This window comes from Leclercia sp. LSNIH3, assembly GCF_002935105.1.
Classification (GTDB): Bacteria; Pseudomonadota; Gammaproteobacteria; order Enterobacterales; family Enterobacteriaceae; genus Enterobacter; species Enterobacter adecarboxylatus.
In genome coordinates this window covers 3,611,395-3,842,080 of sequence record NZ_CP026387.1, presented here as the reverse complement: position 1 = coordinate 3,842,080, position 230,686 = coordinate 3,611,395, and the positions used below count along the sequence as shown (strand labels likewise).

Genomic DNA, 230,686 nt, shown 5'->3' with positions numbered 1-230,686 from the left:
AGACTGGTATCATTCATATCAAGCGTAAAGAAGATGGAAAAATTATAAAAGTTGCCGACCTTGTATGGGATGAAAAGGACAGAGAAAAAACCCAAGCGTTTTTACGTGACATAAAGCATGAAGATGATATTGATATCATTATTGCGCTAGGAATGGCGAAAGAGGGTTTTGACTGGAGTTTTTGCGAGTATGCATTAACTGTTGGATATCGCAACTCTTTGACGGAAATCGTACAGATTATCGGTCGTTGTACTCGTGATAGTTACAATAAGACTCACGCTCAGTTTACTAACTTAATTGCGGAGCCTGATGCTTCAAGTGATCAAGTTAACTATGCCGTGAATAACATGCTCAAGGCAATCACTTGTTCTCTTCTTATGGAACAAGTGCTGGCACCAAACTTTAAGTTTAAAGCAAAAGATCCAGCAGATAAGGAACCAACGCCGCCAGGAGTGATAAGTATTGGTGGTTTAAAAGAGCCAAGTACCAAACGTACAAAGCAAATATTAGAAACAGACCTTGATGATTTAAAAGCTTCTATTCTTCAAGATGACAATATCGTGAAAGCCTCAGCAGCAGGTCATGATCCTGAAGTTATTAATAAAATATTGATCCCTAAGCTTATTGAGAAAAAGTATCCAGACCTTTCTAAAGGTGAGATTGAGGAAATTCGTCAGCGAGTTGTTGTGGACTCAGCGATCTCAACCTCTGAAATTAAAGAAGAGGGGGGCAAGAAGTTTGTTCGTATGGCAGATAAGTTCATCAATATTGATGAGCTACATATTGACCTTATCGACCAAGTAAACCCGTTCCAGAGAGCGTTTGAGATACTGTCAAAAGCGATTAACACTGACACACTTAGGTTGATTCAAGATTCTATTGAATCGACTCGTATGCAAATGTCTAAAGAGGAGGCCATTGCGTTGTGGCCGAAAGTTCAAAAGTTTGTAAAAGATAACAATCGAACTCCAGACCTCAATTCTCGTAATGGGCGTGAGCGTGAGTTGGCTCAGTGTATTATTTATCTGCGTCGTCTTGCACAGGAGCAGGCAGCAAATACTCAAAAAGAGGCTATGTAAATGGAAGATTGGTTAAACGAGATTCTAGCTTCTGATACACAAGGCCTATTGAAAAAAAAGCCTAAATCATCGGCACAAACAGCCGATGACCACTTAATTGCTAAGTTTAAGCAAATTAATGAATTTTTTGATAAGCATGGGAGAGAGCCGCAAGCTAATCGTAGCAATCCGATTGAGCTGATGCGCAGCAAAAGCCTAGAATCTATCCGCAGTAACGAACTACATTGTCGTGCGTTGGAACAATACGATATTCATGGACTTTTGCCACGATTTGAAGAACCTAAGCTGTCTTCTATTGAAGCGATACTTGCCGATGACATGTTAGGGATATTGGATTTGCCAGATGACAGCATCTTCAATTTAAAACACGTTAAGAAGACCTTGGGAATGCCTCATCATGTTGCCAAGCGTAAGAAGTGTGCCAACTTCGATGAATATGAGCCTCTGTTTCGGCAATGTCATGCTGACCTTAAGACTGGTGAAATGGAGGCTGTTCAATTCACAGGTGAGCAGCAAATTAAAAAGGGTATGTTCTTCATTCTTCACGGGGTAACTTGCTATGTCTCTGATATGGAAGAGAGGCAGAGGAAGAATGGTAAGATAAACGCTCGATTGCATCTAGTTTTTGAGAACGGTACAGAATCAGACATGCTGCTGCGTTCACTAGCTACTGAGTTGTATAAAGATGAAACAGGTCGTCGTATCTTAGCTAAAAGTGATAAAGAGTTGGATGAATTGCTGAACATCACTCGTGACGATAAAAAGTCAGGCTACATTTATATTCTCAAATCTCTAAGTAATGAACCAGAGATTAGTAGTGTGAATAATTTATACAAGATTGGTTATTCCACCACTCCTGTAATGCAGCGTATTGCTAATGCGGAAAAGGAACCAACTTATTTAATGGCATCAGTTCAGTTAGTGTCTGAGTTTGAGTGCTACAACATGAGAACACATAAGTTTGAAGGGTTGCTACACACATTTTTTGGACATTCCTGTTTGGATGTACAATTGACTGATCATAAAGGAATTATTCATACCCCGAGAGAGTGGTTTATTGCTCCCCTAGAATGCATAAAGCAGGCAATACAAATGCTTATTACAGGTGATATTGTCAACTATCGATATGATGCAATAACGCAAGAAATAGTAGAGAGAACGACACCTTGAGTATGTCAGACGGTGTAATTGTAATAGCCCTGACCTGTGAATCGCCACGGGTTTAACAGACTGACCTGCTCCCCGTTGATTAATACACCGCAATCCCAGTTTCTCGTCACTGTGGGATGTTGCAGCGTGCGTATACGCTCGCGGGGCAGCCATGGACAGTGAACCGCTCTTGCAATGGCGATGTTGTCATGCAAGGTATGCTCAAACTGGCGGAACCCCTTCTGGCTAGTCGTCAACTTCAACGTGTTGCCACAGTCTTTACAGATGAAGTTGTCGCTGTCAAAGCTGGTCGATAGACTTTATGCATGATGCGCTGGTCTGCGACAGACGTTTCCGGATCTTCAATGTGGTTGATAACTTTATCCAAGCAATCGTTGTCGAGGTGGTTCTACTTTTGACTGAGTATTCTTTCGTGCATGTGAACCACGTTTTATTTAATAATCTACTGAATATTTGTTTAATAGATTTATAATTTAATATTGTCCATTAATTAAGATTAAAACACTAGCAACCTCCTTATAACAAAGCCGCTTGTGGCATGTCGCTTTGCTTACAGAAAGCCTTCTATTTGGTGTTTTTGCATGATCAATTTAGGCCATTTTGTCAGATCATCTTACAAAGACTACATAGCCAGCCACCTTTCGCCTCTAATTCATGTTCACGTTAAATTGTCAAGACAATTCAGGCGTCGATCTTTTGTCTGCACTTTCTGGTTTGGCGGGGCCAATATCTGACAAAAGGTCAACGTGTAGGGAGCATGGTGTGGAAAGAATTGAAACGAATGATATGCAACTTGTCGATATGAAGTGGATAACAGCAACGCTGAAAGTCACTGATAAATGGATTTATAAGCAAATCCAGGATGGAAAATTTATGAAGCCAATAAAACTTGGCAGAAGCTCTCGCTGGAGGTTGTGTGACATAAGCGAATGGCTGGAAAGTCGTGTGATGTGAATATGAAGGGGGTACGATGGCAATATGTTGCAGAAAAGGATGCAATTTAAATATAGATCCTGTCAGTTACGAGCACAAGGTCAGACTTTGTTATATTCATTTTAATAAACGAAAGGAGCTGAGTCATAGAAGAAACGTAAAGAAAGAAATTCGTTGTAAAGTTTGTGGTGCTGACTTTTCTGAAACCAGAAACAATAAATATTGTTCCAACAAATGCAAAGGGATCGGTATGCGAATCCTTAAGGAGGCTGAAAAAATAGAAGTTTACCATCATTCTTACTGGCTAAACGTAGAGTGTTTTATTAAAAACAACCCATTGCAATTGAACTCAATTAACAGCTTAGAGGATATGGCAGAAATAATTAATTTATATAAATTTAAATCTCGGTTGCAGTTCGCATGTAGCCATTTCCTGGGGAGGAAAATATTATCTAAACATAAAAAAAACGAACATAAACTGATTCCTTTTATTAAGATTGACTTAAGCCATAAATATCCGAATTCCAAAGGTGGGATGAATGTGGTGGGAAATATCATGATTGCCCCTTCATTTATAAATAAAATGAACAAAGATAAAATTCCTGAAAATAATGCATTTCAAGAGTTTAATGGTAAAAGTGCAAACAAAAAAAGAAAAGATATTCGGTGTAGTCTTGTTAACGCCATCACTAAAAATTATTCAGAGGATGAGATAAATGCGATGTTTTATAAAATAGGAAAATTGCCAAGACTAAAAAACGGTCAAAAAAGAAACCTAGACGTCGCAGATACATTTAATCAGGTTATTATTTTTGAGTTATTAAAAAAAGAATGCAAGCGTTTAGAACTAAAAGATTATCTTTACTGTCTTAAATTTGTTGATAAACTTCTAAGAAATAAAACAATAAAATTTAGAGGGAGAACAGTTACTTTTTTTCCATGTTATCTTGATATGATTTCACTTGCTTTTTTTCATGCATATCTGCGAGGAGATCCTGATTGTTTTTTGTCTAAATTTAAAGATTTTGTGAGGGCGATGGACAATGGGAAAACAACAATGAGAAGAGTACGCGCACTGTTTTCTGTGCTTGCCATATCACGACGGTACTGTAAGAAATATTTCTCAATATCTAGTGCTGACCTGGCATCAACTAAAGAGACAATATTAACTGTATATGCTAAGTTTTTTACAGTTAAACCTTCTTATATCTCTGATGAAGGCTACCCACGGTGGATACGTTAAAAACTATCTTGGTAAGGTGCGATATTATTATCATCAAGATTACCGTTAAGTATGTCCATGAAATAATCTATTGCGTTTTTTACATTGCGAGTGTCGTTATCTTGTGACTCAAGTGCATTATTTATTTCAGTATTTGTGAGTATTTCATTTTTGTTTGCGCTGAGTATAATAGCATCAATTATAATAAAAACATCCAGCGCATTTAACTTTCTCTTAATGTTTTCAATTGCTAATATTTTATCTATATTATTTTGTACAGCGTGTGGGTATTTTTTTCTTTCAATTTCAATTATCTCTTTCAGTTGATTGACAATGATCTCATCAGAATAACGAAGATCTATACTAAGCCACAAGTTAGATAGGGCGACAGTATCATCTGCATAAGGATAGTTTTCTGGGATAGCTCTAATAATTGAATTATTGGCTTTTTTTATTTCTTCCATCATTTCAGGGTTAACGCTTCTGCTATATGGGAAATCGTCAGGGGTGAAATCAATATATTTGTTGCAATGATTGAAAAAACTAAAGAGCTCGGATGTAGTGTTATGTGCACTTTTCGATGCATTAAAAACATCAAGAAACGTCAACTTCTTTACTACCTGTCTGGTGGTTGGCCTAAAAGAAATAAGATCATTGGTTGTATACTTTAAAATTTCCAAGTTTTCAATGCGTGCCGACAATGTCTCAAGCGTATCTCTGTGGTCAGAGTTATTCATGAATTTATTTCTCATTATTCGTTTTTTATTATCTGAGGTTTTTTTACCGTCAAAATCAAAAATGTTTTTCTCCGCACTCCTGACTGCACTTTCACAATCAAAAAACAACTTCCTGCAATAAAATGCATTTACTAAATCCTCTTTTGTGAAGGAGGATGTGAAGTTTGCATATATTTTCTTATGCTTTCTGATAAATTCAATTATCTCATCTTTAGGTTTTGATTGTTTATTCCCTTTCATACTTCCTCATGAAAAATTTAAATTTACTTCAAATATATATCATGCTCCTGAACCAAGCAAGTTTGCTTAACCATCAGAGGAATTAGGAAATGATGAGACACAATGATGAATTAAAGAAAATGTACTCTCCACTTTATTTACTGCCAAAAAATGTTGCCGTAGAAGTCATGAAACGCCTTAACGAAACTATCTGCTACCAGCCGGTGATTGGCATTTTGGGTAAAACCGGTGCCGGTAAATCCAGTCTGTGTAACGCACTGTTTCGCAGCACGGTCTCGGCCGTCAGTCATACCACTGCGTGTACCCGTGAGCCACAGCGTTTTACGCTGCAGGCAGGTGAACGCCAGGTGACGCTGGTTGATCTGCCCGGGGTGGGCGAAAGCCCGGAGCGGGATGAAGAGTATCAGGCACTGTATCAGCGTATCTGGCCGGAGCTGGACCTGGTGCTCTGGCTGATTAAAGCCGATGACCGGGCACTGACCCCCGACTGTGATTTTTACTTTCGGATGCTGTCACCAGGCAGTGCTGGGAGGGATAAGGTGCTGTTTGTCCTGACCCAAGCCGATAAAATCGAGCCTTCCCGTGAATGGAGCGGCTTTCTTAATCAACCTTCAGAGCAACAGTTAAAACACCTGGAGGAAAAGCAGCGCGCGGTGTGCTCGTTATTCAACCACCCGGCACTCCCGGTGATCACCGTATCAGCAGCCACTGGCTGGCATCTGCCTGAGCTGGTGGAGGTGCTGTTTCGCTCACTGCCTGCCCGCGCCAGCAGTGCCGTCAGTTCGGTCATCAGACCACAATACCGCACGCAAAAAATTGAGGCGCAGGCGCAACAGGATTTTGGCGATACGGTCAGCGACGTGATGACACACACCCTGTCGGAGCTATCCCTTCCCTCCGCAGTGAATGCGGTGGTCAGTACCGTGATTAGTGCGGTGGTCTCTGTTGCCCGCAGTGTCTGGCGGTTTTTCTTCTGACGGCTGAAATGCCGTTATCCCGTGAGCAAATGCACCACTCTGTGTGCACCTTGCATTCGCTCTCCGTTTGCCGGACACATCCTGTCCATTTTAGGTGTGGTGTATCCGGTTAAAAAACAGACTGAATACAGTCAGTGCCGCAGCCCGTACGATACTGACGGGTGATAAAAATATTTTTCGCCCTGTCCATACCCTGACCCTCCCCCTGTTTACAGTAATCACATCTTTTTCAATACGTTCATCACGATGGAGAACATGCCATGTCACAGACTGAGCACCGCTATGACCGACTGGCGGTCAGACTGTCTCTCATTATCAGTCGTCTGCTGGCAGGCGAAACACTGAGCGTGAAGACACTGGCAGTCGAGTTTGGTGTCTCGGTACGCACCCTGCGCCGCGATTTTCGTGAGCGGCTGATATATCTGAACCTTGAGTACCGTCATGGGCACTGCCGATTGTTGTCAGATCCCGGTATGGCACAGCGTGCCCCGGGAACCCTGTGCTTTATGCGCAATGTTGGGCTTCAGCAGGTGTTTCCAGAAACGGACCTTCGCTTGGTAAACACGCTAACGGACAGTGAGGATATCTCACCCTGTCTGGTCTGGCAGGAGGACGCCAAAAGCGCCCCCGTCCGCCCCGGTCTCTTTTCCCGACTGGTCGATGCCATCATTCAGCAGCAGTGCATCCGGGTACTGGCTGACGGTGTGCGGGCTGAACACCTGGCACCGTACCGGCTTATTTACCTTGAGGGGGCGTGGTATCTGGTCGGTGAGCAGCACGGAAGGATCGTTGTTCTGCCGCTGTCCGGGATCACCGCCATCACCGTCCTGAGTGAGGGCTTCGAGCGTCGTGATACGGTATGTCAACTCACCCGTCAGGTGGCCTTCATCCGGGCGCTGCCTCATTTCCCGGTCATGCACGACGTGATGGCTGCATCCCATTCTGCGCCGCCTTTAACAGAGGAGAAGAGCCCTGCTGCAACTAACACGACGGGGTGACCATCAGGCCATCCCTTTCATTGTTGTCTATTACCTACTTAATAAGGAAACACCGTATGCATCCGCGTTATCGTCGCATGATTGCCAGCGCCCTGGCCCTCAGCAGTGTCAGTCTTTTTATCCCCACCGTAGCCCAGGCTGGATACAGTGATTACGAGGCATTCCGTCTGGTCAGAACGGAGAACAGCGCCGCGGGCGGGGCACAGAAAATCTGCACGTATCAGAGTATGGTCACCCGAAAATATGTCCAGTTGGACATGCCCTATACCTGCCAAGGCATGATGTTTCGCAACCGGAACGACGGGCTGTTTTACGACAGAACAAACTAACTCACTGAGTTTATGGAAATTGCCATGTTTAAGGAGGGCTGCTATGCCTTTGAGCCTTTGTCTCAGCCTGTCAACCCTAGTGGGGCTGATTATCACGGTTGTTGATACCCGTATTGTCGGGTTCGGGTATTCAGCATGGGCCGCCGTGCTGCTGTGTGTCCTGCCGGGCCTGGGCGTCTGGCTGGGTAATCTCATCCGAAAATGGATCATGCCGGATGCGGTTTACGGAAGTACGGTGCCGTCATTCAGGCCCGTCTGCTCTGGGCGGTATTGCCCCAGTTTATTGGCTGGTTCATCGGATTTATGGTCGCCATGAGCATACTGGGTATCCGGGCTTGAGCCTCCCGCGACAAACTCAACGACGGGTATTCCCCCTTCCGCACACTTTGCTGTTTAACCCCCTACCACGGCCTGCTCAGTTGAGCAGGCCGTTTTCGTTTGTTTTTTTCTCACAGGAGTCTCGCCATGACCCGATTAGCCAGCCGCTTTGGTGCGGTAAATCTTATTCGCCGTGACCGTCCGTTAACCCGTGAGGAGTTAATGCATTATGTACCGAGTGTGTTCAGCGAAGACAAGCATGAGTCCCGAAGTGATCGTTATACCTGTATTCCGACCATTACCCTTCTCGATAATCTTCAGCGCGAAGGCTTCCAGCCATTTTTTGCCTGCCAGACCCGGGTTCGGGACCAGAGCAAGCGAGAGCACACCAAACACATGCTGCGCCTGCGTCGCGAAGGCCAGATCACTGGCAAACAGGTCCCTGAAATCATCCTGCTTAACAGTCATGACGGCTCCAGCTCATACCAGATGCTGCCGGGGCTGTTTCGTGCAGTCTGCCAGAACGGGCTGATTTGCGGTGAGAGTTTTGATGAGGTACGTGTGCCACATAAAGGCAATGTGGTGGAGAAAGTCATTGAAGGGGCTTACGAAGTACTGGGGATATTCGACCGTGTGGAGGAGAAGCGCGATGCCATGCAATCGCTTTTGTTACCGCCACCAGCACAGCAGGCACTGGCCAAAGCGGCGCTCACGTACCGCTTTGGCGAAGACCACCAGCCGGTGACGGAATCACAGATACTTTCCCCACGCCGCTGGCAGGATGAGAGTAACGACCTGTGGACCACCTACCAGCGCATTCAGGAGAATCTGATTAAGGGCGGTCTGCCGGGCAGAACGACCAAAGGCAAGCGAGCTCATACCCGTGCGGTAAAGGGGATTGACGGGGACGTGAAGCTCAACCGGGCGCTCTGGGTCATGGCGGAGAATATGCTGCACCTAGCGTCCTGACACGCTGACTATCCGGAGTCACCATGACTGAATCGTTAACCCTGCCTCCCGGTTCGTTCTCACGTCAGCAGGCCGAAACCCTTATCCGTCTGTACCGTAATATCACCATTGAAGACGACCAGGGCAGTCACTTCCGCCTGGTGGTTCGCGACACCGAAGGCCGGACGGTCTGGCGGGCATGGAACTTTGAACCGGATGCCGGTGAAGGTCTTAACGGCTACATCCGGCAGTATGGCATCCACAAAGACACCGTTACCCGCTGACCCCGAAGCATTTACCCGCGACATCTCACCTTCCCGAACACGCTTTGTTAACCCCATACGCCAGCCCTCGCCGCTGGCGTTTTTTATTGACGGAGACATATCCATGACAACGCAGACGCAGTACGACCTCGCACCCGCTAACCAACCCGAATTTGAACTGACCGTCACGCCAGTCCCCGATGAACAGCGTATCGATTTCTGGCCGCAACACTTCGGCAGCATACCGCAGTGGCTAACCTTGGAGCCGCATATCTTCGCCTGGATGGACCGCTTCTGTACGACCTACGGCGGTGGTATCTGGTCGTTCCACACCCTGAGCAACGGCGGGGCATTTATGGCCCCCGAGTATGACAGTGACGATAAATGGCATCTGTTTAACTGTCTGAATGGCAACGATGCAGATATGAGTGCAGAAGCCGCCGGTATCGCGGTCTGCCTGATTGAATACAGCCACCATGCCTGTCGCACCGAATGCGATGCAATGACCGCACACTTCTACCGCCTGCGGGACTACGCCCTGCAGCATCCTGAAGCCCACGCCATTCTGCGTATCATCGACTGACCGGAGGAACAACGAATGAAACAGCTTTCCTTTTTACCCGGCGAGATGACGCCACACGACCGGCGTCTCATCCAGCGGGCGCTCAGGGCTCTGGACCGACACCTGCATGAGCCCGGCGTGGCCTTCACCTCCACCCATGCTGTCCGTGAATGGCTGCGACTGCATATGGCCGCACTTGAGCGGGAAGCGTTCCGGGTGCTGTATCTGGACAACCAGAATCAGTTGATTGCCCATGAAACGCTCTTCACCGGCACGATTAACCGCACTGAAGTCCATCCCCGGGAAGTGGTCAAACGTGCTCTGCGTTTCAACGCGGCGGCGGTGATACTGGCGCATAACCATCCTTCCGGTGAGACAACACCCAGCCAGGCTGACAAAGCCCTCACGCAGCGACTGGTGCAGGTGCTTCAGCTGGTGGATATCCGCGTCCCTGACCACCTGATTGTTGGCGGCAGGCAAATCTATTCGTTCGCAGAACACGGTCTGTTGTGAGGTATGACATGAAAATTATCAGTAAACGCCGGGCAATGACGATATACCGCCAGCATCCTGAGTCCCGGATCTTTCGCTACAGCAGCGGAAAATATCAGTGGCACGGCAGCGTCTGTCATTACACCGGCAGGGACGTTCCGGATATCACCGGAGTCCTCGCGGTATACGCCGAACGCCGCCAGGACCGCAACGGGCCTTATGCCTGCCTGATGAGTGTTACCCTGAACTTACAATAAAAGGAGAGCCCCCATGACCCACATCATCTGGGGCCTGCAGCGGGCTATCACGCCGCGCCTGGGAGCCCGTCAGGTACAGGAGGGCAACCGGCTGCACTACCTGGCTGACCGGGCCAGCATCACCGGTATGTTCAGTGACGCCGAATGCCGGAAGCTGGATGACACATTCCCACACTTTATCCGCCAGATGGAATCGATGCTGACCACCGGTGAACTCAGCCCCCAACATGCCCACTGCGTCATCCTGTACCACAACGGTTTTACCTGTGAAGCCGACACCCTTGGCAGTTGCGGCTACGTATACATCGCCATTTATCCCACTCAGCGTTAATTACCTTCACGAGAGCAAACATGAAAACTTTACCTGCAACAACTCAGCGGGCAGCGAAGCCCTGCCTGTCACCCGTGGCTGTCTGGCAAATGTTACTGGCGCGTTTGCTGGAACAGCACTACGGTCTGACAATAAACGACACCCCATTCAGCGATGAAGTTGTTATACAGCAACATATCGATGCCGGTATCACCCTGTCAGATGCCGTGAATTTTCTGGTGGAAAAATACGAACTGGTCCGTATCGACAGGAAGGGATTTCGCTGGCAGGAACAATCCCCTTACCTTCGGGCTGTCGATATTCTGAGGGCAAGACAGGCAATAGGTCTTTTACGAGGATCTCATTGAGATATGGTAAGATGAAGTTTTCGAGTACGATATCTATTAAGCGGAATCGAACCAAAGACGGTTAGTTATTATTCAATGAATTCTGTCAAAATAACTTTTGGGGGCCTTATTGGGGGCCCCTTAACTTTATTAACAACAAATAAACCTTAACTATCAACATATAAACCATACATATTCGAAGTCTGCAGGGGACATTTGCCCACCTGCCACGCCCTCTGCCACTTCCCTGCCAATAGCACCCATACACACAACGTCCCGTATCGCTGTACTGTACTCTGCCGCCGTTAGCACGAATTCACTTCTTAAAAAATAACGGAGATATGGAATGAAACGAATCCTCATTGTGATGGCATTACTCGCCCCTTGCTCTGCGCTTGCTGGCGTTATTTTTCACCCGGTTGAGCGCGCTGCGGTAGTGGCAAACTCCGCACATCCGGTGGCAGCAGCGACGGTTACCGCTCAGGCCAGAAATCACCGTGCCGCCAGAGTGGATGCCGTTAACTGCAACGATGGTCGCTGCGTACAGCATGGTAATGTGATTCGGTAAGACGATGGGGTTCCGGCATTCTGGAACTCCAATTCATCTCTGATGATCTTATTTGATAGCACCATTCAGTAATGACAACACTATCTGTGGCATTTGATTAGCTTTCGACAACATTGAGCCAAGTGATTCCTGGAATATCTGCGCCCGGACCATATTCGACATTTCGAGGGCGTAGTCAGCATCTTCAATACGTGAGCGGGAAGCATTGACTGCGACTGACATAGTCGCCTGTTGATTTTGCATTGACTCCAGACGGTTGGCGATGGCACCCAGCGTACTGCGACTAGTATCGACCTGCTTGATAGCATTGTCGATTGCCGCCAGTGGATTCTCAGGTTTTTTCAGCCTTATTTCATTACCGACTTCAGAAATATTCAGGGTCGTATAGTTGGTTGCAGCATCCGTAGACGCGCCAAAAGAAGCGTTATAATAGAGCAGGAGATCGCCCACGCCATTCTGCGTTTTTAGCATGATCTGGCTGATATTATTATCGGGCACAACCAGGGTGACTCTTTTTGTATCTGTGCCCTTCACCACATCCATGTAGTAATTGCCGTCTGAATCCTTACGCAACACATCATTCGATACATTGCCCTCAGCATCGGTATAACGCACATTGACTTTCGAGGGATCCATCGTGACGGTTGATGTTCCATTCACATGGGTAACGGCAGAGAAATTATTCAGGCTGGTGGCGTTATTCGCCGTGACGACAAGGGAGTTGGTCGTGCCATCAGTCGTCGCAGTCACCGAGGCATTGTAATAGCTAAAATTACCGCTGCCATCATCTACTTCCAGAATGTACTGGCTACCCGATTTCAGCAACCTGGAGTTAGCGCCGGAGAACGGATTATTACTGGCATCTTTAAATGTCAGCGCGGCGGAGGTGGTATCAATATTGAGTGTAGACGTTGCCACTGCAGGAATAACGGCAAAACTCGTATCCAGTAGCCCACTGGTGCTGGTCATTTGCGCGGTAACGGCACCGGATGACCCATACGTCAGGGTGGCAGGATAATAGAAGTCATCTTGCTCAATATAATACTGGCCGTTTGATTCTCGTAGTGACGGCACGGGGCTGTTACTTAATGCTCCACCGTTGGTATCGAGATAGTTCACAGAAGTTATCGCCCGGCTATTTAGCTGGGTGACACTGCTGTAAAGCGGCGTTCCAGTGGTCGCGCTAACGCTCACACTGCCGGTTCCGCTAGCGGTATCCCAGGTTGCGCCATATGTGGCCCGATAATAAACAGGCTTGCCGTCGCTTCCCGTATCTTGAATATACGTCTGGCCGTTCGTGCCGTTGCGCATCAGTTGTGGCAAAGTAAAGGTACCGGTAGGAGACCAGGTTACGCTCACATTGCCGCTAGTAAGATCAATATTATTAGCAGCGCCCATAACCTTGTTGATATCAGATACCGACCCGCTTATCCCCCGAATAACCAAATCTTTCAGTCCAATATTTTCCACACTGAAGTTTTTTGATAAATCGAGGAAAATTTTTTCATTATCACGGGAGCCGACCTGAAAACCGACCGTGCCCGCACTGCCGTCCAACAGGTTAATACCGTTAAAGTCGACGGACGTATTCAGCCGATCGATTTCTTTCAGGTTTAAATTAATTTCGGCCTGAATAGCATCCGCATCAACCAGGTTATTGGTTTCACTTAGCCCTTTAACGGTGAGTTCCCGAATGCGCTGTAGTCTGTTATTAATTTCACTCATTGCTCCTTCGGCAGTCTGCACCAACGACAAACCATCCCCGGCGTTACGCTGAGTCTGTTGCAGCGCATTCTGTTCGCTGGTCATCCGGTTAGCCACTGCCTGACCAGCCGCATTGTCCTTAGCGCTGTTGATACGGACGCCTGAAGAGAGATTGCGGATGGCCTGCGCCAGAGCAGACGTATTTTGTGAGGATTTCCCCTGGATCGTTAATGCAGTTAAATTGGTATTCAGGCTTAACATTCCCATGCACCCGTTCAGGTTTTTCTGAAGATGTTATCGGCCAAAATCTGGATTGGTTGATGATTTATTTAGAACTTAACCAAATTTAGTAGGGTGCTCTCTACGTCGTTCCGGATAAGTTGAGTTAGGATGTTGTCTGAAAAAGACAAGTAATCCTGTCACTTATGCTGTTAAAGGAAAGTACTATGTCAAAAGCGCTCCTTATCATCGACATGCAGAATTTCGTAGCAGAAAGAATCCAACAAGGCGTTGAATACTTCCCTCAGGCGAGCATTGAAAATATGACCGCCGTAATTGAGAAATTCAGAGCAGCAGGTAACCCGGTCATCCATGTTCGCCACCAGACGCCTGCTCAGGGTTCTCCTCTTCATCACAGCTCGCCGTCAAGCCAGCCCCTTGAATCCTTTAATGAACGCGCTGACGAACCGGTATTTATCAAACACACCTCCTCCGCATTCAGCTCAACGGGATTACTGGCTTATCTTCAGGAGGCAGGTATTTCAGAGGTGGTCGTTATCGGTGCCGTGGCAGGATTCTGTGTCAACTCAACCGTCAGAATGGGTGCCGATCTGGGGTTAAAGATGACGGTGCTAAAAGATTCGGTGATAAGTTTTGCCCTGGAAGACCATCAACTCAGCGCAAAGGCCATTCATGATGTTACCCTGGGGCTGCTTGCTGCCGGTTTCGCGCAGGTGAAAGACGCCACGGATTTACCGCTTTCCTGAGTACTGTGCCCTGGGCGTCCATCACCTGGCACGTCGCCAACGCTTCAGGGTATAATCTGTAAATCTTATGACAGACTTCAGAAACGACCATGACCAAACTCACACTACAAGAGCAGATGCTTAAAGCTGGCTTAGTCAGCAGCAAAAAAATGGCGAAAGTGCAGCGCACCGCCAAAAAATCCCGCGTACAGGCGCGTGAAGCACGCGAAGCCGTTGAAGTGAATAAACAGGCGCAAATTGAACGCGATAAAGAGTTAAGCGAGCAGCAGAAGCAAGCGACTCTTGCAAAAGAGTACAAGGCACAGATCAAGCAGTTAATTGAGATGAACCGGGTCGTGGTGGCAAGAGGCGATATCGGTTTTAACTTCACCGACAATAACCTCATCAAAAAAATCTATGTCGATAAAACCACGCAAGCGCAGCTGATCAATGGCCGTCTCGCCATTGCGCGTCTGGTTGCCGAAGCGGGCCGCGAAAGCGAATACGCCATTATCCCGGCGGTAGTGGCAAATAAGATCATGCAGCGTGATGCGAGCTATATCGTGTTGAGCAGCGAGCTGACTCAGGAAGCGAAGGACGAAGACGATCCTTATGCCGATTTTGTCGTGCCTGACGATCTGATGTGGTAATGCTTACAGACCACCTCCCCGGGAGGTGGTCTGTATCCCCGCTTAACGCTCGCGGAACGCCTCCGCTTTCGCGCGCAGGATCGGTTTCAGCAGATAGGCCATCACCGTTTTCTTGCCGGTAATGATATCCACCGAAGCCACCATCCCCGGAATAATCAACAGCGGCTTCTCATCCGTACCAAGGTGATTTTTGTCGGTACGCAGACGAATAATATAAAAACTCTTCCCGTCTTTGTCGGTCACCGTATCGGGGCTGATCTGCTCCAGCGTGCCCTTCAGCCCGCCATAAATGGTGTAGTCGTAGGCAGTAAATTTCACCGTCGCTTCCTGGCCCGGACGCAAAAATGCGATGTCCTGCGGCCGAATTTTGGCCTCCACCAGCAGTTTGTCGTCCAGCGGAACAATCTCCACCAGGTCATTACCCGGTTGGATCACGCCGCCAATGGTGTTGACCAGCAGCTGCTGCACGACGCCGCGAACCGGCGAGGTGACCAGCGTACGGTTCACCCGGTCGGTGATCGCTTTGCCGGAGGCCTCTATTTTACTGAGATCGGTTCGCGCCTCGTTAAGCTGCCCCAGCGCCTCGCTGCGGTAACGCCCCCGCGTTTCACTGACCTTGCTCTCAATCTCCTTGATGGCCGCTTCCGCCCGGGGAATGGCAAGGGTCACAGAGTCCAGTTGCCCCTGAGTTTCCACCACACCCCGACGCAGACGGAGCACTTCTACTTTTGAGATAGCCCCTTTTGCCACCAGAGGTTCAGACATGCTGACCTCCTGCTGCTGCAGCCCCAGGCTACGCCGGTACTGGCTGGCCTTGCCCTGGAAGTCGAGCAACTCCTGCTTCTTCTGTACCAGCTGTTCATTAAGCCCGGCCAGCTCGCTCTGGATACGCTTGTTCACGCTGGCGAACAGTTCCATCTCGCCATTGGCGATATCGGGTGCCTGCTGAACAATCTCCGGGGCCAGGGTCAGGGTTGAGGCATCGTTGAGTTGAGCGGTCAGCCGCTGGATGCGCGCCTGTAATGCCAGCCTGTCAGCTTGTGTCTCACCGGCGTTAGAACGAAACTGGGTATCATCCAGACGCAAAAGCGGCGCCCCGGCTTTTACTACCTCGCCTTCGTGAACAAAGACCTCAGCCACGATCCCGCCTTCAAGGTTCTGCACCTTCTGCAGGCGGGACGAAGGAATGGCCCGCCCTTCCCCGCGCGTCACCTCATCAATGCTGGCCAGCGAGGCCCAGAGGATCATGGCGATAAAGAAGGCAAAAATCGCCCACAGCGTGACGCGCACCACCCGCGGGGCATCATCCAGCAAGGCTTTGTTGACTTCATTGGTGGTGAACGGCGCGGGCTGTTTATCGCCCGACAGCCAGCTCATCAGGCGGCTAAGCGTATCAACGATTCGCATGAATTTGTCCCTTCTTCAGCGCACTCATCACGCTCTCTTTCGGGCCGTCGGCAATGATTTTGCCGTTATCGACAATGATCAGACGGTCCACCAGCGTCAGCAGCGACGCACGATGCGTGACCATTAGCAGCGTTTTGTTGCTGATGACCGGTATCAGCGCCTTTTTAATCAGATCTTCGCTGGTGTTATCCATCGAGCTGGTAGGTTCATCCATCAGCAGCACCGGGGGATCGAGCAGCAACGCGCGCGCCAGTGCCACCGCCTGCCGCTGGCCACCCGAGAGACTCATTCCCCGCTCGCCCACCTGCATGTTGTACCCGGACGGATGACGACGGGCGAATTCATGGACCCCGGTCAGGGTGGCGACCCGCAGCATGGTTTCGTCGTCAACATAGCTGGCACCGTAGACCAGATTCTCGCGCAGGGTGCCGCTGAACAGGTGGATATCCTGCGGGGCATAGCCGATGTTATGGCGCAGATCGTGCACATCGATCTGGCGGGCATCGATGCCGTCTATCAGCACATTGCCGCTGTCAGGCTGGTAAAACCCCACCAGCAGTTTCGCCAGTGAGCTTTTACCCGACCCGCTGCGGCCGATGATCCCCACCTTCTCGCCGGGCTGGATCGTCAGCGAGACATTGCTGAGGGAGGCGTACTGGTTGCCCGGGTAGACAAAGGTAACGTCGCGCAGCTCAATGGCCCCGGAGAGCGTCTCCCGCTTCAGCGGCACCTCGTTGTCCTGCACCTCCTGCTCCAGCCCCATCATTCGGTCGATGGTGCCTTTGGTCATCCGCGCGCGCTGATAGCGGGTGATCAGGCTGCACAGCTGGCCAATGGGCATCATGGCGCGGCGGTGCAGCAGGTAGCAGGCAATCAACCCGCCCATGCTCAGGTTGCCGCCAATAATGATGTAGACCCCGGCCACGATAATGGCCACGCCGCTGAACTGCTGCAGCCAGGCGGTAAAGTTCACCGCTACATAGGAAAGCGACTTCACCCGCAGCTCCAGCTTGCTGAGTTGCCCGGTCAGATGTTCCCACTGATACTGGCGCTCGCTCTGGGCGTTATTAATCTTGATGGCATCGAGGCCGGTCAGCGTCTCCACCAGCATCGCCTGACGTTCATTGGAAAGCTGGTAGGTTTTCTTAACCCGCGACATCAGCGGGCGCTGGATCAGCCAGTTCACCAGCAGCGCCAGGGGATAGGAGAGCAGCGGGATAAACACCAGCGGGCCACCGATGATGCCAATCACCAGCAGGATCAGCAGCGTAAATGGCAGGTCGATAAAGGCGGTCAGGGTCAGCGACGAAAGAAAGTCGCGGATCGACTGGAACTCCTGGAAGTTCTGCGCGAAGCTCCCCACCCGCTGCGGGCGTAGCTTCATCTTCATCCCCAGCAGCCGCTCGAACAGCGCCGAGGAGACCACCAGGTCGGTCTTTTTACCCGCCAGGTCAAGGCAAATGCCACGCAGGATCTTCAGGACAAAGTCGAACACATACGCAATGCTAGGCTTTGTACGAAAAGTATTGCCGCATGCAACGTAGGCTGCAGGCCAAGGTGACCATGGCTGCAAAGCTCTTGGCCAGCTTGTCATAGCGAGTGCCGATCCTGCGATTTTCTTTCAGCCAGCCAAACATCCGCTCAATGATGTTCCGTTGCCGGTATTTGGGCCGGTCAAACAGTCGGGGCAAGCCAGGTCGAGGTTTGCGCGGCATAGCGCGCAATGGGATTACCGGCTGCATTCGGTAACGGTCGCAGTACTGGCGCAGGTGCTCGGCATCGTATCCCTTGTCAGCCAGCAACCACCGGCTACGTTTACGCGGTCGTCCTGGCTTGCCAGCAATTCTTACAGCATCCAGCAGCGGCTGAGCGTGGGAGACATCACTGGCTTGTCCTGGTGAAAGCCTGAAATGCAATGGCACGCCATTGGCATCGCACACCATGTGAATCTTGGTGGTCAGACCGCCTCGACTGCGCCCCAAGGCATGGTCTAACGGTTCTTCAGGCCCCCCTTTTTCCCGGCGCCTGAAGAGGCTCGGGTTGCTCGTACTGCGGTGGAGTCGATCATCCAGGTGTCCAAGTCGATCAGTCCTTCCCGGTTCAGCCGAATATGCAGACGCTCCAGTACTCGCTCGAATGTGCCGTCGTCGCGCCAGTCACGAAAACGCTGATACACCGTTGACCAAGGCCCAAAGCGTTCAGGCAGGTCGCGCCAGGGAGCGCCCGAGCACAGGATCCACAGAATTCCGTGGAGAACCTGACGATCATTGTTGCGAGGACGGCCCATTTTCTGTTCTGGAGAAACCAAATCCTTGATCAGCTCCCATGACGCATCAGAAAGTTCGTAACGCCTTGCCATACGGGCCTCCAACCGGTCATGGCGGCAATTTTAGCCACAACGACTTTTCGTACAAAACCTAATGCCGATCGCCAGTACCCACAGGGTGGCAGTCGCCTGGTTGGGCACGACCCGGTCATAGACGTTCATCACAAACAGCGGGGCGGCAAGCGCCACCAGGTTAACGAGGAAGCTGGCGACAACCGCATCCACGTAGAGGAATTTCGACAGTTTGAGCGTGTCCTGGAACCAGGCCGTGGTGCGTGGCAGCGTGGCCGTCGGCTGGGCATCAAACTCATGTTCCGGGGAGATGAAAATCACCCGGCCGCTGTAGTTTTCCGCCAGCGTCTCGGGTGAGACGGTAATCTCACCGCCTTCAGTTTCACTGGGCATCAGACGTGCGCGCTGTTGGTGATCCCAGCCAATCAGCACCGCGGTCTGGTTGTTTTTCAGCAGCAGAACGGCGGGCAGAGACATCGCGGTAATGTTTTCCAGCGGACGTTGCACGACCCGCGCCTTTAGCCCTGCCCGTCCGGCGGCTCGCGGAAAGGTCTCAATCGTCAGCGTATGGGCCTCCAGCGGCAGGCCGGTGGTCAGGACGTTGCGGCTGGTGGCAATGTTATGCAATTTACAGACGATCATCAGCGCATCCAGCAGCGGATCGTCATGGCTTTGCCGCGGATCCTGTCTGCCCTGCGTCTGCGACGTGCTCTCGATGCGATCGGGGGAATCAATGTCAGGCGTCATTCTCTGCCTCAGTGTTCTGCAGACCGATGCCGCAGATAAAAAAGAGAGGGTTGTCCCGGTGTCAGCCGGAATAACCCCCGTCAGCCTTCAAAGGCCCTATTTTAACTCAGGTAGCTCTGCCTGGGTACGTTGCGCTTGATCGAGCGGCTGCGCTGCCGACGGTGCCTGAATGTTCAGGTTTTTGAGCAGCTCACCGGTACGGGCGCTGATGCGGTAGGTGGTAAACATATCGACAAACTGCAGTTCAACGTAGCGGCGCTGAGCGCTGAACACTTCGTTTTCGCTGTCCAGCATATCGAGCAGGGTACGGTCGCCCAGGCTGAACTGCTCCTGATAGGCGCTACGCACCTGCACGCTGCGATCGGCATACTCCTTCGCGATAGGCACCTGCTGCCCGGCATTTCTCAGGGCGTTCCAGGCCAGACGCAGATCTTCGTTCAGCTGGCGCTGGGCATTATTTTTCACATCCTGCGCCTCTTTCATTTTGTAGGCGTAAGAGGTGAGCGTTGCCTGGTCGCTGCCGCCGTTATAGAGGTTGTAGCGCATACGCAGCATCGCCTGCCACTCCTGGCTGTGCCCGCGGGTGCCATCAATGTTGTTATCCATGGTACGACCGACTTCAACATTCACATCCGGGTAAAAGCGCGATTTTGCCGCCTCGTACTGCTGACGGGTCGCTTCTACATCGGCATCGGCCTGTTTCAGCAGCGGGTTGTTTTCCAGCATCACAGCACGCGCGGCGTCCAGCGAGGCGGGAACGGCGAGTTTAGTGGGCATCACCAGGGTATCAGGCTCTTTGCCGGTGATGCTCTGGTAGTTGGCGCGGGAGTCTTCGAGGTTGGTTTGCTCGGTCAGCAGGTTGTTGCGCGCCTGTGCCAGACGGGCTTGTGCCTGCTCAAAGTCTGCCTGACGGCCAACGCCTTGCTCGGTACGCAGGCGGATCTGATCGAACACCCGTTCGTGATTCTTCAGGTTATCTTCTGCCAGTGCCACCATCTTCTGGCGCATCAGCACGTCGAGATAGCTCTGGATAGCCTGCAGCGCGGTGGATTCGCTGGTATTCAGCACCGTCCAGGCACGTGAGTTGACCGTCGCTTTCTGGCGGCCCACTTCGCTGGTCGTGGCAAAACCGTTGAAGACGTTCTGGCGCAGGTTGATGGCAGATTCGCTGCGGTGCAAATCACGCAGATGATCGCCTGCCGCGCGGGTGCTGGCGTTATCGGTTTGCTCCCAACCGGTACCGGCGGTGAGATCCAGCGTTGGCAGATAGCCACCTTTGGCAGCGCGAAGATCCTGATCTGCAGAATAGCGGCTATTCACCGACGCGTTAACTTCCGGGTGCCAGAGCAGGCTGTCTTTTACGGCCTGCTCAAGCGTAGTGGCCTGGCCCTGCGTTGCGCTCAACACCAGCGCCGCACCCATCACAATCTGACTGTACTTTTTCATTTTGTTGCTTTTCCTTCACATCCCTTGATTATTGGTCAATACCCACCAGAGAAAATCCCATTAGACCGAGGGAAAAATGCATCCTGCGCGTTAATGTTCGGACGGAATCCTTCGTCTGAGGTCAATTCAAATCATCTTTGTTGCCGCGCAGAGTCAACTGCACTCTGCGCGGCGGCCGATCAGGCATGCTCTTCCGGTTTTGCGATCAGATTATCCAGCATCGCGTCATTACCGGCGTCGTAGCCGTCCGTTCCGGCGATCTCGCCGCCTTCAGCAGGCACATGCTCAATCTCCGCCTGGTCGTCGGCCGCACCACTCTGCGGACCCGCCTGAATCAGGGTGCTGAGATCGTTATGCCCTTCATCATGGATGAGATCGCTAAAGTTCAGCTGCTCGTCCTGCCCCGGGCTGGCGCTCTGCAGTGTGGTAAAGGCTTCACTCTGATCATCGCCCGGCAACGCATGATCGGCCGATGCCGTCGGCGTCTCGTTATGCTCTGCAGTGGTGCTGAGCAGCAGATTGTCATCGTCAATTAACGAAGCGGCGTGATTGTCAGCCTCCAGGCTGCTGGTATGGGTCTGCTTATCGCTCTCCTCGGCGTCATGATCGGCATGGCTATCCTCAACGCTGTGGCTGGCCATCAGCGAGTGCTCGTCGTCCACAGCATCATCAGCATGCTCTTCCCCACCGTGGCTTTCGCTCACGAAGGTCCCCCCCTCTTTGCCATCAACGGTAAAGTCGGTTTCGTGCTGATCGTCTGCGGTAGAACCGACTTCCAGCGTGATCTCACCGAAATCGCTCTTACCGTCCGGGAGTTCAACGCTGACCTGGCCGATAAAGTGCGAGGTGTCATTATCAAAGGTCAGGTGATAGACCTTATTCTCCGCGTCGTAACTGACGCTGGTGTAGTTACCCGTAAAGGTCGCATTCTCAGGAATGCCCCCCAGAGAGAGGCTGGTCAGGTGGTCACTGTTATCTGAGCTTTCGAGATTTATGTCGAGGTTCAGTGTGGCCGTGGTAGTGACCGTGGTATCGCCGCCGTGGCTGGAGGATGGGCCGTCACCAAAAATAACGCCCTCGATGCCGTTGGCATTCTGGAACGGCGATTTCCCGGTCTCGTTATCGACCACATGCAGGTTATCTATGTCGTTGTTTTTGTTGTTCTGCGGATGATCGACACCGGTGACGGTATAGTCAGCCTCATTACCCTGAACAAAGATATAGTCCTTACCTTGATCGCTATGCGGTAAGCCCTGGTTGCCGGTGATGCCGTTGATCGGCCGGAATTCATAGCGATCCTGCGGCCAGTCGCCCTGCTGGTAGTAGCCACCCGTATGGTCACCTACTACAAAGATATCGGTATGGGTCTTGCCGTCGTTATTGGCGTTGGCGTTACCCTGGCTGTTGTAGTAGTGGATCTGATCCGGGCTGTCGGCCTTCGGCACGAAGTCGCCCTGAATCTTACCGTCCGGGCTATCCGGGGTCAGCCAGACGTGCACGTTACTGCCGATCGCTACAATCACGCCATTCTGGATATCGTAACCGTTCGGATCGCCGCTGCCGCCGTTAATGTGGATGATCTTGTCATCTGACGTCTCTGTCGTCTTATCACCAGGGGTGACGGTGACGGTGAGTTTGACGTCGGCATCGGCATCGGCGTCGGCATCTGCATCTGAATCGGCGTCAGCGTCGGCGTCTGAATCGGAGTCGGCATCTGCATCAGAATCGGAGTCGGCGTCCGCATCGGCATCCGCGTCGGAATCGGCATCCGCGTCGGAATCGGCATCAGAATCGGAATCGGCATCAGAATCCGAGTCTGCATCGGCATCTGAATCAGCATCAGCGTCGGAGTCCGCATCAGCGTCCGCATCCGCGTCGGCGTCAGAATCGGCATCCGCATCAGCGTCTGCATCGGCGTCAGAGTCGGCATCTGCATCTGCATCTGCATCTGCATCTGCGTCAGCGTCAGCGTCAGCGTCGGCATCCGAATCCGCATCGGCATCGGCATCTGCATCTGCATCTGCATCAGAATCGGCATCTGCATCTGCATCTGCATCTGCATCAGAATCGGCATCTGCATCAGAATCGGCGTCTGCGTCGGCATCCGCGTCGGCGTCTGCATCAGAATCGGAATCGGCATCTGCGTCAGCGTCGGCATCAGCGTCAGAATCGGAATCGGCGTCCGCATCCGCATCCGCATCAGAATCGGAGTCCGCATCGGCATCGGCATCGGCATCAGAATCGGCGTCCGCATCCGCATCGGCATCTGAATCAGCATCTGCATCGGCGTCAGAATCGGCGTCTGCGTCGGCATCCGCGTCGGCGTCTGCATCAGCGTCGGCGTCCGCATCCGCGTCAGAGTCAGAATCGGAGTCGGCATCTGCATCAGAATCCGCATCTGCATCTGCATCGGCGTCAGAATCGGAGTCGGCATCGGCATCAGAATCGGCGTCCGCATCCGCATCCGCATCCGCATCGGCATCGGCATCGGCATCGGCATCGGCATCTGAATCAGCATCTGCGTCCGCATCAGCGTCGGCGTCAGAATCGGCATCAGCGTCTGCATCAGAGTCCGCATCGGCATCGGCGTCGGCATCGGCATCGGCATCGGCATCGGCATCGGAATCGGCATCGGAATCGGCATCAGCATCCGCATCCGCATCGGCGTCTGCATCAGCATCGGCATCAGCATCGGCATCCGCGTCAGCATCCGCGTCGGAATCCGCATCCGCATCGGCATCCGCATCGGCGTCAGCGTCCGCATCCGCGTCTGCATCGGCGTCGGCGTCAGCGTCTGTATCCGCATCGGCATCGGCATCAGCATCAGAATCGGCGTCAGCGTCTGCATCTGAATCAGCATCAGCGTCGGCGTCAGAATCGGCATCTGCATCAGCATCGGCATCTGCATCAGCATCAGCATCAGCATCGGCATCAGCATCAGCATCAGCATCAGCATCGGCATCGGCATCAGCATCCGCGTCGGAATCGGAATCGGCATCCGCATCGGCGTCAGAATCGGAGTCCGCATCGGCATCAGCGTCGGCGTCCGCATCAGCGTCGGCGTCCGCATCCGCATCAGAATCGGAGTCCGCATCGGCGTCTGCATCAGAATCTGCATCTGCGTCGGCATCCGCATCCGCATCTGCGTCGGCATCCGCATCAGAATCGGAGTCCGCATCGGCGTCTGCATCAGAATCCGCATCCGCGTCAGCGTCGGAATCTGCATCGGCGTCTGCATCAGAATCTGCATCTGCATCAGCATCCGCGTCGGCGTCAGAATCGGCATCTGCATCCGCATCCGCATCTGCATCTGCATCCGCATCTGCATCTGCATCAGAATCGGAGTCCGCATCGGCGTCCGCATCGGCATCGGCATCGGCATCGGCATCGGCATCAGCGTCTGCATCCGAGTCCGCATCCGCGTCAGCGTCGGAATCCGCATCAGCGTCAGAATCGGCATCGGCATCGGCATCGGCATCAGCGTCTGCATCCGCATCCGCATCCGCATCGGCATCCGCGTCAGCGTCAGAATCGGAGTCGGCATCGGCATCCGCGTCGGCATCCGCGTCAGCGTCGGAATCCGCATCAGCGTCAGAATCGGCATCCGCATCGGCGTCAGCGTCCGCATCAGCGTCTGCATCGGCGTCCGCATCTGCGTCGGCATCAGAATCGGCATCAGCGTCAGCGTCAGCGTCAGAATCGGAATCGGCGTCCGCATCCGCATCAGAATCGGAGTCCGCATCGGCATCTGAATCAGCATCGGCGTCTGCATCAGCATCCGCGTCGGCGTCGGAATCTGCATCCGCGTCAGAGTCAGAATCGGAGTCGGCATCAGAATCTGCATCAGAATCTGCATCTGCATCTGCATCCGCATCCGCATCGGCATCCGCATCTGCATCTGCATCAGCATCAGCGTCTGCATCCGCATCAGCGTCGGCGTCAGAATCGGAGTCCGCATCGGCGTCGGCATCCGCATCAGCGTCAGAATCGGAGTCGGCATCCGCATCAGCGTCAGCGTCAGAATCCGCATCCGCATCAGCGTCTGCATCGGCGTCTGCATCAGCGTCTGCATCCGCATCAGCGTCAGAATCGGCGTCTGCGTCGGCATCTGCATCCGCATCAGAATCGGCATCCGCATCGGCGTCAGCGTCCGCATCAGCGTCTGCATCTGCATCCGCATCGGCATCAGCGTCTGCATCGGCGTCCGCATCTGCGTCGGCATCAGAATCGGCATCAGCGTCTGCATCTGCATCTGCATCTGCATCTGCATCTGCATCTGCATCTGCATCTGCATCCGCGTCGGCATCTGCGTCGGCATCGGCGTCCGCATCAGAATCGGCATCGGCGTCTGAATCGGCGTCCGCATCCGCATCGGCGTCAGAATCGGCATCTGCATCGGCGTCAGAATCGGCGTCGGCATCCGCATCTGCATCTGCATCTGCATCCGCATCAGCGTCGGCGTCCGCATCCGCGTCGGCATCGGCATCTGCGTCGGCGTCAGAATCGGCGTCTGCGTCGGCATCTGCATCCGCGTCGGCGTCAGAATCGGCATCGGCATCGGCATCAGCGTCCGCATCAGCATCAGCATCCGCATCCGCATCGGCGTCTGCATCAGCATCGGCATCTGCATCTGCGTCAGCGTCAGCGTCGGCATCCGCATCGGCATCGGCATCCGCGTCCGCATCAGCGTCTGCATCGGCGTCCGCATCTGCGTCGGCATCAGAGTCTGCATCAGCATCAGCATCCGCGTCGGCATCAGCATCTGAATCAGCATCAGCGTCGGCGTCGGCGTCAGAATCGGCATCTGCATCGGCATCGGCATCAGCATCAGCATCGGCATCAGCATCCGCGTCGGAATCGGAATCGGCATCCGCATCGGCGTCAGAATCGGAGTCCGCATCGGCATCAGCGTCGGCGTCCGCATCTGCATCAGCATCCGCGTCGGCGTCAGAATCGGCATCGGCGTCGGCGTCGGCGTCAGAATCGGCATCTGCATCTGCATCTGCATCTGCATCGGCGTCTGCGTCGGCATCCGCGTCGGCGTCTGCATCAGAATCGGAATCGGCATCTGCGTCAGCGTCGGCATCAGCGTCAGAATCGGAATCGGCGTCCGCATCCGCATCAGAATCGGAGTCCGCATCGGCATCTGAATCAGCATCGGCGTCTGCATCAGCATCCGCGTCGGCGTCGGAATCTGCATCCGCGTCAGAGTCAGAATCGGAGTCGGCATCAGAATCTGCATCAGAATCTGCATCTGCATCTGCATCCGCATCCGCATCGGCATCCGCATCCGCATCTGCATCTGCATCCGCATCCGCATCGGCGTCGGCGTCGGCGTCTGCATCAGAATCGGAATCTGCGTCAGCGTCGGCATCAGCGTCAGAATCGGAATCGGCGTCCGCATCCGCATCAGAATCGGAGTCCGCATCGGCATCTGAATCAGCATCGGCGTCTGCATCAGCATCCGCGTCGGCGTCAGAATCGGCATCGGCGTCGGCATCAGAATCCGAGTCCGAGTCCGCATCCGCGTCAGCGTCGGAATCTGCATCCGCGTCAGAGTCAGAATCGGAGTCGGCATCAGAATCTGCATCAGAATCTGCATCTGCATCTGCATCTGCATCTGCATCCGCATCCGCATCTGCATCCGCATCCGCATCTGCATCCGCATCCGCATCTGCATCCGCATCGGCATCCGCATCCGCATCTGCATCTGCATCGGCGTCAGAATCGGCGTCGGCATCCGCATCTGCATCCGCATCTGCATCCGCATCCGCATCTGCATCCGCATCTGCATCGGCGTCAGAATCGGCGTCGGCATCCGCATCTGCATCCGCATCCGCATCCGCATCTGCATCCGCATCCGCATCGGCGTCTGCATCCGCATCGGCGTCAGCGTCCGCATCAGCGTCTGCATCGGCGTCGGCGTCGGCGTCGGCATCAGAATCGGCATCAGCGTCTGCATCGGCATCTGCATCTGCATCCGCGTCGGCATCGGCATCGGCGTCCGCATCAGAATCGGAGTCGGCATCAGCGTCGGCGTCTGCGTAGGCATCCGCGTCGGCATCCGCGTCGGCGTCAGCGTCAGCGTCCGCATCCGCGTCAGAATCGGAGTCGGCATCTGCATCAGAATCCGCATCTGCATCTGCATCGGCGTCAGAATCGGCGTCGGCATCAGAATCGGAATCGGAATCGGCATCTGCGTCAGCATCAGCATCAGCATCAGCATCAGCATCCGCATCAGCATCCGCATCCGCATCCGCATCCGCATCCGCGTCAGAATCGTCAGTATCAAGCAGCGTTATTTCTTCCGGGCGCTCATCGTCGGGGAAATCAAGGCCGATTGTCGGGTAACCGGCATTAGGGTCAACAACCTCAGCGGTTAAATCGAGCACGACGTGGGTATGCGATCCGCCGCCGCTGCCGCCTGGCTCACCGCCAGAGTTGCCAGGCTGAGGGCCTGCGGCTGGCGCCTCCAGGGTTTGCGTCGGGTCCTGCCCGTCGGCAATGGCCTGCTGAATAGCCGCGATGTCCTGCTGCTGGGCCGCCGTGGCGTCTGTAGCCACGTGCCCTGAGCTGTCCCAGTGGCTGTCCCGTCCCAGATCAACCTGTTTGCCGTCCGCCAGCGATAAGGAAATCGCGCCGGTCGGCCCGGTCTGAACTTGTTCTCCGTCGAGGATCCTGTCGCCTTCCGTCAGCAAACGCTTGCTGCCGTCAGGACTGACTGCGAATACCTGCCCTATTACTGCTTTGACGATCCCGGATACGCCGCTCATATATTGTTTCCCTCAATCCTGTTCACGCCCAATTCATCCATTGCTCAGGCTTAGAATGCTAAAAGAGAATTAAATCTGTATTAGTAATTTGCTGTGCAACACCGACAAGGATACACCCCTTAGCAACAATTTTATTGATGTAGGCCCGTGTCAGGTCTCTATATTAATTGATGGCATGTATCATTTGGAATCTAAATAACATGCACTACCAATAAAAAGAGTAAAACCATTAACTTCAGATTAATGTTGATTAATCCCGCCGTATAACGAAAGCGACTCAAATAAGCCCTTCATCATCATCTGCGATTAATCCTTCCAGCCCACTCAGCGAGCGGCGCGCCTGCGCACGACTGGTGAGTTTCGCCTGCGCGGCTGGCGGCAGGTCGGTAATGGTTATGACACCTTTGCTCATCAGCACCTCGATAAGGTCCTCCAGCACACGCACCATCTCAAGGTCGCTCTGCCGCAGTTGATACAGCGTGGCTTCGCGGATCTCTCGCTGGCGCATCCACTCGTCAATCTCGGGTGTGCACAGGTCATGCTGTTCCGTCATTGTGGAAAAAGGTGTCAGCTCCACCCGAATAATTCGTTTTTCCGTATCGCGTTCTACGTAATACATTTCCAGCCTCCATTCAGACTGTGAGGTTAATTTCCACCCAGCGTACTGGCGTCAGCGAAATAGCGCCCCATCGCGCCATGCAGACCAATTTTTTCCAGAATGGCCAGTTCACCCGCTGTTTCCACACGTTCGGCAATAAGCGGCAGATTAATCTGGCGGGTCGCCCAGTAAATAGCCTCAATAAACAGTTTTTTATCGTCCTCGCTGTCTATATCGCGAATATAACTGCCATCAACTTTAATCCAGGCCAGTCCCCACTGCGGTAAATTGCCGATAAGGTGGAAACGACCACCAAAATGCTGGATCCCCAGACGACAACCCAACGCCTTCAGACGACTGACCAGCACGTTTACGCGCTCGACGTCGGGAAGCTCATTTTCATCCAGTTCCAGGGTCAGCCAGGCAGCGAGCTGCGGTACGCCTTTCAGCGGTTGCAGCAGGGCGTTCAGGCTCTGGTCGTCCGCCACGCTGGCACCGCTGATACTCAGCGCCAGCGGGCGCGGCGATTTTGCCAGCTCTTGCAGGGTCTGCTGAAGCATCACGATATCCATGCGACGGCTGAGATCGAGACGGTGGATCCACGGCATAAAGCGTCCCGCTGGCACCAGTTCCCCGTCCTCGGTTCTGATGCGGGCCAGGATCTTATGATGCTGTACCCCCTGCGCGTTATTACAGGCATACACCGGCTGGGAAAAAAGCTCGAATGCGCCGTGGGTCAGCACTGCGTCGAGCCGGGTGTACCAGCTGTGATGATCCTCTTCGCGCTCCGTCGCCGAGGTGGTATCAGGGCTGGCAAAGAAGCGCATCTCCGTTTCCGCTCTCGCCAGCGCCTGGTCTGCCTGCGCCAGCACCGCCTGCGGCGTATCGCCAATATTAAAAGGAACCAGCGCGAAGTGGGCTACCGGCGAAACGTCGCTCATGCCCATCTCAGACAGCGCCTTGAGCTGCGTGCTGAGGGTATTGCTCAGGTTATCGAGATCCTGCCCGAGGATCTGCGGGGCGATAATGGCGAACTCCCCGCCGCGCACGCGGGCAACAAAGCCTTCGTTGTGAAAATAGTTGCGCTGCAGGCCGGTGAGAATATTCGCCACCGCCACCAGCAGCTGATCGGATTTCGCTCCGCCCAATCGCTGGTTGAGGCCCATCAAATCCTGAACCCGCAGCAGCAGGATGTGCCCGGCGGCGTTCTCTTCATCGCTCAGGCGTGACTGTAGCTGAATATCAAACGCGCGGCGGTTGCTCAGGCCGGTCAGGCTGTCGTGATAGGCCTCCTGGCGCAAGGACTCCGTGCGCCGGGCCTGCTCGCTGAACAGCGCCTTAAGCTGGGTCACCATCATGTTGGTCGCCTCTACCACCCGGCGTAACTCCGGGGTCTTCGGCAGGGCCGATACGTTGAGAAACTCGCGGCGGCAGATCGCCATCGCCTGGCCGACAATATAGTTAAGCGGGCGCAGCGTACGCCGTAACAGCAGGGTGGCGGCAAGCACAAACAGCAGGCTACAGCCGATCAGCCATAAAAAGCTGGCGACGATACTGTTCCACAGGCGGGCCAGGGCAAACATCGGATGGCTGACCACTTCAACCCGGGCGACCTGCGTCCAGCCGCGCATCACAATGGCGTCGCCTTCGCCGGGGCTGAGGTGCACCAGCCGCACGAACCACTGCGGTACGTGACTACTCTGGGGCACATCGCTGCGCTCGATGATCGGTTTATTGGTCTTAATATCGACCACACGGATGCGATAGAAATAGCCGCTGTCGAAGATGGAGTTCACCATCAGTTCGGTCATGGTCGGGTCATCGATATGCGTGGTCAGCGACACCCCCAACGCCGTCGCGGCATCCTGCGCGTGGGCGCTAAGCTGGTTGCGGTACTGCTCCCGCGAGCTTTCCAGGGTCACCACAAAGTTGCCGCAGAAAATGACAAACGTAAATAAACAGATGCCGATCAGTAGCTGTTTATAAAGAGACATGGCCCTATCCTATTCATTAATTACAAATCCTTCTGCACGCATTCGGGTGAGAAGATCCTGCCAGCGGGAGAGCCGTTTGCTGTCGCCCACGCGTTTGTTGCCGCCGGACTGCGGTAGCCATAACCCTTCGCCGTTGAAGGCGTATACGGGAAGCAGATCGGTACGCTGCGTTGCCGGCAAAATGGCGGTTTTAAGATTGTCCAGAACCAGGGGGATCGCCGTGGGGGTGGGATACCATGTCACCACCATGTGCGCCTGGTTCAGTTCGAGTGCTTTTACATAGGTAATACGTAACTGGTTCGCGGGAACGCCCATTTCGCGCAGAGTGAAATATTTCGCCAGTGCAAAATCCTCGCAGTCCCCTGCCCCTTTACGCAGAAATTCAATCGGCGTTGCCCAGTAGTCCTGCTGTTTCCAGACGACGATATCATCCCGGAAGGCCATCCTGGCGTTAAAAAACTGGTTAACCTGCTTCAACTTGTCCTGGATCGTGCCCTGCGACGGTTGGTTAAGCAAGGCCGCCCACTCATCTATTCGCTGTCGGGCAGCCGGGGTCGCCGGGCCATACAGCCGTTCGGTGCGGGTGCTGATGGCACTGAAATCCCACCCGGCACCCAGTCCGGGCGAAATAGCCAGCAATATCACCAGCCAGAGCGACAGCCAACGTCGACAACTCACTGAGAGGCGGGAACGAGGAGGTCGCATGGAGACGGCTCAATGCTCGCCTGTCAGGGCGCGCCAGTGTTGGCGGTACGCGACATAGCCAGAAAGGTAGTGTTCAACATCGTCGATCCGCACGCGGTAGCTATGGTGACGTATAAAAAAGCTGCCGACGATCCGCGCCGGGTTTTTAAAGAACATCGCCAGCTCAGGCCAGAAAAAGCCATTAGCCAGATAGCGGGCGCGGGTCTCCAGCGCCTGGTTGAATACTGCCATGTCGAAGCCCGCCAGCAGATGCTTATGCGGTGAGCTTTCAAGCCGCGCGATCATCCGCGATGCCGCCATCATCAGCTCCAGCAGCGTGGGATAGGTCGTCACCCGGTTCTGCACAAAGTCGAGGTGGTCGCGCACGTTATCCAGCCCAAACTGGTAATAGCGCTCCAGTGGCCGGTACAGCGTCAACTCGTTCACGCAGTAGCTGAGCCAGTGATCGTGGGCCTGCCAGTGCTTCTGTTCGATAAAGTGATCCATCGCCCGTTCGACCATTTCCAGCCAGCGCGGTGCCTTCGTCAGCCCGTAGAGGCGCATCAGCGCGAAAGCCGCTTCGCCGTCATAATAGATAATGCGATGTGCCGCCTTTAGCGACAGATCCCCGGCGTTAAGCACATGCACAAACCCGCCCGTTTGGGGATCCTGCATAAAGCCGATCCCGTTCGCCAGCCGCGCCATCTGCGCCAGGTAGCCATTATCCCCGGTCAGCTCGCTGTATTTCGCCATCGCCAGGATGCACACCGCGTTGCCGCCGAGCTTAATCTCATCCCCGGTATCCACCAGGAAATCGGCTTCGCTGCCATCCGGCAGCGTACAGGTGCGAATAAAATGGGCACAGAGATCGGCCAGCGCCCGCTCGATTGCCGCAAGATGTTCCGGCTGCTGCGTGACTTCCCAGCCTTCGAGCAGGGCATAGGTTGAGCTGGCGTGGCGCAGCGCGTTATAGGTCGGAATGGCGCGATCAAAGCAAGGGAACCAGCCGTACTGGTAGCGCCCGGAAGGGGTGATCTGGCGCGCCAGATAGTCGGTGGCCGAGGCGATCATCGGCTCCAACGCCGTTGCCTGCCAGTCGGGAAGCTGACGATAGCCGCTGTTACGTCCTGTCGATTCGAGGGGCATCAACTGCTCGCCGTCGCAAAACAGCGCCCGGGTGGTAAAGCGCCACAGTGTCTGGTCAGGCTGTTCGGGCCAGCTCAGCACCGCGCCGAAACGACGACGAGAGAAATGGGCCAGATTATTGGCATTTGCCGTGGCGACGCCATGGTCCCCGTGGTAGAGCAGCGCATTGGCGGCGATTTCCTGCTCCAGCATGGCGTAGCAAAACGCCGGATCAAGGCTCAGGCCATAGCGAAAATAGTTACGTTTGGTTTTGGCTAATCGGGCTTCCAGGGTGTCCCAGCGTAGCGCCTCTACCTTATCGACAAGGTCAACCCGCAGCCAGCAGACGTCAGTGCCGCTCTGTTGTTGCCACTGCTGTAACGCCTGCACGCCCTGCTGCCAGGCCTGCTCAAAGGTGTCGCCGCGACCCAGCACAATGTGGGCACGTTGCTGACCGTTGGAGGCGCTAAAAAAGATTGCCCAGCTGGGGCAAATCGGCGGTTTAGGCGCAACGTCCAGCAACTCCATCGCCGGGCGGATTTGCGCTAAAAAGTGGCTGAGCGGCATTTTAACTCCTGATAACGCCAAAGGAACCCTGTCAGAAAAATCCTAACCGATGATAACATTATGTGTGATGCGTTGTGTATTCTGTATGTCTATTGTTTCCTCCGGGGGCGGTGTGTTGAGTCGAGGGTGTGCGTTAGGTTTCCTGCTGCTGATAAGCGTATTCGCTCAGGCTGAGACGCCACTGCTGTGGAACCAACCGGCCAGCCGGGAACAGTGCCCGACCAGCAACGACGCCGCCTGGGTGCAGTACCCTAAGGGCGAGGCCTGCATGCGTTATTTCAGCGCTGGCACGCTGCGTGACGCCCCGCTGGCGCTGGTGGTACTGAAAGGCGACCGGGTTTCACAGATTAAGCGATCCCCCGACATCATCCCCGGTAATACCGCCGAGGCACAGCGCCGTCAGGCCCGGGCCATGCTGCGCCAGACCGGATTGCCGACGATTATCATTGCCCGACCCGGCACCTACGGCTCCAGCGGCGATCACTACCGCCGCCGTCAGGCGGAAGAGTTTCAGGCGATTGCCGCCGCCCTCGACGCCATCAAAGCCCGCTACGGCATTCAGCGTTTTATCCTCAGCGGGCACAGCGGCGGCGCTACCGCCGCTTCAGCACTGCTGACCTTCGGTCGCCGCGATATCGACTGCGCGGTCCTGACCTCCGGCGCCTGGGGCCTGCTGGAGCGGGCGCAGCGTCTGCGCCAGGAGCACAATGAGCCTCTCGCCCCCACGCTGGACGGCACCGGACTCCCTGCCCCCTGGGATCCGCTCGATCATATTAACGGGATCGCCGCCGATCCCCAGCGGCTGATCCTGGTGGTCGGCAACCCGCAGGATCGCAACACGCCGTTCGATCTGCAGGCGCGCTTTGCCGCTGCGCTGCGCGAGCATGGCCACCGGGTCACCCTGCTCGAACGTCCCGCCGCCTCGCCGGAGTACCACGATCTGCTGGGCAATGCCGCTATCAACGCCATAAAACGTTGCCCACAGCGCGGGCACATCCCACACAGGTAAGGATACGATCATGAGCCAGACATCACCCCGCCAACGCCGTGTTAACGCACCGGGATGGACGGCCACCGATCTCGATAAACTGCCCGGCGGCGTCTGGCACAATCGCCCGGATGATGACTGGCGAGCTGAAGACGTCGCCATTTATCATGCTAAGTCGCAACCCACCCGTCCCTGCCTGTTCATTGCCATGGATACCGACACCTGGCTGCGAGGTTCCGGCAATACCGGCATTTATGCGGGCTGGGACGATACCCATCTGTCACTTTCGCGTCACGCCTCGCGCTACTGCGGGGCGATCGTCCAGCGGCGGCTTGAGAATATGCCCCCCGACTTCCCCCAACTGGTCATCGGCAACAGCTATCAGGCACTGCAATGGCTGGCCGAAGAGGCGCGGCGACAGCTGGACGGTAAGCTGGTAGCGATCACCGGTACGGTAGGGAAAACCACAACCAAAGCGATGCTGAGCAGCATTCTTACTCCCGGCATGTCGGTGGTGTCGAGCCGCGAGAGCAATAATACGCGCACGGGGGCATGCCTCACGCTGGCTCGCGCCATCAGCAACCCGCAGGCAGTGGTAATGGAAGTGGCGATCTCGGCCCTGTGGATGCGCAACGGCGGGATCGGACCCCAGATCAAGCCGCATATCGTTATCGTGACTGAAATCGGCATGACTCAGGTAGGCAAGAATGTAACCACCCTTGAGGACGTGGCACGGTTTAAATCCCGCATCAGCCACGGTTTGATTCCGGGCGGCTACGCCATCTTAAACCGCGATATGGCCGGGTATGACATTGTGGCGCAGGGCGTTACCCGCGACGGCGCCCGCATCATCAGCTACGGTTTCCACCCCGCGGCAGACGTACGTATCACGGCGTTTACCCCGGAGGCACACGGAAGCCACATCACCCTCGCCTTGCGCAACCAGACCCTGAGTTACCGGCCAGCGGTGCCCGGTAAGGGCGGCGCGCTCAACTCGGTGGCGGCGCTGATTGCCGCCGATCTGCTGGGCGTCAGCGTGGCGCAGAGTATCAACCGCCTCGAAACCTGGCGTGGCGACGGACAGCATATGGGCATTACCGCTCTGCCGCTGCCGGACGGCGGAGCCGTCACCCTGATTGATGACAGCTACAACGCTGAATACCTGTCGATGCTCAACGCCTTTGAGGTTACGGCGCAGCGCCCCCGAAGCTGCGGGGGCCGGGTGATTGCTCTGCTGGGGCGGATCGTCAATCTCGGGGACCAGGCCGGGGCGATCCACCGCGCGCTGGCAAAACCCCTGCTGGCGGCAGGCTGCCAGCAGGCATTTTTACACGGCGAGGAGATGACGGCTCTGCACGATGCCCTGCCAGCGCCTGTTCGCGGCGGTCACTTTCTCACTGCCGAGGCCCTGGTCGAGGCCGCAGCGCCGAGGTTACGCGACGGCGATATCGTGCTGGTCAAAGGCAGCAGGCGTAATTCCGACTTTAACCGGGTCGTCGGCCTGCTGAAGACCCGCCTCGCAGCGCCGCCTGCGCTCGGGAAAGGGCAAACCGCACGTCTGCTGATCAATCTTTCTACCGGTGAACAGCGGATTTCTGAGCTGAGCGACAGCACCTTTGCGTCGGGCTACCTCAGCCAGTTGTTGCTGACCGCCTGCGTCGCGGAGCGTCTGCTGGCGAAACAAATCACCCTCGAGACCCCGGTCAGCGTTCGCGATATAGCTGCCGCCATCCTGCATGACAACCCCGCGCTTGGCCTGCCCCGGGGTAGCAGCGTACCCGTAAAATCGCTGGTACAGGGGATGCTGATCCATAACGCCTGCGATGCGGCCATCCACCTTGCTGAGTTGCTGGCGGGCAGCAGCGCAGCGGCGCTGAAACAGCTCCGGGCGCTGAGCGCCAGGCTTGGCATGCGCCACACCCATATCAATAACGTCTCCGGTCGTCCCCGCCCCGGACAGCGCACGACGCTGGCGGATGTCGCCAGGCTGGTGCGCCATTTCCACCAGGGCTACCCGCACCTGTTACCCTGGCTGGCTGAGCCTGAGGCGGCGATTGGCGAGCGGGTGTACCGAAAAAGCAGCAACCTGCACAGTGACGGCAGCGCGTGGGGGCAATTCGGTGCGGGCCGCTGGGGCGTTGCGTTGCAGTGGATTGCAGGCGAGCTATGGCTGGCCTGCGCCGCCGGGGCGGATGACGCCTTCCATCTCGACTATCTGCTGGATGAACTTCTTGCCAGCGCCGGGGACAGTCAGCCAGCTCTCGCCCCGGCGCCGGTGGAACGTCATCACCCCCAGCCTGCCGCCACCCTCACCCTGCTGGGAGATACCTATTTTGGCGAGTGGTACACCCGCAGACGCCAGGCGCGGGGAATTGACGATGCCCTGCAGCGCCACGGCTACGACCACAGCTTCGCGGCTATCGCCCCGCTACTGCGCGGTAGCGACTTTACCCTCGCCAACTTTGAAGCTGCCCTGACCACCGACCTGAGCGCCAGCCTGGAAGGCCGAAAACCGTTCTGTCTGACCGGGGATCCGGCCGCCTCGGTTGCCGCGCTGCGTAAACAGGGCGTCGACGCGGTGGCGCTGGGCAACAATCACGCCATGGATGCCGGACTACCGGGTCTGCACAGCACCCTGGCGGCGTTTAATGAAGGCGGGATCGCCTGCATCGGGGCGGGACTGGATGCCCGGCAGGCACATGCTCCGCTGGTGCTGACGGTGGGCGGCAGGCAGTACAAGATTTACAGCGCCTACTGGTATCGACGCTATATGGAGCATGAGTGTGCCTTCTACGCCCGCCCACGCCGCGCCGGTGTCGCCTGTCTGAGCGGCGGGCTGCGTGAGCAGCTGCGGCTGGAGAAAGCCCGCCCCTGTCCGGCCACCACTATCGTGCTGGCCCACTGGGGACTGGACTACCGCTGGACCACCGCCGGACAGCGGGCGCAGGCGAAACGCCTGAGCGAGGCCGGTGCCGACCTGATCATCGGCTCCGGGCCGCATATGGTGGGTGATGCCGCCCGGCTCGGCGAGAGCCTGGTGGTCTACAGCATCGGCAATGCCGTATTTAACAGTAACGGCGAGTATCAGGCACGCGGCATGCCCGCGTACGGTTTTATTGTTCGTCTGCTGCTCGGCCACCCGACGCCGCAGATCCAGCTCCTGCCGATCTATACCGACAATAAAAAGACCTTCTGGCAGCCGCGACCGGTTAACGAGGCTGAGTTTGCCGATCTGCTCGCGCAGTTGAAGGCGCAAGGGATGGCGATTGTGCGGGAGGGCGAGCACGGCGCGGGCTGGCGTGGCATCAACGTTAACGGCGAATGTAGGCTGACTATGCCGCTGGATAGCCGCTTTGGTCTCATGCCATCGGATGACGGGCACGCAATGAATACTCAAAAATCATGAGGCGTGAAGGGTAAGAGGGAATACATACTGACCCTAACGCCGTCTCAACGGAGCGGCGCAAATGTGGAATTTTCAGGGGCTATAACTGCCTGAATGAAAATTCCCGATTACAGTTAAGGAGACATCACTCCGCTGTGATACAGGGTCAGGACAAATTGATGAGCGTGCCACTGCAAAACATCCCCCGCTGCGGGTCCATGCTGTTAGCCCTGATCCTCGCGTTAAGCGGCTGTGCTTCCCATGATAATGCCGCCAGCCGGGGGCGGCCGGTGCAAAAATATTATCGCCCCGCGTACGTTCAGCCCCCGGTGATGCCTGTGCAGCGCGTGCAGGCGTGGTACAACGATGCGCCAGAAGACGAACCGCCCCGCGTAAAAGCGAAAAAACGCCCGCCGATCAAAGCAGCAGAACAACATCAGCCCAGAGCCGTGCCGGTGCTGGATAATTCATTGCCCGAGCAGATCTGGCAACCGGCGATAAGCCGGCAGACGAGTCTGGAGCTGAAATCATGACAGAACGCGCCCTCGGCGAGCTGAGCAGCCGCCCGGATATCCGGCGTCCGGTGCTGCCTCTCTGGCAAAACAGCCTGGTGATTATCCTTACCCTCATCTACCTCATCTGCGAGCTGGCATTCAATTCGCGCCTGCTGGATATGGTGGGAAGCCTCTCCACGCCTGACGACATCCACAGTATGGAACGCTATGGCCGGGCGTTAACCGCCATCGCCGCGGCTCTGCTGGTGCTACAGCTGGTGCTGGCGGGCAACGCCCGGCTGAAAAAACGCGGCATCGCGTTTCCCCCGCTGTATGTGGCAAGCATGGTGTTTTCGCTCTGCCTGCTGACCGGCGTGGTGACCTGGCAGGCGGTGGAACGGGTGATTGAGCACCAGGTCGCGCAAAGCACCGGTGAGTTTCGCCAGAAATCGCTGCTGGCACAGCTCTATCAGCAGTCCTTAATTGACGGGCACCAGACGCTGGAGGGGATCCCACAGGATGAAGACGGTGGGCAGCAGCAGACCTGGACCAGCCCCTCGGGAAAAGCCTTTCTGGCGATGCTGCCGCTGTTGATGAGTTCGGTCAGCCGCTATCACGATCTGCTTGAAAGCGAGGCAGCGCAAAACCTGCGTGACAGCATCAGCGTCCAGGAGGGTGGGACCCTCAACTATTACAAAGCCTGGCTGGCGGCACGTGCAGACATTTATAAGGATTATCTGGACTACCATACCGTTGCACAGAAAAACGTGCGTTATCACGGCGTGATGATCCCGGCTCAACTCGACTGGGAGACATTTTTCATGCTGGAGGTGGTGCAGGACCGGCTGCGTGAGAGGCTGGCGCTTCCCGTCCAGAGCAGGGTTCGTCCTGAATATCCCAAAGAGGATGCGCTGAAGCAGTTTGCTCTTGAACTGCATGCCCCCCATCTTGATTACGCCGTGCAACAGCAACTCCCCCACCTGCAGGCCGCCCTGGCAAGCTACGGGGCGGGCGGCGCGAATGAAAAACAGGGAGAAGATGCGGCGCGCGCGGTCATTGTCCCGCCTATTGCGCTGATGTTCTCGCTGCTCGGCGCGCTTACCCATCTGGCAAAACTGCTTTATTTGCTGCTGCTCCCCCTGAGCGCGGCTCTGTTGTATCTCACGTCGTGGCGTCCGGTTCGCCTCATCAACCGCCATCCGCTAAGCTTTCCGGTGCTGCTGATTTGCCTGCTGCTGGGGATATTCAGCGTGATGAATAACAGCATTACGGCTTCTCCTGCGTATCACGCTTTACGCCATGGGTTGCAGGGTGCAGAAGTGGCGATTACCGGGCAGTCCTCGGCGCTGAGCGGCGGCACCCTGTTGCGGGTTATTCATGCGGTCAGTATCGGACAAAGTTACAGCTATCCGTTAAACCATGCCCTACGCGAAAACGTGTTGATGGGCTTTGATTTTGGCTATGAAACAGATGATAAATAAGGTCTTTTTCGGATCAAAATCTGGCCTGTTTTTTGCCGGTTTTTTAAGCGCGAAGTAGTGTTAGCAGTTGAGATATATCAGTGCTACATTACGCCGCCCAACGTCAACACGCATTATCAGACCAGTCGACCTGTACGGTAACAGCCCGGAACGATTAGTATTAATACGGGTCATATAAGCAGTATGGCGTATCGCCCTTCTGGCGCTACCAACACATTCTTCATAAAGGTTGTTTTATCTTGTCTCAATGCAAATTCACCCTCTCCCTTTTGCACCCGCGTTACTGGTTTACGTGGTTTGGTCTGGGTGTTCTGTGGCTTCTCGTGCAACTTCCTTACCCGGTGCTGCTCTGGTTAGGTGCCACCCTCGGTAGTATCTCGCGTCGTTTTCTGAAACGCCGGGAGTCCATCGGTCGCAGAAACCTCGAACTCTGTTTTCCGGCTTTATCGCCCGAAGAGCGCGAGCATCTGATGACTGGAAATTTTAAATCCATTGGCATGGCGTTACTGGAAACGGGGATGGCCTGGTTCTGGCCGGATCACCGGGTACGCAAGTGGTTCGACGTGGAAGGCCTGGAAAATTTGCAGCGCGCCCAGGCCAAAAACCGCGGGGTGATGGTGATCGGCGTACACTTTATGTCGCTGGAACTGGGTGGCCGTGTGATGGGTTTATGCCAGCCAATGATGGCCACCTATCGGCCGCATAACAGCGCCCTGATGGAGTGGGTGCAGACCCGCGGTCGCATGCGTTCCAATAAAGCCATGATTAGCCGTAATAATTTACGCGGGCTGGTCAGCGCCCTGAAAAAAGGGGAAGCAGTGTGGTTTGCCCCAGACCAGGATTATGGCCGCAACGGCAGCAGCTTCGCCCCGTTCTTTGCGGTAAAAAAGGTCGCCACCACTAACGGCACCTTCGTGATTTCACGTCTATCCAAAGCCGCGATGCTAACCGTGACCATGGTAAGAAAAACCGATAACAGCGGTTATCGCCTGTTTATCATGCCGGAACTGGAAAACTATCCGCAGGAAGAGATTGCTGCCGCAGGCTACATCAACCGGGTGATCGAGAAAGAGATCATGCGTGCGCCAGAGCAGTATTTATGGGTGCATCGCCGCTTCAAAACCCGTCCTGAAGGCGAACCGTCCCTCTACCGTTAGCCCTCTGCTGAAGGTTAGTTTCACCTTGAAACTAACCTTTTCAATCACCTGTGATCACCCTGCTTTATCGTTAGCACGCTATGTTGCTCAGGCGCAGTTTATTACCCTGCGAAATTAAACTGTCGCCGTTCCACGACACCCGTAAGTCGCGGAAATTATTTAAGAAAATGCCTCTTGTCACCCCAAAAATTTAAGCGTACATTAGCGCCGTCTGGTAGCGAGAAAGCACAGAATTCTGAGCTGGTGTCGACGCCTAACGGGGATAATTCTCATTTCCGCTTTGGCCTGACTTCAGTTCTCTATACTCAGTTGGACTCTGAATTTAATGCGTATCACGATATACGCGGAGCGATGAACGTGAAATATTTCTTTATGGGTTTTTCAGTGATTGTGTTCGCCTGGGTCGGCACCTTTGCCCTGATGATGAACTGAGCGAAGAAAACGCAGTTAAAAAAACAGGAGCCACTGGCTCCTGTTTTTTTTGCTACTTACTGCCCGGCCTGCTCTGGCGCCGTTTTTGTCCCCTGCGGCAACAGCCCGTCAGCACGGAACATACTCTTGATGCCCCTCACCGCCTGACGAATACGGTCGCTGTTTTCAATCAGCGCGAAACGCACGTGCGTATCACCGTACTCGCCAAAGCCCACCCCGGGTGAGACACAGACTTTTGCGTCCTGCAGCAGTTTCTTGGCGAACTCCAGCGACCCCATCGCGGCGTAGGCATCCGGGATTTTTGCCCAGACGTACATGGAGGCTTTCGGCATCTCGACCATCCAGCCTGCTTCATGTAGCCCTTTGACCAGCACATCGCGGCGACGCTTGTACTGCGCGGCGATATCTTTCACGCACTGCTGGTCCCCTTCAAGGGCAGCAATGGCCGCTACCTGCAACGGGGTAAAGGTGCCGTAGTCGTGGTAGCTTTTGATGCGCGCCAGCGCATTCACCAGCGTCTTGTTGCCGACCATAAAGCCAATGCGCCAGCCCGCCATGTTGTAGCTTTTCGACAGGGTGAAGAACTCTACGGCCACGTCGCGCGCGCCGGGAACCTGCATAATCGACGGGGCTTTCCAGCCGTCATACACGATATCGGCATAGGCCAGATCATGTACCACCAGCACGTCGTAACGCTTCGCCAGGGCCACCACCTTTTCAAAGAAATCGAGTTCGACACACTGCGCGGTCGGGTTGGAGGGGAAACCGAGGATCATCATTTTCGGCTTGGGATAGCTTTCGCGGATAGCGCGCTCCAGCTCGTTGAAAAAGTCAACGCCCTCCACCAGCGGCACGGAGCGAACCTGCGCCCCGGCGATGACCGCGCCGTAAATATGGATTGGATAGCTGGGATTCGGCACCAGCACCGTGTCGCCATGATCCAGGGTCGCCAGCATCAGATGCGCCAGCCCCTCTTTCGAGCCGATGGTGACGATGGCTTCGCTCTCGGGATCGATCTCCACCTGATAGCGGTCCTGATACCAGCGCGAAATGGCGCGGCGTAAACGTGGGATGCCTTTGGAAGTGGAGTAGCCATGCGTATCCGGGCGCTGGGCGACGGTGCAGAGTTTTTCCACGATATGCGGCGGCGTAGCGCCGTCCGGGTTGCCCATACTGAAATCAATAATGTCTTCGCCGCGCCGACGCGCAGCCATTTTCAGTTCAGCGGTAATATTAAAAACATACGGGGGGAGACGATCGATACGCGAAAAACGGCGTTCAGGACTGGAATCAGCCATACCTACCTCAGATAACGTTAGCGCCCGGACCGTCCGAGCGACGTCGCCACGATGTGTGGCGTGCTTAGAAAATAACCTGAAAAAATTCGCCTTGTCGAGAGGGGTAAATAAAAAAATCGCAGCGCAAAAACGGGAACTCTGCTGCGGATAAAATGGGAAGTAAAAATGACCGGATATCTTTTAAAGGCTTTTTTGTTAACACTTTAATATCATTAGATTTACGACTTCCGGGTGGTTTTTCTCACAGGCGCAACGTTCAGGGCAAGCTAACACCTTCCCCTTTGAAGAGTGTGGTTTCTCCTCATTTGATAAAACCGACGGATGACTGGTCATTGGGCGTGAGGTTTTTTATCATGGTTTTTTCCCGTTTTCCCAGGTCACACTGTGCACGAAATATTTAATATGCTGCTGGCGGTCTTCGATCGGGCGGCATTAATGCTGATTTGCCTGTTCTTCCTCATCCGCATCCGCCTGTTTCGCGAGCTGCTGCATAAATCGGCCCACTCGCCGCGCGAGCTGCTGGCGGTAACCGCCATTTTCTCCATGTTTGCCCTGTTCAGCACCTGGTCCGGGGTGCCGGTGGAAGGATCCCTGGTCAACGTGCGCATCATTGCCGTGATGTCCGGCGGGATCCTGTTTGGCCCCTGGGTCGGGATCATCACCGGCGTCATCGCCGGGCTTCATCGTTACCTGATTGATATCGGCGGCGTGACGGCAGTCCCCTGCCTGATCACCAGCATCATCGCGGGGATCTTATCGGGCTGGATCAACCGTAAAATCCCCAAAAAACAGCACTGGCGGGCAGGTATTATCGCCGGGATGATCTGCGAAACCCTGACCATGATCCTGGTGGTGGCCTGGGCCCCCACTGTCGACCTGGGGCTGGATATCGTGTCGAAAATCGGCATTCCGATGATCCTCGGCAGCGTCTGTGTGGGCTTTATTGTGCTGCTGGTGCAGAGTGTGGAGGGCGAAAAAGAGGCCAGCGCCGCCCGCCAGGCCAAGCTGGCGCTGGATATTGCCAATAAAACCCTGCCGCTGTTTCGTGATATCAACGCCGAATCCCTGCGTAAAGTTTGCGACATCATCCGCACCGACATTCACGCCGATGCCGTCGCCATTACCAATATTAACCGGGTGCTGGCCTATGTGGGCGTGGGTGAACATAACTACCAGGATAATGACGACACCGTTAGCCCCACTACCCGCCAGGCGATCAGCGACGGCAAAATTATCATCAAAAATAACGACGAAGCCCACCGCACCCCGGAGATCCATTCCATGCTGGTGATCCCGCTGTGGGAAAAAGGGGTCGTCACCGGTACGCTAAAAATTTACTACTGCCACGCGCACCAGATTACATCCTCCTTACAGGAGATGGCGGTCGGGCTGTCGCAGATTATCTCCACCCAGCTGGAGGTGTCCCGTGCCGAACAGCTGCGGGAGATGGCCAACAAGGCCGAGCTGCGCGCCCTGCAAAGTAAAATTAATCCCCATTTCCTGTTCAATGCCCTGAATGCCATCTCCTCGTCGATCCGAATGAACCCGGACACCGCCCGCCAGTTGATCTTTAACCTGTCGCGCTATTTGCGCTACAACATCGAGCTGAAGGATGACGAGCAGATCGACATCAAAAAAGAGCTGTACCAGATTAAGGATTACATCGCCATTGAGCAGGCGCGGTTTGGCGACAAGCTCACCGTCATCTACGACATTGATGAAGAGGTAAACTGCGTGATCCCGAGCCTGCTGATCCAGCCGCTGGTGGAAAATGCCATTGTCCACGGCATCCAGCCGCGCAAAGGCAAAGGCGTGGTGACGATAAGCGTGGCGGAGTGCGGTAACCGGGTGCGGGTGGCGGTACGGGATACCGGCCACGGTATTGATCCAAAAGTGATTGAGCGGGTGGAGTCGAACGAGATGCCTGGCAATAAAATTGGCCTGCTGAATGTTCATCACCGCGTTAAGCTGCTCTATGGTGAAGGACTGCATATTCGCCGCCTTGAGCCGGGCACCGAAATCGCCTTTTATGTGCCCAATGAACGGTCCGCCGTTCATGCGCAGACGTTGTTATCGCCCTGGAGAGAGTAACCCATGAAAGTCATCATTGTGGAAGATGAAATACTCGCGCAACAGGAGCTGAGCTGGCTTATCAAAGAACATAGCCAGATGGAGATCGTCGGCACTTTTGAGGACGGTCTGGACGTGCTGAAATACCTTCAGCACAACAGGGTTGACGCCATTTTTCTGGATATCAATATTCCGTCGCTGGACGGCGTGCTGCTGGCGCAAAACATCAGCCAGTTTGCCACTAAACCTTTTATCGTTTTTGTCACCGCGTGGAAAGAGCATGCGGTGGAGGCTTTTGAACTGGAGGCCTTCGACTATATTCTGAAGCCCTATCAGGAGTCGCGGATCGTCAGCATGCTGCAAAAGCTTGAGCAAGCCTGGCAGCAGCAGTCCAGCGCAGGCCAGATCGCAGCTTCACCAGCCACGCGCGAAAATGACACCATCAATTTGATCAAGGATGAGCGCATCATCGTGACGCCGATGGACGATATCTATTACGCCGAAGCCCATGAAAAGATGACGTTTGTTTATACCCGCCGCGAGTCGTTCGTCATGCCGATGAACATCACGGAATTTTGCAGCAAGCTATCAACCAGCCATTTTTTCCGCTGCCACCGTTCGTTCTGCGTCAACCTGCATAAGATCCGCGAGATCGAGCCATGGTTTAACAACACCTATATTTTGCGGCTAAAGGATCTGGATTTTCAGGTGCCGGTGAGTCGCAGCAAGGTGAAAGAGTTTCGCCAGCTGATGCACCTGTAAAAGGAAGCCCCGGTGAACGGCATTTCACCGGGGAGGAAGGGTTACAGCACCTGGCCCAGAGTCTGACGCAGATGCGCTCCGGCGCCGAGCAGCCCCGGGTTATCATGCACAATCAGGTACACCGGGATATCCTGAACGTAGTCGCGGAAGCGGCCCTTATCTTCAAACCCACCGCGGAAACCGGAAGATTTAAAGAACTCGAGGAAGCGCGGCACAATCCCGCCCGCAATATAGACTCCACCAAAGGTGTTCAGATTCAGCGCCAGGTTGCCGCCAAAACGGCCCATGATGACGCAGAACAGTGACAGCGCACGACGGCAGTCGGTGCAACTGTCTTCCAGCGCGCGTTCGGTCACGTCTTTCGGCTGCAGGTTTTCCGGCAGACGCCCGTCAGACTTCACGATTGCCCGATAGAGATTCACCAGCCCCGGGCCTGAAAGCACGCGCTCTGCCGACACATGGCCCAGCTCCGCGCGCAGCTCTTCGAGGATAATGCCCTCTTCTTCGCTGTTAGGCGCGAAATCCACGTGCCCGCCTTCGCCTGGCAGGCTGATCCAGCGTTTGTCGACGTGTACCAGATGTGACACGCCAAGCCCGGTACCGGCGCCATAGACCGCGATAGGCTTACCTTCAACCGGCTGGGTGCCGCCAAACTGGATCAGATGCTCCGGCTTTAACATGGGGATCGCCATCGACACCGCGGTAAAGTCGTTAATAATTTCCAGATGCGCAAACCCGAGGTTCGCTTTCATCTCTGCCGTGGAAAACGCCCAGGTGTGGTTGGTCATCGCCACCCAGTCACCGGTAATCGGGCAGGCAATGGCAATGCTGCCATCTTCCACGCTGACATCATGCTCGGTCAGATAGACACGAACCACCGCTTCGAGGCTAGGATAATCCAGCCCGGAATAGGTTTTGGCGCGGGAGATTTCCCCCGAGTTGACGTCACATAACGCCAGACGCGCGTTAGTGCCTCCTACATCACCTACCAAAGCATACTTTGTCATTCTTCTACTGCTCCGCTAAAGTCAAAATAACTCTTTGGCACACTCTAAATTCAAGGCCCGATAACAACAACGACCTGAATAAAAGCACCCCAGGATTATAGATCTTCATCACAGAATAACTTTACCGTTTCAGCACCATTTGCACTATTAGCATCAGTCTGAGCGTGCAAAGTAAAGATCGCCATTTTTTACAAGGAAATCATCATGCTCCATCCGCGAGCCAGAACGATGCTGCTGTTGGCCCCTCCCGCGCTGATTATTGGCGTCGCCTCCAGCCTGATTCTGATTGTGATCATGAAAGTTGCCGCCGTATTACAGTCGGTACTGTGGACGTCATTACCTTCCACAGTTGGCCTCAACGCGAGTTCTCCGACCTGGGTGATTTTAATCCTGACCTTAACCGGCATTGCCGTGGGGCTGGTGATCCGCTACAGCCCTGGCCATGCCGGGCCGGATCCGGCGACAGAGCCGCTGATTGGCGCGCCGGTGGATACGGCCGCCCTGCCCGGGCTGATCATCGCCCTGATTATCGGCCTGGCGGGGGGCGTCAGCCTCGGGCCAGAGCATCCGGTGATGGCGGTGAATATCGCCCTCGCCGTTGCCGTGGGGTCGCGTATCTTGCCCCGGGTTAACACTTTGGACTGGACCATTCTCGCCTCGGCGGGCACCATCGGCGCGCTGTTCGGCACACCCGTTGCGGCGGCGCTGATATTTTCCCAGACCCTGAGCGGCAATGCCGACATCCCCCTCTGGGATCGCCTGTTCGCCCCGCTGTTGTCTGCCGCCGCGGGTGCCCTGACCACCAGCCTGTTTTTCCATCCCCACTTTTCATTGCCCATCGCCCATTACAGCCAGATGCAGCTGGCCGATATCTTTAGCGGGGCGATTGTTGCCGCCATCGCCATCGCGCTGGGGATGGTGGCGGTCTGGTGCCTGCCGCGCCTGCACCGGCTGATGCATCGCCTGAAGCATCCGGTGCTGATCCTGGGGATGGGTGGACTGATTATGGGGATCCTGGGCGCTATCGGGGGGAACATTACGCTGTTTAAAGGGCTGGATGAGATGCAGCAGATGGCCTTCAGCCAGGTTTTCACCGTCTCCGATTACCTGCTTTTTGCGCTGATCAAACTGGCGGCGCTGGTGGTGGCAGCGGCCTGCGGTTTTCGCGGAGGACGGATTTTCCCGGCGGTGTTTGTCGGCGTTGCCCTGGGGCTGATGCTGCATGAGCACGTTGAGGCGGTTCCGGCGGCGATTACCATCTCCTGTTCGATTCTGGGACTGGTGCTGGTTGTTACCCGGGATGCGTGGCTGAGCCTGTTTATGGCGGCAGTGGTGGTGCCAGACACCACCCTGCTGCCGCTCCTTTGTATTGTGATGCTGCCCGCCTGGCTGTTGCTGGCGGGCAGACCGATGCTGGCTGCCTCTGGCGAGGACAAATAATCAGGCGCTTTTACGCGCCTCCAGCGCCTGGATGATGCCACTCAGCAGCGGCGGAACATCGGCTTTCGGCAGCATGACCTCAATCAGCGAAAGCCGTTCCGGGTGCGCCACTTTTTCAAGCACCTCTTCCAGCTGCACCGCCTCACTCACCCGCCAGCACTCAGCCTGACAATCCAGACTCAGTGCCTGCGGGATCTGCGTCCAGTTCCACAGGGCAATGTCGTTGTAACGCTGATTGGGACCATGAATCGCGCGCTCAACCGTGTAGCCTTCGTTGTTCAGCACCATGATCACCGGGCGCTGTTTATCCCGCAGCATCGAACCCAGCTCCTGAATGGTGAGCTGCGCTGCGCCGTCGCCGGTAATCGCAATCACGCGCCGATCCGGGCAGGCCGTCTGCGCGCCATAGGCGGCAGCAAGCGTATACCCAATCGACCCCCAGATCGGCTGAACAATAAAATTCACGTCTTCGGGTAGGCGCAGTGCGCCCGCACCAAAAGCGGAGGTTCCCTGATCGGCCAGAATGATATCCCCCGGACGAATAAAGGTTTGCAGCGTTTGCCAGAAACTGTCCTGGCTTAACGTACCGGGGTGGACCGCATGCAGCTGACGCGCCGGACGGGTCGCCGTAGTGGCGCTGGCATACTGATGACAGAGGCTGGACAGCACCTCAATCGCCTGGGTCATCGGGATCCCGGTATACCAGACATCCCCGATCCGCGAGGCGTGCGGCTGAACGTCGATAGTCTGCTGCGGCGTGAGTTTGTGGGTGAACCCGGCGGTGAGGGTATCGGTAAAGCGTGTCCCCACGCAGATCACCGTATCGGCTCCTTCAATGGCTTCGTTGACTCCGGCGGCACTGGCAGAGCCGCTGTAGGTGCCTGCGAAGCCCGGTTTGCGCTCGTCAAAAATGCCTTTCCCCATCAGCAAGGTGGCATGTGCCATGGGCGTTTGCTCCACCCAGCGCTGGAGCTGGCTCTGCAGGCCGTAACGCAGGACGAGGAAATCCGCCAGCAGCGCGGTGCGCTCGCTCGCTGCCAGCCTTTTCTCTGCCGCCTGGCGGAAGGCATCGAGGCGGAAACTGTCACTTTCATAAAGACGATCAATGAGAGCGCTTACAGGCGGCGTGGCAGGTTTTTTTGCCACATCGGCAGGCAGCATGATGTAGCCCGGACGGCGCTCCCGGAGCATTTCCGTCAATACGCGGTCGATTTCATAGCAGGCATTTTGCTCGGTGAGATGGGCCTGCGCGACGGTGACGGGCTCACTCATTTTATAAAAGTGACGAAATTCGCCGTCACCGAGCGTGTGGTGCAGCAGCTCCCCTTTTTTCTGCGAAGCGCTGCCCGGCGCGCCCACGATATGCAGAACCGGAACATGCTCGGCGAAACTGCCCGCGATACCGTTCATGGCGCTAAGCTCGCCCACCCCAAAGGTGGTCAAGAGCGCGGCAAAACCTTTGCAGCGCGCGTAGCCATCGGCCGCGTAGGCGGCGTTCAATTCATTGGCACAACCAACCCAGCCAATATCCGGGCTGGCGATAACGTGATCGAGAAACTGCAAATTGTAGTCGCCTGGCACACCAAACAGATGATCGGCACCACAATCTGTAAGGCGGTCCAGCAGGTAATCGGCGACGGTGTAGGGGGTTTGCATGACTATTATCCTTATAATGTTGACTTCACTTTGAGTATTGAAGAAGCGTGATAGCTGTCCAGAATTGGGAATAATCAGGTCGTGGAAACCATGCTTTACGTATTTTTGCGCGCTAATCTGTTTGCTTTCGTCTTTGTGTAAACGTATACACTGGATGACTTTCTGATGCAGAGGGACAAAACTCATGGTTTACCAGGCAGATCAAGATCGTTATCAATCAATGCAATATCAACGATGTGGGCAAAGCGGCCTTAAGCTGCCCGCCATCTCCCTCGGGCTGTGGCACAACTTCGGCGACGCCACGCTGATCGAAAACAGCCGTCAACTTTTACATCGTGCTTTTGATCTGGGCATTACCCACTTTGACCTTGCCAACAACTATGGTCCACCGCCGGGATCGGCAGAGCGTAACTTCGGGCGGATTTTGCAGGAGGATTTCAGCAGCTTGCGTGATGAACTGATCATCTCCAGCAAAGCGGGTTATACCATGTGGGAGGGGCCGTACGGCGACTGGGGCTCGCGTAAATACCTGATCGCCAGCCTCGATCAAAGCCTGAAACGCATGGGGCTGGAGTATGTGGATGTCTTCTATCACCACCGCCCGGATCCCGAAACGCCGTTGCAGGAGACCATGAAAGCGCTCGACCATATCGTGCGTCAGGGCAAAGCGCTGTACGTTGGGCTGTCCAACTACCCGGCCGAGTTGGCGCGACAGGCCATCGAAATCCTCGACGATCTGGGCACCCCCTGCCTTATCCACCAGCCAAAATTCTCGATGCTGGAACGCGCGCCTGAAGAGGGATTACTGGATGTGCTTAAGCAGAAAGGAGTGGGATGCATTGCGTTTTCGCCGCTTGCGGGCGGCCAGCTGACCGATCGTTATCTGAACGGGATCCCGGCAGATTCCCGTGCCGCCAGCGGTAGCCGCTTCCTGAACCCGGATCAGATTACTGAAGAAAAACTGGTGAAGGTACGCAAACTCAATGCGCTGGCCGAACGCCGTAACCAGAAATTGTCGCAGATGGCGCTGGCCTGGGTATTACATCATGAGGCCATTACCTCGGTGCTGATAGGTGCCAGTAAAACGGCGCAAATCGACGATGCGGTGGGTATGCTGGCGAATCGTCACTTCACGCCTGAAGAGCTGAAGGAAATTGAAACAATTTTAAGCAGTGAAGAATAAGGGCACTTTTAGCAAAAAGTGCTATGCCCTTCCGAATTAGGAGTTAAAGCGATTATCCGGGGCTTTACCGCCCCTTAATATTGCGTTAACAAGCCGATTACGGCTCCGATCGTGAAGGAGAATAACAATGTTCAGGTCCCTGATTCTGGCAGCAGTATTAATGGCTTCAGCCCCGCTGGTCGCTAATGCTGGCGAAATCACCCTGTTGCCATCCGTAAAATTACAAATTGGCGATCGCGATAATTACGGTAACTACTGGGACGGTGGCGGCTGGCGTGACCGCGGCTACTGGCATCGTAACTATGAATGGCGTAACAAACGCTGGCACAAACATGACAACGGCTACCATCGTGGCTGGGATAAACGTAACGCCTATGAACGCGGTTATCGCGAAGGCTGGAGAGATCGTGATGACCATCGCGGCCGCAAAGGCCATGGTCGTGGCCACGGTCATCATCACTGATACGAAAAAGGCGCCTCGCGGCGCCTTTTTTATAATCCCATTGCAGTGCCAATCAGCAGCCACAGATTCAGCGCTACCACCAGCACCACTATCGCCCACCCTGCCCGTTTGACCATCACGCTGTTGACCAGATCGCCCATCAACTTTTTGTCACTGGTGAACACCAGCAGCGGCACCAGCGCCAGCGCAATACCAAAGCTCAGCAGCACCTGGCTCATCACCAGGATGCGGGTCGGATCCAGCCCCATCAGGATCACAATAAAGGAGGGCAGCATGGTGATGGACCGACGCACCCACAAAGGAATATGGAAGCGCACAAATCCCTGCATAACGACCTGCCCCGCAAGGGTACCGACCACTGTCGATGAGAGTCCTGCCGCGACCAGGCTAAGGCCGAAAATAGTGGCCGCCGCGTGGCTGAGTAACGGCTCCAGGGTCAGATAGGCCTGATCCAGATCGGCAACACCGGTATGGCCGTTGAAGTGAAATGCCGCCGCGGCGGTGGCCATCATCGCCAGATTCACAAACCCGGCAATGGTCATGGCAATCGCCACATCCCATTTGGTCGCAGAGTAACGCTCGTGGCGCGATCCTCCGTGCAGGTTCTGCGTCAGCGAAGAGTGCAGATAGATTACGTGCGGCATAATGGTGGCGCCCAGTACCCCGGCCGCAAGGAACACCGCTTCAGTCGTCGGCAGGCTCGGGATCGCCATCCCCTTGCCGAGCTGGATAACGTCCGGCTGGGAGAAGATCAGCTCCACAATATAGGCCGCCGCCACAAACAGCAGCAGGCCACCAATCACTTTTTCGAGCGGTTTTTGCCCGCGTCGTTGCAGCATCAGGATCAAGAAGGTGGCGATACCGGTCAATACCGCCCCTTGCAGCAGCGATACCCCCAGGATCAGCTTGAAGCCGATCGCTGCCCCGATAAATTCCGCAAGGTCGGTCGCCATGGCAATGATCTCTGCCTGCACCCAGTAAAACCAGACCAGCGGACGCGGATAGTGGTCGCGGATCTGTTCCGCAAGGTTTTTGCCGGTGGCGATGCCAAGTTTTGCCGACAGCACCTGAATCATCATCGCCATCAGGTTGGCCCAAACCACCACCCACAGCAGCTTATAGCCGAAGCTGGCCCCGGCCTGAATATTGGTCGCAAAATTACCGGGGTCGATATAGCCAATGGCGGCAATAAACGCAGGTCCCATTAATGCAAACCGCATTTTGCGTGCTGCTTTGCCACTGCTACTCTCATCAACGCGACTATTGCTCATTTTTGCCTCAGGAATATAGCCTTTGCTATGTTTAATGCTATCAAAATGCGAATGATTATCAAGTTCATTTGAGTTGGTTATAGTGATTACAGTGATAGCGAAGAACGATACACAGACTGGTTTAGTCGATAAACGGACGGGTAAAAAGCATGCAACCTTTGTGAAGCCTAGCACAGAAACTTAACTTTTAAGTCATTTACATAACATAACAAAAATGTATCGTATGTCACTATTTTTGAGTCTCGTCACAGGACGTGACTATAGTGTGGCTTTGATCTCGTTTTCTTTACGCTTGTTTCATAGAATGTGCAGCGAAATTAAACCTGCCTCATATTTGGAGCAAATATGGACCGCGTCCTACATTTTGTCCTCGCACTTGTTGTCGTTGCCGTGCTTGCGTTGCTGGTCAGCAGCGATCGTAAAAAAATCCGTATTCGTTATGTAATTCAGTTGCTCGTCATTGAAGTGCTGCTTGCCTGGTTCTTCCTGAACTCAGATGTAGGTCTGGGCTTTGTGAAGGGCTTCTCTGAGATGTTCGAAAAACTGCTCGGATTTGCTAATGAAGGGACTAACTTCGTGTTCGGTAAAATGAACGACGAAGGTCTGGCGTTCTTCTTCCTGAAAGTTCTGTGCCCTATCGTCTTCATCTCTGCCCTGATCGGTATTCTGCAGCACATTCGCATTCTGCCAATTGTGATCCGCGCCATTGGTACTGTGCTGTCTAAAGTCAACGGCATGGGCAAACTGGAATCTTTCAACGCCGTAAGCTCCCTGATCCTTGGTCAGTCTGAGAATTTTATTGCGTATAAAGATATTCTCGGCAAAATGTCCCGCAACCGCATGTACACCATGGCGGCCACGGCTATGTCTACCGTTTCCATGTCTATCGTGGGCGCGTATATGACCATGCTGGAGCCAAAATATGTCGTGGCTGCGCTGGTTCTGAACATGTTCAGCACCTTTATCGTGCTGTCCCTGATCAACCCGTACCGCGTGGATGAGAGTGAAGAGAACCTGCAGATGGCTAATCTGCACGAAGGTCAGAGCTTCTTCGAAATGCTGGGCGAGTATATTCTGGCAGGTTTCAAAGTGGCGGTTATCGTTGCGGCAATGCTGATCGGCTTTATCGCCCTGATCTCCGCGCTGAACGCCCTGTTTGCTGCCGTACTGGGTATCTCCTTCCAGGGCATTCTGGGTTACATCTTCTACCCGGTAGCCTGGGTGATGGGTGTGCCGGCAAGCGAAGCACTGCAGGTGGGCAGTATTATGGCAACCAAACTGGTTTCTAACGAATTCGTCGCAATGATGGATCTGCAGAAAATCGCCGGTTCCCTCTCCCCGCGCGCCGAAGGCATTCTCTCCGTGTTCCTGGTCTCCTTCGCCAACTTCTCTTCCATCGGTATCATCGCGGGTGCGATTAAAGGCCTGAACGAAGAGCAAGGTAACGTGGTTTCCCGCTTCGGTCTGAAGCTGGTATACGGTTCCACGCTGGTCAGCGTCCTGTCTGCGTCTATCGCTGCACTGGTCCTGTAATCAGCATAAAAAAACCGGGGACTTATCCTCCCCGGTTTTTTTACGCCTGTAGTTCACTAAGCGGGCGTGGTTTACCTACTAAATATCCCTGTAGATAATCCACCCCCGAGGCGAGCAGCATCTCGCGCTGCTCCTCCGTTTCGACAAACTCCGCCACTACACAGAGCGACCGGGTTTTCGCCAGATTGCAGATCGACTTCACAATCATCGCATCCATACTGTCGCTACAAATATCCTTCACAAAGCAGCCATCAATTTTGATGACATCGGCCTGCAGGCGCTTAAGACGTTCGTAATTGGCATAGCCGGTTCCAAAGTCGTCAATGGCCAGCTTGAAGCCGTAATGACGCAGCTGCTGAATATTGGCGATACTGACTTCGGAATTAGAGAATGCCTGCTCTTCGGTCACTTCAATGATCACCGCCTGCGGCCTTACCTTGTAGCGTTCAAACAGGGCAATAATCTCCGCTGCGACCTCTTTTTGCATCAGCGTTAAGGGCATCAGGTTTACGGAGAAACGCGCGCAGCAACCATCCGAGGGGTGCTCCTGCAACCATGCCAGCAGCGCCTCCACCACGCTCATATCGAAGCGTCGGCTCAGGTTAAACTGCGCCACCAGCGGCAGAAACTTATCAGGCGTCAGCAACTCTCCTTCGCTCTCCAGACGCGACAGGATTTCGTGATAGCCCACGCCATCCCACCTCTGGATGGGCTGCGCATACAGGCGTAAGCCGCCCTCATCCAGCGCCCGCTTAACCCGACCGAGCATCAGGACGCGATCCGTCGTCTGCCCGGAGACTGTCTCAAGGCTGTTATTCAGCGACAGCACCTGATGCGCCGAACAGGACTTTTCTGCCAGCCAGCTGAGCTGCCCGAGCGTGTGATAGAGACTTTCACCGCATTTGAACTCCACCCCACCCCAGGCAGCGCCAAACTCAATATCCAGCCCGGTGTTATTCCAGTAGATTTTGCGGCTGTTCAGGTGATCCACGATGTGCTGCAACCGGGCGCCAGTTTCCGGGCCGCTAAGCACAACTACCAGCTCGTTACCGGGGATCTGGAAAACTTGTTCATTGGGCATCAGCAGCGGCTGCAGCTGGCGGATAATGGCGCGTTTACACTGCACGCGCATCATCAGGCCGTAATGACGGCTCAGGAACTCCAGATTATCCATCCGCAAACAGCACAGGGTGGTGCCCTTGTTGTCTGTCAAAAAGGATTCCAGAGCGCGCAGGTTACGTAAGCCGGTCAGCGGGTCGATCAACGCCCTCTCCTGCCAGCCGCGCTTAAGCCATTCGCTGCGCTGATAAATGCGCGACATATATGACAGACAGATGGCGAAAGAGATAAGTACCGACAGCACAAACGCCAGCGAGTAGCCGTTCTGCACGCCCTGCAAAAAGTTACTGTTGTAGGTCAGCAACATCAGCGCACTTAACGCCCAACCAAGGGCAATCATGGGATAGCGAAAACGACTGATGCCAATTGTAAATAAAATGAAAATAACTGGAACCAGATAGCCAGCAATAATATCGGAGGTAAAAGGCAAGCAGAGCAGAAGCAGCCCGGCAATTAAACAAACAAGTAATACAGATGTAAATAATCGGTTTCGAGATGAGAAAGAATCACGCATATTTCTTTGCCAGAAGGCGCGCGCATAATTCGGATTAATTATCATTCTTAACGGATAATAGAACAGCATGGTAAAGATGATAACGGCGCAAACCAGGCTCTGAATATCGACAATATGATAAATTATCGAGCCTCTGTCCGTGAAATTGGCGAGGGTAACGGGAAAATCACACAAATAGCTGGCCAGGAACATCGACATTTTTATTCCCAGCGGTAAGGCAAATCCTAGCCATGTAATGCGCGCCGCCATGAACCGGCTGGGCACATGGTAGCGCCAGCGCGATCCCACCTGCCAACGAAGGATGGCGCATACTGCTAAAGTACTAAATACCTGGCAAAAAAGGAGGACAACATCCTGCCTGGCAGACAGCTGTAAATTCCATTCGTTAAGTATGGCAAAGCTGATAATAATTGGCAGGATGGCCTGACGGCCAAATAATAATATGATCGCCAGCATGACGCTCAGCGGCATCCATGCAAGATAAACCTCAAAGCCATCGACAACAGATTTCGGTGAAATAAGCCGGGAAAAAGGCACGACAATCATGCATAACGCCAGAGCAAGCAGAAAGCTCTTTCCGTTAATATTAACTATGCTTTTCATTAATTTTATTTAACTGTTTACCTGGCGATATTAAATTCGTATTAATGATAGACACTTCAATACCGTCATACAACGTTCCAGGTCAGGAAAAGTCATTACATAAAGTAAAGTTTTTACCAGGCAAAGCTATTTATTTGTCAATGCGGTGATAGTAAAGGGTTTCTTGCAGGCATAAAAAAACCCCCGCCATTCGGCGAGGGTTCAAATTTTGGTGGAGCTAAGCGGGATCGAACCGCTGACCTCTTGCATGCCATGCAAGCGCTCTCCCAGCTGAGCTATAGCCCCACAGTTTTGTTTACGCACCAGACTCTATTGGGATAAGAGTTTGGTGGAGCTAAGCGGGATCGAACCGCTGACCTCTTGCATGCCATGCAAGCGCTCTCCCAGCTGAGCTATAGCCCCATCGCGTAAAGCGTGTCGTGTTGACGGGCGGCATAATATGAATTCCACTGCGGAGTGTCAACGGCAAATTTTCACTCCAGCGTTCAACCGCTGAAAATTCATGCAAATGAATCACATTGCGAGAATGCTCGCAGCCAGGAGTTAATCTTGTCACGTTTTCCAGTAAAACGGTGTTATAAAATGAACCCCTAATTAACCACACTCTTACTCAGGAAATTGTATGATCAAGGAACGAATGACGCCGGAAGAGTTGGCCCGGCTCACTGGCTATAGCCGACAGACCATCAATAAATGGGTGCGTAAAGAGGGATGGTCCACATCGCCAAAACCTGGCGTTCAGGGCGGTAAGGCGCGCCTGGTCCATGTTAATGAGCAAGTTCGGGAATTTATTCGCAATGCGCGTCGCGCACCGGAGATGACGACCTTAGCGGAAGCGGCTGCAGATAAATCACTGCAGGCCTTGCTGATGACGCTGGCTAATGAAATGACGCCGACAGAACAGAAACAGCTGACCACTTTATTACTCCGGGAAGGGATCACCGGATTGTTGCAACGTTTAGGGATTCGCGATCAGAACTGATATGAAAAAATTACGTAGCAAAATGACCACCGAGGAACTGGCGGAGACGCTGGGCGTCGCCAGGCAGACCGTCAATCGCTGGGTGCGAAAAAATGGCTGGAAGACAGAAGGCATTAATGGAGTTAAAGGTGGGCGGGCGCGACTCATCTCTATTGATGCACAGGTCCGTGCGCACATCTCGAATATTCCGGCTATTCGTAAACGGCAGGTGCTCTACCAACTGGCAGAGAGCGCAGCCAGCTACGGTGAGACTAAGCCCGCTGCCGTACTACCCGGGATCACCAACGCGCTAGAGAGTATGACGTTAGCGGAACAGGAACGGCTCGACGCGCTGCTTAAACGAGAAGGTGTACAGGGTTTTCTCATGCGGCTGAGCATTCATCAGCCAGAAGAATAAAAAAAACGGCAGGGTAACCTGCCGTTTTGTTTTTTTGTTTCCTGATTACTGCTGGCTTTCGCGCTCAGCAATAAAGTCCAGGGCTCTGTTGATACGCGCCACGCTGCGGGTTTTACCAATTGCGTGTACGGTAACATCTAACGCCGGAGACTGACCCGCGCCGGTAACGGCTACGCGCAGCGGCATGCCGACTTTACCCATCCCGACTTCCAGTTCATCCGCTGTCGCCTGAATGGCATGGTGCACATTCTCAGCGCTCCAGTCGGTAATGGCGGCCAGCTTATCACGAACCACTTCCAGCGGCTGACGCGCTACCGGACGCAAATGCTTTTTAGCAGCGTCAGCGTCAAACTCATCATACTCTTCATAGAAGTAGCGGCAGTTTTCCGCGATCTCTTTCAGCGTTTTACAACGCTCGCCCAGAAGTTTAATCAGATCGGCCAGTTGAGGACCGTTGCGGGTATCAATGTTCGCCTGCTCGATATGCCATTGAAGCTGGGTCGCAACGTACTCTGGCGGCAGAGTATTGATATAGTGATGGTTCAGCCACAGCAGTTTATCGGTATTGAACGCACTGGCAGACTTACCTACCGCACTCAGAGTAAAGAGCTGAATCATCTCTTCACGGCTGAAGATCTCTTGATCGCCGTGGGACCAGCCCAGACGCACCAGATAGTTGAGCAGGGCTTCCGGCAGATAGCCGTCGTCACGGTACTGCATCACGCTGACTGCGCCATGGCGTTTGGAAAGTTTTTTACCATCGTCGCCGTTGATCATCGACACGTGCGCATAAACCGGGACCGGTGCATTCAGCGCTTTAAGAATGTTGATCTGGCGTGGCGTGTTATTGATATGGTCTTCGCCACGCACGACGTGGGTGATCGCCATATCCCAGTCATCTACCACAACACAGAAGTTATAGGTCGGTGAACCATCGGTACGGCGGATGATCAGATCGTCCAGCTCCTGGTTGCTGAATTCGATCGGGCCGCGGATCTGATCGTCAAAGATGACTGAGCCTTCCTGCGGGTTCGCGAAACGCACCACGCATGGCTCGTCTGCCTCATGGTGTTGATGATCGTGGCGGCAGCGACCGTCGTAACGAGGCTTTTCATTATTTGCCATCTGCTCTTCGCGCAGGGCTTCCAGACGTTCTTTAGAGCAGTAGCACTTATAAGCTGTACCCGCTTCAAGCATGTCATCAATAACCGCGTTATAGCGATCAAAACGTTTGGTCTGGAAATAGGGGCCTTCATCCCACTCCAGATTAAGCCAGTTCATACCATCCATAATGGCTTCGATTGCTTCCGGCGTGGAACGTTCGAGATCGGTATCTTCGATACGCAGCACAAACTCACCGCCCTGGTTACGAGCAAACAGCCAGGAATAGAGAGCAGTACGCGCGCCGCCGACGTGCAGATAGCCAGTAGGGCTTGGCGCGAAGCGAGTTTTGATTTTCATGAAGTGGCCTTACAGTGATAAAGATGCCGACAACCGGCATATCCTGGAAACGAAAGTGGGCAATATTCTATCACTCCAGCCTGATTCCTCAATCTTGTTGCTGTCAGATCCTTGTTCATAGTCGTTTTTGTTTAGAAATCATGCACCACTGGTGGTTTCGCGATCGTTTTGCTTAATTTTACGACGAACGAACAAAATCTTTAGAAAAGCCGTTGACTCATTTTCAACTCTCCCTATAATGCGACTCCACACAGCGGGGGTGATTAGCTCAGTTGGTAGAGCATCTCCTTTACACGGAGGGGGTCGGCGGTTCGAGCCCGTCATCACCCACCATCTACTTCGATAGATGCCGCAGTGTAGATAAGAATTGAGAATGGGCGATTAGCTCAGTTGGTAGAGCATCTCCTTTACACGGAGGGGGTCGGCGGTTCGAGCCCGTCATCGCCCACCATTCTCACCTTATCAATAGCAGTTCCGAAATGGGCGATTAGCTCAGTTGGTAGAGCATCTCCTTTACACGGAGGGGGTCGGCGGTTCGAGCCCGTCATCGCCCACCATTTCGGGTCGTTAGCTCAGTTGGTAGAGCAGTTGACTTTTAATCAATTGGTCGCAGGTTCGAATCCTGCACGACCCACCAATGTAAAAAAGCGCCCTAAAGGCGCTTTTTTGCTATCTGCGATTTAACCACTGCCTGCACTCGCCGCCGCACACGATGACTCCCCTTCCTCTTTCGTCTTTATCAATCGCTCAACCGCAGGTACTGCATACCAATAACGTTTCGCCTTGTTACCTGTCATTTCTGGCAGCTCTCCTCAAGTAGAGGCGGGCTTATGCCGATAAAAGGGATTTACGGCAAGAGATCTTAATATGACTACGATTCAGGCATCTACCCAGCCAATTCAGGCCAGCGGTAACGGTAAAAGCGGCTCCAGCGATAACAGCATTGCCGCGCAAATCAGCAGTATCACGGCCAAAATTTCCAAATTGAGCCAGAAATTTAAAGATATCGCTCTGGGAAGCGGTACGCCCGAAGAAAAAAAGGAGCAACAAGAGATACTCAAAGCGCAGATTGATGGTCTGCAGGCGCAACTGCAGATGCTACTACGACGTCAGGCTGAAGAGTCAAAACAAAAACAGGAGCAGGCGCAGGCTAAAGTGGAAGGCGTGAACAAACCTTCCGCTGAGCATGAGATTGATATTTACGTTTAACGCGCCTCAGCGTTAAACAGTGGATCGCGTATACGGGCCTGCGTAAGTTGTTCTGCCTGCATACGCACCACCTCCCAGATCGCCTGTGCGGCACCCGACAGCGAGCGATTCTTACGGCGAACCAGCATCAGCTTACGTTCAATAGCTGGCGTGAACCGTTTGACGGTTAACCTGCTCCCCTGGGGTAACGGCAGCGCCAGTGCCGGGAGCACGCTGATGCCAATCCCGGCTTCTACCATCGGAAAGAGCGTGGCGGGGTGGCCAATCTCCTGCACAATCGTCGCCCTCACCTGCTGCTCACGAAGTGCGGCATCGATAAGTGGTCGGCTGCCGGAGGCATAATCCTGTAACACCAGCCTGGCCCCTTGTAGCGCCTGCCATGCCACTTCATCCAGTGCCGCAAGCGGGTCGTCATCGCGGCAGAGAAGTAAAAAGGGTTCTGAAAGCACCTCTTCGCACTCCAGATCGCTCACCGGCCCGGGATCGATAACAATCCCAAAGTCCACCTCGCCCTGGCGGATACTCTCCAGCACCCACTGCTGCGGTCGGTCATGCAGCACAAAATCAATATCCGGGTACTGCTGATTACTGAATGCAATGCAGCGCGGAATGAGGTGCGCCGAAATGGTCTGACTGGCGGCGACGCGTACCGTCCCGGAGAGTTGCTGCCCTACCCGACCCACGTCCCGTAACGTACTGGACAGCTCATCGAGGATCCTCTCCAGCCGGGCCGCTAATTGCTGGCCTGCCTCGGTCAGTATCACTTCCCGGGTGGTTCTGTCGAGCAGCCGCACGCCAGTTTGCTGCTCCAGCTCCTTCACGCTGTGACTGACCGCCGACTGGCTCAGGCCGATAATCTCACCTGCACGGCTAAAGCTTTTCGCCTGCGCGACGGTAACAAAAACACGCAACTGCCGTAACGAGTAATTCATCTGTTTTACTCATGAATTGATGCAATAAATCAATTTTATTTCTCAAAGGGAAGAAAGCACAATAGCGCTATCTGTTTTCAGGAGTGTTTATGAAACTTTTTCGCATACTCGACCCGTTCACCATCACCCTTATCGTGGTTGTCCTGCTGGCCTCCTTCTTCCCGGCCCGTGGCGGTTTTGTTCCTTTTTTTGAAGGTCTCACCACCGCCGCTATCGCGCTGCTGTTCTTTATGCACGGGGCAAAACTTTCCCGGGAAGCCATTATCTCTGGCGGTAGCCACTGGCGACTGCACCTGTGGGTAATGTGCAGCACCTTCGTCGTCTTCCCGGTGTTGGGCGTGCTGTTTGCCTGGTGGGCGCCGATCAATGTCGATCCGTCGCTGTATACCGGCTTCCTCTACCTCTGTATTTTGCCAGCCACGGTGCAGTCAGCGATCGCCTTTACCTCAATGGCAGGCGGCAACGTGGCGGCAGCCGTCTGCTCGGCGTCTGCCTCCAGCTTGCTGGGGATTTTCCTTTCGCCACTGCTGGTGGGGCTGGTAATGGACATGCACGGAGCGGAAGGCAGTCTGGAGCAGGTAGGCAAAATTATGCTGCAACTGCTGCTACCCTTTGTGCTGGGGCATCTTTCCCGCCCGTGGACCGGTGCCTTTGTGGCGAAGCATAAGAAGTGGATTGCCAAAACCGATCAGTCATCGATTCTGCTGGTCGTTTACTCAGCATTCAGCGAAGCCGTGGTCAATGGCATCTGGCATAAAGTCGGGGTCGGGTCGCTGCTGTTTATCGTGGTGGTTAGCCTGGTATTGCTGGCGATTGTCATTGCCATCAACGTATTTGCTGCGCGCCGCTTCGGCTTTAACAAAGCAGATGAGATTACGATTGTGTTCTGTGGTTCGAAAAAGAGCCTTGCAAACGGGATCCCGATGGCCAACATTCTGTTTCCGACCTCGGTGGTTGGGATGATGGTGCTGCCGCTGATGATCTTCCATCAGCTGCAGCTCATGATTTGCGCGGTCATGGCGCGTCGCTACAAACGCCAGACCGACGAGTTGCAGGCCCGGGAGCAGGCCCGCACGGCGAAAGTTTAGGGACGACGCAGGGGCTGAACCAGCTGGGTCAGCCCCTCGGTTTTAATCAGTAACGTGAGCGCCATTAGCTCACCCAGATGCCCGGCAGGAAACTCATCCTTTCGGGCAAACCACAGTAAATACTCTTCGGGCACATCAATCAGCCGACGGCCTTTATACTTCCCGAACGGCATCTCGGTATTGGCTATTTCGATAAGCTGCGCTTTATCCACGTTACTCTCCCAACAGACGCAGCATCTCTGCCTCATCAATTACGTCAATTCCCAGCTCCTGCGCCTTCGCCAGCTTGGAGCCTGCCGCTTCCCCGGCAATCACCAGGTCGGTTTTCTTCGACACGCTGCCAGCCACTTTGGCCCCCAGTGCCGTCAGACGCGCTTTGGCATCATCGCGTGAAAGCTGGCTCAGGCTACCGGTCAGTACCACCGTTTTGCCGGCGAACGGACTGTCGATCTCTTCGGCGTTGATCACCTGCGGCGCAGGCCAGCGAATGCCTTCGTTAAGCAACTGGCCGATCACCTCGCGGTTACTCTCTTCAGAGAAGAAGTTAAAGACGTGGGTGGCGACCACAATGCCGACGTCCGGCACCTTTTGCAGCTCGTCGATTGGCGCCTTCTCGAGCGCCTCCAGCGTACCAAAATAGGCTGCCAGACCCGCCGCGGTCGCTTCCCCTACTTCGCGGATACCCAGCGCATAAAGGAAGCGGGCAAAAGTGGTGTCTTTGGATTTTTCCAGTGCGTCGGCCACGTTCTGCGCGGATTTCGGCCCCATACGATCCAGCCCGGTCAGCTTACCCGGCGTCAGGCGGAACAGATCAGCGGGCGTATGGACATACTCTTTCTCGACCAGCTGATCGATGATTTTGTCGCCCATGCCATCGACGTCCATCGCCCGGCGGGAGACGAAGTGTTTCAGCGACTCTTTACGCTGGGCGCCGCAAACTAAACCGCCAGTACAGCGGGCCACGGCCTCACCTTCGACGCGTTCAACGTCTGAGCCGCATACCGGGCAGTGGGTCGGGAATTCTACCGCTCGCGTGTCCTCAGGACGTTCTGATTCCACAACGTTTACTACCTGGGGGATAACATCCCCGGCACGGCGGATAACCACTTTATCGCCAATACGCAGCCCCAGACGGTCGATCTCATCGGCGTTATGCAGGGTCGCGTTGCTGACCAGGACCCCGGCCACCTGAACCGGCTCCAGTCGCGCAACCGGCGTTATCGCGCCGGTACGCCCCACCTGGAACTCCACATCGCGCACGAAGGTCATCTGCTCCTGGGCCGGGAACTTAAAGGCCACCGCCCAGCGCGGCGCTCGAGCGACGAAGCCCAGCTGTTCCTGAAGCGCGAGGGAGTTTACTTTGATCACCACCCCGTCGATATCAAAGCCGAGCGTCGGACGGTCTGCTTCAACCTGACGATAAAACGCCAGCACGGCTTCCGGTGAGTCGCACAGCTGCACACGGTTACTCACCGGCAGTCCCCAGGCTTTGAATTGCATCAGGCGGCCCAGATGGGTATCGGGCAGCTCGCCTCCCTCCAGAATGCCAACGCCGTAACAGAAGAAGGTTAACGGGCGTTTTGCGGTAATGCGTGGATCCAGCTGGCGCAGTGAACCCGCTGCGGCATTGCGCGGGTTAGCGAAAATTTTGCCGCCAGTGCGGCGCGCTTCTTCATTAATTTTTTCAAATCCGGCCTGCGGGAGGAATACTTCACCGCGCACTTCGAGACGTGCCGGAATGTTATCGCCATGCAGCTTAAGCGGGATGGCACGAATGGTACGCACATTGGTGGTAATGTCTTCGCCGGTCGTACCGTCGCCGCGGGTGGCGGCGCGGGTCATCACCCCGTTTTCGTACAGAATGCTGACGGCCAGGCCATCCAGTTTCAGCTCGCAACACCAGCTCAGGGCATCGGTCTGCTTCAGACGGTCCTGGACGCGTTTGTTGAAGGCGAGGAAGCTCCCCTCATCAAAGACGTTATCCAGCGACAGCATGGGCACTTCATGGCGCACCTGGCTGAAAAAGGCCAGTGGCGCGGCGCCGACACGCTGGGTCGGTGAGTCGGGGGTAATTAAATCGGGACGCTGCGCTTCAAGCTCACGCAGTTCACGCATCAAACGGTCGTATTCTGCGTCCGGCACTTCGGGCGCATCCATCACATGATAAAGATATTCATGGTGGCGAAGCGTGGTTCGGAGTTCGGTAAGTTGTTGTTCGATTGTGTCCATGTCGCACCATTAATGAGAAAAACCCCCGACATGCGGGGGTTGAGGAGATGTGAAACAAACGCGGAGACTTACGCGTTAGCTTCTTTTACTTCGCGGATACGGTCCTGATACTCGCGCAGTTTCTGCGGCGTCATCATTCGACGCTGATCGTCGAGCACCATGCCGCCGACTTCGTCCGCGATATGCTGGGCAGACTGCAGCATCAGCTTAAAGTTTTGCAGTTCATCGCCATAAGACGGCACCTGCATAAAGATGGTCACGCCCGGCGTGGTGAAATCACCGGTCATTTCCGGGTCAAAGGTGCCCGGGTTAACCATGTTCGCCAGGCTGAACAGCGAAGGACCACTTCCGTCCGGGCTAAGGTGACGATGGAAGATATTCATATCGCCAAACTTGAAGCCGGCCTGCTGAATGCTGTTGAGCAGCACTTCGCCGTTGATAGTGGTGCCATGATGGGCCGCCACACTCATAACAATGACCGTCTCTTTGCGCTGCGGTTTTTCCGCCACTGGTGGCGCCGCTTCGACTACCGGCTCTGGCTCCACAACAGGCGCAGGGGCCGGTTGCGGCGCTGGCGCGACAGGCTGAGGTGCCTGCTGGACGACCGGCTGTGGTGCAGGCTGAGCGACATGCTGAGGTTGTGGCACCGGTTGCTGGCGCACAGGCTCATGCTGCTGCGGTTGCGGTTGTTGGGGTTGCGGCTGGTGTACCGGCTCGACCACAGGCTGCGGCGGCGCAGCAGGGCGCGGCTGAGCAGATGCATAAGGCGGCTGGTACTGATGCTGCGGAGGCTGACGAGGCGCTTCATGCTCCCCATGGCCTGCGCCGGGCGCAGTATTGGCCCGATGAACGCGTACTTCACCCACACCCTCGTCTTCCATTTCTTCGATATCGTCATCGCTATCGTCGTCACGGGTAGACTTCATGCGCTTCAGTGGGCGATCGCGAAACATAGAAGAGCGCTCTTTACGGCTGGTCCAGAAACCATGTACCAGTAAAGCGATTATGGCGATCGCGCCAACAATGATTAATATCAGACGCAAATCCTGCATCATTATATTCTCTGTTGTTCTAACACCTTGCCACCACGGCAAACATTTACTCACTAAGAGTATTTGCCGATTACGTCAAGTGCAAGTGTATGCAGAGCATTCGCAGCATAAAGATGAACTAAATCGTGCTTTTTGCTGTTTTTTCGAACATTTCCGAACTGGTCAACGTGCCGCAACTGGCTAATATAGGCAGGCAACTTCACTGGTTGTGATAAAAGGAGCTCAACCTGGTTATGGTTTCATCAACGTCTTCCCCTCCCCGCAGCGGCGTGTGGTACTTCTCACAGGGCTGGAAACTGGTTTCGCTGCCAGGCATCCGCCGTTTTGTGATCCTTCCGCTGCTGATTAATATTCTGCTGATAGGGGGGGCCTTCTGGTGGCTGTTTACCCGCCTGGATACCTGGATCCCGGCACTCATGAGCCACGTCCCCGACTGGCTGCAGTGGCTGAGCTATCTGCTATGGCCTGTGGCTATCGTCTCGGTGCTGTTGGTGTTTGGCTACTTTTTCTCAACCCTGGCCAACTGGATAGCGGCCCCCTTTAATGGGCTGCTGGCCGAACAGTTGGAAGCGCGACTGACGGGCGCTACGCCGCCGGACACCGGTGTGCTGGGCATCATGAAAGATCTGCCGCGCATTATGAAACGTGAATGGCAGAAGTTCGCCTGGTACTTGCCGCGTGCCATTGTGTTACTGATCCTCTACTTTATTCCGGGTATCGGGCAGACGGTTGCGCCGGTGTTATGGTTCCTGTTCAGCGCGTGGATGCTGGCGATCCAGTATTGCGACTACCCGTTCGATAATCACAAAGTCCCGTTTAAAGAGATGCGGACTGCCCTGCGCGCGCGCAAGATGACCAATATGCAGTTTGGCGCGCTCACCAGCCTGTTCACGATGATCCCGTTCCTGAATCTGTTCATCATGCCGGTTGCGGTTTGTGGTGCGACGGCGATGTGGGTCGATTGTTACCGTGATAAACACGCATTGTGGAAATAAGGTAAATAAAGGGATGGCTTATGCCATCCCTTATTCCATACTGGATAGCATTATTTCTCATCAGCATATAGATATGCGAATTCCTTACTTCCCCATACTTATTCAACAGGTATGCTGGGTCGGTATCCCAATTTCAAACAGTTAAGGACAGGCCATGAGTAAGATTTTTGAAGACAACTCGCTGACTATCGGTCACACGCCCCTGGTTCGACTGAACCGTATCGGTAATGGACGCATTCTGGCGAAGGTAGAATCTCGTAACCCAAGCTTCAGCGTGAAATGCCGTATCGGTGCCAATATGATTTGGGATGCGGAAAAGCGTGGCGTGTTGAAGCCTGGCGTTGAACTGGTGGAGCCAACCAGCGGTAACACCGGTATTGCCCTGGCTTACGTGGCTGCCGCTCGGGGTTACAAGCTGACGCTGACCATGCCGGAAACCATGAGCATTGAACGTCGCAAGCTGCTGAAGGCGCTGGGTGCGAACCTGGTCTTAACGGAAGGCGCAAAAGGGATGAAGGGCGCCATCCAGAAAGCCGAAGAGATTGTGGCCAGCGATCCGGCCAAATATCTGCTGCTGCAGCAGTTCAGCAACCCGGCTAACCCGGAAATTCACGAGAAGACCACCGGCCCGGAAATCTGGGAAGATACCGACGGTCAGGTTGATGTGTTTATCTCAGGTGTCGGTACCGGCGGGACGCTTACGGGTGTTAGCCGCTATATTAAAGGTACAAAAGGTAAAAAAGATCTGATTACCGTTGCCGTGGAGCCAACCGATTCTCCGGTTATTGCTCAGGCGCTGGCAGGTGAAGAGCTGAAACCTGGCCCGCATAAGATTCAGGGTATCGGTGCAGGCTTCATTCCAGGCAACCTGGATCTGAAACTGATCGACAAAGTTGTGGCTATCACCAACGAGGAAGCCATCTCTACCGCCCGTCGTCTGATGGAAGAAGAAGGTATTCTGGCGGGGATCTCTTCGGGTGCTGCGGTTGCCGCAGCGCTGCAATTACTTGAAGATGAAACCTTTACCAATAAGAATATCGTGGTTATTCTTCCATCCTCGGGTGAGCGCTATTTGAGTACTGCACTGTTTGCCGATCTCTTTACAGAGAAAGAACTGCAACAGTAGTGCCAAAATGTAAATATCGCGTAAAAAAGCACCCATTCGGGTGCTTTTTTGTGGCCTGCTTCAAAGTTTTATCTCTTCTGGCATTGCTTCACCCTGTTGGCTCTGGTATTTAAGCTGACAATTATTTTGAAGCACGAAATTAATCGATACACGAATTACCGCTGCTGAATCGATTTTATGATTTGGTTCAAGTCTTGCTTTCGCGGCATAATGTTTAATGTCGAACGAGACGTCAGCAGCCTGACATGCCAGTAGCGGAAAACGTTTGACACATCTGTGCCTCGTGCCGTTAAGCCGGTGCTAACTATACAGGCTAAAGTCATGCCGCCAGGCTAGACTTTAGTTCCACAACACTAAACCAATAAGTTGGGGAAATACAATGTTCCAGCAAGAAGTTACCATTACCGCTCCGAACGGTCTGCACACCCGCCCTGCTGCTCAGTTTGTTAAAGAAGCGAAAGGCTTCACTTCTGAGATCACTGTGACTTCCAACGGCAAAAGCGCCAGCGCAAAAAGCCTGTTCAAACTGCAGACTCTGGGTCTGACTCAGGGCACCGTTGTGACCATCTCCGCGGAAGGCGAAGACGAGCAGAAAGCAGTTGAGCATCTGGTAAAACTGATGGCTGAGCTCGAGTAAGTTTCCGGGTTCTTTGTAAAAATCAGTCACAAGTAAGGTAGGGTTATGATTTCAGGCATTTTAGCATCCCCGGGTATCGCTTTCGGCAAAGCACTGCTGCTGAAAGAAGACGAGATCGTCATCGACCGGAAAAAAATTTCTGCTGATAAGGTAAATCAGGAAGTTGAGCGTTTTCTGAGTGGCCGTGCAAAAGCATCTGCGCAGCTGGAAACGATCAAAACTAAAGCTGGCGAAACTTTCGGTGAAGAAAAAGAAGCCATCTTCGAAGGGCACATCATGTTGCTCGAAGATGAGGAGCTGGAGCAGGAAATCATAGCCCTGATTAAAGATAAAGGCATGACGGCCGACGCGGCTGCGCATGAAGTTATCGAAGGTCAGGCGACTGCCCTGGAAGAGCTGGACGATGAATACCTGAAAGAGCGCGCGGCTGACGTGCGTGACATTGGTAAGCGTCTGCTGCGTAACATCCTCGGCCTGGCCATTATCGATCTGAGCGCAATTCAGGACGAAGTAATCCTGGTTGCTGCTGACCTGACCCCGTCAGAAACCGCACAGCTGAACCTGAACAAGGTGCTGGGTTTCATTACTGACGCCGGTGGCCGCACCTCCCACACCTCTATCATGGCGCGTTCTCTGGAACTGCCTGCCATCGTGGGTACCGGTAGCGTGACCGCGCAGGTGAAAAACGACGACTATCTGATTCTGGATGCCGTAAACAATCTGGTTTACGTCAACCCAACCAACGAACAAATCGAACAGCTGCGTGCCGTTCAGGAACAGGTTGCCACTGAGAAAGCCGAACTGGCAAAACTGAAAGATCTGCCTGCGATTACGCTGGACGGACATCAGGTTGAAGTGTGTGCCAACATCGGTACCGTACGTGACGTTGATGGCGCTGAGCGCAACGGCGCAGAAGGTGTAGGCCTGTACCGTACCGAATTCCTGTTCATGGACCGTGACGCCCTGCCAACCGAAGAAGAGCAGTTTGCTGCTTACAAAGCGGTAGCGGAAGCTTGTGGCTCTCAGGCTGTTATCGTCCGTACCATGGACATCGGCGGCGACAAAGAACTGCCGTACATGAACTTCCCGAAAGAAGAGAACCCGTTCCTGGGCTGGCGTGCAGTACGTATCGCGATGGATCGTAAAGAGATCCTGCGCGACCAGGTTCGCGCCATCCTGCGTGCTTCCGCTTTCGGTAAGCTGCGCATCATGTTCCCGATGATCATCTCTGTTGAAGAAGTGCGTGCGCTGAAGAAAGAGATTGAGATCTACAAACAAGAACTGCGCGACGAAGGTAAAGCCTTTGACGAATCAATTGAAATCGGCGTGATGGTAGAAACCCCAGCCGCGGCGACGATTGCCCGTCATTTAGCGAAAGAAGTCGATTTCTTTAGTATTGGTACCAACGATTTAACCCAGTACACCCTGGCAGTTGACCGTGGTAATGATATGATTTCACATCTTTACCAGCCAATGTCACCGTCCGTGCTGACGCTTATTAAGCAAGTTATTGATGCTTCTCATGCCGAAGGCAAATGGACTGGTATGTGTGGTGAGCTTGCAGGCGACGAACGTGCTACACTTCTGTTGCTGGGTATGGGTCTGGACGAGTTCTCTATGAGCGCCATTTCCATCCCGCGCATCAAGAAGATCATCCGTAACACGAACTTCGAAGATGCGAAGGTATTAGCAGAGCAGGCTCTTGCTCAACCGACAACGGACGAGTTAATGACGCTGGTTAACAAGTTCATTGAAGAAAAAACAATCTGCTAATCCACGAGATGCGGCCCAATTTACTGCTTAGGAGAGATGGCTAATGGGGTTATTTAGTAAACTGTTCGGTGACAAAGGCAACAGCGACACCGGAACTATTGAGATTGTTGCTCCGCTGTCTGGTGAAATCGTCAACATCGAAGACGTGCCGGATGTCGTGTTTGCAGAGAAAATTGTTGGTGATGGCATTGCTATCAAACCGACCGGTAACAAAATGGTTGCGCCGGTTGATGGTACCATCGGTAAGATTTTTGAAACCAACCACGCATTTTCTATCGAATCTGATAGCGGTATTGAACTGTTCGTTCACTTCGGTATCGACACCGTCGAACTGAAAGGCGAAGGCTTCAAGCGTATCGCTGAAGAAGGCCAGCGCGTTAAAGTTGGCGACCCGGTCATTGAATTCGATCTGCCACTGCTGGAAGAGAAAGCCAAGTCTACCCTGACTCCGGTTGTTATCTCCAACATGGACGAAATCAAAGAGCTGATCAAACTGTCTGGCAGCGTGACCGTGGGTGAAACCCCGGTTATCCGCATCAAGAAGTAATTTCTTGCCACACAGAAAAATGGCGCCTTCGGGCGCCATTTTTGTTTGTCAGGCCGGCAGAACCAGCTCGTCGTAACCCTTCTCCTGGGTGTACTGCATCACTTGCGTCACCCTGTCCCCTGCCCGGCTTATCGCCGCGGCCACGCTCTCGCGTTGCACCAGGGCACTGACCAGCTCAGAACAAAAAAGATCCCCTGTACCTTTCAGGTCGGCTTTGATGCGTGGGTGGGCGCTGACCGTCACATCATCATGGGAAACGAGCACCACGTGGATGTTGTCAGCATCCCCGGCCACCGGCGCGCTGGTGATTGCCACCCACTGCAGGGTATCGGAAAGTAACCCTCTGGCGGCGGCAATGGCGCTGGCGTTATCCCGGCAAGACTTGCCGCTGAGCACTTCCAGTTCGTAGACGTTCGGCGTAATACCCTGCGCCAACGGCAGCAGATGCTGGCGGTAGGCTTCCGGGATCTCGGGTTTGACGTAGGTTCCGCTGTCAGTGTCACCAATTACCGGGTCAACCAGGATCAGCACATCGGGATGCTGCGCCTTTACCGCACGTAGCCAGTCGGCCAACAGGGCAATCTGGCTGGCGCTCCCCATATACCCAGTGGTGACTGCTTTCAGCTCGCGCAATATGTCGCGCTCGTCCAGCGCCTTCAGGTAACCACTGAACCACTCGTCGGGGATTATCCCGCCGTAAAAGGTGTCGTAGTGCGGGGTATTACTGAACAACACCGTCGGTATCGCCGTCACGTTGAGGTGATGCTGGCGAATATTGGGCACCGCAATGCTGTTACCCACGCTGCCGTACACCACCTGCGACTGCACAGCCACAATATCGGTCTGCTGTGCCCGGGTTTTGTCCCGGAATAGAATCATTTCCATCGCGTTTAGATCCCTGCGCCCTGCGCATAACTCTCCTCACCAAACACGCCGGTAGAGAGGTAGCGATCGCCGCGATCGCAAATGATCGCCACCACCACTGCCCCCGGCGTTGCCGCGGCCACCCGCAGAGCGCCAGCTACCGCGCCACCCGAACTGACGCCGCAGAAGACCCCTTCACGCACGGCCAGTTCACGCATGGTATTTTCCGCCTCGCGCTGATGAATATCCAGCACCTGGTCCACAAGCGAGGCATTAAAAATGCCCGGCATATACTCTGCGGGCCAGCGGCGAATACCCGGAATGCTGCTGCCCTCTTCGGGCTGCAGGCCGACTATGGTCACCGCCTTGTCCTGCTCGCGCAGAAAGCGGGAGACGCCGGTGATGGTGCCGGTGGTGCCCATGCTGGAGACGAAATGGGTGATGCGGCCTGACGTCTGCCGCCAGATTTCCGGGCCGGTAGTGGTGTAGTGTGCGTACGGGTTATCAGGGTTGTTGAACTGATCCAGCAGCTTGCCTTCACCCCGGTTCGCCATCTCTTGAGCCAGATCGCGTGCCCCCTCCATCCCCTGCTCTTTGCTGACGAGGATTAACTCAGCACCATAGGCCAGCATCGCGGCACGGCGCTCCTGGCTCATGTTGTCCGGCATCAGCAGCTTCATGCGATAGCCTTTCAGGGCGGCAATCATCGCCAGCGCGATGCCGGTGTTGCCGCTGGTCGCCTCGATCAGCACATCGCCGGGTTTGATTTCACCGCGCTTTTCCGCCTCGACAATCATCGACAGCGCGGCGCGGTCTTTGACCGAACCCGCCGGGTTATTGCCTTCCAGTTTGATCCAGATTTCGCTGCCGTTGTCCGGCCCCATGCGCTGCAGTTTGATCAGAGGGGTATTACCGATGGTGTCTTCGAGTGTATTCACGATTTTTACTCAATAAAAAGCCGGGTGGCGCTTCGCTTACCCGGCCTACGTCCGTGCTCGTGTAGGCCCGGTAAGCGTAGCGCCACCGGGCGATAAACATGGTCAATAACCTATCAGGCAGATTCCGCCAGAGCAAGATCTCCCCGCGTCTCGATGCGCTCCTTATCGTGATAAATGCGCGCATGCTGCAGGCCAACAAACAGACGTTCGCCGCGGTGTGGCGGCTCTTCGTCACGCATCACTACCGTCAGCGGTTCGCTGTACCAGCCCAGCGGCTGCACCACCAGTTGGGTATAGTGACCTTTCGGGCTGGCTTCCAGCACCTGTACCGGCAGCGGGCAGTCGAGGCTGGTGCGACGGCTTACGTCCACTTCCCATGGGCGCAGGAACAGATCTACCGGCCCCTGATAGCCAGGGGTATAACCCAGTGGCCAGCGATGGGCACCAACGTGAAACTGACCGCCGCGAATATTGCCTTGCAGGCGGTTCACTTCGCCCATAAATTCCAGCACAAAACGGGTCGCCGGTTCGCGCCAGAGCTGTTCTGGCTCATCGACCTGCTCAATATTCCCCTGGCTCATCACCACGACCCGATCGGCCACTTCCATCGCCTCTTCCTGATCGTGGGTAACGAAGACGCTGGTGAATTTCAGCTCTTCGTGCAGCTGACGCAACCAGCGACGCAGCTCTTTACGTACCTGGGCATCCAGTGCGCCGAAGGGTTCATCCAGCAGCAGGATTTGCGGCTCTACCGCCAGCGCACGAGCCAACGCCACGCGCTGTTTCTGTCCGCCGGAAAGCTGGACCGGATAACGGTCTGCCAGATGTGCCAGCTGCACCATCTCCAGCAGTTTGGTCACTTTCGCCTTGATAGTCGCCGCATCGGGACGCTCGCGGCGCGGCAGCACCGTCAGGCCAAAGGCGATGTTGTCGAACACCGTCATATGGCGGAACAGGGCGTAATGCTGGAATACAAAGCCCACCTTACGGTCGCGCGCATGCAGGCGGCTGACGTCGGTGCCGTGGAAGCGGATATGCCCGCTGGTTTGATGTTCCAGACCGGCGATAATACGCAGCAAAGTGGTTTTCCCGGAGCCGGACGGCCCCAGCAACGCCACCATTTGCCCGGAAGGGATATCCAGCGAGATATCGTTCAGCACCTGGGTGCGACCAAAGGACTTCTTAATATTGGCAATCTCAATGCTCATGATTTCCCTCCTGATGCTGGCGTTTTGCCTGATTCTCTAAACGCCACTGCACCATACTCTTTAAAAACAGGGTCAAAATAGCCATCAGCGTCAGCAGGGCTGCGGCGGTAAAGGAACCGACGGTGTTATAGTCCTGCTCCAGCAATTCAATTTGTAACGGCAGCGACAGGGTTTCGCCGCGGATAGACCCGGAGACCACTGACACCGCGCCAAACTCACCAATCGCGCGGGCGTTCGTCAGCACCACGCCATACAGCAGCGCCCAGCGGATGTTTGGCAGGGTCACACGGCGGAACATCTGCCAGCCGGATGCGCCCAGCAGTACCGCCGCTTCGTCTTCGTGGCTGCCCTGGCTGAGCATCACCGGCACCAGCTCGCGCACCACAAACGGACAGGTCACAAAGATCGTCACCAGCACCATGCCCGGCCAGGCGAACATGATCTGTAAGTTATGCTCATCCAGCCAGCCACCCAGCGGGCCGTTGGAGCCGTAGAACAGCAGATACACCAGACCGGCCACCACTGGCGATACGGCAAAAGGAATATCCAGCAGGGTCAGCAAGAGCTGGCGGCCCGGGAAGTTAAAGCGCGTCACCAGCCAGGCCAACAGGATGCCAAACACCAGGTTCACCGGCACGGTAATCAGGGCAATCATTACCGTCAGCCAGATGGCATGGAGCATGTCCGGGTCGGCGAGGTTTTGCAGCGCGGGCATCAGCCCTTTACTGAACGCCTGAACAAAGATGTAGACCATCGGCACGACGAGAATAAACACCGACACCAGCATGCCCGTGCCAATCAGAAACCATTTTCCCCAGTTGATGCGGGGTGCGTCATAGCGCTTCAATTGAGTAACTTCCGCCATCAGTGACCTACCACACGTCGACCAAAGCGACTTTGCAGAGTGTTAATCGAGAACAGCAGCAGCAGCGACGCGGCGAGGATCACCGAGGCGATCGCACTTGCCGCCGGGTAATCAAACTCCTGCAAACGCACAAAAATCATCAGCGAGGTCACTTCCGTTTTCCACGCGATATTCCCGGCGATGAAGATCACCGCGCCGAACTCGCCGAGGCTGCGGGTAAACGACAACGCCACGCCCGCCAGTAGCGCCGGAGACAGCTCAGGCAGCACCACCTTACGGAAGCTCTGCCAGCGCGTGGCACCCAGGGTTTCCGCCGCTTCTTCATATTCCGGGCCTAACTCCTCCAGCACCGGCTGGACGGTACGCACCACAAACGGGATGCTGGTAAAGGCCATCGCTACCGCAATGCCAAGCCAGGTATAAGTCACCTTGATATCAAACTTCGCCAGCCACTCACCGTAAAAGCCATTCACGGAGAACAGCGAGGCCAGGGTTAAACCGGCCACGGCGGTGGGCAGCGCGAAGGGTAAATCCATCAGTGCATCCAGCAGCGTGCGGCCCGGGAAGCGGTAGCGGGTTAAGATCCACGCCATCAGCAGGCCGAAAACGCCGTTGAAAATCGAGGCCACAAATGCCGACAGCAGCGTCACCTTATAGGCCGCCACTACCTGCGGGTTGCTGATCACCTCCCAGTACTGGGACCAGCTCATCTCCGAGAGCTGGACCACCAGCGCGCTGAGCGGTAACAACAAAATCAGACAGACGAACAGCAGGCTGGTCCCGAGGCTTAAGGTAAAGCCTGGCAGCACACGTCTGGAGGAAACTGCAAACATTACTTACGCCCCGCCGCCAACAATTTGTCTAACTCACCCCCGCTGGTGAAGTGCGTTTTCATCACTTCAGGCCAGGAGCCAAAATGCTCTTCAACGCGGAACAGCTCGGTCTGCGGGAACTTGTCTTTCAGCTTGTTCATCACGTCCGGGTTGTTGACGCGATAGTAGTAATCGGTGATCACCGTCTGCGCCTGCGGGCTGTACAGATAGTTGAGATACGCTTTCGCCGCTTTCTCAGTGCCGTTGGCCTTGACGTTTTTATCTACCCACGCCACCGGGAACTCCGCCAGCACGTTGGTTTTCGGAATAACCACTTCGAAGCCCTGCGCTTCGTACTGTTTACGGATGTTGTTAACTTCCGATTCAAAGCTGATCAGCACATCGCCCAGACCGCGTTCCGCGAAGGTGGTGGTCGCGCCGCGACCGCCGGTATCAAACACTTCTACGTTTTTCAGGAACTGGGTCATGAACTGCTCGGTTTTGGCTTTATCGCCGCCGTCAGCTTTGTCTGCAGCGCCCCAGGCAGCCAGATAGGTATAACGGGCGTTGCCGGAGGTTTTCGGGTTCGGGAAAATGAGCTTTACGTCAGAACGCACGAGGTCGTTCCAGTCGTGAATGTTTTTCGGGTTGCCCTTACGCACCAGGAAGCCCATGGTGGAGTAGAACGGCGAGCTGTTGTTCGGCAGACGGCTCTGCCAGTTAGCCGGGAGCAGCTTGCCTTTGTCATGCAGGATCTGCACGTCGGTAATCTGGTTGTACGTCACCACATCCGCTTTTAGCCCCTGCAGGATCGCCAGCGCCTGTTTGGACGAACCGGCGTGAGACTGTTTGATGGTCAGCTTGTCGCCGTTGTTGTCTTTGGCCCACTGTTGTTCAAACGGCGGGTTCAGGGCAGCAAACAGCTCGCGGGAGACGTCGTAAGAGCTGTTCAGCAGTTCGGTTGCCTGCGCCTGAGCGACCAGCAACACTGAAGCTGCCAGCACCAGAGATCCTTTTTTCAGTACAGTAACGGCCATTGCGCACCCTAAGCGTTGTGATGATTTTCTTAGGGTCATCATATTTATAACGAGTACTAAAGGAGTAACGGTTTTATATACCGTTTGGTGATTTAGAAGCAGAAAAGGGAATAAGGCATTTATCCCCTCTCCCCTTTAGGGAGAGGGTCAGGGCGAGGGGCGTTCTTACAGCGCCAGCAGACGCTCGATGGACGGGGCAAAATAGTAACCGCCAGTCACTGGCTTCGTGAAGCGCAGCATAGCATCGCGCTTGCCGTCGGTATCGCCGAACATGCTCAGCAGCTGCTGTTCGATGTTATACAGACGGGCACAGTAGGCGCAGAAGTACAGGCCGTGCGTACCGCTGGCGGTGCCGTATGGCAGGCTCTGGCGCACAATCTTCAGCCCTTTGCCGTCTTCTTTCAGATCAACACGGCTCAGGTGCGAGGTTGCCGGGCGCGCGTCGCCGTCGATCTCTTCGTTAGCTTCTTTAGTGCGGCCAATCATCATCTCCTGATCGGATACGCTCATGCGGTTAAGCTGTTTGAGGTTGTGCTCCCAGCGCTGGACGAACACGTAGCTGCCGCCTGCGTCCACGCCGTCTTTGATGACCGCCACTTCACGGCGCGTCTCTTCTCCTGCCGGGTTTTCGGTGCCGTCAACGAAGCCGCTCAGATCGCGCTCTTCCACCCAGCGGAAACCGTGGATCTCTTCTGTTACTTCAATGCAGTCGCCAAAGGCGGCCATAGCGGCCTGGGCAATGGAGAAGTTCAGGTCGTGACGCAGGGAGAGAATATGGATCAGCACGTCGTACTGCGTAGCCGGCGCCAGGCCTTTGCCGTAAGGGACAAAGTCTTTCAGCTCTTCGGCCCCTTCCCCACCGCTCAGCTGACGCCAGACGTTATGACCAAACGCGACCACCGCGCCGCAGTGGGCATCCGGGAATTTGACCTGGAAGGTGGCCAGTTTATCGATAAAAATTTTGCTGGCCGCACGCAGGGCATCGATATCCCCTTTAACATTGGCTTCGATCCAAATCGCCGCGCGGCAATGTTCTGGCAAAATGCCACTCTGAACCTGAGACATCGCTCCTCCTGAAAAAAAATGCCACGTCGTCGTGGCATGGTTGGCGGCGATTATACCCGCTTTTTTAACGAGGCGGCTTGTCCAGACGCAATTTACTGCTGCCAGATAATTTTGCTGATTTTCCAGCTTTTCAGGGTGTCGTCAGAAGGCATTAACCCTTCCGGGCCGTTCCAGGTTCCGCTGAACTGGTAGCTGATATGCTGGCTGCCCTCAGCTTTACACTCTACCGTCACGTTGTCGTCGGCAGGCACGCTGATGCAGTTACCGTAGGCTTTCTGATACAGGTCGCTGAACGGCGTACCAATCTTCACCCCTTTGTCGGTTTCGATTTCAGTGTCCAGCACCTCAATGCGCCCGACAGTGGATTTTTCACCGTTAATCACCAGCGCCAGCTGGTCATCTTTCAATGCTTCAAAGTAGTGAATGATGGTGCCATTTTGCGTTCTCATGCCGCTGCGCAGACGGTAATCACCGCCTAACGCCGATTCGATGGCGCTCTGTTCCAGCGCCGTGTCGGCGGTGAGATTGCCTACGCCCTGCTCGGTTACCTCGGTGGAAGAGCCGAACCAGTTCCAGGGATAAGCCGCAGACCAGTTCACGGCGGAGAGCGTTGAACAGCCCGTCAGGACAACGGGGAGCGCGCATAACAGTAAACGCAGCGATTTCATCGGGAGATCCTTTCTGGTTAATTTGACGCTTGTTGGAGTGCAGCATCGCTAAAAAGTGCCGTTTAATCTTGCTCGGGGGTGAAACAGGCGCGCAGACGGGGATGGGTCAACAGCCACAGCAGCGCCACGATATCGGCCACCAGCAGGGCAATACCGATGCCACTCAGCGCTTCACCCTGTAGCCACAGCAGAGGTTGCCAGCCCAGCAGTACAACCTGGGCGAGGATCAGCAGCCAGCGCAGCGCCCGCCACAGGCGCGGCACCCGATGGCGCCGCCCGCTCAGTAAAAAGGCCAGCACCGCCGGGATCCCCGGCAGCAGCCCGAGCCAGAAGTTATCATGATCGGGATAAAACAGGTTCAGCAGGGTATTGCCCTGATCGCGGGAGGCCCCCGCCAGCACGAACAACACCCAGGTGCGCGCCTGAAGCAGCAGCACGCACCAGAACAGGAACGGCAGGCGAACCCGGCCGTGGCTGTCATAGTCGCCAGGGTGAAAATCAATACTCTTCATCTTCGATCAGACGTTTGCCCAGCGTTAGCACGTCGGCATGTTCATAGTTGAGGCGCTCGTACATTCCCAGCACCATGTCGTTATCTTCACGCACCATGATCTGAATTTTTGGGCAGCCGCGGGCGATCAGTTTCTTTTCCAGACGATTGAGCAGCGCGTTGGCTATGCCACGCCCACGAAACTCCGGGTGGACGCCCAGGTAGTACGCCGAGCCGCGATGCCCGTCGTAGCCGCCCATCACCGTACCCACCACTTCGCCATTGACCTCCGCGACCAGAAACAGACTGACGTCGTGATTGAGCTTACGCTCAATGTCCATCTCAGGATCGTTCCACGGTCGCAGTAGCTCGCAGCGCTCCCAAAGGGTGATCACCTCTTCGAAGTCTGCCTGGCGAAAAACGCGTATCTCCATGGTATTAACCGCCTTTTTGGGTTCAAAAACAGTGATTATGACGCGAACGCCCTCTTTCGCCAATATGCAGCGAAAAAGGTCAGGAAATTTGGCATAATGGCACTTTGTCACGTATTGAAATGAAAAGTAAAACAATTCACCACACGGACTGTCGTAACGGGAAAGACGATACGATATAACACCAGGACACTCATTTTTTACATTTCAGGCCGCATGAGCACATTCAAACCCTTAAAAACACTCACATCGCGTCGTCAGGTTCTTAAAGCGGGGCTGGCGGCATTGACGTTAACGGGCATTGCAAAGCAGGCTCAGGCAAAAGACGAGAGCACGCTAAAAACCAGTAACGGACACAGCAAGCCAAAGACCAAAAAACCCGGTTCAAAGCGTCTGGTGATGCTCGATCCGGGCCACGGCGGTATTGATACCGGTGCCATTGGCCGCAACGGCTCTAAAGAGAAACATGTTGTACTGGCGATTGCAAAAAACGTCCGGTCGATTTTACGCAGCAATGGCATTGACGCCCGCCTGACCCGTTCCGGCGATACCTTTATTCCGCTGTATGACCGCGTAGAGATTGCCCATAAGCACGGCGCGGATCTGTTTATGTCGATTCACGCAGACGGCTTCACTAACCCCTCGGCGGCAGGTGCATCGGTATTTGCCCTTTCCAATCGGGGTGCCAGTAGCGCCATGGCAAAATACCTCTCTGACCGTGAAAACCGGGCGGATGAAGTGGCCGGAAAGAAAACCACCGACAAAGATCATCTGCTCCAGCAGGTACTGTTCGATCTCGTTCAGACCGACACGATTAAAAATAGCCTGACCCTCGGCTCGCATATTCTGAAGAAGATTAAGCCGGTACACCGTCTGCACAGCAAAGGCACCGAGCAGGCGGCGTTCGTGGTACTGAAATCTCCGTCGATTCCCTCCGTACTGGTAGAAACCTCCTTCATCACGAATCCCGAAGAAGAGCGACTGCTGGGCACGAAGGCGTTTCGCCAGAAGATCGCCAACGCCATTGCCTCCGGGATCATCAGTTACTTCAACTGGTTCGATAACCAGAAAGCGCACTCCAGGAAACGTTAATGAAACCCAACGCACAGCTGGTTAAAACCTTCCTGCTCCAGTTGCAGGATGCCATTTGCCAGAAACTGAGCGCCGTCGATGGCGGTGAATTTCAACAGGATGAGTGGCAGCGCGAAGCCGGTGGCGGCGGGCGCAGCCGCGTGCTGCGCAATGGCGGCGTGTTCGAGCAGGCTGGCGTGAATTTTTCTCACGTACACGGCGACGCCATGCCTGCCTCGGCCACTGCACACCGCCCGGAGCTGGCGGGCCGCAGCTTTGAAGCGATGGGAGTTTCGCTGGTGGTGCATCCGCACAACCCGTACGTGCCCACCAGCCATGCCAACGTGCGCTTCTTTATCGCCGAAAAACCGGGTGCCGATCCGGTGTGGTGGTTTGGCGGCGGCTTCGACTTAACGCCTTTCTACGGGTTTGAAGAGGACGCTGTCCACTGGCACCAGACCGCGCACGACCTGTGCCAGCCCTTTGGTGAGGACGTCTACCCGAAATACAAGAACTGGTGCGATGAGTATTTCTACCTGAAGCACCGGGACGAGCAGCGTGGCATTGGCGGGCTGTTCTTTGACGATCTGAATACGCCTGATTTTGATACTGCCTTCAGTTTTATGCAGGCGGTGGGCAATGGCTTTACCGACGCTTATCTGCCGATTGTCGAGCGGCGTAAAGACCACGATTACGGCGTGCGCGAGCGCGAGTTCCAGCTCTATCGCCGTGGACGTTACGTGGAATTTAATCTGGTGTGGGACCGTGGCACGCTGTTCGGCCTGCAAACCGGTGGGCGCACGGAGTCGATTCTGATGTCGATGCCGCCACTAGTGCGCTGGGAGTATAACTTTGATCCGAAAGAAGGCAGCCGCGAGGCTGCCCTGAAAGAGTTTATTCGGGTTCGGGACTGGGTGTAAAAAACCCCTCACCCCGGCCCTCTCCCCAAAGGGGCGAGGGAGAAAAGACGGCTCCGTGCAGTCCCCTCTTTCCACAGGGGCGAGGGAGAAAAGACGGCTCCGTGCAGTCCCCTCTCCCCAAAGTGGCGAGGGAGAAAAGACGTCTCCGTGCAGCCCTCTCTCCCCAAAGGGGCGAGGGTGAAAAGACGGCTCCGTGCAATCCCCTCTCCCCAAAGGGGCGAGGGTGAAAAGACGGCTCCCTGCAGTCCCTCTCTCCAAACGGGCAAGGGCGAAAAAACGGCTCCGTGCAGTCCCCTCTCCCCAAACGGGCGAGGGTGAAAAGACGGCTCCGTGCAGTCCCCTCTCCCCAAACGGGCAAGGGCGAAAAGACGGCTCCGTACAGTCCCCTCTCCCCTATGGGGAGAGGGTTAGGGTGAGGGGTTACAGCGGCTGTGTCTGCGCCTCTACCACCGCCAGCGCCACCATGTTCACAATACGGCGCACGGAGGCAATCGGGGTCAATACATGCACTGGTTTCGCCACGCCCATCAGCACCGGCCCGACGGTCACCCCTTCCGAACTGGAGACGCGCAGCAGGTTATAACTGATACGCGCCGCCTCGACATTCGGCATGATCAGCACGTTGGCAGAGCCTTTCAGCGGGCTGTCCGGCATCCGCTCGTTACGGATGCTCTCCACCAGAGCGGCATCGCCGTGCATCTCACCGTCGATCATCAGCTCAGGCGCGCGCTCGCGGACCAACGCTAAAGTCTCACGCATTTTGCAGGCAGCTGCCGATTTGGACGAGCCAAAGTTGGAGTGCGACAGCAGCGCTACTTTCGGTTCGATACCAAAGCGACGCACCGTTTCCGCCGCCATCACCGTGATTTCTGCCAGCTCTTCCGGGGTTGGATCGTCATTGACGTAGGTATCGGCAATGAAGGTGTTACCACTCGGCAATAACAGGGCGTTCATCGCCCCGGCGGTATGCACACCTTCGCGATAGCCGAAGATCTCCTGCACCACGCTGAAATGCTCATGATAGTCACCAATGGTGCCACAGATCAGCGCGTCGGCTTCGCCACGGTGAACCATGATCGCGCCGATCACCGTAGTATTGCTGATCACTGCCCGCTGGGCCTGCTCCTGGGTGATCCCCCGACGTTTCATGATGGCGTAATACTCGTTCCAGTACTCCTTGAAGCGCGGATCGGATTCATTGTTGACGATCTCAAAGTCCACGCCCGCTTTAATTTGCAGGCCCAGCTTCTGGATACGCATCTCAATCACGCTCGGACGACCAATCAGGATCGGTTTGGCCAGCCCCAGGCTCACCAGCTCCTGAGTGGCGTGCAGGACACGCGCCTCCTCCCCTTCGGCCAGCACCACGCGTTTCGCATCTGCACGCGCCTGGGAGAAAATCGGCTTCATGAACAGGTTGGTTTTGTAGACGAACTCGGTCAGCTTATCGACATAGGCGTCGAAGTCGGTGATCGGGCGCGTCGCCACGCCGGAGTCCATCGCCGCCTTCGCCACCGCTGGCGCGATTTTGACAATCAGGCGTGGATCGAAGGGCTTAGGAATGATGTAGTCCGGGCCGAAGCTCAGATCCTGATCGCCATAGGCGGAGGCCACCACTTCGCTCTGCTCCGCATGGGCCAGCTCAGCAATGGCATGAACCGCCGCCAGCTTCATCTCTTCGTTAATGGCAGTGGCACCGACATCCAGCGCGCCACGGAAGATGAACGGGAAGCAGAGAACGTTATTCACCTGGTTCGGGTAATCAGAACGGCCGGTGCAGATGATGGCATCCGGGCGCACGGCTTTGGCCAGTGGCGGCAGGATCTCCGGCTCCGGGTTTGCCAGAGCGAGGATCAGCGGCGCACGCGCCATCTTCATCACCATCTCTTCATTCAGCACTTTCGGGCCTGAGCAGCCGAGGAAGATATCCGCACCGTCCATGACATCTGCCAAGCTGCGCTTGCCGTCGTCGTCAACGGCGTAGGCGGCTTTGGTTTCGGCCATATTGGCTTCGCGGCCTTTGTAAATAACGCCTTTGGAGTCGCAGACCACGATGTTGTGCTTCTGCATCCCCAGCGCCACCAGCAGGTTCATACAGGCGATGGCTGCCGCGCCCGCGCCAGAGACCACCATGCGCACGTCAGAAAGATTCTTCTCCACCACCCGAAGGCCGTTCAGAATGGCAGCGGTACTGATGATCGCCGTTCCGTGCTGATCGTCGTGGAACACTGGAATGTTCATGCGTTCACGCAGTTTCTGCTCGATATAGAAACATTCCGGCGCTTTGATGTCCTCGAGGTTGATGCCGCCAAACGTCGGCTCCAGCGCGGCCACCACGTTAATGAATTTGTCCGGGTCAAGCTCATCCACTTCAATATCAAACACGTCGATACCGGCAAATTTCTTGAACAGCACGCCCTTGCCTTCCATCACCGGTTTACCGGCCAGCGCCCCGATATTGCCCAGTCCCAGCACTGCGGTGCCGTTGGAGATCACCGCCACCAGGTTGCCACGGGCCGTGTATTTGTAGGCCGCCAGCGGATCTTTTTCGATCTCAAGGCACGGCGCGGCAACGCCCGGCGAGTAGGCTAACGCCAGGTCACGCTGGGTTGCGAGGGGCTTGGTAGGAGAGACCTGAATTTTGCCGGGTACGGGAAATTCATGAAAATCTAGGGCGCTCTGTCTTAACTGCTCGTCCATTGTAAGGTTCCTTTAGCGTGTCGTTCAAAATGGGTGATGTTGTTATGGTCTGAGTTCACCCTGGGTGGCGGATAGTATCGCTGCTGCCTGCGGTTCAAACTTTGAAGGCTGCCAAAGTCTCACCATCAAAAAAACAAAAATTGTTAGCAATTTATAACAATCATGTTACCTGCCCAGCGAAGCAAGACCATGTCCGTCTGCTATGCTTTTTTGTTAAGTACATCGCGAATTTCGCAGAAGTGTGATCTAACACACTCAATCAACTCTTTTATTTCCAAGGAGTAATCATTTATGAACCAACTAGACGGCATCAAACAATTCACCACGGTCGTTGCTGACAGCGGTGATATCGAATCTATCCGCCATTACCAGCCACAGGATGCGACCACCAACCCGTCGCTGCTGCTGAAAGCCGCCGGGCTGTCGCACTTTTCGCATCTGATTGACGATGCGATTGCCTACGGCAAAGGGCGGGGAAAAACCAAAGAGCAACAGGTCGCTGAGGCCAGCGATAAGCTCGCGGTCAATATTGGTAGCGAAATTCTGAAAAGCATTCCGGGACGCGTCTCGACCGAAGTGGACGCCCGACTCTCCTTTGACCAGGAGAAAAGCATCGCCAAAGCGCGACATATTGTGCAGCTCTACGAGGAGCAGGATGTTGATAAATCGCGCATTCTGATCAAGCTGGCCTCCACCTGGGAGGGGATCCGCGCCGCCGAGGTGCTGGAGAAAGAGGGAATTAACTGCAACCTGACGCTGCTGTTCTCTTTTGCTCAGGCACGCGCCTGCGCCGAAGCCGGGGTGTTCCTGGTGTCTCCGTTTGTCGGGCGTATTTACGACTGGTATCAGGCCCGCCAGCCAATGGACCCGTACGTCGTCGAGGAAGATCCCGGCGTGAAATCGGTACGCAATATCTACGATTACTATAAGCAGCACCGCTACGAGACCATCGTGATGGGCGCCAGCTTCCGCCGGACCGAGCAGATCCTGGCCCTCACCGGCTGCGATCGACTGACCATCTCCCCTAACCTGTTGCAGGAGTTGCAGGATAAAGAGGAGGAGGTCATCCGCCGCCTGGTACCATCATCAACCGTGTTGCCTAAACCCAAACCTATGACCGAAGCCGAATTCCGCTGGGAGCATAATCAGGACGCCATGGCGGTCGATAAGCTGTCAGAAGGGATCCGTCTCTTCGCGGTCGACCAACGCAAACTCGAAGATCTGCTCGCCGCCAAACTGTAACCTTGCCATGGAGTGAACTATGTCCCGTAAAGAGTTAGCCAATGCCATTCGCGCCCTCAGCATGGATGCCGTGCAAAAAGCCAATTCCGGTCATCCAGGCGCACCAATGGGCATGGCCGATATCGCTGAAGTCTTGTGGAATGATTTCCTGAAGCATAACCCTAACGATCCAACGTGGTACGACCGCGACCGCTTTATTCTCTCTAACGGTCACGCGTCAACGCTGCTCTACAGCCTGTTACACCTCTCCGGCTATAACCTGCCGCTTGAGGAACTGAAAAACTTCCGCCAGCTGCACTCGAAAACCCCGGGCCACCCGGAGATTGGCTATACGCCTGGGGTGGAGACCACCACCGGCCCGCTGGGTCAGGGGCTGGCGAATGCTGTCGGGCTGGCGATTGCCGAGCGCACGCTGGCGGCGCAGTTTAACCAGCCGGATCATGAGATTGTCGATCACTTCACGTATGTCTTTATGGGCGATGGCTGTCTGATGGAAGGGATCTCTCACGAGGTCTGTTCTCTGGCGGGCACGCTGGGGCTGGGCAAACTGATTGGCTTCTACGATCACAACGGCATCTCCATCGATGGCGAGACCGAGGGCTGGTTCACTGACGACACGGCAAAACGCTTTGAAGCCTATCACTGGCACGTGGTGCATGAGATTGACGGCCACGATCCAGAGGCGCTAAAAGCGGCCATTCTTGAAGCGCAAAGCGTGACCGATAAACCGTCGCTGATTATCTGTCGCACGGTCATCGGATTCGGTTCGCCGAACAAAGCCGGCAAAGAAGAATCCCACGGCGCGGCGCTGGGCGAAGAGGAAGTGGCGCTGACCCGCCAGAAGCTGGGCTGGAAATACCCTGCCTTTGAGATCCCAAAAGAGATTTATAAAGCCTGGGATGCCCGTGAGGAGGGCGAAAAAGCGCAGGCGGCCTGGAACGACAAATTTGCCGCCTACCAGAAAGCGCACCCGGAGCTGGCGGCCGAGTTCAGCCGTCGCATGAGCGGCGGTCTGCCGGAGAACTGGGAAGAGACGACGCAGGCGCTGATTGAGAACTTACAGGCTAACCCGGCGAAAATCGCAACCCGTAAGGCGTCGCAGAATACCCTGAACGCCATTGGCCCCATCCTGCCCGAGCTGCTGGGCGGCTCAGCGGATTTGGCCCCGAGTAACCTCACCATCTGGTCTGGCTCCACCTCGCTGAAAGAAGATATCGCCGGGAACTATATCCACTACGGGGTGCGTGAGTTCGGCATGACCGCCATTGCCAACGGTATCGCCCATCACGGCGGGTTTGTGCCTTATACCGCCACCTTCCTGATGTTCGTGGAATATGCGCGTAACGCCGCGCGTATGGCGGCGCTGATGAAGGCCCGGCAGATCATGGTCTATACCCACGACTCTATCGGGCTGGGTGAAGATGGCCCGACCCACCAGGCGGTGGAACAGCTTGCCAGCCTGCGCCTGACGCCAAACTTCAGTACCTGGCGTCCATGCGATCAGGTTGAGGCGGCGGTGGGCTGGAAGTTGGCGGTAGAACGCCATAACGGCCCGACGGCACTGATCCTGTCGCGCCAGAATCTGGCGCAGATCGAGCGCACCCCGGAACAGGTGAAAAATATTGCCCGCGGCGGGTATATCCTGAAAGACAGCGGCGGCAAGCCGGATCTGATTCTGATTGCTACCGGGTCGGAGATGGAGATCACCGTCAAGGCGGCGGAGAAGCTGACCGCGGAAGGTCATACGGTGCGGGTGGTGTCGCTGCCGTCAACGGATATCTTTGATGCCCAGGATGAAGCGTACCGCGAGTCGGTACTGCCGTCGGATGTCACGGCACGTGTAGCGGTCGAAGCGGGTATCGCGGATTACTGGTACAAATATGTCGGTCTGAAGGGGGCAATCGTCGGCATGACCGGTTATGGCGAATCGGCACCTGCCGAGAAGCTGTTCCCGTTCTTCGGCTTTACCGTCGAGAACGTGGTAGAGAAGGCGCAGGCGTTGCTGTAAGTGCCTGTGCAGCCCTCTCTTCCGGGAGAGGGAACCAACAAAAAACGGTAACCTTGTGGTTACCGTTTTGCTTTTATCGTGTGATCCACAACGTCGGCCACGCGTCTGGCCCATGCCAGTTATCACAAGTCGGCTCTTCCGCATACCGCACCAGACGGAAACGCTGCCCGGTGAAACGCCAGCGCGTCTGGATCCCGCAATCGCCAATCCCGCGCCCCAGAGCCAGGGTCGTCAACTCGCGGTTTTTTTCATCGAAGCTGGCATTCATTAACTCCATCTCGCTGCTGTCGCTCGACGGCATAAAAGGCAGGCGCAGACGCACGAGATGGGAGGCAAAGGGCTTTTTACGCGACACCAGCCAGGCCAAATCGACGGTGTTATAGGCCCCTGCCTCACAGCTGATCATCAGCAGCGCTTTGTCATCGGTTAAGGCGGTGACCCGCACTTCACGTCGCGCCGGATCGAGCGAACACTGGCTGCTGTTAATGCGCCAGGAGCCATAGTCGGTAAGATCGCTGCGCTCCTCGCGGGTTAAAGGTGTGGGGGTCGGGTTAACCACGGCCACCTCTTTCAGCGCAGGGGCAGGCGGTACGCTGAGCGGCGGTTGAGCGCCTTTGTTGATCCACGCGGTTTCACTCCCGCCACGCTTTTGCTGGGCGTCGATAAACTGCAGCGCCTCTTTCAGTCCATCAAGGGAAATAACCTGCTTGCCATTCGCGAGGGTGATTGCTTTTTTTTGCTGAAGCGTGGTCAGCAAGGCAGTAATGGTGGCGGCATGATCGGTGATCAGGCGCCAGGGGGTCACCTGCCAGTGCGGAGGAGCAAGTTGCAGTGGCTCGCCGTCGAGCAGTAAGCGAGGCGCAATGGCGGGTGCTTTGGGATCAATGGTCGCCAGCCCGCCGAGATCGATACGCAGTACCGCATCGGTTTTCGCCCCGGCGCTGCGGCTCAGGGTCATCACCAGCCCGTTATGCTCACCGGTATTGCGCGCAATGCAAAAGTTCTGGTTGTTGCAGGTCACCTGCCAGTCAGTAAACAACTGCTGTGCAGGTGCCGCCTGAACCAGAGCTGCGGGCAGCACGCTGAGCATAAAGATAAGAAAAAGGCTGTGACGCATGAATAGCAGGATCCCGGAAGCAAAACTGACAAACAAACCGTATCTTCCTGCTCAGGCCGGGCTTACTCAATCGGATTTATCGGATAGATTTATATAAAATACATCTTATGAAAAATAATAAGATCAACCCATTAACCCGGAACTGCGCAAATACTGTAAGAGTATCACCGTTTTGCCGTCCCGGATTTCACCCGATTGTACCATCGATAGCGCCTCGCTAAAGGGCAGCTCCAGCACCTCGATCTCTTCGTCTTCTATGCCGCCGCCTTTACCCGCGCGCTGTGCGTCGCTGTATTCTGCCACGAAGAAATGGACGATTTCCGTCACCCCACCGGGAGACATGTACAGTTCAAACACCTTACGCGCTTCACCGACAATAAACCCGGTCTCTTCGATAGCCTCTTTACGAATGCAGACTTCCGGCTCGTCGTTATCCAGCAGTCCGGCACAGGTTTCAATCAATCGCCCGTCGGGATTGCCGTTCACCCAGGTGGCGATACGGAACTGGCGAATCAGCACCACGCTCTGCTTCTGCGGGTTATAGAGCAGGACTGTAGCGCCGTTGCCCCGATCGTAGACTTCGCGTTTGTGGCGCACCACTTCGCCGTTACGCCGCGTCAAATCGTAAGTCAGGTTGCGCAGAATGAAATAGTTATCCGAGAGGCACTTGTCTTTAATCAGTTCAATTTTCAAGGTTACACAGGCTCCATAGCGCAAAACATGCTGGTCATACTACGCTGTGAAGCCCGCGTTGTCGTCCGTCAGGTTAATGCGCGGCGGGCGCATCGACGCCAAGCCAGTCGGCGATCCCCTGGGCGGCGTGTCGCCCTTCCGCCATCGCCGTCACCACCAGATCGGCCCCCCGCACCGCATCGCCACCGGCAAAGATCTGCGGATTAGTGGTTTGATAGCGGTAGCGCGTCTCAACGCTTGCCGCGATCCGCCCCCACGCATCCACCTCCACGCCCTGCGCCTGTAGCCAGGGCATCCCATGCGGGTTGAAGCCAAAGGCCATAATTACCGCATCGGCAGGCATCACAAACTCGCTACCGTCGACAGGCATCGGGCGGCGGCGTCCCTGGGCATCCGGCTCACCCAGTCGGGTGCGCAGCAGGCGAATGCCGTTAACCCGTCCGGTATCCTCCAGGGTCAGCGCCACCGGTTGCACGTTAAATTCAAAGGCAGCCCCCTCTTCCCGGGCATTTTTGACCTCCTTTTTCGACCCCGGCATGTTGGCCTCATCCCGACGGTAGGCGCAGGTAACGCTGGCAGCCCCGTGGCGCAGCGCGGTGCGCACGCAGTCCATCGCCGTATCGCCGCCGCCCAGCACCACCACGTTCAGCCCGGCGGTATCGATAAAGGGTTCCTCCCCCGACGGCGGTAGCCCCATGAGCTGTCGGGTGTTGCCCACCAGGAACGGCAGCGCATCGTAGACGCCGGGTGCCTCTTCATGGGGTATGCCCGCCTTCATCGAACGGTAGGTGCCCACGCCCACAAACAGGGCATCGTATTCGCTGAGCAGCTGCGCCAGCGGGATATCCTTACCCACCTCGCAGTTAAGCTCGAAGCGAATGCCCATCGCCGTGAAGATTTCCCGACGACGGGCCAGCAGCGATTTATCCAGCTTAAAGGCGGGAATGCCGAAGGTAAGCAGGCCGCCAATCTCCGGGTGGCGATCAAAGACCGTGACGCGAATGCCGCGGCGGATTAACGCATCGGCGCATGCCAGCCCGGCAGGACCGGCACCGACGATGGCGACCTGCTTATTGACGGGCGTGACGTGGCGCAGATCGGGTCGCCAGCCCTTCGCCAGCGCCTGGTCGGAGATATAGCGTTCAATGTTGCCTATGGTCACCGACCCGGCCACGTCCCGCACCGTGCAGGCTCCTTCGCACAGTTTGTCCTGAGGGCAGACCCGCCCGGTAATCTCCGGCAGGCAGTTGGTCTGATGGGATAACTCCACCGCGGCGTCGATATCTCCGGCTTTCACTCGCTCGATCCACTGGGGAATATGGTTATGCAGCGGGCAGGTCCATTCGCACACCGAATGCTCCCCGCAGGTCAGGCAGCGGTCGGCCTCGCGCTGCGCCTGCACCGCACTGAACGGCAGATAGATTTCGTCGAAATTATCCCTACGCGCTTCGGGAGAGCGTTTATCCGGCTCGCCGCGCGCGGCCAGGGCAAACATACGCTCGCGTTTGCTCATCTTCCGGGACGTGGCCGCCTCCCCTGTTTGCCAGGGCTGGGCCTCGTGACGCGCCGTGCGCACCCGTCGTGTGCGGGCCAGCTGGTTCAGGGTATCGGGCGTGACCCGCGACAGGGCATCCGCCGGGCAGTTCGCCACGCAAGCCGGTCCCTGGGGGCGATCCAGGCAGAGATCGCACTTCTGCGCGGTGGCCGCCTGCGCCGTGGTGACCACCTCCATGGTGCCGAACGGACAGGCCACGACACAGGCTTTACAGCCGATACACTTCTGTTCATCCACCTGCACACTGTCGCGCATCCGGTCGATAGCGCCGTTCGGGCAGCTCTGTATGCAGGGGGCGTTCTCACAGTGGTGACAGGTAACGGCGCTGTGTTTGTTGCCCTCTTTCACCACGGTGATGCGAGGGGTAAAATGGCGCGCGCTAAGAGCATGTTGTTCATTATGATGCGCCATGACGCACGCCACTTCGCAGGCACGACATCCAATGCAGAGCTGGCTGTTTGCCATAATAAAATGATTCATCACGGTTCCCCCGCTGGGCTGAATAACCTTATTCTTTATATGAATAAATTATTTACCGACCGCAACGGGTTGAGGCAATGTTCAATTGCCCAGGAACACGAACTATTTTGCCTGAACCTGTGTCAGATCAATTAATTTCATTCCTGATGAAATTACGTTTCATTCCCCTGCGGAAACGCTTATCAGGCCTACTTCGTATTAGCTCAGGACGCGATTTGTGATAGTCAAACAACCGGTTTCACGCACTCTTGCCCGGGCCTTTTTCGCCATCATTGCCCTGTCACTTCTGACGAGCGCGATTGCGCTGTTTACCCTCGCCAGCAGCCAGCGTGACGCCGAAGCGATCAACCTGGCGGGGTCACTGCGGATGCAGAGCTATCGCCTGGGTTACGATATGCAGCGGGGTAATGCCGATCTGCTGGTCCATCGGCAGGCCTGGCAGCAAACGCTGAACGCCCCCGCGCTACTCACCCTAAAAAGCTGGTATGTGCCGGATGAGGTTCAACAGCGCTATCACCTGTTGCAGCTGGCGTGGCAGGGCGTGGACGAAAAGCTCGCGCAGGGCGATTACAGCTGGTATCAGAACCACATGGATGAGTATGTGGCGCGCATCGACGCCTTTGTGCTCTCCCTGCAGCATTACGCCGAACATAAAATCCAGCTGGTGTTCGCCATCTCCTTTGCCGGTGGGATCGGCATTATCCTGCTGGCGTTCAGCACGCTGCGCCGGATCCGCCAGCAGGTGGTTGCCCCACTCAATCACCTGGTCGCCTCCAGCCAGCACATTGAGCAAGGCCGGTTTGATACCCCGGTGCCGGATACCGATCTGCCAAACGAGCTTGGCCTGCTCTCCCGCACCTTTAACCATATGGCGACCGAGCTGCACAGCCTGTATCGCTCGCTGGAAATTTCGGTCGAAGAGAAGACTCACCACCTGCACGAAGCCCATCAGCAGCTTGAGATGCTGTTTACCTGCTCGCAGGCGATGAACACCAGCAAAATCGACAGCCACTGTTTCCGTCATATCCTGCAAACCGTGCGCGAATATACCGGGATCAGCTGGCTGGCGCTGCATACCAGCGACGGCTGGAAAATGCAGGAGGGCGAGGCAAGGGAACACCTTGAGACGCAGGTGCTGCCGGTGATTATGCTGGATACCCGGTTCGGTGAGCTGCGCTGGCAAAGCGAGCAGCGCGCCGTCCCGATACCGCTGATGAAAAGCGTCGCCACCATGCTCGGGCGCGGCCTTTTCTCCAACCAGGCGCAAAAACATTACCACCAGCTGCTGTTGATGGAGGAGCGCGCTACCATCGCCCGCGAACTGCACGACTCGCTGGCACAGGTGCTGTCGTATCTGCGCATCCAGCTGACGCTGCTTAAACATGCGGTGCCGGAGGAGAACGACGCCGCGCAGGCGATCATCACCGATTTCTCCCGTGCCTTGAATGCCGCTTACCGTCAGCTGCGCGAGCTGCTTACCACCTTCCGGCTGACGCTGAACCAGGCCAACCTGCCCGCCGCGTTACAGGAGACGCTGGACGATCTGCAAAAGCAGACCCGTGCAAAACTGAGTCTCGACTGTCAGCTCTCCTCCCTGGCGCTGGACGCCCAGATGCAGGTACACCTGCTACAGATTGTGCGCGAGGCGGTGCTGAACGCCATCAAGCACGCCCAGGCAAGCGATATTCAGGTCAACTGCGTCACTGCACCGGACGGCAGCCACAGGGTGAACATCCGCGACGACGGGATCGGCATTGGCGACGCCAGCGAGCCGCCGGGTCACTATGGCCTGAACATTATGCGGGAGCGCGCCGACAGGCTGGGGGGCACCCTGCACTTCTCGCAGCCGCCGGGGGGAGGGACGGAGGTCAGCGTCTGTTTCCGCTCGTCAGCCGGTACTGAGGGTAAATAACGGTAAAATCAGGCGGAAAGTCACCAGTCAGCCATGAGGATGGATAATACTCACCGCTTCACAGGGGGAATCGCGCGGATAAAGCGCATGATAATTTACATTATCTCCTTTATTTCTCCACGTTTGACATCCGCCTTGCCGCTAGAGTTATGCGGGCAATTTACAATGACGACGCGCAGCAAAACGAGGTCTTATTTTAATGGCGAATTTTTTCATCGATCGCCCCATTTTTGCCTGGGTGCTGGCAATTCTGTTGTGCCTGACCGGCACGCTGGCCATTTTTTCCCTTCCTGTTGAGCAGTACCCGGATCTGGCTCCGCCTAATGTGCGGATCACGGCTAACTATCCGGGGGCATCCGCACAAACGCTTGAGAATACCGTCACCCAGGTGATCGAGCAGAACATGACCGGTCTCGATAACCTGATGTATATGTCCTCCCAGAGCAGCGCCACCGGGCAGGCGACGGTCACGCTGAGCTTTACCGCAGGCGCGGACCCGGATGAAGCGGTGCAACAGGTGCAAAACCAGCTACAGTCTGCGCTGCGCAAGCTGCCGCAGGCGGTGCAGAATCAGGGCGTGACGGTGCGTAAAACCGGCGATACCAACATTCTGACCATCGCCTTTGTCTCCACCGACGGCTCGATGGATAAGCAGGATATCGCTGACTATGTTGCCAGTAATATTCAGGATCCGCTCAGCCGCATCAACGGCGTGGGGGATATCGACGCCTACGGCTCACAATACTCAATGCGCATCTGGCTCGATCCGGCCAAGCTGAACAGTTTCCAGATGACGGTAAAAGACGTCACCGACGCCATCGAATCACAAAACGCGCAGATTGCGGTCGGCCAGTTGGGCGGTACGCCGTCCGTTGATAAGCAGGCGCTGAACGCCACCATCAACTCCCAGTCGCTATTGCAGACCCCGCAACAGTTCCGCGATATCACCCTGCGCGTTAACCAAGATGGTTCGGAAGTGCGGCTGGGCGATGTCGCCACCGTGGAAATGGGTGCCGAGAAGTACGACTACCTGAGCCGCTTAAACGGTAAACCAGCCTCCGGGCTGGGGGTCAAGCTGGCCTCCGGGGCCAACGAGATGGCCACGGCTGAACTGGTCATCAACCGCCTCGATGAGCTGTCGCACTTTTTCCCGCACGGCCTTGAATACAAAGTTGCCTACGAAACCACCTCTTTCGTGAAAGCCTCGATTGAGGATGTGGTGAAAACCCTGCTGGAAGCTATCGCCCTGGTGTTCCTGGTGATGTACCTGTTCCTGCAAAACTTCCGCGCGACGCTGATCCCGACCATCGCCGTACCGGTGGTGCTGATGGGCACCTTCACGGTGCTTTACGCCTTTGGCTATAGCATCAACACCCTCACCATGTTTGCGATGGTGCTGGCGATAGGCCTGCTGGTGGATGACGCCATCGTGGTGGTGGAAAACGTTGAACGCATCATGAGCGAAGAGGGGCTAACCCCGCGCGAAGCGACGCGAAAATCGATGAAGCAGATCCAGGGGGCGCTGGTCGGTATTGCCATGGTGCTGTCGGCGGTGTTCGTGCCGATGGCCTTCTTTGGCGGCACCACGGGTGCCATCTACCGCCAGTTCTCGATCACCATCGTTGCGGCAATGGTCCTGTCGGTGCTGGTGGCGATGATCCTTACCCCGGCGCTGTGCGCTACCCTGCTCAAACCGTTGCATAAGGGCGAACATCATGGCCAGAAAGGGTTCTTCGGCTGGTTCAACCGCATGTTTGACCGCAACGCCGCGCGCTATGAGGCGGGTGTCGGACGCATCCTGCACCGCAGCCTGCGCTGGGTGCTGTTCTACGTCCTTCTGCTGGGCGGCATGGTATTCCTGTTCCTGCGTCTGCCCACCTCATTCCTGCCCCTGGAAGACCGGGGCATGTTTATTACCTCGGTGCAGTTACCCAGCGGCTCGACCCAACAGCAAACCCTGAAGGTGGTCCAGCAGGTCGAGTCCTATTTCTTCACCAAAGAGAAAGATAACGTGCTGTCAGTCTTTGCCACCGTAGGCTCTGGCCCTGGCGGGAACGGGCAGAACGTGGCGCGTATGTTCGTGCGCCTGAAGGACTGGGATGCGCGCGATGCCGAAACGGGCAGCTCGTTTGCCATTATCGAGCGCGCGACCAAAGCCTTCAGCCGCATTAAAGAGGCGCGGGTCTTCGCCAGCAGCCCACCGGCAATCAGCGGGCTGGGCAGTTCGGCAGGCTTTGACATGGAGCTGCAGGATCACGCCGGGGCCGGGCATACGGCACTGATGGCCGCACGCGACCGCCTGCTGGAGCTGGCCGGGGAAGATCCTTCCCTCACCCGCGTGCGCCACAACGGTCTGGATGACAGCCCACAGCTGCAGATTGATATCGACCAGCGCAAGGCGCAGGCGCTGGGCGTCTCTATCGACGACATTAACGACACCCTGCAAACCGCATGGGGTTCGAGCTACGTTAATGACTTTATGGATCGGGGCCGCGTGAAAAAGGTCTACGTGCAGGCGGCGGCTAAATACCGCATGCTGCCGGACGATATCAACATGTGGTACGTGCGGAACAAAGACGGCGGGATGGTGCCCTTCTCGGCATTCGCCACCTCACGCTGGGAAACCGGGTCGCCGCGTATGGAACGCTACAACGGCTATTCGGCAGTAGAAATTGTCGGTGAGGCCGCGCCGGGGGTCAGTACCGGTACGGCTATGGATGTGATGGAAAACCTGGTGCAGCAGCTACCTGCCGGATTTGGCCTGGAGTGGACCGCGATGTCCTATCAGGAGCGTCTGTCCGGTGCCCAGGCGCCGGCGCTGTATGCCCTGTCGCTGCTGGTGGTGTTCCTCTGTCTGGCGGCCCTGTATGAGAGCTGGTCGGTGCCGTTCTCGGTGATGCTGGTGGTGCCGCTGGGGGTGATTGGTGCTCTGCTCGCCACCTGGATGCGCGGGCTGGAAAACGACGTTTACTTCCAGGTCGGGCTGTTAACGGTCATTGGCCTGTCGGCGAAGAACGCCATTCTGATTGTCGAGTTTGCTAACGAGATGAATGAGAAGGGTCAGGATTTACTGGCTGCGACCCTTGACGCCTGTCGCCAGCGCCTGCGTCCGATTCTGATGACCTCGCTGGCGTTTGTCTTCGGTGTGTTGCCGATGGCGACCAGCTCGGGTGCGGGTTCGAGCAGCCAGCACGCGGTGGGAACCGGGGTAATGGGTGGGATGATCTCTGCGACCGTCCTCGCCATTTACTTTGTTCCGCTGTTCTTTGTGCTGGTGCGGCGACGTTTCCCGTTAAAGGAACGACGGAAATAAGATATTGAAAAAGAAAAAGGCGTCCTTACCGGCCGCCTTTTTTGTGTGTTTATTTTCACACTATTGTTATTCAGCTAATTAAGTGCTCTTGCATTACTTCCTGAATGTCATTTACGAAGCATACCTTCGATAAAATCTTTCCAGTTCCCCAGTTCACGTTCAATCATAACTACCTCTCTTATTATTATGGCCATTCTACGAGAATATATCATCGTTGTGAAGATTTTTTGATCAGTGATACTGCTCTACCCCCGTTGGTACGACTGGCTTGTAGATAATATGGGGCCAGTCCGATAAATTTTATGTGACCAACTGCAATATTTTGAAATAACCTTAATTAAGGGTGAAAAAGTTATTTAGTGGCTGTTCTTTCACCAGTTTTTAGCACATGGACTTCTATGCGTAAAAGATGAAATAATATTCATAACCTGTACATTATCTATGTCAGGTCAGAATATAAAATAAAGTCATAAAACAAACGTGTTATATTTTCGCGTTCGCTACACCATCGAAAATACTGAGCAATTGCTCGCTGTTAAGACAAAAGGATTCACCATGATCACCCTGTACGGCATCAAAAATTGCGACACCATAAAAAAAGCCCGCCGCTGGCTCGAGGCCAACAACGTTGATTACCGTTTTCACGACTATCGCGCCGACGGTCTTGATGCTGAATTGATGCAGAAATTCATTGCTGAGCTGGGCTGGGAAGCCCTTCTGAACACCCGCGGCACCACCTGGCGCAAACTGGATGAGACACTGCGTGCAAGCATTAACAATGCCGATAGCGCGGCCGCCTTAATGCTTGAAATGCCAGCAATCATCAAACGCCCATTGCTCTGGGCGCCCGGTAAGCCTATGCTGCTTGGTTTTAACGAAAACCAATACCAAACCTATTTTATTGAGGTGTAGTCTATGTCATGCCCGGTCATTGAGCTGACTCAGCAGCTTATTCGCCGCCCCTCCCTTAGCCCGGACGATGCAGGTTGTCAGGCGCTGATGATCGAACGCCTGCGGGCGATTGGTTTTACCGTCGAACCTATGGATTTTGGCGATACGCAAAATTTCTGGGCCTGGCGCGGTCAGGGCGAAACGCTGGCGTTTGCCGGACATACTGATGTGGTGCCAGCCGGTGACGCTGACCGCTGGATCAATCCCCCCTTCGAACCAACCATACGTGACGGCATGCTGTTTGGGCGCGGCGCGGCAGACATGAAAGGTTCGCTGGCAGCGATGGTGGTTGCCGCCGAACGCTTCGTGGCGCAATACCCAAATCATAAAGGCCGTCTGGCGTTTTTAATCACCTCTGATGAAGAGGCCAGCGCTAAAAACGGCACCGTGAAGGTGGTGGAAACGCTGATGGCGCGCAACGAACGCCTGGACTACTGTCTGGTGGGCGAGCCATCCAGCACCGAAGTGGTGGGTGACGTAGTTAAAAATGGCCGTCGCGGCTCTATGACCTGTAACCTGACCATTCACGGCGTGCAGGGTCACGTAGCCTATCCGCATCTGGCTGATAACCCGGTACACCGCGCCGCACCTATGCTCAACGAGCTGGTGGGGATCGAGTGGGACAAGGGCAACGACTACTTCCCGCCGACCAGCATGCAGATTGCCAATATCCAGGCCGGTACCGGCAGCAACAACGTGATCCCCGGCGACCTGTTTGTGCAGTTTAACTTCCGCTTCAGCACCGAGCTGACGGACGAAATGATCAAAGCCCGCGTCGTAGCCCTGCTGGAGAAACACCAGCTGCGCTACAGCATTGACTGGTGGATTTCTGGCCAGCCGTTCCTGACCGGGCGCGGTAAGCTGGTTGATGCGGTGGTTAACGCTATCGCGCACTATAATGAAATTAAACCGCAACTGCTGACCACGGGCGGCACATCCGACGGACGCTTTATTGCCCGTATGGGTGCGCAGGTGGTCGAACTTGGGCCGGTGAATGCCACCATTCATAAAATCAATGAATGCGTGAATGCAGCTGATTTGCAACTGCTGGCCCGTATGTATCAACGTATCATGGAGCAGCTCGTCGCCTGACGGTTGCCCCAAAGAAGGATAAGCGAATGGACTGGCTGGCTAAATACTGGTGGCTTCTGGTACTGGTTTTTCTGGTAGGCGTACTGCTGAACGTGATCAAGGATCTCAAGCGCGTTGACCACAAGAAATTCCTCGCCAACAAACCTGAACTCCCTCCACATCGTGATTTTAACGACAAGTGGGACGATGAAGACGACTGGCCGAAGAAAGACCAGAAGGAGTAATGGCTTAACCCTCTCCCCGGCGGGGAGAGGGTTATCTCTCAGAAAAACTCAACTATATCGTCGTCATTCGGCTTGCCGCCGCTGAGCGCTTCATCGAAGTAGTGTTTCGGCACGGTAAAACGCAGGTGGTCCAGCGCGAACTGGATGCTGCGATCGTCAATGGCGTGTCCCAGATCGTCGACAATATCCAGGGTCACATCGCCGCCTGCGCGGATCAACGCTTCCTGGCCCGCAACCGCGTGGGACAGCTCAATCACGCGATCTTCCCCACCGTGGATCAGGTGAATGGTGGTTTCTGTGCTCGCCCGTTCAGGCAGGGTCGCATAGCGGCCGTTGAACGCAATGACCCGTGAGGCTAAGCCCGGCTCGGCCTTGATGCTCTCCAGCGCCATGATCGCTCCCTGAGAAAACCCGATCAGGGCGGTGGCGTTCGCCTTAACACCGCTCTGCTGCTGCCAGTAACGCACCGTGTCGACAAATGTCGGCATGATTGCATTCACCCGCTCCTGACGGCTCTCTTCCGTCACGTCCTGCACTGAAAACCACTGACGACCATTCGGGCCGCATGGCTCGGCGCCGCCGACGCTGACGACCAGGGCATCGGGAAACAGCGGCGCAAACCAGCTGCCAATCTGCGCCATATTGACCGGATTATCACCGACGCCATGAAACAGGAGCAGCAGCTGCTTTGCCGGTGTATCGGGGCTTTGGACAACAAAATGGTCATGTTTCATAGCAGTCTCCTTAATTGATAAGCGGGATTCTACGCCTGACAGGCAGAATGAACATGCCAGTTCACTGATGAAGTCATTGAAAAAATTGCCATTGCAAAACGGTGTGCCTTAACGTCTGACAGCGTTCGCTGTCGAGCTGAACCAGCGCCTGGCCCGCTTCAGTACGCAGATGGCTCAACACGGCTTTACGTCCGCTGAGGGCCAGCGCGCGGCTCAGGGCGCTATCGTCCAGCCCCTGTTCGATTTTGCCTCGCAGCCCTGACAGCGGCAGATCCGTCGCCTGTAGCAGTCGTGTCAGGCTGGGCATCGCCGCCGAAAGGGGACGATGCCCAAAGGCGAACCCGGCCAAATCCAGCCAGTCATCATCATTAAGGGTAGCCTCACCTGTGGGCACTACCGGGATCTTTTCACCGTTCCAGCGTTCAATAACTGATGCATCGCGACAGAGCCGCTGATGTTCGCGCTGGCACAAATCCTGCCCCGCCGCGCTGAGCGGCAGCATCGCCATTGCCGTGTAGCAACCGCTGCTGGCCTCGCGGTGACTGCCGATGCGCACCAGAATAAATCCGCAGCGCTGCCAGAAGCGCCAAAGCTCCCCGGTATAGCCAAAGCTGACGGAAAGGTAGTCGATGTTCATCTGCTGGCGGGCTGTGGCAATCAGCGCCTGACCAATGCCCTCACGCTGGCGAGCGGGATGGACGGCAATGCGCGTGACCCGCCGGGCGGTGAGCGTGGCCGCCTGCGGCGATCCGCCATGGGCAGCCAGCGATTGCGCCACCAGATTACCGCGTGGACGCCGGTAGCCCGCCCACACCGCCTGGCTGAGTGCCGGACTCAGGCCGCCCTCCTCCACCAGCCACAGCGCGCCGCAGACGTCCTCACCCGTACGGGCGACGGCAAAATGCTGCCCGGGGGCATCCATCATGCGCCGCAGATCCAGCGGTGAGGTCCGGTAGTGAGCGGCACAGAGCAGTTTATAAACCGCTGCCGGGAGTTCGGGGTCGCGGCTCCAGGCCTCCTGCTCCATCGGCGTACAGACGATCTCGCCCTGCGAAAGGCTCTCTTCGGGCGCATCATCAAACAGCAGTACCTCGGCGATAATGCGCTCCAGCGGGCAACCCGCCGCCCAGCGCACCGGTTCGCTCAGGGTGAAGTAACGCAGCCCGGCAAACCGGGCGCAGAATTTCAGCAAAAATCCCCTGCCGGTGCCTTCATACCCCTGCACCGTGGTGGTGAGCAACACCCGGGGGAAGCGTGTCACCAGCTGTGCCAGCAGCGGGCCGGGGATTGCCGCCGCCTCATCGACGATCAGCCAGTCAGCACGCACGTCCGATGCCAGCAGCGCGTCCGGGGCCATAAAGTGATAGCGGTCGCCACCGAAGCGGGCGATAACCTCTGTCGCCGCTCTGGCGGGAGCCGTCACAATGGCGTGGCCTGCAATACGGCGTAACAGCATGCCTGCCAGCGCTGACTTTCCGCGCCCGCGCGCTGCGGTCACGGCGGCAACCCCTTCGGGCAGGGTCGTAAGGTGGGCGAGGATCGCGGCCTGCTCGCGCTGCGGCTCACCGCTGGCCGGGTGCCAGTCCGGGGCAGAGTGGGTTGGCATAGGAGGACAAGGTGCCCCCTGCTGCCACAGTAAAACCTGCGGATCGCGGGAGATATGGCGGCAGAAATGTTCAATAAAACGTGGCGTGGGGATCGGCTCTGGCCTGTCGCTCCAGCGCAGCGAGTCCTGGTCAGATTTTTCCGGCCATAGCGCCAGGGCGGAGGTGAGTAACACCAGCAGGCTTCCGGCGCGCAAGGTGCCGCCCACAGCCGCAAACGCCGAGACGTCAAATCCCTGGCGGGCATCGAAGATGGCGTGCAGAAATTCACGCCCCAGCAGCTGATTCAGCGCCTGGGGCGAACATGACGGGAGCTGAGGTGCATTGTCGCCCACCCACAACCAGTCGCCGGGATAGCTTTCTTTCAGCAGCAGCGCCTGTTGCTGCGTCCATGTGTCGTCCCCGCTCAGCACCAGCAGTCGCCGGTGCCCCTCCCGCGCCAGTTGTTCAGGCAATCCTGATAAATTCATCCCTGACATTGTGAATTAGATGGCCTTACCGAAGGTGTTGCACTGTGCCGGATCGCCGCCGTCAAAACCTTTTTTGAACCAGCTGTAACGCTGTGCCGAGGTGCCGTGCGTAAAGCTGTCTGGCACCACATGACCCTGACTTTGCTGTTGCAGACGATCGTCGCCAATGGCCTGGGCGGCGTTAAGCGCCTCTTCCAGATCGCCAGCCTCCAGCACGCCCTCCTGCTGCATATTGTGCCCCCAGACGCCGGCAAAGCAGTCGGCCTGCAGCTCCATACGCACCGACAGCGCATTCACTTCGCTTTCGCTGGCATTCTGCTGTAGCTGACGGACCTTCGGCTCAATACCGAGCAGTTTCTGCACGTGATGACCCACTTCATGAGCGATGACATAGCCCTGGGCAAAATCGCCGTCGGCGCCCAGCTTGCGTTTCATGTCATCGTAAAAGGAGAGATCGATATAGACGGTGGAGTCGGCAGGGCAATAGAACGGCCCCATCACCGATTGCCCGGTGCCGCAGCCGGTGCGTGTGGCACCACGATACATCACCAGCTTCGGCTGCTGGTACGTCCGGCCCATTTTGTCGAACAGCTGACCCCAGGTATCTTCCGTGGTCGCCAGGATCACCGAGGTGAATTTCGCTGCTTCATCTTCATTCGGACTGATGGAGCGTGTCGCCTGCTGCTGTTGCGGCATCGGTTGCCCGGTGAGTAACCCGCTCAAGTCGACCCCGTAATAGCCCGCGACCACGACTACCAGCAAAAGAATGATGCCGCCCTTCCCTCCCGGCAGCCGGAAGCCCGGCCCCCCCATTGACGGACCACCGCTATTACGTCTGTCATCTACATTGTCACTTCCACGACGCCCTTGCCAGCGCATAACCACCTCGAAATATCATCATGATAATAAGTATGATCGTAGGCGGTTCGGGGAAAGATTACCACTGCAAACAGGGGTGAGATGCCAGAGGAACGGACGTCCCCCTGGCGATAAGGCGGGATTAATCGAGTTTAACACCCAGACGATGGGCAACGGCTTCGTACGCTTCGATCACGCCGCCCAGGCTCTGGCGGAAGCGGTCTTTATCCATTTTATCCAGCGTCTCTTTGTCCCACAGGCGGCTGCCGTCCGGGGAGAATTCATCACCCAGCACCACTTCACCTTTATACAGGCCGAACTCCAGTTTGAAGTCCACCAGGATCAGGCCCGCGTCATCAAACAGCTTTTTCAGCACGTCGTTCGCTTTGAAGGTCAGCTCCTGCATGCGCGCCAGGTTCTCTTTGCTCACCCAGCCAAAGGTTTCGCAGTATGATTCGTTGACCATAGGATCGTGCATAGCGTCGTTTTTCAGGAACAGGTCGAACAGCGGCGGATTGAGTTCGATGCCCTCTTCAATGCCCAGACGCTTCACCAGGGAGCCTGCGGCACGGTTACGGACGACGCATTCCACCGGTACCATATCCAGCTTTTTCACCAGACATTCGGTATCGGACAGCAACGCTTCCATCTGCGTCGGGATGCCCGCTTCTTCCAGCTTGCTCATAATGAAATGGTTGAACTTGTTGTTCACCATGCCTTTACGGTCAAACTGCTCAATGCGTGCGCCATCTCCTGCTGACGTATCATTGCGGAACTCGAGCACCAACAGATCCGGGTTCTCCGTGCTGTATACGGTTTTCGCTTTGCCACGATACAACTCAGCTTGCTTCTGCATCTTCATTACTCCTGGTGTGATGATTTGTGTTCAAAACTGGAGATATTATGCCACGCACACGTTTGCGTGGCACGAAAATAAAAAGGGCTGGATAAACCAGCCCTCTTTTTTATTTGCTGAATGCCGCCTGGAAGACAGCGACCAGCGCATCATTCTGCGACTGGGTCAGCGTGTGACCTTTCGGATCGATAAACTGCAGGCTGCTACGGTTGTCCAGATCGCCGACCTGAAGCTTGTAGTCGCCAGAAGCCAGACCCGGATCGCGTGCGCCCAGCTCTTCCCAGCTGCTGTCAGACAGCGGCTTGTAGGTGACCGTCATGCTGCCGGTTGAGCGGGTGCTGTCGGACACTTTCATACCGACGCGCTCAAGCGTTGCAGGCAGACGCTGCCAGACCTGGTTGAACGGACCACGTACGACAAGCATTGGCAGACCGGTTTCGTCGGCAGCGCTCTGCACGTCGAAGGTTGCGCCATTGCGGCTCTGGGCAGCATTGGCAGCATCGGTTGCGTTTTTATCGAGGCCCGCCGCGATGGTGTTAAGCATCTCGGTGCTGTAGCGCTGCAGGGAAGCGGCATCTGAAACAGGCTTGCCTGCCTGCTCCAAGTTCAGCAGCTTAACGACGACCGCCTGCTGATAACCCTGAGGTTTAACAGAGACTTGATAACGTCCACGGTACTGTTGATCTTCATCCAGACGGGACCATTCGATCCAGTCGGTCGACAGTGTCTGGCTGGCATCATCGCGTTGCGTGATTGTGTAGTTCTTCGACTGAATCACGCTAACAACCTGCGGCCACAGCGTGGCATTACGCGCGCTCTCAACCTGCAGCGTCGCGGTATCGCCAGTGAACTGAGTACGCGCCCCGCTTACCAGCGCCAGAGGCTGTGCTGGTGGACGGATATCAAGCGCTTTGCCTACCGCGCCGCTCCCGTTGGTGACCGGAATGGTATAGTCGCCATTCTGAATCGGCAGGATCATGCCAGCGGGCGCATGAAGTTCAGCAAGCGGCGCAGCATCCAGATAGGATTCGTCACCGCTCACCTGGCGCTTGTAGCGTGAATCTGAGCTACAGGCCGCGAGCAGCATAACAAGCGAAACACCCGCAACCTTCGCCAGGCGCGACTTCTGTACTGAGTAAGCCATCAAATCTCCCTAAACTTTACAGCAGACCGGCATGCTTCAGCGCGCCAGTGACCGTTTCGCGACCGTGGTCGGTAATCGGGGTCATTGGCAGGCGCAGCGTATCGGTCGCTACAAGTCCCAACTCCTTACATGCCCATTTCACTGGGATCGGATTGGGTTCGACAAATAATTTGTTGTGCAGCGGCATCAGACGCTGGTTAATCACGCGCGCTTCCTGGAAGTGACCGGCAGCCGCCAGTTTACACATTTCAGCCATATCGCGGGCTGCAACGTTGGAGGTCACGGAAATCACCCCGTGGCCACCGAGCTGCATAAAGTCCAGCGAGGTCGCATCATCACCGCTCAGCAGAATAAAGTCGTCTGAAACCAGCTCTTTGATCTGATGAACACGGCTTAAGTTCCCGGTCGCCTCTTTAATACCGATAATATTTTTTACTTTCGCGAGACGGCCAACCGTTTCTGGCAGCATATCGCAGCCAGTACGCGACGGCACATTATACAGGATTTGTGGCAAGTCAGTATGTTCAGCGATGGCTTTGAAATGCTGGAACAGACCTTCCTGGGTTGGACGGTTGTAGTATGGCGTTACCGTCAGGCAACCCACGACACCCGAATCGTTGAAGCGCTGGGTCAGGCTGATGGCTTCAGCGGTCGCGTTGGCACCCGTACCCGCAATGACCGGGATACGCCCGTCTGCCAGTTCGAGGGTCAGCATGACCACTTCGCCATGCTCTTCATGGCTCAGCGTTGCAGATTCACCGGTAGTCCCTACCGAAACAATCGCCGAGGTTCCGCTGGCGACATGATAATCAATCAGTTTCTTCAGGCTTGACCGGCAGACATTACCTTTCTCATCCATCGGTGTAACAAGCGCAACAATACTTCCCGTGAACATGGGCCATCCTCTGTGCGTACAAGAGCCTCAATGGTACGTTTGGTGCTGTAATAAAAGCAAGGGACATGAGGCCTCCAGGTTATTGTATGCCAGTTTTTTTTATGCTTTCCTTAGAAAGACTAAACCAAGCAAAGGAAGAACAGGTTTGACAACCTCATCACAACATTACCTGGTTATCACTGCGCTGGGTGCCGACAGGCCGGGGATCGTGAATACCATCACTCGCCACGTCAGTAGCTGCGGCTGCAACATTGAAGATAGCCGCCTGGCGATGCTGGGAGAAGAGTTTACCTTCATCATGCTCCTGTCCGGGTCATGGAATGCCATCACCTTAATTGAATCGACTCTGCCGTTAAAAGGCGCAGAGCTGGATCTGCTGATCGTGATGAAGCGTACCACCGCACGCCCGCAGCCGGCCCTGCCGGCAACCGTCTGGGTCCAGGTGGAAGTGACTGACTCCCCGCACTTAATCGAACGCTTTACCGCCCTGTTTGATAGCCATCAGATGAACATTGCCGAGCTGGTGTCCCGTACCCAGCCGGGTGAAGGCGACACTATCCCTAAACTGTTTATCCAGATCACCGCGCACAGCCCGGCATCTCAGGATGCCTCAAATATCGAGCAAGCATTCAAAGCCCTCTGTACAGAATTAAATGCGCAAGGCAGTATAAACGTCGTCAATTATTCCCAGCATGAACAAGACGGAGTTGAGTAATGAATCCACTGAAAGCCGGTGACATCGCACCGAAATTTAGCCTGCCCGATCAAGACGGCGAGCAAGTAAATTTAACCGACTTCCAGGGACAGCGTGTTCTGGTCTACTTCTACCCGAAAGCCATGACGCCTGGCTGTACCGTACAAGCCTGCGGTCTGCGCGACAACATGGACGAGTTGAAGAGCGCAGGCGTCGAAGTGCTGGGTATCAGTACCGATAAGCCTGAAAAGCTGTCTCGTTTTGCCGAAAAAGAGCTGCTGAACTTTACGCTGTTGTCCGACGAAGACCATCAGGTCTGCGGTGCGTTTGGTGTCTGGGGTGAGAAATCCTTTATGGGCAAAACCTACGACGGTATCCACCGCATCAGTTTCCTGATCGATGCTGAGGGTAAAGTTGAACATGTCTTTGACGACTTCAAAACCAGCAATCACCACGACGTGGTATTGAACTGGGTGAAAGAGAACGCCTGAGGATAAATGCAAAACGGCAACCTGGGTTGCCGTTTTTAGTGTTTGCTTCCTCTCTTTTTGAGAGAGGATAGAGGGAAGGCATCAACCCGCGCAGCCCGTACAATCGCTAGCGCCGCCGGGCATCAACACCAGGCTACTCCTCTACCGCTGGAACATCCGGCCAGGCATGTACCACCGCTTTAATCAGCGTTGCCAATGGGATGGCAAAGAACACTCCCCAGAACCCCCATAGCCCACCAAAAATCACCACCGACAGGATAATGACGATCGGGTGCAGGTTCACCGCTTCCGAGAACAGCACCGGCACCAGCAGGTTACCGTCCAGCCCCTGAATAATCAGATAGACAACGAAACAGCTCCAGAACTCGGTGCCCAGCCCAAACTGGAACAGCGCCACGCACACCACCGGAATAGTCACCACAAAGGCCCCGATATAGGGGATCAGCACCGAGAAGCCCACCAGCACCGCCAGCAGCAGCGAATAGTTCAGGCCGAAGATGAAGAAACCAATCCAGGTGGCCACGCCGACGACGATCATCTCCAGCACTTTGCCGCGGATGTAGTTAGTGATCTGCTGGTTCATCTCCTTCCACACCTGCCCTGCCAGGCCACGGTTACGCGGCAGCACGCGGCGCACCGCGTTAAGCATCTGCTCTTTGTCTTTGACCAGGAAGAAGACCATTAGCGGCACCAGCACCAGGTAGACCGCCAGCGTCAGCAGGCCCACCAGCGACGCGAGGGAGAATTTCACCACCGTATCCCCCATCGTCATGATACGGGTACGCATGTTTTCAGCCATCGCATCAATAATGCCCGCATCCATCAGGGCCGGATAACGGCGCGGCAGGGTGGCGGCAAAATCAGAGAGTTTGCTGAGCATGCCGGGCATATCGCGAATCAGGTAGATCCCCTGCTGCCAGGCGATCGGCAGCACCACAAAGGACATCACCAGCAGAATACCGACAAAAAAGACCAGCACAATAATGCTGGCCCAGCGGCGGGAGCAGCCGATGTTTTCCAGCCGTACCGTCGGCCACTCCAGCAAATAGGCGAGGACAATCGCGACGAGCAGCGGGGCCAGCAGCCCGCTAAAGAAGAAGAGAATGCCAAATCCGGCAACCAGAATAACCAGCAAAGCAATGGCCTCGGGATCGCTAAAGCGCCGACGGTACCACTGCATTAATAACTCGAGCATGCAACCCTTCCCTGAAGATGTTGGCTGGACGTAAAAGGTGAATTGTATCGGAGAGTCAATGAAAAGACTTTCGCTTTTTCTTGCTCCGTCACAAAACGCAAAAGCCTGAAAAGAGGGATTTTCTTATCGCCCTGACGCGGCTACACTCCCAGAGCAGCCGCAGGTGAACGATATGCGGGTTATTCGGTCAAATTAGCACACCCACCAGACAGGACAGAGGTTATGTTCAGGCAGTTGAAAAAAACGTTGGTTGCGACGCTCATTGCTGCGCTGACCGCCGGTCAGATGATGCCCGCGTTCGCTGACTCTGCAGAATCATTGCCAGACATGGGCACCTCGGCAGGCAGCACGCTCTCCATTGGCCAGGAGCTGCAAATGGGCGACTACTATGTGCGCCAGCTGCGCGGCAGTGCGCCACTGATTAACGATCCGCTGCTGGTGCAGTACATCAATTCACTGGGGATGCGGCTGGTCTCCCATGCGGATTCGGTGAAAACCCCTTTCCACTTCTATTTAATCAATAACGATGAGATCAACGCCTTCGCCTTCTTCGGCGGCAATGTGGTGTTGCACTCGGCGTTATTCCGCTACGCCGACAATGAAAGCCAACTGGCCTCGGTAATGGCGCACGAAATTTCACACGTTACCCAGCGCCATCTGGCGCGGGCGATGGAAGATCAGAAGCGCAGCGCCCCGCTCACCTGGGTGGGCGCGCTGGGTTCTATTCTGCTGGCGATGGCTAGCCCACAGGCGGGCATGGCGGCGCTGACCGGTACGCTGGCAGGAACGCGTCAGGGGATGATCAGCTTTACCCAGCAGAATGAACAAGAAGCCGACCGCATCGGTATTCAGGTGCTGCAACGCTCCGGGTTCGATCCGCAGGCGATGCCGGGCTTCCTCGAAAAATTACTGGATCAGGCGCGCTACTCCTCACGTCCACCGGAAATTTTGCTGACCCACCCCCTGCCGGAGAGCCGTCTGTCGGACGCCCGTAACCGCGCCAACCAGATGCGTCCGGTAGTGGTGCAGTCCTCGGAAGATTTCTACATGGCGAAGGTCAGAAGCCTCGGTATGTACAATTCCGGGCGCAACCAGCTGACCAACGATCTGCTGGATGCGCTGGCGAAAGGCAATGTGCGTGAACAGCGTGCGGCCCAGTATGGCCGGGCATTGCAGGCGATGGAGGCTAGCAACTATGATGAGGCCCGCAAAAATCTTCAGCCACTGCTGACCGCAGAGGCCAACAATGCCTGGTATCTCGATATGGCGACCGACATCGATTTAGGGCAGAAAAAAGCCCAGGATGCGATCAACCGTCTGAAAGGTGCCCGGGACTTGCGCACCAATCCAGTGCTGCAACTCAACCTGGCGAATGCTTACTTACAGGGTGGACAGCCGCAGCAAGCCGCGACGCTCCTCAACCGCTACACCTTCAGTAATAAAGATGATCCTAACGGCTGGGATCTGCTGGCCCAGGCGGAAGGTGCCCTTGGCCATCGCGATCAAGAGCTGGCAGCACGCGCCGAAGGCTATGCCCTGGCCGGGCGTCTGGACCAGGCCATCTCCCTGCTGAGCAGCGCCAGCTCGCAGGTGAAACTCGGTAGCCTGCAACAGGCCCGTTACGATGCCCGCATCGATCAGTTGCGCCAGCTGCAGCAGCGCTACCGCCCGTATGAAAAGATGTAAAGGAGAAAAGATGTCAGACGCGGTCACTATCTACCATAACCCCCGCTGCTCAAAGAGCCGCGAAACCCTGGCCCTGCTGCAATCGAACGGCATTGAGCCGCAAGTGGTGCTCTATCTGGACACGCCCCCGGATACCGACACCCTTCGCACACTGTTAAGCCAGCTGGGAATGCGCAGCGCCAGAGAGTTAATGCGCCAGAAAGAGGAGCTTTACAAAACGTTGGGGCTGGCTGACAGCGCGCTCAGTGAAGAGGCATTACTACAGGCGATGGTGGATAATCCGAAGCTGATCGAGCGCCCAATTGTGGTGGCAAACGGCAAAGCGCGCATTGGCCGCCCACCTGAACAGGTGCTGGAGATTGTGCAGTAAACATGGAACAGCCCGGCAGCCTGTGCGCGCCGGGCCTACAGATTGAGGATATCTTTCACAAAGGGAATGGTGAGCTTCCGCTGGGCGGTGATGGAAGCCTTGTCCAGCTGATCGAGCGTCATAAACAGGGTACGCATCTCGCGATCCAGCCGCTTCAACAGAAAACGCCCCACGTCTTCCGGCAGTTCAAAGCCCCGCAACCGCGCCCGCAGCTGCAAAGCCTGCAGTTTATCTTCATCCGAGAGCGGCTGTAATTTGTAGATTTGCCCCCAGTCGAGACGCGAGGCCAGATCGGCAAGCCCGAGATTTAGCTGTCGCGGTGGACGATCGCCGGTGATCAGCAGCCGGGTTTTCCCGGACTCCAGAATGCGGTTATAGAGATCAAAAATCGCCATTTCCCACAGCTCATCCCCCGCCACGCATTCGATATTGTCGATGCAGACCAGCGACAGCTGTTCCATTCCGTCGAGCACTTCTGGCACGAACCAGGTGCGTTTATCCAGCGGCACATAGCCGACCGCATCCCCGCGCTGCGAGAGTTCGGCGCAAGCTGCATGCAGCAGATGGCTGCGCCCCGCGCCTTCGCGTGACCAGATATAGATGTAACCGCTGTGCTCCTGGCGCAACACGTTTTGCAGTGCAGCCAGTAAAGAGGGGTTATCACCCGGCCAGAAACTCGCGAAAGTTTCGTCGTCGGGAAGATAAAGTGGCAAAGAGAGCTGTGCCGGTGCGTTCAGAAATACCTCAACCAGGTCTTACTCGGAATCGGCCCAGAGTTTAACACGGAACAAGCGGGGAGAGAACCGGGCGGATCGGCCGCCCGGTTAGACGATCAATGAGAGACTTTTTCTGTCTCTTCCGCGTCCAGAACCACTTCTTCCGGGCGCAGAATGGAGATCACTTTGAAGATCAGGGCGAGGCCGATACCCACAATGGTCGCCAGCGCCATGCCTTTCAGCTCCGCTGCACCAATGTGAACCTTGGCTCCGCTGACGCCAATAATCAGGATCACGGAGGTCAGGATCAGGTTCTGCGCTTTGCTGTAATCGACTTTAGACTCGATCAGAACGCGGATACCGGAAGCACCGATTACCCCGTACAGCAGCAGCGAAACACCGCCCATTACCGGCACCGGGATGATCTGGATCGCCGCCGCCAGTTTACCCACGCAGGAGAGCAGAATGGCAATAATTGCCGCGCCGCCGATAACCCAGGTGCTGTAAACGCGAGTAATGGCCATGACGCCGATATTCTCACCGTAGGTGGTGTTTGGCGTGGAGCCGAAAAAACCGGAGATAATGGTCGAGAAGCCGTTGGCAAACATTGAACGATGCAGACCCGGGTCGCGGATCAGGTCGCGCTTGACGATGTTCGCCGTGACCACCAGGTGACCGACGTGCTCGGCAATAACCACCAGCGCCGCCGGCAGGATGGTGAAGATGGCAAACCACTCAAAACGCGGGGTATAGAAGGTTGGCAGAGCAAACCAGTGAGCCTGCGCGATTGGCGTCGTATCGACCACGCCCATGGCGAAGGAGAGCGCATAGCCCGCCAGCACGCCAATCAGGATCGGGATAATCGCCATAAAGCCACGGAACAGCACCGAGCCAAAGACCGTCACGCCCAGGGTGACCAGCGAGATGATAATGGTTTTGGTATCCGGCGACTGACCGTCGGCAGGCAGCAGGCCCGCCATGTTTGCCGCCACACCGGCTAACTCAAGCCCGATGACGGCAACGATTGCGCCCATTGCCGCAGGCGGGAACATCACATCCAGCCAGCCCGTACCGGCTTTTTTCACAATGAAAGCAACGAGGCAGAACAGCACGCCGCACATAATGAAACCGCCCAGCGCCACTTCATAGCCTAAAGGCAACAGCAACAGTACCGGCGAGATAAAGGCAAAGCTCGAACCCAGATAGGCCGGGATTTTACCTTTACAGATGAAGAGGTACAGCAGCGTTCCGATGCCGTTAAACAACAGCACGGTGGCCGGGTTAATGTGGAACAGGATTGGCACCAGCACGGTTGCGCCAAACATCGCAAACAGGTGCTGCAAACTAAGCGGGATTGTCTGTAAAAGTGGCGGTCTTTCACTCACCCCGATAGCACGGCGCGTCATAGTGTTTTCCTCAAGTGTTGTTTGCTTTTAACGGTTGGTTTTTTTATTCAAAAAAAAGCCGACTATCAAAGTCGGCTTCTTTTTCGTTTATCACTTACTTAGTACCAAAAATCTTATCACCGGCATCGCCGAGGCCCGGGATGATGTACCCGTGCTCGTTCAGACCCTGATCAACAGACGCAGTGTACAGCTCCACGTCCGGGTGCGCTTTTTCCAGCGCGGCAATCCCTTCCGGTGCGGCAACCAGTACCAGCACCTTGATGCTGCTGCAGCCCGCGTTTTTCAGCAGATCGATAGTGGCGATCATCGAACCACCGGTGGCCAGCATTGGGTCAACGACCAGCGCCATACGCTCGTCGATGTTGGAAACCAGCTTCTGGAAATACGGCACTGGCTCCAGCGTTTCTTCGTTACGGTAGATACCGACCACGCTGATACGCGCGCTCGGGACGTGCTCCAGCACGCCTTCCATCATGCCCAGACCCGCACGCAGGATTGGCACAACGGTAATTTTTTTGCCTTTGATCTGCTCAACCTGTACTGGGCCGTTCCAGCCTTCAATGGTCACCGTTTCGGTTTCCAGATCGGAGGTTGCTTCATAAGTCAGTAAGCTGCCAACTTCAGAAGCCAGTTCACGAAAGCGCTTAGTGCTGATGTCATGCTCACGCATCAGGCCCAGCTTGTGTTTAACGAGTGGGTGTTTCACTTCCACAATCTTCATTCTCTTTCTCCTTCGGGTGGCAGCCACAAAAAAAATCGCCGGATTATACCGCTTTTTTCAGACTGCGCCATACCCATCTTGCTTGACCGGGATCAACCAAAGTGAATAACAGGCTGCAGAGAGTATAAAAGAGACAAAAAAAACCGGAGGGGGATCTCCGGCCTTTATGCGGGGTTTCGCCGGGTGGCGCTGCGCTTACCCGGCCATGTCACAGAGCTACAGCGTCTCGCCGTTGCTGGCGATCACCTTCTGATACCAGGCAAAGGATTTTTTCTTACTGCGATTCAGCGTGCCGTTGCCTTCGTTGTCTTTATCGACATAGATAAAGCCATAGCGTTTTTTCATTTCGCCGGTACCGGCAGAGACCAGATCGATACAGCCCCACGGGGTGTAGCCCATCAGCTCCACGCCATCCTCCACTACCGCTTTTTTCATCTCGCGGATATGGGCGCTGAGATAGTCGATGCGGTACTGGTCGTTCACCGTGCCGTCGCTCTCCAGCACATCGATAGCGCCAAAACCATTCTCGACGATAAACAGCGGCAGCTGGTAGTGATCCCAGAACCAGTTCAGGGAGTAGCGCAGCCCCACCGGGTCAATCTGCCAGCCCCAGTCCGATTTCTGTACGTAGGGGTTGGAGACCAGGCTTTTGCTCTCGTCGTAATCCAGTTGCGGGTTATCCGCCGTCGCTTTGGTGGCAAACGACATGTAATAGCTGAAGCCGATGTAATCCACGCAGCCCTGTTTCAGCGCCGCTTTATCCTCTTCGGTGATATCCAGCTCAAAACCACGACGGGCAAAGTAGTTCAGCAGATGCTGTGGATAGGCACCGCGCACGTGTACGTCGGTGAACCAGTAGCGGCGGTGCATGGCATTCATCGCCATCATCATGTCGTCCGGGGCGCAGGTCAACGGGTAGATAGGACACATAGCAATCATGCAGCCAATCCGCAGGGACGGGTTGATGTCACGTCCGGCTTTTACCGCCAGCGCGCTGGCCACCAGCTCATAGTGCGCCGCCTGGAACATCACCGGCTCGCGATCTTCGCCCGGCTGGTATTTCAGGCCGGAATTGGTGAAGGGTGCGAAGTCTTCGTGGAAGTTGGCCTGGTTGTTAATCTCGTTGAAGGTCATCCAGTACTTCACTTTGTGCTGATAACGTTCAAATACCACGCTGGCAAAGCGCACAAAGAAGTCGATCAGTTTGCGGTTGCGCCAGCCGCCATATTCGCTCACCAGGTGATACGGCATTTCGAAGTGCGAGAGGGTAATAACCGGCTCGATGCCGTGCTTCAGGCACTCATCAAACAGATCGTCATAAAACTGCAGGCCTGCCTCGTTGGGCTGCTGTTCGTCACCTTTGGGGAAAATACGTGTCCAGGCAATGGAGGTGCGGAAGCATTTAAAGCCCAGTTCCGCGAACAGTTGGATATCTTCTTTATAACGGTGATAGAAATCGATGGCTTCATGATTGGGGTAGTTTTTGCCCGGCAGCACCCCGTCGGTAATTTCGCGCGGGACGCCATGTGCGCCTGCGGTCATCACATCTGCGACGCTTGGGCCCTTCCCGCCCTCTTGCCAGCCGCCTTCAAGTTGATGCGCCGCCACAGCGCCGCCCCACAGAAAACCCTCTTTGAATCCTGACATGCGATATCCCTCATTCAGCGTTAATTTTCGGCAAAAAAGAGTACAGAAACCGGTTTCAGTGAAATGATGTGCATTCAGCGAAGGGGTTGCAAGAAGAAGAATGTACCCGGTTTCATTTTCGTGAACGGGTTCAAGTTTGCGTAGCGAATCGCGATTTTTGCTGCATTTTCAGGGACCCGTTTTTCTGTTGCAGAATAGGCTCGCAAACGTTTGCCTGGACTGTTAGAATTGCGCCGATTTTTCTTACAATCGCAATGCAATCGCGTGGGGACTTGAGCCGTGACCAACAAAACTTCTCTCAGCTACAAAGATGCCGGTGTAGATATTGACGCAGGTAATGCGCTGGTTGACCGTATCAAAGGGGTAGTTAAAAAAACCCGCCGCCCGGAAGTAATGGGTGGGCTGGGAGGATTCGGCGCCCTGTGCGCGCTGCCGCAAAAATACCGTGAACCGGTTCTGGTCTCGGGCACCGACGGCGTAGGCACCAAGCTGCGTCTGGCGATGGATCTGAAACGCCACGACACCATCGGTGTTGATCTGGTTGCCATGTGTGTTAACGACCTGGTGGTTCAGGGTGCTGAGCCGCTGTTCTTCCTCGACTACTACGCGACCGGCAAGCTGGACGTGGACACCGCAGCCAGCGTGATCAGCGGTATCGCTGAAGGCTGCCTGCAGTCTGGCTGTGCGCTGGTTGGCGGTGAAACCGCTGAAATGCCGGGGATGTATCACGGCGAAGATTACGACGTAGCCGGTTTCTGCGTGGGCGTTGTCGAGAAGTCCGAGATCATTGACGGCAGCAAAGTGACCGACGGCGATGTGCTGATTGCCCTGGGTTCCAGCGGCCCACACTCCAACGGTTACTCGCTGGTGCGTAAAATTGTCGAAGTCAGCGGCTGCGACCCGCTGACGACCGAACTGGAAGGCAAACCGCTGGCCGATCACCTGCTGGAACCTACCCGTATCTACGTGAAATCCATCCTGGAACTGATCGCGAACGTGGACGTTCACGCTATCGCCCACCTGACCGGCGGCGGCTTCTGGGAAAACATCCCACGCGTATTGCCGGACAACACCCAGGCCGTGATCGACGAATCCTCCTGGCAGTGGCCAGCGGTGTTCAACTGGCTGCAGGATGCCGGTAACGTTAGCGACCACGAAATGTATCGCACCTTCAACTGCGGCGTGGGGATGTTGATCGCCCTGCCAGCCAGCGAAGTGGACAATGCCCTGGCGCTGCTGCAGGCGAAAGGTGAAAACGCGTGGAAAATCGGTATCATCAAGGCTTCTGATGCCGAACAGCGTGTGGTCATTGAATGAAAAATATAGTGGTGCTCATTTCCGGTAACGGAAGTAATTTGCAGGCTATCATCGATGCCTGCAAACAGAAGAAAATCAACGGCACCCTCCGCGCAGTATTCAGTAACAAGGCCGATGCGTTCGGCCTTGAGCGCGCCCGCGAAGCGGGCATTGCCGCGCATGCGCTCAGCGCTTCCCAGTTTGCCAGCCGCGAAGCCTTTGACCGCGAACTGGTGCAGGAGATCGACGCCTACGCCCCGGATGTGGTGGTGCTGGCGGGCTATATGCGGATCCTCAGCCCGGCGTTTGTAGCCCACTATGCCGGACGTCTGCTGAACATCCACCCTTCCCTGCTGCCAAAATATCCTGGCCTGAATACTCATCGTCAGGTGCTGGAGAATGGCGACGCGGAGCACGGCACCTCGGTTCACTTTGTCACTGACGAACTGGACGGCGGCCCGGTGATCCTGCAGGCGAAAGTGCCGGTGTTTGAAGGCGACAGCGAAGAGGATGTTACCGCCCGGGTTCAGGCCCAGGAGCACGCCATCTACCCGCTGGTGGTGAGCTGGTTTGTGGATGGCCGCCTGGCGATGCGCGACGGCACCGCCTGGCTGGATGGCTCGCCGCTACCTCCACAAGGCCATGCGGCCGAAGAGTAATCTTTTGTCGGGTAGGCTTTGCTTACCCGGTCTCTCTGAATATAGGTCCGCGCAAACAAAGCGCCGACGGGCAATGCCGCCAACCCTCTATTATTCTTCAAGAAAAAATTTAACTGTCATACTTTTCTGACACAGTTGGACATATAGTGGAAATGCTCGCCATAATAAAGGCGAGACGGATTTACCACGTCCTGTGATTGAACTGGAGTGTGAGTAGTAATGGGTCAGGAAAAGTTATACATCGAGAAAGAGTTAAGCTGGTTAGCATTCAACGAGCGCGTGCTTCAGGAAGCAGCGGATAAAAGTAACCCGCTGATTGAGCGCATGCGTTTTCTGGGGATTTACTCAAACAACCTGGACGAGTTCTACAAAGTTCGCTTTGCTGAACTGAAACGCCGAATCATCATTAGCGAAGAGCAGGGTTTAAACTCGAATTCGCGTCATCTGCTTGGCAAGATCCAGTCCCGAGTGCTAAAAGCCGATCAGGAATTTGACAGTCTGTATAACGAATTGCTGCTGGAGATGGCACGCAATCAAATCTTCCTGATCAATGAGCGACAGCTTTCGGTCAACCAGCAGAGCTGGCTACGCCACTATTTCAAACAGTATCTGCGCCAGCACATCACCCCCATTCTGATTAACCGTGAAACCGATCTGGTGCAGTTCCTGAAGGATGACTACACCTATCTGGCGGTAGAAATTATCCGCGGCGACAGCATTCGCTATGCGCTGCTGGAGATCCCGTCAGATAAGGTGCCGCGCTTCGTCAATCTGCCGCCGGAAACGCCGCGTCGTCGCAAGCCGATGATCCTGCTGGATAACATCCTGCGCTACTGTCTGGACGACATCTTTAAAGGCTTCTTCGATTACGACGCGCTGAACGCCTATTCCATGAAGATGACCCGTGACGCCGAGTACGACCTGGTGCACGAGATGGAAGCCAGCCTGATGGAGCTGATGTCCTCCAGCCTTAAGCAACGTCTAACCGCCGAGCCGGTGCGCTTTGTGTATCAGCGTGATATGCCGGACGCGATGGTCGAGATGCTGCGTGAAAAGCTGACCATCTCCCGCTACGACTCCATCGTGCCGGGCGGTCGCTATCACAACTTTAAAGACTTTATCGGCTTCCCGAACGTCGGCAAAGCCAACCTGGTGAACAAGCCGCTGCCGCGCCTGCGCCATATTTGGTTCGATAAGTTCCGCAACGGCTTCGATGCCATTCGCGAGCGCGACGTCCTGCTCTACTATCCGTACCACACCTTTGAACATGTGCTGGAGCTGATGCGTCAGGCATCGTTCGATCCCAACGTGCTGGCGATCAAAATCAACATCTACCGCGTGGCGAAAGACTCCCGCATTATCGATGCGATGATTCATGCCGCCCATAACGGGAAGAAAGTCACCGTGGTGGTAGAGTTGCAGGCACGCTTCGATGAAGAGGCCAACATTCACTGGGCGCGCCGTCTGACCGAAGCGGGCGTACACGTGATCTTCTCGGCCCCGGGGCTGAAGATCCACGCCAAGCTGTTCCTCATCTCCCGTAAAGAGGGGGATGATGTCGTGCGTTATGCCCACATCGGTACCGGCAACTTTAACGAGAAGACGGCGCGAATTTACACCGACTACTCGCTGCTCACCGCCGATGCGCGCATCACCAACGAGGTGCGCCGGGTCTTTAACTTCATTGAGAACCCGTATCGTCCGGTCAGCTTCGACTACCTGCTGGTATCGCCGCAAAACTCTCGTCGCCTGCTGTATGATATGATCGACAAAGAGATTGCTAATGCCCAGAACGGCCTGCCGGCTGGCATTACGCTGAAGCTCAACAACCTCGTCGATAAAGGGCTGGTGGATCGTCTGTATGCAGCGTCCAGTTCCGGGGTTCAGGTCAATCTGCTGATCCGCGGTATGTGCTCCCTGATCCCCGATCTGGAAGGCATCAGCGAAAATATTCGCGTCATGAGCATCGTTGACCGCTATCTTGAACACGATCGCATCTATATTTTTGAGAACGGTGGCGATAAACGCGTTTACCTCTCTTCCGCAGACTGGATGACGCGCAACATCGATTATCGAATCGAAGTGGCGGCACCGCTGCTGGACCCGCGATTGAAGCAACAAATTCTTGATATCATCGATTTATTGTTAAGCGATACTGTAAAAGCACGTTATATCGATAAAGAACTGAGCAACCGCTATGTGCCGCGCGGCAATCGCCGTAAAGTACGGGCACAGCTGGCGATTTACGACTATATCAAATCACTCGAGCAACCCGATTAACCTATGCCGATAAACGATAAGACCCCACGACCGCAGGAATTTGCTGCAGTCGACCTTGGTTCTAACAGCTTCCACATGGTCATTGCCCGTGAGGTTGATGGCGCAATGCAGATCATCGGTCGGCTGAAACAGCGCGTTCACCTGGCGGATGGCCTGGATGCTAACAATATGCTCAGCGAAGAGGCCATGGAGCGCGGGCTAAACTGCCTGTCGCTGTTTGCTGAACGTCTGCAGGGTTTCACCCCGTCGAGCGTTTGCATTGTTGGAACCCACACTCTTCGTCAGGCCTCGAACGCCACGGAATTTTTAAAGCGTGCGGAGCAGGTGATCCCCTACCCTATCGAGATCATTTCAGGCAATGAAGAAGCCCGACTGATTTTCATGGGTGTGGAACATACTCAGCCCGAAAAAGGCCGCAAGCTGGTGATCGATATCGGCGGTGGCTCTACCGAGCTGGTGATTGGCGAAAACTTTGAGCCGCATCTGGTCGAAAGCCGCCGGATGGGCTGCGTCAGTTTTGCCCAACTCTATTTCCCGGGCGGGATCATTACCCGGGAAAACTTCCAGCGTGCGCGCATGGCCGCGGTTCAAAAGCTGGAGACGCTTGCCTGGCAATATCGACTCCAGGGCTGGAACGTGGCGCTCGGCGCTTCAGGTACGATCAAAGCCGCACATGAAGTGCTGGTGGAGATGGGCGAAAAAGACGGTTTTATCACCCCGGAGCGTCTGTCGATGCTGATGGAAGAGGTGGTCAAGCATAAGAGCTTTGAGGCGCTGAGCCTGCCTGGGCTATCTGAAGAGCGCAAAGCGGTCTTTGTACCGGGTCTGGCCATCCTGTGCGGCGTGTTCGATGCGCTGGCCATCCGTGAGCTACGCCTGTCTGACGGCGCACTGCGCGAAGGCGTGCTGTATGAGATGGAAGGTCGGTTCCGTCACCAGGATATTCGCAGCCGTACCGCGCAGAGCCTGGCGAATCAGTACAACATCGATCGCGAGCAGGCGAAGCGGGTGCTGGAAACCACCACTCATATGTATGAACAGTGGGAAACCCAGAACCCGAAACTGGCGCATCCGCAGCTGGCGGCTCTGCTTAAGTGGGCGGCGATGCTGCATGAAGTCGGGCTGAACATCAATCACAGCGGGATGCATCGCCACTCGGCCTACATTCTGCAAAACAGCGATCTGCCTGGCTTTAACCAGGAGCAGCAGACCATGATGGCTTCGCTGGTACGCTATCATCGCAAAGCCGTTAAGCTGGACGAATTGCCACGCTTTACGCTGTTCAAGAAAAAACAGTTCCTGCCGCTGATCCAGCTGTTACGTCTGGGCGTGCTGCTCAACAACCAGCGCCAGGCGACAACCACGCCGCCGACGCTGACGCTCACCACGGACGATAACCACTGGACGTTAAGCTTCCCGCACGACTGGTTTAGCCAGAACGCACTGGTGCTGCTGGATCTGGAAAGAGAGCAGCAGTACTGGAGCGCCGTTACCGGCTGGTGCCTGAAAATTGAAGAAGAGCACTCTCCGAACGTCGCCGCGTAATCTCCTGTCAGGCGCTCTTCATGAGCGCCTGTTTCGACAGTAACGTCTCCAGCCGTACGGGCTTACCGATTAAATAACCCTGGAAGTAATCAATCCCCAGCGCCTCCGCGGCGCAACGGATCTCTTCGCTCTCGACATACTCCGCCACCACCAGCATTTTCTTCATCCGCGCCAGATGGCAAATCGAAGCCACAATCTGATAATCCAGGCTATTGCTGACAATATTGCGGATAAAGCTGCCGTCGATTTTAAGGATATCGGCATCCACATTTTTTAAGCGGGCGTAACTGGCGTAGCCGGTGCCAAAATCATCAATAGCAATCCGGCATCCCATCTGTTGCAAATGATTCATCGTCTGCATGGCCAGCCCGGCGTTGCAAAAACTGCTGCTCTCGGTGATCTCAAAAATAAGCTGCCAGCTCTCAATGCCATAGGTTTGCAGCAGGCGGCCCACCTCAAGGGGCAGTTGTGCCCGGCAAACGGATGACGGCGACAGATTAATGGCAAATCGCTGACCCGGCAGGCTCTCCCGGTTATCGGCCATAAACTGCAGCGTCTTCTCCACCACCAGCATATCGATACGCGAAGAGAGGCCAAACTCCTGCGCGACGGGCAGGAATACATCGGGCGATATTAGCTCCGCGTCATCATTTTGCAGCCGGAGCAGCACCTCGTGATAGTCATCCCCACGGATCCCCTGTACGGGCTGTGCCAGCAGGGTAAATTGATCTTTTTCCAGCGCGCGTTGCAGGCGACTCATCATCGCGACTTTGTCTTTCAGGCCACGTTGCAGATTTATGGCGCCCCGCTGCTCCAGGTTTTCGGGGTGATTGGTTGCCAGGGAGAGATCTGCAATGGTGCCCAGCTCACCCAGCAGAAGATAAAGGTGCACCACCGGGGAACGCACGTAGCAATAGCTGATTCCCACCTGCGGCTGGAGCGGCATCCCGTCCCAGAGAAAGCGGAAACGCTTGATATGCAAATCCAGCTCGTCAATACGGGACTGATAAGACTCGGTATTCAGCCGTAATACCAGATCGTGCCCGGACAACTGATACACGCACTCATCCGGCTGCAGACAGCCGTTAATCCACGCGGCCAGTTTCTGTTTGTACTGGATACGGAGTAATAAGCCGTAGTTGCGCCCCAACATCTCCAGTTCCGGCATGCGCAGGAAGCAGAGCACCGACCAGGGTTTTTTCCCCAGGGCGCGAGTGAGCGCCCGCAGGTTGGGCATGTGTACCACCGGGTCGAGAAATGCCAGCCGTCTGGCGCGGTTATTAATCGTCCGCTGACGCGTCGCCAGCATCGCCATGTAAACCACCACAAAGGTAAAGACCAGATAGCTGGAGGTGGTGATGGTGAGCTGAATGTCATAGCCCTGCGACTGGGGAATATAGCTGTCAAAAAAGTGAATAGAGACAATCAGCACCGGGGTCCAGATGAGGGACATCAGCTTATAACCGAAGCGCATCGATCCCCATAGCATTACCGGCATCAGCAGCGACAGGGTGTAATTGGTACTAAAGATGGTGCTGTTTTCGGTGATGGGCCAGAGGAGCAAGGCCAGCAGCGCGCTGGTTGCCGCTGTCCAGATAACCACTTCCATTACCGTGACTTTACCGTCGATTTGGCCCTTAATCTGCGACATCAGGCTTCGCAGGTAGCGGGGATGACGGAGGGTGCGGATGATGAAATAACTGAAAGGCACGCCCGTCAGGCAGCCAACGAGCAGGGCCTGATAGTTAATCAGCGAACGAATCCCGGAGGGGCTGAGATTTACCAGGTCAAACCGCGTCTCATAGACGCCAAGGTAGATGGCGAACTGAAACAACAGCAGAAAAATCGTGGCCGGACAAAACATTTGCCAGAACAATCGCTGCCCCATCAGCCGTGCGTCGCCATAGGCGACCCTGTTACGGCGGGGGGCGAAGACCCGATATCCGCCCCAACTGAGGGTTATCGGAATCATGAAATGGCCAATAGCCATGGCAGTTTCGTACCCGCCTATCGAGGGGTAATAGCGAACAAAGAGTGCAATCACTATGCCCGGCACAGCCGCCATGCCATAAAACAGCATCAGCGACAGTAAGAATGCCAGCGGCATGTAATAAAGCACGACCGGGTTTCCGTTAATCTGGGCGTAGGTGGTGGCAAGACGCGCAACAGGCAGCAGCACGATCGGCAAGATCAACGGCAGTGCCCACCAGCGGTCTTTGTATGTTTTGTATAAGGAGAAAATAGTCATAGATGCCATAGTTAACCCGCTCATCCAGGGGCAGTTCAGACAGGCATCCAACCTGACGACATAGTCGTGCGGGCAAATAACACTTACACGAAGGAGCAAAGATTTTAGTAAGCCAGGGCAAGCAAGATTTGACTTAAATCAAAGATATTATTACCAGAAAAAAATATTCACATTTTTTAACGCTACTTTTGTGTGATTTATCAATGGCGTAAATAAAGTAATTATTATACATAACAACAAGTGAATTATTGTTGACGTAATTTTACAATCCGAATAATTGACCCCTGTGGCCCCCGTATGCCTTAATGGCATATCGCCCTCAGGGTATTTTCAGGAACACTATAGTGAGTCAGGCCACACGTATGCGGAAACGACATCGGTTTAACACTCGGATGACGCGTATCATACTGCTAATCAGCTTATTCTTTTTTGTGGGCCGCTTCGTTTACTCCTCCATTGGAGCCTGGTATCACCACCAGGAGAAAAAGCAGGCGCAACAATCCAGCCTCTCGGGCGAATATGTCGAACGTCCCTCCACGACAATTAATTAATCCGGTTGTTTTTACGGGCTAATTAAATTATTTCACGGTTTGTAATAATCGAATGATTTCGCTGATACCTTTACTCAGTACTTTATCCTGACGCATGACGATCGCCAGTTGGCGCTGTAAAACCGGCGTAAGCGACTGCACGCATAATCCCTGCCGGTCTTCTGCACACGCTACCGCCATGCGTGGAATAATGCTGTACCCCAGCCCGACACGCACCATGCGTTTAATTGCCTCGATACTGCCGGACTGCATTACCGGTTCCACTTGCACAGCGCTGGCCTGGAACCAGGCGTCGATCACTGCCCTTGTGCTGCTCCCGGCACCAAAAGCGATAAAAGAGTGAGCCTGCAGCTCCGTTGCGTTCAAAGTGGTAAACAGCCTCTGCTGATCGGCTGCGGCAATAAAAACAAACTCTTCATCCATCACCGGCGCGCTCGCCAGGGCCGACCCCGCAGCAGGTAAGGTCACCAGGCCCAGATCGAGACGGTTCTCTTCTATGGCACGAACGATCTCCAGGGTGTTGCCTGTGGTGACCCCCACCCGCAGCAAGGGATGATCCTGACGGAGCTGCTGCAACAGCGGCGGCAGAAGATGGATGCAGGCCGTCGCCCCCATCCCGATTGTAATCGTTCCGCTCACCTCCTGGCTAAACGCGGCCACCGCCCGGATCGTCTCGTCCACCGCCTGCTCAATACGTTCGCCGTGGGTGAATAACGCCAGCCCGGCCGCCGTGGCTTTGACGCCCCGCCCGGTACGCTCGATTAACCGCGCCTGCAAAAACTGCTCAAGCTGGCGGATCTGCAGACTGACCGCCGGTTGCGAAATCCCCAGCACATCCGCAGCCGCAGAAAAGCTGCCGCGCTGAACGACCAGTCGAAAGGTCGCCAACTGTCCCAGATTCAGCGTCGTCATCACAAAGTTTCTCTTATAGGAGCCATAAACGCACCGGCCTGCCAGCCTCCTGATGCGCGCGATATGCTCAGGATAACTGTCTGATGGAATGAAAGATAATGAAAAACCTGGCCCTGCCCCGCACGCTCCCCCTTACCACCGGCTGCAACCAGCTTATCAACTGGGGGATCTCTTTTTATATGCCGGGCACCTTCGCCCGGGCAATCACGGCCGATAGCGGCTGGTCGTCACCGGCGATCTATTCGGGCCTGACTCTCGCCATGCTGGTGATGGCCGCCCTCTCGCCGTTTGTCGCTAACCTGCTGGCGCGAATGGGAGGACAGCGTGTGGTGATGATTGGCTCGCTGCTGATTTCCGCCAGCTGTGGGGCGATGGCCTACGCTCATTCGCTTGTCACCTGGTACGCGGCATGGATTGTGGCCGGCATTGGCATGCGTCTGTCGCTGTACGATGCGCTGTTCGCGGCGCTGGTAACTCTTTACGGGCAACAGGCGCGGCGAACTATCTCCCGCGTCACGCTGGCTGGCGGGCTGGCCTCGGTCGTGTTCTGGCCGCTGGGCGATGCGCTACTGACGATCATGAGCTGGCGGGATGCACTGCTGGTGTATGCCCTGTTCGGTTTGCTGAGCGCGGCATTAACCCTGTCGATACCTCATCACACCCGCCCGACAGAACGTAAACCGGCCCCACCTGCCGGAGGACAGGATCGACGCAACGGCTGGCTGTATGCCACATTCATTGCGCTGATCACCTTTATCTCTAACGGCACCTCCACCCACCTGCCGGAATTTATTGCCAGCGTGGGGCTGCCGGTTACCGTCGGCATGTTATGGGGCATGGGGCAGACCGGGGCGCGCTTTCTGGAGGTGGTTGCCGGGGCAGGACTCACTCCGCTGCGCCTGACGCTGTTTACCGCCCTCGCCATGCCGGTCTGCTTTCTGCTCGGACTGAGCAGTACGCTCTTCCTCTGGTCTGCCGCCGGTTTTGTGCTGGGCTATGGGGCGATTAACGGGCTGGTGACCATCGTGAAAGCCACGCTGCCGCTGCAGCTATTTGCGCCTGAAGAGTATGCCCGACGCACCGGGGTACTGCTGATCCCCGCCCAGTTGATGGCAGCGGCCTCCCCGCTGGCCTACGCCTGGTTGAACCGGGCAGCAGGGGTAATCGGCGGGATGTGGGTATCGTGGGGGCTAACGCTGGTGATTGCCGGACTGGCGGTGGCGATTGTAAAGGGTCAGGCCTCACAGAGTGAAGCAGGCATCCCTGCCCTCAGCGACTAAAGTACAAAGCCACCGTCAATGGTCAGGCTTACGCCGGTCATGTAGCCGGACGACTCACCGGCAAGCCATGCCGCCAGCGAGGCGATCTCGTCCGGCTCCCCCATCCGCTGCAGCGGAATGCTTCCGACGATCTGCTCCGCCATTCCGGCGGTCATATCGGTGGCGATGGGACCCGGCTGGATGTTGTTGATCGTAATGCGTCGTGGCGCCAGATCCAGCGCGAGGTTCTGCACCATCGACGCCACGGCCGCTTTACTCATGGCATAAACACTGCTGCCTGCATGACCGGTACGTACCGCGGTATTACTGCCGATGGTGATCACCCGTCCGCCTTCGGCCATCTGTTTAACCGCCGCCTGAATGGCGAGGAAGACGCCGCGCACGTTGACGGCCAGAGTGGCATCCAGATCTGCCAGCGAATATGCCTCAATGGTCCCGAGACGTAACACGCCCGCATTGACCACCGCGACATCCAGCCTGCCGTACTGCTGTAACGTCGTATCCACTGCCGCCTGGATAGCCGCCGCGTCTGCGCTGTCGGCCTCAATGGCTATCGCCTGCCCGCCCTGACGTTCAATTGTAGAGACCAGCGCCTGCGCCCGGTCCGGGCGTGATACCCAGGTGATGGCAATCCGATAGCCCTCGTGCGCCAGTCGCAACGCAATGGCCGCCCCAATCCCGCGTGCGCCGCCGAAAACCAACGCCACTTTTTCGTGATTCATGATGGTGATCCTCCTGTTTGCTTTAGCACCCACATGGATGCCACTGCAGACACCATGCCAGCAGACCCTGCCCCGCGCTTGCGCGGAATGTATCGCACTGTATCCGCGACGCCCTGCTTACGCAGCCATACAAAAAAGCCGCCCGCAGCAAACAGACCCGATACATAAAAATGGTTTTCTGTATCTGTCGCCATTGATGACCTGATGAGGAGATACCCGAATGATGCGTCAAAATTTATTGCTCACTCTGTTCGCGCTGACGTCTGGCTGCACCTGGGCCGCGCCGTTAAGCGGGCTGAGTGCCGCGGATGTTAACGGCCCTGCCGCCGTCGCACCGCTCGAACAAACGCAGCCCCCGGCGAAGCTGATTGTCGATCCGCCGCTGGCTGGCCCGCTAAGTAAAGGCGCGGTCTTTATTCAATACCGTACAGAGAACATTCGCATCGAACCCGTATTCGGACCCGAAGCGCTAAAAGTGACACCGCGCATCGGCCATATCCACGTCATCGTGGATGACAACCCCTGGCACTGGGCCGACGCCAGCGGTGAGCCTGTCATTCTGGTGGGACTCCCCGCGGGTCATCACAAGGTGACCATTATTCTTGCCGACCCAACCCATAAGCCTGTTGACCGTAAAACCATCGAATTCACCGTGCCGCCGCATGCTGCGGTTATGCACTGAACACAACCCCTTACCTATTTTTGAGGATTTGAACCATGAAAACATTACTGATTGCTGTTCTGACCTTCTCTGCTGCCATGGCTCCTAGCGCTTTCGCTGCCCAGGAAATTAACCAGCCTCAGGGGCTGCAAAAAATTGGCACCGTTTCCGACAGCAGCGGCGCAACGTCGCTCGCGGATCTGGAGGCGAAACTGCAGGCCAAGGCTGCCAAAGCAGGTGCAGGCGCGTTCCACATTACTTCTGCCGGGGGAAACAACACTCTGTCAGGCACCGCCGATATTTATCGTTGAGGCTTAACCATGAAAAAACTCTCTATTCATTCCCTCGCAGTGGGCCTGCTGCTGGCTACGGCCAGTGGTACGGCGCTGGCGAATACTAAAACCGTGGTGCTGGTGCATGGCGCTTTTGCCGACGGCAGCAGCTGGAACCGGGTTATCGACCAACTGCAACGTCAGCATACCGAGGTCATTGCCGTTCAGCTGCCGCTCACGTCGCTGAAAGAGGATGTCGCCGCCACCCAACGCGCCATCGCCCGGGCTAACGGCGATGTGGTGCTGGTGGGGCACTCCTGGGGCGGCACGGTGATCAGCGAGGCGGGCAACGATGCGCGGGTGAAATCACTGGTTTATGTGGCGGCATTTGCCCCGGACTCAGGCCAGTCCACGGCGGATCTGGCGGGGAGCTATCCTGCCCCACCGGGCAGCGCAGGAATCGCTAAAACCGCCGACGGTTTTCTCTATCTGCCGGGCAAATCGGTACGCCAGGACTTTGCGCCAGACCTTAAAGCGGCTGAGCAGAACACGCTGACCGCTACCCAAGGCCCGATACGTGCAGATGCCTTTGCGGAAAAAGTTACCCACGCAGCCTGGCGTGATAAGCCGAGCTGGTATGTGGTCAGCAAGAATGACCGGATGATCAACCCGGACCTGGAGCGAGCCATGGCGAAAGCGATTCATGCCAAAACTACCGAAGTAACGGCAAGCCATGTATCGATGGTGAGTCAGCCGGAAGAAATTGCTCGGACCATTGAGCAATCGGTGAAATGATACCGGCGAAAAAAAGCCCGCTGACTGCGGGCTTTAATCATGACGAGATTATTGGGCGGGTGTTATTCCCACTCAATCGTTGCCGGTGGCTTACCGCTGATGTCATACACCACGCGGGAAATACCGTTAACTTCGTTGATGATGCGGTTAGACACGCGGCCTAAGAAGTCATACGGCAGATGCGCCCAGTGAGCGGTCATAAAGTCGATAGTCTCAACCGCACGCAGGGAGACAACCCAGTCGTACTTACGGCCATCGCCCATTACGCCTACAGAGCGAACCGGCAGGAACACGGTGAACGCCTGGCTCACTTTGTTGTACAGGTCGGCTTTGTGCAGCTCTTCGATGAAGATCGCGTCTGCGCGACGCAGCAGGTCGCAGTACTCTTTCTTCACTTCGCCCAGCACGCGCACGCCCAGACCTGGACCCGGGAACGGGTGACGGTAGAGCATGTCGTACGGCAGACCCAGCTCCAGGCCGATCTTACGCACTTCGTCTTTGAACAGCTCACGCAGCGGTTCAACCAGACCCATCTTCATCTCTTTCGGCAGGCCGCCCACGTTGTGGTGAGATTTAATGACGTGCGCTTTACCGGTAGCAGAAGCCGCGGATTCGATCACGTCCGGGTAGATGGTGCCCTGTGCCAGCCACTTCACGTCTTCCAGCTTCAGCGCTTCTTCGTCGAACACTTCCACGAAAACGCGGCCGATGATTTTACGTTTGGCTTCAGGATCGTTCTCGCCCGCCAGCGCGTCGAGGAAGCGCTTCTCGCCTTCTACGTGAACGATGTTCAGACCGAAGTGGTCACCGAACATGTCCATCACCTGCTGGGCTTCGTTCAGACGCAGCAGACCATTGTCCACGAAGACGCAGGTCAGATTCTTACCAATGGCGCGGTGCAGCAGCATCGCCGTCACGGAGGAGTCAACGCCGCCGGACAGGCCAAGGATCACTTTGTCATCACCGACCTGCTGGCGAATACGTTCCACCGCATCGTCGATGATTTTGGCTGGCGTCCACAGCGCTTCACACTGGCAGATATCGCGAATAAAGCGATCCAGCATGCGCATGCCCTGACGGGTGTGGGTCACTTCCGGGTGGAACTGCACGCCGTAGAAGCGTTTTTCTTCGTTGGCCATAATGGCAAACGGGCAGCTCTCGGTGCTGGCAACGGTCACGAAGTCGGACGGGATAGCGGTGACTTTGTCCCCGTGGCTCATCCAGACGTCGAGCAGCGGTTTGCCGTCGGCGGTCAGGGAGTCTTCGATACCGCGGATCAGCGCGCTGTCGGTCTGAACTTCAACCTGCGCGTAGCCGAACTCACGTTCGTTGGATGCTTCAACATGGCCACCAAGCTGCATCGCCATGGTCTGCATGCCGTAGCAGACGCCGAACACCGGCACACCGGCTTCAAACACGTACTGCGGGGCGCGCGGGCTGTTGGCTTCGGTGGTGCTTTCCGGGCCACCGGAGAGGATGATACCGCTTGGATTGAATTCGCGAATCTGTGCTTCCGTGACATCCCACGCCCACAGCTCACAGTAAACGCCCAGCTCACGGACGCGACGCGCGACCAGCTGAGTGTATTGCGAACCGAAATCCAGAATGAGAATGCGATGTTTATGAATATTTTCCGTCATTGACGCTAATTCCGAGGCAAGTGAAACAAAATCGCCCGGCATATAGCCGGGCGTGGAAACTTATCAGGAGCCCATACGGTAGTTCGGGGACTCTTTGGTGATGGTCACGTCATGAACGTGACTTTCCTGAATACCCGCGCCGCTGATACGCACGAATTCGGCTTTGGTACGCAGCAGGTCAATGGTACCACAGCCGGTCAGGCCCATACAGGAGCGCAGGCCGCCCATCTGCTGGTGAATGATCTCTTTCAGGTAGCCTTTGTAAGCCACGCGACCTTCGATACCTTCCGGCACCAGTTTGTCGGCAGCGTTATCGGTCTGGAAGTAACGGTCAGAGGAGCCTTTGGACATCGCGCCCAGGGAACCCATCCCACGGTATGATTTATAAGAACGGCCCTGGAAGAGTTCGATTTCGCCCGGGGATTCTTCCGTACCGGCCAGCATGGAGCCAACCATTACCGCTGCCGCACCGGCCGCGATCGCTTTAGCGATGTCGCCAGAGAAACGGATACCGCCATCAGCGATAACCGGAACACCGGTGCCTTCCAGCGCTTCTACCGCGTCGGATACTGCGGTGATCTGCGGAACGCCTACGCCGGTAACGATACGGGTCGTACAGATGGAGCCAGGGCCGATACCCACTTTCACCGCGCTGACGCCAGCTTCAGCCAGGGCACGTGCGCCTGCGCCAGTGGCCACGTTGCCGCCGATGATCTGCAGGTCAGGGTATTTTGCACGGGTTTCACGAATGCGTTGCAGCACGCCTTCGGAGTGGCCGTGAGAGGAGTCGATCAGCAGCACGTCAACGCCTGCGGCAACCAGCGCATCAACACGCTCTTCGTTGCCCGCACCTGCGCCAACCGCAGCACCGACGCGCAGACGGCCATGCTCGTCTTTACAGGCGTTCGGTTTACGTTCTGCTTTCTGGAAGTCTTTAACGGTGATCATGCCGCGCAGGTGGAAGCTGTCGTCCACAACCAGCGCTTTCTCAACACGTTTTTCGTGCATTTTGGCGAAGACCACGTCGCGGGATTCACCTTCACGCACGGTGACCAGACGCTCTTTCGGCGTCATATAGACGCTGACCGGCTGGTTCAGGTCGGTGACGAAACGCACGTCACGGCCAGTAATGATACCCACCAGTTCGTTATCGGAGGTCACAACCGGGTAGCCTGCAAAGCCGTTACGCTCGGTCAGCGCTTTCACTTCGTGCAGGGTCGTGGTTGGCAGAACGGTCTGTGGATCGGTAACGATGCCAGATTCATGTTTCTTCACGCGGCGAACTTCTTCCGCCTGGCGCTCGATAGACATATTTTTATGAATAAAGCCAATGCCGCCTTCCTGAGCCAGGGCGATAGCCAGGCGCGCTTCAGTCACGGTGTCCATTGCCGCGGAGAGCATAGGAATGTTCAGGCGAATGGTTTTGGTCAACTGCGTGCTGAGGTCGGCAGTATTCGGCAGAACGGTGGAGTGAGCGGGAACGAGGAGGACGTCGTCAAACGTCAGTGCTTCTTTAGCGATACGTAGCATGGGCAATATCTCTGACCTGGGTGGTTAAATATTGCCGTGGCATTATACAGAGCGTAACCGATTGCATCTACACTTTTTTATAAAAAACGCTTGCGATTGCCTCTTATCAGGTTACTATCGACTGAATAACTTGCTGATTTAGAATTTGATCCCGCTCACATGTTATCCTCCCAATCCCCCTCAATTTATACTGTCAGCCGCCTTAACCAGACGGTCCGTTTGCTGCTTGAGCAGGAAATAGGCCAGGTGTGGATCAGCGGAGAGATCTCTAATTTCACCCAACCGGCATCCGGTCACTGGTACTTTACCCTGAAGGACAATACCGCCCAGGTGCGCTGCGCGATGTTCCGCAACAGCAACCGCCGGGTGACCTTCCGACCGCAGCACGGGCAGCAGGTGCTGGTACGCGCCAGTATCACCCTGTACGAGCCGCGCGGTGATTATCAGATTATCGTTGAGAGCATGCAGCCAGCGGGTGAAGGGCTTCTGCAGCAGAAGTATGAGCAGCTGAAAGCCGCGCTGTCCGCGGAAGGGCTGTTCGATCAGCAATATAAAAAACCGCTTCCCTCCCCTGCCCACTGCGTGGGGGTGATCACCTCGAAAACCGGCGCCGCGCTGCACGATATCCTGCATGTGCTGAAACGCCGCGACCCTTCCCTGCCGGTCATTATCTACCCGACTGCTGTGCAGGGCGACGATGCGCCCGGGCAGATTGTTCGCGCCATTCAGCTCGCCAATGCCCGTCAGGAGTGTGATGTGCTGATCGTCGGGCGCGGCGGCGGCTCGCTGGAAGATCTGTGGAGCTTTAACGACGAACGCGTGGCGCGGGCGATTTTTGCCAGCCAGATTCCGGTAGTCAGCGCCGTCGGGCACGAGACCGACGTCACCATCGCAGATTTTGTCGCTGACCTGCGCGCACCTACGCCCTCTGCCGCGGCAGAAGTAGTGAGCCGTAACCAGCTCGAGCTGCTACGACAGATGCAAAACGGCCAGCAGCGCCTGGAGATGGCAATGGACTATTTCCTTGCCAACCGCACCCGTCGTTTTACCCAGCTTCATCATCGTCTGCAACAGCAGCACCCCCAGCTGCGTCTGGCGCGTCAGCAAACCGTGCTGGAACGTCTGCGCCAGCGGATGAACCTCGCGGTGGACAATCAGCTTAAACGGGCGGGGCAGCGCCAGCAGCGCACCACTCAGCGCCTGAATCAGCACAACCCGCAGCCACGCATCTACCGGGCGCAAACCCGTATTCAGCAGCTTGAGTATCGTCTTGCGGAGAACCTGCGCGCACGGCTGAGCAGCACCCGCGAGCGCTTTGGTAATGCGGTTACCCATCTGGAAGCCGTCAGCCCGCTCTCGACGCTGGCGCGCGGCTACAGCGTGACCACCGCGACCGATGGCAACGTACTGAAGCAGGCTAAACAGGTCAACGTCGGGGATGTGCTTACTACCCGGCTGTCAGACGGCTGGGTGGAAAGCGAAGTGAAAGGCGTGACGCCGGTAAAGAAAACGCGCGCGCGTAAAAAAGCGTGATCAGGGTTTGCCGTCAGGCGTGACGGCAAGCAGCGCCCAGGACAGCCCGGAAAAAATGACCAGCGCTACCGCTGCGCCTGCCATTCCCAGTAACAGACCAAACACCATGGCGCCGACAACCTGTCCGGCTGCCAGCATCAGGAAAGCCATACTGACCCCCACAGCCGGTGACGGATGGGCGATAGTCGCGCCCTGCACCAGCAGTACGCCGGACAAAATAACGTATCCCGCCCCGCTCATCGCCACCACTGGCACCAGCCACCAGGCAAACCCTTCACTTAACGCCAGAACCAGCAGCGAGGCGGCCATAAAAATCTGCGAAAGCCGGTAAACGCCCCGCATCCCGATACGTTTTGCCGCACTCCCGGTAAACACGGCAACGATCCCTGCCCCGCCGCTCACCAGCCACAGAACCCGCGTCACGGCGCTATCAAGCCCGGTATGGCTCGTGAGCAACTCCGGGCCAAAACTCCACCAGGCGGCGCTGGCAACGCCGCTCACGAAAGTAATCATTAACAGCCGGTACATGCCCGGCTTGCGAAGCAACCCGCGCCAGGATGGCAGTTGTTCTCGCTTGCGCGTAGTCCGCCCCGGCAGATAACGCCACGCTGCCAGCAGGCAGAACAGTGCCAGAAGGGCAAAGACGATACAGGCCGCACGCCAGCCTCCCGGCATAAAAAACAGAACCGGCACCGAGAGGATGATCCCGGCGCTTGTTCCGGCATTAATGACGGTGTTCACCAGGGTCTGGCGATCTGGCGCAATGGTGTCATCTACGGCTCCGGCAAGCGCGGGTGAGGCCAGCCCCGAACTTAGCCCGGCAATAAATAACCCTGTCGCAAGGGCGAGCGGCTGCGCCGAGAATGCCAGAATAAACAGTCCACTCGCTGCCGTGACGGCTGCCAGCAAAGCCGGTACGCGGGGACCAAAGCGGTTGGTGAGTGAAGAGGCAAAGAATACTGACAGGCAATAGGCCGCATAGCTACAGGCGGCAATCCCTCCGGCAATCTGGGGTGAGAAAGGGATGGCCTGACGAATATCGGGCAGCATCAGACCCCAGGAAAATCTCGCCATGCCATACGTCACCGCGATTAATGAGAACCCGGTTATACCTAGTGCGATCGGTCTGTTCATTACGCCCCTCTCTTTGCCCGCAGTAAAAACCTAAACGCTGAGAAGGCGTTATGCCAGTTTTTACCGGTACGAATACTCTGACTTCTCTCCGCCTGCGGCGTCATCATTTACAATTAACGTGTTTCTTTTTTCGGCATTGCCAGAAACAGGAGAGAAGCATGACCCGAATTCACAGCGTGATCCCGCCGTATATTCTTCGTCGTATTATTGAAAGTGGCTCTGAGCCGCAGCAGCGTTGCGCCCGCCAGACACTAACACATGTACAAACGCTGATGGCACATATGCCAGGTAAACCCGCTGCGCCGCACGTTAATAAAACCGGGCAGCTGGAGCGTGATATTTATGATGCAAAACAGACCCAGGAACTGCCGGGCGCTCAGGTGCGTTATGAGGGACAGCCGTCAAATGGGGATATTGCCGTCGATGAAGCCTATGATTATTTAGGTATCACCCATGATTTTTTCTGGAAAAATTATCATCGCGACTCGCTGGATAATAAAGGGCTGATACTGACGGGCACCGTTCATTATGGGCGGGAATATCAGAACGCTTTCTGGAATGGTCAGCAGATGGTTTTTGGCGATGGTGACGGCGAGATATTTAACCGCTTCACGATTGCCATTGACGTTGTGGCACATGAACTTAGCCATGGCGTAACCGAAACCGAAGCCGGGCTTATCTACTTTGAACAATCGGGTGCGCTGAATGAGTCATTATCTGATGTTTTCGGCTCGCTGGTGAAACAGTATCACCTGAAGCAAACGGCCGACCAGGCCGACTGGCTGATAGGTGAAGGGCTGCTGGCGGCAGCGATCAATGGCAAAGGGCTGCGATCGATGTCAGAACCAGGAACCGCCTATGACGATCCCCTGCTCGGCAAGGATCCGCAGCCCGGGCATATGAAAGACTTTATCAAAACGCGTGAAGATAACGGCGGCGTGCATCTTAATTCGGGCATTCCTAATCGCGCGTTTTACCTTGCCGCGACGGCCATTGGCGGCTATGCCTGGGAGAAAGCGGGTTATGCCTGGTATGACACGGTTTGCGATCGACAGCTGGCGCAAGATGCGGATTTTGACGCCTTTGCGAAACTGACGGTAGCACACGGTGAAAAGCGATCGGGTGGTGACGTCGCAGCAGCCATTGAGCAAGCCTGGAAACAGGTGGGAGTGTTGTAAATGCAGGTTCCCGAACTGACGGATGACGCGGTGGTTGAGCTGGCGCGTGAAGGCGGCGTGGCCTATATTCCCCATCTCAGCGGGTTACGGCGAATCGCGCTCTCGACGCTTAGCAGCACGCAGCGCCAGCGCGTGGTGAACATACTGGAGCAGGCTATTCCACGGGGAGAGCCTCCCGGCCAGCGATCATCAGCCGGCGGCGGCGACCAGCGCTATTTTCGCATCCAGATAATCTGGACCCGGCACAATCAGGCGCAATATACCGACATCATTGTGCTGGTTCCCGAGCAGGAAGCGCCAGAGTCGCTGGTCGAACTCTGGCAAAAAGGCGAAGGCTGCGTCTGCGATTAAGCGTCAGCCCTGACGAACGCCACGCGTTTTTTCGAGATCAAACCGTGGCCGTTCTGGCAGAAATAATCCACCGCACCGCAGGCCTTTAATACCTGGAGTGGCTGATGGCACTCCGGGCAGCGCGCTTCCAGGACGATATCTTTATGGCAATTCTCGCAGTGCGCCACACCGTTTTGCGGTTCAATCTCCGCATGGCAATCCGGGCAGGTAATCGACATGATGACTCCTTTAAAGGACATTCAGTTCTGCCCTGATATTACCACGATGCGTTTAGTGGGAGCCACGTAGCTGTTGCTGTAATGTCAGCAGGATTTCTACCTCTTCCAGCCTGCGCTGCGTCGTACGGCTTACCTCGCCCGGGTCGCGTGCAAACAGGCTGTGCTCCCCCAAAATATACTCCGCCAGACAGCGCGCATAAATCGTGCCGCCAAAACGCCAGGTCTGAACCTTATCGCCCTCGATCAGCTCAAGGACATCCTCCGCCCCGCGTCGGTCGTGGCTGATTACGCGTCCGTCCCGCAGATGCAGTCGCAGCCCTTTTTGTCCACCGGACGGTCCGGCATATTTGTTCAGCCAGATATCCACCGGCACGCCGCCGATCTGCCCCTGAAGATGCGCCTCGCCTTCCGCCGTGGTCAGATCGCCTTTTGCGATATCGCGCCCCAGACGATCTCTGGCAGTTACCACCTGCAAAGCAATATCGCCATTGCCGCCCAGGTAACGCACCGTTTCGCGCATCATCGCCAGCACGTGCGTCCCGATATCCAGGATCACCCCGTCAGGATGGCGCAGCGTTCGGGTATCCGGTTCCCCGGTGGCAAAATTGAGTGCGACAGGCTCCCCCGCCGCGTTAAACCTGCTCGGCTCCTGTAAAAAACCTTCGATGCGGACAATATCGGAAAACGCCCCGACCAACCCCAGCTGCACCAGATTAAGGCGCGCCATCCAGTGATCGAGTGCCAGCACCCGGGCGGCCGCCTCTGGCCTTGCCAGCAGCGTTTTCAGCCTGGCGATTTGGGTGAGCGTCGCGACAATCGGCTTTTCAACCACAATGCGCGGGATGGAGGAGGCCAGCGCCAGCTCAAGCACCTCAAGATGCTGCAGCGATGCGGTAGTGATAAACAGCGTATCGAGGGGGCGGGTAAGAAGGTCGGCAAGCGAAGGACAATGGGTGACGCCATCAAGCGTCTTTGCCGGCTGGATATCAAACCCCAGACAGCAGAGGGAAGCACCAAAGGTGGTTTGTAGTGCGGGTAAGTAGGCGGTTTCAACCACCGCGCCGAGTCCAACAAACCCAATCTGCATATATCACCTCTGTATTAGCAAGGCCGGAGCGTAACGCACGCCCCGGCCAGCAAAGGCAGATATCAGGCGTTGGTTACCGGTTTCGACTCATTTTTCGTCTGGGTATTTTCCAGCATACGACGCACCGGAACAATGAGCACCATCAGCACGGCAGCACAAATCAGCAGCGCGATGGAGCAGCGTGCAAAGAGATTCGGCAGCAGATCCAGCTGATCGGCCTTCACGTGACCGCCAATCAGACCCGCCGCCAGGTTGCCGAGGGCGCTGGCGCAAAACCACAGGCCCATCATCTGGCCACGCATTCTCTCCGGGGCCAACAGCGTCATGGTCGCCAGGCCAATCGGGCTGAGACAGAGTTCACCGAGGGTCAGCATCAAAATACTGCCCACCAGCCAGAACGGTGACACCCCTGCCCCACCATTATTGAGGACGTTCTGCGCCGCCAGCATCATCAGGCCAAAGCCCCCTGCCGCACACAAAATACCGATCACGAACTTGGTGATGCTGCTCGGGCGAATATTGTTGCTCGCCAGCTTCGGCCAGGCCCAGCTAAAGACCGGGGCCAGCAGGATAATGAACAGGGCGTTGATCGACTGGAACCACACTGCCGGGATTTCAAAATCACCGATCATGCGGTTGGTATAGTCATTTGCAAACAGGTTAAAGGAGGTTGGCTTTTGTTCAAACGCAGACCAGAAGAAGGCCGCGGACACCAGCAGGATAAAGCAGACCAGCAGACGGGCACGCTCTTTACGGTTCAGACCGGCAAACATGAACAGCCAGATGAAGTAGAGCGCCACCGAGGCGGCAATCACGTAGACCAGCACGCTGGCCACCGCGACCGGGTTAATCACAATCACGCCCTGCGCAATCAGGGTAACGATAATCGCAACACCTGCCGCCAGCGCCAGTAACCAGGCGCCCACGCCGTTTTTCTTCACTACCGGGCTGTTCCAGGTGGAGTCCAGCCCCACTTCGCTGTCGTAGCGCTTCATCGACGGTACGGCAAACAGGCGGAAAATGACCAGCGCCACCAGCATCCCGATGCCGCCAATACCAAAGCCCCAGTGCCAGCCGTGGGATTTAATCAGCCAGCCGGAGATCAGCGGCGCGATAAACGACCCCATGTTGATGCCCATATAGAACAGCGAGAAGCCGCCGTCACGACGCGCATCGCCTTTTTTATACAGCGTGCCCACCATCACCGAGATACAGGTTTTAAACAGACCCGAGCCAAGGACGATAAACATCAGGCCGATGAAGAACAGGTTGTTACCCATCACCGCGGAAAGCGCAATCGACAGATGGCCGAGGGCAATCAGGATCGAGCCGTACCAGACTGCTTTCTGCTGGCCGAGCCAGTTATCCGCCAGCCAGCCGCCCGGCAGCGCGGCCAGGTACATGGTTCCGGCAAAGATACCGACGATAGCAGAGGCATTTTCACGGGCCAGCCCCATGCCGCCGTCATAGACGGTGGCCGCCATAAACAGGATCAGGAGCGGACGAATACCGTAAAACGAGAAGCGCTCCCACATCTCCGTGAAGAATAGCGCGCCGAGTGGATAAGGATGGCCGAAGAAAGTTCGGCTTTCGTTTTTATTAACAGAGGATTGCATAATGCTCCTGAAATGAAGTGTCGTCGTGCTTGTTAACACCGGGTCTCCGCCGCCCGGTTAGCGATCGGGTGGCTTTTTTACATCCGGCGAAATGTTATTTAACCATTTGATAACCTGAAGCAACTTTTGTCCAGCCCCTATACCCCCACCAAAAGATGAAAGTTCGACAATCGTCTTATTTTCTGGATTTTCTGTTGGATAAACATGAATAGTGATTGACATCACATCAATAATTATTCGTTGCAGACAGGCATAAAAAAACCCGCGACAGGCGCGGGTTTTCAGCAGAGCAGCAAGGATTATTTGCTTTTCTTGATATGAATAGCAAATACACGGATAACGTTATTGATATATATAGAATTTATTAATCGCAAATATCTTTTGTGTACACTCTTGAGTACACACAAAACAACAGTGCTACTCATTTGCCACTTGCCGCCTCTCCCACTCCGATCGGAGATATTCCTATATGATGCCACTTTACATAAGTCATTTTTACTCCATGTGTACTTAAAAAGCGTTGGTTCAGTTGGTTCAGTTGGTTCAATTTGTAAAGATGCTTGTTTTTAAAAGGATTACTTTGAAAAAGTGAACCAACACACCCCATTTTTGAACCAACAAAAAGAGGTCGTGAACCAACACGCCGCTTAAAAGGCGGCTATTCATGGTGAAAGTTATGGGGGTTCCACCAGCACAGGGCTTGTCTGGTGCTGGTTGGGTGCTGCTTACCTCGCACGGCGCGGCGCTGGTTTGCTCCAGCGATATGCAGGGCCGGTCATCATTTCACGGTACCGCCTGGCTATTACAGGGCCCTCTGCCAACTGGCGTTTTAATTCCCGCAGTTCTGCCGGGCTGAGCTGGTGGCCGTCATGCTCCAGTTTGGCAATGGTCAGCAACTCGATTTCGCGTGGTGTCATGGTTCCTCCCTGTGATGGTGATCAGCATTATATTGCCTGCCAGGGTGATTCTTCAGTGGCCGGAGGTGTTATGCGTGAACTCCAGATGCTATGCGTTAAGTTACCGCTCAACATGCCGGTTCCGGTGGTAACTTTTTTGGTAACCACCCTTTCGCTGGAAACCTGCCTGGAAACCTCACGTTTGGCAACCTCTTAGTCTGACCGCTGGGCCGGTGACCAACGGCGGGTATCCATCTCAATGCTGCCGTTTTGGTGGATTCCGGAGTGGATACCTCGCGTATGGATGCCATGCCATTACCCATCTGCAGGTGTTTATTCTGGACCTGCTGTTTCGCTGCGTACCTGCTTGCGTACCTCAGCTTTGCGCACCAACGAAGGACGGAGTAAATATCATTGGCTCTGTCTTAGATGATTATGTGCCGGGGTGATATCGACATTCTGAGCCATAACAATTCATAACAGGTGCTACCGACTAACAATTGCTAACAGGCAGCTCGCAACACTAAGTTTGACTAAGCCTGGCTGCAAATTGCCGATTTTGAAGGTTAGGTTTTGTAAGGTTTCTTTATGGACTCCGAAAACTCTCATACTGCTCGCGTAGTGATGTCCGAAAAACCTTCACGCCTCGCGTAATGACCCCTAAAAAACCTTCACCATATTGGTGAAAGATCCTCGCGTAGTGATGGTGGAAAAATCTTCCCGAGCCTTCGCGTACTTGTCGCGAAACCCCATGCTATGGGCCTCTCCGCTATTCTGTGCCCTCAGTGATGTAAGATTAATCTTCACTCAGCCAAATTTTCGACTGAGTACTCGCGCGCGTACTGTTGCATAAAGTCGCCCTCCCTCGCGTAGTGACCCCAAATTAATCTTCCCAGCTCACATAGTGAGGTAATTAAAACCTTCTCGCGCGTACTGGTCACGAAACTCCCCCGCTTCGCGTAGTGACCACCGAAAAACCTTCGCTGGCTCACACGCGCGCGTATTGCTCGTGAAACTCCGCTGTAATCAGAACAGGCCTCCCGTGTTCAAAATTTTTAAATATTCTCTGCCAAGGTGATTGTTTTTAATTGCGGGCAGATGGATACCGTTGCATGCTGATGGTTAGTTTTTATTCGTGGTTAAATTGAGGGATAAATGAAAAAGATAGCTCTGGTTCTTCCCCTTCTCCTGGCGGCATGTGCGCAATCAACCCAAGTCAACCGTGGCGATGGAAAGAAGCAATATCTCATTGAATGCGGAGCAGGATCCGCCTGGTCGGTCTGCTATGAGGAAGCAAACAACGTTTGCCCGGCAGGATACAATGATGTTTCCAAATCATCCGGGTTCAACCGAAAAGAAATGACTGTTGAATGCAAATAGCCTTCCATGGCCCCTGTGACTCCGATAGCCAACCCGCCAGGCTGGCTATTCTTCTTCCCCAACATCTTTCATGCCGCTAAGCGTGGCGACAATACCGGCCCTCGTCAGCTGTGTGAATCCCTCAACACCGACAGCATCCCGGATCGCTTTCATGGCAATCTTATTGGCTGCAAATCGTTTCTCAGCTGCGGATATCGCTGCCGGTGAAGCTCCCGCGTTTACTGCCTTTGTGGCTTCCTGAACTGCCTTCTCGATGGCATACCGGCCACTTCTCGTTGCGCCAATCTTCGCTACTGTATTCCTCAGCGCGCCGCCAGCGACCATGCCACTAATCGAACCCAGTACGCCGCCGCCAAAACCACCCGCGATAGCGCCAGACTGTTGAATGCCATTCATAATCACACCGACAATTTTTGGGAGGCCGTTATCGAGATTTTTGACGGCTTCTGTCGTTCTGCCTGTGCGTTCCACGTATCGTTGCGGTCTGGTTCCGGCTTTAGCGAGCACACCGAACTCCTTCATGATTTTCCCCAGCTCCGGCGCATGGCGGCTAATGGCTTTTACATTTTGCGGGGTCATGAGTTTGGCAAAATACTGGAGGCCAGCACCTTCACCGGCACCACCCTTTTCTCCCTGAGCAGCAGCATGCTGAAGGATGGAGGCAATTGCTGGCTGGCGTTCTGCTTCCGGCAATGAAGAGATAAGACGGTGAAATGCCCCAGGCCCGCTATCTGCAGATGCCTTAAGCATGTCTGCGCCTTTTCTAACCATGGTATCTAAAGCTAGATCCCGGCCAAAAACAGACTCGGCATTTTTTTTAGCCGTAATGTACCCCTTCGAGAGGTCGTTAGCTTTTTGCCACTCAGGGAGGAAATTACCTTTTTCAGCCATGATGCGCATGTCATCAGTGATCGCTCGGCGCATCTCCCCGGCAAGACGGGCAGCATTGGCCTTGCCGGCACGGATGTTTGCCTGTTCAGCATCAGCAAACTTAGCGCGCCATGCTTTCATCCCGTCAAAGGTTATGCCCCCACTCTGGCCGTTGGCTGCCTGAAATTGCTTCATCTCCGGGCTCAGTGGTACATCAGCCGCTTTTTCTGACTGAACGACCGCCATCCCGTTACTCATTTTCATTCTGTCGCGCGGCATCGTGCTGCGCAGGTCTGCCCATGCCGTATTCTCGGCGTTTTTCATATCGGCCAGGCTGGCACTGATACGATCTTTAATTGCTGCGCTTTTTTCTGATGCGCTGCCAGTCTCAGCGCCGAAATCAGCCAACTGTTTATTCAACTTTGAGGAGATTTCATTGAATGCTGCCAGGTGCGCATCCTGTACGTTCCCTGGCGTTGACGCAAGAATCCCCTCAGACTGAGCTATCCCGCGACTACCCGAGCGCATACCAGGCGTCAGGGCATCGACATTCACACCTGTGCTTTCAGCAGCCCTCGCAACATCATCACTGACGCTTGATGCCTGAGAGGCGATATTTTCGCGACCGGCAGCAGAGCGCGCCGCTTTTGACACATCATTGGCGGTTTCCAGCCCATTCACTGCGCCACCAGTTGGGCCTGCAGGATTCGCATTCCCACGCATTACATCACGCATCGCGCCAGTTGCCGCCTGCCCGCCTTTTATCAAAGCACGGGCCCCCAACGATCCAGCCAGACCAATACCAGTCTCTTTTGCTAAGTCCTCGGGGGTAATCTGCCCGTTCTTTTGGGCGTTCACCAGTGTGCCCGGCAGGTTTTCAGCCAGCATGCCAGCCACCTGAGTGGCCGCACGTTCAGCGCGCGGAGCATTAGCCATAGAAGCGGCCGCGGCGGCAGTCCTTTCCGCGCCCACCCCTGGAATGAGATAAGGAGCCAGTTGTTCACCAGCCTGCGCGTATGGGTCTGTAGGGCGATCCACGGGGCGAGAGACAGGTGAAAGCGGGTTGTACGTGCCATCCCCCATGCCAAGCTGCTGACCTGCCCATGCTCCTGCAGACTGGGCCGCATTGACCACCCCAACACCGGCATCCATTACGTCAAACGGGATATTCGCAATCCCTCTCGCCGCCTGCTCAGGTGCTGCTTTCAGGCCAGGAGAAAGATATTCCATCTCAGGGTTAAGGTTCGACTGGGCTACCTGCTGTTGCGGCTCCCCGGCTCCCTCGTTGGCGAGAAACTGGGCTCGCTTCTGTTCCCACGAGCTGGCGGTTGGCTGTCCTGCCTCCTGATTCTTATACTGCTGGCGTTTTGCATCCCATGCAGAAGTGTCACCCACCTGTGAGATTGCCTTGTCGAGATCTGCGTAGTCAGGCTGCTGAGGGGGGCGACGCTGCCCAGCCTGGGCATACTGCAGGATTTCGCTGTCATCAGGGATAATCCCTGCATCTGCAAATTTACTGACGTAATCCGCTGTTTCAGCTGGCAGTGTAGCTTTGCCGTTCCTGACCGCATTAACACGCGCGTTGCCGGAGTTGTACCCGGCCAGAGCCATTCCGATATCACCAAAGCGCTCCACCCCTTTGTTGAGGTGGTTTGCGGCTATGTCCATTTGCTTTTCAAACGGCAGTGAGCGCGGGTCCGTCCCACGATAACCCGCATCACTCATTGCCGACGGCATCAGCTGGGCGTACCCTCTGGCACCTTTCGGTGACTCTGCGCCACCGTTGCCACTGGATTCATTGCCCACTAACGTTTCCATCGTGCCGGATGGAAACCCGTATTTTTCATCTAGGCGGCGGGAATAGGCTGTCTGTCTCTCTGTCATCTGCGCCATCATTGCCCTCCCTTAAGCTTCGCCTGATAGTAACTTTCTGGCAGGTAGCCATGCGCGGTCACATAATCCTTAACCAGTGAGGGATCCTGCAGCAGCATTTTGGTATCTGTCTCCTCATCCTGTGATTTGGTTACAGGAATGCCGAGCCCGGAAATCTGGCGCTTCTGCATACGTACAATGACGTCCTGGGCTTTGTTTAACTCACGCAAGAACGCGTCGTTGCTGGTGGCTGACTTAATGCCGTTTTGAGACTGCATAAGCGCCGCCCTCTCCCCCTCAGTTGGGTTACCGCCAAAAGTGCCTTTGAGGCTCGGCAGAATAACCTTGAGGTTGTATTCATCAGCTTTGGCACGCAGACTGCGCGTGTCCTCTGCCATGTCAGGAAGAAAACCAAGTCCACCAGTCAGCGGGTTATAGTTTTGCGAGCGGGTTACTGCTGTAGGGTGCTGCCCGACAATGCCAGCCAGCTCATGACCCACCCCAAGAGCAGAGTTCAGGGAGTCGATATTGCCTGCGACAGTATTGATTTTGTCGTTCTGCTTCTCCATTTTCGCCTGCTGTACCTTGCCAAGTTCAGCATTGAGCTTGTCGCGCTCGATATCATTCTGAGCACGTCCAAGCCGCGCTTTCAGAGCCATTTCACGAGTGCGAAGCTGGTTATCGGTCTGAGTCTTGAACTCATCAAGATCGAGGCGTCTGTCGCCCTGCGCGGCATTAACCTGAGCGTTATAGGCTGAGGTGTTTGCGTTCTGCTGCGCAATGCCCTGCCCCTGCTGCTTATCCTGGACGGCAAAGTAACTATTCGGATCAGCGTGAAGATGAATCAGGTCGGTGGTTCTGTTGAATCCCTGCGGGTCGTTCTGCCAGGACTGATAAACCTCTTCTGCAGGCAGGCCAAATCGCTGTAACACTGGATTCGCCTGCTGAATGGCTTTCTGCATGACCAGAGGATCGCCGGTTTGCGAGGCAAGACGGAGATTCATTGCGGCGTCAGCGGTCTGCCGGTTCTGCTCAGCGTCGATGAATCCCATTTGTTTTTGTGAGTCGGCCATAAACTGCGGGTACTGAGCCATTAACTGCTGGACGCCAGCGCGGTCGTTTTTGGATACCTTATCCCCCAGTTGCGTCTGATAATCCTTAAGTTGCCGTGCGGCCTCCGCCTGCTGATTAATCTCAGCAACGCCCCGTAACCCTTGCAGAGCCATCACACCCAAATTCGGCTGCTGCTGATACTGCATAGGCTGAGGAACATCCGCACCTGGAGCATTTGTATTTTGAGGGGCCAAGCTCTGAAGCCCACCAAGTTGCCATGTAGCCATTAGAAACTCAGCCCCCCAAGTAAGCCAATGCCACCGCCGATTGCGGCACCAACACCTGTGCCCAGTACAGGAACAACACTACCCAACGCAGCACCGGTCATTGCCCCTGTAGCCGCACCACCAATACCTCGAGCAAAGCTGGATGGTTGCTGAGCCTGCCCCGCATTAATGGAACCAAGCCCCTGTAAAAGCTGCCCTGTATTGTTTGCGAAGTTCTGACCTGCTGTAGCCTGCCCTGACGCCGCATTCATGCCGATATTGAGAAGATTTCCGTAATTTTGCATTTGCCCGCCCAGCCAGTTGTTGAATAGCTGTGGGGAGATCGCACTTAGCTGGTTCGCTGTTGCCGTTGAACCCAAACCTCCTGTTGCTTCTGCCGCATTAAGATTTTGATAGCGAGCCTGATCAGCCTGAGCCTTGTATAACCCTGAGCCGAAGAAGTCATTTGCAGCCTTGTTCTGTCCTTCGAGGGTCATTAACCCCTGCAACCCTTGTAACGCAGGGAGGCCAACCTCGGCATACGGCTTGAGGTTATTCATCACCGTATTCCACTGCTCACGCTGCAAATCAATTGCCTGTTGCTGGGTTTTGGCCTGAGCCTTTGCGCCGCCGTCGCTACTGCCACCTTTGGCATATGTCGCACGGGAAAGATGTTTGTTTGCGATCTGGAAAATTAACATTCGATGAATTCCTTATATTGCTGGCGCGTAAGCTGGTACAGAGTCACGCCGACTGGTTTTTCATTGCAGATATACGCATCGTCCAGATGCCCTACACGCGTCGCGCCGAGCAGGCGGATAATCGCGCGGCCGTATTTCGTTGTGTCGGGCACCATCGTGATGCTGTTCAGGAAGGGGGAATTCTGGAGAAGCCATTTGCAGAATAACCGGTGACCTTTCAGCGCATACTCACCACGGAATCCGGGATCGTAAATTGCGTGCGCCTCCACTATGCAGTGCCAGAAATTGCGCACCTCATGCACGCCAACCAGCATTAATCCTTCGTAGATGCCGAGATAGAGCGCGTCGGCTTTGATTTGATAGCTATCGCCTGACTCAACAATGTTCCCTGTATTCTGGGGATCGTTAAGAAAGGCCTGTAATCGCAGTGGGTCATCAATGATTTGCAGTTCCATGCGTTACCGCCCGTTGCTACATGCAACCCGCCAGCGCCTTTTCCATGAGGCCTCGCGCGATTTCGTGAAGAGAAGGCGCAACGCCAATCCCTGACTTTTTACGCTGCTCGTCCTGAATCTTTTTGATGGCCTGCATCTGCTTTTCACTGAGCAGGACCGGTTTAACTGAAACAGCCATACGACCTCCGTCACTGTATAACGATACAGCTATTATAGTTTCACAAAACGCAATGATCATTAATTATGTTGCAAAAAAAGAAATGAATTGAGCGTAAAAAAGCCACCCTTTCAGGTGGCCTGCTATCAGGTGTTATCACTGGCTCGCAGTCCTTTTTTATGGACTCCAAAAACTCTGTAATGCGCCTTTATGGTGTCGCATTACTCTTCCTCACTAACCAGCGCTTCACTCAACTGCCCCCTGCCCACTGACAAGGTTAAGAAGGATTTCATCCAGCTCGTCCCTGCCGTCGTGCCGCTCGCTCTGTAACAGCCATTTCAACACGTCTACCGCCTCGCGCTGGTGGCGGGGCCGGATGATCGAAAGCTTGCCGTTAAGCCAGTCCTCGCGGTCATAGACTTCCTGCCGATGTTCCACGCCGTACTGGTCACCCAGTTCTATACTGGCGGTATGTCGCATGTGATAGAGCCAGTTCCAGTATTCGAACTCCCGCACCACGTCAGAAAGGGTGTGCGGATCTGGCAGTACGTCGCAGAATCCGTTGTGCGCTTCGCTGCGGGCATCATCAACCTCCACACCCCGAAACCCGTACAGCTCCCCGGACTCTACCTCTTTCGATGTCATACCGAAGTTATCCCCCACCAGCAGCGCCGACTGGTCAATCAGCAGCTCTGCGGCCACCGGCTCCATCGCAGCATCATAGCTGCCGTAATGCGCCCTCACCTGGCGGGCACTGGCGATCCCTTCCTTTGCCCGGCGGATAAAGTGCTGAGGGTCATCCATAAACATTGTCCCAAACGCCACGTTGAGTAGGTCAGTGCCGTTGAGCACCAGCCAGTCGCGGTAACGCTTCTCTGCGTCTTTGGGTTTGATGGTCAGCTTCTGCAGGGCTTCCTCGGCGGCGGCCAGGTGCGCCGGTTCGTTCAGTTGGATCACCTCCAGCACCCAGAGATAAGCGTCGGTCTGCTTATGCCCGGTCACCACTTTCTGCGGCGGCAGCGGCTTCACCGTCGCCAGTTCTGTGCTGTGCTTAGGCTCAGGGATGGTGAATAGCGCCGCATGCGCCGGATTGTCGTCAAACAGCCCGCTGCGCTTACACACCGCGCGTACCGTGGTGGTCTTTATACCCAGCGCGCCGGCAATGCGACCATATCCCAGGCCGCGGCGTTTGAGGCTGATAATTTCCGCTTTCTGCTCAGGCGTCAGGCGCATTGTCACCCCCTGCCGTAATCTTGCCGTTCATGGCCGAGAGATTTTCTCTAGCCAGCCGCTGCTGCTCCGGCGTCACCTCTCCGACCGGCTCACCAGCGAGGTTATAACGCGCTCCGCCTGCGATCAGTGCTTTCAGATAGATTGCGCGCCGGGTGTACATCGCAACGGCTGCCCGTATCTTTCCTGCGCCGGTAATACCCCGGGCACACATATCGGCTGCTATCAGTTCGGCAGTGCCAATCGCCAGCGGGCGCGGTGCGTCCAGGCTGAAAGCTGCAGGCCAGTGAGTGATCAGCAGTTCCAGCTTTTTGCGGTTGTGCCTGCTCTGCTTTGTGCCTCCCGCTGCGCCTGCGGGCTTCTGCGGGGTTTTCGATGTTGTATTCGCCTCTTTGCCTGTCGCTGCGCTTGCGGTCGTTGTAGCGCGTTTCAGGCGCAATACGGGGCGTTTGTTTTCGTTCATTGTTCTGCTTCCTCAGAATGGCACCTGATCGTCATAAGGCGGGGTCTGGTCGTAGTCCTCATACCCCTGCGCTGGTGGCCTCTGCTCCTGCGTGCGGCGCAGCGCGTCTGTTGGTTGCCCCTGCTGACCTTTCTTCCCTCCCGGGCGCGCCGTTCTGGCGCTGATCACACTATCGGCAATAACCTGATACCCGGTCTGTGTGCCACCGTCGTTACCCGCCCACTGGTTCATCTGCATATTGCCCGCCACGCTTACCATGTCGCCCTTCTGATGTTTCGCCAATGCTTCGGCCTGTTTGCCAAACGCAGTGATCGCCAGCCAGAAGGTAGCCTCTCCGTTCTCTGCTTTCTGGCATGGCAGCGTCACCGCCATGCGGGTAAATGCCATCGGGTTACCATTGCTGGTCGTGCGGCTCTGCACATCAGCCACCAGCCGACCATATGCTGAAATTTGTGCTGTCATCTTCTTTTACCTGCCTGTGATTCTGAAACCCGGGATTTGTGTTGGTTCAAAAAGGGCATTTGTTGGTTCAGTGTTGGTTCAATTTTTGAGCGTGAACCCTTAAATAACAGCAACATAAAAACACTGAACCAACTGAACCAACTGAACCAACGCCTAAACTACGCACATGAGAGAGTTACTTATTCTGGCTGGCTCCCCTCCGGTTGATACTGGATCACGTAAACATTGATTTGCCGTCCATCAATGCGTGGAGACTTGCGCTGATACCCTCGCCCGGTATTTGGTGGGGTCAGCATCCCGGCGTTTTTCAGCACCTCAGCAAACATCTTCGCGTTGAATCCCTGCGCTATCTCTTTTTCGAAAGCTGCGGGGAAGGTGTAGAACACCACCGGGTCAGCTTCATGCCCTCCCTTCTGGCGATATCCTGCCAGGTTGGCAATTGGCAGGCTGCCCGGGTCATACGGGAATGGCGCGAACCGACTAAGCCCGTGGGCGTTGAGGAATGCTTCGGTCTGCTCGATGATTTGCTGATGCTCTTTATTGCCGGTACCGAACTCCCGGATCCAGGCGTTAAAGCTGTACTGAATCGCATCACGGCAGGTCTGCTCATCCCAGCCGGTGATAACCCTCCCGGCCATGAGCGCAGCCTCAAGAATGGCGAAACGCGCACCCACTCGATGTACCTGCTCCCCGTAGTCAGCCGGAATAATCCCGCGCCAGCGCGCCTCCGCTTCACGTACCGCTTTAACAGCCTCCTGCTGGTGGTCAGCCAGCCACTGAACCCATGAGCGGCCAGCTGCGCCATGGTGGCTCTGATACGCATCTTTCAGCGCATCGGCATGGTGCTTACCGCTTTCGTGGCCGTGGAAGTGAATAGCCTTGCTCAGCGGAATGTTGAGCAGGCGCACCAGTTGCCCGGCTTTGGCCTTGCGCCCGGCACCGGCAATGAAAGTCTCCAGATCCACCTCTCCGGTGCTGATGGCAACAGTGCGCCAGCGTTTTAGCTCGCGGTTACCGCCCTCTTTGGCTCCCTGCAGTTTCCCGGTTCCGTTGAACAGCGCATAAGCCGACTTATAGACCTCCACCGGATCCGCACCCTGGCCGATTTCATCCAGGGGCATCAGCGCGTCATTGTGTGCCGCTGCTTCGTTCGCCAGCCCCAGCGCAGTGCCGTACCACGTCAGACGCAGCACATCAGGATTGCCATACAGACTGGCCGCCACGTTGGCCGTGGTGGTTTTACCGGCGCTCGACTGTTCATAGAAATGGATCCCGAACCCGTCCGCACCGGCAAGGCCAATCAGCGGGGCCGCCAGCGCCGCCGCAACACCGGTCATCATGGAGTAATTACCATTTGCCAGATTTGCCACGCTGTCACGCCAGCTCTCTGCTGTGCCCCGGGTGGTGTAACCTGATGCGGCAGAACTGCGGCCATTAAACAGCACCGGTATTTCAGGGGTGCCAATAATGTCACCGTCAGGCATCAGGTATGCGCCGCACTGCCAGCCTGTAGCCTGGGCAATGCGCCAGACCTCTCCTTTGTGCGCCTGGCTCTGTAACCAGTCAGCCAGCGTCGCGCGCAAGCCGCTTTTAGTGGTGACGTACAGCCCGCCGGCTTTAAGCGTTCGCCACCCCTCTCTTTCACCAATGTCGGCCAGAGGGATCGCCTGCGTCGTTTCTTCCTTCGCTCCCAGCGCCCGCCAGCGCAGCACCAGATAGCGCGTTCTGTTGTCATCAATGCCAACGCCAACCACTTCCAGCGCGGAACAAAGCAGGCTCTCTACTTCGGTGATCTCTCCGCTCTTTTCTTTAGGTTCAACCCAGTAAAGGCCATTGCGACGGCTGTCTACATACGGCTTCTGTGCGTTGCGTTTCTGGCTGACATGAGAGCCGATATCAATTACTTCTGCTGGCGCAGTCACTTCTTCTCCTTGCGGCAGGTTCAGCGACTCGTTAAAAGCAGCGATGGCGTTCTCCAGTCCATGCTGCTGGTGGTAGTCGTTCCAGTCTGACTTATGATCACCAGGTGGCAGAGCCACCAGCCCCGTTACTGTCGCTGCGGCTTTCTCTGCTGCCTCCTTCCCGGTATTGGGCTCGTCTGGCTTGATGTCGTTATCAGCGGCAATGACGATCTGCGCCTGCGGGTGCTTCCGTCGCATTATCTGCGCTACGGGCAGCAGGTTCCCAGCGTCGATAGCGACCACTGCCAGCGCGTCAGGGCGCATCAGGTGAACAGAAATGACGGTTGCCAACCCTTCGCCAATAATTACCATCTCCGGCGAATGATCGGGATTAATGACGTAATAAGAGCCCTTTTTCGCCGAACCGGTCAGCAGGCGCTTTTCCCCTGTTACCGTAATAGTCTGTGCGGCCGCATCCTCGCCGGTCTCATTCACCAGCACCAATAGCAGAGCGCCGCCAGGCAGGATCGGATAGGTAAACCCGGGCAGCCCCTTGCCAGACAGATATGCAGACTCGCCAGGCTTCGCCTGAACCGCCAACGTCTCCAGTTTCGAGGTGAAGCGGGCAGAACGAGCCGACTTTTCCTGCGCCTGCTGCTGCTCCAGCGCCGCCTGGCGTTCAGCCTGTTGCTGCTGTCGCAGGGAGTTATCATTACTGGCTGGAGTATGCAGGGTCTGTACATTCATCCCCAGCGCGTCTGCCACCAGCTGAGCGGCCCGGGTGGCGTCGCAGCTGTTAACCTTCTTCACCAGCTCCAGCCCGTCACCAGCACCACATGCGTTACAGAAATGCGCTCCGCGCCCGTCGTCATCGAATCGAAAGCGATCCTTGCCTCCACATGCCGGGCAGGCGACCTGCGCGCGTGGTGAGGCGGGGACATCAATCCCCATCAGTGAAAGCACGTCCGGCCAGCGACCGCGGGCGGCCTCAGAAACATGGCGGATTACATCAATGTTTCGCATCGCCATACCCCATGTTGTCGATATGCGTAGCGATGTAATTCACCAGCATGTTCCACTTGGCAATGCCGTAATCGGAGAGCGTCCAGTCCTCGTTCTGCCATAGCTCGAGTTCGGCCAGAGTTGTCAGCTTCCACGACTCTTTGTGTACCAATTTCATAACCGGCAACAGATAGGCATCAATCAGAGCGCCAACGTCTGACGGTTTCAATGGCGTATCGACTGAGCGTCCTTCTGGCGTAATGATTGTCATTGTTTCAGCACCAGATAAAGCCAGATTGTGGACCCACACAGCACCGCAAAGCCTTGCTATGCGTTCCGCCAGCCGTGAGCTGATCGCGTAATCTGCGTGGCTTGATAGCGCTTCGTTTTGCTCTTTCATGTTGCTCATGCCTCGCCCTCCTGGTGTTCACGCATCACGTAATCAGTCAGCTGGCTCTCTGCCTCTTCCATGGCTTGCGGAACTCCATGCAACAGCGTGAGAACGGAACCGATAAGACGAGGCAAATCGGGATGGGAATTCTTTGTGGTGCTTTCCAGCCACATGGATAAAACGGCCTGAGCCTGCTCTACCTGGCAGGTGGCATCAATCAATTGGAGCTTGCTCATTCCTCACCCTCCGCATCAATACGTGCTACATCAACCAACAGCAGAACTTTATCCAGCCAGCAATACAGCTCGGCCTGCTGATCCTCTTCCAGCTTCGGCAACAATTCCGTCATGACGTGAGAAATACCGCGGCGAGCGCGAGTCAAACGCTCCGCTGTACGTTCTGCCAGAGAAAATGAGTCCGGGTAAGCATGCTCACGGGAGAGCATCGCATCGACATCATTTTCTGCAGGATGGCGATAAAGGAGATTGATGTTCATGCCTCACCCTCCAGCATCGCCAGATCAGCGCGCGCTTCATTGACCAACCCAGAACAGGCATCAATGGCGTCAGAAATATCGCAGGGCTCCATGTTTTCGGCAGCATGACTGAGAGCGATCAATACGGCAGAAGCCTGTTCGATACACTTCATGGCAGCCGCAATACGGGCTTTATGAGAAGGCTTAATCATGGTCCACCCCCGGCAGTGCGTGGCCTTCCAGCAGGCTGTGTAAGTCGCGGGCGTACACTTCGAAGAGAGAGATAAGAGCAGCCAGGTATTCATCCCGGTTGTCAGCGTTACCTTTCAGCACTTCATCCATCAGCAATGACAGTGAAATGAGGTTGGCCGAACGTTCTGTAGGGTCGACGGGGAGATCGTAGGTCTTAATCATGGCGCACCCCCTGTACAGAGATGCGTCCAGCGAAGAAACAGACGTGATCACGCACCAGAGAGCGACGAGCATCACGCTCAGTCTCAGCAGCAACATGGTGGAGAACAGGTTTGATTGTCGGACAATCGCGGCGAACTGCGGCGATAATCCAGATGAATTGCGGATTTTGGGTAGGGGTAGTAGCCAACATGTGGCAGTCTCCATTCGATAGCGGGTAACGCTACCACCGGAAACGCCAATTTCACTGGTGGTAGCCCAGGCAGGGTTGGCGTAACCGGCTCGAATGAATACCGGCGCTTCCGAAGAAGCCCCTGCCTGAGCCACCATTGCTCTTGAAAGGCGCTGGATTATACACCAACGCCCAAAAAAAGGGTGAGTCAGACCAACGACATAAAAAAAGACGCTAGGCGCGTCACATGTCGCCATTCGATTTGCCGGGACGCCAATCCCGGTACCAGATTTTGCTGGTACGCTATAACCATAAACCTGGTTAGGGACGAACGGCAAGCCCTTTTTGTGCAGAGGGTGCAAAACTTGATTTAGGGCACTTTTAAGCATGACCTACCCCCAGAGTGGCGCTGCCGCTCATAAGGCTTGCGAATGCCTCCATGCGCTTAGCTACCTCTCTCACCGCATCTGTTGGGGTCAGACCATTATTAATCGCTTCCTGAAATGCTGCCTGCTCAATCTTCTGCATAACGATCAGTACGCCCAGTTGCTGCGCATCAGCTGAGCCGCGTTCACCATCTGACAGGCCAGCAACACGGTTTTCAGCGCGTGCCAGATTGATATAGTGATGACGCTGCGCGCCCAGAGCTTTCAGACCGTCACGGCTTTCGTGATAACCGGGCAGGTATTCACGGCGTACCGGTTGAGTGGCGCGGCGACCGGTGAATGCCTTGGTGACATCCAGCTTGAACTGATTAATACGCTCAGGATCACGCCCACGGATGATACGCAGCAGATAGTCGAGCTGAGGCTCATTCAACAGATAGCTGATCTCAGGACGCCCGCGCTTGCGACCGGATTTTCCCGATTTCAAATCGGGTAATTCTTTGAGTGACTGACGGGGCAGCGATCCCAGCTCACGCAGTCGGCCCTGGTGCGATTTAATCGTCGCGCCCAGGCTTTCATGCTGTATTCCGGCGCGCTCAGAAATGACGCGGGAATCAATGCGCGGCTCGGATTTATGATTAATTAAAATGTCATTCTGGCTGGCTTCAGGGTGAGCGAGGCCCTGACCGGCTAAGGTCATATTATTTTTCATCATCATTTTCCTTATTCGGCGGAGCTGTCCGGGTACAGGTTCATAATGCCTTCAACGTCCATCTGGTTGAGGGGCTGATGGCCGTTAGTCATTGCGCAGGAATTAACGAGGGTGATCACCTTCTGTACGTCGGCGCGCTTAATGAAGCGGTAACGGTAATGGCTACCAATGCCATCAGGGTTAGCCTCGTCGATACGCTCAAACTGAATATCGAGGCGACGCTCCAGCTCTGTTATGTAGTTCCGCCCAGAGGAAAGACGACAGCAGCGCAGGATCTCGTTCTCGGTAATGCCGGTTGTGCCGGAACGCAGGATGAGTAAGCGAGCTTTATGTTTCTTTGGCACTGGTTTTGTTGTGCCTTGCTGGCTATCATCACCGCAAGCGCTTTTAAATGGCGCGGGGTTCTGATTCAGTTCGATATGACGCTCGGTAGCACGGGCGTTTTTTATTTCCATCAAGCCACCTTCCCCCGGCGTTCTGCCAGCCAGTTATTAATTTCCACAGCGTCGAAAGCGGTAACGCTGTCGCTGAGCTTAATCGGGCGAGGCAATTTGCCGTTCTTCACCCAGCGATCAATGGTAGGCATGGATACGCCCAGCAGTTCCGGCATACGGAAGCGGCGGATGTATCCCGAGGTAGGTATGGCCGATGATGCCGGTTGAGCGGTAGGCATAGTCCCGTAACTCCTGTGATAGTTGGTGTTACGGGCATTAAAGTAAAAAACAGCAACGAAGTGAATGACACTAAAATTAGTATCATGGCACTAATTTTTAGTAGCAGTATTCTTCGGCTTTCCTGCAGTTGTGCGGTCCTCAGGCCTTCTACCCATATCCGATATTATTTTTTTTAATAAATCTGCTGATGGTTCTGGGTAGCCCGCGCCTGCGTAAACCCAATGATTTAATGTTGCTGACGCCCAATCCTCTTGAGTCTCTGCGCCATTTTTATTTTGACACTCTTCGGCGAACTCCTTCTTAACAAGAAGTAGAGCCATTATGCAGTTTTCTCTGTTTGCACTGAATCGCGAAGAATTCCCATGTTCTTTTCCACTAGCCTCATGTGAATCCCTTTCTTTTTTTCTCTTTAACTTAGGATTTACATGGCTCCCAATATCAGTCCCATTGACTGCTGCATGATGTAGTTTTTCAATATCCTCCCGCAAAATCAGACCATTTTGGATATCAAGCACGGTATCTTCATATAAAGGTTCAAGACGTGTATCACCGTGAATATCCAAACCTATGGAAGAACGATCCCAGTTACTCCCGCGAATCAAGTAAATTAAAGAGTCTTCAGTTAACTCCACCCGATAGGCACCATCATCATCCACTTCTGGAAATGGAGCGTCGATTCTTACAAAGCCATTAACAATAACATTACAGGTAATGATACATTGGCCTTCCTCCGAGGGAATTACTTGAGGAGGATTGATCACTTGCACATCAGCAAGTTCAGATGAAAATTCAATAGTGTCCATGTAATCAAAGTAGGTTTGATACATATCACTCGTAGACAAATCAGCCTCAATAAAAATTCTTCCGCAGAAGTGATTTACTCGAAAGACTGGATCTATTTTGCCTGTTTCAATCCAATGGAAAATGTCATAAGGCTCGCACTCCAGTAGTCTCGATGCTCGATCTATCGAGCAATATTGTAATGGAGCCATCCTTTTAGAACGCCAGATAGAAAGCTCATCTGATGTTGGTGCTTTATTTAATTTTTGATTCATCACGCTGCCTTTGATGCGCGCCTTAAAAGGGATTGAGCCAGGCGGTAAGGCTTCCCGCTTTTCGCCCCGTCGGGCTAGGCTCAATCTGTCCGGTTAGTTCGCCATTTTTATTGGCGTGACGTTGTAATCTTCACCGCTTTCCAGTGCCACCAGCAGATCAGCCCACTGCGCCAGCGCCGCTTTGCGCTCTTCGAAATACTCATGCCGGTTATAGATACCCTGCACACCGGGTATTTTATGGTTCAGGCAACGCTCTGCTATCACGGGGTCAATACCTATCGCCGCCATCTGGGTGCGCATGGTGCGGCGCAGATCGTGAATACTGAATGGCTCAACGTCTGCCATCTCTTTCAGAACGGACGGCATCACCATGTTCAGAGTGGCCCTGCTAACGTGGGATGTTGTTCTCGATCGGCGGGCCGGAATCAGCCAGCGGCTGTCACCAGCAAAAAGGCGGATCTCTTTAATCCATTCAATTACCGGCTGCGCCAGCGGGATGTCAATGTCATCGCCGTTCTTTGCACGCTCGCCAGGCAAATACCATACGCCTTTATCGAGGTTGAATTCAGACCACTCAGCTGCGCACAGTTCCATTTTGCGCACCCCCAGCGCGAGGATGATTTTGAATGTGAGCTCATTCTCTCTGCTGATGCCACGCCCGCGACGCAGTGCCTTAAAGAACATAACCAGTTCTTCCCGACTCAGCGCCCGCTTACGCCCTTCCTCTTTACCACCAGCATCTTTTGCACCAAACGAAATGGCCGGGTTAACCTCAACCATCCCTCGCACCACAGCGTAATCAAACAGGCGCTTGAGCATGCGGAGAACGTCATTAGCAACAGTTGGGGAGCCTCGTTCCAGAACATCCTGCAGAACGGTATCTATATGGCGCGGCCGGACATCCTCAACTTTCATCTTCCCAATCAGCGCTACGATATTCTTTTGTAAGCTGCTGCGGAAAAGCTCAGGGTGTTTGTAGGTGGTCTCAATCTGGCGTGTGTAATACTCGGCGGCTAATCCTGAAACGTGAATGGCGTTCTTTTCAGCTTCTATCTTCGCCAGCGCCTCTGCCTTCCTTTCCTGCTTTTCGCCAGCCACGTCATATCCGAGGGATACCCGAGCAGATAGCTCCTTTGCAATCTCGCGCGCACGCGCAAGCGGCAAATCTGAATATGAGCCAATTAGCATAGCCCTGGCTTTGCCAGCGAACCGGTAACGAAAGCGCCAGTTAGGGCCTTTATCCGCGGCACGATATCTGAGGTAAAGGCCATTGCCATCAGCCCTCCCTTCAAAACGCTCGTCGGACTTAATCCACGACCGGATCTGGATGTCAGTTAATTTTGGCATAACGCGCACCTGAATTTGTCCCAAGGATGTACCCAAAACCGCCCGCATTTGTAACCTTTCAAAGCCAATACAATTGAGGGTACACCTTTGGGTACACATGGATTATGCGTTCTGTTGCGTCGTTATGATAGCCCCTGATAACAAAAAAGCCCGGCATATGCGGGCTTTGGTGATTTGGTGATTTTTGATAAATCTTGCTGATTCGTTATTTGCTTTTCTTGATATGTTTAATCAAACGCTTACGCTTACGCATCTGGTTTGGCGTCAGGGTGTTGCGCTTGTTAGCAAACGGGTTATCCCCTTCTTTGAACTGGATACGGATCGGCGTACCCATTACGTCCAGCGATTTGCGGAAGTAGTTCATCAGGTAGCGTTTGTAGGAATCCGGCAGATCCTTCACCTGGTTACCGTGAATAACCACGATAGGTGGGTTATAGCCCCCTGCGTGGGCATATTTCAGCTTCACGCGACGGCCACGCACCAGAGGTGGCTGATGGTCTTCTGCCGCCATGGTCATGATGCGGGTCAGCATCGCGGTGCCGACACGACGGGTAGAACTGTCGTAGGCTTCGCGTACGGACTCGAACAGATTACCTACACCGCTGCCGTGCAGGGCAGAGATGAAGTGGACGCGGGCAAAGTCGATAAAGCCCAGACGGAAGTCCAGCATCTCTTTGACCTGCTCACGCACATCGTTGCTCAGGCCGTCCCACTTGTTGACGACGATAACCAGTGAGCGCCCACTATTGAGGATAAAGCCGAGCAGGGAGAGATCCTGATCGGAGATGCCTTCACGGGCATCGATAACCAGCATCACCACGTTGGCGTCTTCGATCGCCTGCAGGGTTTTGATTACCGAGAATTTTTCTACCACATCGGTGATTTTACCGCGCTTACGCACGCCCGCGGTGTCGATCAGAACGTATTCACGTCCGTCACGCTCCATGGGGATGTATATGCTGTCGCGGGTAGTACCCGGCATGTCGTACACCACCACACGGTCTTCACCGAGGATACGGTTGGTAAGTGTGGACTTACCTACGTTTGGACGACCGACGATTGCCAGCTTAATCGGCAGATCCTGCGGGTTGAAGTCGTCTTCCGGCTCCTCTTCGCCCTCTTCGCTTTCTTCGAACTGCGCCCAGTATTCGGCGTCTTCATCGACTTCTTCAGGCGGGTTGATCTCGTCAACGTACGGCAGCAGCGCGGTTTCCAGCAGGCTGGTCACGCCACGACCGTGAGAGGCGGCGATCGGGTAGATATCGCCCAGACCTAATGACCAGAAATCGGCCATCGCCTGATCGGCATCGATACCGTCAGTTTTGTTCGCGACCAGGAAGGTGGCTTTTTCGCGTGAGCGCAGGTGCTTGGCGATAGCAGAGTCGGCAGGCATCAGGCCCGCACGTGCATCTACCATAAACAGCACGATGTCTGCTTCTTCAATCGCCAGCAGGGATTGTTCCGCCATGCGGGTTTCAACACCATCTTCTGTGCCGTCGATACCGCCGGTATCGATACAGATGAACTCACGACCTTCCACTTCTGCACGACCGTACTTACGGTCACGCGTCAGCCCCGGGAAATCCGCAACCAGCGCATCACGGGTGCGGGTTAATCGGTTAAAAAGAGTGGATTTTCCAACGTTCGGGCGCCCGACAAGCGCGACCACAGGTACCATGTTTAAAGCCTCATAAAATTCGATATCACGTCGCGTATGCGGCGTTTTTTAAAAAATCAAAACGGCCCCTGAAGCAACAGGAGCCGTTGAGTATACTACAACCGCGGTGATTAACGCGTGATCGCGTACAGCGTACCGTCTTTTGCCTGGATCAGCAGTTTGCCGTCAGCTACCACCGGCTCGGTCAGGAAACCGGAACCGTCGACTTTTTCCTGGGCGACAAAACTACCGTTGCTCGGGTCGATCCAGTGCATGTAGCCTTCGCTATCACCCACTACCAGGCTGCCGTTATACAGCGCCGGTGCGGTCAGCAGACGGTGCAGCAGATCGCTTTGCGTCCACAGCGTTACGCCGCCATCGGTGCTCAGCGCCAGCAGGCGATCGTTCTGATCGACCAGATAGATGCGGTTGCCATCCACCACGAAATCGTTCACTGAACCCAGCTCACGTTTCCACATCACCTGGCCGCTACGCAGATCCATCGCGGTCAGGTTGCCGTTATAGGCCAGGGCGTAAACAACGCCGTTGACGATAACCGGGGTGGTATCCACATCGCTCAGACGGTCGATTTCGGTCGGACCGGTTGCCTGAGAGATACGCTGCTGCCAGATCAGCTGGCCCTGCTGCATCAGTACGGCGTTAACGCGACCGTTATCGCCGCCAACAATGGCCGCGCCAAACGCAGTGGCGGGGGCAGATTCACCGCGCAGGGAGAGCGCAGGCATATCCAGGTTAACGGTCCACTTCACCGCACCGTCAGCTTCATTCAGTGCCTGCAGCTGACCGTTAGCGGTATGGACCAGCACCATGCCGTCGCTGACGACCGGACGAGAGAGTGCTTCGCCGGCAACGCGGGTTTGCCAGGCAATAGAACCGTCGCTGGCGTTAAGGGCATAAACCTGTGCCTTTTCGCTGCCGATATAGACATGGCCACCGGCAACCGTCACACCACCTGACAGCAGGGCTGGGGTGCGTGACAGCCAGCCGCTTTTTTCTGCCAGGTTAATGGACCACACCTCTTTGCCGTCATCGGCATTCATGGCTTTTACCGTGCCTTTGCGGTCAGCCGCGTAGACAACGCCATCTGCATATGCCGGATGAAGGTTGGAATAGAAGTCGCCAATACCGTCACCTACGGACGTGCTCCATGCGGTAGACGGTGCAAACTGGTTTTCAACCGTCGGCAGTGGCGACATGGTGACAACATCTTCTTCGCCGCTGAACAGTGAACAGCCGCTCAATAACGTAACGGAAAGCAGTCCTGGCAGAAGTAATTTACGCAATTGCATCGGGTCCCTCTCAGACGGACAAATTATTTATTTTCATCTGCATCATTTCGCTCAGCGCTGGCGAGGCGTTGCTTTTCACACCCGCTTCCCATGCGCTGCGCGCGCCTTGTTTGTCGCCTTTGCTCAGCAGTGCTTCACCGCGCAGGTCGGCAACGATGGAGGCAAAACCTTCACCTTTGACGGTGTCCAGGGTTTTCAGCGCTTCGTCTGGTTTCTTCTGCTGCACCTGAATACGGGCAAGACGCAGGTTGATGAGCGCTTTCAGGTTATCGTTGCCTGCGGCTGCCAGACCCTGCTGCAGCTGGGCTGCCGCTTTGTCCAGCTCGCCTTTATCAACGAACTGCTGAGCGACTTCCAGCGAAGTCAGTGCGCCATAGGTGTTCTTGTTATCTGCGGCAAATTTCTCTGCCGCCGCCAGGGTTTGTGGCTGATCGGCCTGAATGGCGCTCACGGTATTTTCATACTGTAAGGAGGAGCCACGCGCGGAATCGATCTGATGACTGTTCCAGTAACGCCAGCCCACCAGGGCACCAACACCTAAAATGACCCCAACAGCCAGCGCTTTGCCGTTTTCAGCAAAGAAGCGTTTAATCGCATCAACCTGGTCGTTTTCGTTCTCGTACATTTCCACGCAGTCCTTCTCCTTAGCCCAGTAGAGTGCGCAAGTGCGCCGCAACGCCATCCTGCGTTACCGTTGTTTGCTCACCAGAGCGCAGATCCTTCACTACCACTTCGCCGTTAGCCACTTCGGACTCGCCAAGTACCAGTGCGATGCGCGCGCCCCACTTATCGGCACGGGCGAACTGTTTCTTAAAGTTGCCGCCGCCGTGGTTGGTCATCAGCTTAGCCGCAGGCAGCGCATCGCGCACGCGTTCGGCAAGCTGCATTGCCGCAGACTGCGTTTCCGCGCCTGAGGCTACCAGGTATATATCGACAACAGGATCGGCTTTAAATTCCGGATTAACTGCCTGAACTAACAAAACAAGTCGCTCAAGACCCATGGCGAAACCAACAGCAGGTGCCGGACGACCGCCTAACTGCTCTACCAGGCCGTCGTAACGACCGCCCGCACAGACCGTTCCCTGTGAACCCAGACTGGTGGTAACCCACTCAAATACGGTGCGGTTGTAGTAGTCCAGACCACGCACCAGGCGCTGGTTTACGGTGTAAGCAATACCGGCAGCTTCCAGCAATTTGCACAGGCCGGCAAAGTGTTCGCGGGAATCGTCGTCGAGATAATCGCCGAGGGCAGGTGCGTCATTCAGCAGTGCCTGTACGTCCGGGTTCTTGGAATCCAGCACGCGCAGTGGGTTGCTGTACATACGACGCTTACAGTCTTCGTCCAGCTGCTCTTTATGCTGCTCGAGGAATGCCACCAGCGCGTCGCGATAGTTTGCACGGGCTTCAAGAGAACCGATGGAGTTCAGCTCCAGTGATACGTGATCGGCGATACCCAGCGCACGCCACCAGCGGGCGGTCAGCATAATCAGTTCCGCGTCGATATCCGGCCCTTGCAGACCAAAGGCTTCGACACCCAGCTGGTTAAACTGGCGGTAACGGCCTTTCTGTGGACGTTCGTGACGGAACATTGGGCCGATATACCACAGGCGCTGCTCCTGATTGTACAGGAGACCATGTTCGATGCCGGCGCGTACACATCCCGCCGTACCTTCTGGACGTAAGGTCAGGCTGTCGCCGTTACGATCCTCAAAGGTGTACATCTCTTTTTCAACCACGTCGGTGACTTCACCGATAGCGCGTTTGAATAACGGGGTCTGCTCTACAATCGGCAAACGGATTTCGCTGTAACCGTAGCTGCCGAGCACCTGCTTGAGGGTGCCTTCAATGCGCTGCCAGATGGCGGTCTCGGCAGGCAGATAATCGTTCATGCCGCGAATGGCTTGAATGTTCTTTGCCACGTTTGTTCTCTTTCTATAGACAAAAATGAACCCTGGGGTTCATAACCGAAGGGTTCAATCATACACAGGAAGCGAACCGCTTCCCATCACGTTATTTTTCGACTTGTTGCACGCTGATGCGCTGCGCTTCGTCCAGCATGGTGGCTTTAGCACGGATGCGGGCTTCAAGCTGATCGATCATGTCATTATTATCCAGACGATCTTTGCGGACGCCATCTTCATAGAGACCACTTTTCTTGTTGCCACCCGTGACGCCCAGCGTCGACACCAGCGCCTCGCCCGGACCGTTCACCACACAACCGATAATCGAAACGTCCATCGGGGTGATGATATCTTCCAGACGCTGCTCAAGTGCATTCACTGTACCAATGACATCGAACTCCTGACGCGAACAGGTCGGACAGGCGATAAAGTTGATGCCACGGGAACGAATACGCAGCGATTTCAGAATATCGAAACCGACTTTGATCTCTTCGACGGGATCGGCGGCGAGCGAGACACGCAGGGTGTCGCCAATGCCTTCATTGAGCAGCAGACCCAGGCCAATCGCCGATTTTACCGCACCGCTGCGCGCGCCGCCGGCTTCGGTGATCCCGAGGTGCAACGGCTGATCGATCTGCTTCGCCAGCAGACGATAAGATTCAACGGCGAGGAAAACGTCCGACGCTTTAACGCTGACCTTGAACTGATCGAAGTTCAGACGATCGAGATGATCCACATGACGCATGGCCGATTCGAGCAGCGCCTGCGGGGTCGGTTCGCCGTATTTTTCCTGCAGATCTTTTTCCAGCGAACCGGCGTTCACGCCGATACGGATGGGAATGTTCTTGTCGCGGGCGCAATCAACTACCGCGCGGATACGCTCTTCGCTGCCGATGTTGCCAGGGTTGATACGCAGGCAATCGACGCCGTATTCCGCTACCTTCAGCGCGATACGGTAATCGAAGTGAATATCGGCTACCAACGGCACGGAGACCTGCTGTTTGATGAGTTTGAACGCTTCTGCCGCATCCATAGTGGGCACAGAAACGCGAACAATATCCGCGCCTACACGTTCTAACGCTTTGATCTGATTGACCGTCGCCGCCACATCGGTGGTACGGGTGTTGGTCATCGATTGAACGGCGATAGGAGCACCATCGCCGATTGGCACATTCCCGACGTAAATACGTTTCGATTTTCTACGTGGAATAGGAGCCTGGTTATGCATGAAAAATCTCCCGCGTTGCCCGTCTGTTACTTACTGTGCTGCTGATTGTTCGGCATTGAGGGTCAGACGCGCAACCTGGTTAGTTCTGATAAAACGGCTCAGATCGACAGGTTTACCCTGGAACTGGATCTGGACCGCTGCCGGAGCACCAATCTTGAGCTTATAAGGCGCCTGGCCTGCCAGATTTAACGTGCCGTCCTTACGCTGGAGGCCGCTGAACAGCTTTTTGCCGGTTGCGTCGGTCACTTCCAGCCAGCAATCAGCGTTGAAGTTCATTACCAGTGCATTCGGGTCAGCCGGTGCAGCCGTCACGCCCGCCGGATCGGATGGCAGAGGCTGGACCGCATTATTCGCCGTTGTTGCCGGTGCAGTCTCAACGTTCGCCTGAGAAGGGGAGACGACGGCACTGTCAGCCGGAGCCTGAGCGGTTTGATTAACGGCTGGCGCAGCAGTCTGCGCCGTTGTGGTATCCGGGGTATTGGCCGTTGCTGCCGGCGTTTCGCTGGCCGTTGCTGAGGTGTCGGTATTCAGTGGGATGCTTTGAGCGCCCTCGCCCGCTGAATTATTCAGCTCGGCGGAGGACTGATCGGCCATGGTGGTGATCTCTTCCTGCTGCGCTTTGTGGTTTTGCCACCACCAGGCGCCCGTCAGACCGATAACCACAAACAATACCAACCAGGTAAAGCTCATCAACCAGCCATCACGTTTTTTACGACGTTTGCCCAACGAAAAACTCTGCATCGGCGCGACTTTTGCCGCTCTGACCGGTGCCTGTTTTTCCATCATTGGCAGCAGTTCTTCTTCAGGAATATGCACCAGTTTCGCATAGGAGCGGATATAACCACGCAGAAACGTAGAAGCAAGTTCGGCAGGTGCCTTATCTTCTTCAATATCGCGGACCGTGGAAACCTTCAGACATAAGCGTTCCGCAACGGCTTGCTGGCTGAGTCCGAGTTGTTCACGGGCGTTACGTAGACGAACGCCAGTGGAAAGTGCTGCATTTTGGTCGTGAGTGGCTTCAGTATTCATTCGCTACAACTAATGGTACGTGAAAATTGAGGATCCTGGCGCCGGTGAGTCACAATGCCACCCGCACCGCGAAACTTCTGGTCAGTTAACCTTAGTCAGACAGCACAACACTGTCAGGTTTTGGTTGACAGAAGCGGCTTGTCAGTGAGGTTAAACTGTTGTTGCGTCGTTACATACTGCCTTAAAGTCATATAAAACGCACCGTAATTATTACCCATTCACCGGCGCAATGACTGTTTATTCGCATCTTACGCTGTCACGGCGCAGATAATGCGCCGTGACAGCGTAATTATTACACGGCCTTGACAGCGATAGCCTCGCCCTGCATACGTTTACGCAGCGTGCGCTTGGTACGGTCGATAACATCACCGGCCAGCTGACCACAGGCAGCATCAATATCATCACCGCGGGTTTTACGCACAATAGTGGTAAAACCATACTCCATCAGCACCTTGGAGAAACGGTCGATACGGCTGTTCGAGCTACGGCCATACGGCGCGCCCGGGAACGGGTTCCATGGGATCAGGTTGATCTTGCACGGCGTATCTTTCAGCAGTGCCGCCAGCTCGTGCGCATGCTCAGTACCGTCGTTGACGTGATCCAGCATGACGTACTCAATGGTGACGCGTCCCTGGTTGGCATTGGACTTCGAAATATAGCCACGAACCGAGTTCAGGAAGGTCTCGATATTGTACTTTTTGTTGATCGGCACAATTTCGTCACGAATGGTATCGTTCGGCGCATGCAGAGAGATGGCCAGCGCGACGTCAATCATGTCGCCGAGCTTATCCAGCGCAGGCACAACACCTGAGGTGGAGAGGGTCACGCGACGTTTGGACAGGCCAAAACCGAAGTCATCCAGCATGATTTCCATGGCTGGCACCACGTTGGTCAGGTTCAGCAGCGGCTCGCCCATCCCCATCATCACCACGTTGGTGATAGGACGGGTGCCGGTCACTTTTGCCGCGCCGACGATTTTCGCCGCACGCCAGACCTGGCCGATGATTTCCGAAACACGCAGGTTACGGTTAAAGCCCTGCTGCGCCGTGGAGCAGAACTTACACTCCAGCGCACAACCGACCTGGGAAGAGACGCACAGCGTGGCGCGGTCATCTTCCGGGATATAGACCGTTTCAACGCGCTGATCGCCGACGGCAATCGCCCATTTGATGGTGCCGTCAGCTGAACGCTGCTCTTCCACCACTTCCGGTGCGCGGATTTCAGCCACGTCTTTCAGCTTGTTACGCAGCACCTTGTTGATGTCAGTCATGTCATCAAAATTGTCGCTGCAATAGTGATACATCCATTTCATGACCTGGTCGGCACGAAACGGCTTCTCGCCCATCTCTTTGAAGAACTCGCGCATCTGCTGACGGTTCAGGTCCAGCAGGTTGATTTTTCCATTTTTATTTGGAACCGCAGGAATGGCGACTTCGGAGGTATTAACTAATTCAGACATAATATATTCCGGCCTCGTTGTTACACGTTATGGCCCGTGGAGGGTTGAAAAGAAACGCCCCGGTAAGCAGTCTGCTCATCCGGGGCGTTGCATTGTACAAAGTCTGGCGCAGGGATGCCACGTCTGCACGTGGCATTTACGAAAATAATGTGTAAACGAAACCGTTAAATTAACGGGTACGTGGACACACTTCGCCTTCTGCGAAGAAGAAAGCGATTTCACGTGCAGCAGATTCTACAGAGTCGGAACCGTGGGTGCCGTTCTCGGTGAAGCTGTCAGCGTAATCTGCGCGCAGAGTACCTGCCAGAGCGTTATCCGGGTTGGTTGCACCCAGCAGATCGCGGTGACGCTGAACGGCATTTTCGCCTTCCAGTACGGATACCACGATTGGGCCAGAGGTCATGAACTCAACCAGGCCGTCGAAGAATGGGCGACCTTCGTGCTCAGCATAGAAACCGCGAGCCTGCTCAACGGTCAGATGCAGCATTTTGGTGCCAACGATTTTGAACCCTGCCGCTTCAAAGCGAGCAAAGATGCTGCCAATAACGTTTTTTGCCACCGCGTTTGGTTTGATGATGGAAAAAGTACGTTCAATAGCCATGATTACCTCTGTGATTTGTTCTGTTGTTTTGCATTCATGCGTAAGATATGGCGCGGATTATAATGAGCATTAACGCCATTGCCTATGGATGGATGTAACATTTTTTTAAAATAAGACGAGTTTTAACAACAGATCGTGGCTAAACACCGTTTTATTTACTGCAATGTAAAATCGACGGTGGCTACCTGCCCTGCCTCATCCATCACCAGCAGCTGGTAATCCCCTGCACTTTCAAGATGCAAGGTATACGCCCGCCCCTTCACATTCAGCAGTTCACCATTAAGAAACCACCAGCGCGCACCCTCGCTTCCACTGGCCAGCAGGGGCAACGACACGCGCGCCTCACCGGGCACGCGCTTAATCACCGCCCCCTGGCGTATGCCTGAGAGGATGAGCGGCGCCGGGAAGGCCTGGCCGAGCGGTGGGCAGGCGGTTGATGCCGCCGGAATGCGCGCAGCCCGCCGTTCCGCCTGCGGCAGCCACGGCTCCAGCGGCAGCGGCCAGACGTCCAGCGTGTGTTGTCGCGCCTGCGGGCAGTCTGCCGCCACGCGTTGACCGCTGTTATCCAGCCAGACAGGAAAACGAATGCCGCGGATGCCCTCCTGCTCCGGCAGCAACAGCGTCGGAGGCTGACTCCCCTCCAGCAGCCAGGTTGAGAGGCGGCGCCGACAGTTGCTGTCCCCTTCAGGCAGAGACTGCCCCCCCGGCCAGCAAATGACGCCGCGGCTCACCGAGGCCGGGCGCGGATCCCGTGGCAGGCGCGTCTCATCCAGCGCCGAGCGCGATTGAAGCAGGTTATTAACCTGATTTAGCACCGGCACCGCGCTGGCAAAACCAAATTGCCCGGCCACCGGTGTGCCGTCCGGTCTGCCGGTCCAGATCCCGATCACGTAGCGTGCATTCAGCCCTATCGCCCAGGCATCGCGATAGCCATAGCTGGTACCGGTTTTCACTGCCAGGGGTACCACCTGAGCCAGGGCGCTGTCCGGCAGCGGCTGCGCCTCGTTGGCCAGAATGCGGCGGATGATCCATGCCGCGCCAGGCGAGAGCAGAGGCCGCTCCAACAGCGGATCGTCCGGCTGCAGGCGCAGTTTCCCTGCCCGCCCCTGACGGGCAAAGGCGCTGTATGCCGCAGCGATGTCTTCCAGACGCGCCCCGGCACCGCCCAGGATCAGGGACAGGTTCGGCTGAGCGCCCGCCGGAAGCAGCAGCGGTAATCCGGCGTTGCGCAGCATCCCGGCAAACTTCTTCGGCCCGTAGGCTTCCAGTACCTGTACGGCGGGCAGGTTCAGGGATCGCACCAGCGCCTCGCTCATGCTGATCGGGCCGTGAAAACCGCTGTCAAAATTGCCGGGGCGATAATCGCCGGTGCGGCGCGGAACATCCTGCAGCAGCGAGGCCGGGTGGATCAGCCCGTCGTCCATCGCCAGACCATAGACAAAGGGCTTGAGCACCGATCCCGGGGATCGGATCGCAGAGATCATATCGACATGGCTGAAACGGCTGTCGTCGTTGATGTCAACCGATCCCACCCAGCCGCGCACTTTCATATCGCTGTGATCGACCACGATCATCGCCAGCGAACTGCGGGGCGGCAAACGAGATTTCCAGTTCAGCGCAAGCTCCTCCAGTTGGCGCTGGAGTGTGGCGTCGAGGGTCGTCACCACTTTGGTGTCACGGCTTTTGCCGAGCATCATGCGCGAGAACAGCGGTGCCAGCTGTGGCATCTGCCGGGGAGCCAGCCATACCGGCTCTTCCTGCGACTCTGTTACCTGCTGCGCGGGCCAGACGCCCTGCGAGGCCATACGTTTGAGTACTTTGTTACGTGCCGCCTCGGCACGCTGCGGCCAGCGGTCCGGGCGCAAGCGGCTCGGGGCCTGCGGCAGAACCGCAAGCAGCGCGGCTTCGGAGTAGCTCAGCTGTGCAGGCGCTTTTCCCAGATAGGCCCAACTGGCGGCCCCCACGCCTTGTAGCGTGCCGCCAAAAGGCGCACGGTTTAGATAGAGGGTCAGGATTTCACATTTGGAGAGGTGCCACTCCAGCTGGAGCGCGCGCCAGAGTTGACGGACCTTGCCGCCCACCGTGCGGGAATGGGGATCCAGCAGGCGCGCTACCTGCATAGTCAGCGTACTTCCGCCTGATATGACCTTTCCGGCGGTAAGATCCTGCCAGGCGGCACGCAGCACCGAGAACGGGTTTACGCCCGGATGGTCCCAGAACCAGCGATCTTCATACTGGATTAGGGCCTCAAGATAGCGCGGCGAGACCTCTTCGATAGTGACCGGATAGCGCCAGATACCGTCGCGATCGGCAAACCGCCACAGCGGAGTGCCCTTTTCATCCACCACCACCCGGGCAGGGTTGACCTCGTGCAGCGGCAGCGGCCACAGGCGATCGGCTGCGATGACGCCAGCCCACAGCAGAAGTAACGCCCCCACCAGCCACAGCCAGCGGGAGCGTAGCCATTTCCGATACCGCACGTTACGGGACGACAATCAGCGGGCCGCTGGCCGCACCTGTTGCCCGCCACTGCGGCACGTACATTGATTCCACCAGCGGTACAGGTACCGTATAGGTCCCCGGCGTGACGGCGCGTGCCAGATAGACCAGCGTCACTGGCTGGTATTCATTCACCGGCACGGCGGCCACAAAGCGATCGTCCCGGAACTCCATATGCTGAATATCGGCCTGTTGCATTTGGTTGAGCAGGTTTTGCACTTCACTCCCGCTCTCCTGCAGGCTGGCACTGCTGCTGGCGAGGTTCTGGTTTTCCAGTTCCAGGCCAGCGGGCAGTAAATCGACCACCAGCGCATCCGGCACATTCTGCGTGGCGGTAACTTCCAGCCAGACCAGCACCAGTTCACCGCTTTTCAAAGAAGAGAGCGATTTACTGCTGCCGTCGGTGGCCAGGAACTGACGTTCAATTTTCAGCACATTAGCTGTAGGTTGCGGTGCCGATTGCGGGTAGCCGCTGCTGTCCAGGCGCACCCACAGCGGCGCAGTGCCGGTATTAGTGACCTGCAGGGCAGCGAGTTGATCGGCATTCAGGTTTTGCACCTGCGGCTTATTACCGCGCATCCCCTCCCCGCCAGGGGTGGTGGTCGCCTGCCAGTCACCCGCCAGCGTCTGCAGGGAACGGCCCGCCAGGAACAGGGCGTTGCTCTCCTGAGTCGAGAGCCAGCGCTGGCTGAACGCCTGCTGAGAGAGCGCGTTCAACAGCGTTTTCTGCGCATCTGGCAGCAAATTGTACTCTTCCAGCAGACTGAGCATCATTGCGTTATCACGCAGCGGGCTACCGTAATCGGCCATCCAGGCCTGCGTCTCGCTGCGCGGCGTTTTGATTGCCAGATCCAACGCCTGCTGGCTGCGCGGCGCATCCCCCATCAGCTTCAGCGCCAGTCCCAGTTGCATTAGCGGCAGGCCCGATTTTGCTTGCGCTCGACGCTCCCAAATTTCGCGCAATGTCCCGAGAGGCGCTTTCTGCTGGCGTGCCAGCACCAGCGCGGCATAGGCCTGGATGGCGAATTTGCTGGCCTGAGTATCCTCGCTGTAGCGAACCGCCATCATGCCCGGATCCTGCAGGTAGCGCAGAAGACGGCTGTTGGCATTGTTGATGACGTCAACCGGTACGCTGTAACCCTGCTCGCCCGCACGTACCAGGAAATCGGTGACGTAGGCGGTGAGCCAGTACTCTTCTGGACCGTTTTTATCCCAGAGGGCAAAACCGCCGTCGTTACGCTGCATCTGCAGCAGACGAGAGATGCCGATCTCAATGGCCGCGCGGCGCTTCTCGTCGCTGTCGCCCTTAATACCCAGCGCGCTCAGTTGGGCGGCATTGGTATAGAGCGACGGGAACAGGCCGCTGGCAGTCTGCTCCAGACAGCCATACGGATAGGCCTGCAGCTCACGAATATAGCGGGCCAGATTGAGCGGCGGCTTGCCGCTGAGCAGAAGCTGCCCCTGTAATGTCACCGGTGAGAAATCAGCGAGGTGCTGTTCCGGTGCGTGCCAGCTTTCACCCGGCTTGAGCATCGTACCGCTGTTGACCGTCTGTGCCGGGAACGCCGGACGCACGCCAATCTTCCAGCTTTTCTGTTGCGGGGCAAAGGTTTCGCCCGGCAGCGTCAGCCCGCTCACCTGGGCGGCGATTTCGCCGTCGCCAAAGCCATCCAGCGCTCGCACCGGAATAAACAGCGTCGATCGCTCACCCGCCGCCAGCTGCACCGGCTGCGGCTGGGGCGCTTCCAGTGCCAGGTTGCCGCCAGCGGTCAACGCCACATTAAGGGTCTGCGGTTTATCAGTAAGGTTGGTCAGATCCAGCGTTAGCCTGGCGTTATCGCCGCTGGCGAGAAAACGCGGGGTATTCAGCTCGGTAATCACAGGGGCGGCAACCACAACTTTGCTTTCACTGCTGCCAAAGTCATCATCCGTCCAGGCCTGAGCCATCAGACGCAGTTCGCCGTTAAAGTCACTAATCGGTAGCGAAACGGTCCCCTCGCCGTTGGCATCCAGTTCTACCGGCTGCGCCTGCTGGGCGATGATGGTGACATGATTTACCGGCGGTTTGCCGCCACGCTTAAGTTCATCGCCATCGCCACCAAAGCGCAGTGACGCCAGGCGTCCCTGGCCTTCAATGACCTGGCCATAGATATCGTAAATGTCTGCGCCATAGCGCTTCTGACCAAAGAACGCCTGCCAGGGATCGGGAGTGACATAATCGGTTATGTTCAGTACGCCACTGTCCACCGCCGAAACCAACACATTGATTTTTTGTGGGGTCGCCCCCTCTTTGACGCTGGCCTTCACCTTGACCGCCAGCGTCTGGTTCGGGCGCATTTTTTGTGGATTATCCAGCGTAATGCCCAGGCGGCGGCTCTCATCGCCCATCGGCAGATGCAACAGGCCCACCGCCCGTTTTGGCGTAGCTGATTTGGATTTATCGCCAGGGCGCACCACCAGCGTGGAGAGATAGAGATCGTGACGTATCCAGGCTTTATCCACCGGGATGGTCATATCCAGCCCCTCGGCCGGCACGTCAATCTCCTTCCACCACAACGGCCCTTCGCTGGATTCGATCATTGCATAGCCTTTCCCTGCCGCCGGGGCAGCGATATGCAGTTTAATCGTATCGCCAGGGCGATAGGTCGGTTTGTCCAGCTTCATCGTCACCCGGTCCGGGCGGGCCGCCCCGGTGCCGTCACTGTTGTCCTGCCAGCTGTAACCTGCCCAGAAGCGCACACTGCTGACCGCTTCATCCGGGGCTTTCACCTCCAGACGATAGGAACCCCACTCTACCGGGAAGCTCACTTTTCCGGTCTCGTCGGCGGCCAGATCCAGCACCTGCTCGCCCTCGTTCAGGTCTTTTTGATCAAACTGAGACTGCCAGCCGTCACTCTCGGACCAGTTCCATGAGTAGTCGCGCCGCTCGCGGATCAGGCGCACCTGCAAGCCAGAGACCGCTTTTTTTGCGCCACTGGCATCGGCGTAAACGATATCAAACCCGGCCTGGCTGTTCTCCTCGACAATCGGCTGATTGACGGTGGTATCGGTGCGATAGTCATAGACCGCTTTGCTGGCGAACTGCGGACGGATGCCCGGCAGTGTACTTGCGGGCCAGACGGCCTGCTCCGCGCGCCGCGTGACCGGACGCCCACCGGACTCCAGCAAGCTGGCCTGCAAAACAACCTGCAGCGGGGAGTGAGTCTCTTTCCACTGGCTGTCGCTGCTCACCTGTCCGCGTCCCTGGTCATCGAGGGTCAGGTGCACTTCATCAAGGCTGCGGCTCAGGTTCTCTTCGGCAATATCCCCGAACTGGAAGCCCGGCAGTGCGGCCACGGCTTCCCGTAAGGGACGCAGGAAGAGCTGTCCTTGCAGGCTGTTGCCGTTGGCGGGTGCACCGTAGAGGTAATAACCCGTGACATTGAACGCAACAGGATCCTGCGGGGATACCGGTGTTTTTTGCCCGGCAATATTGAGCGCCATGCGCTCTGGCATAAAGTCTTCGACGTGGAAATCCCACATCTGATGTTGGCTGTCACCCGTACTGGCGCGAATATGCCACATCCCGGTTTGCGCACCGCTCTCAAGCGGGTAGTCAAAGCGGTAAAGACCGTTTGCGGGCTGGCTGACCACCGTGCGCGCCACCTGCCCGTCCGGGCGTAGCACTTCCAGCTTCACCGGCTGGTCAGGGAGCGGTTTGCCGTCGCTGTCGCGCAGCAGACCGTTGAGGATCACCGTTTCACCCGGGCGATAGAGATCCCGCGGGCCAAACATAAAGAACTGCTTGCTAAAGCCGGGCGCGCCGGAGATAGCAAACTCCGCCAGATCCAGCGCCGGAAGGGTGAGATCCAACAGGGTGGTCTGCCCCTCTTTGCGGGCGAGGAGCAGCGCGGCCTCTTTGTCCGTTTGCAGCATCGCATGACCATCAGCGTTGCTGGTGGCCTGCGCCAGGGTCTGCCCTTTATTGTTGAGCAGCAGTACCTCAACAGCCGACTGAGTCGCGCCGTTCTCCAGGCTCTGGGTAAAGATATCCAGACGGTTATGGTAGCGGTGGGCGGAAAGCCCAATATCGCTGAGGGTAAAGAGGGTCGCGGCGTTACTGTAGTTGTAATGGCCGGCCTGATTCATCACTGCGATATAGACCCCCGCCTGCTGTAACGGCTTGATATCCGCCAGCGGCAGCAGGAGTTTTTCACGGGTATTGCGGGCCGGGTTAAGGTCGAAACGGCCGGTGTAGACCAGCTCCGCCATTTTCAGCAGGTTGTCGGATTCCCAGTTGGTGAGGGAGTTGCGGTATTCCCACTGGCTGACAAAGGCGGCCAGTGACTCAGGTTTGACGCGATAGAAATTCACATCAACGTTGTTGACGTTCAGCGCCATCACCGGCAGCCCTTCCACCACCTTACCCGGCAGCAGCGAGCCGCGGCTGGCGAACCCGACGCTCGGTTCGATATCACGGGTGGTGATCGCTTTTTCGACCTCGCTGCCAAAGGTGTTTTTGTTCAGCGCCAGCAGGTCGCGCTCGACGGTGACCAGCAGCTCGCGGTTCGGTTCCAGATGACGCAGGCGTAGCTCTTTCAGGTTTGGCGCCAGCTCCCATGCCCCGTCAACCTTGCCGCTTTTTTTGTCCACCACATGCACCGTGTGGCCGAAATCCTGGCTGGGATCCAGCGGCACAGAGAAGGTGAGCACCAGCGCGGCAGCACCGTCCAGCTGGATTTCTGACGCATCCAGTAAGGTCAACGCTTTGCCCGCGCTCTGCGCCGCCAGCTTCTCCAGCGTGGCGTTGTCAGGCTTTGCGGGTGCAGCAGCAGCGGTAGAGGTGGAAGCGGTCGCAGTGGCAGGTGCGACAGAACGGGTCTTATCGTCCTTTTCATCGCAACCGACAAGCGTGATGGTGGTAAGCAGCGCTACTGAAAGCGCGGCAAGGCGAAACGGTTTCATCCTTTATCCCTGGCCTTGCGGGCCTGTTGGTCGTCGTCGGGTTAAGTATTATGCGCAAGTTTCATTAATACAAAAGACCCGTTTTCGGATTTGGATAACGCCTCGCAAAATTTTGGTGCCAGATGATATCCCGCTGCTACGGCGATCACAGCCTGTAAGGTTACATGTAACCTTTAACGTCATTTGTTTTTAAAACAACAAGATAGCTGGCTAACTCCGCGTTTACCCTGCTAATTTTAACGCTATGACGCACCCTGAGTGCGCGGTTCAATAAGAGAGAAAGACATGAAACGAGCCGTGAACGCCCTACAAAATTTCGGTAAATCGCTGTACGGACCGGTACTCATCCTGCCTATTGTCGGTCTGTTCATCGCCTTTGGTAACGTACTGGGTAACGGTGCTCTTGCCGGGTATCTGCCGTTCCTGGGCCATCCGCTGATCCAGAGCATCGGCCAACTGATATCAAAATCTGCCGTCTCGGTGCTGGTGAACCTGGCGCTGGTGTTTGCCGTGGGGATCCCCATTGGTCTGGCGTCGCGAGATAAAGGTTACGCGGCGCTGATTGGCCTGGTGACCTTTGTGGTGTTTATCAATGCCATGAACGTGACCCTGAATTTACAGGGCGCGCTGGCCCCTGCGGATCAGATGAAAGCCGCCGGACAAAGCATGGTGCTGGGCGTACAGGTATTGGAGATGGGCGTATTTGCCGGGATCCTCACCGGGGCGCTGTCGGGCTACCTCTATAACAAATATTCCGGGGTGCAGTTTAACGGCGCGATGGCCATCTACTCGGGGCACTGCTTCGTCGCCATTATTATGCTGCCGGTCTCTATGCTGCTGGGCGTGGTGATGAGCGAGCTGTGGCCGTTTGCCCAGAACGGGATCAGCGCCATGGCCTTAGCCATTAAAGGTTCCGGGGCGTTTGGCGTGGCGATTTACGGCTTCCTTGAGCGCATCCTGGTGCCGACCGGCCTGCACCATCTGGTCTATACCCCGTTCCTTTACACCGAACTGGGCGGTACCCAGGAGGTCTGCGGCGCAACCTATCAGGGCGCACGTAATATCTACTTTGCCGAGATGGCTTGCCCGGAGGTGAAGCAGCTCAGCAGCACCGTGGTGTGGGATGCCCGCGGTATCAGCAAAATGTTTGGCCTGCCTGCCGCCGCGCTGGCGATGTACATGACGGCGAAACCGGAGCGTAAAGCCGCGGCGAAAGCGATTCTGATCCCGGCGGCGCTCACCTCTCTGCTGGTCGGCGTGACCGAACCCATTGAATTTTCTTTCCTGTTCGTCGCCCCGCTGCTGTTTGTGGTGCACGCGGTGCTGACCGGGATCGGCATGATGCTCTTTTATCTGCTGGGCGTTCACGCCATCGGGGCCAACGGCATTATCGATTTCATTCTTTATAACCTGCCGCTGGGCACTGAAAAATCCAACTGGCCGATGTACATCCTGGTCGGGCTGATCATGTTCGTTCTCTACTTCGTGGTCTTCCGCTTCCTGATCCTGCATTTCCGCATGAAGACCCCCGGGCGCGAAGAAGAGGATCAGGAGACCCGTCTGTACAGCAAGCAGGAGTACCAGGCGAAAGGCAGTAATGATGGACTGGGCGAGGCGATTATCGTTGGCCTCGGCGGTCGCGAAAATATTGAAGTGGTGGACAACTGCTACACCCGCCTGCGCGTCACGGTGAAAGATGTCGCCATCATAGACGAGCCGCGGCTCAAGGCGACGGGCGCGAAAGGCATTATCAAGCAAGGTAATAACGTTCAGGTGGTCTACGGGCTGCATGTCAAAAAAATGCGAGAAGCGGTCGAGACGGTTCTCTGAAGGAGATAAACATGATTACACCCCCATTTATTCTCTCTATCGCCGGTGGTGGCAGCACCTATACGCCAGGGATTGTGAAAAGCCTGATGGTGCAGCTGGACAAATTCCCGCTGGCCGAAATTCGCCTCTACGACATTGATGACGCGCGGCAAAACACCATCGCGCCTGTGGTGGAGAAGGTGATTCGCGATCACAGCCAGAGCATTAAATTTATCGTCACCAGCGACCCGGAAGTGGCCTTCAGCGGTGCCCATTTCGTCTTCGCCCAGATGCGTGTCGGCCAGTACAAAATGCGCGAGCAGGATGAGAAAATCCCCCTGCGTCACGGCGTTGTCGGCCAGGAGACCTGCGGCCCGGGCGGGCTGGCGTACGGTTTGCGCACCATCCTGCCAATGGTTGAGCTGATCGACATGGTTGATCGTTATGCTCACGAAAAAGCGTGGATCGTTAACTACTCTAACCCGGCGGCCATCGTCGCCGAGGGTGTGCGCCGCCTGCGACCAGAGGCCCGGGTGCTGAATATTTGCGATATGCCGGTCGCAGCCATGCGTAACATAGGGGCTATTCTGGGTGTGGATCGCCACAAGCTCGAGGTGGATTACTTTGGCCTGAACCACTTCGGCTGGTTTACCCGGATACTGGTGGATGGCGAGGATAATTTGCCGGAGGTGCGCCGCCATGTCGCCAAATTTGGCCTGCTGACCGAAGATGCAGCCAAAACCGACCCGCAGCACTCGGATCCGTCGTGGGTGAAAACCTGGCGCAACATTAAGCCGATCATGGATAACTTCCCCGAGTATCTGCCGAACCCGTATCTGCAGTACTACCTGATGCCGAATCAGATTGTAGAGCACCAGAACCCGGACTATACCCGCGCCAACGAAGTGATGAACGGTCGTGAGAAAAAACTGTTTGCCGCCGCCGAGGAGTATAAACAGACCGGGATCCTGCCGGATGCGTTCCATGTGGGCGTTCATGGCGAGTTTATTGTGGATGTGGCCCGCTCACTGGCGTTTAACCTGCGTCAGCGCCATCTGGTGATGGTGGAAAACCGGGGGGCGATCGTCAACCTGCCGTATGACGCGATGGTCGAGGTGCCCGCGTATATCACCAGCGAGGGACCAGAGCCGATCCGCATTGGCCGGGTGCCGCTGTTCCACCAGACCCTGCTGCAACAGCAGCTGGCCTCGGAGCAGTTACTGGTCGAAGCCACCATCGAAGGCAGTTACGAAAAAGCGTTGCAGGCGTTTACCCTCAACCGCACCGTGCCGACGATGGAGCATGCCAAAGCGATTCTGGATGAGATGATTGAAGCCAACCAGGCCTACTGGCCGGCGCTGCAAAAAGCGTGGCAGGATGGGGAAGCAGTGAAAAAATAAGGGTTTGCTCGCGAGTTGAACGTGGTTCGCTTGTCGGTGTCAGAAAAAACACCGACAATCCATCAATGGATTCATTAATGGAGGCAACCATGTCCACCTCGTATTTTGTCGCAGCCGACTGGCTGATTGAGCACAGTGATGACCCTGAAGTCCAGATCCTCGACGCGCGCATGGCGCCGCCGGGCCAGGAGCATCGTGACGTTCCCGCGGAATACCGCGCCGGGCATCTGCCAGGGGCGGTATTTTTTGATATTGAAGCCCTCTCCGATCACACCTCTCCCCTGCCGCATATGATGCCGCGCCCGGAAGCCTTTGCCGTAGCCATGCGCGAGCTGGGCGTCAGCCATGATAAGCATCTGGTTATTTATGATGAAGGGAATCTCTTCTCTGCCCCACGCGCCTGGTGGATGCTGAAAACCTTTGGCGTCGAAAAGGTGTCGATCCTGGCGGGCGGTCTTGCTGGCTGGCAGCGGGCTGAGTTGCCGCTTCAGCAGGGCGACGTCGCCCTGCCAGACGGCGATTTTGAAGCCAGCTTCGACGCAGGGGCGATCAAGCGTGTTACCGACGTGCTGCTGGCAAGCCACGAGCAGACCGCAAAGATTGTCGATGCCCGCCCTGCCCCGCGCTTCAACGCCGAGGCCGACGAACCGCGGCCAGGCCTCAAGCGCGGCCATATCCCCGGCGCGCTTAATGTGCCCTGGGGCGATCTGGTGTTTGAAGGTGAGCTGAAAACCACCGACGAGCTGCGTGAGATTTTCTCGCGTCAGGGTGTGGATCTGCATCAGCCGATCGTCGCCAGCTGTGGCTCCGGCGTCACCGCCTGCGTGGTTATTCTGGCGCTGGCGACCCTCGGCAAAACCGACGTCACGCTGTATGACGGTGCGTGGAGTGAATGGGGTGCGCGGGACGATCTGCCGGTTGAACCGTCACAGTAATGGATAACCGTCTGGCGACATTGTTAACGCGCGGGGAGTCTCTGACCCGCGCAGAGTATCGCGTGCTGGCCCACCTCACCGAGCATCCGCTGCTGGTGGGCCACATCCGGGTGCGGGAGCTGGCGCAGGCTACGTTCGTCTCCACCGCCACCATCATGCGCCTGTGCCGCAAGCTGGGGTTCAGCGGTTTCAGCGAGTTCACCTGGCACTGCAAGCAGCTGTTGAGCGATACGCCGCACATTGCGGCTGAAGCCAGCCAGACGGCAGAATTACCAGTGCTGTTTAATCAGTTCATCGCCAACTACCAGCAGACCTTCCAGTGGGCGACGCCGGAAAAACGTCGCCGCTTTGCTGAACTGCTGCGGGAAAAAGAGAGCTTCTTTCTTTATGGCGCGGGCTTTTCCTATCTTTTTGCCGAGTACCTGACCAAAAAACTGCAGGTACTGGGCAAGACGGCGTTTATCTCTGGCCCGGGCGACAGCCGCAACATTTTCCTCAGTAATGCCTCGCGCTATCAGGTCTTCATCGCGGTCTCGCGCAGTGGGGAAACAGAGCAGGTGCTGGATAAGGCGCGTATCGCGCAGAACGTGGGCATGACGGTAGTGGCCTTTACCCGCGCCTCAGCGAACACCCTGGCGGGGATGGCGGATCTGCATTTTGCCTTGTACGACGAAGCGGTGCATTTCGCCGCCGAAGCCGCAGGGGTGACGTCGTTTGAGTCGAACCTGGTGCTGCTGATGGATTTACTGCTGCTGGAAGCAACGGGGTGAGTGCTCACCCCGGAAGGATTCAGATAATACGGTTGTTTTTGAAATCACGCAGGAAGCCACCCCAGCGGCGTTCGTAGAACGGCGTGATGTGTTCGGTGATAAAGTGGCTAATGCCCTTCTCCCCTTTGACTACCCGGCAGATATCGATCGGCTCGTCGCCCGGCAGGGTGTCAGTCGCGACGCTGCCCGCGGCCTGAATGATATCGTCGATCTCACCATCCGCCTCGATGCCAATCAGCAACACTGGCTGTTCGTCAGCCTGCTCTTTGATGGAGCAGAGAAACGCGCGTTTGACGGGTTTGATGGTTTGGAAAAGGGTGGTCAGGGAGTCGATCATCTGCGCCGGTGGCTCGGCCACTTCCGACAGCAGCAGCGACTCACCGCCTTCCAGCACCTCCTGGGTACTGAGCGGGTTGCCCTCCTCGCCAATCAGATGACTGATTTCGCGCGGGGTGAACTCTTTTCCGGTCGGCAGTTTGGCGTTCAGGAACAGGGTTTCGCCCAGCGTCATCTCAAACAGCGTGCGTACCGGCATCACCACGAACGCCTGCTCATCTTCCACTGCTTCCTGCAAGGCCGCCAGCGAGGAGAAGAACGGGATCACCGAAGTGCCGTCATCTTTTTCCCAGTGCAGCAGATCCAGCGCGCTGTCCTCAACAACCTGCTCACCTTCCGCGGCGGTGCCGGGCACCCAGACGGTGGACTCCAGCAGCGTGCGGAAAAAGGCCGGACGATGGGCTGGCTCGGTGGCCGCTTTCTCCAGCAGGGTTTCTAATTCGTTTTTGGTTTCTGACATAAAAGTTCCAGATGGTGCATTTGCCCCTCACCCAAACCCTCTTCCAGAGGCAAGAGGGAATATGAACACCCTCTCCCCTACAGGGAGAGGGCTGGGTTGAGGGGGAAAAAGTTACTCAGCCGTCAGCAGGTTCGCAATGGTACGCACGCCCAGACCGGTAGCGCCGGCAGACCACTGCTCGACCGCTGCTTTACGGTAGGTCGCGGAGCAGTCGATGTGCAGCCAGCCTTCGCGATAGTTTTCAACGAAGTGCGACAGGAAACCGGCGGCGGTGCTGGCGCCTGCCGGGTAAGCCGCGCTGGCGGTGTTATTCAGTTCGGCAAAGTTTGACGGCAACTGGTTGCGGTGGAACTCAGCCAGCGGCAGACGCCAGAACGGCTCGTTCTCGGCGGCGGCACTCGCCAGCAGGCGGTTCGCCAGCTTGTCGTCGAAGCTGAACAGCGCGTGATAATCGTTGCCCAGCGCGGTTTTCGCGGCCCCGGTCAGGGTCGCCATATCGATGATCAGCTCTGGTTTCTGCGCACAGGCGTCAATCAGGCCATCGGCCAGCACCAGACGGCCTTCGGCGTCGGTGTTCATCACTTCGACGTTTTTGCCGTTGCGGTAGCGGATGATGTCGCCCAGCTTAAAGGCGTTACCGCTCACCATGTTGTCGGCGCAGCACAGATACAGCTTCACGCGCTTGTTCAAACCACGGGTGATGGCAAAGGCCAGTGCGCCGGTAATGGTGGCCGCGCCGCCCATATCGGACTTCATTGAGTCCATGAACGCGCTCTGCTTCAGGCTGTAACCGCCGGTATCGAAGGTGATGCCTTTCCCGACCAGGCAGGCGAAGACAGGGGCCGCTTTATCGCCGGTTGGGTTGTAATCCAGAGCCAGCAGAACCGGTGGGCGCTCAGAGCCGCGACCGACGGTGTGAATGCCCATGTAGTTCTGCTCGCGCAGATCTTCACCTTTGGTGATGCGGTAAGAGACGTTATCGCCTGCCACGTTGTTCAGCAGATCCACCGCACGCTGCGCCAGCTGCTCAGGGCCTAACTCTTCGGCCGGGGCGTTGATGGTGTCGCGCACCCAGTCAATAATGGTGAGACGGCTGGTCAGCTCTTTTTGCGCTGCCGCGTCAAGGTTAGCCCACTCAATTTTGCGGGTACCTTTTGGGCCTTTGTAGCCCGACGAAAATGCCCAGCTGCGATCCACATCCCAGCCTTCGCCATCGAGGGTAACGTGCTTGATACCCAGACCGTCGATTTTACGGGCCGCGCGCTGAATCAGACCTAAATCGTCGCTGCCGTTAAGGTGCAGGGTAATGCCGTCATTATTGATGCTGTAAGTCGCTTTTTCACCCCAGCGCGCATCGGCTGGCTGAGTAGAGAGCGTAATCTTCATCGCTTCGGTCATTTTTATTTATCCTTATTAGCAAACGGGCCGCCTGAAGGCAGCCCATAGAGTCTTTTTCCACTAAATGATTCGCGTTGCGGGACAAAACGCTCTGGCGTTTTGAACAGCGCTTGCGCTGGCCCCGAAGGGGCGAGGCGCAGGCCGAGTAACGTGGCAAGCGAGTGAATCCCCAGGAGCAGAGATAACTCTGTGACTGGGGTGAACAAGCGCAGCCAACGCATCGGCAACGTGAAGCATGACGTGGAAATTATTCTGCTTCATCTAACCAGACTAACAGAATCGCCTCCAGAATTTTTTCATTGGATGCGTTGGGATCGTCGTCAAACTCTTCCAGATCGCAAATCCACTGATGCATATCGGTGAAGCGTACGGTCTTCGGATCGAGATCCGGGTTGGCGTCATACAGCGCCTCGCCGATTTCACGGCTGTCTGTCCACTTCAGTCCCATATTAATGCTCGCGTGCGTGGTTGAGAGTATAACGCGGAAGTTCGACCACCAGATCTTCATCGGTGACGCGCGCCTGACAGCTCAGACGGCTTTCCGGCTCCAGACCCCATGCTTTATCGAGCATGTCGTCTTCATCTTCTGTGCTCTCCGCCAGGGAGTCAAACCCCTCGCGAACGATGCAGTGGCAAGTCGTGCAGGCACAGGATTTTTCACAGGCGTGTTCCACTTCGATGCCGTGACGCAGGGCAACGTTAAGGATAGTTTCGCCAGTCTCAGCTTCCAGAACGGCGCCATCGGGACAAAGGTCCGCATGTGGCAAAAAAACAATCTTTGGCATATTAAACCTCGTCCACGGAGTGGCCTTTCAGCGCGGTACGGACTGACTGATCCATACGGCGAGCGGCGAACTCCTGGGTTTGTTTATCAACGTTTTTAATGGCTTGTTCTATAGCGTCAGCGTCATTGCCTTCTGCGACCGCGCCCAGTTGCGCGACGGCATCGTCAATGGCCTGACGTTCAGCGGCGCTTAGCAGCGCGGCATCAGCAGTGAGTGCGCTATTCAGGCTTTCCAGCACGCGTGCGGCTTCGACTTTCTGTTCGGCCAGCATACGCGCCTTCACATCCTGCTCGGCGTAGCTCATTGAGTCCTGAATCATGGTGGCGATTTCGCCATCGGTCAGACCGTAGGACGGCTTCACCTGAATGGAGGATTCGACACCGGTCGATTTTTCCATCGCCGTGACGCTCAGCAGGCCGTCGGCATCCACCTGGAAGGTCACGCGGATATGCGCCCCACCCGCAGGAAGCGCCGGAATGCCGCGCAGCGCAAAACGCGCCAGTGAACGACAGTCCTGGACCAGCTCGCGCTCGCCCTGCAACACGTGGATCGACATCGCCGTCTGGCCGTCTTTAAAGGTGGTGAACTCCTGTGCGCGCGCCACCGGAATGGTGGTGTTACGCGGGATCACTTTCTCCACCAGACCACCCATGGTTTCTAAACCAAGGGACAGCGGGATCACGTCCAGCAGCAGCATTTCGCTGTCCGGCTTGTTGCCGACCAGGATATCAGCCTGGATTGCGGCGCCTACGGCAACCACTTTGTCCGGGTCGATGGAGGTAAGCGGCGTGCGGCCAAAGAATTCGCCCACACGCTCGCGCACCAGCGGCACGCGGGTCGAACCGCCGACCATAACCACGTCCAGCACCTCTTCTGCCTCGACGCCCGCATCTTTCAGCGCGCGACGGCAGGCCAGCAGAGTGCGTTTCACCAGCGGGGCAATCAGATCGCTGAACTGGTCGCGGGTAATTTCACCCTGCCAGCCAGCAACATTTACGGTAACCGTCTGCGCATCGCTCAGCGCAATTTTGGCGTCGATCGCCGCATCCAGCAGTTCACGCTGTACGCGCGCATCGCTGCGATCGGTAATCCCCGCCTGCTCGCGAATGTAGTCCGCCAGCAGGTGGTCGAAGTCATCCCCACCCAGCGCGGAATCCCCGCCGGTGGCCAGCACTTCAAACACGCCGCGGCTCAGGCGCAGGATAGAGATATCAAAGGTGCCGCCGCCGAGATCGTAAACCGCAATCACCCCTTCCTGACCGGAGTCGAGGCCGTAGGCAATGGCAGCAGCGGTCGGCTCATTGAGCAGGCGCAGCACATGCAGGCCCGCCAGACGCGCCGCGTCTTTGGTGCCCTGACGCTGGGCGTCATCAAAATAGGCCGGAACGGTGATCACCACGCCATCCAGCTCACCTTCCAGCGTCGCGGTCGCGCGGGCGGCCAGCGCCTTGAGGATATCGGCGGAAACACGGATCGGGTTTAACAGACCGGCGGTAGTGGCGATCATCGGCAGGCCGTTTTCACTGGCCTGCAGCTGATACGGCAGATACGGGTAACGGCTCTGGATGTCAGCCAGCGAGCGGCCCATCATGCGTTTTACCGAACTGATGGTGTTGGCCGGATCTTGTGCCGCGTTGGCACGGGCGTCATAGCCCACGCTGTGGCCCTGGGGCTGATAGTGGACCACAGACGGCAGCAGGTGTTGGCCGTCCGCATCCGCCAGCGTCTCAGCCTGGCCGCTGCGTACGGTCGCTACCAGCGAGTTGGTGGTGCCTAAGTCGATGCCTACCGCCAGACGACGCTGGTGCGGCGCGGCACTTAAGCCCGGCTCACTAATTTGTAATAAGGCCATAATTGCTTCCGAAATTAAAAATCGAGCAGCTTTTCTTCGAGTTGTTCAGCACTGCTTCGCAGTTTATCGAGAAAACGCAGCTTGCGCACAGTGTCGGCCGCTACGTCCCACGTCTCGTTATTCAATTGGTCAACCATCTGCTGATGGCGGGTATCGAACATGCCTTTAACGCGCGTAATAAAGCGCTCAAGACGGGCTTCGTCTTTCGCCTGTTCGATCTCATCCAGCTCTTCGCGCAATTCCAGCTGTTCCATCAGGAAGGCGGTGTCGCGAACGGTGTGTTGCTCACTGGCGAGATCAAAACCGTGGCGCGAGAGCAGATATTCTGCCCGGCTCAGCGGATTGCGCAGGGTTTGCCACGCCTGATTGATGGTCGCAGAGTGCTGCACCGCCGCCAGTTGTTCCGCCTGCGTGCCGCTGGCGAATTTATCCGGATGATACTGACGTTGCAGATCCTGGAAACGGGCCGCCAGCGCCTGAGTATCAATTTCATACCCGGCTGGTAACCCAAAGAGGGTGAAGTAATCCATAACAATCTCAGGGTTAGCTGATTAAAGCAAACCCCACACACAGCCTGGCTGCGGTGGGGTTAGCAGGTGATACGCAATTAAACGTGGAAGCTTTCGCCGCAGCCGCACTCGTCTTTAACGTTCGGGTTAGTGAATTTAAACCCTTCGTTCAGGCCTTCTTTTACAAAGTCCAGCTGAGTGCCATTCAGGAACTGCAGGCTTTTACCATCGACCACTACCTTCACGCCTTTGTCTTCGAATACGGTATCGTCCACCGCAGGTTCGTCAACAAATTCCAGTACATACGCCATACCGGAACAGCCGGAGGTGCGTACACCCAGTCGCAGGCCGAAGCCTTTGCCACGGTTTGCCAGGAAGGAGCTTACTCGCGCGGCAGCGCTGTCGCTAAGGGTAATCGACATAACAACCTCAACTAATTATTTTGCGTCACGTTTGCTTTTGTAATCCGCAATTGCGGCTTTAATCGCATCTTCCGCCAGGATAGAGCAGTGAATTTTCACCGGCGGCAGTTCGAGTTCGTCAGCAATATCGGTATTTTTAATTGCCTGCGCTTCGTCCAGAGATTTACCCTTCACCCACTCGGTGACCAGGGAGCTGGAGGCGATTGCGGAACCGCAACCGTAGGTCTTAAAGCGCGCGTCTTCAATGATACCTTCATTGTTGACTTTAATCTGCAACTTCATCACGTCGCCACAGGCCGGTGCACCCACCATGCCGCTGCCCACGCTGTCGTCGCTGTTGTCGAAAGAACCCACGTTACGTGGATTCTCATAATGATCGATAACTTTTTCGCTGTATGCCATGTTGAATTCTCCTTACAAACCGATTAGTGATGTGACCATTCAATGCTGTTCAGATCCACGCCTTCTTTGAACATTTCCCACAGTGGAGAAAGGTCACGCAGACGGCCAATGGAGTTGCGAACCAGTTTGATGGTGTAGTCAATCTCTTCATCGGTAGTAAAACGACCTAAAGAGAAACGGATAGAGCTGTGTGCCAGTTCGTCGGTCATGCCCAGTGCGCGCAGCACGTAGGACGGCTCGAGGCTTGCGGAAGTACACGCAGAACCGGAAGAGACGGCCAGATCTTTCAGGGCCATGATCAGCGACTCGCCTTCAACATAGTTGAAGCTGACGTTCAGAATGTTCGGTGCGCCCTGCTCGAGATCGCCGTTCAGGTAGACCTCTTCCATATCTTTCACGCCTTCCCACAGACGGTTGCGCAGCGTACGCAGGCGCGCCATCTCGGTTTCCATCTCTTCTTTGGCGATACGGTAGGCTTCACCCATACCCACGATCTGGTGAACAGGCAGCGTACCGGAACGCATACCGCGCTCGTGACCGCCGCCGTGCATCTGGGATTCGATACGGATACGTGGCTTACGACGCACATACAGCGCGCCAATGCCTTTCGGGCCATAGATTTTGTGGCCGGAGAAGGACATCAGGTCTACTTTCAGCTGGCTCAGGTCGATAGGCAGTTTGCCCACGCTCTGGGTCGCATCAACGTGGTAGATGATACCGCGTGCACGGCACAGCTCGCCGATAGTGGCGATATCCTGCACCACGCCGATTTCGTTGTTAACGTGCATGATGGAGACCAGAATGGTGTCATCACGCATTGCCGCTTCAAGCTCTTTCAGGTTGATGATACCGTTGCGCTGAGGCGCCAGGTAAGTCACTTCAAACCCTTCACGCTCGAGCTGACGACAGGTGTCCAGCACGGCTTTGTGTTCGGTTTTGCTGGTGATGATGTGCTTGCCTTTTTTCTGATAGAAATTGGCTGCACCTTTGATCGCCAGGTTATCGGATTCGGTCGCACCGGAGGTGAAAACAATCTCACGCGGGTCAGCGCCAACCAGCTCGGCAATCTGATTACGGGCGATATCTACCGCCTCTTCAGCATGCCAGCCAAAACGGTGTGAACGGGAGGCCGGGTTACCAAAGTTTCCGTCCAGGGTCAGACACTGCATCATTTTCTCGGCAACACGCGGGTCCACCGGCGTGGTTGCGGAGTAATCGAGATAGATAGGTAATTTCATTGCTCTTTAAACTCCGTACATCGCTTCAATGCAAGGAATCAGGCAACCGGCTGGATGTACGACCGAGTACACGGGGCGCGATGCCCCGGCCTGATTCTGAAATCTTATTATTTTTGCCCTACATAGTTCATGTTGCAGCACGTGCGGCCAACGCAGTTGCTGCACGAAATATAACGGGCAAATTAGGCGCGTAATTTGACGTCGATTGCGTCCTGCGCGCGGGTATTACGATGGGACTCGTGCGAGTGCTGACGACCAGAGACGTCCAGCACTTCCTGGTTGTTAACCAGTTCACCAATGGTGATGTTATTCAGGAAGCCGGTCAGACGGTCGCTCAGATCGCGCCACAGCGCGTGAGTCAGGCATTTATCGCCGCCCTGACAGCCGCCTTTACCCTGGCAACGGGTCGCGTCAACGGATTCGTCAACCGCGCTAATGACTTCGCCAACGGCAATACTGCCCGCGTCTTTACCTAACAGATATCCGCCGCCAGGACCGCGAACGCTGGAAACCAGGCCGTTTTTACGCAGTCGGGAGAAAAGCTGTTCCAGATAAGAGAGGGAGATTCCCTGACGTTCAGAAATATCAGCCAATGGAACCGGGCCCGATTCGGAGTTGAGCGCAACGTCCAGCATCGCGGTCACGGCATAACGCCCTTTAGATGTCAGTCTCATGTCTTACTTAACCTCAAACTCGCCCCTGCCCGGGGATTTTTATTGTAAAGTGGGGGTATTGCATAGCAGGGCCAAGTCTGACATTCCCGACTAATTTGGTCAACTATTTACTTGACTGTTTTAGTCAGGTATTTAACCTTCTGTGCGCTCATCAGTTTTTGCCGGGTAACGCTTCGCTTACCCGGTCAAACGATCCGTTGGCCCGAACAAACGCAGCGCCGCCGGACATCAGCCTTACTCTTTATTCTTTTGCTCAATCGACGCCAGAATACCGCGCAGGATGTTCAGCTCCTGGCTTTCCGGGCGAGCACGGGTAAAGAGGCGGCGCAGTCGGTTCATCACCTGCCCTGGATGGCCAGCGCGAATAAAGCCGGTGGCGAGCAGGGTCTGCTCCAGATGACCATAGAAACGCTCCAGATCGTCCACCAGCGGGTACGGCGTCTCTTCCGGTGCGGCGTAGGTCTCGTTTTCCTGGGTGGCCAGCCACGCCATCCGCACTTCGTAGGCGATCACCTGCACGGCCATCGCCAGGTTCAGCGAGCTGTACTCCGGGTTAGCGGCAATGGCGACATGATAATGACACTTCTGCAGCTCATCGTTAGTCAGGCCCACGCGCTCACGGCCAAACACCAGCGCCACCGGCGCATGCTGACCTTCGGCAATGCTTTTCAGGCCGCATTCACGCGGATCGAGCATCGGCCACGGCAGGGTGCGCGAACGCGCGCTGGTGCCGACCACCAGGCTACAGCCAGCTAAAGCTTCATCGAGGGTATCGACAATTTGCGCATTGCCAATGACGTCACTGGCGCCCGCGGCGAGCGCGATGGCTTGTGAGTCAGGTTTGACCAGCGGGTTAACCAGCCAGAGATTGGTTAAGCCCATGGTTTTCATAGCACGGGCCACGGAGCCCATATTGCCGGTATGCGATGTTTCGACCAGCACGATTCGGATATTTTGCAGCATAGTTTTTCTGAGATATGAACAATATTTGGTGATGTTATCATAAACGAGAGACAGAATCCGATCCCGCTGCTATACTCTGCGCCGTTTTCGTATCCCCCGTTCTTTAACATCCAGTGAGAGTAACCGATGCAACATCCTATGTTGACCATCGCCGTGCGCGCAGCGCGCAAGGCGGGTAATGTAATTGCCAAACACTACGAAACTCCAGATTCCGTAGAAACCAGCCAGAAAGGCAGCAATGATTTTGTGACCAACGTCGATAAAGCCGCAGAAGCGATGATTATCGAAACCATTCGCAAATCTTACCCGCAGCACACCATCATCACCGAAGAAAGCGGTGAGCATGCAGGCGAAGATCAGGATGTTCAATGGGTTATTGATCCACTGGATGGCACCACCAACTTCGTTAAACGTCTGCCACACTTCTCTGTTTCTATCGCCGTACGCATCAAAGGCCGTACTGAAGTCGCAGTGGTTTACGATCCAATGCGTAACGAACTCTTCACCGCGACCCGTGGTCAGGGCGCACAGCTGAACGGCTACCGTCTGCGCGGCACCAACGCTCGCGATCTTGATGGCACCATCCTGGCGACCGGTTTCCCGTTCAAAGCCAAACAGCACGCACCTGCTTACATGAAAATTCTGGGCAAACTGTTTACCGAGTGCGCTGACTTCCGTCGCTCCGGTTCCGCTGCGCTGGACCTGGCCTACGTTGCCGCTGGCCGCGTTGATGGTTACTTTGAAATTGGCCTGAAGCCGTGGGACTTCGCTGCTGGCGAACTGATCGCCCGTGAAGCAGGCGCCCTGGTGTGTGATTTCACTGGCGGCCACAACTACATGCTGTCCGGCAACATCGTTGCAGGTAACCCACGCGTTGTGAAAGCGATGCTGGCGAACATGCGTGACGAACTGAGTGAAGCGCTGAAGCGTTAACTCCTGTTTGTCTTGCCCGGATGGCGCGCAGCGATCCGGGCCTACGCCCTCCCCTCTTAACGTGGAAGGGGGCAATGTGAGGGCATCAGCCCTCACCTCATTAAAACGGCCGCATCCCTCTGCCCACCGGCACCGCACTGATCCACATCATCACCGCCGCGACCAGTAACACCACCCCACCGGCTAAGGCCAGCGTAGTCCACCCGACCTGACGCCACAGCACCGGCGCTTTATTGCCGCTGAGTCTGACCGCCAGTTGACGAAAACCGTGTACCAGCAACGCCAGAGAAGAGATCGTCAGCCCCGTTCCCGCCGCCATCGCCAGCGCCGAGGCCACGCCCCAGATGAACACGCCAATCACTTTACTGAACAGCAGCACCATAATCGCCCCGGAGCAGGGCCGCATGCCCATCGACAGAACGATCATCGTCCGTGCACGCCAGTCGTTAGCGCGCTGGATCTGCGTCGGACCGGGCAGATGTTGATGACCGCAGCCGCAGTGTGCGTCATGGACATGATGCGGCGTAAACGCTTTGAAGGTGGGTTTACGCAGCAAGATGCGCAGCTTTTTTAACGCCCGCCAGCAGAGCATCAGCCCCAGCACGCCCACCAGGGCATAGCTCCCCTTCTCCAGCCAGAAGCTGCTCATATGCAGATCCCGCGCCGGGAGCTGCAGCAGCGTTAACACGCCCACGACCAACGCGATCGCCACGCCCCCCTGTAATAAAGAAGAGGCCAGGGTTATGCCAATACTCGATTTCAGTTTTGAAGGATGAGTGGCAAGCCAGGTGGTAATGACGATTTTCCCATGGCCCGGTCCCAGGGCGTGCAGCACGCCGTATAAAAAGCTGAAAATCAGCAGCGACCCGCCCGCCGCCGTCGGATTGTCGGCCACCGCTTTCAGCAAGCCGCTCATCTGCTGATTGACGTCCCGCTGCCAGAGAATGCTCTGCCGCATCACCTGCGGCCACGCCTGCCACAGCCAGATGGCCCCTGATACCGCCGCCACCAGAAACAGTGCCAGCGGCCAGAGATCCCACATGCGGCGCGCGCGAACTACTGACATTGCAACCTCACCGTCTGGGCAAACTGTTTACCGAGATCCATGTCTTCCGGCGGGGCATCGTCTTTATCCAGTGAACTGGCAAAGTTGAGCGTCTCATCGCTCGGCTCCGGGGTCTCCACGCTGACGGAACAGCTTTTTTGCACGGCCTCCGGCAGGGTCACATCGTCATCCTCGGCGTAGCTCATGTCGACGTAGTAGGAGGGGTCGAAGGTAGAGAAGGTGTATTTTTGCCCGGCCAGCGGCTGAGGCTCCGCCAGCGGCAAAATAAAGGTCAGCACCGCCTGATGCTCATGACGAGTCATACCGTACTGGGTGGGCCGGTTGAGGAATTTCACCTTCTCGCCGTTATGCCAGAACTCGGTAAAGTAGTGTTGGCCGAGCACGTTGGCCATCACCTCTGCCGCCAGCTTTTTCCAGATTTCATCCCCCGGCTTTGCGTTTCCGGCATCATAAAGCAGATCGGCGGAGGTAAGTTCATCCATCGCCCAGCGCATCTTCAGCCCGGTAAGCTGGTTGTCTTTCACCATTATTTGCGTTTTCAGGGTGATAAAGCTGTGAGGGTGCGCGGCGGCAGCAAAAGATAAAACCGCTAAAAAAAGCGTTGTTGCGCTGCGTTTAACTATTTGCATCTCATCCTCACGTCAAAAATTCTGTGATGTTCACCCGCATTCCTGAAGGAAATGCCCGGCATTGTGCGCTACGGGGTACATCCTTTAGCTATTCTTATCAAACACCCTAACTGGAACCCGACAGATGATGACAACTCTCGAAATGCCATCTGCACTTTCCAGTTCGCAGCGCCGCTGCCAGGTTCTGTTGATGCTCTATGTGCCAGGATTTCGCGCTACCCTGGAACGCATCGGTGAAATCAATGGTGTCGATGATGCCCTCTGCCGGCAGGATATCGACGAGATGCGCATGGAGATCCAGCGCTATCACCAGCTCGACATTGCGACACAGCATGATGGCTGCTACCTGCTTGAAGGTAGCCACCTGAACCAACGTTTATGCCTGCTGCACTGGTTGCGCCGGGCGTTACGCCTCTGCCCCCACTTCATCGCGCAGCAGTTTACCCCATCTCTGAAGATCGCGCTAAAACAGCTCGGCATCGCCCGCACTTTATATGACGATACCAATCTGCGGGCACTGATTAATTTTTGCTCGCGCCGTCTGCAGCGTCAGTTCGAATGCCGGGATACGCAGTTTTTGCAGCTCTATCTGCAGTACTGCCTGCTCCAGCACCATCTGGGCCTGAGCCCCGAGTTTTCAGTGGTTCAGCGCAACTGGACCCAGTCGCGCAATGAATACCTGATGGCGCAGGAGATTGTGCGTCACTGGCAGCGTCGCGTGGCGCAGGTCCCCCACGCTGATGAACAACCCTTTCTGGCGCTGCTGTTTATGATGCTCCGCACACCCGATCCCCTGCGCGATGCGCACCAGGAAGATGACCGTCTGCGCCGCACGATTGCCCGTATGGTTGCCCGCTTTCGTGGACAAACCGGGATGCAGTTCAGCGACGAACAAGGGCTGATCGATCAGCTTTATGTTCATATTGCGCAAGCCCTGGACCGCTCACTGTTTGGTATCGGCATTGACAACAGCCTGCCTGAGGAGATCCACCGTCTCTATCCCCGCCTGATGCGTACCACCCGGGAGGTGCTGTTCGAGCTGGAAGCGGAGTTTGGCCTGCAGTTCTCTGAGGAGGAGTCGAGCCTGGTGGCGGTGATCTTTGGCGCCTGGCTGATGCAGGAGAGCGATCTGCATGAAAAGCAGGTGGTGTTACTGACCGGGGAAGATAAAGCCTGCGAGGAGCTGATTGAACAGCAACTGCGGGAGTTGACCCTGCTGCCGCTGAACATTCGCTATGTGACGTTACAGTCCTTCCAGAAGGAGGGCGCCCCGCGCGAGGCCGCCCTGGTGGTTACACCCTATACCACCGCCCTGCCCCTGTTCTCGCCGCCGCTCATCCATGCCGTCGAGGCGTTGAATGCGCAGCAGCAGGAACATATTCGGGCCATGCTGGAATCTTAGTGCGCTGCCACTCGCGGACGCAGCAGTACCGCGGGCAGCGCCACCAGCGCCATCACCCAGAAGACCCCGTGTCCGAGATGCTGGTAAAGGAAGCCGGCAAAGACAGTCATGATCGCAATACTGCCGCCCATCGCCACGGCGGAGTAGACCGCCTGCAGACGGATCACATCGCTGCCTTTACGCGCCGAGATATAGCGCATCGCCGCCAGGTGGCATACCGTAAAGGTGCCGCAATGCAGGATCTGCGCGACAATCAGCCACGGCAACTCGGTGGTCCAGCCCATGATCCCCCAGCGGGCAACGCCGCAGATGGCAGAGAGCAGGAGCAGATCCCGGGCACCAAAGCGGCGGAACAGCCGGTTACTGAGGGCAAAGATGATCACTTCCGCCACCACGCCCAGCGACCAGAGATAACCCACGGCAGACGCTGAATACCCGGCGCCCTGCCAGTAGATGGCACTGAAGCCATAGTAGGCGGCATGCGCGCCCTGCAGCAGACAGACGCAGGCCAGGAAACGCCAGCTCTGGGCGACCAGCGAGCGCCATGCCGGCCAGCCTGCACTCTCCTGCTGACGGCTCTCGCCCTGCGGCATCACCGACGGGCGCAGCAGCATGCCGAGCAGCATCGACAGGATCCCGATACTCAACAGGGCCAGAATGGCCCGGTAGTCATACAGGCTGACGAGCTTACCCACCAGCGCCGAGCCAATCACAAAGGCAATCGACCCCCACAGCCGCACCCGGCCATAGTCCATGGTGATCTGCTTCTGCCAGGTATTGGCCAGCGCATCGGTCAGCGGCACCAGCGGCGAGAAGAAGAGGTTAAAGCCCACCATCACCACCACCAGCCAGGCAAACTGCTGGCTGACCCAGAAACCGGCCATAAACACCAGGGTGAGCAGCGCCAGCACGCGTACGGCTTTGATTAAAAGAGAGGGATCGCTGACGCGCGGCGCAATAAGCAGACTACCCAGAAAACGCGCCACCAGGCCCGAGCCAAGCAGAATGCCAATCATCTCCGGGGTGAGGCCAATTCCCTTGAGCCAGACGCTCCAGAAAGGCAGAAAAATACCGTAGCTAAAAAAGTAGGTGAAGTAGCTGAGCGCCAGCCAGCGTGTGGAATGCAAAACCATGAATCCCTCCCGTTTTGGAGGCGATAGTCTGGCGGTAAAAACAGGCTGGCGCAAGCGGGTATTAACAGCTGATTAACAGGTGCTGGCGATGCTCGCGACGAAAATCTCCACCGTGCTGTCGCTTTCATCCCTGCCACCGGCTGCTCGTGGATAAGGAAAAAGCGCGCCTGTAATCCGCCGCCCTGCGGGTTACTGCGGTAGCGACAGATCATCGGCACCGGTTATTTATTGGTGGAAGATACACCGGAGGCAGGCTAACGGGCACATGCCGCAGTCAGGCAAATTTAAATCACCCTAACGCCTGATTTATGAGGGAAAGCTGAATGGCGGGGCGGCATTTTGTGTATTAGCTTTAAGATAAATGCCCTGCATAGCGAGCCTGCCATGAACAGTTTACGGTATTTCGATTTTGGTCAGTCCCGGGCGCTGATTCTGTTGATCGCCCGTCTCGCCCTCATCCTGCTGTTTATTATATTCGGTGTGCCAAAGATGTTCGGTTTCGACGGCACGGTGCAATACATGGCGAAGCTGGGCGCCCCGATGCCGATGCTGGCGGCCATCGTGGCGGTGATCATGGAAGTGCCCGCCGCCATTCTGATCGTGCTCGGCTTTTTTACCCGCCCGCTGGCAGTGCTGTTTGTCTTTTATACCCTGGGTACGGCGGTGATTGGTCACCACTACTGGGATATGAGTGGCGATGCGGTAATGCCGAATATGATTAACTTCTTTAAGAACATCAGTATTGCTGGCGGTTTTCTGCTGCTGGCGGTTGCCGGGCCAGGCGCTATCTCTATCGACCGACGTTAGCCATAAAAAAAGGCCGCATACGCGGCCTTTATTCTGCGGGGCAGACTTATGCGTATACCGGGAAGCGCGCGCAGATATCCAGCACTTTGGCTTTCACGCGTTCGATAACGGCTTCGTCATTGATGTTGTCCAGCACGTCACACATCCAGCCAGCCAGCTCTTTCACTTCCGCTTCTTTAAAGCCGCGGCGAGTAACAGCCGGAGAACCGATACGGATACCGGAGGTCACGAACGGACTCTTCGGATCGTTTGGTACGCTGTTTTTGTTGACGGTGATGTTGGCGCGGCCCAGGGCAGCGTCAGCTTCTTTACCGGTCAGGTTTTTATCAACCAGATCCAGCAGGAACAGGTGGTTTTCAGTCCCGCCGGAGACCACTTTGTAGCCACGGTTCAGGAACACTTCCACCATCGCTTTGGCGTTCTTAGCAACCTGCTGCTGGTAAACTTTGAACTCAGGCTCCATCGCTTCTTTCAGCGCCACAGCTTTCGCGGCGATGACGTGCATCAGTGGGCCGCCCTGCGCGCTTGGGAAGACTGCGGAGTTCAGTTTTTTATACAGCTCTTCGTCACCGCCCTTCGCCAGGATCAGGCCACCGCGTGGACCCGCCAGGGTTTTGTGGGTGGTAGTGGTAACGACGTGCGCGTGTGGAACCGGGTTCGGGTAAACACCTGCGGCAATCAGACCGGCAACGTGCGCCATGTCCACGAACAGGTAAGCACCGATGCTGTCGGCGATTTCACGCATTTTTGCCCAGTCAACCACACCGGAGTAAGCAGAGAAGCCACCGATGATCATCTTCGGCTTGTGCTCTTTAGCCTGCTTCGCCATGTCTTCGTAGTCGATTTTACCGGACTCATCGATACCGTAAGGGATGATGTTGTACAGCTTGCCGGAGAAGTTAACCGGGGAGCCGTGAGTCAGGTGGCCGCCCTGCGCCAGGTTCATACCCAGCACGGTATCGCCCGGCTGCAGCAGCGCGGTGTAAACAGCGAAGTTAGCCTGAGAGCCAGAGTGCGGTTGGACGTTCGCGTAGTCTGCGCCAAACAGCTCTTTAGCACGGTCAATCGCCAGCTGTTCAACGATATCAACGTACTCGCAACCGCCGTAGTAGCGCTTGCCCGGGTAACCTTCAGCGTATTTGTTGGTCAGCTGAGAACCCTGCGCCTGCATAACGCGCGGGCTGGTATAGTTTTCGGAGGCGATCAGTTCGATGTGCTCTTCCTGACGTACTTTTTCCTGCTCCATAGCCTGCCACAGTTCGGCATCATAATCGGCAATGTTCATTTCACGCTTTAACATCCGCATCTCCTGACTCAGCTAACAAGTAAATTTTTGCCTGAAAAAAGGCGGTCCAGTTGGACGACGGGCAACAGTATAACTGATTAGCAGAGTGATAACAGGTCTTGACAAACGATTTTACGCAAACGTTTACCTACCCGCCACGCAAGGGTTTGAGGAATAACGCTCTCCCCTTGTAAAGCGGATTTCTTTTCAGGTTTGTGATGCAGCTAATTCATGTTGCAAAGAACCATTTACAACGCAGGGTTATTTTCTATAAGATGCATATAAAATACATCATTAGAGTAACATTTGAAGGAAGCTGCTATGTTAGACGCCCAAACCATCGCTACCGTTAAAGCCACTATTCCCCTGCTGGTCGAAACCGGACCTAAACTCACCGCCCATTTCTACGATCGCATGTTCGCGCACAACCCGGAGCTTAAAGAGATTTTCAACATGAGCAACCAGCGTAACGGCGATCAGCGTGAAGCGTTGTTCAACGCCATCGCCGCCTACGCCAGCAACATTGAGAATCTGCCGGCGCTGCTGCCAGCGGTGGAAAAAATTGCCCAGAAACACACCAGCTTCCAGATCAAACCGGAGCAGTACAACATCGTTGGCAGTCACCTGCTGGCTACCCTGGATGAGATGTTCAGCCCGGGTCAGGAAGTGCTGGATGCGTGGGGCAAAGCCTACGGCGTGCTGGCTAACGTCTTTATCAACCGGGAAGCAGAGATTTACAGTGAGCACGCCAGTAAGAATGGCGGCTGGGAAGGCACCCGCGCCTTCCGTATCGTAGAAAAAACCCCGCGCAGCGCGCTTATCACCAGCTTTGAATTCGAGCCAGTCGACGGCAAGCCGGTTGCCGACTACCAGCCGGGCCAGTATCTGGGCGTGTGGCTGAAGCCGGAAGGCTTCCCGCATCAGGAGATCCGTCAGTACTCCCTGACCCGCAAGCCAAACGGCAAAGGCTATCGTATTGCGGTGAAACGCGAAGAAGGCGGTCAGGTTTCTACCTGGCTGCATGACAAAGCCAACGTCGGTGATGTGGTGCATCTGGCAGCGCCAGCAGGCGATTTCTTTATGGCGGTGGAATCTACTACGCCGGTGACGCTGATCTCTGCCGGGGTCGGTCAGACCCCAATGCTGGCGATGCTGGATACGCTGGCGAAATCGCAGCATAACGCGCAGGTAAACTGGTTCCATGCGGCTGAAAATGGCGATGTGCATGCGTTTGACGATGAGGTTAAAACCATTGCCGCCGATCTGGCGAACTTTAATGCGCACACCTGGTATCGTCAGCCGAGCGACAACGATCGTGCCCTGGCGCTGTTTGGCAGCGAAGGCCTGATGAATTTAGGCCACTATAAAGCGCTGTTCAGCGCCCCGGATATGCAGTTCTATGTCTGTGGTCCGGTGGTGTTTATGCAGTTTGCCGCCCAGCAACTCCTTGAGCTGGGCGTGAACAAAGACAACATTCACTACGAATGTTTCGGCCCGCATAAAGTGCTGTAATGCAAAAGCCCCTCAGAAGAGGGGCTTTTTTTGGCCTGGCGGCGCTGCGCTTGTGCAGGCCGACGGGTTGTACAGGCCGGGTACGCGCTGCGCCACCCGGTGAAGTTTTAGATCGCTGCGTCGTCTTCTTCGCCGGTACGGATACGGATCACGCGCGCCACGTCAAAGACGAAGATCTTGCCGTCACCAATTTTGCCGGTCTGCGCCGTGCGGATGATGGTATCCACACAGGTTTCAACGATGTCGTCAGACACCACGATTTCAATTTTTACCTTCGGCAGGAAATCGACCATGTATTCCGCGCCACGGTACAGTTCAGTGTGGCCCTTCTGACGACCAAAGCCTTTCACCTCTGTCACCGTCATGCCGGTGATGCCTACTTCTGCCAGCGCTTCACGTACATCATCCAGTTTGAAAGGTTTAATAATCGCATCAATCTTTTTCATGGTGGTCCTTAAACTTATGCCTGTCAGCTGCCTCGTAATCGGTTGCTCACAGTATCATATTCAGGCGGAATTTAGGGTATCACTCTTTAAAATCGTTTGCTTCCAGCTCGTGGCGCGACAGCAGCTTATAGAACTCGGTGCGGTTGCGCCCGGCCATGCGTGCAGCATGGGTCACGTTGCCTTTGGTGATCTGCAGCAACTTACGCAGATAGTTAAGTTCAAACTGGTTGCGGGCCTCGACGAAGGTCGGCAGGGCGGTGTTTTCCCCCTCCAGCGCCTGCTCTACCAACGCATCGCTGATGACCGGCGAGGAGGTGAGCGCCACGCACTGCTCAATCACGTTCACCAGCTGGCGCACGTTGCCGGGCCAACTGGCGGTCATCAGCCGCTTCATCGCGTCGGTGGAGAACGCCCGCACAAAAGGCTTATGCCGCTCGGCAGACTGGCGCAACAGCTGGGTAGCCAGCAGCGGAATATCTTCCGCCCGCTCAGCCAGCGCCGGGATCTTCAGGTTGACCACATTGAGACGATAGAAGAGGTCCTTGCGGAACTCGTTGCGCGCCATTGCCTTAGGCAGATCCCGGTGGGTAGCCGAGATAATGCGCACATTGATGTCGATATCGCGGTTACTGCCGAGCGGCCTGACCTTGCGCTCCTGCAAAACGCGCAGCAGTTTGACCTGCAGAGGCGCAGGCATATCGCCAATTTCATCGAGGAACAACGTACCGCCTTCCGCGGCCTGGAACAGCCCTTCCCGGCTGCTGACCGCGCCGGTAAAAGCACCGCGCGCATGACCAAACAGCTCTGACTCCAACAGTTGCTCGGGCAGTGCCCCGCAGTTGATGGCAATAAAGGCATTTTTGCCGCGCGGACTGGCGTTGTGAATGGCCTGGGCGAGGATCTCTTTCCCGGTGCCGCTCTGGCCGTTAATCAGTACGCTGACATCGGATTGCGCCACCATCCGCGCCTGCTCCAGCAGCCGCAGCATGATTGGACTGCGGGTAACAATCGACTCCCGCCACGTCTCATCGCCGGACGGCGCGGCATGCTCCAGCGCATCATCGATCGCTTTGTAGAGCGCATCTTTGTCCACCGGCTTGGTAAGGAAGCTAAAGACCCCCTGCTGGGTGGCCGCAACTGCATCCGGGATCGAGCCGTGGGCGGTGAGGATAATCACCGGCATGCCGGGCTGCAGCTTCTGGATCTCGGTAAACAGCTGCATGCCGTCCATTTCATCCATCCGCAGATCGCTGATGACCAGATCGATCTTCTCGCGCCCCAGCACCTTCAGCCCTTCCTGACCGCTTTCGGCGGTCACCACACTGTAACCTTCGCTCACCAGACGCATGCCCAGCAGCTTCAGCAAGCCAGGGTCGTCATCCACCAGCAAAAGATGCGCAGGTTTTCGGCTTGTCATGGCTTTCCGTCCTCTTGTTTCGGGGTCTCCGCCGCGTCGCTATCAACGGGGGATGTCGCACTCTTCGGCGCATCTGGCAGATAGTTACTGACCGGCTTACGGGTGGAGAGCTGCCGTTCAATATCGGTCAGGTTTTCCAGCTTCCGGGTGGTGGTATCCAGCTGCGTGCGTAAATATTGCTGCTGCTGGCGCAGGGTATCCAGTTCGCCGTCGGTCGTCTGCTGTAGTTTGCCGTAGCGGGAACGCTCCTCTGCCAGCTGCAGCTGCAATACCTGCCCATGTCGCCACAGTTGATACAGCGGGCGCACCTGGGCGGGGATCTGCGGGCTTAGTGCATCCAGCCGGGTGGTCAACGTTCGCCGCTCCACCGGGTTAATTTTGGCATTCGCCAGCAGGATGCCGCGTTTAAAGCTCTCCTGCCAGGTGTCATCGGTCCATCCGCGCGCCTCTGCACGCGCGGCGACGGGTGAGAGGCGATCCGCGCAGTCCATGCCGCGCAGCCAGTAGAGCGGGTTACTGTCGGTCTCTTTACCGTGCAGCTGCCAGATATTATTGCAGTCGGTAGAAAGGAAATCTGCCAGCTGATGTTCAGGCAATTTTTCATCCTGCTTGTCGCTGATAGCGGGGACCGGCGCATGGGTGACGCATCCGGCCAACAGCAGGCAGGGAAGGCTCAGGCGGATAAAGTGGGCGGAAAATACCGCGCTAATGGCGCGGGAAAAGACGTGTGACATACTCACCAGACTTAGATTCATTTCAGTGATTTTTCCGACTCAAGCGGCAGTTCGATGCGAAAACAGACATCGGTACGGTCGTCAGTGACAAGATTAAGCTCTCCCTGCATACGACGAATACAGTCGCGGGCGATGCTCAACCCCAGACCGCTTCCCTTAACCGCCCCTTTGCGCTGATGGCTACCCTGGTAAAAGGGTTCGAAAATCATCGCTTTTTCATCGTCGGGGATCGGGTTTCCGGTGTTGGCCACATCGATACAGACTCGCGAGCCGCGCGTAAAACTGCGAATATAAATGGTACCGGATTCAATGCCATAGTGCACCGCGTTGGAATAAAGATTATCCAGCACGCTCATCAGTAGCATGGGTTCGGCTAAACAGGCGGGCGTCGAAAGTGCCAGCTCAGTATGCATCATTTTAGCGCGTGCAGGCAGGCTGTGAGCGGAGAGCACCATATCTACCAGCGGTGCCAACTCTACCCGTTCCAGCTCGGGCATGCCGTCGGCCAGTTTTCGGTTGTAGTCGAGCAACTGCTCAATCAGCTTTTGCAGATTACGGCTGCTGGCATCGAGGATCTCTACAATCTCTCCCTGCTCCGGTGTCAGCGGTCCGGCCACCTCGTCAGCCAGCAGCTCGGTGCCCTCACGCATACTGGCGAGAGGGGTTTTCAGTTCGTGGGAGATATGGCGTAAAAACTGGTGGCGCTGGGATTCGAGCCACGCCAGCCGCTCTGAGAGCCAGATGATGCGTTGCCCAACCGAGCGTAACTCGCGCGGGCCGGTAAAGACCACGGTATTGCCCAGCGAGCGCCCCTCCCCCAGTCGGTTAATCATCCGCTCGATGCCTTTGACCGGGCCGATGATCATACGGGTAAAGAGCAGGACCAGCCCCAGGCTGACCAGAAACAGCACCAGTGCCTGCCAGCCAAAGAACTGGCCTCGCTCGGCAATTTCCTGCTGAAGCTGTTGCCCGCGGGAGAAGATCACCGCCCGGGTCGCCTGCACCATCTCGGCATTCGCATTGGCGAAAGCCTCCAGCTTTAACGCAGCCAGCGCATCGGGGCCACTATTGAGACACTGGAGCTGCGACAGCGCATTGATATCCTGGCGTAATGCCTGGTAAAGCTTATCGTCCGGTAACACGCCGGCATGGGCGTCGAGCATTTCGCTGTAGCGCTTACGCTGATTCTGGTACACCCGCGCCAGGGTTTGATCGTCAAGCACGCAATACTGCCGGTAGCTGCGTTCCATCTCCAGCGCGGCATTGGTCATCGCCTCGCTGCGGCGGGCATCAATCAGGGTGGTCCGGTTGGTAAGCGCCGCCTGGGCGCTGAGGGCATTCAGGCTTTGCCATGCCTGCCATGCAAGCACCAGCAGAGGCAGCAGGATCAGCAGAAATGCCATCATAACTAACTGTCGCAAGGAGCGAGGGAAAACAGGCCAGCGTTTCAACGCATTACTCTCTGTTGCGAGGGGGTAAGAGGATGCTAGCTGGACAACCCTTCAGATACAACAAAGCCGGGTTAAAAACCCGGCTTTGTTGTGGAATGAGGCGGTGCCTAACTCGACGTTTCGCCCTGGGTCTGATAAAGCAACGCTATGATCAGTAGTTGGACGGCAGGCACCTTTTTGTGCGTCATTCGAAGTTTATGTAGCACGTCCCGAAGGGGCTGACATAAGAAGGTGAATGAGCCACTGGTTATTATTATGCAACAGATGTGCCATATTGCAAATAAAAATATTAAATCGTTAATTTATATAAGATTTTATAAACTTATACGGTAATTGCGGGCGGAATGATTTTCAGGCTATCTGTCGCTTATCAGCAACACCCTGGCAGAGTTATTAGTCGTTCTATTAAAATCAATAGGTTAAATGTCGCCAATCGGCGACACCGAAAAACAGGGGTTGTCGCATATTTGCGACACCGGGAAATGACCAGCAGAACACGACGCGATGCCTTCGCCCTGCCCTCTTTCTTTTAAAGAGAAGACAAATAAAAACGGCAACCGAAGTTGCCGTTCTGAACTTAACCCAACTGCTTACGCGCGTTGCGGAAGATACGCATCCACGGGCTATCCTCGCCCCAGTTCTCCGGGTGCCAGGAGTTGCTGACGGTGCGGAACACGCGCTCAGGGTGCGGCATCATTACCGTGACGCGACCACTCTCACTGGTAACGGCGGTGATCCCGTTGGCAGAGCCGTTCGGGTTCGCCGGGTAGGTCTGCGTGACTTTACCGAAGTTATCGACAAAGCGCAGCGCCACCAGGCCTTTACTCTCCAGCTCCGCCAGATGCGCGGCGTTACGCACTTCAACTTGCCCTTCACCGTGAGATACCGCGATTGGCATCTGGGATCCCACCATCCCCTGCAGCAGCAGAGACGGGCTTTGGGTCACTTCCACCAGGCTGAAACGCGCTTCGAAGCGGTCGGACTGGTTACGCACAAAGCGCGGCCAGGCTTCACTACCCGGGATCAGCTCACGCAGGTTCGACATCATCTGGCAGCCGTTACAGACGCCCAGCGCCAGGGTCTGCGGACGGTGGAAGAAGGTTTCGAACTCGTCGCGAACGCGGTCGTTGAAGAGAATGGATTTCGCCCAGCCTTCGCCCGCGCCCAGGACGTCACCGTATGAGAAGCCGCCGCACGCCACCAGCGCCTGGAAATCGGCCAGACCGGTACGCCCTGCCAGCAGGTCACTCATGTGTACGTCGATGGCATCAAAGCCCGCACGGTGGAAGGCTGCCGCCATCTCAACGTGGGAGTTAACGCCCTGCTCGCGCAGAACGGCGACTTTCGGACGCGCCCCCCTGGCAATATACGGCGCAGCGATGTCTTCGTTGATGTCGAACGAGAGCTTCACGTTCAGGCCCGGATCATTGTCGTTGGCTTTCGCCTCGTGCTCCTGATCGGCGCATGCCGGGTTGTCACGCAGACGCTGCATCTGCCAGGTGGTCTCTGCCCACCACATGCGCAGCGTGGAGCGGCTTTCGGCAAAGACGGCCTGACCGTTGGCTTCGATGACAAAGCGATCCCCGGTCACCGCTTTACCCAGATAGTGTACGCAGTCGCCCAGACCATGCTGCGCCAGCAGCGCTTCCACTGCCTCGCGTTCGGCTGCAGGCACCTGAATCACGGCACCCAGCTCTTCGTTAAACAGCGCCGCCAGACGATCGTCTCCCAGGCTGGCAATGTTGGCTTCTACGCCGCAGTGGCCGGTAAAGGCCATCTCTGCCAGAGTCACCAGCAGACCACCATCAGAACGGTCGTGGTAGGCCAGCAGTTTGCGTTGGGCAACCAGCGCCTGAATGGCGTCGTAGAAGCCCTTCAGCTGCGCCAAGTCGCGCACGTCGGCAGCCTTGTCACCCAGCTGGCGATAAACCTGCGCCAGCGCGGTAGCGCCCAGTGCGTTGTGGCCTTTACCGAGATCAATCAGCAGCAATGCGTTGTCTTCGGTAGAGAGTTGCGGGGTGATGGTATGACGAACATCTTCCACGCGGGCGAAGGCGGTGATCACCAGCGACAGCGGCGACGTCATCTCGCGCTGCTCGCTGCCTTCCTGCCAGCGGGTTTTCATCGACATGGAGTCTTTACCCACCGGAATGGTCAGGCCCAGCGCCGGACACAACTCTTCACCTACCGCTTTCACCGCTTCGTACAGCCCGGCGTCTTCGCCCGGGTGACCCGCTGCGGCCATCCAGTTGGCGGAGAGCTTGATGCGTTTGATGTCGCCGATCTGGGTAGCGGCGATGTTGGTCAGCGCTTCACCTACGGCCAGACGGGCAGAGGCCGCGAAGTCCAGCAGAGCAACCGGGGAGCGTTCGCCCAGCGCCATCGCTTCACCATAGTAGCTGTCGAGGCTGGCGGCGGTCACCGCGCAGTTTGCCACCGGCACCTGCCACGGGCCAACCATCTGGTCGCGGGCAACCATGCCGGTTACGGTGCGGTCACCGATGGTAACGAGGAAGGTTTTTTCTGCCACAGCTGGCAGATGCAGAACGCGGTTTACCGCCTCGGCAACCGTCACGCCTTGCAGGTCGAGGGCTTTGCCGCTCGCTTTGCGGGTCTGTACGTCGCGGGTCATCTTCGGCGTTTTGCCCAGCAGCACGTCCAGCGGCAGGTCAATCGGCTGGTTGTCGAAGTGGGTATCGCTCAGGGAGAGGTGCATCTCTTCGGTGGCTTCACCGATTACCGCGTACGGGGCGCGCTCGCGGCGGCACAGTTCATCGAACAGGGGCAACTGATCCGGGGCAACGGCCAGCACGTAGCGTTCCTGGGATTCGTTACACCAAATCTCCAGCGGGCTCATGCCTGGCTCATCGCTCAGGATGTCGCGCAGGTTAAAGCGGCCGCCGCGGTTACCATCACTTACCAGCTCCGGCATGGCGTTGGAGAGACCACCCGCGCCCACGTCGTGAATAAACAGGATCGGGTTGGCGTCGCCGAGCTGCCAGCAGCGGTCGATCACTTCCTGGCAGCGGCGCTCCATCTCCGGGTTGTCGCGCTGTACGGAGGCAAAATCGAGATCCGCATCAGACTGACCGGATGCCATCGACGATGCCGCTCCGCCGCCAAGACCGATGTTCATCGCCGGGCCGCCCAGGACGATCAGCTTCGCACCGACGACGATCTCGCCTTTCTGTACGTGATCGGCGCGGATATTGCCGATCCCGCCTGCCAGCATGATCGGTTTGTGGTAACCGCGCAGCTCTTCGCCGTTGTGGCTGTCCACTTTCTCTTCGTAGGTACGGAAGTAACCGTTCAGGGCCGGACGGCCAAATTCATTGTTAAACGCCGCGCCACCCAGCGGGCCGTCGGTCATGATATCCAGCGCGGTCACAATGCGCTCTGGCTTGCCGAAGTCCTCTTCCCACGGCTGTTCAAAGCCCGGGATACGCAGGTTGGAAACGGAAAAGCCCACCAGACCCGCTTTGGGTTTTGCCCCACGGCCGGTGGCGCCTTCGTCACGGATTTCGCCGCCGGAACCGGTCGCCGCACCCGGCCATGGCGAAATCGCCGTCGGGTGGTTGTGTGTTTCAACCTTCATCAGGATGTGCGCAGGCTCCTGATGGAAGTCATAGCGCCCTGCTTCGCGATCGGCGAAGAAGCGGCCCACCTCGGAACCTTCCATCACCGCGGCGTTGTCTTTATAGGCAGACAGCACGTGGTCAGGGGTTTTTTCCATGGTGTTTTTGATCATTTTGAACAGCGACTTCGGCTGCTGCTCACCGTCGATAACCCAGTCGGCGTTAAAAATCTTGTGGCGGCAGTGCTCGGAGTTAGCCTGCGCGAACATATAGAGTTCGATATCGTTCGGGTTGCGGTTCAGCTTAACGAAAGCATCCTGCAGATAATCAATTTCATCGTCGGCCAGCGCCAGGCCCAGACGCAGGTTGGCGTCAATCAGCGCCTGACGGCCTTCACCCAGCAGGTCCACGCTCTGAACTGGCGCAGGCTGGTGGTGAGAGAAGAGTTGCTGCGCATCATCCAGAGAGGCAAACACGCTCTCCATCATGCGGTCGTGCAATTCGCTTGCCACAACGGCCCACTGGGCGTCAGTCAGGGTGGAGGCTTCAACGTAATACGCCACGCCGCGTTCCAGACGATCAATCTGGCTCAGACCACAGTTGCGGGCGATGTCGGTTGCTTTAGAAGACCAGGGGGAGATGGTGCCCGGACGAGGCGTAACCAGCAGAAGTTTACCGTTCGGGGTATGGCTGCTCAGGCTTGGGCCGTACTTCAGCAGGCGCTCAAGGCGAACTAAATCCTCTGCCGTTAAGGGAGCATTCAGGTCAGCAAAATGGACATACTCAGCGTAAATATTGCTTACCGGAAGGTCGGCCGCCTGAAAACGTGCCAGCAGTTTGTTGATACGGAAGGCAGACAGTGCAGGCGAACCACGCAGAATTTCCATCATAAGTCTCTCGTCTTCGAAGCGCCGGAGGCGCTTACAGTGTGCGCAAGGGGGGAAAACGGGCGCCATTATAGTGGATCCTGCGCGCCGACGAAACCGTTTGCGTCGTAATAAAATCGTTGCCGCCATTTAAGCCTTTCCCGCTAATAAGTTGCCAAGTGGCGTAACTTTACGCAAAATGCCGCGAAATCTTTGGTAATACTTGTTTTTACTGTGGCGACAACAAACCAAAATAATAGACTGCTCATAGAATCAACTTATTGAAAAAATTAAAGATTAATTATCTGTTCATCGGCATAGTTACCTTGCTGCTGGCAGCGGCCCTTTGGCCTTCAATCCCCTGGTTCGGCAAGGCCGACAATCGCATCGCCGCCATTCAGGCGCGGGGGGAGCTGCGCGTCAGTACTATCTCTTCGCCGTTGACCTACACCGCGATCAACAACAAAGTGATTGGCCTGGACTACGAGCTGGCGCAGCACTTTGCTGACTACCTGGGCGTAAAGCTCAAAATGACCGTGCGCCAGAACATCAGCCAGCTGTTTGACGATCTGGACAACGGCGATGCCGATATGCTGGCCGCCGGGCTGGTCTATAACAGCGAGCGCAGTAAAAACTATCAACCAGGCCCCACTTTTTATTCCGTCTCGCAGCAGCTGGTCTATCGCGTCGGCAGCCTGCGTCCGCGCTCTCTTGCCAGCCTCACGGCTGACCAGCTCACCATTGCCCCCGGGCATGTGGTGATTGACGATCTGCGGGCATTGAAAGAGAAAAAGTATCCCGACCTTAACTGGAGGGTGGATGAGAAGCTGGGCACCACGGCGCTGCTGGGGCTGGTCGCCGACGGTAAACTGCCCTACACCATCGCGGACTCGGTAGCCATCAGCCTGTTCCAGCGTGTTCACCCGGAACTGGCGGTGGCGCTGGATGTCACTGACGAGCAGCCCGTCACCTGGTTCAGCCCCCTCGATGCTGACCAGACGCTCTCCGCTGCAATGCTCGATTTCTTCAACGGAATGAATGAGGACGGCACCCTGGCGCGTCTGGAGGAGAAATACCTCGGTCATGGCGATGACTTTGACTATGTGGATACCCGCAGCTTCCTGCGGGCGGTAGATAATGTCCTGCCGGATCTCAAGCCGCTGTTTGAGAAGTACGCTCAGGAGATCGACTGGCGCCTGCTGGCAGCCATCTCGTATCAGGAATCACACTGGGATGCCCTCGCCACCTCGCCCACCGGCGTGCGCGGCCTGATGATGCTGACCAAAAATACCGCCCAGAGCCTGGGTCTCACCGACCGTACCGATGCCGAACAGAGCATCAGCGGCGGTGCGCGCTACCTGCAGGATATGATGGATAAGGTGCCGGAGACGGTGCCGGAAGAGGAGCGGATCTGGTTTGCGCTGGCGGCCTACAACATGGGATATGCCCATATGATCGACGCCCGCGCCCTGACGGCAAAAACCAAAGGCAATGCCGATAGCTGGTCAGACGTCAAACAGCGACTGCCGCTGCTGAGCCAGAAGCCGTATTACAGCAAGTTAACCTATGGCTATGCGCGCGGCCACGAGGCCTACGCCTACGTGGAAAATATCCGTAAATACCAGATTAGCCTGGTGGGGTATTTGATGGAGAAAGAGAGAGAGGCGCAGGCAACACAGCAGCTGGCGCAAAGTTATCCGGTGGTGTCGCCGGATGAACTTACTCGCCCGATAACTTCAATTCTGCCTTTTGTCGCTTTTTCTGCTGACGCCGCATTCGAAAGAACTCACTTAGCATCTCCGAACACGCTGGTGCCAGCACCCCACCCATCACATTGACCTGATGGTTCATGCCGGGATGTCGGAGCACGTCCAGCAGCGAACCTGCCGCACCGGTTTTTTCATCTGACGCGCCATACACCACCGTGCCGATCCGGCTGTGGATCATGGCACCGGAGCACATGACGCAAGGTTCGAGGGTGACATAGAGCGTGGTGTCCAGCAGGCGGTAGTTTTGCAGCACCAGTCCACCCTGGCGCAGGGCCATGATTTCGGCATGGGCGGTGGGATCGTGACGTCCAATCGGGCGATTCCAGCCTTCGCCAATCACCTGGTTATTGTGGACCAGCACGGCGCCCACCGGGACTTCACCCTCTTCCCAGGCACGTTTGGCAAGCTGGAGCGCATGGCGCATCCAGTATTCATGATTGAGTTCAAGGTCGGACAACGCAGCATACTCCAGTCTGAAAAGCGGGCGCATTATACACACCCGCTATGCATAATCACACACTCATTCCAGTTGCTGAAGTTCGCCAAGGGGCGTGACGCGCCAGCGGTGCTGGCAGAAGTAAAGGAGGGGGTTGTCCTGCTTACTGTCGCTGTAGCCGCTGTAGAGCCGCAGCGGGGTGCCAATTTTCTTCTCCAGCTGCACCACCTTTTCGTGGCCGAGGCAGCGCATGGTCAGCACCCAGCCACCGTACGCACGCCCCATCTGGGTGGCAATCAGGTTGACGCGCGGCAGCCAGGGGGTATCGAAATAGACCTGCTCGACCAGCGACTGCGGCGAGCCGGTGATCAGCCAGATATCGGCATCGTTGGCATTCAGGTAGTTGGTTAACCGCTCCTGCACCACCGGGAAGGCGGTGACATGTCCACGAAACCAGCTGACAAACTCTTTCTCCAGCTGTTTGAGCCGCGCTTCGCTGTGGCCGAAGGTGCAGCCCCACAGCAGCAGGCTCATCGGCCAGCGGGCAGCGCGGCCTTTAACCAGCAACGCGCCGCCGATAATGGGTAACAGGGGCAACACGAGCAAAGCATTCAGGGGCTGTCGGCGCAGCAAATAGCGCATAAAGGTGCCGAACATATCCTGCTGATGCAGCGTTCCGTCCAGATCAAAAAAGACTACGCGACGCTCGTGATTGGCCAAACTTTACTCCTCTGGATCATTAAACCCTAACAGCCAGGTAAACAGGAACCCGGCGATCACCGCTACCAAATAGCCTAACAGATAGAGCATGACTTTTCCGGTAACGATGGTTAATGCCAGCGGTAATCCAGAAATACCGAAGGTGATAACGGTTGCCACTTTCCAGTAACTAATGAGCGCCCCGCCGATCGCGCCCCCCAGACAGGCGCCGATAAATGGCTTGCCCAGCGGCAGGGTGACACCGAAGATCAGCGGTTCACCGATCCCCAACAGCCCGACCGGCAGCGCCCCTTTGATCACCTTTTTCAGGCGTTCATTACGGGTTTTCATCAGCACCGCAATCGCCGCGCCGATCTGCCCGACACCGGCCATCGCCAGAATAGGCAGCAGCGCGTTGTAACCATGGGCCTGTACCAGCTCAACGTGGATAGGCACCAGGCCCTGGTGTAAGCCAGTCAATACCAGCGGCAGGAAGGTGCCGGACAGTACCCCGCCCACCAGGAATCCCCCGCGATCGATAGCCCAGGAAGCGCCGTGGGCGATAGATTCCGAGATCACGCCACCCAACGGTTGGAGGGCGATGATTGCAACGCTGCCAGTGATTAAGGTTGTCAGCAGCGGATTAAAAATCAGCTCCAGCGAGCCAGGCAGAACACTGCGAAGCCTTTTCTCAATCCAGCACATCAATACTACCACCAGCAGAACGGCGATCACCCCGCCCCGCCCCGGCTGCAGCGCTTCACCAAACAGGGTGATTTGCGCCAGCTGTGGGCTGGAAAGAATCCCCGCCATAACCCCGCCCATCGCCAGCGAGCCGCCAAACACCTTGGCGGTGTTCACCCCCACCAGAATGTTCATGATGGCAAAGACCGCGCTGCCGAAGATGCCGAGGATCCCCAGCAGGTTGGGATAGTGGGTCGCGAAGTCGCCAACAATGTCCGGGCGTTTGAGGATATTTATAATCCCGGTGATCAGCCCCGAGGCAATAAAAGCCGGGATCAGCGGAATAAAGACGTTTGCCAGCTGGCGCAGCGCGTCGCTCATCGGCGCTTTATATTTGGCCTTCGCCTGCGCTTTAGTGCGCTCGGCGTCATCAATCACCGCTCCGCCCATCAGCGAACGCATGGCGTCCACCACCTGCGCGGCCTTTCCAGGGCCGACGATCAGCTGGTGTTGCTCCCCCTGCTTCACATAGCCGCTGACGCCGGGCAGTTTTTTCAGCCGCGCCAGATCGAGCTTGTTATCATCCTGAACTTCCACCCGCACCCGCGTCATGCAGTTTTCCAGACGCAGAATATTGTTCTCTCCGCCAATACCCGCAAGGATATCGCTGGCGAGGGCTACTGTTTTTTCCATGTATGCCTCTTTAGTTTTCTAATGCCGCACGTAAGAATCCCTGATGCGCGTCAAGCCTGGCGCGCGCCGCAGCGGCATCCAGCCCGCTTAAGATCATCAGAATGGCCGGTTTAACGTCATACCCGGTCTGTTTCAACACCTCTTCCGCCTCTTCACGGGAGGTGCCAGTAGCTTCCACCACCATGCGGCACGCCCTGTCGATGAGCTTCACGTTAGTGGCTTTCATGTCCACCATCAGGTTCTGATAGACCTTGCCGAATTTCACCATCGCGCCGGTAGAGATCATGTTCAGCACCAGCTTTTGCGCGGTGCCGGATTTCAGGCGGGTGGAGCCGGTTAAGGCTTCCGGGCCGACAACGGGCGAGATGGCGATCGACGCAATCTGGGCAATCGGTGAGCCCGGATTACAGGAGATCGCCACGGTGGTGCAGCCGATCTGGTTCGCAAATGCCAGGCCGCCAATCACGTACGGCGTGCGCCCGGAGGCCGCCAGCCCGACCACCAGATCCTGCGCGGTCAGGTTAAGGGCTTTGAGATCGTCTTCACCGAGCTGTTGACTGTCCTCTGCCCCTTCCACCGCCTTCAGTAATGCCCCCGGACCACCGGCAATCAGGCCGATGACCAGGCCATGCGGTACACCAAAGGTTGGTGGACATTCTGAGGCATCCAGCACCCCAAGACGCCCGCTGGTGCCCGCGCCCATGTAGATGATGCGTCCGCCCGCTTTCAGTGCGGCGGCGGCGGCATCGACGGCTTTCGCCACCTCAGGTAATGTTTCTTTCACTGCCTGCGCGACCAGCGTATCCTGTTGGTTAAAGCGATTAACCAGGTCAAGCGTGGAGAGCGCATCGAGATCCAGGGTTTGTGGATTGCGGGATTCTGATACCAGTGAGCCGAGATTCATTTTTTTGTGCCTCAAGAATTTTTAATTCATAATAGTCGCATTATAATGGAATATAAAATTCATTCAGGCGAGCAGAATTCGCATTTGCTGCACTCATCACATTTCGCCAGGAGTCCTTATGAACTGTTTAATTCGTATCCGCCAGCGATACGCGGGTTTTGCCCAGAGCGATAAAAAACTGGCGGACTTTTTGCTCACCCAGCCCGATCGCGCCCGCCACTTAAGTTCCCAGCAACTGGCAAGCGAGGCGGGAGTGAGTCAGTCCAGCGTGGTCAAATTCGCGCAAAAAATTGGGTTTAAAGGTTTTCCGGCGCTGAAGCTGGCCCTGAGCGAAGCCCTCGCCAGCAACCCTAATCCGCAATCCATGCCGGTGCACAACCAGATCCGCGGCGATGATCCGATGCGTCTGGTAGGGGAAAAGCTGATCAAGGAGAAGGTCGCGGCGATGCACGCCACGCTTGACGTCAACAGTGAAGAGAAGCTGCTGGAAAGCGTCGCCATGTTGCACGCGGCACGGCGGGTGATCCTCACCGGGATCGGGGCGTCGGGGCTGGTGGCGCGAAACTTTGGCTGGAAGTTGAACAAGATCGGCCTGATAGCCATCGTTGAGCAGGATATGCATGCCCTGCTGGCGACCGTGCAGGCAATGGCGCCTGATGATTTGTTGCTGGCGATCTCCTATTCCGGCGAACGTCGGGAGATTAACCTTGCCGCCGATGAAGCCCTGCGCGTAGGCGGGAAAATCCTGGCTATCACCGGCTTTACGCCTAATGCACTGCAGCAGCGGGCTACGCGTTGTCTGTACACTATTGCCGAAGAGCAGGCCACCCGCAGCGCGGCGATCTCCTCTACCAGCGCGCAGATGATGCTCACCGACCTGCTGTTTATGGCCCTGGTCCAGCAGGATCTGGAGCGAGCACCGGAACGCATACGTCACAGCGAAGCGCTGGTAAAAAAACTGGTTTGAGCAGGGAATGAGCGTATAATGCCCGCCCTGTTTGTGTTGTTTCTGAGAATTTCCTGATGGCGCTGTTAATCACCAAAAAATGCATCAATTGCGATATGTGCGAACCTGAATGCCCGAACCAGGCCATTTCGATGGGGGACACCATTTATGAGATTAACAGCGACCGCTGCACCGAATGCATTGGCCATTACGAGACGCCAACCTGCCAGAAGGTGTGCCCAATCCCCAATACCATCCTGAAAGATCCGGCACATTCTGAATCCGAAGAGCAGTTATGGGACAAGTTCGTCCTGATGCACCACGCGGATAAGATTTAACTTTCGATAATCACCGTGGCGCAGGCGTAATGACGTTCATCCGCCAGCGTGACGTGCATATGCGCCACACCGAGCTTTTCTGCCAGCGTTAACGCCTCGCCCCACAGCCTAAGGCGCGGTTTGCCCAACTCATCGTTAAACACTTCGAACTGATTAAACGCCAGGCCATTGCGGATCCCGGTGCCGAAAGCTTTCGCCGCCGCCTCCTTCACCGCAAAACGCTTGGCCAGAAAACGCACCGGCTGCTGGTGCGTTTCCCAGATGGCCCACTCGTTATCGCTGAGCACCCGGCGGGCAAGACGATCGCCGCTACGGGTAATCACCGCTTCGATACGGGCGATTTCAACGATATCCGTGCCTAAGCCGAGGATGGCCATTACTTGCGGGCTTCCAGCATCAGACGTTTCATCTCGGCCACCGCCTCTTTCAGGCCGCTCATCACTGCACGTCCAATAATGGCATGACCAATGTTCAGCTCGTGCATCTCCGGGATCGCGGCAATAGCTTTGACGTTATGGTACGTCAGGCCGTGACCGGCATTGACCTTGAGGCCAAGACCCGCAGCATAGGTAGCGGCTCTGGCGATGCGATCCAGCTCTTTTGCCTGGGTCGCTTCGTCTTCGGCATCGGCATAGCAGCCGGTATGGATTTCAATGTACGGCGCACCCACGTCTGCGGCGGCTTTGATCTGCGCTTCATCAGCATCGATAAACAGCGATACCAGGATCCCGGCATCGGCCAGGCGTTTGCAGGCATCACGCATCTTGTCCAGCTGACCGGCCACGTCCAGCCCGCCTTCAGTGGTCACTTCCTGGCGCTTTTCCGGCACCAGGCAGCAGAAGTGCGGTTTAGTCTCAACGGCGATGGCCAGCATCTCTTCGGTGACAGCCATCTCCAGATTCATGCGGGTGTCCAGCGTCTGGCGCAGAACACGTACGTCACGATCGGTAATATGACGACGATCTTCGCGCAGATGCACGGTAATTCCATCGGCACCCGCCTGCTCAGCAATGAATGCCGCCTGTACCGGATCAGGATAGGCCGTACCGCGCGCGTTGCGCAGGGTGGCAATGTGATCAATGTTGATGCCTAACAGTAATTCAGCCATGACAATCCTCGGTTTTATTTTGGTTCGTTTCCCCTCGCCCTGGCCCTTTCTCACTGGATGAAGGCTGGAGCCGGGGTGTACTCAATACGTTAACGCTTCGGTATAAACTGCCGAAATAATTCGCGGCTCTTAAGGGGCTTGCCACCAAGATACGGCTTGAGCGCAATACGGGTAAAGCGTTTTGCCGCCCGCAGGGTGCTGGCGTCAGGAAACTCGCGTTCTGCCAGCGCCCGTAGATCCCGTCCGGTGAAGGTGCTGTTATCAATGACAACGCTGGCGATAAAGCCCTTCTCTTCGCGATAACGGTAGGTCATGGTGTCTTCGACCGGATCGCCGCTGCCTGCACAGTGCATAAAATCGACGCCATACCCCAGATGCCCAAGCAACGCCAGCTCGAAGCGACGCAGCACAGGTTCGGGCGAGCCGGTAACACCCGCCAGCGCCTGGATACAGTGCAAATAATCGAAAAAGAGTTCAGAGAAGCGGGTCTCATGTTCAAGAACGCGCGTAATCAGCTCGTTCACATACAGACCGCTGTACAGCGTAATACCAGAGAGGGGAAGCGCCAGAGAGACAGCTTCGGCACTGCGCAGGGTTTTGACTTCCCCGCGCCCACTGAAGCGCACCAGCAGCGGGGTGAAGGGTTGTAGCGTACCCTTCAGGTTAGAACGTTTGGAACGTGCGCCTTTAGCAACAAGGCGCACGCGGCCTGATTCTTCCGTGAAGACGTCCAGCATCAGGCTGGTTTCGCTCCAGGGACGACTATGCAGTACAAATGCACGCTGCCAGCCTTCCATCATACTCGTCGTCTTTCAGGTTGCAGGCGCGTTGGCTGCGTCCGTTCACCCCAGCCAGTGAGAGGATTAAGCTCCCGGGGATTCGCGGCCATGCCGCGTGACTCAGCCTCCGGCCTCGCTCCTTCGGAGCCAGTGTAAGCGCTGTTCAAAACACGTTGTGTTTTGTCCTGCACCTCGAAAGCCATAGAGTGTGAAACGCTATACGTCGTCGCCGTAACCAAGACTGCGCAGTGCGCGCTCGTCATCGGCCCAGCCAGATTTCACTTTTACCCACAGTTCCAGGTGAACCGGGGCTTCAAACATCTCCTGCATGTCCTTACGGGCTTCAATACCGATGGTTTTGATTTTGGCACCTTTGTTGCCAATCACCATCTTCTTCTGCCCTTCGCGCTCAACGAGGATCAGCCCGTTGATGTCATAGCCGCCGCGCTCGTTGCTCTGGAAACGTTCGATTTCCACGGTCACAGAGTACGGCAGTTCAGCGCCGAGGAAACGCATCAGCTTTTCACGGATGATTTCAGACGCCATAAAGCGCTGAGAACGGTCAGTGATGTAATCTTCCGGGAAGTGATGAATCGCTTCTGGCAGATGCTTACGCACGATGCCCGCGATGGTATCGACGTTCAGACCGGTCTCGGCAGAGAGCGGAACGATATCGAGGAAGTTCATCTGGCTACCCAGCCACTGCAGATGCGGCAGCAGATCGGCTTTTTCCTGCACGTTATCAACTTTGTTGACCGCGAGGATCACTGGCGTTTTACCGTCGCGCAGCTTGTTCAGCACCATCTCGTCGTCCGGCGTCCAGCGGGTGCCTTCGACCACGAAAATGACCAGCTCAACGTCACCGATAGAGCTGCTCGCCGCCTTGTTCATCAGACGATTAATGGCGCGTTTCTCTTCCATGTGCAGACCCGGGGTATCGACATAAATAGCCTGATACGCCCCTTCGGTATGGATACCGACAATACGGTGACGGGTGGTCTGCGCCTTGCGGGAAGTGATGGAAATCTTCTGTCCCAGCAGATTATTCAGCAGGGTTGACTTGCCTACGTTCGGACGGCCGACGATGGCAACAAAACCACAGTAACTCTTTTCTTCGCTCATTCCAGCTCCAGCATTTTTAACGCCTGTTCGGCGGCAGCCTGTTCCGCCTTGCGACGGCTTGAACCTGTGCCAACCACCGGTTCACTCAGGCCACTGACCTGGCAATGGATGGTAAATTCCTGATCGTGTGCTTCGCCACGAACCTGCACCACCAGATAAGATGGCAGCGGCAGATGGCGACCCTGCAAATACTCCTGCAAACGAGTCTTTGGATCTTTCTGTTTATCACCCGGGCTGATTTCATCCAGACGCGACTGATACCAGTTCAGGATCAGCTGCTCAACCGTCTGGATATCGCTGTCGAGGAAAACGCCACCGATTAACGCTTCGACGGTATCCGCGAGAATAGATTCACGACGGAAGCCGCCGCTTTTCAGTTCGCCAGGCCCGAGTCGCAGGCACTCACCCAGTTCAAATTCACGGGCAATTTCGGCAAGCGTATTGCCACGTACCAGCGTTGCGCGCATGCGACTCATATCACCTTCGTCCACGCGCGGGAAGCGATGATAAAGCGCATTCGCAATAACAAAACTTAAAATGGAGTCGCCCAGGAATTCGAGTCTCTCATTATGTTTGCTGCTGGCACTGCGATGGGTTAATGCCTGTTGCAACAACTCCTGATGCTGAAAAGTGTAGCCCAGCTTCCGTTGAAGCCGATTAATTACGATGGGGTTCATGCGATACCAATAGAATAAATGCGTCAAAAATGCAGCACACGAAACCGTCCTGAAAAAGCCAACGCGGTTTCGTGTGCCGTGGCACTGAATCAGCGCCAACCTTAAACTTCGGGGGAATATTCTATACGCAACGACAGGGGTTGTCGTTAGTCAGAAGAGATTTATCACTGAAATAATTCACGTAGCCTCTGATTAAAGAGACTACGTGCGTATTTATCAGGAATTAGTGGATGCCGCCGATACGATTTAACCGTACGCCGGTCGGCCATTCGCCTTCCTGTTTCTCAAAGCTCATCCAGATAGTGGTCGCTTTGCCGACCAGATTCGCTTCCGGCACAAACCCCCAGTAACGGCTGTCCGCGCTGTTGTCGCGGTTATCACCCATCATGAAGTAGTGTCCCGGCGGCACAATCCAGGTCGCCAGCTGCTGCCCCTGCTGATGATAGTACATCCCCAGCTGATCCTGAGCGATGGAGACGGTCAGGATACGGTGCGTCACATCGCCCAGCGTCTCTTTACGCTCGTTCAGACGAATACCGTTCTCTTTGGTCTCGCCTTTCGGTAGCTGGAAGAATCCACTGGTCGCTTCGCCACCGTTACGACGGGCAAATGTCTGCACAAAGTCACTTGGCTCAACGCCGGAATAGGTTACTGCCAGCGCGCTTCCACAGGCCGTACCGGAACTGCATCCAGGCTGAACCGTTACCTCTTTGGAGACCGGATTATAGGTCACCTTGTCGCCCGGCACGCCAACGGTGCGTTTGATGTAATCCAGACGCGGATCGTCCGGGTATTTAAACACCACGATGTCGCCACGTTTCGGATGACCGGTTTCGATCAGCGTTTTCTGGTAGATCGGATCTTTAATGCCATAGGCAAACTTCTCCACCAGAATAAAATCACCGATCAGCAACGTTGGCATCATCGAACCGGATGGGATCTGGAAAGGTTCATAGATAAACGAACGCACCACCAGCACAATGGCCAGCACCGGAAAGACAGAAGCGCCAGTTTCCAGCCAGCCCGGCTTCGGGCTGACTTTTTTCAGGGTTTTCGCATCCAACTGGTCGCCCGTGGCCGCCTGCGCGGCGGCCTGGCGCTCGTGACGTTTCGGGGCAAAGATAAACTTATCCAGACACCACAACAGCCCTGTCACCAGGGTGGCAACCACCAGGATCAGGGCAAACATGTTCGCCATGCCAACTCCTTAAAGGATTATTTTCCGTCTTTACCCACGTGCAGAATGGCGAGGAACGCTTCCTGCGGCAGTTCGACGTTACCGACCTGCTTCATACGCTTCTTACCTTCTTTCTGCTTCTGGAGCAGCTTTTTCTTACGGCTGACGTCACCGCCATAGCATTTTGCCAGAACGTTTTTACGCAACTGTTTCACCGTCGAACGCGCGATGATGTGGTTGCCAATGGCTGCCTGAATCGCAATGTCGAACTGCTGGCGCGGAATGAGTTCTTTCATCTTCTCGACCAGTTCACGACCGCGATACGGAGCATTGTCGTTGTGGGTAATCAGTGCCAGCGCATCGACGCGCTCGCTGTTGATCAGCACGTCCACACGCACCATGTTAGAGGCCTGGAAGCGTTTGAAGTTGTAATCCAGCGACGCATAACCGCGGGAGGTGGACTTCAGGCGGTCAAAGAAGTCGAGCACCACTTCTGCCATCGGGATTTCGTAGGTCAGCGCAACCTGGTTACCGTGGTAAACCATGTTGGTCTGCACGCCGCGTTTTTCGATACAGAGCGTGATGACGTTACCCAGGAATTCCTGCGGCAGCAGCATATGACACTCTGCAATCGGCTCGCGCAGCTCATGAATATTGTTCAGCGGCGGCAGCTTGGATGGGCTGTCGACGTAGATAACCTCTTTCGAGGTGGTCTCAACTTCGTAAACTACCGTCGGCGCAGTGGTGATCAGGTCCAGATCGTACTCACGCTCCAGACGCTCCTGAATGATCTCCATGTGCAGCAGGCCGAGGAAGCCGCAGCGGAAGCCGAAGCCCAGCGCCGTGGAGCTTTCTGGCTCATAGAACAGGGAAGCATCGTTCAGGCTCAGTTTGCCGAGCGCGTCACGGAAGTTCTCGTAATCATCAGAGCTGACCGGGAACAGACCTGCGTAAACCTGTGGCTTCACCTTTTTGAAGCCTGGCAGCGCTTTATCTGCCGGGTTACGTGCCTGGGTCAGGGTATCGCCCACTGGCGCGCCGAGAATGTCTTTGATGGCACAAACCAGCCAGCCTACCTCGCCGCATTTCAGCTCGGTACGGTCAACCTGTTTTGGCGTGAAGATCCCCAGACGGTCAGCGTTATAGACCTGGCCGGTACTCATCACTTTGATTTTGTCGCCTTTGCGCATGGTGCCGTTTTTAATACGCACCAGCGAGACAACGCCGAGATAGTTATCGAACCAGGAGTCGATAATCAGCGCCTGCAACGGCGCATCGGCATCACCTTCCGGGGCCGGGATATCACGCACCAGACGTTCCAGCACGTCAGTTACACCCACGCCGGTTTTCGCCGAGCAGCGTACTGCGTCCGTCGCGTCGATACCGACGATATCTTCAATCTCTTCCGCTACGCGTTCAGGATCGGCGGCTGGCAGGTCGATTTTGTTCAGAACCGGCACAACCTCGAGATCCATTTCCATCGCGGTATAGCAGTTAGCCAGCGTCTGGGCTTCTACGCCCTGCCCGGCATCAACCACCAGCAGCGCGCCTTCGCAGGCCGCCAGCGAACGGGAAACTTCATAAGAGAAGTCAACGTGGCCTGGGGTGTCGATAAAGTTCAGCTGATAGGTTTCACCATCAGACGCTTTGTAGTCGAGCGTGACGCTCTGCGCTTTAATAGTAATGCCGCGTTCGCGTTCCAGGTCCATGGAGTCCAGTACCTGGGCTGCCATTTCACGATCAGACAGGCCACCGCAAATCTGGATAATACGGTCAGACAGCGTCGACTTACCGTGGTCAATGTGAGCAATGATCGAAAAGTTACGTATGTTCTTCATATAGTTAAATAATTATGCCTTACGAATTCCTGGAGGCCGCTGTTCTTAGCCTGACGTTTTTCAGTGCGAAAACGCAGCATTCTACACTACATCTCCTTCACCGGGAAATGCTCTTCCAGCAAGCTTAGCGTGAAGATTCAGCGTTTTCTTTTATGAGATGTAAATAAAGCAAAGCCCGGTGACATCACCGGGCTTCAGAAGAGAGCATTTCGACACGAAGCTGATCGGGGGGCAATCCAACACTGAGGATCACAGGCTGCCACGCTTCACGGACGGCAAGCCTGGATGAAAAGCCGCGGGCAAGTAAAAAGCCACCCACGCCACCCAGAGCTGCCCCGCACATTGCGGCAAGATCGGTACTGAACATAACCTGGAAGACGCCCCCCAGGGCAAACAGCCCCACCAGCGGCGAGAGGTAGACCAGCATGGCAGAACCCAGCAGGCTGCCTTCGGCGATCCCTAACTCGACTTTTTGTCCTGCAACCAGCGGCTCTTCGCTGGGCACACTAATGGTGTGTGACGTTTGCGGCCCGAGTTTATTAAGCACCCGGCTTCCGCAGCCGGCGCGGGAGGCACAGCTGTTACAGGATGCTTTGACGTCACAGCTAACCAGCGCGACACCCTCCTGCCATGAAACGACAGTTGCCCACTCTTTGATCATTGTGCGGCCCTGAATTTAATGCTGTCGGCGATGCGTTTAGCCGTTTGTGGCGGTAGCTCACCCACGACGGTGATCTCGGCGTTATCACGCACGGTGGTACTCACGGTACGGCGTCCGGTGCGCAGCATCTGATCGGCGCTGACCGCTGTTGCCCGGTTGACGTTAACCGAGAAGCTGAACAGACCGTCGGAGTAAAGACGGGATTCAACCGCGGTATCAATCGTCGGCAGCTGGCGTCGACTGCTGGAGACTTCACTAAAGCCCTGAGGGATCCAGTTTGGTGCCCAGTTGAAGCTGACAGGGTCGCCTGCCGGTACAGAAAGCAGCGGCGGCAGGTTGGCTTTTGCCAGATTCTGCATGCTGTTGCCAACCTGATCGTTAATGGTGAAGGCGATCACCCTGAACTGTTCCAGCGTCTCGCCATCCCGATCCAGCAGATCGACACGCATAGGCAGCCTGGTCTCAGCATCCATCCACACGATATAGCTGTAACGCGTTCCGTCTCTGGCGACCACGCGCAGCACTTCACAGAGCCGGTCAGCAATGCGGGTACGCCCTACGGAGATAAAGTCGTAGTAAGGAGCAAGCCGTTTGAAATCGGTATAGATGAGCGAAGGCAGCGAATCAACGATGTAATCGCCGTTCAGCGTAAAGGGTTCAAGACCCGGCTCAAAATAGCTGATTTCGTTGCCACGCTGCACGACTTCGCGGCGCGGACCATCCATCTGCAATAGCTGGGCAAGCGGCTGTTTATCAAGACGGGCATGGCGATAGCGTAACGACTCTACACCTTGCTTATTAATGCTGATAAAAGACAGCTCGTAGTTGAGTGACTGGCTGGCCTGGTTCATTTGCTGTAACAACGCCCCGGACGATACATCAGCCGAGGCGTTGACAGTGAAGAACAGGCTACCCGCCATCAGAGACATGGCGCACCAAAGTTGCTTCATTACTGCGATTGCGTTCCTAAAGTTTGGTTTCCAGGCACTTGCACAGCAGCCTGCTGGGTTTGTGCTTGCTCAAACTGAAGTTGTTCGGAATGCAGACGGCGCTGCAATTCGTAGTCCTGCAACATCGCATTGATGCGACGGCGTTGCTCTTGTACCTGCTGCTGCTGACCGGCGCCTGCCGATGCATCAGAAGGAATACCCAGGCTTACCGGGCTGGCTTTGCCCATCATCGGCAGCGTGTTAAACACTGGCGCTTCTGGTTGCTGGTTGACTTCAGATTGATTGTTATACTGCTGGACGCCAACAATAACTGCAAGCGATACGCACGCAGCGACGCCCATTTGCGTCAGTTGACTTGCCCAGGGACGCACTTTGTTCCAGAAAGGCATCTTCTGCCACTGGTGCGGTGCCGGTTGGGCTTCAGGAATCAGCGGAGTGGCTTGAGAAACAGGTTCATTCTCGATGGCAGCCATTACGCGAGCTGAGATATCGAAATGGAGAACGTCACTGGTATCACCGCGCAGGGTATCGCGGATGAGATGATAACTCTCCCAGGTTTTTTGCATCTCAGGAGAGCGAGAAAGCTCATTAAGCATCTCACTGTCCAGCGTTTCACCATCCATTAAAGCGGAAAGTTGTTCTTTCTGCATGCCTAATACCTTTTCCAGTATCCCGCTATCGTCAACGCCTGATTAGCGGTTGAACTTTATTATCAATAGCTTCTCGCGCACGAAAAATTCGTGAGCGAACCGTACCGACCGGGCAATCCATGATAGCGGCTATCTCTTCATAGCTCAGGCCATCTAACTCCCGCAACGTAATTGCCATGCGTAAATCTTCCGGGAGCGACTCGATGGTGCGAAAAACTATTTGTCTCAGTTCTTCTGACAACATTAAGTTCTCAGGGTTCGAAATTTCTTTTAACGCACCGCCGCTTTCAAAGTTTTCTGCGTCAATGGCGTCAACATCGCTTGAAGGCGGACGGCGGCCCTGAGCGACGAGGTAGTTCTTGGCGGTATTGACAGCAATACGATACAGCCAGGTATAAAAAGCACTATCTCCCCGGAAAGATTCCAGCGCGCGATAGGCCTTAATAAAAGATTCTTGTACGACATCAGGGACATCGCCTGACGGTACATAACGGGACACCAGACTCGCCACTTTATGCTGGTAGCGCACCACCAGTAAGTTAAAGGCTTTCTGATCTCCCTTCTGGACCCGTTCAACCAGAATCTGGTCCGTTAACTGCTCGCTCATCCGAGGTAATGTCTCCCCAAACCTAAAATCCACGCGTTATCGAAACGCCACTCCAAACACTGCACTGTGAGCAAGCAGTTGCTTTGAGGGTCTTTTTTTCAAAAAGTTCCGTCACGCCTTTGTTTTTGTTAATCGTGTCGCAGACTGTTCATTTTCTCTCATTATAAGTCTGATACCGAAACGCACCCAGTTTCTGATAAGAATTGGCATTTACCGCTTGCAGGGTACCGCAAGACTGGCTTTATTTCACCACAAAATCTGAAGCTAACGATCTGCTTCGCAAAATATTTCTGCTCTTTTTGTGCCTGCTTGCTCCTGGCGTGCTGTTTAGTCATTGCAACTAACCTTAAAAAAAACGTGCGATTCCTCGCATTCGGGTGCTATGCTGGCCAAACACTGTTTAGTAAATTAAACACACATCATGAACGCAATGACTGACCTCTCCTGTGACGTACTGATTATCGGCAGCGGTGCCGCTGGCCTTTCACTGGCGCTGCGACTCGCCTCACACCAGAAAGTGATTGTTCTCAGCAAGGGTCCCATCAATGAAGGCTCCACCTTCTATGCACAGGGCGGGATTGCCGCTGTGTTTGATGAAACGGACAGTATCGACTCCCACGTAGAAGATACCCTGATTGCCGGTGGCGGTATCGTGGATAAGCACGCCGCTGAGTTTGTCGCCAGTAATGCCCGACATTGCGTTCAGTGGCTTATCGATCAGGGTGTGTTGTTTGATACCCACGTCCAGCCCAACGGTGAAGAGAGTTATCACCTGACGCGGGAAGGTGGTCATAGCCATCGCCGTATCCTGCACGCTGCGGACGCCACCGGTAAAGAGGTGGAAACGACACTGGTCAGCCAGGCGTTGAGCCATCCGAATATCCAGGTGCTGGAACGCAGCAATGCGGTAGACTTGATCATTTCCGACAAGATTGGTCTGCCAGGTACGCGCCGCGTCGTGGGTGCCTGGGTCTGGAACCGTAATAAAGAGACGGTAGAAACCTGCCGGGCCAAATCGGTGGTACTGGCGACAGGCGGTGCTTCCAAGGTGTACCAGTACACCACTAACCCCGATATCTCTTCAGGCGACGGGATTGCCATGGCCTGGCGTGCAGGCTGTCGTGTGGCCAATCTGGAATTTAATCAGTTCCACCCCACCGCATTATTCCACCCGCAGGCCCGCAATTTCCTGCTGACTGAAGCCCTGCGCGGTGAAGGCGCGCATCTGAAGCGCCCGGATGGCACACGCTTTATGCCGGACTTCGACGAGCGCGGCGAGTTGGCCCCGCGTGATGTCGTGGCCCGCGCTATCGATCACGAAATGAAACGCCTGGGCGTGGATTGCATGTATCTGGATATCAGCCACAAACCCGCAGAATTTGTGCGTCAGCACTTCCCGACCATCTATGAAAAATTGCTGGGGTTAGGCATCGACATCACCAAAGAGCCGATGCCTGTGGTGCCCGCGGCCCACTATACCTGCGGTGGAGTAATGGTGGACGATCATGGCCGCACCGACGTCGACGGCCTGTATGCGATCGGCGAAGTGAGTTATACCGGCCTGCATGGTGCCAACCGTATGGCCTCTAACTCGCTGCTGGAGTGTCTGGTCTATGGCTGGTCGGCGGCAGAAGATATTACCAAGCGCATGCCTTACGCCCGTCAGGCAGAAAATCTGCCCGCCTGGGATGAAAGCCGCGTGGAAAACCCGGATGAACTGGTGGTGATCCAGCATAACTGGCACGAGCTGCGCCTCTTTATGTGGGATTACGTGGGGATTGTACGCACCACCAAGCGGCTGGAGCGCGCCCTGCGTCGCATTACCATGTTACAGCAGGAGATTGACGAGTATTACGCTCACTTCCGCGTGTCAAACAATCTGCTGGAGCTGCGTAATCTGGTTCAGGTGGCGGAGCTGATTGTGCGTTGCGCAATGATGCGTAAAGAGAGCCGCGGGCTGCATTATACGCTCGACTACCCGGAACAACTTGAGCACTCCGGGCCGTCCGTGCTCTCTCCTCTGGCTCACATAAACAGATAGAACGGGTGGGTCAGCGCCGTGTAATCCTCGGAATAACGCTGATCTGGCCCGCGGATCACCAGCCTGTCGCTGAAGCATTCCCCTTCTTTCGGCGACAGCGCCACCAGAACCCGGTGCGGTAACCTGCCGTCCGTGTCAGCAATGTCGGTGCGCAGACGTAAATACCAGCCCATTTCCAGTGCGTTATTGATTAGCGCACTGCCTGCGCTTTCCGGTAATACCACGCAGAAAAAACCCTCTTCGGTGATCAACGCCGCCGCACAGGCTAATAGCGCACCGTGATCGAGCGAGCCGGTTGAACGAGCCTGGTCGCGCTCGGGCGTTGCGCACCCGACGCCGGGTTCATAATAAGGAGGATTACTGACAATTAAATCATAGCGAGCCGTTTGCTCTGGTGCCCAGGTAAGAACATCCGCACAATGGAGTGCAATGCGAGAGGCCCAGGGGGATTCAGCCACGTTTTCTGCTGCCTGTGCGGCCGCACGAGGATCCAGCTCTACCGCATCAAGCGTGGTTGACGGCTCGGTGCGCTGCGCCAGCATGAGGGCTAATAACCCGCTGCCGCTGCCAATATCAAGGATACGTTTAACGCCTGCAACCGGTGCCCATGCCCCCAGTAAAATGCCATCGGTGCCGACTTTCATTGCACAGCGGTCGTGAGCGACAAAGAACTGCTTAAAGGTAAAACCATCGCGGCGCAACTGCGCTTTGAGTTGAGACATGTCAGAGCAACCTTCAAAATGAAACGGGAGTAGCATAGGGGAAAGCGTAACGACGGAAAAGGGATATCCACACAAACAGATGAAGATTGCAGCCATAACGTCTATAATCAGCGCCCCACACAGAGGTAGAACATGACTGTAACGACTTTTTCCGAACTTGAACTCGACGAAAGCCTTCTGGAAGCCCTCCAGAATAAAGGCTTCACACGCCCGACTGCCATCCAGGCGGCAGCCATTCCGCCTGCGTTAGAAGGCCGCGACGTACTCGGTTCAGCGCCGACAGGCACCGGTAAAACGGCGGCGTACCTGCTGCCTGTCTTGCAGCATCTGATTGATTTCCCCCGCAAGAAATCCGGTCCACCGCGTATCCTTATTCTGACCCCAACACGTGAGTTAGCCGTTCAGGTTGCGGAGCATGCGCGTGAACTGGCCGCCAATACCCATCTGGATATTGCGACCATCACCGGTGGCGTAGCCTATATGAACCACGCCGAAGTGTTCAGTGAGAACCAGGATATCGTGGTCGCCACCACCGGGCGTTTGATGCAGTACATCAAAGAAGAAAACTTTGATTGCCGTGCTGTTGAAACGCTGATTCTGGATGAAGCGGATCGCATGCTGGAGCTGGGCTTCGCGCAGGATATTGAACACATCGCAGGCGAAACCCGCTGGCGCAAACAGACCATGCTGTTTTCTGCCACGCTTGAAGGCGATGCGATTAAAGACTTTGCTGAGCGTCTGCTTAACGATCCGGCAGAAGTTTCTGCCACGCCGTCCACGCGCGAGCGCAAAAAAATTCACCAGTGGTATTACCGTGCTGATAACTACGAGCATAAGCTCGAGTTGCTTAAACATCTGTTAAAACAAGATGACACGACCCGTACCATCGTCTTTGTACGTAAACGCGAACGTGTGCACGAACTGGCTGAACAACTTCGCGCCGCGGGCATTAACAACTGTTATCTCGAAGGTGAGATGGCGCAGATTAAACGTACCGAAGGGATTAAACGCCTGACCGAAGGTCGCGTGAATGTCTTGATTGCCACGGACGTGGCAGCGCGTGGTATCGACATTCCTGAAGTGAGCCATGTGATTAACTTCGACATGCCGCGCAGCGGAGATGTTTACCTTCACCGTATCGGTCGTACCGGGCGTGCAGGCCTTAAAGGCACCGCGATTTCTCTGGTTGAGGCGCATGACTATCTGCTGCTGCAGAAAGTGGGTCGCTACATCGAAGAGCCGGTGAAAGCGCGCGTGATTGACGAACTGCGCCCTACTACGCGCCCACCAAGCGAAAAAATGACGGGTAAACCGTCGAAGAAAGTTCTCGCCAAGCGCGCAGAGAAAAAAGAGAAAGAAAAAGAGAAACCGCGTGTGAAGCAACGCCACCGTGATGCCAAAAACATTGGTAAACGTCGCAAGCCAAGTGGCAGTGAACCTGCTTCACAGAAATAAGCGTAAAAAAACGCCGGGGTTAACCCGGCGTTTTTGTATCTATTCTCTGGCAGCAATTACAGGCTGGCGGTGAAGGTACGCGCAATGACGTCACGCTGCTGTTCTGCAGTCAGTGAGTTAAAGCGAACGGCATAACCAGATACACGAATGGTCAGCTGTGGATATTTTTCAGGATGCTTAACGGCATCTTCCAGTGTTTCGCGACGCAGCACGTTAACGTTCAGATGCTGACCGCCTTCAACGCGCACTTCCGGTTTGATTTCCATTGGAATTTCGCGGTACTCAATCTCACCCAGTTTATTAACCGGAACAACTTCATCTTCTGCAAAGCCTGCTTTTGCACATACGCAGCGCGCTTCGCCTTTTTCGCTGTCCAGCAGCCAGAAAGAGTTCAGCAGGTCGTCGTTTGCAGCTTTAGTAATCTGGATACCAGTAATCATGTAATGTCTCCCTTAAACTACACTATTGGGTGTTGCCCATTGTTTAGGGCAATTGGTAAAACCATTGTTGCTTGAGTGTATATATATCAGTCAAACCCTCGTCATTCATTGACGTAAATCAATAAAAACCACATCGACAGAAGGGCTATCAAGGAAGATTATTGTTTTATATCAATTTTCTCTAAAGCCAGCCTTCAAAAGAATTCGTAATTTTTTAAATATTTTTCATTAAGATGCCCTTTTACTCCGGCAATTTTGCTCCCTCGTCATAACCAGTTAAGCTAGGAGCAGATAAAATTCGCAGGAGAGCGAGATGACAACACCTTTAACCTGGCATGACGTACTGGCCGATGAGAAAAAACAACCTTATTTCGTCAATACGCTGAACACGGTTGCCGCCGAACGTCAGGACGGCATCACCATCTATCCGCCACAGAAAGACGTATTTAACGCCTTTCGTTTTACCGAACTGGCCGATGTCAAAGTGGTAATTCTTGGCCAGGATCCCTATCACGGGCCGGGCCAGGCGCACGGTCTGGCCTTTTCCGTACGTCCGGGCGTTGCAACTCCCCCTTCCCTGCTGAATATGTATAAGGAGCTGGAAGCCTCGGTGCCTGGTTTTACCCGCCCTGCACACGGCTATCTGGAAAGCTGGGCGCGCCAGGGCGTGCTGCTGCTGAACACGGTGCTGACGGTACGCGCCGGGCAGGCACACTCCCATGCCAGCCTGGGCTGGGAGACGTTTACGGATAAAGTTATCAGCCTGATTAACCAACATCGGGAAGGGGTTGTGTTTTTACTGTGGGGGTCGCACGCGCAGAAGAAAGGGGCGATCATTGATACCCAGCGCCATCATGTGCTGAAAGCACCGCACCCGTCGCCGCTGTCAGCGCACCGCGGCTTTTTTGGCTGCAATCATTTCGTGCTGGCAAATGAATGGCTGGAGAAACAGGGCGAAACGCCAATTAACTGGATGCCAGAGTTACCGGCTGAAAGCGAATAGACTGGATAAACAGAGCAGATATGCAGGCCCGGTAAACATAGCGCCACCGGGCCTAATGCCGGGTGGCGGCTTCGCCTTACCCGGCCTACAAAAACAGAGCGGGATTACGCTTTGTTCTGACGCCACCACTCCGCCAGCAGAACGCCGGTCGCAACGGATACGTTAAGGCTTTCGACATTGCCGGTGCCATCGATAGAGACGCTCAGATCGGCGCTGGACAGTGCCGCATCAGACAGACCATCACGCTCCTGACCCAGCAACAGCACCATTTTACGCGGCAGCGTCGCCTTAAACAGCGGGGTGGTGCCTTTGTGGCTGGAGGTAGTCACAATGGAATAGCCCGCTTTACGGAACTGTTCAATCGCGTCCAACACGCTCTCGCCAGTGATCGGCTGAACGTGTTCCGCGCCGCCTTCCGCGGTACGGATTGCCGCACCGGATTCCAGCAGAGCCGCATCCTGCAACAGTACCCCTTTCACGCCGAAATGGGCGCAGCTGCGCATCATCGCGCCGAGGTTGTGCGGGTTGCCCACGTCTTCCATCGCCAGTACGCAGTCATCTTCCGCTGCCTGGCTAACCCACTGCTTAACGGTCATCCCGTTACGTTTCTTAATCAGGAAGCAAACGCCACCGTGGTGTTCGGTGCCAGACGCTTTGGTAATCTCTGCATCATCTACCACGTGGTAGGCTTTGCGATTGGCGGCCATCCAGCGCAGTGCCTCTTTGAAACGCGGCGTGACGCTCTGGATGAACCAGGCGCGCACGATGCTGTCAGGACGGCTCTGGAACAGGGCCTGACAGGCGTTCTCACCGTAGACACGCGTCTCTTCCGCGCGTTGACGGCGGATGACTTCTGGATCAATCACCGTTTTACCGGCCATGCTGCCGTGATCGACAGGGGTCTTCGACTCATCGCCCGGCGCGCGGGAAACGGTACGCCACGGGGAAGCGTCGCGGTTAAAGTCGTCGCGTTTGAAATCATCACGCTTACGGTCGTCACGTTTACGATCGTCGCGTTTGCGGTCATCACCGCGGCTGTTTCTCTCATCGCGGGCGGGGCGACGGCCACCGTCTGCACGAGATGGCCCTGGACGCCCGCCACCTTTTCCGGTACGCGGATTTTCGGTGCGTTTATCAGAGTCATCATCACTGCGGACATACATCACTTTGACCTTGCCGCTTTTGTTTTTCAGTTCGTCGTTCATGCTTTTCTCCACCAGCGCTGCGCGAAGCGCGCAGATTACCCGATGTACCCGCGCATAGCCATTACTTCGTATAAAAGCCTGTGACTATTGTTCTCATTGAATAAAACGCATTGTTGTTTCAAACAGGGTCGCTGATAATATGTAACATATTGGAAACATAACCGGCATGTTGCCGATTTGTCCCCCTGCTCTACCTGAGGTTAGTTATGAATACCGTATGTGCCAACTGCCAGGCTCTTAACCGCATTCCAGAGAATCGAATTGATGATGGAGCAAAATGCGGACGCTGCGGTCATGAATTGTTCGATGGTGATGTCATTAATGCTACCGGTGCAACTCTGGATAAACTGCTGAAGGACGATCTGCCGGTAGTGGTCGATTTCTGGGCGCCCTGGTGCGGCCCGTGCCGCAATTTTGCGCCGATCTTTGAAGATGTCGCAGAAGAGCGTAACGGCAAAATGCGTTTTGTGAAAGTGAACACCGAGGCTGAACGTGAGCTGAGCGCACGCTTCCGCATTCGCAGTATTCCAACCATCATGATTTTCAAGAATGGTGAGGTGGTCGATATGTTGAACGGCGCAGTGCCAAAAGCCCCGTTTGACAGCTGGCTGAACGACTCCCTCTGATATTCCGGGGCACGTAACTTGTGCCCCGCTCTCGCCTCTGCGAGAATGGCGTTTTTTCTGCGCTCTCCCCCCATGACTGATAACGCCGTACTGCAATTGCGCGCCGAACGCCTGGCGCGTGCGACTCGTCCTTTCCTTGCCCGTGGTAACCGCATTCGTCGCTGTCAGCGCTGCCTGCTGCCGCTTAAGCAGTGCCTGTGCGCTACGCTGACACCCAGCGAGGCTAAAAGCCGTTTCTGTCTGGTAATGTTTGATACGGAACCGATGAAGCCCAGCAATACTGGCCGACTCATCGCCGATATTTTACCGGATACCGCTGCTTTCCAGTGGTCTCGCACCGAACCGCCGCAGGCACTGCTGGATTTGGTCGCCAGCCCGGATTATCAGCCGATGGTGGTGTTCCCGGCGTCTTATGCCGGAGAAACGCGTGAAGTGCTTACCGTTCCCCCTTCCGGCAAGCCCCCGCTGTTTATTATGCTGGACGGCACCTGGACCGAAGCGCGTAAGATGTTCCGTAAGAGTCCTTATCTGGATGCCCTGCCGGTAATCTCGGTCGATCTGTCACGTGTTTCTTCTTATCGCCTGCGTGAAGCCCACGCTGACGGCCAATACTGCACAGCCGAAGTGGCGATTGCGCTACTGGATCTGGCGGGCGATACCCTGGCAGCCAGTGCGCTTGGTGGCCATTTTTCCTGTTTTCGCGAACGCTATCTCGCAGGAAAAACCACTCATAAGGGAAGCATCACAGCAACAGAGCCGGAAAGCGTTTAAAATCATCAGGTCACTCGCCTTTTCAGGAGACTTGTATGAGCCAGCGCGGGTTAGAAGCATTACTCCGCCCTAAATCCATCGCCGTCATCGGCGCGTCGATGAAACCCGAACGCGCCGGTTACCTGATGATGCGGAACCTGCTCGCAGGCGGTTTCAACGGCCCAATTCTGCCGGTAACGCCTGCTTATAAAGCCGTGCTGGGCGTCCTGGCCTGGCCAGACGTGGACAGCCTGCCCTTTATCCCCGATCTCGCGGTGCTTTGTACTCATGCCCGACGCAATATCACGCTGCTTGAGGCGCTGGGTAAAAAGGGCTGTAAAACCTGCATCATTCTCTCCTCACCTCCTGAACAACAGACGGCGCTTCTGGCCTGCGCGGCGCGATTCCAGATGCGACTGCTGGGGCCAAACAGCCTTGGCCTGCTGGCGCCCTGGCAGGGGCTGAACGCCAGTTTCTCGCCTGTTCCAATACGTAAAGGCAAGCTGGCCTTTATCTCGCAGTCGGCGGCGGTCTCCAATACGATTCTCGACTGGGCACAGCAGCGTGAGATGGGGTTCTCCTACTTTATCGCCCTGGGCGATGGGCTGGACATCGATGTCGACGAGCTGCTGGATTTTCTGGCACGCGATACCAAAACCAGTGCCATCCTGCTCTATCTTGAGCATCTGAGCGATGCCCGACGCTTTGTTTCGGCGGCCCGTAGTGCCTCGCGCAATAAACCGATCCTGGTGATCAAAAGCGGTCGTAGCCCGGCCGCCCAGCGTCTTCTGCACTCGCATTCCGGGATGGACCCCGCCTGGGATGCCGCCATCCAGCGTGCCGGTTTACTGCGCGTTCAGGATACCCATGAACTCTTTTCGGCTGTCGAAACGCTCAGCCATATGCGTCCGCTCCGGGGTGAACGGCTGATGATCATCAGCAACGGTGCCGCCCCCGCCGCGCTGGCGTTGGATGAACTCTGGCTGCGTAACGGCAAGCTGGCCGCGCTCAGTGAAGAGACGCTCCAGCGCCTGCGTGAGGCGCTGCCTCCTGGCGTAGAGCCGGGTAATCCACTCGATTTGCGTGACGATGCCAGCAGCGATCGCTATATCAGCGCCCTGAACATTCTGCTGGAGAGCCAGGATTTTGATGCCCTGATGGTTATTCACTCTCCGAGCGCCGTCGCGCCAGGGAGTGAAAGTGCCCGTTCGCTGATTGAAACTGTGAAAAAGCATCCGCGTGGTAAATACGTTTCGCTTTTGACCAACTGGTGCGGTGAGTTTTCCTCTCAGGAGGCACGCCGCCTGTTCAGCGAGGCAGGGCTACCGACATACCGCACACCGGAAGGCACCATCACCGCCTTTATGCACATGGTGGAGTACCGACGTAACCAGAAACAGCTGCGGGAAACCCCTGCGCTCCCCGGAAATCTGACGGCCAATACCGGTAATGCTCGTGCCCTGCTGCAACGCGCCATTGATGATGGGGCGCGTACACTGGACACCCACGAGGTGCAGCCGATCCTGAATGCTTTCGGCATGCATACCCTGCCGACCTGGATCGCCAGTGACAGTGCGGAAGCGGTGCATATTGCCGAGCAGATTGGTTATCCGGTGGCGCTAAAACTCCGCTCCCCCGATATCCCCCATAAGTCAGAAGTTCAGGGGGTAATGCTGTATCTGCGCACCGCGGCGGAAGTTCAACAGGCGGCAGATGCCATCATCGATCGCGTCAAAATGACCTGGCCCCAGGCGCGGATCCACGGCCTGCTGGTGCAAAGCATGGCCAACCGCGCGGGGGCACAGGAGTTACGGGTGGTGGTTGAACACGATCCGGTCTTTGGTCCACTGATCATGCTGGGCGAAGGGGGCGTTGAGTGGCGTCCTGAAGAGCAGGCGGTGGTTGCCCTGCCTCCGCTGAACATGAACCTGGCGCGCTACCTGGTGATCCAGGGGATCAAGAGCAAGAAGATCCGCGGGCGTAGTGCCTTGCGATCGCTGGATATCGCTGCTCTGAGCCAGTTCCTGGTGCAGGTATCGAACCTGATCATCGACAGCCCGGAAATACAGCGTCTGGACATTCATCCTTTACTGGCCTCCGGCAGCGAACTGACGGCCCTGGACGTGACGATGGACGTGGCAGCCTTTACTGGCGATCGTGAAAGCCGACTCGCGATCCGTCCTTACCCTCATCAGCTTGAAGAATGGGTGGAGATGAAAAATGGCGAGCAGTCGCTGTTTCGTCCCATCCTTCCTGAAGATGAACCCCAGCTACAGCGCTTTATTGCCCAGGTGACAAAAGAAGATCTTTACTATCGCTACTTTAGTGAAATCAACGAATTTACCCACGAAGATTTAGCCAATATGACGCAGATCGACTACGATCGGGAAATGGCTTTTGTTGCCGTCCGCCGCACTGATGAGGGTGATGAGATCCTTGGCGTCACGCGTGCTATCTCCGATCCTGATAACGTCGATGCGGAATTTGCAGTACTTGTTCGCTCCGATCTAAAAGGCCTCGGGCTAGGCAGACGGTTACTGGAAAAGCTGATCGGTTATACGCGCGATCACGGACTTATCCGTCTCAATGGCATTACTATGCCTAACAATCGTGGCATGATCGCCCTGGCGCGAAAATTAGGCTTTACTGTTGATGTTCAGCTGGAAGATGGCATTGTGGGGCTGACGCTGGCGCTGATGTCGACTGGTAAACAAGAGTAAGGTACTGGAAATGTTGACCACTTTAAACGGCACTGGTGGTATGATTGCCCGCTTCTGTTGGCTGCATAGCCCATATAATCCTTCAATGAACAGAGAAGAAACGCACTGTGATGTTGTCCAAATTTAAGCGTAATAAACATCAACAACACCTTGCTCAACTACCGAAGATTTCTCAGTCAGTTGATGATGTAGAGTTCTTTTATGCTCCCGCTGATTTTCGGGAGACGCTACTGGCAAAAATTGCCAGCGCAACGCATCGTATTTGCATTATCGCGCTTTATCTTGAACAGGATGAAGGCGGCAGCGCGATTTTACGCGCGGTATACGAGGCCAAACGTCAGCGCCCTGAACTGGATGTTCGCATCCTGGTGGACTGGCATCGCGCTCAGCGCGGCCGTATTGGTGCAGCCGCATCTAACACTAATGCCGACTGGTATTGCCGCATGGCGCAGGAGAACCCTGGCGTAGATGTGGCGGTTTATGGTGTCCCGGTTAACACCCGCGAAGCGCTCGGCGTACTCCACTTCAAAGGCTTCATCATTGATGATAGCGTGCTCTACAGCGGCGCAAGTCTGAATGACGTCTATCTGCATCAGCTCGATAAATACCGTTACGATCGCTATCACCTGGTGCGTAATGCCCGCATGGCTGATGTCATGTTCGAGTGGGTGGATCAGAACCTGGTGCGCGGTCGCGGCGTGAATCGCCTTGATGATCCCCAGCGTCCAAAAAGCCCGGAGATCAAAAATGACATTCGTCTTTTCCGTCAGGAATTGCGCGATGCCATGTTCCATTTCCAGGGTGATGCGGATAACGAACAGCTTGCAGTGACCCC

General features: G+C 55.8%; 209 protein-coding genes, 6 tRNA genes and 4 pseudogenes (2 of these 219 running past the window's edge). 87 read left to right on the top strand and 132 right to left on the bottom strand.

What is annotated here, in order from left to right:
• The 4 genes from C3F35_RS18655 to C3F35_RS18640 all read left to right on the top strand — a co-directional run.
• On the top strand, positions 1-1,079 hold the 3' portion of the coding sequence (locus tag C3F35_RS18655) for a DEAD/DEAH box helicase (RefSeq protein WP_103793568.1). Its footprint begins 865 nt before the window's first position; 1,079 of the gene's 1,944 nt are visible here — the last part of the coding sequence; its start codon lies off the left edge, out of view; it ends in the stop codon at positions 1,077-1,079.
• Positions 1,080-2,249: a GIY-YIG nuclease family protein gene (locus tag C3F35_RS18650; protein ID WP_063865897.1), complete on the top strand. Its 1,170-nt coding sequence runs from the start codon at positions 1,080-1,082 to the stop codon at positions 2,247-2,249. It begins immediately after the preceding gene.
• 786 nt (positions 2,250-3,035) lie between these two features.
• Positions 3,036-3,203 carry a helix-turn-helix transcriptional regulator gene (locus C3F35_RS18645; RefSeq protein ID WP_063865907.1) on the top strand — a complete coding sequence of 56 codons (168 nt, stop codon included), beginning with the start codon at positions 3,036-3,038 and terminating at the stop codon, positions 3,201-3,203.
• A gap of 229 nt (positions 3,204-3,432) precedes the next feature.
• Positions 3,433-4,425 carry a hypothetical protein gene (locus C3F35_RS18640; protein ID WP_225987949.1) on the top strand — a complete coding sequence of 331 codons (993 nt, stop codon included), beginning with the start codon at positions 3,433-3,435 and terminating at the stop codon, positions 4,423-4,425.
• Here C3F35_RS18640 and C3F35_RS18635 read toward each other — a convergent pair.
• Complete coding sequence (locus tag C3F35_RS18635; protein ID WP_103793569.1) at positions 4,422-5,381, bottom strand: hypothetical protein; 960 nt, start codon at positions 5,379-5,381, stop codon at positions 4,422-4,424. The genes C3F35_RS18640 and C3F35_RS18635 overlap by 4 nt on opposite strands.
• An 89-nt stretch (positions 5,382-5,470) precedes the next feature.
• Between C3F35_RS18635 and C3F35_RS18630 the strand changes: the two genes are divergently transcribed.
• From C3F35_RS18630 to C3F35_RS18575, 11 genes are all read left to right on the top strand, one after another.
• Entirely contained in the window at positions 5,471-6,358 is an 888-nt protein-coding gene (locus C3F35_RS18630) for a GTPase family protein (RefSeq protein WP_225987950.1), read from the top strand.
• 260 nt (positions 6,359-6,618) lie between these two features.
• Positions 6,619-7,356: a helix-turn-helix transcriptional regulator gene (locus tag C3F35_RS18625; protein WP_063865891.1), complete on the top strand. Its 738-nt coding sequence runs from the start codon at positions 6,619-6,621 to the stop codon at positions 7,354-7,356.
• Between the two features lie 56 nt (positions 7,357-7,412).
• Entirely contained in the window at positions 7,413-7,685 is a 273-nt protein-coding gene (locus tag C3F35_RS18620; protein ID WP_007869719.1) for a hypothetical protein, read from the top strand.
• 465 nt (positions 7,686-8,150) lie between these two features.
• Positions 8,151-8,972, top strand: coding sequence for a DUF932 domain-containing protein (locus C3F35_RS18610; protein WP_063865889.1), 822 nt, complete (start codon positions 8,151-8,153; stop codon positions 8,970-8,972).
• Positions 8,973-8,995: 23 nt separating this feature from the next.
• The gene (locus C3F35_RS18605; protein ID WP_007869725.1) at positions 8,996-9,235 is read left to right on the top strand and encodes a DUF905 domain-containing protein; all 240 of its coding nucleotides are present in this window, start codon (positions 8,996-8,998) and stop codon (positions 9,233-9,235) included.
• A 103-nt stretch (positions 9,236-9,338) separates the two neighbouring features.
• A complete protein-coding gene (locus tag C3F35_RS18600; RefSeq protein WP_063865888.1) occupies positions 9,339-9,797 on the top strand; it encodes an antirestriction protein in 459 nt (152 codons plus the stop codon).
• Between the two features lie 15 nt (positions 9,798-9,812).
• On the top strand, positions 9,813-10,289 hold the full coding sequence (gene radC / locus C3F35_RS18595; RefSeq protein ID WP_063865887.1) for a RadC family protein: 477 nt from the start codon (positions 9,813-9,815) through the stop codon (positions 10,287-10,289).
• A gap of 8 nt (positions 10,290-10,297) precedes the next feature.
• Entirely contained in the window at positions 10,298-10,525 is a 228-nt protein-coding gene (locus C3F35_RS18590) for a DUF987 domain-containing protein (RefSeq protein WP_063865886.1), read from the top strand.
• Between the two features lie 13 nt (positions 10,526-10,538).
• Entirely contained in the window at positions 10,539-10,856 is a 318-nt protein-coding gene (locus C3F35_RS18585; RefSeq protein WP_063865884.1) for a type IV toxin-antitoxin system YeeU family antitoxin, read from the top strand.
• Positions 10,857-10,876: 20 nt separating this feature from the next.
• Positions 10,877-11,203: a TA system toxin CbtA family protein gene (locus C3F35_RS18580; protein ID WP_007869731.1), complete on the top strand. Its 327-nt coding sequence runs from the start codon at positions 10,877-10,879 to the stop codon at positions 11,201-11,203.
• A 325-nt stretch (positions 11,204-11,528) separates the two neighbouring features.
• Positions 11,529-11,750 (top strand): hypothetical protein, encoded by a 222-nt coding sequence (locus C3F35_RS18575; protein WP_103793570.1) that lies wholly within the window; start codon positions 11,529-11,531, stop codon positions 11,748-11,750.
• 48 nt (positions 11,751-11,798) lie between these two features.
• Here the strand turns inward: C3F35_RS18575 and C3F35_RS18570 are convergent, their stop codons facing one another.
• Positions 11,799-13,715: a flagellin N-terminal helical domain-containing protein gene (locus tag C3F35_RS18570; RefSeq protein WP_158251943.1), complete on the bottom strand. Its 1,917-nt coding sequence runs from the start codon at positions 13,713-13,715 to the stop codon at positions 11,799-11,801.
• A 164-nt stretch (positions 13,716-13,879) separates the two neighbouring features.
• Here C3F35_RS18570 and C3F35_RS18565 point away from each other — a divergent pair, with 164 nt between their 5' ends.
• Both C3F35_RS18565 and C3F35_RS18560 read left to right on the top strand, forming a co-directional pair.
• On the top strand, positions 13,880-14,440 hold the full coding sequence (locus tag C3F35_RS18565; protein ID WP_233759494.1) for an isochorismatase family protein: 561 nt from the start codon (positions 13,880-13,882) through the stop codon (positions 14,438-14,440).
• 89 nt (positions 14,441-14,529) lie between these two features.
• Positions 14,530-15,069 (top strand): DUF2058 domain-containing protein, encoded by a 540-nt coding sequence (locus C3F35_RS18560; protein ID WP_103793572.1) that lies wholly within the window; start codon positions 14,530-14,532, stop codon positions 15,067-15,069.
• Positions 15,070-15,111: 42 nt separating this feature from the next.
• Here C3F35_RS18560 and C3F35_RS18555 read toward each other — a convergent pair whose 3' ends face one another.
• From C3F35_RS18555 to C3F35_RS26890, 7 genes and pseudogenes are all read right to left on the bottom strand, one after another.
• Positions 15,112-16,476 carry an HlyD family type I secretion periplasmic adaptor subunit gene (locus tag C3F35_RS18555; protein WP_059349855.1) on the bottom strand — a complete coding sequence of 455 codons (1,365 nt, stop codon included), beginning with the start codon at positions 16,474-16,476 and terminating at the stop codon, positions 15,112-15,114.
• A pseudogene (locus C3F35_RS18550) lies at positions 16,463-17,980 on the bottom strand (type I secretion system permease/ATPase); the annotation flags it as partial. The gene C3F35_RS18555 and the pseudogene C3F35_RS18550, both read right to left, overlap by 14 nt.
• Before the next feature lies 1 nt (position 17,981).
• Positions 17,982-18,835 (bottom strand): IS5 family transposase gene (locus C3F35_RS18545; RefSeq protein ID WP_104456750.1). Its coding sequence is split into 2 segments (ribosomal slippage): positions 17,982-18,479 and positions 18,482-18,835, totalling 852 coding nucleotides; the frame shifts between segments, so codons are not numbered across the junction.
• A 60-nt stretch (positions 18,836-18,895) separates the two neighbouring features.
• A pseudogene (locus C3F35_RS18540) lies at positions 18,896-19,561 on the bottom strand (cysteine peptidase family C39 domain-containing protein); the annotation flags it as partial.
• Between the two features lie 96 nt (positions 19,562-19,657).
• On the bottom strand, positions 19,658-21,007 hold the full coding sequence (locus tag C3F35_RS18535) for a TolC family outer membrane protein (RefSeq protein WP_103793017.1): 1,350 nt from the start codon (positions 21,005-21,007) through the stop codon (positions 19,658-19,660).
• Positions 21,008-21,186: 179 nt separating this feature from the next.
• Positions 21,187-22,530: a hypothetical protein gene (locus tag C3F35_RS26725; RefSeq protein ID WP_146054052.1), complete on the bottom strand. Its 1,344-nt coding sequence runs from the start codon at positions 22,528-22,530 to the stop codon at positions 21,187-21,189.
• Positions 22,527-27,299, bottom strand: a complete 4,773-nt coding sequence (locus C3F35_RS26890) for a hypothetical protein (RefSeq protein ID WP_199770257.1) — start codon at positions 27,297-27,299, stop codon at positions 22,527-22,529. Before C3F35_RS26890 ends, C3F35_RS26725 begins: the two co-directional genes overlap by 4 nt.
• A 103-nt stretch (positions 27,300-27,402) precedes the next feature.
• Between C3F35_RS26890 and C3F35_RS26720 the strand changes: the two genes are divergently transcribed.
• Positions 27,403-27,579 (top strand): hypothetical protein, encoded by a 177-nt coding sequence (locus C3F35_RS26720; protein WP_158251936.1) that lies wholly within the window; start codon positions 27,403-27,405, stop codon positions 27,577-27,579.
• A gap of 478 nt (positions 27,580-28,057) precedes the next feature.
• On the opposite strand, the gene C3F35_RS18525 is transcribed toward C3F35_RS26720, so the two are convergent.
• The 4 genes and pseudogenes from C3F35_RS18525 to C3F35_RS18510 form a co-directional block, all read right to left on the bottom strand.
• Positions 28,058-28,399, bottom strand: a complete 342-nt coding sequence (locus C3F35_RS18525) for a hypothetical protein (protein WP_032612914.1) — start codon at positions 28,397-28,399, stop codon at positions 28,058-28,060.
• A gap of 26 nt (positions 28,400-28,425) precedes the next feature.
• Positions 28,426-30,372: a cyclic di-GMP receptor LapD gene (gene lapD, locus C3F35_RS18520; RefSeq protein ID WP_059307453.1), complete on the bottom strand. Its 1,947-nt coding sequence runs from the start codon at positions 30,370-30,372 to the stop codon at positions 28,426-28,428.
• A gap of 9 nt (positions 30,373-30,381) precedes the next feature.
• Positions 30,382-31,077, bottom strand: coding sequence for a cysteine protease LapG (lapG, locus tag C3F35_RS18515; RefSeq protein WP_032612919.1), 696 nt, complete (start codon positions 31,075-31,077; stop codon positions 30,382-30,384).
• A 36-nt stretch (positions 31,078-31,113) separates the two neighbouring features.
• Positions 31,114-32,748 (bottom strand): annotated as a pseudogene (locus tag C3F35_RS18510) (Mur ligase); the annotation flags it as partial.
• Positions 32,749-32,833: 85 nt separating this feature from the next.
• On the opposite strand from C3F35_RS18510, the gene C3F35_RS18505 reads away from it, so the two are divergent.
• The 6 genes from C3F35_RS18505 (at position 32,834) to ypdK (ending at position 40,685) form a co-directional block, all read left to right on the top strand.
• Entirely contained in the window at positions 32,834-33,757 is a 924-nt protein-coding gene (locus C3F35_RS18505; RefSeq protein WP_233211664.1) for an alpha/beta hydrolase family protein, read from the top strand.
• Between the two features lie 10 nt (positions 33,758-33,767).
• Positions 33,768-37,142: a CapA family protein gene (locus C3F35_RS18500; protein WP_103793019.1), complete on the top strand. Its 3,375-nt coding sequence runs from the start codon at positions 33,768-33,770 to the stop codon at positions 37,140-37,142.
• A gap of 158 nt (positions 37,143-37,300) precedes the next feature.
• Positions 37,301-37,654, top strand: coding sequence for a hypothetical protein (locus tag C3F35_RS18495; RefSeq protein ID WP_032612923.1), 354 nt, complete (start codon positions 37,301-37,303; stop codon positions 37,652-37,654).
• Positions 37,651-39,096, top strand: coding sequence for a hypothetical protein (locus C3F35_RS18490; RefSeq protein WP_103793020.1), 1,446 nt, complete (start codon positions 37,651-37,653; stop codon positions 39,094-39,096). The genes C3F35_RS18495 and C3F35_RS18490 overlap by 4 nt, the downstream gene beginning before the upstream one ends.
• A gap of 236 nt (positions 39,097-39,332) precedes the next feature.
• The gene (lpxP, locus tag C3F35_RS18485; protein ID WP_098946260.1) at positions 39,333-40,253 is read left to right on the top strand and encodes a kdo(2)-lipid IV(A) palmitoleoyltransferase; all 921 of its coding nucleotides are present in this window, start codon (positions 39,333-39,335) and stop codon (positions 40,251-40,253) included.
• 174 nt (positions 40,254-40,427) lie between these two features.
• Positions 40,428-40,685, top strand: coding sequence for a membrane protein YpdK (ypdK, locus tag C3F35_RS26885; protein ID WP_040287801.1), 258 nt, complete (start codon positions 40,428-40,430; stop codon positions 40,683-40,685).
• A 56-nt stretch (positions 40,686-40,741) separates the two neighbouring features.
• Here the strand turns inward: ypdK and alaC are convergent, their stop codons facing one another.
• Positions 40,742-41,983: an alanine transaminase gene (alaC, locus tag C3F35_RS18475; protein ID WP_032612932.1), complete on the bottom strand. Its 1,242-nt coding sequence runs from the start codon at positions 41,981-41,983 to the stop codon at positions 40,742-40,744.
• A 384-nt stretch (positions 41,984-42,367) separates the two neighbouring features.
• On the opposite strand from alaC, the gene C3F35_RS18470 reads away from it, so the two are divergent.
• Both C3F35_RS18470 and C3F35_RS18465 read left to right on the top strand, forming a co-directional pair.
• The gene (locus C3F35_RS18470) at positions 42,368-44,074 is read left to right on the top strand and encodes a sensor histidine kinase (RefSeq protein ID WP_032612934.1); all 1,707 of its coding nucleotides are present in this window, start codon (positions 42,368-42,370) and stop codon (positions 44,072-44,074) included.
• Between the two features lie 3 nt (positions 44,075-44,077).
• On the top strand, positions 44,078-44,815 hold the full coding sequence (locus tag C3F35_RS18465; protein WP_032612936.1) for a LytR/AlgR family response regulator transcription factor: 738 nt from the start codon (positions 44,078-44,080) through the stop codon (positions 44,813-44,815).
• Between the two features lie 41 nt (positions 44,816-44,856).
• On the opposite strand, the gene glk is transcribed toward C3F35_RS18465, so the two are convergent.
• The gene (gene glk, locus C3F35_RS18460; RefSeq protein ID WP_032612938.1) at positions 44,857-45,822 is read right to left on the bottom strand and encodes a glucokinase; all 966 of its coding nucleotides are present in this window, start codon (positions 45,820-45,822) and stop codon (positions 44,857-44,859) included.
• A 204-nt stretch (positions 45,823-46,026) separates the two neighbouring features.
• Here glk and C3F35_RS18455 point away from each other — a divergent pair, with 204 nt between their 5' ends.
• Positions 46,027-47,262, top strand: coding sequence for an ion channel protein (locus C3F35_RS18455; protein ID WP_103793021.1), 1,236 nt, complete (start codon positions 46,027-46,029; stop codon positions 47,260-47,262).
• Here C3F35_RS18455 and ipdC read toward each other — a convergent pair whose 3' ends face one another.
• Positions 47,263-48,918, bottom strand: a complete 1,656-nt coding sequence (gene ipdC / locus C3F35_RS18450) for an indolepyruvate decarboxylase (RefSeq protein ID WP_032612940.1) — start codon at positions 48,916-48,918, stop codon at positions 47,263-47,265.
• A gap of 184 nt (positions 48,919-49,102) precedes the next feature.
• Between ipdC and mgrA the strand changes: the two genes are divergently transcribed.
• Together mgrA and ypeC are read left to right on the top strand one after the other, a co-directional pair.
• On the top strand, positions 49,103-50,101 hold the full coding sequence (mgrA, locus tag C3F35_RS18445) for an L-glyceraldehyde 3-phosphate reductase (protein ID WP_103793022.1): 999 nt from the start codon (positions 49,103-49,105) through the stop codon (positions 50,099-50,101).
• A 127-nt stretch (positions 50,102-50,228) separates the two neighbouring features.
• Positions 50,229-50,564, top strand: coding sequence for a DUF2502 domain-containing protein YpeC (ypeC, locus tag C3F35_RS18440; protein WP_032612944.1), 336 nt, complete (start codon positions 50,229-50,231; stop codon positions 50,562-50,564).
• A gap of 29 nt (positions 50,565-50,593) precedes the next feature.
• Here ypeC and C3F35_RS18435 read toward each other — a convergent pair whose 3' ends face one another.
• A complete protein-coding gene (locus C3F35_RS18435) occupies positions 50,594-51,835 on the bottom strand; it encodes an Nramp family divalent metal transporter (RefSeq protein WP_059307444.1) in 1,242 nt (413 codons plus the stop codon).
• A 345-nt stretch (positions 51,836-52,180) separates the two neighbouring features.
• Between C3F35_RS18435 and C3F35_RS18430 the strand changes: the two genes are divergently transcribed.
• On the top strand, positions 52,181-53,368 hold the full coding sequence (locus C3F35_RS18430; protein WP_032612948.1) for a NupC/NupG family nucleoside CNT transporter: 1,188 nt from the start codon (positions 52,181-52,183) through the stop codon (positions 53,366-53,368).
• 40 nt (positions 53,369-53,408) lie between these two features.
• Here C3F35_RS18430 and C3F35_RS18425 read toward each other — a convergent pair whose 3' ends face one another.
• From C3F35_RS18425 to C3F35_RS18415, 3 genes are all read right to left on the bottom strand, one after another.
• Positions 53,409-55,604: an EAL domain-containing protein gene (locus C3F35_RS18425; RefSeq protein ID WP_103793023.1), complete on the bottom strand. Its 2,196-nt coding sequence runs from the start codon at positions 55,602-55,604 to the stop codon at positions 53,409-53,411.
• Between the two features lie 209 nt (positions 55,605-55,813).
• A tRNA-Ala gene (locus C3F35_RS18420) sits at positions 55,814-55,889 on the bottom strand.
• A gap of 41 nt (positions 55,890-55,930) precedes the next feature.
• Positions 55,931-56,006: transfer RNA gene (locus C3F35_RS18415), tRNA-Ala, on the bottom strand.
• A 220-nt stretch (positions 56,007-56,226) separates the two neighbouring features.
• On the opposite strand from C3F35_RS18415, the gene C3F35_RS18410 reads away from it, so the two are divergent.
• Both C3F35_RS18410 and C3F35_RS18405 read left to right on the top strand, forming a co-directional pair.
• The gene (locus tag C3F35_RS18410) at positions 56,227-56,586 is read left to right on the top strand and encodes a YfeC-like transcriptional regulator (protein WP_032612952.1); all 360 of its coding nucleotides are present in this window, start codon (positions 56,227-56,229) and stop codon (positions 56,584-56,586) included.
• Position 56,587: 1 nt separating this feature from the next.
• Complete coding sequence (locus C3F35_RS18405) at positions 56,588-56,983, top strand: YfeC-like transcriptional regulator (protein WP_032612954.1); 396 nt, start codon at positions 56,588-56,590, stop codon at positions 56,981-56,983.
• A 45-nt stretch (positions 56,984-57,028) separates the two neighbouring features.
• Here C3F35_RS18405 and gltX read toward each other — a convergent pair whose 3' ends face one another.
• Positions 57,029-58,444 (bottom strand): glutamate--tRNA ligase, encoded by a 1,416-nt coding sequence (gene gltX / locus C3F35_RS18400; protein ID WP_032612956.1) that lies wholly within the window; start codon positions 58,442-58,444, stop codon positions 57,029-57,031.
• Positions 58,445-58,701: 257 nt separating this feature from the next.
• Here gltX and C3F35_RS18395 point away from each other — a divergent pair.
• The 5 genes from C3F35_RS18395 (at position 58,702) to C3F35_RS18375 (ending at position 59,653) form a co-directional block, all read left to right on the top strand.
• Positions 58,702-58,777 (top strand) — tRNA-Val (locus C3F35_RS18395).
• A 42-nt stretch (positions 58,778-58,819) separates the two neighbouring features.
• A tRNA-Val gene (locus C3F35_RS18390) sits at positions 58,820-58,895 on the top strand.
• A 30-nt stretch (positions 58,896-58,925) separates the two neighbouring features.
• Positions 58,926-59,001 (top strand) — tRNA-Val (locus C3F35_RS18385).
• A gap of 4 nt (positions 59,002-59,005) precedes the next feature.
• Positions 59,006-59,081, top strand: a tRNA-Lys gene (locus C3F35_RS18380).
• A 230-nt stretch (positions 59,082-59,311) separates the two neighbouring features.
• Complete coding sequence (locus tag C3F35_RS18375; RefSeq protein WP_103793024.1) at positions 59,312-59,653, top strand: FlxA-like family protein; 342 nt, start codon at positions 59,312-59,314, stop codon at positions 59,651-59,653.
• On the opposite strand, the gene C3F35_RS18370 is transcribed toward C3F35_RS18375, so the two are convergent.
• Positions 59,650-60,585 carry a LysR family transcriptional regulator gene (locus C3F35_RS18370; RefSeq protein ID WP_059307439.1) on the bottom strand — a complete coding sequence of 312 codons (936 nt, stop codon included), beginning with the start codon at positions 60,583-60,585 and terminating at the stop codon, positions 59,650-59,652. The two genes, C3F35_RS18375 and C3F35_RS18370, sit on opposite strands and share 4 nt — an antisense overlap.
• An 89-nt stretch (positions 60,586-60,674) precedes the next feature.
• Between C3F35_RS18370 and C3F35_RS18365 the strand changes: the two genes are divergently transcribed.
• Positions 60,675-61,673 (top strand): bile acid:sodium symporter family protein, encoded by a 999-nt coding sequence (locus tag C3F35_RS18365; protein ID WP_103793025.1) that lies wholly within the window; start codon positions 60,675-60,677, stop codon positions 61,671-61,673.
• On the opposite strand, the gene C3F35_RS18360 is transcribed toward C3F35_RS18365, so the two are convergent.
• The 3 genes from C3F35_RS18360 to zipA all read right to left on the bottom strand — a co-directional run bounded on the left by C3F35_RS18360 (position 61,670) and on the right by zipA (position 64,957).
• The gene (locus C3F35_RS18360; protein ID WP_032612964.1) at positions 61,670-61,885 is read right to left on the bottom strand and encodes a DUF3820 family protein; all 216 of its coding nucleotides are present in this window, start codon (positions 61,883-61,885) and stop codon (positions 61,670-61,672) included. The genes C3F35_RS18365 and C3F35_RS18360 overlap by 4 nt on opposite strands.
• Position 61,886: 1 nt before the next feature.
• A complete protein-coding gene (gene ligA / locus C3F35_RS18355) occupies positions 61,887-63,902 on the bottom strand; it encodes an NAD-dependent DNA ligase LigA (protein WP_103793026.1) in 2,016 nt (671 codons plus the stop codon).
• 68 nt (positions 63,903-63,970) lie between these two features.
• On the bottom strand, positions 63,971-64,957 hold the full coding sequence (zipA, locus tag C3F35_RS18350) for a cell division protein ZipA (protein WP_077227999.1): 987 nt from the start codon (positions 64,955-64,957) through the stop codon (positions 63,971-63,973).
• A 230-nt stretch (positions 64,958-65,187) separates the two neighbouring features.
• On the opposite strand from zipA, the gene cysZ reads away from it, so the two are divergent.
• The 5 genes from cysZ to crr all read left to right on the top strand — a co-directional run bounded on the left by cysZ (position 65,188) and on the right by crr (position 70,032).
• Positions 65,188-65,949, top strand: a complete 762-nt coding sequence (gene cysZ, locus C3F35_RS18345) for a sulfate transporter CysZ (protein ID WP_103793027.1) — start codon at positions 65,188-65,190, stop codon at positions 65,947-65,949.
• Positions 65,950-66,103: 154 nt separating this feature from the next.
• Positions 66,104-67,075, top strand: coding sequence for a cysteine synthase A (gene cysK, locus C3F35_RS18340; protein ID WP_032612973.1), 972 nt, complete (start codon positions 66,104-66,106; stop codon positions 67,073-67,075).
• Between the two features lie 379 nt (positions 67,076-67,454).
• Positions 67,455-67,712 carry a phosphocarrier protein Hpr gene (gene ptsH, locus C3F35_RS18330; protein WP_000487600.1) on the top strand — a complete coding sequence of 86 codons (258 nt, stop codon included), beginning with the start codon at positions 67,455-67,457 and terminating at the stop codon, positions 67,710-67,712.
• A 45-nt stretch (positions 67,713-67,757) separates the two neighbouring features.
• Positions 67,758-69,485 carry a phosphoenolpyruvate-protein phosphotransferase PtsI gene (gene ptsI, locus C3F35_RS18325; RefSeq protein ID WP_032612975.1) on the top strand — a complete coding sequence of 576 codons (1,728 nt, stop codon included), beginning with the start codon at positions 67,758-67,760 and terminating at the stop codon, positions 69,483-69,485.
• A 43-nt stretch (positions 69,486-69,528) separates the two neighbouring features.
• Positions 69,529-70,032 (top strand): PTS glucose transporter subunit IIA, encoded by a 504-nt coding sequence (gene crr / locus C3F35_RS18320; protein WP_032612978.1) that lies wholly within the window; start codon positions 69,529-69,531, stop codon positions 70,030-70,032.
• Between the two features lie 48 nt (positions 70,033-70,080).
• Here the strand turns inward: crr and pdxK are convergent, their stop codons facing one another.
• From pdxK to C3F35_RS18270, 10 genes are all read right to left on the bottom strand, one after another.
• The gene (gene pdxK, locus C3F35_RS18315; protein WP_059307435.1) at positions 70,081-70,917 is read right to left on the bottom strand and encodes a pyridoxine/pyridoxal/pyridoxamine kinase; all 837 of its coding nucleotides are present in this window, start codon (positions 70,915-70,917) and stop codon (positions 70,081-70,083) included.
• A 5-nt stretch (positions 70,918-70,922) separates the two neighbouring features.
• The gene (gene cysM, locus C3F35_RS18310) at positions 70,923-71,834 is read right to left on the bottom strand and encodes a cysteine synthase CysM (protein ID WP_103793028.1); all 912 of its coding nucleotides are present in this window, start codon (positions 71,832-71,834) and stop codon (positions 70,923-70,925) included.
• Positions 71,835-71,947: 113 nt separating this feature from the next.
• Entirely contained in the window at positions 71,948-73,042 is a 1,095-nt protein-coding gene (gene cysA / locus C3F35_RS18305; protein ID WP_103793029.1) for a sulfate/thiosulfate ABC transporter ATP-binding protein CysA, read from the bottom strand.
• Positions 73,032-73,907: a sulfate/thiosulfate ABC transporter permease CysW gene (gene cysW / locus C3F35_RS18300; protein WP_032612987.1), complete on the bottom strand. Its 876-nt coding sequence runs from the start codon at positions 73,905-73,907 to the stop codon at positions 73,032-73,034. The genes cysA and cysW overlap by 11 nt, the downstream gene beginning before the upstream one ends.
• Positions 73,907-74,740: a sulfate/thiosulfate ABC transporter permease CysT gene (gene cysT, locus C3F35_RS18295; protein ID WP_032612989.1), complete on the bottom strand. Its 834-nt coding sequence runs from the start codon at positions 74,738-74,740 to the stop codon at positions 73,907-73,909. Before cysT ends, cysW begins: the two co-directional genes overlap by 1 nt.
• The gene (locus tag C3F35_RS18290) at positions 74,740-75,756 is read right to left on the bottom strand and encodes a sulfate ABC transporter substrate-binding protein (protein ID WP_059307432.1); all 1,017 of its coding nucleotides are present in this window, start codon (positions 75,754-75,756) and stop codon (positions 74,740-74,742) included. Before C3F35_RS18290 ends, cysT begins: the two co-directional genes overlap by 1 nt.
• A gap of 165 nt (positions 75,757-75,921) precedes the next feature.
• A complete protein-coding gene (locus tag C3F35_RS18285; RefSeq protein WP_032612994.1) occupies positions 75,922-76,821 on the bottom strand; it encodes a Dyp-type peroxidase in 900 nt (299 codons plus the stop codon).
• 92 nt (positions 76,822-76,913) lie between these two features.
• Positions 76,914-77,489 carry an RpoE-regulated lipoprotein gene (locus tag C3F35_RS18280; RefSeq protein WP_059307430.1) on the bottom strand — a complete coding sequence of 192 codons (576 nt, stop codon included), beginning with the start codon at positions 77,487-77,489 and terminating at the stop codon, positions 76,914-76,916.
• 62 nt (positions 77,490-77,551) lie between these two features.
• The gene (locus C3F35_RS18275) at positions 77,552-78,001 is read right to left on the bottom strand and encodes a DUF2919 domain-containing protein (protein WP_032612998.1); all 450 of its coding nucleotides are present in this window, start codon (positions 77,999-78,001) and stop codon (positions 77,552-77,554) included.
• The gene (locus C3F35_RS18270) at positions 77,988-78,413 is read right to left on the bottom strand and encodes a GNAT family acetyltransferase (RefSeq protein WP_032613000.1); all 426 of its coding nucleotides are present in this window, start codon (positions 78,411-78,413) and stop codon (positions 77,988-77,990) included. Before C3F35_RS18270 ends, C3F35_RS18275 begins: the two co-directional genes overlap by 14 nt.
• 213 nt (positions 78,414-78,626) lie before the next feature.
• Here C3F35_RS18270 and amiA point away from each other — a divergent pair, with 213 nt between their 5' ends.
• Entirely contained in the window at positions 78,627-79,502 is an 876-nt protein-coding gene (amiA, locus tag C3F35_RS18265; protein ID WP_032613002.1) for an N-acetylmuramoyl-L-alanine amidase AmiA, read from the top strand.
• Complete coding sequence (gene hemF, locus C3F35_RS18260) at positions 79,502-80,401, top strand: oxygen-dependent coproporphyrinogen oxidase (RefSeq protein ID WP_103793030.1); 900 nt, start codon at positions 79,502-79,504, stop codon at positions 80,399-80,401. The genes amiA and hemF overlap by 1 nt, the downstream gene beginning before the upstream one ends.
• 420 nt (positions 80,402-80,821) lie before the next feature.
• On the opposite strand, the gene maeB is transcribed toward hemF, so the two are convergent.
• Positions 80,822-83,101: an NADP-dependent oxaloacetate-decarboxylating malate dehydrogenase gene (gene maeB / locus C3F35_RS18255; RefSeq protein WP_032613018.1), complete on the bottom strand. Its 2,280-nt coding sequence runs from the start codon at positions 83,099-83,101 to the stop codon at positions 80,822-80,824.
• 291 nt (positions 83,102-83,392) lie between these two features.
• Between maeB and tal the strand changes: the two genes are divergently transcribed.
• Both tal and tkt read left to right on the top strand, forming a co-directional pair.
• The gene (gene tal, locus C3F35_RS18245) at positions 83,393-84,343 is read left to right on the top strand and encodes a transaldolase (protein WP_032613020.1); all 951 of its coding nucleotides are present in this window, start codon (positions 83,393-83,395) and stop codon (positions 84,341-84,343) included.
• Between the two features lie 19 nt (positions 84,344-84,362).
• On the top strand, positions 84,363-86,351 hold the full coding sequence (gene tkt, locus C3F35_RS18240; protein ID WP_103793031.1) for a transketolase: 1,989 nt from the start codon (positions 84,363-84,365) through the stop codon (positions 86,349-86,351).
• 73 nt (positions 86,352-86,424) lie between these two features.
• Here the strand turns inward: tkt and C3F35_RS18235 are convergent, their stop codons facing one another.
• The 3 genes from C3F35_RS18235 to aegA form a co-directional block, all read right to left on the bottom strand.
• On the bottom strand, positions 86,425-87,468 hold the full coding sequence (locus C3F35_RS18235) for a DUF1176 domain-containing protein (protein ID WP_077226740.1): 1,044 nt from the start codon (positions 87,466-87,468) through the stop codon (positions 86,425-86,427).
• A gap of 123 nt (positions 87,469-87,591) precedes the next feature.
• A complete protein-coding gene (gene nudK, locus C3F35_RS18230) occupies positions 87,592-88,161 on the bottom strand; it encodes a GDP-mannose pyrophosphatase NudK (RefSeq protein WP_371320507.1) in 570 nt (189 codons plus the stop codon).
• A 73-nt stretch (positions 88,162-88,234) separates the two neighbouring features.
• Entirely contained in the window at positions 88,235-90,196 is a 1,962-nt protein-coding gene (aegA, locus tag C3F35_RS18225) for a formate-dependent uric acid utilization protein AegA (RefSeq protein ID WP_103793033.1), read from the bottom strand.
• A 217-nt stretch (positions 90,197-90,413) separates the two neighbouring features.
• On the opposite strand from aegA, the gene narQ reads away from it, so the two are divergent.
• Positions 90,414-92,108, top strand: coding sequence for a nitrate/nitrite two-component system sensor histidine kinase NarQ (gene narQ / locus C3F35_RS18215; protein ID WP_103793034.1), 1,695 nt, complete (start codon positions 90,414-90,416; stop codon positions 92,106-92,108).
• Positions 92,109-92,307: 199 nt separating this feature from the next.
• Positions 92,308-95,421: a multidrug efflux RND transporter permease AcrD gene (gene acrD / locus C3F35_RS18210; RefSeq protein WP_103793035.1), complete on the top strand. Its 3,114-nt coding sequence runs from the start codon at positions 92,308-92,310 to the stop codon at positions 95,419-95,421.
• Between the two features lie 107 nt (positions 95,422-95,528).
• On the opposite strand, the gene ypfM is transcribed toward acrD, so the two are convergent.
• Positions 95,529-95,588 (bottom strand): protein YpfM, encoded by a 60-nt coding sequence (gene ypfM, locus C3F35_RS18205; protein ID WP_015572204.1) that lies wholly within the window; start codon positions 95,586-95,588, stop codon positions 95,529-95,531.
• Positions 95,589-95,976: 388 nt separating this feature from the next.
• On the opposite strand from ypfM, the gene C3F35_RS18200 reads away from it, so the two are divergent.
• From C3F35_RS18200 to C3F35_RS18190, 3 genes are read left to right on the top strand one after another with little or no spacing between them, the layout of a single operon-like run.
• Entirely contained in the window at positions 95,977-96,333 is a 357-nt protein-coding gene (locus tag C3F35_RS18200; protein WP_059307423.1) for an ArsC family reductase, read from the top strand.
• Positions 96,334-96,336: 3 nt separating this feature from the next.
• Positions 96,337-97,464 (top strand): succinyl-diaminopimelate desuccinylase, encoded by a 1,128-nt coding sequence (gene dapE, locus C3F35_RS18195; RefSeq protein ID WP_032613034.1) that lies wholly within the window; start codon positions 96,337-96,339, stop codon positions 97,462-97,464.
• Between the two features lie 26 nt (positions 97,465-97,490).
• The gene (locus C3F35_RS18190; protein ID WP_103793036.1) at positions 97,491-97,688 is read left to right on the top strand and encodes a YpfN family protein; all 198 of its coding nucleotides are present in this window, start codon (positions 97,491-97,493) and stop codon (positions 97,686-97,688) included.
• Positions 97,689-97,726: 38 nt separating this feature from the next.
• On the opposite strand, the gene ypfH is transcribed toward C3F35_RS18190, so the two are convergent.
• The 6 genes from ypfH to dapA form a co-directional block, all read right to left on the bottom strand.
• Positions 97,727-98,422, bottom strand: coding sequence for an esterase (gene ypfH, locus C3F35_RS18185; protein WP_077226704.1), 696 nt, complete (start codon positions 98,420-98,422; stop codon positions 97,727-97,729).
• 73 nt (positions 98,423-98,495) lie between these two features.
• Positions 98,496-100,496, bottom strand: a complete 2,001-nt coding sequence (locus tag C3F35_RS18180) for a tRNA(Met) cytidine acetyltransferase TmcA (protein WP_327061924.1) — start codon at positions 100,494-100,496, stop codon at positions 98,496-98,498.
• Positions 100,497-100,511: 15 nt separating this feature from the next.
• The gene (ypfJ, locus tag C3F35_RS18175) at positions 100,512-101,375 is read right to left on the bottom strand and encodes a KPN_02809 family neutral zinc metallopeptidase (protein WP_059307420.1); all 864 of its coding nucleotides are present in this window, start codon (positions 101,373-101,375) and stop codon (positions 100,512-100,514) included.
• A gap of 121 nt (positions 101,376-101,496) precedes the next feature.
• Complete coding sequence (gene purC, locus C3F35_RS18170) at positions 101,497-102,210, bottom strand: phosphoribosylaminoimidazolesuccinocarboxamide synthase (RefSeq protein ID WP_032613044.1); 714 nt, start codon at positions 102,208-102,210, stop codon at positions 101,497-101,499.
• A gap of 109 nt (positions 102,211-102,319) precedes the next feature.
• Positions 102,320-103,354 carry an outer membrane protein assembly factor BamC gene (gene bamC / locus C3F35_RS18165; protein ID WP_059307419.1) on the bottom strand — a complete coding sequence of 345 codons (1,035 nt, stop codon included), beginning with the start codon at positions 103,352-103,354 and terminating at the stop codon, positions 102,320-102,322.
• Positions 103,355-103,370: 16 nt separating this feature from the next.
• On the bottom strand, positions 103,371-104,249 hold the full coding sequence (dapA, locus tag C3F35_RS18160) for a 4-hydroxy-tetrahydrodipicolinate synthase (RefSeq protein WP_032613048.1): 879 nt from the start codon (positions 104,247-104,249) through the stop codon (positions 103,371-103,373).
• Positions 104,250-104,394: 145 nt separating this feature from the next.
• Here dapA and C3F35_RS18155 point away from each other — a divergent pair, with 145 nt between their 5' ends.
• Entirely contained in the window at positions 104,395-104,964 is a 570-nt protein-coding gene (locus tag C3F35_RS18155) for a glycine cleavage system transcriptional repressor (RefSeq protein ID WP_032613050.1), read from the top strand.
• Positions 104,964-105,434, top strand: a complete 471-nt coding sequence (gene bcp / locus C3F35_RS18150) for a thioredoxin-dependent thiol peroxidase (protein WP_032613052.1) — start codon at positions 104,964-104,966, stop codon at positions 105,432-105,434. The genes C3F35_RS18155 and bcp overlap by 1 nt, the downstream gene beginning before the upstream one ends.
• Positions 105,435-105,567: 133 nt before the next feature.
• Here bcp and C3F35_RS18145 read toward each other — a convergent pair whose 3' ends face one another.
• A complete protein-coding gene (locus tag C3F35_RS18145) occupies positions 105,568-106,629 on the bottom strand; it encodes an AI-2E family transporter (protein ID WP_032613054.1) in 1,062 nt (353 codons plus the stop codon).
• 222 nt (positions 106,630-106,851) lie between these two features.
• Between C3F35_RS18145 and bepA the strand changes: the two genes are divergently transcribed.
• Both bepA and arsC read left to right on the top strand, forming a co-directional pair.
• On the top strand, positions 106,852-108,315 hold the full coding sequence (bepA, locus tag C3F35_RS18140; RefSeq protein ID WP_032613057.1) for a beta-barrel assembly-enhancing protease: 1,464 nt from the start codon (positions 106,852-106,854) through the stop codon (positions 108,313-108,315).
• A 10-nt stretch (positions 108,316-108,325) separates the two neighbouring features.
• On the top strand, positions 108,326-108,685 hold the full coding sequence (arsC, locus tag C3F35_RS18135) for an arsenate reductase (glutaredoxin) (protein WP_077226707.1): 360 nt from the start codon (positions 108,326-108,328) through the stop codon (positions 108,683-108,685).
• A 35-nt stretch (positions 108,686-108,720) separates the two neighbouring features.
• Here arsC and C3F35_RS18130 read toward each other — a convergent pair whose 3' ends face one another.
• From C3F35_RS18130 to C3F35_RS18115, 4 genes are all read right to left on the bottom strand, one after another.
• On the bottom strand, positions 108,721-109,422 hold the full coding sequence (locus C3F35_RS18130) for a DnaA inactivator Hda (protein WP_071886429.1): 702 nt from the start codon (positions 109,420-109,422) through the stop codon (positions 108,721-108,723).
• Positions 109,423-109,517: 95 nt separating this feature from the next.
• A complete protein-coding gene (uraA, locus tag C3F35_RS18125) occupies positions 109,518-110,807 on the bottom strand; it encodes a uracil permease (RefSeq protein WP_032613064.1) in 1,290 nt (429 codons plus the stop codon).
• A gap of 94 nt (positions 110,808-110,901) precedes the next feature.
• Entirely contained in the window at positions 110,902-111,528 is a 627-nt protein-coding gene (gene upp, locus C3F35_RS18120) for a uracil phosphoribosyltransferase (RefSeq protein ID WP_032613066.1), read from the bottom strand.
• 216 nt (positions 111,529-111,744) lie between these two features.
• Complete coding sequence (locus tag C3F35_RS18115) at positions 111,745-113,175, bottom strand: 6-phospho-beta-glucosidase (protein WP_103793038.1); 1,431 nt, start codon at positions 113,173-113,175, stop codon at positions 111,745-111,747.
• A 279-nt stretch (positions 113,176-113,454) separates the two neighbouring features.
• Here C3F35_RS18115 and purM point away from each other — a divergent pair, with 279 nt between their 5' ends.
• The 4 genes from purM to ppx all read left to right on the top strand — a co-directional run bounded on the left by purM (position 113,455) and on the right by ppx (position 118,955).
• A complete protein-coding gene (gene purM / locus C3F35_RS18110; RefSeq protein ID WP_059307417.1) occupies positions 113,455-114,492 on the top strand; it encodes a phosphoribosylformylglycinamidine cyclo-ligase in 1,038 nt (345 codons plus the stop codon).
• Entirely contained in the window at positions 114,489-115,130 is a 642-nt protein-coding gene (gene purN, locus C3F35_RS18105; RefSeq protein ID WP_032613068.1) for a phosphoribosylglycinamide formyltransferase, read from the top strand. The genes purM and purN overlap by 4 nt, the downstream gene beginning before the upstream one ends.
• 219 nt (positions 115,131-115,349) lie before the next feature.
• Entirely contained in the window at positions 115,350-117,410 is a 2,061-nt protein-coding gene (gene ppk1, locus C3F35_RS18100) for a polyphosphate kinase 1 (RefSeq protein ID WP_032613069.1), read from the top strand.
• A gap of 3 nt (positions 117,411-117,413) precedes the next feature.
• Positions 117,414-118,955: an exopolyphosphatase gene (gene ppx, locus C3F35_RS18095; RefSeq protein ID WP_032613070.1), complete on the top strand. Its 1,542-nt coding sequence runs from the start codon at positions 117,414-117,416 to the stop codon at positions 118,953-118,955.
• A 7-nt stretch (positions 118,956-118,962) separates the two neighbouring features.
• Here the strand turns inward: ppx and C3F35_RS18090 are convergent, their stop codons facing one another.
• Positions 118,963-121,203: a sensor domain-containing phosphodiesterase gene (locus tag C3F35_RS18090; RefSeq protein ID WP_103793039.1), complete on the bottom strand. Its 2,241-nt coding sequence runs from the start codon at positions 121,201-121,203 to the stop codon at positions 118,963-118,965.
• 344 nt (positions 121,204-121,547) lie between these two features.
• On the opposite strand from C3F35_RS18090, the gene C3F35_RS18085 reads away from it, so the two are divergent.
• Positions 121,548-121,754 carry a YfgG family protein gene (locus C3F35_RS18085; protein WP_059307415.1) on the top strand — a complete coding sequence of 69 codons (207 nt, stop codon included), beginning with the start codon at positions 121,548-121,550 and terminating at the stop codon, positions 121,752-121,754.
• Positions 121,755-121,781: 27 nt separating this feature from the next.
• Here the strand turns inward: C3F35_RS18085 and C3F35_RS18080 are convergent, their stop codons facing one another.
• The gene (locus C3F35_RS18080) at positions 121,782-122,666 is read right to left on the bottom strand and encodes a LysR family transcriptional regulator (RefSeq protein WP_103793040.1); all 885 of its coding nucleotides are present in this window, start codon (positions 122,664-122,666) and stop codon (positions 121,782-121,784) included.
• A gap of 98 nt (positions 122,667-122,764) precedes the next feature.
• Between C3F35_RS18080 and C3F35_RS18075 the strand changes: the two genes are divergently transcribed.
• A complete protein-coding gene (locus C3F35_RS18075) occupies positions 122,765-123,946 on the top strand; it encodes an MFS transporter (protein WP_103793041.1) in 1,182 nt (393 codons plus the stop codon).
• Here C3F35_RS18075 and C3F35_RS18070 read toward each other — a convergent pair.
• Positions 123,943-124,668 carry an SDR family oxidoreductase gene (locus C3F35_RS18070; protein WP_103793042.1) on the bottom strand — a complete coding sequence of 242 codons (726 nt, stop codon included), beginning with the start codon at positions 124,666-124,668 and terminating at the stop codon, positions 123,943-123,945. The genes C3F35_RS18075 and C3F35_RS18070 overlap by 4 nt on opposite strands.
• Positions 124,669-124,888: 220 nt before the next feature.
• On the opposite strand from C3F35_RS18070, the gene C3F35_RS18065 reads away from it, so the two are divergent.
• Genes C3F35_RS18065 through C3F35_RS18055 form a run of 3 tightly spaced genes read left to right on the top strand, consistent with a single transcriptional unit; the run spans position 124,889 to position 126,396 of the window.
• Positions 124,889-125,350: a DUF6130 family protein gene (locus tag C3F35_RS18065; RefSeq protein WP_103793043.1), complete on the top strand. Its 462-nt coding sequence runs from the start codon at positions 124,889-124,891 to the stop codon at positions 125,348-125,350.
• Between the two features lie 35 nt (positions 125,351-125,385).
• The gene (locus C3F35_RS18060; protein ID WP_103793044.1) at positions 125,386-125,640 is read left to right on the top strand and encodes a YdgH/BhsA/McbA-like domain containing protein; all 255 of its coding nucleotides are present in this window, start codon (positions 125,386-125,388) and stop codon (positions 125,638-125,640) included.
• A 9-nt stretch (positions 125,641-125,649) separates the two neighbouring features.
• Positions 125,650-126,396 (top strand): alpha/beta fold hydrolase, encoded by a 747-nt coding sequence (locus C3F35_RS18055; RefSeq protein ID WP_077226711.1) that lies wholly within the window; start codon positions 125,650-125,652, stop codon positions 126,394-126,396.
• A 62-nt stretch (positions 126,397-126,458) separates the two neighbouring features.
• Here the strand turns inward: C3F35_RS18055 and guaA are convergent, their stop codons facing one another.
• Positions 126,459-128,036: a glutamine-hydrolyzing GMP synthase gene (gene guaA / locus C3F35_RS18050; protein WP_032613079.1), complete on the bottom strand. Its 1,578-nt coding sequence runs from the start codon at positions 128,034-128,036 to the stop codon at positions 126,459-126,461.
• A 63-nt stretch (positions 128,037-128,099) separates the two neighbouring features.
• Positions 128,100-129,566, bottom strand: a complete 1,467-nt coding sequence (gene guaB, locus C3F35_RS18045; RefSeq protein ID WP_032613080.1) for an IMP dehydrogenase — start codon at positions 129,564-129,566, stop codon at positions 128,100-128,102.
• Positions 129,567-129,725: 159 nt separating this feature from the next.
• Between guaB and xseA the strand changes: the two genes are divergently transcribed.
• On the top strand, positions 129,726-131,099 hold the full coding sequence (gene xseA, locus C3F35_RS18040) for an exodeoxyribonuclease VII large subunit (RefSeq protein WP_103793045.1): 1,374 nt from the start codon (positions 129,726-129,728) through the stop codon (positions 131,097-131,099).
• Here the strand turns inward: xseA and C3F35_RS18035 are convergent, their stop codons facing one another.
• Positions 131,100-132,173, bottom strand: a complete 1,074-nt coding sequence (locus tag C3F35_RS18035; RefSeq protein WP_233211665.1) for an MFS transporter — start codon at positions 132,171-132,173, stop codon at positions 131,100-131,102. It lies immediately after the preceding gene.
• Positions 132,174-132,391: 218 nt separating this feature from the next.
• Here C3F35_RS18035 and C3F35_RS18030 point away from each other — a divergent pair, with 218 nt between their 5' ends.
• The gene (locus C3F35_RS18030; RefSeq protein WP_103793047.1) at positions 132,392-133,411 is read left to right on the top strand and encodes a M4 family metallopeptidase; all 1,020 of its coding nucleotides are present in this window, start codon (positions 132,392-132,394) and stop codon (positions 133,409-133,411) included.
• Positions 133,412-133,762 carry a protealysin inhibitor emfourin gene (locus C3F35_RS18025; protein WP_103793048.1) on the top strand — a complete coding sequence of 117 codons (351 nt, stop codon included), beginning with the start codon at positions 133,412-133,414 and terminating at the stop codon, positions 133,760-133,762.
• Here C3F35_RS18025 and C3F35_RS18020 read toward each other — a convergent pair.
• The 5 genes from C3F35_RS18020 to C3F35_RS18005 form a co-directional block, all read right to left on the bottom strand.
• On the bottom strand, positions 133,759-133,980 hold the full coding sequence (locus C3F35_RS18020) for a zinc ribbon domain-containing protein (RefSeq protein ID WP_103793049.1): 222 nt from the start codon (positions 133,978-133,980) through the stop codon (positions 133,759-133,761). The two genes, C3F35_RS18025 and C3F35_RS18020, sit on opposite strands and share 4 nt — an antisense overlap.
• A gap of 52 nt (positions 133,981-134,032) precedes the next feature.
• Positions 134,033-135,067, bottom strand: a complete 1,035-nt coding sequence (locus tag C3F35_RS18015) for a Gfo/Idh/MocA family oxidoreductase (RefSeq protein ID WP_103793050.1) — start codon at positions 135,065-135,067, stop codon at positions 134,033-134,035.
• A gap of 62 nt (positions 135,068-135,129) precedes the next feature.
• The gene (locus C3F35_RS18010) at positions 135,130-136,683 is read right to left on the bottom strand and encodes a peptide MFS transporter (RefSeq protein WP_077226717.1); all 1,554 of its coding nucleotides are present in this window, start codon (positions 136,681-136,683) and stop codon (positions 135,130-135,132) included.
• A 57-nt stretch (positions 136,684-136,740) separates the two neighbouring features.
• Positions 136,741-136,905 carry a hypothetical protein gene (locus tag C3F35_RS26715; protein ID WP_158251937.1) on the bottom strand — a complete coding sequence of 55 codons (165 nt, stop codon included), beginning with the start codon at positions 136,903-136,905 and terminating at the stop codon, positions 136,741-136,743.
• Between the two features lie 503 nt (positions 136,906-137,408).
• Entirely contained in the window at positions 137,409-137,600 is a 192-nt protein-coding gene (locus C3F35_RS18005; protein WP_103793051.1) for a hypothetical protein, read from the bottom strand.
• 1,134 nt (positions 137,601-138,734) lie between these two features.
• Between C3F35_RS18005 and C3F35_RS18000 the strand changes: the two genes are divergently transcribed.
• Positions 138,735-138,959: a hypothetical protein gene (locus C3F35_RS18000; RefSeq protein WP_103793052.1), complete on the top strand. Its 225-nt coding sequence runs from the start codon at positions 138,735-138,737 to the stop codon at positions 138,957-138,959.
• Positions 138,960-139,004: 45 nt separating this feature from the next.
• Here the strand turns inward: C3F35_RS18000 and C3F35_RS17995 are convergent, their stop codons facing one another.
• The 31 genes and pseudogenes from C3F35_RS17995 to C3F35_RS17860 form a co-directional block, all read right to left on the bottom strand.
• Positions 139,005-141,725, bottom strand: coding sequence for a lytic transglycosylase domain-containing protein (locus C3F35_RS17995; RefSeq protein ID WP_103793053.1), 2,721 nt, complete (start codon positions 141,723-141,725; stop codon positions 139,005-139,007).
• Positions 141,722-143,041: a phage DNA ejection protein gene (locus tag C3F35_RS17990; RefSeq protein ID WP_103793054.1), complete on the bottom strand. Its 1,320-nt coding sequence runs from the start codon at positions 143,039-143,041 to the stop codon at positions 141,722-141,724. The genes C3F35_RS17995 and C3F35_RS17990 overlap by 4 nt, the downstream gene beginning before the upstream one ends.
• On the bottom strand, positions 143,041-143,721 hold the full coding sequence (locus C3F35_RS17985) for a DNA transfer protein (RefSeq protein WP_103793055.1): 681 nt from the start codon (positions 143,719-143,721) through the stop codon (positions 143,041-143,043). Before C3F35_RS17985 ends, C3F35_RS17990 begins: the two co-directional genes overlap by 1 nt.
• A complete protein-coding gene (locus tag C3F35_RS17980; RefSeq protein ID WP_103793056.1) occupies positions 143,715-144,176 on the bottom strand; it encodes a DUF2824 family protein in 462 nt (153 codons plus the stop codon). The genes C3F35_RS17985 and C3F35_RS17980 overlap by 7 nt, the downstream gene beginning before the upstream one ends.
• Positions 144,177-144,192: 16 nt before the next feature.
• Positions 144,193-144,354 (bottom strand): hypothetical protein, encoded by a 162-nt coding sequence (locus C3F35_RS26875; protein ID WP_176393127.1) that lies wholly within the window; start codon positions 144,352-144,354, stop codon positions 144,193-144,195.
• 225 nt (positions 144,355-144,579) lie between these two features.
• Positions 144,580-145,566, bottom strand: coding sequence for a helix-turn-helix domain-containing protein (locus tag C3F35_RS17975; RefSeq protein ID WP_103793057.1), 987 nt, complete (start codon positions 145,564-145,566; stop codon positions 144,580-144,582).
• Positions 145,550-146,026, bottom strand: coding sequence for a ProQ/FINO family protein (locus C3F35_RS17970; protein WP_103793058.1), 477 nt, complete (start codon positions 146,024-146,026; stop codon positions 145,550-145,552). Before C3F35_RS17970 ends, C3F35_RS17975 begins: the two co-directional genes overlap by 17 nt.
• Before the next feature lie 12 nt (positions 146,027-146,038).
• Positions 146,039-146,488, bottom strand: coding sequence for a single-stranded DNA-binding protein (locus C3F35_RS17965; RefSeq protein ID WP_103793059.1), 450 nt, complete (start codon positions 146,486-146,488; stop codon positions 146,039-146,041).
• Between the two features lie 179 nt (positions 146,489-146,667).
• Positions 146,668-149,412, bottom strand: a complete 2,745-nt coding sequence (locus C3F35_RS17960) for a TOPRIM and DUF927 domain-containing protein (RefSeq protein WP_103793060.1) — start codon at positions 149,410-149,412, stop codon at positions 146,668-146,670.
• Positions 149,399-149,800, bottom strand: coding sequence for a hypothetical protein (locus C3F35_RS17955; protein ID WP_233211667.1), 402 nt, complete (start codon positions 149,798-149,800; stop codon positions 149,399-149,401). The genes C3F35_RS17960 and C3F35_RS17955 overlap by 14 nt, the downstream gene beginning before the upstream one ends.
• Positions 149,797-150,018, bottom strand: coding sequence for a hypothetical protein (locus C3F35_RS17950; RefSeq protein ID WP_103793061.1), 222 nt, complete (start codon positions 150,016-150,018; stop codon positions 149,797-149,799). Before C3F35_RS17950 ends, C3F35_RS17955 begins: the two co-directional genes overlap by 4 nt.
• Positions 150,015-150,278 carry a nicotinic acetylcholine receptor subunit beta gene (locus C3F35_RS17945; RefSeq protein ID WP_103793062.1) on the bottom strand — a complete coding sequence of 88 codons (264 nt, stop codon included), beginning with the start codon at positions 150,276-150,278 and terminating at the stop codon, positions 150,015-150,017. Before C3F35_RS17945 ends, C3F35_RS17950 begins: the two co-directional genes overlap by 4 nt.
• Positions 150,275-150,469, bottom strand: coding sequence for a hypothetical protein (locus tag C3F35_RS17940; RefSeq protein WP_103793063.1), 195 nt, complete (start codon positions 150,467-150,469; stop codon positions 150,275-150,277). Before C3F35_RS17940 ends, C3F35_RS17945 begins: the two co-directional genes overlap by 4 nt.
• Positions 150,462-150,671 (bottom strand): hypothetical protein, encoded by a 210-nt coding sequence (locus C3F35_RS26870; RefSeq protein WP_199186155.1) that lies wholly within the window; start codon positions 150,669-150,671, stop codon positions 150,462-150,464. Before C3F35_RS26870 ends, C3F35_RS17940 begins: the two co-directional genes overlap by 8 nt.
• Positions 150,664-150,861, bottom strand: coding sequence for a host cell division inhibitor Icd-like protein (locus tag C3F35_RS27095; RefSeq protein WP_103286012.1), 198 nt, complete (start codon positions 150,859-150,861; stop codon positions 150,664-150,666). Before C3F35_RS27095 ends, C3F35_RS26870 begins: the two co-directional genes overlap by 8 nt.
• A gap of 38 nt (positions 150,862-150,899) precedes the next feature.
• Positions 150,900-151,097, bottom strand: a pseudogene (locus C3F35_RS27090) (ash family protein); the annotation flags it as partial.
• 124 nt (positions 151,098-151,221) lie between these two features.
• Entirely contained in the window at positions 151,222-151,941 is a 720-nt protein-coding gene (locus C3F35_RS17930; RefSeq protein WP_103793064.1) for a hypothetical protein, read from the bottom strand.
• An 8-nt stretch (positions 151,942-151,949) separates the two neighbouring features.
• Complete coding sequence (locus C3F35_RS17925; protein WP_199186153.1) at positions 151,950-152,396, bottom strand: hypothetical protein; 447 nt, start codon at positions 152,394-152,396, stop codon at positions 151,950-151,952.
• A complete protein-coding gene (locus C3F35_RS17920; protein WP_103793065.1) occupies positions 152,393-152,611 on the bottom strand; it encodes a helix-turn-helix transcriptional regulator in 219 nt (72 codons plus the stop codon). The genes C3F35_RS17925 and C3F35_RS17920 overlap by 4 nt, the downstream gene beginning before the upstream one ends.
• A gap of 90 nt (positions 152,612-152,701) precedes the next feature.
• Positions 152,702-153,667 (bottom strand): hypothetical protein, encoded by a 966-nt coding sequence (locus tag C3F35_RS17915; protein ID WP_103793066.1) that lies wholly within the window; start codon positions 153,665-153,667, stop codon positions 152,702-152,704.
• A gap of 93 nt (positions 153,668-153,760) precedes the next feature.
• Positions 153,761-155,014 carry a tyrosine-type recombinase/integrase gene (locus tag C3F35_RS17910; RefSeq protein ID WP_103793067.1) on the bottom strand — a complete coding sequence of 418 codons (1,254 nt, stop codon included), beginning with the start codon at positions 155,012-155,014 and terminating at the stop codon, positions 153,761-153,763.
• A 205-nt stretch (positions 155,015-155,219) separates the two neighbouring features.
• On the bottom strand, positions 155,220-156,692 hold the full coding sequence (gene der, locus C3F35_RS17905) for a ribosome biogenesis GTPase Der (RefSeq protein WP_059307403.1): 1,473 nt from the start codon (positions 156,690-156,692) through the stop codon (positions 155,220-155,222).
• A gap of 110 nt (positions 156,693-156,802) precedes the next feature.
• Positions 156,803-157,981 carry an outer membrane protein assembly factor BamB gene (gene bamB / locus C3F35_RS17900; protein ID WP_032613093.1) on the bottom strand — a complete coding sequence of 393 codons (1,179 nt, stop codon included), beginning with the start codon at positions 157,979-157,981 and terminating at the stop codon, positions 156,803-156,805.
• Between the two features lie 10 nt (positions 157,982-157,991).
• The gene (locus C3F35_RS17895; protein WP_032613095.1) at positions 157,992-158,612 is read right to left on the bottom strand and encodes a YfgM family protein; all 621 of its coding nucleotides are present in this window, start codon (positions 158,610-158,612) and stop codon (positions 157,992-157,994) included.
• Between the two features lie 13 nt (positions 158,613-158,625).
• Positions 158,626-159,900: a histidine--tRNA ligase gene (hisS, locus tag C3F35_RS17890; RefSeq protein WP_059307402.1), complete on the bottom strand. Its 1,275-nt coding sequence runs from the start codon at positions 159,898-159,900 to the stop codon at positions 158,626-158,628.
• Between the two features lie 91 nt (positions 159,901-159,991).
• Entirely contained in the window at positions 159,992-161,110 is a 1,119-nt protein-coding gene (gene ispG / locus C3F35_RS17885; RefSeq protein ID WP_032613098.1) for a flavodoxin-dependent (E)-4-hydroxy-3-methylbut-2-enyl-diphosphate synthase, read from the bottom strand.
• Between the two features lie 30 nt (positions 161,111-161,140).
• Positions 161,141-162,139: a cytoskeleton protein RodZ gene (gene rodZ / locus C3F35_RS17880; RefSeq protein ID WP_032613100.1), complete on the bottom strand. Its 999-nt coding sequence runs from the start codon at positions 162,137-162,139 to the stop codon at positions 161,141-161,143.
• A 292-nt stretch (positions 162,140-162,431) separates the two neighbouring features.
• Entirely contained in the window at positions 162,432-163,598 is a 1,167-nt protein-coding gene (locus C3F35_RS17875; protein ID WP_032613102.1) for a bifunctional tRNA (adenosine(37)-C2)-methyltransferase TrmG/ribosomal RNA large subunit methyltransferase RlmN, read from the bottom strand.
• A gap of 169 nt (positions 163,599-163,767) precedes the next feature.
• Positions 163,768-164,199, bottom strand: a complete 432-nt coding sequence (gene ndk, locus C3F35_RS17870) for a nucleoside-diphosphate kinase (RefSeq protein WP_032613104.1) — start codon at positions 164,197-164,199, stop codon at positions 163,768-163,770.
• 155 nt (positions 164,200-164,354) lie between these two features.
• Positions 164,355-166,694, bottom strand: coding sequence for a peptidoglycan glycosyltransferase PbpC (gene pbpC / locus C3F35_RS17865; protein WP_442786099.1), 2,340 nt, complete (start codon positions 166,692-166,694; stop codon positions 164,355-164,357).
• Positions 166,681-171,642 (bottom strand): alpha-2-macroglobulin family protein, encoded by a 4,962-nt coding sequence (locus tag C3F35_RS17860; protein ID WP_103793069.1) that lies wholly within the window; start codon positions 171,640-171,642, stop codon positions 166,681-166,683. The genes pbpC and C3F35_RS17860 overlap by 14 nt, the downstream gene beginning before the upstream one ends.
• A 285-nt stretch (positions 171,643-171,927) precedes the next feature.
• On the opposite strand from C3F35_RS17860, the gene C3F35_RS17855 reads away from it, so the two are divergent.
• The 4 genes from C3F35_RS17855 (at position 171,928) to C3F35_RS17840 (ending at position 176,556) form a co-directional block, all read left to right on the top strand.
• Positions 171,928-173,472, top strand: a complete 1,545-nt coding sequence (locus C3F35_RS17855; protein ID WP_032613111.1) for a PTS transporter subunit EIIC — start codon at positions 171,928-171,930, stop codon at positions 173,470-173,472.
• 11 nt (positions 173,473-173,483) lie between these two features.
• Positions 173,484-174,851: a 6-phospho-alpha-glucosidase gene (locus C3F35_RS17850; protein ID WP_103793070.1), complete on the top strand. Its 1,368-nt coding sequence runs from the start codon at positions 173,484-173,486 to the stop codon at positions 174,849-174,851.
• A gap of 89 nt (positions 174,852-174,940) precedes the next feature.
• Positions 174,941-175,786: a 3-mercaptopyruvate sulfurtransferase gene (gene sseA, locus C3F35_RS17845; protein ID WP_103793092.1), complete on the top strand. Its 846-nt coding sequence runs from the start codon at positions 174,941-174,943 to the stop codon at positions 175,784-175,786.
• Positions 175,786-176,556 carry a MurR/RpiR family transcriptional regulator gene (locus C3F35_RS17840; protein ID WP_077226719.1) on the top strand — a complete coding sequence of 257 codons (771 nt, stop codon included), beginning with the start codon at positions 175,786-175,788 and terminating at the stop codon, positions 176,554-176,556. The genes sseA and C3F35_RS17840 overlap by 1 nt, the downstream gene beginning before the upstream one ends.
• Before the next feature lie 19 nt (positions 176,557-176,575).
• Here the strand turns inward: C3F35_RS17840 and sseB are convergent, their stop codons facing one another.
• The 11 genes from sseB to trmJ all read right to left on the bottom strand — a co-directional run bounded on the left by sseB (position 176,576) and on the right by trmJ (position 185,595).
• Positions 176,576-177,352 carry an enhanced serine sensitivity protein SseB gene (gene sseB, locus C3F35_RS17835; protein WP_032613116.1) on the bottom strand — a complete coding sequence of 259 codons (777 nt, stop codon included), beginning with the start codon at positions 177,350-177,352 and terminating at the stop codon, positions 176,576-176,578.
• 111 nt (positions 177,353-177,463) lie between these two features.
• On the bottom strand, positions 177,464-178,750 hold the full coding sequence (gene pepB, locus C3F35_RS17830) for an aminopeptidase PepB (protein ID WP_059307398.1): 1,287 nt from the start codon (positions 178,748-178,750) through the stop codon (positions 177,464-177,466).
• 247 nt (positions 178,751-178,997) lie between these two features.
• Entirely contained in the window at positions 178,998-179,198 is a 201-nt protein-coding gene (gene iscX / locus C3F35_RS17820; RefSeq protein ID WP_032613119.1) for a Fe-S cluster assembly protein IscX, read from the bottom strand.
• Between the two features lies 1 nt (position 179,199).
• Positions 179,200-179,535 carry an ISC system 2Fe-2S type ferredoxin gene (gene fdx, locus C3F35_RS17815; RefSeq protein ID WP_032613120.1) on the bottom strand — a complete coding sequence of 112 codons (336 nt, stop codon included), beginning with the start codon at positions 179,533-179,535 and terminating at the stop codon, positions 179,200-179,202.
• Position 179,536: 1 nt separating this feature from the next.
• On the bottom strand, positions 179,537-181,387 hold the full coding sequence (hscA, locus tag C3F35_RS17810; protein WP_103793072.1) for a Fe-S protein assembly chaperone HscA: 1,851 nt from the start codon (positions 181,385-181,387) through the stop codon (positions 179,537-179,539).
• Between the two features lie 14 nt (positions 181,388-181,401).
• Complete coding sequence (gene hscB / locus C3F35_RS17805; protein WP_032613123.1) at positions 181,402-181,917, bottom strand: co-chaperone HscB; 516 nt, start codon at positions 181,915-181,917, stop codon at positions 181,402-181,404.
• 77 nt (positions 181,918-181,994) lie between these two features.
• Entirely contained in the window at positions 181,995-182,318 is a 324-nt protein-coding gene (gene iscA / locus C3F35_RS17800; protein WP_032613125.1) for an iron-sulfur cluster assembly protein IscA, read from the bottom strand.
• A gap of 15 nt (positions 182,319-182,333) precedes the next feature.
• Positions 182,334-182,720 carry a Fe-S cluster assembly scaffold IscU gene (iscU, locus tag C3F35_RS17795; protein WP_032613127.1) on the bottom strand — a complete coding sequence of 129 codons (387 nt, stop codon included), beginning with the start codon at positions 182,718-182,720 and terminating at the stop codon, positions 182,334-182,336.
• Between the two features lie 23 nt (positions 182,721-182,743).
• Complete coding sequence (locus C3F35_RS17790) at positions 182,744-183,958, bottom strand: IscS subfamily cysteine desulfurase (RefSeq protein WP_103793073.1); 1,215 nt, start codon at positions 183,956-183,958, stop codon at positions 182,744-182,746.
• Between the two features lie 182 nt (positions 183,959-184,140).
• On the bottom strand, positions 184,141-184,632 hold the full coding sequence (gene iscR, locus C3F35_RS17785) for a Fe-S cluster assembly transcriptional regulator IscR (protein ID WP_032613130.1): 492 nt from the start codon (positions 184,630-184,632) through the stop codon (positions 184,141-184,143).
• Positions 184,633-184,866: 234 nt separating this feature from the next.
• On the bottom strand, positions 184,867-185,595 hold the full coding sequence (trmJ, locus tag C3F35_RS17780) for a tRNA (cytosine(32)/uridine(32)-2'-O)-methyltransferase TrmJ (protein ID WP_032613132.1): 729 nt from the start codon (positions 185,593-185,595) through the stop codon (positions 184,867-184,869).
• A 126-nt stretch (positions 185,596-185,721) separates the two neighbouring features.
• Here trmJ and suhB point away from each other — a divergent pair, with 126 nt between their 5' ends.
• Positions 185,722-186,528 carry an inositol-1-monophosphatase gene (gene suhB / locus C3F35_RS17770; RefSeq protein ID WP_098946264.1) on the top strand — a complete coding sequence of 269 codons (807 nt, stop codon included), beginning with the start codon at positions 185,722-185,724 and terminating at the stop codon, positions 186,526-186,528.
• Between the two features lie 100 nt (positions 186,529-186,628).
• On the opposite strand, the gene C3F35_RS17765 is transcribed toward suhB, so the two are convergent.
• On the bottom strand, positions 186,629-187,594 hold the full coding sequence (locus tag C3F35_RS17765) for a nickel/cobalt transporter (protein ID WP_103793074.1): 966 nt from the start codon (positions 187,592-187,594) through the stop codon (positions 186,629-186,631).
• Positions 187,585-188,223, bottom strand: coding sequence for a DUF1007 family protein (locus tag C3F35_RS17760; RefSeq protein WP_032613138.1), 639 nt, complete (start codon positions 188,221-188,223; stop codon positions 187,585-187,587). The genes C3F35_RS17765 and C3F35_RS17760 overlap by 10 nt, the downstream gene beginning before the upstream one ends.
• 124 nt (positions 188,224-188,347) lie before the next feature.
• On the opposite strand from C3F35_RS17760, the gene csiE reads away from it, so the two are divergent.
• A complete protein-coding gene (csiE, locus tag C3F35_RS17755) occupies positions 188,348-189,625 on the top strand; it encodes a stationary phase inducible protein CsiE (protein WP_077226726.1) in 1,278 nt (425 codons plus the stop codon).
• Here csiE and C3F35_RS17750 read toward each other — a convergent pair.
• Positions 189,622-190,758: a 3-phenylpropionate MFS transporter gene (locus C3F35_RS17750; protein WP_032613141.1), complete on the bottom strand. Its 1,137-nt coding sequence runs from the start codon at positions 190,756-190,758 to the stop codon at positions 189,622-189,624. The genes csiE and C3F35_RS17750 overlap by 4 nt on opposite strands.
• A 384-nt stretch (positions 190,759-191,142) precedes the next feature.
• Between C3F35_RS17750 and C3F35_RS17745 the strand changes: the two genes are divergently transcribed.
• Positions 191,143-191,565 carry a DoxX family protein gene (locus C3F35_RS17745; RefSeq protein ID WP_059307394.1) on the top strand — a complete coding sequence of 141 codons (423 nt, stop codon included), beginning with the start codon at positions 191,143-191,145 and terminating at the stop codon, positions 191,563-191,565.
• 46 nt (positions 191,566-191,611) lie between these two features.
• Here C3F35_RS17745 and glyA read toward each other — a convergent pair whose 3' ends face one another.
• On the bottom strand, positions 191,612-192,865 hold the full coding sequence (gene glyA / locus C3F35_RS17740) for a serine hydroxymethyltransferase (RefSeq protein WP_032613146.1): 1,254 nt from the start codon (positions 192,863-192,865) through the stop codon (positions 191,612-191,614).
• A gap of 306 nt (positions 192,866-193,171) precedes the next feature.
• On the opposite strand from glyA, the gene hmpA reads away from it, so the two are divergent.
• Positions 193,172-194,362, top strand: a complete 1,191-nt coding sequence (gene hmpA, locus C3F35_RS17730) for an NO-inducible flavohemoprotein (protein WP_032613148.1) — start codon at positions 193,172-193,174, stop codon at positions 194,360-194,362.
• A 107-nt stretch (positions 194,363-194,469) separates the two neighbouring features.
• Here hmpA and glnB read toward each other — a convergent pair whose 3' ends face one another.
• From glnB to purL, 5 genes are all read right to left on the bottom strand, one after another.
• Positions 194,470-194,808 carry a nitrogen regulatory protein P-II gene (gene glnB / locus C3F35_RS17725; RefSeq protein WP_032613150.1) on the bottom strand — a complete coding sequence of 113 codons (339 nt, stop codon included), beginning with the start codon at positions 194,806-194,808 and terminating at the stop codon, positions 194,470-194,472.
• Between the two features lie 79 nt (positions 194,809-194,887).
• Positions 194,888-196,225: a two-component system response regulator GlrR gene (glrR, locus tag C3F35_RS17720; protein ID WP_103793075.1), complete on the bottom strand. Its 1,338-nt coding sequence runs from the start codon at positions 196,223-196,225 to the stop codon at positions 194,888-194,890.
• A complete protein-coding gene (qseG, locus tag C3F35_RS17715; RefSeq protein WP_103793076.1) occupies positions 196,222-196,980 on the bottom strand; it encodes a two-component system QseEF-associated lipoprotein QseG in 759 nt (252 codons plus the stop codon). Before qseG ends, glrR begins: the two co-directional genes overlap by 4 nt.
• Entirely contained in the window at positions 196,977-198,410 is a 1,434-nt protein-coding gene (qseE, locus tag C3F35_RS17710; protein ID WP_032613156.1) for a two component system sensor histidine kinase QseE/GlrK, read from the bottom strand. The genes qseG and qseE overlap by 4 nt, the downstream gene beginning before the upstream one ends.
• A 577-nt stretch (positions 198,411-198,987) precedes the next feature.
• On the bottom strand, positions 198,988-202,875 hold the full coding sequence (gene purL, locus C3F35_RS17705) for a phosphoribosylformylglycinamidine synthase (protein WP_103793077.1): 3,888 nt from the start codon (positions 202,873-202,875) through the stop codon (positions 198,988-198,990).
• A gap of 257 nt (positions 202,876-203,132) precedes the next feature.
• On the opposite strand from purL, the gene mltF reads away from it, so the two are divergent.
• Entirely contained in the window at positions 203,133-204,689 is a 1,557-nt protein-coding gene (gene mltF, locus C3F35_RS17700; protein WP_146054053.1) for a membrane-bound lytic murein transglycosylase MltF, read from the top strand.
• Here the strand turns inward: mltF and tadA are convergent.
• The 4 genes from tadA to murQ are packed head-to-tail and all read right to left on the bottom strand — an operon-like array spanning position 204,571 to position 208,036.
• Positions 204,571-205,110, bottom strand: a complete 540-nt coding sequence (gene tadA, locus C3F35_RS17695; protein WP_071886428.1) for a tRNA adenosine(34) deaminase TadA — start codon at positions 205,108-205,110, stop codon at positions 204,571-204,573. The two genes, mltF and tadA, sit on opposite strands and share 119 nt — an antisense overlap.
• A gap of 30 nt (positions 205,111-205,140) precedes the next feature.
• On the bottom strand, positions 205,141-205,776 hold the full coding sequence (gene yfhb, locus C3F35_RS17690; protein ID WP_032613162.1) for a phosphatidylglycerophosphatase C: 636 nt from the start codon (positions 205,774-205,776) through the stop codon (positions 205,141-205,143).
• Positions 205,777-205,779: 3 nt separating this feature from the next.
• The gene (locus C3F35_RS17685; protein WP_103793078.1) at positions 205,780-207,132 is read right to left on the bottom strand and encodes a PTS transporter subunit EIIC; all 1,353 of its coding nucleotides are present in this window, start codon (positions 207,130-207,132) and stop codon (positions 205,780-205,782) included.
• A 10-nt stretch (positions 207,133-207,142) separates the two neighbouring features.
• Positions 207,143-208,036 (bottom strand): N-acetylmuramic acid 6-phosphate etherase, encoded by an 894-nt coding sequence (murQ, locus tag C3F35_RS17680; RefSeq protein WP_032613166.1) that lies wholly within the window; start codon positions 208,034-208,036, stop codon positions 207,143-207,145.
• A 118-nt stretch (positions 208,037-208,154) separates the two neighbouring features.
• On the opposite strand from murQ, the gene C3F35_RS17675 reads away from it, so the two are divergent.
• Together C3F35_RS17675 and C3F35_RS17670 are read left to right on the top strand one after the other, a co-directional pair.
• Positions 208,155-209,003 (top strand): MurR/RpiR family transcriptional regulator, encoded by an 849-nt coding sequence (locus C3F35_RS17675; RefSeq protein ID WP_032613168.1) that lies wholly within the window; start codon positions 208,155-208,157, stop codon positions 209,001-209,003.
• A 56-nt stretch (positions 209,004-209,059) separates the two neighbouring features.
• Positions 209,060-209,320 (top strand): YfhL family 4Fe-4S dicluster ferredoxin, encoded by a 261-nt coding sequence (locus C3F35_RS17670; protein ID WP_032613169.1) that lies wholly within the window; start codon positions 209,060-209,062, stop codon positions 209,318-209,320.
• On the opposite strand, the gene acpS is transcribed toward C3F35_RS17670, so the two are convergent.
• The 12 genes from acpS to rseD all read right to left on the bottom strand — a co-directional run bounded on the left by acpS (position 209,317) and on the right by rseD (position 218,954).
• Complete coding sequence (acpS, locus tag C3F35_RS17665) at positions 209,317-209,697, bottom strand: holo-ACP synthase (RefSeq protein ID WP_059307388.1); 381 nt, start codon at positions 209,695-209,697, stop codon at positions 209,317-209,319. The genes C3F35_RS17670 and acpS overlap by 4 nt on opposite strands.
• Positions 209,697-210,428, bottom strand: coding sequence for a pyridoxine 5'-phosphate synthase (gene pdxJ / locus C3F35_RS17660; RefSeq protein ID WP_032613171.1), 732 nt, complete (start codon positions 210,426-210,428; stop codon positions 209,697-209,699). Before pdxJ ends, acpS begins: the two co-directional genes overlap by 1 nt.
• Positions 210,429-210,517: 89 nt before the next feature.
• On the bottom strand, positions 210,518-211,225 hold the full coding sequence (gene recO, locus C3F35_RS17655) for a DNA repair protein RecO (protein WP_032613220.1): 708 nt from the start codon (positions 211,223-211,225) through the stop codon (positions 210,518-210,520).
• Positions 211,226-211,423: 198 nt separating this feature from the next.
• On the bottom strand, positions 211,424-212,329 hold the full coding sequence (gene era, locus C3F35_RS17645) for a GTPase Era (RefSeq protein ID WP_032613173.1): 906 nt from the start codon (positions 212,327-212,329) through the stop codon (positions 211,424-211,426).
• A complete protein-coding gene (gene rnc, locus C3F35_RS17640; RefSeq protein WP_032613175.1) occupies positions 212,326-213,006 on the bottom strand; it encodes a ribonuclease III in 681 nt (226 codons plus the stop codon). The genes era and rnc overlap by 4 nt, the downstream gene beginning before the upstream one ends.
• A gap of 223 nt (positions 213,007-213,229) precedes the next feature.
• Positions 213,230-214,204 (bottom strand): signal peptidase I, encoded by a 975-nt coding sequence (lepB, locus tag C3F35_RS17630; RefSeq protein WP_032613177.1) that lies wholly within the window; start codon positions 214,202-214,204, stop codon positions 213,230-213,232.
• Between the two features lie 17 nt (positions 214,205-214,221).
• Positions 214,222-216,021 carry a translation elongation factor 4 gene (gene lepA / locus C3F35_RS17625; protein WP_032613179.1) on the bottom strand — a complete coding sequence of 600 codons (1,800 nt, stop codon included), beginning with the start codon at positions 216,019-216,021 and terminating at the stop codon, positions 214,222-214,224.
• A 184-nt stretch (positions 216,022-216,205) separates the two neighbouring features.
• On the bottom strand, positions 216,206-216,682 hold the full coding sequence (gene rseC, locus C3F35_RS17620) for a SoxR-reducing system protein RseC (protein WP_059307387.1): 477 nt from the start codon (positions 216,680-216,682) through the stop codon (positions 216,206-216,208).
• Positions 216,679-217,632 carry a sigma-E factor regulatory protein RseB gene (rseB, locus tag C3F35_RS17615; RefSeq protein ID WP_059307386.1) on the bottom strand — a complete coding sequence of 318 codons (954 nt, stop codon included), beginning with the start codon at positions 217,630-217,632 and terminating at the stop codon, positions 216,679-216,681. Before rseB ends, rseC begins: the two co-directional genes overlap by 4 nt.
• The gene (gene rseA, locus C3F35_RS17610; RefSeq protein WP_032613185.1) at positions 217,632-218,282 is read right to left on the bottom strand and encodes an anti-sigma-E factor RseA; all 651 of its coding nucleotides are present in this window, start codon (positions 218,280-218,282) and stop codon (positions 217,632-217,634) included. Before rseA ends, rseB begins: the two co-directional genes overlap by 1 nt.
• Before the next feature lie 31 nt (positions 218,283-218,313).
• Positions 218,314-218,889: an RNA polymerase sigma factor RpoE gene (rpoE, locus tag C3F35_RS17605; RefSeq protein WP_032613187.1), complete on the bottom strand. Its 576-nt coding sequence runs from the start codon at positions 218,887-218,889 to the stop codon at positions 218,314-218,316.
• The gene (rseD, locus tag C3F35_RS27085) at positions 218,886-218,954 is read right to left on the bottom strand and encodes a rpoE leader peptide RseD (protein ID WP_231313890.1); all 69 of its coding nucleotides are present in this window, start codon (positions 218,952-218,954) and stop codon (positions 218,886-218,888) included. Before rseD ends, rpoE begins: the two co-directional genes overlap by 4 nt.
• A 356-nt stretch (positions 218,955-219,310) precedes the next feature.
• On the opposite strand from rseD, the gene nadB reads away from it, so the two are divergent.
• Positions 219,311-220,930 carry an L-aspartate oxidase gene (gene nadB, locus C3F35_RS17595; protein WP_103793081.1) on the top strand — a complete coding sequence of 540 codons (1,620 nt, stop codon included), beginning with the start codon at positions 219,311-219,313 and terminating at the stop codon, positions 220,928-220,930.
• On the opposite strand, the gene trmN is transcribed toward nadB, so the two are convergent.
• Positions 220,915-221,652 carry a tRNA(1)(Val) (adenine(37)-N(6))-methyltransferase TrmN gene (gene trmN / locus C3F35_RS17590; protein ID WP_103793082.1) on the bottom strand — a complete coding sequence of 246 codons (738 nt, stop codon included), beginning with the start codon at positions 221,650-221,652 and terminating at the stop codon, positions 220,915-220,917. The genes nadB and trmN overlap by 16 nt on opposite strands.
• Positions 221,653-221,784: 132 nt before the next feature.
• On the opposite strand from trmN, the gene srmB reads away from it, so the two are divergent.
• On the top strand, positions 221,785-223,107 hold the full coding sequence (srmB, locus tag C3F35_RS17585; protein WP_032613193.1) for an ATP-dependent RNA helicase SrmB: 1,323 nt from the start codon (positions 221,785-221,787) through the stop codon (positions 223,105-223,107).
• Between the two features lie 56 nt (positions 223,108-223,163).
• On the opposite strand, the gene grcA is transcribed toward srmB, so the two are convergent.
• Positions 223,164-223,547: an autonomous glycyl radical cofactor GrcA gene (gene grcA, locus C3F35_RS17580; RefSeq protein ID WP_032613195.1), complete on the bottom strand. Its 384-nt coding sequence runs from the start codon at positions 223,545-223,547 to the stop codon at positions 223,164-223,166.
• Between the two features lie 313 nt (positions 223,548-223,860).
• Here grcA and ung point away from each other — a divergent pair, with 313 nt between their 5' ends.
• Positions 223,861-224,550: a uracil-DNA glycosylase gene (gene ung / locus C3F35_RS17575; RefSeq protein ID WP_032613197.1), complete on the top strand. Its 690-nt coding sequence runs from the start codon at positions 223,861-223,863 to the stop codon at positions 224,548-224,550.
• A gap of 104 nt (positions 224,551-224,654) precedes the next feature.
• On the opposite strand, the gene C3F35_RS17570 is transcribed toward ung, so the two are convergent.
• On the bottom strand, positions 224,655-225,755 hold the full coding sequence (locus C3F35_RS17570) for a tRNA/rRNA methyltransferase (RefSeq protein WP_103793083.1): 1,101 nt from the start codon (positions 225,753-225,755) through the stop codon (positions 224,655-224,657).
• 206 nt (positions 225,756-225,961) lie between these two features.
• Between C3F35_RS17570 and trxC the strand changes: the two genes are divergently transcribed.
• From trxC to pssA, 4 genes are all read left to right on the top strand, one after another.
• Positions 225,962-226,381 (top strand): thioredoxin TrxC, encoded by a 420-nt coding sequence (trxC, locus tag C3F35_RS17560; protein WP_103793084.1) that lies wholly within the window; start codon positions 225,962-225,964, stop codon positions 226,379-226,381.
• 72 nt (positions 226,382-226,453) lie between these two features.
• Entirely contained in the window at positions 226,454-227,152 is a 699-nt protein-coding gene (gene tapT, locus C3F35_RS17555; protein ID WP_059307383.1) for a tRNA-uridine aminocarboxypropyltransferase, read from the top strand.
• Positions 227,153-227,187: 35 nt separating this feature from the next.
• Entirely contained in the window at positions 227,188-229,851 is a 2,664-nt protein-coding gene (locus tag C3F35_RS17550; RefSeq protein ID WP_103793085.1) for a bifunctional acetate--CoA ligase family protein/GNAT family N-acetyltransferase, read from the top strand.
• Positions 229,852-229,961: 110 nt separating this feature from the next.
• Positions 229,962-230,686 carry the 5' portion of a CDP-diacylglycerol--serine O-phosphatidyltransferase gene (gene pssA / locus C3F35_RS17545; protein WP_103793086.1) on the top strand. It continues 631 nt past the right edge of the window, so only the first 725 of its 1,356 coding nucleotides appear in the window; the start codon lies at positions 229,962-229,964; the stop codon falls past the right edge of the window.

Coding starts and splice junctions, on each gene's coding strand:
- C3F35_RS17675 (WP_032613168.1), top strand. CDS start 208,155: ATGAACTGTTTAATTCGTATCCGCCAGCGATACGCGGGTTTTGCCCAG.
- bepA (WP_032613057.1), top strand. CDS start 106,852: ATGTTCAGGCAGTTGAAAAAAACGTTGGTTGCGACGCTCATTGCTGCG.
- fdx (WP_032613120.1), bottom strand. CDS start 179,535: ATGCCAAAGATTGTTTTTTTGCCACATGCGGACCTTTGTCCCGATGGC.
- C3F35_RS18565 (WP_233759494.1), top strand. CDS start 13,880: ATGCTGTTAAAGGAAAGTACTATGTCAAAAGCGCTCCTTATCATCGAC.
- C3F35_RS18570 (WP_158251943.1), bottom strand. CDS start 13,715: ATGTTAAGCCTGAATACCAATTTAACTGCATTAACGATCCAGGGGAAA.
- C3F35_RS18235 (WP_077226740.1), bottom strand. CDS start 87,468: ATGCGTCACAGCCTTTTTCTTATCTTTATGCTCAGCGTGCTGCCCGCA.
- C3F35_RS17960 (WP_103793060.1), bottom strand. CDS start 149,412: ATGCGAAACATTGATGTAATCCGCCATGTTTCTGAGGCCGCCCGCGGT.
- C3F35_RS17840 (WP_077226719.1), top strand. CDS start 175,786: ATGGATAACCGTCTGGCGACATTGTTAACGCGCGGGGAGTCTCTGACC.
- ypeC (WP_032612944.1), top strand. CDS start 50,229: ATGTTCAGGTCCCTGATTCTGGCAGCAGTATTAATGGCTTCAGCCCCG.
- rodZ (WP_032613100.1), bottom strand. CDS start 162,139: ATGAATACTGAAGCCACTCACGACCAAAATGCAGCACTTTCCACTGGC.
- C3F35_RS18410 (WP_032612952.1), top strand. CDS start 56,227: ATGATCAAGGAACGAATGACGCCGGAAGAGTTGGCCCGGCTCACTGGC.
- C3F35_RS17750 (WP_032613141.1), bottom strand. CDS start 190,758: ATGGTTTTGCATTCCACACGCTGGCTGGCGCTCAGCTACTTCACCTAC.
- ypfH (WP_077226704.1), bottom strand. CDS start 98,422: ATGAAACATGACCATTTTGTTGTCCAAAGCCCCGATACACCGGCAAAG.
- C3F35_RS17855 (WP_032613111.1), top strand. CDS start 171,928: ATGAAACGAGCCGTGAACGCCCTACAAAATTTCGGTAAATCGCTGTAC.
- C3F35_RS18490 (WP_103793020.1), top strand. CDS start 37,651: ATGACAGAACGCGCCCTCGGCGAGCTGAGCAGCCGCCCGGATATCCGG.
- C3F35_RS18435 (WP_059307444.1), bottom strand. CDS start 51,835: ATGAGCAATAGTCGCGTTGATGAGAGTAGCAGTGGCAAAGCAGCACGC.
- ppk1 (WP_032613069.1), top strand. CDS start 115,350: ATGGGTCAGGAAAAGTTATACATCGAGAAAGAGTTAAGCTGGTTAGCA.
- C3F35_RS17790 (WP_103793073.1), bottom strand. CDS start 183,958: ATGAAATTACCTATCTATCTCGATTACTCCGCAACCACGCCGGTGGAC.
- C3F35_RS18270 (WP_032613000.1), bottom strand. CDS start 78,413: ATGGAGATACGCGTTTTTCGCCAGGCAGACTTCGAAGAGGTGATCACC.
- ipdC (WP_032612940.1), bottom strand. CDS start 48,918: ATGCAAACCCCCTACACCGTCGCCGATTACCTGCTGGACCGCCTTACA.
- upp (WP_032613066.1), bottom strand. CDS start 111,528: ATGAAGATTGTGGAAGTGAAACACCCACTCGTTAAACACAAGCTGGGC.
- lapG (WP_032612919.1), bottom strand. CDS start 31,077: ATGCGACCTCCTCGTTCCCGCCTCTCAGTGAGTTGTCGACGTTGGCTG.
- glyA (WP_032613146.1), bottom strand. CDS start 192,865: ATGTTAAAGCGTGAAATGAACATTGCCGATTATGATGCCGAACTGTGG.
- pdxK (WP_059307435.1), bottom strand. CDS start 70,917: ATGGAAATGATTCTATTCCGGGACAAAACCCGGGCACAGCAGACCGAT.
- C3F35_RS17850 (WP_103793070.1), top strand. CDS start 173,484: ATGATTACACCCCCATTTATTCTCTCTATCGCCGGTGGTGGCAGCACC.
- C3F35_RS18430 (WP_032612948.1), top strand. CDS start 52,181: ATGGACCGCGTCCTACATTTTGTCCTCGCACTTGTTGTCGTTGCCGTG.
- dapA (WP_032613048.1), bottom strand. CDS start 104,249: ATGTTCACGGGAAGTATTGTTGCGCTTGTTACACCGATGGATGAGAAA.
- C3F35_RS18425 (WP_103793023.1), bottom strand. CDS start 55,604: ATGAAAAGCATAGTTAATATTAACGGAAAGAGCTTTCTGCTTGCTCTG.
- hscA (WP_103793072.1), bottom strand. CDS start 181,387: ATGGCCTTATTACAAATTAGTGAGCCGGGCTTAAGTGCCGCGCCGCAC.
- C3F35_RS17980 (WP_103793056.1), bottom strand. CDS start 144,176: ATGGAACTGCAAATCATTGATGACCCACTGCGATTACAGGCCTTTCTT.
- C3F35_RS17985 (WP_103793055.1), bottom strand. CDS start 143,721: ATGTTAATTTTCCAGATCGCAAACAAACATCTTTCCCGTGCGACATAT.
- C3F35_RS18055 (WP_077226711.1), top strand. CDS start 125,650: ATGAAAAAACTCTCTATTCATTCCCTCGCAGTGGGCCTGCTGCTGGCT.
- C3F35_RS17765 (WP_103793074.1), bottom strand. CDS start 187,594: ATGTCAGTAGTTCGCGCGCGCCGCATGTGGGATCTCTGGCCGCTGGCA.
- purL (WP_103793077.1), bottom strand. CDS start 202,875: ATGATGGAAATTCTGCGTGGTTCGCCTGCACTGTCTGCCTTCCGTATC.
- iscU (WP_032613127.1), bottom strand. CDS start 182,720: ATGGCATACAGCGAAAAAGTTATCGATCATTATGAGAATCCACGTAAC.
- C3F35_RS17995 (WP_103793053.1), bottom strand. CDS start 141,725: ATGATGGCGCAGATGACAGAGAGACAGACAGCCTATTCCCGCCGCCTA.
- C3F35_RS18585 (WP_063865884.1), top strand. CDS start 10,539: ATGACCCACATCATCTGGGGCCTGCAGCGGGCTATCACGCCGCGCCTG.
- uraA (WP_032613064.1), bottom strand. CDS start 110,807: ATGACGCGCCGTGCTATCGGGGTGAGTGAAAGACCGCCACTTTTACAG.
- C3F35_RS17920 (WP_103793065.1), bottom strand. CDS start 152,611: ATGCCTACCGCTCAACCGGCATCATCGGCCATACCTACCTCGGGATAC.
- C3F35_RS18090 (WP_103793039.1), bottom strand. CDS start 121,203: ATGACTATTTTCTCCTTATACAAAACATACAAAGACCGCTGGTGGGCA.
- C3F35_RS18455 (WP_103793021.1), top strand. CDS start 46,027: ATGCTCCATCCGCGAGCCAGAACGATGCTGCTGTTGGCCCCTCCCGCG.
- xseA (WP_103793045.1), top strand. CDS start 129,726: ATGTTATCCTCCCAATCCCCCTCAATTTATACTGTCAGCCGCCTTAAC.
- C3F35_RS17955 (WP_233211667.1), bottom strand. CDS start 149,800: ATGAGCAACATGAAAGAGCAAAACGAAGCGCTATCAAGCCACGCAGAT.
- ung (WP_032613197.1), top strand. CDS start 223,861: ATGACAACACCTTTAACCTGGCATGACGTACTGGCCGATGAGAAAAAA.
- C3F35_RS18275 (WP_032612998.1), bottom strand. CDS start 78,001: ATGAAGAGTATTGATTTTCACCCTGGCGACTATGACAGCCACGGCCGG.
- hemF (WP_103793030.1), top strand. CDS start 79,502: ATGAAACCCAACGCACAGCTGGTTAAAACCTTCCTGCTCCAGTTGCAG.
- rpoE (WP_032613187.1), bottom strand. CDS start 218,889: ATGAGCGAGCAGTTAACGGACCAGATTCTGGTTGAACGGGTCCAGAAG.
- grcA (WP_032613195.1), bottom strand. CDS start 223,547: ATGATTACTGGTATCCAGATTACTAAAGCTGCAAACGACGACCTGCTG.
- ppx (WP_032613070.1), top strand. CDS start 117,414: ATGCCGATAAACGATAAGACCCCACGACCGCAGGAATTTGCTGCAGTC.
- C3F35_RS18630 (WP_225987950.1), top strand. CDS start 5,471: ATGATGAGACACAATGATGAATTAAAGAAAATGTACTCTCCACTTTAT.
- C3F35_RS18375 (WP_103793024.1), top strand. CDS start 59,312: ATGACTACGATTCAGGCATCTACCCAGCCAATTCAGGCCAGCGGTAAC.
- C3F35_RS17950 (WP_103793061.1), bottom strand. CDS start 150,018: ATGAGCAAGCTCCAATTGATTGATGCCACCTGCCAGGTAGAGCAGGCT.
- guaB (WP_032613080.1), bottom strand. CDS start 129,566: ATGCTACGTATCGCTAAAGAAGCACTGACGTTTGACGACGTCCTCCTC.
- C3F35_RS17945 (WP_103793062.1), bottom strand. CDS start 150,278: ATGAACATCAATCTCCTTTATCGCCATCCTGCAGAAAATGATGTCGAT.
- crr (WP_032612978.1), top strand. CDS start 69,529: ATGGGGTTATTTAGTAAACTGTTCGGTGACAAAGGCAACAGCGACACC.
- ligA (WP_103793026.1), bottom strand. CDS start 63,902: ATGGACACAATCGAACAACAACTTACCGAACTCCGAACCACGCTTCGC.
- dapE (WP_032613034.1), top strand. CDS start 96,337: ATGTCATGCCCGGTCATTGAGCTGACTCAGCAGCTTATTCGCCGCCCC.
- C3F35_RS18535 (WP_103793017.1), bottom strand. CDS start 21,007: ATGAAAAAGTACAGTCAGATTGTGATGGGTGCGGCGCTGGTGTTGAGC.
- C3F35_RS18025 (WP_103793048.1), top strand. CDS start 133,412: ATGCAGGTTCCCGAACTGACGGATGACGCGGTGGTTGAGCTGGCGCGT.
- acrD (WP_103793035.1), top strand. CDS start 92,308: ATGGCGAATTTTTTCATCGATCGCCCCATTTTTGCCTGGGTGCTGGCA.
- C3F35_RS18625 (WP_063865891.1), top strand. CDS start 6,619: ATGTCACAGACTGAGCACCGCTATGACCGACTGGCGGTCAGACTGTCT.
- C3F35_RS18030 (WP_103793047.1), top strand. CDS start 132,392: ATGACCCGAATTCACAGCGTGATCCCGCCGTATATTCTTCGTCGTATT.
- C3F35_RS17745 (WP_059307394.1), top strand. CDS start 191,143: ATGAACAGTTTACGGTATTTCGATTTTGGTCAGTCCCGGGCGCTGATT.
- C3F35_RS18145 (WP_032613054.1), bottom strand. CDS start 106,629: ATGCTCGAGTTATTAATGCAGTGGTACCGTCGGCGCTTTAGCGATCCC.
- purC (WP_032613044.1), bottom strand. CDS start 102,210: ATGCAGAAGCAAGCTGAGTTGTATCGTGGCAAAGCGAAAACCGTATAC.
- trmN (WP_103793082.1), bottom strand. CDS start 221,652: ATGTCTCAACTCAAAGCGCAGTTGCGCCGCGATGGTTTTACCTTTAAG.
- radC (WP_063865887.1), top strand. CDS start 9,813: ATGAAACAGCTTTCCTTTTTACCCGGCGAGATGACGCCACACGACCGG.
- C3F35_RS17550 (WP_103793085.1), top strand. CDS start 227,188: ATGAGCCAGCGCGGGTTAGAAGCATTACTCCGCCCTAAATCCATCGCC.
- zipA (WP_077227999.1), bottom strand. CDS start 64,957: ATGATGCAGGATTTGCGTCTGATATTAATCATTGTTGGCGCGATCGCC.
- tapT (WP_059307383.1), top strand. CDS start 226,454: ATGACTGATAACGCCGTACTGCAATTGCGCGCCGAACGCCTGGCGCGT.
- C3F35_RS17860 (WP_103793069.1), bottom strand. CDS start 171,642: ATGAAACCGTTTCGCCTTGCCGCGCTTTCAGTAGCGCTGCTTACCACC.
- bamB (WP_032613093.1), bottom strand. CDS start 157,981: ATGCAATTGCGTAAATTACTTCTGCCAGGACTGCTTTCCGTTACGTTA.
- der (WP_059307403.1), bottom strand. CDS start 156,692: ATGGTACCTGTGGTCGCGCTTGTCGGGCGCCCGAACGTTGGAAAATCC.
- C3F35_RS18500 (WP_103793019.1), top strand. CDS start 33,768: ATGAGCCAGACATCACCCCGCCAACGCCGTGTTAACGCACCGGGATGG.
- amiA (WP_032613002.1), top strand. CDS start 78,627: ATGAGCACATTCAAACCCTTAAAAACACTCACATCGCGTCGTCAGGTT.
- pepB (WP_059307398.1), bottom strand. CDS start 178,750: ATGACCGAAGCGATGAAGATTACGCTCTCTACTCAGCCAGCCGATGCG.
- bcp (WP_032613052.1), top strand. CDS start 104,964: ATGAATCCACTGAAAGCCGGTGACATCGCACCGAAATTTAGCCTGCCC.
- C3F35_RS17685 (WP_103793078.1), bottom strand. CDS start 207,132: ATGGAAAAAACAGTAGCCCTCGCCAGCGATATCCTTGCGGGTATTGGC.
- C3F35_RS18180 (WP_327061924.1), bottom strand. CDS start 100,496: ATGAATTTATCAGGATTGCCTGAACAACTGGCGCGGGAGGGGCACCGG.
- C3F35_RS27095 (WP_103286012.1), bottom strand. CDS start 150,861: ATGTTGGCTACTACCCCTACCCAAAATCCGCAATTCATCTGGATTATC.
- ndk (WP_032613104.1), bottom strand. CDS start 164,199: ATGGCTATTGAACGTACTTTTTCCATCATCAAACCAAACGCGGTGGCA.
- ypfJ (WP_059307420.1), bottom strand. CDS start 101,375: ATGCGCTGGCAAGGGCGTCGTGGAAGTGACAATGTAGATGACAGACGT.
- maeB (WP_032613018.1), bottom strand. CDS start 83,101: ATGGACGAGCAGTTAAGACAGAGCGCCCTAGATTTTCATGAATTTCCC.
- C3F35_RS18020 (WP_103793049.1), bottom strand. CDS start 133,980: ATGTCGATTACCTGCCCGGATTGCCATGCGGAGATTGAACCGCAAAAC.
- nadB (WP_103793081.1), top strand. CDS start 219,311: ATGAACGCAATGACTGACCTCTCCTGTGACGTACTGATTATCGGCAGC.
- cysT (WP_032612989.1), bottom strand. CDS start 74,740: ATGTTTGCAGTTTCCTCCAGACGTGTGCTGCCAGGCTTTACCTTAAGC.
- C3F35_RS18560 (WP_103793572.1), top strand. CDS start 14,530: ATGACCAAACTCACACTACAAGAGCAGATGCTTAAAGCTGGCTTAGTC.
- lapD (WP_059307453.1), bottom strand. CDS start 30,372: ATGTCTCTTTATAAACAGCTACTGATCGGCATCTGTTTATTTACGTTT.
- C3F35_RS18620 (WP_007869719.1), top strand. CDS start 7,413: ATGCATCCGCGTTATCGTCGCATGATTGCCAGCGCCCTGGCCCTCAGC.
- rseC (WP_059307387.1), bottom strand. CDS start 216,682: ATGATCAAAGAGTGGGCAACTGTCGTTTCATGGCAGGAGGGTGTCGCG.
- guaA (WP_032613079.1), bottom strand. CDS start 128,036: ATGACGGAAAATATTCATAAACATCGCATTCTCATTCTGGATTTCGGT.
- tkt (WP_103793031.1), top strand. CDS start 84,363: ATGTCCCGTAAAGAGTTAGCCAATGCCATTCGCGCCCTCAGCATGGAT.
- C3F35_RS18010 (WP_077226717.1), bottom strand. CDS start 136,683: ATGCAATCCTCTGTTAATAAAAACGAAAGCCGAACTTTCTTCGGCCAT.
- sseB (WP_032613116.1), bottom strand. CDS start 177,352: ATGTCAGAAACCAAAAACGAATTAGAAACCCTGCTGGAGAAAGCGGCC.
- glnB (WP_032613150.1), bottom strand. CDS start 194,808: ATGAAAAAGATTGATGCGATTATTAAACCTTTCAAACTGGATGATGTA.
- C3F35_RS18645 (WP_063865907.1), top strand. CDS start 3,036: ATGCAACTTGTCGATATGAAGTGGATAACAGCAACGCTGAAAGTCACT.
- ptsI (WP_032612975.1), top strand. CDS start 67,758: ATGATTTCAGGCATTTTAGCATCCCCGGGTATCGCTTTCGGCAAAGCA.
- recO (WP_032613220.1), bottom strand. CDS start 211,225: ATGGAAGGCTGGCAGCGTGCATTTGTACTGCATAGTCGTCCCTGGAGC.
- srmB (WP_032613193.1), top strand. CDS start 221,785: ATGACTGTAACGACTTTTTCCGAACTTGAACTCGACGAAAGCCTTCTG.
- C3F35_RS18555 (WP_059349855.1), bottom strand. CDS start 16,476: ATGCGAATCGTTGATACGCTTAGCCGCCTGATGAGCTGGCTGTCGGGC.
- murQ (WP_032613166.1), bottom strand. CDS start 208,036: ATGAATCTCGGCTCACTGGTATCAGAATCCCGCAATCCACAAACCCTG.
- iscX (WP_032613119.1), bottom strand. CDS start 179,198: ATGGGACTGAAGTGGACAGACAGCCGTGAAATCGGCGAGGCGCTGTAT.
- rnc (WP_032613175.1), bottom strand. CDS start 213,006: ATGAACCCCATCGTAATTAATCGGCTTCAACGGAAGCTGGGCTACACT.
- C3F35_RS18600 (WP_063865888.1), top strand. CDS start 9,339: ATGACAACGCAGACGCAGTACGACCTCGCACCCGCTAACCAACCCGAA.
- C3F35_RS17975 (WP_103793057.1), bottom strand. CDS start 145,566: ATGCGCCTGACGCCTGAGCAGAAAGCGGAAATTATCAGCCTCAAACGC.
- C3F35_RS18365 (WP_103793025.1), top strand. CDS start 60,675: ATGAAACTTTTTCGCATACTCGACCCGTTCACCATCACCCTTATCGTG.
- C3F35_RS18080 (WP_103793040.1), bottom strand. CDS start 122,666: ATGACGACGCTGAATCTGGGACAGTTGGCGACCTTTCGACTGGTCGTT.
- ispG (WP_032613098.1), bottom strand. CDS start 161,110: ATGCATAACCAGGCTCCTATTCCACGTAGAAAATCGAAACGTATTTAC.
- cysZ (WP_103793027.1), top strand. CDS start 65,188: ATGGTTTCATCAACGTCTTCCCCTCCCCGCAGCGGCGTGTGGTACTTC.
- C3F35_RS18525 (WP_032612914.1), bottom strand. CDS start 28,399: ATGTATTACGTAGAACGCGATACGGAAAAACGAATTATTCGGGTGGAG.
- C3F35_RS18035 (WP_233211665.1), bottom strand. CDS start 132,173: ATGGCGAGATTTTCCTGGGGTCTGATGCTGCCCGATATTCGTCAGGCC.
- C3F35_RS18065 (WP_103793043.1), top strand. CDS start 124,889: ATGATGCGTCAAAATTTATTGCTCACTCTGTTCGCGCTGACGTCTGGC.
- gltX (WP_032612956.1), bottom strand. CDS start 58,444: ATGAAAATCAAAACTCGCTTCGCGCCAAGCCCTACTGGCTATCTGCAC.
- C3F35_RS26870 (WP_199186155.1), bottom strand. CDS start 150,671: ATGATTAAGACCTACGATCTCCCCGTCGACCCTACAGAACGTTCGGCC.
- C3F35_RS18075 (WP_103793041.1), top strand. CDS start 122,765: ATGAAAAACCTGGCCCTGCCCCGCACGCTCCCCCTTACCACCGGCTGC.
- iscA (WP_032613125.1), bottom strand. CDS start 182,318: ATGTCGATTACCCTTAGCGACAGCGCTGCCGCGCGAGTAAGCTCCTTC.
- alaC (WP_032612932.1), bottom strand. CDS start 41,983: ATGGCTGATTCCAGTCCTGAACGCCGTTTTTCGCGTATCGATCGTCTC.
- hscB (WP_032613123.1), bottom strand. CDS start 181,917: ATGGATTACTTCACCCTCTTTGGGTTACCAGCCGGGTATGAAATTGAT.
- C3F35_RS18605 (WP_007869725.1), top strand. CDS start 8,996: ATGACTGAATCGTTAACCCTGCCTCCCGGTTCGTTCTCACGTCAGCAG.
- C3F35_RS17930 (WP_103793064.1), bottom strand. CDS start 151,941: ATGATGAAAAATAATATGACCTTAGCCGGTCAGGGCCTCGCTCACCCT.
- era (WP_032613173.1), bottom strand. CDS start 212,329: ATGAGCGAAGAAAAGAGTTACTGTGGTTTTGTTGCCATCGTCGGCCGT.
- C3F35_RS18190 (WP_103793036.1), top strand. CDS start 97,491: ATGGACTGGCTGGCTAAATACTGGTGGCTTCTGGTACTGGTTTTTCTG.
- cysW (WP_032612987.1), bottom strand. CDS start 73,907: ATGGCGGAAGTTACTCAATTGAAGCGCTATGACGCACCCCGCATCAAC.
- suhB (WP_098946264.1), top strand. CDS start 185,722: ATGCAACATCCTATGTTGACCATCGCCGTGCGCGCAGCGCGCAAGGCG.
- rseA (WP_032613185.1), bottom strand. CDS start 218,282: ATGCAGAAAGAACAACTTTCCGCTTTAATGGATGGTGAAACGCTGGAC.
- purN (WP_032613068.1), top strand. CDS start 114,489: ATGAAAAATATAGTGGTGCTCATTTCCGGTAACGGAAGTAATTTGCAG.
- C3F35_RS18495 (WP_032612923.1), top strand. CDS start 37,301: ATGAGCGTGCCACTGCAAAACATCCCCCGCTGCGGGTCCATGCTGTTA.
- C3F35_RS17940 (WP_103793063.1), bottom strand. CDS start 150,469: ATGATTAAGCCTTCTCATAAAGCCCGTATTGCGGCTGCCATGAAGTGT.
- C3F35_RS17760 (WP_032613138.1), bottom strand. CDS start 188,223: ATGCAAATAGTTAAACGCAGCGCAACAACGCTTTTTTTAGCGGTTTTA.
- acpS (WP_059307388.1), bottom strand. CDS start 209,697: ATGGCCATCCTCGGCTTAGGCACGGATATCGTTGAAATCGCCCGTATC.
- glrR (WP_103793075.1), bottom strand. CDS start 196,225: ATGACAAGCCGAAAACCTGCGCATCTTTTGCTGGTGGATGACGACCCT.
- qseG (WP_103793076.1), bottom strand. CDS start 196,980: ATGAATCTAAGTCTGGTGAGTATGTCACACGTCTTTTCCCGCGCCATT.
- C3F35_RS17670 (WP_032613169.1), top strand. CDS start 209,060: ATGGCGCTGTTAATCACCAAAAAATGCATCAATTGCGATATGTGCGAA.
- C3F35_RS17570 (WP_103793083.1), bottom strand. CDS start 225,755: ATGAACGACGAACTGAAAAACAAAAGCGGCAAGGTCAAAGTGATGTAT.
- tadA (WP_071886428.1), bottom strand. CDS start 205,110: ATGCGCCCGCTTTTCAGACTGGAGTATGCTGCGTTGTCCGACCTTGAA.
- cysK (WP_032612973.1), top strand. CDS start 66,104: ATGAGTAAGATTTTTGAAGACAACTCGCTGACTATCGGTCACACGCCC.
- C3F35_RS17875 (WP_032613102.1), bottom strand. CDS start 163,598: ATGTCTGAATTAGTTAATACCTCCGAAGTCGCCATTCCTGCGGTTCCA.
- C3F35_RS18280 (WP_059307430.1), bottom strand. CDS start 77,489: ATGAAATCGCTGCGTTTACTGTTATGCGCGCTCCCCGTTGTCCTGACG.
- C3F35_RS18640 (WP_225987949.1), top strand. CDS start 3,433: ATGCGAATCCTTAAGGAGGCTGAAAAAATAGAAGTTTACCATCATTCT.
- trxC (WP_103793084.1), top strand. CDS start 225,962: ATGAATACCGTATGTGCCAACTGCCAGGCTCTTAACCGCATTCCAGAG.
- C3F35_RS17910 (WP_103793067.1), bottom strand. CDS start 155,014: ATGCCAAAATTAACTGACATCCAGATCCGGTCGTGGATTAAGTCCGAC.
- bamC (WP_059307419.1), bottom strand. CDS start 103,354: ATGGCTTACTCAGTACAGAAGTCGCGCCTGGCGAAGGTTGCGGGTGTT.
- C3F35_RS18370 (WP_059307439.1), bottom strand. CDS start 60,585: ATGAATTACTCGTTACGGCAGTTGCGTGTTTTTGTTACCGTCGCGCAG.
- C3F35_RS26875 (WP_176393127.1), bottom strand. CDS start 144,354: ATGGCTGTTTCAGTTAAACCGGTCCTGCTCAGTGAAAAGCAGATGCAG.
- sseA (WP_103793092.1), top strand. CDS start 174,941: ATGTCCACCTCGTATTTTGTCGCAGCCGACTGGCTGATTGAGCACAGT.
- trmJ (WP_032613132.1), bottom strand. CDS start 185,595: ATGCTGCAAAATATCCGAATCGTGCTGGTCGAAACATCGCATACCGGC.
- C3F35_RS18000 (WP_103793052.1), top strand. CDS start 138,735: ATGAAAAAGATAGCTCTGGTTCTTCCCCTTCTCCTGGCGGCATGTGCG.
- C3F35_RS18465 (WP_032612936.1), top strand. CDS start 44,078: ATGAAAGTCATCATTGTGGAAGATGAAATACTCGCGCAACAGGAGCTG.
- C3F35_RS18650 (WP_063865897.1), top strand. CDS start 1,080: ATGGAAGATTGGTTAAACGAGATTCTAGCTTCTGATACACAAGGCCTA.
- C3F35_RS18005 (WP_103793051.1), bottom strand. CDS start 137,600: ATGACACCACGCGAAATCGAGTTGCTGACCATTGCCAAACTGGAGCAT.
- C3F35_RS17965 (WP_103793059.1), bottom strand. CDS start 146,488: ATGACAGCACAAATTTCAGCATATGGTCGGCTGGTGGCTGATGTGCAG.
- C3F35_RS18115 (WP_103793038.1), bottom strand. CDS start 113,175: ATGTCAGGATTCAAAGAGGGTTTTCTGTGGGGCGGCGCTGTGGCGGCG.
- C3F35_RS18070 (WP_103793042.1), bottom strand. CDS start 124,668: ATGAATCACGAAAAAGTGGCGTTGGTTTTCGGCGGCGCACGCGGGATT.
- C3F35_RS26715 (WP_158251937.1), bottom strand. CDS start 136,905: ATGTCAATCACTATTCATGTTTATCCAACAGAAAATCCAGAAAATAAG.
- C3F35_RS18200 (WP_059307423.1), top strand. CDS start 95,977: ATGATCACCCTGTACGGCATCAAAAATTGCGACACCATAAAAAAAGCC.
- C3F35_RS18580 (WP_007869731.1), top strand. CDS start 10,877: ATGAAAACTTTACCTGCAACAACTCAGCGGGCAGCGAAGCCCTGCCTG.
- C3F35_RS18405 (WP_032612954.1), top strand. CDS start 56,588: ATGAAAAAATTACGTAGCAAAATGACCACCGAGGAACTGGCGGAGACG.
- C3F35_RS18575 (WP_103793570.1), top strand. CDS start 11,529: ATGAAACGAATCCTCATTGTGATGGCATTACTCGCCCCTTGCTCTGCG.
- lepA (WP_032613179.1), bottom strand. CDS start 216,021: ATGAAGAACATACGTAACTTTTCGATCATTGCTCACATTGACCACGGT.
- aegA (WP_103793033.1), bottom strand. CDS start 90,196: ATGAATCATTTTATTATGGCAAACAGCCAGCTCTGCATTGGATGTCGT.
- pdxJ (WP_032613171.1), bottom strand. CDS start 210,428: ATGGCTGAATTACTGTTAGGCATCAACATTGATCACATTGCCACCCTG.
- C3F35_RS17990 (WP_103793054.1), bottom strand. CDS start 143,041: ATGGCTACATGGCAACTTGGTGGGCTTCAGAGCTTGGCCCCTCAAAAT.
- iscR (WP_032613130.1), bottom strand. CDS start 184,632: ATGAGACTGACATCTAAAGGGCGTTATGCCGTGACCGCGATGCTGGAC.
- hmpA (WP_032613148.1), top strand. CDS start 193,172: ATGTTAGACGCCCAAACCATCGCTACCGTTAAAGCCACTATTCCCCTG.
- C3F35_RS18590 (WP_063865886.1), top strand. CDS start 10,298: ATGAAAATTATCAGTAAACGCCGGGCAATGACGATATACCGCCAGCAT.
- lepB (WP_032613177.1), bottom strand. CDS start 214,204: ATGGCGAACATGTTTGCCCTGATCCTGGTGGTTGCCACCCTGGTGACA.
- csiE (WP_077226726.1), top strand. CDS start 188,348: ATGATGACAACTCTCGAAATGCCATCTGCACTTTCCAGTTCGCAGCGC.
- arsC (WP_077226707.1), top strand. CDS start 108,326: ATGTCAGACGCGGTCACTATCTACCATAACCCCCGCTGCTCAAAGAGC.
- C3F35_RS18060 (WP_103793044.1), top strand. CDS start 125,386: ATGAAAACATTACTGATTGCTGTTCTGACCTTCTCTGCTGCCATGGCT.
- C3F35_RS18285 (WP_032612994.1), bottom strand. CDS start 76,821: ATGTCTCAGGTTCAGAGTGGCATTTTGCCAGAACATTGCCGCGCGGCG.
- cysA (WP_103793029.1), bottom strand. CDS start 73,042: ATGAGCATTGAGATTGCCAATATTAAGAAGTCCTTTGGTCGCACCCAG.
- C3F35_RS18505 (WP_233211664.1), top strand. CDS start 32,834: ATGTCTATTGTTTCCTCCGGGGGCGGTGTGTTGAGTCGAGGGTGTGCG.
- C3F35_RS17915 (WP_103793066.1), bottom strand. CDS start 153,667: ATGAATCAAAAATTAAATAAAGCACCAACATCAGATGAGCTTTCTATC.
- ptsH (WP_000487600.1), top strand. CDS start 67,455: ATGTTCCAGCAAGAAGTTACCATTACCGCTCCGAACGGTCTGCACACC.
- tal (WP_032613020.1), top strand. CDS start 83,393: ATGAACCAACTAGACGGCATCAAACAATTCACCACGGTCGTTGCTGAC.
- C3F35_RS17970 (WP_103793058.1), bottom strand. CDS start 146,026: ATGAACGAAAACAAACGCCCCGTATTGCGCCTGAAACGCGCTACAACG.
- C3F35_RS18290 (WP_059307432.1), bottom strand. CDS start 75,756: ATGGCCGTTACTGTACTGAAAAAAGGATCTCTGGTGCTGGCAGCTTCA.
- C3F35_RS18015 (WP_103793050.1), bottom strand. CDS start 135,067: ATGCAGATTGGGTTTGTTGGACTCGGCGCGGTGGTTGAAACCGCCTAC.
- rseB (WP_059307386.1), bottom strand. CDS start 217,632: ATGAAGCAACTTTGGTGCGCCATGTCTCTGATGGCGGGTAGCCTGTTC.
- mgrA (WP_103793022.1), top strand. CDS start 49,103: ATGGTTTACCAGGCAGATCAAGATCGTTATCAATCAATGCAATATCAA.
- C3F35_RS18635 (WP_103793569.1), bottom strand. CDS start 5,381: ATGAAAGGGAATAAACAATCAAAACCTAAAGATGAGATAATTGAATTT.
- C3F35_RS18610 (WP_063865889.1), top strand. CDS start 8,151: ATGACCCGATTAGCCAGCCGCTTTGGTGCGGTAAATCTTATTCGCCGT.
- glk (WP_032612938.1), bottom strand. CDS start 45,822: ATGACAAAGTATGCTTTGGTAGGTGATGTAGGAGGCACTAACGCGCGT.